Source organism: Streptomyces monomycini (genome assembly GCF_022271435.1).
Classification (GTDB): Bacteria; Actinomycetota; Actinomycetes; order Streptomycetales; family Streptomycetaceae; genus Streptomyces; species Streptomyces monomycini.
The window spans coordinates 1-195,145 of record NZ_JAFIQY010000012.1; the positions used below are offsets into that span (position 1 = coordinate 1).

The 195,145-nt window shown below is 72.1% G+C and carries 135 protein-coding genes and 5 pseudogenes; 56 read left to right on the top strand and 84 right to left on the bottom strand.

Features of this window, described 5'->3' with window-relative positions; all coding sequences use genetic code 11:
- The 6 genes and pseudogenes from JXZ78_RS16260 to JXZ78_RS16285 all read left to right on the top strand — a co-directional run.
- Positions 1 to 1,091, top strand: a 1,091-nt coding sequence (locus tag JXZ78_RS16260; RefSeq protein ID WP_238783156.1) for a glycerophosphodiester phosphodiesterase family protein, incomplete at its 5' end; no start/stop codon positions are given.
- 94 nt (positions 1,092 to 1,185) lie between these two features.
- Positions 1,186 to 5,070: a polymorphic toxin-type HINT domain-containing protein gene (locus JXZ78_RS16265; RefSeq protein ID WP_238783157.1), complete on the top strand. Its 3,885-nt coding sequence runs from the start codon at positions 1,186 to 1,188 to the stop codon at positions 5,068 to 5,070.
- On the top strand, positions 5,058 to 5,408 hold the full coding sequence (locus tag JXZ78_RS16270) for a hypothetical protein (RefSeq protein ID WP_030019103.1): 351 nt from the start codon (positions 5,058 to 5,060) through the stop codon (positions 5,406 to 5,408). Before JXZ78_RS16265 ends, JXZ78_RS16270 begins: the two co-directional genes overlap by 13 nt.
- Positions 5,409 to 5,605: 197 nt before the next feature.
- Positions 5,606 to 5,809: pseudogene (locus JXZ78_RS16275) on the top strand (MmyB family transcriptional regulator); the annotation flags it as partial.
- A 100-nt stretch (positions 5,810 to 5,909) separates the two neighbouring features.
- Positions 5,910 to 6,521, top strand: coding sequence for an AfsR/SARP family transcriptional regulator (locus tag JXZ78_RS16280; RefSeq protein WP_030019105.1), 612 nt, complete (start codon positions 5,910 to 5,912; stop codon positions 6,519 to 6,521).
- Entirely contained in the window at positions 6,476 to 7,048 is a 573-nt protein-coding gene (locus JXZ78_RS16285) for a hypothetical protein (protein ID WP_238783176.1), read from the top strand. Before JXZ78_RS16280 ends, JXZ78_RS16285 begins: the two co-directional genes overlap by 46 nt.
- Here JXZ78_RS16285 and JXZ78_RS16290 read toward each other — a convergent pair.
- The 7 genes and pseudogenes from JXZ78_RS16290 to JXZ78_RS41055 all read right to left on the bottom strand — a co-directional run bounded on the left by JXZ78_RS16290 (position 6,931) and on the right by JXZ78_RS41055 (position 13,681).
- Positions 6,931 to 7,611, bottom strand: a complete 681-nt coding sequence (locus JXZ78_RS16290) for a hypothetical protein (protein WP_030019106.1) — start codon at positions 7,609 to 7,611, stop codon at positions 6,931 to 6,933. The two genes, JXZ78_RS16285 and JXZ78_RS16290, sit on opposite strands and share 118 nt — an antisense overlap.
- A 1,056-nt stretch (positions 7,612 to 8,667) precedes the next feature.
- Positions 8,668 to 9,147: pseudogene (locus JXZ78_RS41050) on the bottom strand (NAD(P)-binding domain-containing protein); the annotation flags it as partial.
- Positions 9,148 to 9,236: 89 nt separating this feature from the next.
- On the bottom strand, positions 9,237 to 10,439 hold the full coding sequence (locus tag JXZ78_RS16300; RefSeq protein ID WP_030019107.1) for an LLM class flavin-dependent oxidoreductase: 1,203 nt from the start codon (positions 10,437 to 10,439) through the stop codon (positions 9,237 to 9,239).
- Positions 10,440 to 10,444: 5 nt separating this feature from the next.
- Positions 10,445 to 11,524, bottom strand: a complete 1,080-nt coding sequence (locus tag JXZ78_RS16305; RefSeq protein ID WP_050502290.1) for an ABC transporter substrate-binding protein — start codon at positions 11,522 to 11,524, stop codon at positions 10,445 to 10,447.
- A 154-nt stretch (positions 11,525 to 11,678) separates the two neighbouring features.
- Positions 11,679 to 12,467: an ABC transporter ATP-binding protein gene (locus JXZ78_RS16310; RefSeq protein WP_030019109.1), complete on the bottom strand. Its 789-nt coding sequence runs from the start codon at positions 12,465 to 12,467 to the stop codon at positions 11,679 to 11,681.
- Complete coding sequence (locus tag JXZ78_RS16315) at positions 12,440 to 13,348, bottom strand: ABC transporter permease (protein ID WP_238783159.1); 909 nt, start codon at positions 13,346 to 13,348, stop codon at positions 12,440 to 12,442. Before JXZ78_RS16315 ends, JXZ78_RS16310 begins: the two co-directional genes overlap by 28 nt.
- Before the next feature lie 249 nt (positions 13,349 to 13,597).
- Complete coding sequence (locus JXZ78_RS41055; protein ID WP_372498428.1) at positions 13,598 to 13,681, bottom strand: putative leader peptide; 84 nt, start codon at positions 13,679 to 13,681, stop codon at positions 13,598 to 13,600.
- Positions 13,682 to 13,818: 137 nt separating this feature from the next.
- On the opposite strand from JXZ78_RS41055, the gene JXZ78_RS16320 reads away from it, so the two are divergent.
- Entirely contained in the window at positions 13,819 to 14,241 is a 423-nt protein-coding gene (locus tag JXZ78_RS16320) for a secondary thiamine-phosphate synthase enzyme YjbQ (RefSeq protein ID WP_030019111.1), read from the top strand.
- Positions 14,242 to 14,253: 12 nt separating this feature from the next.
- On the opposite strand, the gene JXZ78_RS16325 is transcribed toward JXZ78_RS16320, so the two are convergent.
- Positions 14,254 to 14,931 carry a DUF1345 domain-containing protein gene (locus tag JXZ78_RS16325; protein ID WP_030019112.1) on the bottom strand — a complete coding sequence of 226 codons (678 nt, stop codon included), beginning with the start codon at positions 14,929 to 14,931 and terminating at the stop codon, positions 14,254 to 14,256.
- Positions 14,932 to 15,293: 362 nt separating this feature from the next.
- Here JXZ78_RS16325 and JXZ78_RS16330 point away from each other — a divergent pair, with 362 nt between their 5' ends.
- Genes JXZ78_RS16330 through JXZ78_RS16345 form a run of 3 tightly spaced genes read left to right on the top strand, consistent with a single transcriptional unit; the run spans position 15,294 to position 22,331 of the window.
- Positions 15,294 to 16,106, top strand: coding sequence for an MmyB family transcriptional regulator (locus JXZ78_RS16330; RefSeq protein ID WP_341865872.1), 813 nt, complete (start codon positions 15,294 to 15,296; stop codon positions 16,104 to 16,106).
- 49 nt (positions 16,107 to 16,155) lie between these two features.
- Positions 16,156 to 21,450, top strand: coding sequence for a caspase family protein (locus JXZ78_RS40295; RefSeq protein ID WP_275127845.1), 5,295 nt, complete (start codon positions 16,156 to 16,158; stop codon positions 21,448 to 21,450).
- The gene (locus JXZ78_RS16345; protein WP_030019114.1) at positions 21,447 to 22,331 is read left to right on the top strand and encodes a hypothetical protein; all 885 of its coding nucleotides are present in this window, start codon (positions 21,447 to 21,449) and stop codon (positions 22,329 to 22,331) included. The genes JXZ78_RS40295 and JXZ78_RS16345 overlap by 4 nt, the downstream gene beginning before the upstream one ends.
- A gap of 10 nt (positions 22,332 to 22,341) precedes the next feature.
- Here JXZ78_RS16345 and JXZ78_RS16350 read toward each other — a convergent pair whose 3' ends face one another.
- Positions 22,342 to 24,558, bottom strand: a complete 2,217-nt coding sequence (locus JXZ78_RS16350; RefSeq protein ID WP_050502292.1) for an FUSC family protein — start codon at positions 24,556 to 24,558, stop codon at positions 22,342 to 22,344.
- 528 nt (positions 24,559 to 25,086) lie between these two features.
- Positions 25,087 to 26,148 (bottom strand): ATP-dependent DNA ligase, encoded by a 1,062-nt coding sequence (locus JXZ78_RS16355; RefSeq protein WP_030019116.1) that lies wholly within the window; start codon positions 26,146 to 26,148, stop codon positions 25,087 to 25,089.
- 89 nt (positions 26,149 to 26,237) lie between these two features.
- Between JXZ78_RS16355 and ligD the strand changes: the two genes are divergently transcribed.
- Positions 26,238 to 27,242 carry a non-homologous end-joining DNA ligase gene (gene ligD, locus JXZ78_RS16360; protein WP_030019117.1) on the top strand — a complete coding sequence of 335 codons (1,005 nt, stop codon included), beginning with the start codon at positions 26,238 to 26,240 and terminating at the stop codon, positions 27,240 to 27,242.
- Positions 27,243 to 27,270: 28 nt separating this feature from the next.
- Here ligD and JXZ78_RS16365 read toward each other — a convergent pair whose 3' ends face one another.
- The 6 genes from JXZ78_RS16365 to JXZ78_RS16390 form a co-directional block, all read right to left on the bottom strand.
- Positions 27,271 to 27,990 carry a hypothetical protein gene (locus tag JXZ78_RS16365; protein ID WP_030019118.1) on the bottom strand — a complete coding sequence of 240 codons (720 nt, stop codon included), beginning with the start codon at positions 27,988 to 27,990 and terminating at the stop codon, positions 27,271 to 27,273.
- The gene (locus JXZ78_RS16370) at positions 27,990 to 28,556 is read right to left on the bottom strand and encodes a SigE family RNA polymerase sigma factor (protein WP_030019119.1); all 567 of its coding nucleotides are present in this window, start codon (positions 28,554 to 28,556) and stop codon (positions 27,990 to 27,992) included. Before JXZ78_RS16370 ends, JXZ78_RS16365 begins: the two co-directional genes overlap by 1 nt.
- 329 nt (positions 28,557 to 28,885) lie before the next feature.
- Positions 28,886 to 29,497 carry a hypothetical protein gene (locus tag JXZ78_RS16375; protein WP_157851514.1) on the bottom strand — a complete coding sequence of 204 codons (612 nt, stop codon included), beginning with the start codon at positions 29,495 to 29,497 and terminating at the stop codon, positions 28,886 to 28,888.
- Positions 29,498 to 29,835: 338 nt separating this feature from the next.
- Positions 29,836 to 30,579: an HAD family hydrolase gene (locus JXZ78_RS16380; protein ID WP_033037378.1), complete on the bottom strand. Its 744-nt coding sequence runs from the start codon at positions 30,577 to 30,579 to the stop codon at positions 29,836 to 29,838.
- A 24-nt stretch (positions 30,580 to 30,603) separates the two neighbouring features.
- On the bottom strand, positions 30,604 to 31,083 hold the full coding sequence (locus JXZ78_RS16385; RefSeq protein WP_030019122.1) for an Lrp/AsnC family transcriptional regulator: 480 nt from the start codon (positions 31,081 to 31,083) through the stop codon (positions 30,604 to 30,606).
- A gap of 218 nt (positions 31,084 to 31,301) precedes the next feature.
- Positions 31,302 to 32,594: a YeeE/YedE family protein gene (locus tag JXZ78_RS16390; RefSeq protein WP_238783161.1), complete on the bottom strand. Its 1,293-nt coding sequence runs from the start codon at positions 32,592 to 32,594 to the stop codon at positions 31,302 to 31,304.
- Between the two features lie 831 nt (positions 32,595 to 33,425).
- On the opposite strand from JXZ78_RS16390, the gene JXZ78_RS16395 reads away from it, so the two are divergent.
- Both JXZ78_RS16395 and JXZ78_RS16400 read left to right on the top strand, forming a co-directional pair.
- Positions 33,426 to 34,937 carry an FUSC family protein gene (locus JXZ78_RS16395; protein ID WP_030019124.1) on the top strand — a complete coding sequence of 504 codons (1,512 nt, stop codon included), beginning with the start codon at positions 33,426 to 33,428 and terminating at the stop codon, positions 34,935 to 34,937.
- 195 nt (positions 34,938 to 35,132) lie between these two features.
- Positions 35,133 to 36,176 (top strand): lactonase family protein, encoded by a 1,044-nt coding sequence (locus tag JXZ78_RS16400; RefSeq protein WP_030019125.1) that lies wholly within the window; start codon positions 35,133 to 35,135, stop codon positions 36,174 to 36,176.
- A gap of 73 nt (positions 36,177 to 36,249) precedes the next feature.
- Here the strand turns inward: JXZ78_RS16400 and JXZ78_RS16405 are convergent, their stop codons facing one another.
- The 7 genes from JXZ78_RS16405 to JXZ78_RS16435 all read right to left on the bottom strand — a co-directional run bounded on the left by JXZ78_RS16405 (position 36,250) and on the right by JXZ78_RS16435 (position 42,676).
- Positions 36,250 to 37,119 carry a sirohydrochlorin chelatase gene (locus tag JXZ78_RS16405; RefSeq protein WP_030019126.1) on the bottom strand — a complete coding sequence of 290 codons (870 nt, stop codon included), beginning with the start codon at positions 37,117 to 37,119 and terminating at the stop codon, positions 36,250 to 36,252.
- Positions 37,120 to 37,520: 401 nt separating this feature from the next.
- Complete coding sequence (locus JXZ78_RS16410; protein WP_030019127.1) at positions 37,521 to 38,531, bottom strand: N-acetylglucosamine kinase; 1,011 nt, start codon at positions 38,529 to 38,531, stop codon at positions 37,521 to 37,523.
- Positions 38,524 to 39,627, bottom strand: coding sequence for an LURP-one-related family protein (locus JXZ78_RS16415; RefSeq protein ID WP_030019128.1), 1,104 nt, complete (start codon positions 39,625 to 39,627; stop codon positions 38,524 to 38,526). Before JXZ78_RS16415 ends, JXZ78_RS16410 begins: the two co-directional genes overlap by 8 nt.
- Before the next feature lie 22 nt (positions 39,628 to 39,649).
- A complete protein-coding gene (locus JXZ78_RS16420; protein WP_030019129.1) occupies positions 39,650 to 40,327 on the bottom strand; it encodes a uracil-DNA glycosylase in 678 nt (225 codons plus the stop codon).
- Between the two features lie 63 nt (positions 40,328 to 40,390).
- Entirely contained in the window at positions 40,391 to 41,509 is a 1,119-nt protein-coding gene (locus tag JXZ78_RS16425; RefSeq protein ID WP_238783162.1) for a WD40/YVTN/BNR-like repeat-containing protein, read from the bottom strand.
- Positions 41,510 to 41,760: 251 nt separating this feature from the next.
- On the bottom strand, positions 41,761 to 42,030 hold the full coding sequence (locus tag JXZ78_RS16430; protein ID WP_030019131.1) for a GlsB/YeaQ/YmgE family stress response membrane protein: 270 nt from the start codon (positions 42,028 to 42,030) through the stop codon (positions 41,761 to 41,763).
- Positions 42,031 to 42,163: 133 nt separating this feature from the next.
- Entirely contained in the window at positions 42,164 to 42,676 is a 513-nt protein-coding gene (locus JXZ78_RS16435; protein ID WP_030019132.1) for a VOC family protein, read from the bottom strand.
- 495 nt (positions 42,677 to 43,171) lie between these two features.
- On the opposite strand from JXZ78_RS16435, the gene JXZ78_RS16440 reads away from it, so the two are divergent.
- Positions 43,172 to 44,272 (top strand): NADH:flavin oxidoreductase/NADH oxidase, encoded by a 1,101-nt coding sequence (locus tag JXZ78_RS16440; RefSeq protein ID WP_030019133.1) that lies wholly within the window; start codon positions 43,172 to 43,174, stop codon positions 44,270 to 44,272.
- 192 nt (positions 44,273 to 44,464) lie between these two features.
- Positions 44,465 to 45,922 (top strand): glyceraldehyde-3-phosphate dehydrogenase, encoded by a 1,458-nt coding sequence (locus tag JXZ78_RS16445; protein ID WP_238783163.1) that lies wholly within the window; start codon positions 44,465 to 44,467, stop codon positions 45,920 to 45,922.
- Between the two features lie 187 nt (positions 45,923 to 46,109).
- Here the strand turns inward: JXZ78_RS16445 and JXZ78_RS16450 are convergent, their stop codons facing one another.
- The 3 genes from JXZ78_RS16450 to JXZ78_RS16460 all read right to left on the bottom strand — a co-directional run bounded on the left by JXZ78_RS16450 (position 46,110) and on the right by JXZ78_RS16460 (position 49,570).
- Positions 46,110 to 46,268 (bottom strand): hypothetical protein, encoded by a 159-nt coding sequence (locus JXZ78_RS16450; protein WP_157851515.1) that lies wholly within the window; start codon positions 46,266 to 46,268, stop codon positions 46,110 to 46,112.
- A gap of 74 nt (positions 46,269 to 46,342) precedes the next feature.
- A complete protein-coding gene (locus JXZ78_RS16455) occupies positions 46,343 to 46,519 on the bottom strand; it encodes a hypothetical protein (RefSeq protein WP_157851516.1) in 177 nt (58 codons plus the stop codon).
- Positions 46,520 to 46,804: 285 nt separating this feature from the next.
- Entirely contained in the window at positions 46,805 to 49,570 is a 2,766-nt protein-coding gene (locus tag JXZ78_RS16460; protein WP_238783164.1) for an ATP-binding protein, read from the bottom strand.
- Positions 49,571 to 49,926: 356 nt separating this feature from the next.
- Between JXZ78_RS16460 and JXZ78_RS16465 the strand changes: the two genes are divergently transcribed.
- The 7 genes from JXZ78_RS16465 to JXZ78_RS16495 all read left to right on the top strand — a co-directional run bounded on the left by JXZ78_RS16465 (position 49,927) and on the right by JXZ78_RS16495 (position 61,133).
- Positions 49,927 to 52,662 (top strand): Pls/PosA family non-ribosomal peptide synthetase, encoded by a 2,736-nt coding sequence (locus JXZ78_RS16465; RefSeq protein WP_078624112.1) that lies wholly within the window; start codon positions 49,927 to 49,929, stop codon positions 52,660 to 52,662.
- 16 nt (positions 52,663 to 52,678) lie between these two features.
- Positions 52,679 to 55,828 (top strand): non-ribosomal peptide synthetase, encoded by a 3,150-nt coding sequence (locus JXZ78_RS16470; RefSeq protein ID WP_030019139.1) that lies wholly within the window; start codon positions 52,679 to 52,681, stop codon positions 55,826 to 55,828.
- Positions 55,829 to 55,909: 81 nt separating this feature from the next.
- Positions 55,910 to 56,914 carry a TauD/TfdA family dioxygenase gene (locus JXZ78_RS16475; RefSeq protein WP_030019140.1) on the top strand — a complete coding sequence of 335 codons (1,005 nt, stop codon included), beginning with the start codon at positions 55,910 to 55,912 and terminating at the stop codon, positions 56,912 to 56,914.
- On the top strand, positions 56,911 to 58,008 hold the full coding sequence (sbnB, locus tag JXZ78_RS16480) for a 2,3-diaminopropionate biosynthesis protein SbnB (RefSeq protein WP_030019141.1): 1,098 nt from the start codon (positions 56,911 to 56,913) through the stop codon (positions 58,006 to 58,008). Before JXZ78_RS16475 ends, sbnB begins: the two co-directional genes overlap by 4 nt.
- Positions 58,009 to 58,087: 79 nt before the next feature.
- Positions 58,088 to 59,071, top strand: a complete 984-nt coding sequence (sbnA, locus tag JXZ78_RS16485) for a 2,3-diaminopropionate biosynthesis protein SbnA (RefSeq protein ID WP_030019142.1) — start codon at positions 58,088 to 58,090, stop codon at positions 59,069 to 59,071.
- A 198-nt stretch (positions 59,072 to 59,269) separates the two neighbouring features.
- On the top strand, positions 59,270 to 60,361 hold the full coding sequence (locus JXZ78_RS16490; protein ID WP_030019143.1) for a glutamate--cysteine ligase 2: 1,092 nt from the start codon (positions 59,270 to 59,272) through the stop codon (positions 60,359 to 60,361).
- Between the two features lie 169 nt (positions 60,362 to 60,530).
- On the top strand, positions 60,531 to 61,133 hold the full coding sequence (locus JXZ78_RS16495; RefSeq protein WP_030019144.1) for a chemotaxis protein CheB: 603 nt from the start codon (positions 60,531 to 60,533) through the stop codon (positions 61,131 to 61,133).
- A 30-nt stretch (positions 61,134 to 61,163) separates the two neighbouring features.
- Here the strand turns inward: JXZ78_RS16495 and JXZ78_RS16500 are convergent, their stop codons facing one another.
- Entirely contained in the window at positions 61,164 to 62,507 is a 1,344-nt protein-coding gene (locus JXZ78_RS16500; protein WP_030019145.1) for an alpha/beta hydrolase, read from the bottom strand.
- A 68-nt stretch (positions 62,508 to 62,575) separates the two neighbouring features.
- On the opposite strand from JXZ78_RS16500, the gene JXZ78_RS16505 reads away from it, so the two are divergent.
- Both JXZ78_RS16505 and JXZ78_RS16510 read left to right on the top strand, forming a co-directional pair.
- On the top strand, positions 62,576 to 63,193 hold the full coding sequence (locus tag JXZ78_RS16505; protein ID WP_030019146.1) for a TetR/AcrR family transcriptional regulator: 618 nt from the start codon (positions 62,576 to 62,578) through the stop codon (positions 63,191 to 63,193).
- A 100-nt stretch (positions 63,194 to 63,293) separates the two neighbouring features.
- The gene (locus tag JXZ78_RS16510) at positions 63,294 to 63,980 is read left to right on the top strand and encodes an ANTAR domain-containing protein (protein WP_238783165.1); all 687 of its coding nucleotides are present in this window, start codon (positions 63,294 to 63,296) and stop codon (positions 63,978 to 63,980) included.
- 130 nt (positions 63,981 to 64,110) lie between these two features.
- Here the strand turns inward: JXZ78_RS16510 and JXZ78_RS16515 are convergent, their stop codons facing one another.
- From JXZ78_RS16515 to JXZ78_RS16550, 8 genes are all read right to left on the bottom strand, one after another.
- Entirely contained in the window at positions 64,111 to 64,350 is a 240-nt protein-coding gene (locus JXZ78_RS16515; protein WP_030019149.1) for a chaplin, read from the bottom strand.
- A gap of 260 nt (positions 64,351 to 64,610) precedes the next feature.
- On the bottom strand, positions 64,611 to 67,109 hold the full coding sequence (locus JXZ78_RS16520) for a discoidin domain-containing protein (protein WP_030019150.1): 2,499 nt from the start codon (positions 67,107 to 67,109) through the stop codon (positions 64,611 to 64,613).
- Positions 67,110 to 67,150: 41 nt separating this feature from the next.
- Positions 67,151 to 68,716 carry a glycoside hydrolase family 13 protein gene (locus JXZ78_RS16525; protein ID WP_030019151.1) on the bottom strand — a complete coding sequence of 522 codons (1,566 nt, stop codon included), beginning with the start codon at positions 68,714 to 68,716 and terminating at the stop codon, positions 67,151 to 67,153.
- A 63-nt stretch (positions 68,717 to 68,779) separates the two neighbouring features.
- Entirely contained in the window at positions 68,780 to 69,661 is an 882-nt protein-coding gene (locus JXZ78_RS16530) for a carbohydrate ABC transporter permease (protein ID WP_030019152.1), read from the bottom strand.
- Complete coding sequence (locus JXZ78_RS16535) at positions 69,661 to 70,608, bottom strand: carbohydrate ABC transporter permease (protein WP_030019153.1); 948 nt, start codon at positions 70,606 to 70,608, stop codon at positions 69,661 to 69,663. Before JXZ78_RS16535 ends, JXZ78_RS16530 begins: the two co-directional genes overlap by 1 nt.
- On the bottom strand, positions 70,605 to 71,978 hold the full coding sequence (locus JXZ78_RS16540) for an ABC transporter substrate-binding protein (protein ID WP_030019154.1): 1,374 nt from the start codon (positions 71,976 to 71,978) through the stop codon (positions 70,605 to 70,607). The genes JXZ78_RS16535 and JXZ78_RS16540 overlap by 4 nt, the downstream gene beginning before the upstream one ends.
- Positions 71,979 to 72,204: 226 nt before the next feature.
- The gene (locus JXZ78_RS16545; RefSeq protein WP_030019155.1) at positions 72,205 to 73,218 is read right to left on the bottom strand and encodes a LacI family DNA-binding transcriptional regulator; all 1,014 of its coding nucleotides are present in this window, start codon (positions 73,216 to 73,218) and stop codon (positions 72,205 to 72,207) included.
- A gap of 160 nt (positions 73,219 to 73,378) precedes the next feature.
- Positions 73,379 to 73,795: a cysteine/serine endopeptidase inhibitor gene (locus JXZ78_RS16550; protein ID WP_030019156.1), complete on the bottom strand. Its 417-nt coding sequence runs from the start codon at positions 73,793 to 73,795 to the stop codon at positions 73,379 to 73,381.
- A gap of 426 nt (positions 73,796 to 74,221) precedes the next feature.
- On the opposite strand from JXZ78_RS16550, the gene JXZ78_RS16555 reads away from it, so the two are divergent.
- Positions 74,222 to 74,974 (top strand): class I SAM-dependent methyltransferase, encoded by a 753-nt coding sequence (locus tag JXZ78_RS16555; protein WP_030019157.1) that lies wholly within the window; start codon positions 74,222 to 74,224, stop codon positions 74,972 to 74,974.
- Positions 74,975 to 75,029: 55 nt separating this feature from the next.
- Here JXZ78_RS16555 and JXZ78_RS16560 read toward each other — a convergent pair whose 3' ends face one another.
- A complete protein-coding gene (locus JXZ78_RS16560) occupies positions 75,030 to 78,536 on the bottom strand; it encodes an ATP-binding protein (RefSeq protein WP_030019158.1) in 3,507 nt (1,168 codons plus the stop codon).
- 439 nt (positions 78,537 to 78,975) lie between these two features.
- On the opposite strand from JXZ78_RS16560, the gene JXZ78_RS16565 reads away from it, so the two are divergent.
- The 6 genes from JXZ78_RS16565 (at position 78,976) to JXZ78_RS16590 (ending at position 104,642) form a co-directional block, all read left to right on the top strand.
- Positions 78,976 to 79,854: an ACP S-malonyltransferase gene (locus tag JXZ78_RS16565; RefSeq protein WP_030019159.1), complete on the top strand. Its 879-nt coding sequence runs from the start codon at positions 78,976 to 78,978 to the stop codon at positions 79,852 to 79,854.
- Positions 79,855 to 79,857: 3 nt separating this feature from the next.
- Positions 79,858 to 80,148 carry an acyl carrier protein gene (locus JXZ78_RS16570; RefSeq protein WP_030019160.1) on the top strand — a complete coding sequence of 97 codons (291 nt, stop codon included), beginning with the start codon at positions 79,858 to 79,860 and terminating at the stop codon, positions 80,146 to 80,148.
- A complete protein-coding gene (asnB, locus tag JXZ78_RS16575) occupies positions 80,136 to 82,127 on the top strand; it encodes an asparagine synthase (glutamine-hydrolyzing) (protein ID WP_030019161.1) in 1,992 nt (663 codons plus the stop codon). Before JXZ78_RS16570 ends, asnB begins: the two co-directional genes overlap by 13 nt.
- Complete coding sequence (locus tag JXZ78_RS16580; protein ID WP_238783166.1) at positions 82,124 to 102,298, top strand: SDR family NAD(P)-dependent oxidoreductase; 20,175 nt, start codon at positions 82,124 to 82,126, stop codon at positions 102,296 to 102,298. The genes asnB and JXZ78_RS16580 overlap by 4 nt, the downstream gene beginning before the upstream one ends.
- Positions 102,299 to 102,393: 95 nt before the next feature.
- The gene (locus JXZ78_RS16585) at positions 102,394 to 103,080 is read left to right on the top strand and encodes a non-oxidative hydroxyarylic acid decarboxylases subunit B (protein ID WP_275127847.1); all 687 of its coding nucleotides are present in this window, start codon (positions 102,394 to 102,396) and stop codon (positions 103,078 to 103,080) included.
- A 92-nt stretch (positions 103,081 to 103,172) separates the two neighbouring features.
- Entirely contained in the window at positions 103,173 to 104,642 is a 1,470-nt protein-coding gene (locus tag JXZ78_RS16590) for a UbiD family decarboxylase (protein ID WP_050502280.1), read from the top strand.
- Positions 104,643 to 104,668: 26 nt separating this feature from the next.
- Here the strand turns inward: JXZ78_RS16590 and JXZ78_RS16595 are convergent, their stop codons facing one another.
- Entirely contained in the window at positions 104,669 to 107,896 is a 3,228-nt protein-coding gene (locus JXZ78_RS16595; protein ID WP_050502294.1) for an amino acid adenylation domain-containing protein, read from the bottom strand.
- 514 nt (positions 107,897 to 108,410) lie between these two features.
- Positions 108,411 to 108,701 (bottom strand): annotated as a pseudogene (locus tag JXZ78_RS16600) (RraA family protein); the annotation flags it as partial.
- Positions 108,702 to 108,987: 286 nt separating this feature from the next.
- Here JXZ78_RS16600 and JXZ78_RS16605 point away from each other — a divergent pair.
- Positions 108,988 to 109,947 (top strand): D-2-hydroxyacid dehydrogenase family protein, encoded by a 960-nt coding sequence (locus JXZ78_RS16605; protein ID WP_030019167.1) that lies wholly within the window; start codon positions 108,988 to 108,990, stop codon positions 109,945 to 109,947.
- Between the two features lie 165 nt (positions 109,948 to 110,112).
- Here JXZ78_RS16605 and JXZ78_RS16610 read toward each other — a convergent pair whose 3' ends face one another.
- The 4 genes from JXZ78_RS16610 to JXZ78_RS16625 all read right to left on the bottom strand — a co-directional run bounded on the left by JXZ78_RS16610 (position 110,113) and on the right by JXZ78_RS16625 (position 114,454).
- Positions 110,113 to 110,565 (bottom strand): peptidoglycan-binding domain-containing protein, encoded by a 453-nt coding sequence (locus JXZ78_RS16610; protein WP_030019168.1) that lies wholly within the window; start codon positions 110,563 to 110,565, stop codon positions 110,113 to 110,115.
- A gap of 324 nt (positions 110,566 to 110,889) precedes the next feature.
- Complete coding sequence (locus JXZ78_RS16615) at positions 110,890 to 112,110, bottom strand: thiopeptide maturation pyridine synthase (RefSeq protein WP_030019169.1); 1,221 nt, start codon at positions 112,108 to 112,110, stop codon at positions 110,890 to 110,892.
- Positions 112,107 to 113,147 carry a thiopeptide-type bacteriocin biosynthesis protein gene (locus tag JXZ78_RS16620; RefSeq protein WP_030019170.1) on the bottom strand — a complete coding sequence of 347 codons (1,041 nt, stop codon included), beginning with the start codon at positions 113,145 to 113,147 and terminating at the stop codon, positions 112,107 to 112,109. The genes JXZ78_RS16615 and JXZ78_RS16620 overlap by 4 nt, the downstream gene beginning before the upstream one ends.
- Before the next feature lie 230 nt (positions 113,148 to 113,377).
- The gene (locus tag JXZ78_RS16625; protein WP_030019171.1) at positions 113,378 to 114,454 is read right to left on the bottom strand and encodes a glutamate--cysteine ligase 2; all 1,077 of its coding nucleotides are present in this window, start codon (positions 114,452 to 114,454) and stop codon (positions 113,378 to 113,380) included.
- A 239-nt stretch (positions 114,455 to 114,693) separates the two neighbouring features.
- Between JXZ78_RS16625 and JXZ78_RS16630 the strand changes: the two genes are divergently transcribed.
- A complete protein-coding gene (locus JXZ78_RS16630; protein WP_030019172.1) occupies positions 114,694 to 115,506 on the top strand; it encodes an alpha/beta fold hydrolase in 813 nt (270 codons plus the stop codon).
- Positions 115,507 to 115,594: 88 nt separating this feature from the next.
- Here the strand turns inward: JXZ78_RS16630 and JXZ78_RS16635 are convergent, their stop codons facing one another.
- The 8 genes from JXZ78_RS16635 to JXZ78_RS16670 form a co-directional block, all read right to left on the bottom strand.
- Positions 115,595 to 117,154, bottom strand: a complete 1,560-nt coding sequence (locus tag JXZ78_RS16635) for an AMP-binding protein (protein ID WP_050502281.1) — start codon at positions 117,152 to 117,154, stop codon at positions 115,595 to 115,597.
- Between the two features lie 252 nt (positions 117,155 to 117,406).
- The gene (locus tag JXZ78_RS16640; protein ID WP_030019174.1) at positions 117,407 to 118,102 is read right to left on the bottom strand and encodes a DUF305 domain-containing protein; all 696 of its coding nucleotides are present in this window, start codon (positions 118,100 to 118,102) and stop codon (positions 117,407 to 117,409) included.
- 233 nt (positions 118,103 to 118,335) lie between these two features.
- On the bottom strand, positions 118,336 to 119,010 hold the full coding sequence (locus JXZ78_RS16645) for a CBS domain-containing protein (protein ID WP_030019175.1): 675 nt from the start codon (positions 119,008 to 119,010) through the stop codon (positions 118,336 to 118,338).
- 179 nt (positions 119,011 to 119,189) lie between these two features.
- Positions 119,190 to 119,636: a cyclic nucleotide-binding domain-containing protein gene (locus tag JXZ78_RS16650; protein WP_030019176.1), complete on the bottom strand. Its 447-nt coding sequence runs from the start codon at positions 119,634 to 119,636 to the stop codon at positions 119,190 to 119,192.
- 175 nt (positions 119,637 to 119,811) lie between these two features.
- Positions 119,812 to 121,380 (bottom strand): ABC transporter ATP-binding protein, encoded by a 1,569-nt coding sequence (locus JXZ78_RS16655; protein ID WP_238783167.1) that lies wholly within the window; start codon positions 121,378 to 121,380, stop codon positions 119,812 to 119,814.
- A 46-nt stretch (positions 121,381 to 121,426) separates the two neighbouring features.
- Entirely contained in the window at positions 121,427 to 122,275 is an 849-nt protein-coding gene (locus JXZ78_RS16660) for an ABC transporter permease (protein WP_033037380.1), read from the bottom strand.
- Positions 122,272 to 123,162: an ABC transporter permease gene (locus tag JXZ78_RS16665; protein WP_078624114.1), complete on the bottom strand. Its 891-nt coding sequence runs from the start codon at positions 123,160 to 123,162 to the stop codon at positions 122,272 to 122,274. Before JXZ78_RS16665 ends, JXZ78_RS16660 begins: the two co-directional genes overlap by 4 nt.
- A gap of 116 nt (positions 123,163 to 123,278) precedes the next feature.
- Positions 123,279 to 124,817 carry an ABC transporter substrate-binding protein gene (locus tag JXZ78_RS16670; protein WP_030019179.1) on the bottom strand — a complete coding sequence of 513 codons (1,539 nt, stop codon included), beginning with the start codon at positions 124,815 to 124,817 and terminating at the stop codon, positions 123,279 to 123,281.
- A gap of 332 nt (positions 124,818 to 125,149) precedes the next feature.
- Here JXZ78_RS16670 and JXZ78_RS16675 point away from each other — a divergent pair, with 332 nt between their 5' ends.
- The 7 genes and pseudogenes from JXZ78_RS16675 (at position 125,150) to JXZ78_RS16700 (ending at position 132,050) form a co-directional block, all read left to right on the top strand.
- Complete coding sequence (locus JXZ78_RS16675) at positions 125,150 to 126,145, top strand: TauD/TfdA family dioxygenase (protein WP_030019180.1); 996 nt, start codon at positions 125,150 to 125,152, stop codon at positions 126,143 to 126,145.
- A gap of 43 nt (positions 126,146 to 126,188) precedes the next feature.
- Entirely contained in the window at positions 126,189 to 127,361 is a 1,173-nt protein-coding gene (locus JXZ78_RS16680; protein WP_238783168.1) for an ornithine cyclodeaminase family protein, read from the top strand.
- 65 nt (positions 127,362 to 127,426) lie between these two features.
- Positions 127,427 to 127,909, top strand: a pseudogene (locus tag JXZ78_RS40785) (type III PLP-dependent enzyme domain-containing protein); the annotation flags it as partial.
- Positions 127,910 to 128,294: 385 nt separating this feature from the next.
- Positions 128,295 to 128,732, top strand: a complete 438-nt coding sequence (locus JXZ78_RS40790) for a type III PLP-dependent enzyme domain-containing protein (RefSeq protein WP_308281041.1) — start codon at positions 128,295 to 128,297, stop codon at positions 128,730 to 128,732.
- Between the two features lie 69 nt (positions 128,733 to 128,801).
- Complete coding sequence (locus JXZ78_RS16690) at positions 128,802 to 129,830, top strand: cysteine synthase family protein (protein ID WP_030019182.1); 1,029 nt, start codon at positions 128,802 to 128,804, stop codon at positions 129,828 to 129,830.
- An 8-nt stretch (positions 129,831 to 129,838) separates the two neighbouring features.
- Positions 129,839 to 131,251 (top strand): MATE family efflux transporter, encoded by a 1,413-nt coding sequence (locus JXZ78_RS16695; RefSeq protein WP_033037395.1) that lies wholly within the window; start codon positions 129,839 to 129,841, stop codon positions 131,249 to 131,251.
- Between the two features lie 73 nt (positions 131,252 to 131,324).
- Positions 131,325 to 132,050: a dienelactone hydrolase family protein gene (locus JXZ78_RS16700; protein WP_030019184.1), complete on the top strand. Its 726-nt coding sequence runs from the start codon at positions 131,325 to 131,327 to the stop codon at positions 132,048 to 132,050.
- A 243-nt stretch (positions 132,051 to 132,293) separates the two neighbouring features.
- Here JXZ78_RS16700 and JXZ78_RS16705 read toward each other — a convergent pair whose 3' ends face one another.
- From JXZ78_RS16705 to JXZ78_RS16740, 8 genes are all read right to left on the bottom strand, one after another.
- Positions 132,294 to 133,805, bottom strand: a complete 1,512-nt coding sequence (locus JXZ78_RS16705) for an ABC transporter substrate-binding protein (RefSeq protein ID WP_050502283.1) — start codon at positions 133,803 to 133,805, stop codon at positions 132,294 to 132,296.
- Positions 133,806 to 133,812: 7 nt separating this feature from the next.
- A complete protein-coding gene (locus JXZ78_RS16710; protein ID WP_157851517.1) occupies positions 133,813 to 135,849 on the bottom strand; it encodes an ATP-binding protein in 2,037 nt (678 codons plus the stop codon).
- Positions 135,850 to 136,024: 175 nt separating this feature from the next.
- The gene (locus JXZ78_RS16715; RefSeq protein WP_030019187.1) at positions 136,025 to 137,197 is read right to left on the bottom strand and encodes an FAD-dependent monooxygenase; all 1,173 of its coding nucleotides are present in this window, start codon (positions 137,195 to 137,197) and stop codon (positions 136,025 to 136,027) included.
- Positions 137,198 to 137,206: 9 nt separating this feature from the next.
- Positions 137,207 to 138,550: a class I adenylate-forming enzyme family protein gene (locus JXZ78_RS16720; RefSeq protein ID WP_050502285.1), complete on the bottom strand. Its 1,344-nt coding sequence runs from the start codon at positions 138,548 to 138,550 to the stop codon at positions 137,207 to 137,209.
- Positions 138,551 to 138,613: 63 nt separating this feature from the next.
- On the bottom strand, positions 138,614 to 140,080 hold the full coding sequence (locus tag JXZ78_RS40795) for a 3-deoxy-7-phosphoheptulonate synthase (RefSeq protein ID WP_050502286.1): 1,467 nt from the start codon (positions 140,078 to 140,080) through the stop codon (positions 138,614 to 138,616).
- Between the two features lie 2 nt (positions 140,081 to 140,082).
- Positions 140,083 to 141,267 carry a 3-deoxy-7-phosphoheptulonate synthase gene (locus JXZ78_RS16730; protein WP_078624115.1) on the bottom strand — a complete coding sequence of 395 codons (1,185 nt, stop codon included), beginning with the start codon at positions 141,265 to 141,267 and terminating at the stop codon, positions 140,083 to 140,085.
- 59 nt (positions 141,268 to 141,326) lie between these two features.
- Positions 141,327 to 143,366, bottom strand: a complete 2,040-nt coding sequence (locus JXZ78_RS16735) for a multicopper oxidase family protein (RefSeq protein WP_050502287.1) — start codon at positions 143,364 to 143,366, stop codon at positions 141,327 to 141,329.
- A gap of 226 nt (positions 143,367 to 143,592) precedes the next feature.
- Positions 143,593 to 146,553, bottom strand: coding sequence for a helix-turn-helix transcriptional regulator (locus JXZ78_RS16740; protein WP_030022617.1), 2,961 nt, complete (start codon positions 146,551 to 146,553; stop codon positions 143,593 to 143,595).
- Between the two features lie 156 nt (positions 146,554 to 146,709).
- Here JXZ78_RS16740 and JXZ78_RS16745 point away from each other — a divergent pair, with 156 nt between their 5' ends.
- A complete protein-coding gene (locus tag JXZ78_RS16745; RefSeq protein ID WP_030022618.1) occupies positions 146,710 to 147,822 on the top strand; it encodes an alpha/beta hydrolase in 1,113 nt (370 codons plus the stop codon).
- 29 nt (positions 147,823 to 147,851) lie between these two features.
- Here the strand turns inward: JXZ78_RS16745 and JXZ78_RS16750 are convergent, their stop codons facing one another.
- The gene (locus JXZ78_RS16750) at positions 147,852 to 150,134 is read right to left on the bottom strand and encodes a GMC oxidoreductase (protein ID WP_208870203.1); all 2,283 of its coding nucleotides are present in this window, start codon (positions 150,132 to 150,134) and stop codon (positions 147,852 to 147,854) included.
- Positions 150,135 to 150,484: 350 nt separating this feature from the next.
- Between JXZ78_RS16750 and JXZ78_RS16755 the strand changes: the two genes are divergently transcribed.
- From JXZ78_RS16755 to qcrB, 4 genes are all read left to right on the top strand, one after another.
- Entirely contained in the window at positions 150,485 to 150,901 is a 417-nt protein-coding gene (locus JXZ78_RS16755) for a CBS domain-containing protein (RefSeq protein ID WP_030022622.1), read from the top strand.
- A 179-nt stretch (positions 150,902 to 151,080) separates the two neighbouring features.
- Entirely contained in the window at positions 151,081 to 151,563 is a 483-nt protein-coding gene (locus tag JXZ78_RS16760; protein ID WP_030022624.1) for a VOC family protein, read from the top strand.
- Positions 151,564 to 151,679: 116 nt separating this feature from the next.
- Entirely contained in the window at positions 151,680 to 152,063 is a 384-nt protein-coding gene (locus JXZ78_RS16765) for a DUF6479 family protein (protein WP_050502796.1), read from the top strand.
- Between the two features lie 11 nt (positions 152,064 to 152,074).
- The gene (qcrB, locus tag JXZ78_RS16770) at positions 152,075 to 153,721 is read left to right on the top strand and encodes a cytochrome bc1 complex cytochrome b subunit (protein ID WP_030022626.1); all 1,647 of its coding nucleotides are present in this window, start codon (positions 152,075 to 152,077) and stop codon (positions 153,719 to 153,721) included.
- A 22-nt stretch (positions 153,722 to 153,743) separates the two neighbouring features.
- Here qcrB and ctaF read toward each other — a convergent pair whose 3' ends face one another.
- The 4 genes from ctaF to JXZ78_RS16790 all read right to left on the bottom strand — a co-directional run bounded on the left by ctaF (position 153,744) and on the right by JXZ78_RS16790 (position 156,912).
- Positions 153,744 to 154,130, bottom strand: a complete 387-nt coding sequence (gene ctaF / locus JXZ78_RS16775; RefSeq protein ID WP_030022628.1) for an aa3-type cytochrome oxidase subunit IV — start codon at positions 154,128 to 154,130, stop codon at positions 153,744 to 153,746.
- The gene (gene ctaD / locus JXZ78_RS16780; protein ID WP_030022630.1) at positions 154,127 to 155,857 is read right to left on the bottom strand and encodes an aa3-type cytochrome oxidase subunit I; all 1,731 of its coding nucleotides are present in this window, start codon (positions 155,855 to 155,857) and stop codon (positions 154,127 to 154,129) included. The genes ctaF and ctaD overlap by 4 nt, the downstream gene beginning before the upstream one ends.
- A gap of 281 nt (positions 155,858 to 156,138) precedes the next feature.
- Complete coding sequence (locus tag JXZ78_RS16785; RefSeq protein ID WP_238783169.1) at positions 156,139 to 156,465, bottom strand: hypothetical protein; 327 nt, start codon at positions 156,463 to 156,465, stop codon at positions 156,139 to 156,141.
- Positions 156,466 to 156,549: 84 nt separating this feature from the next.
- On the bottom strand, positions 156,550 to 156,912 hold the full coding sequence (locus tag JXZ78_RS16790; RefSeq protein ID WP_157851676.1) for a hypothetical protein: 363 nt from the start codon (positions 156,910 to 156,912) through the stop codon (positions 156,550 to 156,552).
- Positions 156,913 to 157,010: 98 nt separating this feature from the next.
- Between JXZ78_RS16790 and JXZ78_RS16795 the strand changes: the two genes are divergently transcribed.
- Both JXZ78_RS16795 and JXZ78_RS16800 read left to right on the top strand, forming a co-directional pair.
- The gene (locus JXZ78_RS16795; protein WP_030022635.1) at positions 157,011 to 157,835 is read left to right on the top strand and encodes an SDR family oxidoreductase; all 825 of its coding nucleotides are present in this window, start codon (positions 157,011 to 157,013) and stop codon (positions 157,833 to 157,835) included.
- 77 nt (positions 157,836 to 157,912) lie between these two features.
- Positions 157,913 to 159,277, top strand: a complete 1,365-nt coding sequence (locus JXZ78_RS16800) for a cytochrome P450 (protein ID WP_030022637.1) — start codon at positions 157,913 to 157,915, stop codon at positions 159,275 to 159,277.
- Between the two features lie 67 nt (positions 159,278 to 159,344).
- On the opposite strand, the gene JXZ78_RS16805 is transcribed toward JXZ78_RS16800, so the two are convergent.
- A complete protein-coding gene (locus JXZ78_RS16805; RefSeq protein ID WP_030022724.1) occupies positions 159,345 to 159,674 on the bottom strand; it encodes a DUF6233 domain-containing protein in 330 nt (109 codons plus the stop codon).
- Between the two features lie 144 nt (positions 159,675 to 159,818).
- Between JXZ78_RS16805 and JXZ78_RS16810 the strand changes: the two genes are divergently transcribed.
- The gene (locus JXZ78_RS16810) at positions 159,819 to 160,370 is read left to right on the top strand and encodes an SMI1/KNR4 family protein (protein WP_033038979.1); all 552 of its coding nucleotides are present in this window, start codon (positions 159,819 to 159,821) and stop codon (positions 160,368 to 160,370) included.
- A 58-nt stretch (positions 160,371 to 160,428) separates the two neighbouring features.
- Here JXZ78_RS16810 and JXZ78_RS16815 read toward each other — a convergent pair whose 3' ends face one another.
- The gene (locus JXZ78_RS16815) at positions 160,429 to 161,010 is read right to left on the bottom strand and encodes a hypothetical protein (RefSeq protein ID WP_157851677.1); all 582 of its coding nucleotides are present in this window, start codon (positions 161,008 to 161,010) and stop codon (positions 160,429 to 160,431) included.
- Positions 161,011 to 161,755: 745 nt separating this feature from the next.
- Between JXZ78_RS16815 and JXZ78_RS16820 the strand changes: the two genes are divergently transcribed.
- Positions 161,756 to 162,124, top strand: a complete 369-nt coding sequence (locus JXZ78_RS16820) for an ArsR/SmtB family transcription factor (protein ID WP_030022644.1) — start codon at positions 161,756 to 161,758, stop codon at positions 162,122 to 162,124.
- 39 nt (positions 162,125 to 162,163) lie between these two features.
- On the opposite strand, the gene JXZ78_RS16825 is transcribed toward JXZ78_RS16820, so the two are convergent.
- The 6 genes from JXZ78_RS16825 to JXZ78_RS16850 all read right to left on the bottom strand — a co-directional run bounded on the left by JXZ78_RS16825 (position 162,164) and on the right by JXZ78_RS16850 (position 176,072).
- Positions 162,164 to 163,591, bottom strand: a complete 1,428-nt coding sequence (locus JXZ78_RS16825) for an FAD-dependent oxidoreductase (RefSeq protein ID WP_238783170.1) — start codon at positions 163,589 to 163,591, stop codon at positions 162,164 to 162,166.
- A gap of 183 nt (positions 163,592 to 163,774) precedes the next feature.
- Entirely contained in the window at positions 163,775 to 164,590 is an 816-nt protein-coding gene (locus JXZ78_RS16830) for a TetR/AcrR family transcriptional regulator (protein ID WP_238783171.1), read from the bottom strand.
- 806 nt (positions 164,591 to 165,396) lie between these two features.
- Positions 165,397 to 166,701: a hypothetical protein gene (locus tag JXZ78_RS16835; RefSeq protein WP_030022651.1), complete on the bottom strand. Its 1,305-nt coding sequence runs from the start codon at positions 166,699 to 166,701 to the stop codon at positions 165,397 to 165,399.
- Complete coding sequence (locus tag JXZ78_RS16840) at positions 166,698 to 170,003, bottom strand: hypothetical protein (RefSeq protein ID WP_157851678.1); 3,306 nt, start codon at positions 170,001 to 170,003, stop codon at positions 166,698 to 166,700. The genes JXZ78_RS16835 and JXZ78_RS16840 overlap by 4 nt, the downstream gene beginning before the upstream one ends.
- 28 nt (positions 170,004 to 170,031) lie before the next feature.
- Complete coding sequence (locus tag JXZ78_RS16845; RefSeq protein ID WP_157851679.1) at positions 170,032 to 172,005, bottom strand: hypothetical protein; 1,974 nt, start codon at positions 172,003 to 172,005, stop codon at positions 170,032 to 170,034.
- A complete protein-coding gene (locus tag JXZ78_RS16850) occupies positions 172,002 to 176,072 on the bottom strand; it encodes a DUF6603 domain-containing protein (RefSeq protein WP_157851680.1) in 4,071 nt (1,356 codons plus the stop codon). The genes JXZ78_RS16845 and JXZ78_RS16850 overlap by 4 nt, the downstream gene beginning before the upstream one ends.
- 677 nt (positions 176,073 to 176,749) lie before the next feature.
- Here JXZ78_RS16850 and JXZ78_RS16855 point away from each other — a divergent pair.
- Entirely contained in the window at positions 176,750 to 177,967 is a 1,218-nt protein-coding gene (locus JXZ78_RS16855) for a GDSL-type esterase/lipase family protein (RefSeq protein ID WP_050502798.1), read from the top strand.
- A 203-nt stretch (positions 177,968 to 178,170) separates the two neighbouring features.
- Here the strand turns inward: JXZ78_RS16855 and JXZ78_RS16860 are convergent, their stop codons facing one another.
- Both JXZ78_RS16860 and JXZ78_RS16865 read right to left on the bottom strand, forming a co-directional pair.
- Positions 178,171 to 179,676: an endonuclease/exonuclease/phosphatase family protein gene (locus JXZ78_RS16860; protein WP_050502799.1), complete on the bottom strand. Its 1,506-nt coding sequence runs from the start codon at positions 179,674 to 179,676 to the stop codon at positions 178,171 to 178,173.
- Positions 179,677 to 180,255: 579 nt separating this feature from the next.
- Positions 180,256 to 180,558, bottom strand: coding sequence for a hypothetical protein (locus tag JXZ78_RS16865; protein WP_050502800.1), 303 nt, complete (start codon positions 180,556 to 180,558; stop codon positions 180,256 to 180,258).
- A 363-nt stretch (positions 180,559 to 180,921) separates the two neighbouring features.
- On the opposite strand from JXZ78_RS16865, the gene JXZ78_RS16870 reads away from it, so the two are divergent.
- Positions 180,922 to 181,104, top strand: a complete 183-nt coding sequence (locus JXZ78_RS16870; protein WP_157851681.1) for a hypothetical protein — start codon at positions 180,922 to 180,924, stop codon at positions 181,102 to 181,104.
- Positions 181,105 to 181,133: 29 nt separating this feature from the next.
- On the opposite strand, the gene JXZ78_RS16875 is transcribed toward JXZ78_RS16870, so the two are convergent.
- Together JXZ78_RS16875 and JXZ78_RS16880 are read right to left on the bottom strand one after the other, a co-directional pair.
- The gene (locus JXZ78_RS16875) at positions 181,134 to 181,781 is read right to left on the bottom strand and encodes an STAS domain-containing protein (RefSeq protein ID WP_030022661.1); all 648 of its coding nucleotides are present in this window, start codon (positions 181,779 to 181,781) and stop codon (positions 181,134 to 181,136) included.
- A gap of 95 nt (positions 181,782 to 181,876) precedes the next feature.
- Entirely contained in the window at positions 181,877 to 182,590 is a 714-nt protein-coding gene (locus JXZ78_RS16880) for a SagB/ThcOx family dehydrogenase (protein WP_208870204.1), read from the bottom strand.
- Positions 182,591 to 182,871: 281 nt separating this feature from the next.
- Between JXZ78_RS16880 and JXZ78_RS16885 the strand changes: the two genes are divergently transcribed.
- Entirely contained in the window at positions 182,872 to 183,306 is a 435-nt protein-coding gene (locus tag JXZ78_RS16885) for a hypothetical protein (RefSeq protein WP_030022664.1), read from the top strand.
- Between the two features lie 191 nt (positions 183,307 to 183,497).
- Here the strand turns inward: JXZ78_RS16885 and JXZ78_RS16890 are convergent, their stop codons facing one another.
- The gene (locus JXZ78_RS16890) at positions 183,498 to 184,103 is read right to left on the bottom strand and encodes a dihydrofolate reductase family protein (protein ID WP_030022666.1); all 606 of its coding nucleotides are present in this window, start codon (positions 184,101 to 184,103) and stop codon (positions 183,498 to 183,500) included.
- Positions 184,104 to 184,325: 222 nt separating this feature from the next.
- On the opposite strand from JXZ78_RS16890, the gene JXZ78_RS16895 reads away from it, so the two are divergent.
- Positions 184,326 to 184,874: a DUF4262 domain-containing protein gene (locus JXZ78_RS16895; RefSeq protein ID WP_030022668.1), complete on the top strand. Its 549-nt coding sequence runs from the start codon at positions 184,326 to 184,328 to the stop codon at positions 184,872 to 184,874.
- 46 nt (positions 184,875 to 184,920) lie between these two features.
- Here the strand turns inward: JXZ78_RS16895 and JXZ78_RS16900 are convergent, their stop codons facing one another.
- Positions 184,921 to 185,982: a transposase gene (locus tag JXZ78_RS16900; RefSeq protein ID WP_238783172.1), complete on the bottom strand. Its 1,062-nt coding sequence runs from the start codon at positions 185,980 to 185,982 to the stop codon at positions 184,921 to 184,923.
- Positions 185,979 to 186,524 carry a transposase family protein gene (locus JXZ78_RS16905; RefSeq protein ID WP_238783173.1) on the bottom strand — a complete coding sequence of 182 codons (546 nt, stop codon included), beginning with the start codon at positions 186,522 to 186,524 and terminating at the stop codon, positions 185,979 to 185,981. Before JXZ78_RS16905 ends, JXZ78_RS16900 begins: the two co-directional genes overlap by 4 nt.
- Positions 186,525 to 186,912: 388 nt before the next feature.
- Between JXZ78_RS16905 and JXZ78_RS16910 the strand changes: the two genes are divergently transcribed.
- The gene (locus JXZ78_RS16910; protein WP_030022670.1) at positions 186,913 to 187,881 is read left to right on the top strand and encodes an alpha/beta hydrolase; all 969 of its coding nucleotides are present in this window, start codon (positions 186,913 to 186,915) and stop codon (positions 187,879 to 187,881) included.
- 203 nt (positions 187,882 to 188,084) lie between these two features.
- Here the strand turns inward: JXZ78_RS16910 and JXZ78_RS16915 are convergent, their stop codons facing one another.
- The 4 genes from JXZ78_RS16915 to JXZ78_RS16930 all read right to left on the bottom strand — a co-directional run bounded on the left by JXZ78_RS16915 (position 188,085) and on the right by JXZ78_RS16930 (position 190,208).
- Positions 188,085 to 188,597, bottom strand: coding sequence for a hypothetical protein (locus JXZ78_RS16915; protein ID WP_050502801.1), 513 nt, complete (start codon positions 188,595 to 188,597; stop codon positions 188,085 to 188,087).
- A gap of 53 nt (positions 188,598 to 188,650) precedes the next feature.
- On the bottom strand, positions 188,651 to 189,364 hold the full coding sequence (locus tag JXZ78_RS16920; RefSeq protein ID WP_106968869.1) for a transposase: 714 nt from the start codon (positions 189,362 to 189,364) through the stop codon (positions 188,651 to 188,653).
- A 19-nt stretch (positions 189,365 to 189,383) separates the two neighbouring features.
- On the bottom strand, positions 189,384 to 189,863 hold the full coding sequence (locus tag JXZ78_RS16925) for a transposase (protein ID WP_157851682.1): 480 nt from the start codon (positions 189,861 to 189,863) through the stop codon (positions 189,384 to 189,386).
- A gap of 69 nt (positions 189,864 to 189,932) precedes the next feature.
- Positions 189,933 to 190,208, bottom strand: coding sequence for a helix-turn-helix transcriptional regulator (locus JXZ78_RS16930; RefSeq protein WP_078624519.1), 276 nt, complete (start codon positions 190,206 to 190,208; stop codon positions 189,933 to 189,935).
- 894 nt (positions 190,209 to 191,102) lie between these two features.
- On the opposite strand from JXZ78_RS16930, the pseudogene JXZ78_RS16935 reads away from it, so the two are divergent.
- Both JXZ78_RS16935 and JXZ78_RS16940 read left to right on the top strand, forming a co-directional pair.
- Positions 191,103 to 191,225 (top strand): annotated as a pseudogene (locus tag JXZ78_RS16935) (IS110 family transposase); the annotation flags it as partial.
- A gap of 233 nt (positions 191,226 to 191,458) precedes the next feature.
- Positions 191,459 to 192,301, top strand: coding sequence for an IS5 family transposase (locus tag JXZ78_RS16940; RefSeq protein ID WP_238783174.1), 843 nt, complete (start codon positions 191,459 to 191,461; stop codon positions 192,299 to 192,301).
- Positions 192,302 to 192,548: 247 nt separating this feature from the next.
- Here JXZ78_RS16940 and JXZ78_RS16945 read toward each other — a convergent pair whose 3' ends face one another.
- Both JXZ78_RS16945 and JXZ78_RS16950 read right to left on the bottom strand, forming a co-directional pair.
- Entirely contained in the window at positions 192,549 to 192,947 is a 399-nt protein-coding gene (locus JXZ78_RS16945) for a hypothetical protein (RefSeq protein WP_238783175.1), read from the bottom strand.
- A 67-nt stretch (positions 192,948 to 193,014) separates the two neighbouring features.
- The coding region (locus JXZ78_RS16950; protein ID WP_275127849.1) for an ALF repeat-containing protein at positions 193,015 to 195,145 on the bottom strand (2,131 nt) is incomplete at its 5' end.

Genomic DNA, 195,145 nt, shown 5'->3' on the forward strand with positions numbered 1-195,145 from the left:
ACACGTTCTTGTCGCAGGCCGGTGACCACGCCAGCGGTTTTCAGATCTACTACTCCAAGACCTATGACAAGTGGGTCTTCAACCGTCACGCCGCCGATACCGACGACACGAAAATCGTCCGCGCCATGAGCAATGCCTCAGCCAGGTCCGGCGAATGGACGCATCTGACAGGTACGTACGACGCTTCCCAGCAGACGGTCTCGCTGGCTGTGAACGGCCAGCTTCAGCAGACGGTGAAGTTCACGACCCCGTGGCAGGCCAAGGGCGGCCTGCAGATCGGCCGGCTCTTCTACAAGAGCTCCTGGCAGGAGTACGCCGCCGGGACCATCGACGACATCCGTATCTCGGGGGAAGGCCCCACTGCCCACTGCTCTCCGACGCAAACGGTCGGGCACCGCGGCGCTCCCCAGCTCGCGCCGGAGAACACCGTCGCGTCCCTGGAGGCGGCGGTCGATCACGGCGCGGACTGGGTGGAAACCGATGTGCAGTTCACCAAGGACGGCCGGCCCGTCATCATGCACGACGACACCGTGGAGAGGACGACCGACGGCAAAGGACGCGTCGATCAGCTCACGGCTGAGGAAATCGCCAAGCTGACCGTGAAGGGCGGCGGACGCGTTCCCACGCTCGAACAGGTACTGGCTTCGCCCAAGGTCAGGTCCGCGCGGCTCCTTTTGGAATTCAAGGGGCCCCAGCCATCGGCAGACCTTGACCGCGCACTCGGGCTCGTCGTCGAAGCCGGCATGGCCGAGCGCACCATGGTGCAGTCGTTCGACGAGGGCATCGTGCGCCACGCGGCCGCCTCTCCCCACACATTCAAGGTCGCACTGCTGCGCTCCAAGCTCGACGCGGATCCCGTGGCGACCGCCCGCGCATTCAATCTCAGCGCCTACGCAGTGGGCTTCAAGGGACTCTCGGCCCGGCCGGGCGTGGTGAATCAGCTCAGGGCCGCCGGTGTCGGGACGTTCGTCTGGACGGTCGACCGTGAAAGCGAATGGAAGTCGGCCACGTCGTGGGGGATCGACGGAATGATCACCAACCGTCCGGACGAGTTCCTCAAGTGGCGGCAGGGCTACTGCGCCGCGAAGTGACCTCTCGGCACATTCTCCGGCAGGCAGGAATTCCTGGCCGGCCTGCCGGGACCAGAAGGCACCTCAACCCTCTCGTGGGATGAAGGAGAAGACATTGGCAACCAGATACAGACGCGCGCCCAGATGGCGCGGCGTCGTGGCCGCGGTCATGGGCCTGACCCTGGCCGCCGGAATGGACGCACCGTCGGCCGCAGCCGCTGACACACCGGTGTACGGCCGGTCGGACGTCCTGGAGGCATGGAGAGTCGGCGGCCCCGGAGTACGCCAGGCCGCCGCAACCGCATTGCAGGGCTCGGACGAAGACATCCGTACCTTCATGGCCAAGGACCTCCCGGCCCTTGAGGAACAGGATCTGCGCGTCCAGGTCGCACAGATCATGGCCATCGGCGGTCCGGGAGTGAGCGAAGCCGCCAACATCGCACTGGACGGCGGGGTCAAGGAGCTCCAGGATTTCCTGGACGACGGAATTGTCCAGCCGTACGACGACGACCTGCGCGTCCGTGTCTCGCAGATCATGGCCGCCGGCGGCCCGGGCGTGCAGGAGGCGGCGGGCAAGTCGCTGGACGGCACTCCTGAAGACTGGCGCAAGTTCATCAGCCAGGGGCAGCTCAAGCCGGCCGAGGACGACAACCGCGTCCAGGTTTCCCAGCTGATGGTGGCGGGCGGCCCGAATGTGCAGAAGCTCGCCCAGCAGGCCTTGGACGGTTCCGCCGAAGACATCCAGGATTTCCTGGACCACGGGTGGCAGGTCGCTGCCGCGCGTGACCAGGAGAAGCTGTCCGTATCCCAGTTGGCGCAGCTCGCCGACAAGGCCCAGAAGCGGGCCAAGCAGTTGACCGAGAAGGCCAAGGAGGAAGCGGCCAAGGCCGAGAAGGCCACGGCCCGGGCCAAGGCGGCAGCGGAAGAAGCAGCCCGTCAGGCCAAGGAGGCCAAGTCCTCGGCGCAGGAGGCCGCCGCTGCTGCCCGCAGAGCGGCCGCCGCGGCCGACCGGGCGGCGCAGTCGGCTCGTACGGCGGTGTCCGCGGCCGCGGGCGCCAACCGGGCAGCACGGGTGGCTTCCAGCGCTGCGGCCCAGGCGGCCTATGCCGCCAGCCGGGCAGGCAACGCAGCGGCTTCGGCCAGATCGGCCGCTGCGGCGGCCGCCGGTGATGCCAACCGCGCCAAGGAGGCCCGTAAAGCAGCGGAGGTCTCCCGCGAAGCAGCTGCGGGAGCCAAGAAGGCAGCCGTTGCCGCAGACCACGCCGGCGAAGCGGCAGAGAACGCTGCGGTCGCGGCGGGGGCCGCGGCCCGGTCGGGCGTCAATGCCGCTGCGGCCGCCGCGGCAGCGGCCGAGGCGGGCCAGTGGGCGGGCCAGGCTGGCGGCAAGGCCGAGGAGGCAAGGTCCGCGGCAGCCAGGGCCAAGCGGCTGGCCGACAAAGCCACGCGTGCGGCCAACGCCGCAGAGGCCAACGCCCGTGACGCCGCCAAGGCCGCACGGCAGTCACGGGACGCCGCCAATGACGCCGCGCGGCATGCCGAGGCAGCGGCCAAGGCAGCGGAGAAAGCCGCGGACGAGGCCGGCAAGGCGGTGAACGCGGCCAAGCAGGCCAAGGAAGCAGCCGACGCCGCGACGACGGCGGCCAACAACGCGCAGACTGCCGCGAAGCAGGCGAAGAACGTGGCCGCGCTGGCGCGCAAGGCCGACGCCGAGCGGCTGGCCGAACAAGAGGACGAGAACATCCTCGCGGCCGAAGAGGCCAAGAAGGCCCATGACACCGAGGTCGCCGCTGCCGAATGGGAGGCCGGGCGGATCCACCAGCTCAATGCCGAGACGCAAGAGCTGCGCAAGGAGGCCGAAGCCGCCACCGACCCGAAGGTCGCCGCGGCCAAGGGGCGGCACCTCGCGGTCAACCTCCTCAACTCCGGTGGGACCTGGGTCCGCAGCAATGCCGAGATGGCGCTGGAGGGCACCGACGCGGATGTGTCCGAGTTCGTACGCGCCGGGCTGACGGTCGCCCTGGAGCAGGACGACCGCGCCAGCGTGGCGCACATCGCGGCCACCGCCGAGAAGCCCGAGCAGCGGCAGGCTGCCGTGGCCGTGGTGGACAAGCCGATCGACCAGGTGCGGGAGTTCCTGCGTACCCGGGCCTACCCGGGCAAGGAACACGACGACCGCATCACGGTCTCTCAGCTCATGACCACAGGCGGTCCGGGCGTGCAGGCCGCCGCCAACAAGGCACTGGACGGCACCGCGGACGACCTGTACCGGTTCCTGATGGCCGGTCAGTACGAGGCCCGTGAAGCAGACGACCGCGTCGCCGCCGCGCAGGCCATGGCCAACGGCGGTCCCGAGACCAAGTCGGCGGCCCAGGCGGCCTTGTCGGGCCCTGCGTCGGGACTGCGGTCCTTCTTGCAGGTCGGCCTGTACAAGGCGCAGCAGCGCGATGCCAACGCGGCCGCCCACATCGCCGAGATCGACACGCTGCTGGCGGCTGCCGACCGGTCGGCAGCCCTTGCGCACAAGGACGCGGCCGAGGCTCAGCGGGTGGCGGCGCATGCCCGCAACGAGGCCGCCGAGGCCATCAAGTGGAAGAACGCGGCGAAGAAGTCCTCCGACGACGCGGCCATGTACGCCCAGCAGGCCGACAAGTCGGCCGACCAGGCAGAGGAGTCGTCCAAGCGGGCCGCCGCGTCCGCCAAGACGGCCCGCAACGCCGCCGCGGCCGCACAAAAGGACGCACGGGCCGCGGAGCAGTCCGCACAGCAGGCCCAGCATTCCGCGGTTCGCGCCTCGCACTACTCGTCGCAGGCGCACACCTCCGCCTATCAGGCGCGCAACTCCGCCGCGGCCGCCGACCAGGACGCTCTCGCGGCTGCCAAGGCGTCCACCGAGGCATTGAAGATCGCGGCTGACAAGCTGGTCGAGGAGCTCAAGGCCCAGATACGGGAAGAGGCACTCAAGCCCAGTAAGCCGATCTCGGACAAGGAGCTTCGTGCTTCCCTGGAAAAGCGGCTTTTCACATGGCGCCGCGAAGCCTGGGGGAACGGTGACCTGAAGCCGGGTGAGACGGTCCTGGTCTGCGGTGGTGACGGGGCCGGCGGCATGGGCTGCATCACGACCACCTATCTGGACCGTTTGATCGCCTGGTACATAGGTGCCGACGAAATCGAGCACTGCCTCCAGACGAAGTCCGCCAAGTGCCTTCCCGACCTCGCGATGAGCGCTCTCAAGGTGAAGGCGCTGAAGGGGCTCAAGAAGAGATGCCGGCCCAACAGCTTCGTCCCGGGCACCCGCGTCCTGATGGCCGGTCACCAAACCAAGCCGATTGAAGACGTCCGCATCGGCGACCGGGTGATCGCAACAGACCCGCAGACCGGCCGCACCGAGGCGAAGGCCGTCCAGGACACCATCACCGGCAGCGGCGAGAAGAACCTCGTCAGCATCACCGTCCCCCGTTCCGGCGCTCAGTCCGGCGGCACCGTCGTCGCCACCGACAAGCACCGCTTCTGGGAGACCGGCGGCAACGGCGCATGGCTCGACGCCGCAGAGCTGAAGCCCGGAATGAAGCTGCTCAGCAGCTCCGGGGCGTCGGTGCCGGTCAACGCCATCAAGACGTGGACTGTGCCCGGCCAGCGGGTCCACAACCTGACAGTCGCCGATCTGCACACCTACTACGTGGTCGCCGGCGACCAGCCTGTCCTCGTCCACAACGACAACAACTGGTGCGACGAAGACCTCAAGGCGATGGAGGAGTGGGACAAGGGGCGAAGCAGTAGCGTTGAAGAGAGCGCCAGGTACCACATCGGCAAGCACGGCAAGGGGCGAACCTTCGCCGAATACACGAAGGAGGCCAAGGCCCTCTGGGACAAGACACCGGCCAAGGACCGCATTCGCGTCGAGGTGGGGCACGGCAAGAAGGGCTGGAAAATCAAGGGTGGCCTGTGGAGTGGTGAAGGCATTTACACCGACGACGGGAAGATCGTGACATGGTGGGACTGACGGGCAGCTCCGACTTCCGGCATGCCTACCGGGCATTTCGCGCCATGCCCTACCCTGACCGCCCGAAACCCGGAAAGCTGCAGGATCTGGGTTCCGACCTGCTCGACATCGACTATCAGATCGCGGGCTATGCGGGCCAGGTCGACAGCGGCGACCTGAGCGCTTCGGACATCCCGGATCTGGACGAGCACGCCCGCGCGGTCAAGAATCTCCTGAGCGCATTCGCTTCGGTGAGCACCACGACGGACGAAGAACTGCAAGTCAAGCAGAAGTTCCATGCCTACGTCGCGACGCTGGACCGGATGATGGTCGCACTGCAACGGCTGGCCGCCGACTGATGGTGCAGGGCTTCGAGGGGAGCGTCGGCCGACGGGGGTACGCATCCCTGGGTCGGCACTCACCGGTGGTGTCCTCGTAAGGGCTGAGCGTTCTCGGCGGGTGGTCACAGGTAAGCCTGTGGCCACCCGCTGTCGTGTTGCCCAGCCCGGCTGAGGCCGGCCGCTGTCACCGTCACACGTACCGAGCCAGGCGTCGGCTGACCGCGCGTCGACGGACGGTGGGAGGGGAACAGGCCGCCGACACCGCTGTGGCCAGCCTGCGTACGGAAACCGGACGCGCTCGCCACGACAAGGAGCTGCACGACTCAGTCGGTGAGCCGTCCACCCGCAGCGACGACTTCCGCACCCGCCGGAGCGCCCACCACGGCACCGGCACCAAACGCTTCGACCACCCCGCCGTCGTGATCTCGCCCTCGCCGTGAACGGTCCCCCGCCGAGCCCTCTCGGTGACCGCGACAGGTACGGGGAAGCCGGGCATGCGCGCGGGCGTTGTGCTGCGGTATGAGTTTGCGATTCTCACTGATGGGCCCGGTACGTGCCTGGCGCGACGAAGAGGAGATCGGGCCGGGGCCGCGCCAGCAGCGGGCGGTGCTGGCGGCGTTGTTGCTCAACAATGGCATCCGGCTGAGCAGCAACCAGTTGATCGGCATGGTCTGGGACGACCCGAACCCGAGCGCGGTGATGGCGTTGCGGACGTATATGTACAAGATCCGTAAGGCGCTTCCTGAGCTGGATCTGAAGTCCAGGGCCGGCGGGTACACGGTCCGCGCGGAGATCGTCGACGACGGCGACGGCGAGCCCCTGGAGGGCCTCCGGAGCGCTTACTTCGACGCGCAGCGGGTGCGGCTCGGCGACCACCGGCTCGAGGTGCGGGAGGACCGCCTCGCGCGCGAGCTGGACGTGCTGGAGTTGCAGAAGCACGTGGCCGCCTTCCCGCTCAGGGAGCGACCGCGGGCCCTCCTGATGTGCGCGCTCTACCCGGAGGACCGGCAGGGTGAGGCACTGGACCACTTCATCACGCAGCCCACGGCCTGTCCCGCACCACCCTGGGCCACCAGCGCCTGCACATCGCCGTCGCCTCCGACCACCCCCTCGCCGCCCGCACCACCGTGACCCTCCCCGAACTCGCCGACGAGCCCTTCATGGTCTGGGGCCCCCGGCCATTCCGCCTACACCGACCTCCTCATCGGCCACTGCCGCCAGGCCGGCTTCGAACCCCGTACCGAACGCACCGACCGGCAGGGCACACCCCCGGTCACCGCCGTCATCGGCACCCGCCACATCGCCTTCGTCACCACGGCACCGAGCCCCGCCGCGGGCGGCAAGGCGCACATTCTCCGTCTCGAATCACCGGTGTACGCCCCTCGCCACGCGCTCTACCCGCCCCGGACCACCTGCCCCCCGTGACACCGTTCTCACCCACGCGCAGGTGTGAGCACGAACCGGCCCGCGAGCCGCGTGGCCCGCCGTCCGCTGCGCCGGCGAGGCGGTTGGAAGGCGTGCGAAGAGGGAATGGACGCCGTCATTCCTCAGCGCCACGCGTCCAGGGGCCGTCAGGAAGGCCCGGTTCCGCTGATCTCCGGGTGATTTCCTCTGCGAGGTCTTTCCGGGCCGATTCGAGGGACCCTGTCATCCAGTAGCTGTCCGGCAGGTCCAACCCCACGTACTTGCCTTCCCCGTCAAGATCGCCATCCGGTCGATAGAGGCGGACTATCGGCGTCGGGAGCTCGTCGGCGAACTTGGGAGGATCCCATCCCACGACCCGGCCGAGGTAGGTCTCCCCCTCGTCACCCAGGGCTGCGTAGTACAGCAGGTAGTGCGCCGGGTCGACGTAAAACGGAGCAGCGCTGTGAATCCATTGCCGGCCGTGCGGCTGCGGCCAAGATCCAGCGGACGAGGCTTCCCGCCACGCATTCTCCACGTCCTGAACCGTCTGGCCCATCCAATATCTCTCAGTCCGGATTCCCAGAGATACATACTCGGGCAGACCTTCTTTCCCCTCCTGATCGAAAAATCGTACGACCGGCTCGATAGCAGGGGTGATGACTCCACTGGACGCCCGGTAGAAGGCGACAACCCGTCCTGTCTGCAGTTGCCCGCCCCTGTCCTCGCCGTAGAAGAACCGGCCGGATCTGTAGTACTTGTCGGTGATGTCTTCGTAGTGCGGCCAGTGCTCGTACTGCTCGTTCCGATAGTCGATCAAGAACCCTCCCCAGGGTCTCGACAAGTCACAGAGCCTACTACCTACCTTTCCGGTATGCCGAGCCGTCGCTGCTATCGATCTTCGGTGGATAGGGGCACAGGGCTCCGACGCCGTGATCACACCAACACGGCAAGACCATCTCATTCGGGACCAGCGCTTACGGGGCAGCCTTCAGGCGGATGGATCGTGAAGGGGATCGGGAAGGGGAAGGGGAATCGGGACGAGGGTGATGGAGCGCGACGAGTCGGCGAATTCATAGGAATTCGGGGAGAGCGGCGCGGCGCCGGACCACGTCGTCCTCCGCAGACCGGCCGACGGCGGGACAGGAAAGGGCGGAACAGGAAAGTAGAGGGCAGGAAAGAGCAGATCCGGAAAGGAAAGGGCAGGGGCGCCGCCGGATGCCGTCAGCGATCCTGGGTGACGAGCCTGTCCAGCGTCCGCCGCTGGTGGCGGTGGCGGCGGCCGATTGTCTCGTAGCCGCGAGCCGGCACAGCGTGGTCGGGACGCCGGCCCAGGGCCCTGTACGGCCCGTCGGGGCGGAGCACGCCGACCGGTCTGACTGGTGAACTGAGGATCATGCACGCACAGCATCCGGGGCCTCGGGCAGGGGCCGGGGTGAGAGCTGGCCGTCATCAGCCGGGCGGGAGCAGGCCGACTGATGTCCCGCTCGGGCGGTTGCGGGCCGACACCGCCAGTCATGAAGCGGTCCCACCGACCCATGCCCTCCGACCGCAACCGCGCCGGACCCGGACGAAGCAGGCGGCCCGGCCTTCGAGCGGACGGCGTGAAGGGTGTCTGGGCAGCCCTGTCCCGGGCAGCCGTTTGCCGGCGCGGTGCGGCTCAAGCGTCCTGGCCGCCTCCGCCGCGAAGGTGCGCCGAGGTGACTGTTCCGGCGGCCGGTGCTCGCTCAGTTGGAGCGGGGCCAGGTGGCCCAGGGTGGGGTGGAAGCCGGTGGCGTAGAGGATGGCGTCGGCGTCGATTCTGGTCACGCCGTCGTCTCGTGCGCCGTCCAGCCGGCAGACGCCGGTTTCGGTGATGCGGTTGAACATGGGGTGGCGGACCAGGGCGCCTTGTGAAGACTTCCTGGCCGGGGAAGCGCGGCCAGAAGGGCCGGTCCCAGGTGCCGGTCGCGTTGACCAGGGCCCGGGTGGCGTACGTCCCTTCCGAGGTCTCCAGCAGGAGCGGGCCGTCCGCGCCGTCGCGTACGGTCCGGACGTCCACCGGCCGGTGCACCCGCAGCCCGAAGGTCCGCTCGTACGTGCCGAAGTACGCGCCGATCACCTTGGAGGACGGCCGGTCCGGGTCGGCGCCGGTCAGCTCCATACCGGGCAGCGCGTGCATCCCGTGGACCTTCCCGTACGTCAGGGTGGGCCAGCGGAACGGCCACGCGCCGCCCGGCCGCGGCGCGTGGTCCAGCACGACGAAGTCCCGGTCCGGCTCGTACCCCGCCCGCCGCAGGTGGAAGGCGGCGGCCAGGCCGGCCTGGCCGGCTCCGGCCACGACGACCTCGGTCTCCCGCACCCCGATGTTGTTCATGTTTCTACCAGTCAGGGTGGGGGTGAAAATCTTCCGCGGCCCCGCAGACCCTTACGCCTTCAGTCCCCGCCCCTTCAGCCCCCGCCCCTTCAACGTCCTCCCGCGACCAGCAGCGGCGCCGCCCCCGGGGCGGAGGCCGGACGCCCGCCGGCCGCCGGACCACCGGGCCGGTCGAGGACACCGGGCAGCAGCCCCCGGGCGGCCAGCTCGGGCCGTACCCCCTCACCGAACCAGTACGCCTCCTCCAGATGCGGATAGCCGGACAGGACGAAGTGCTCGATGCCGAGCGCGTGGTACTCCTCGATCCGGTCGGCCACCTCCGTATGGCTGCCGACCAGCGCCGTTCCCGCCCCGCCGCGCACCAGGCCCACCCCGGCCCAGAGGTTCGGGGAGATCTCCAGCTTGTCGCGGGAACCGCCGTGCAGGGCCAGCATCCGCTGCTGGCCCACCGACTCGCTCTTGCCCAGCGCCTGTTGCGCTGCGGCCACGGTGTCCGCGTCCAGGTCGCCCAGCAGCCGGTCCGCAGTGGCCCATGCCTCCTTCGCCGAATCGCGCGAGACGGTGTGCAGCCGGATGCCGAAGCGCACCGTACGGCCTTCCCGCGCGGCGAGCCCCGAGATCCAGTCGATCTTCTGCTTGACCTGCTCGGGCGGCTCGCCCCAGGTGAGGTACACATCGACGTTGCGGGCGGCGACCGGCCCGGCGGCCGCCGACGAACCGCCGAAGAAGATCTCCGGCAGCGGGTCCGGCGGCAGCGCGGTCAGGCCGCCCTCCACCTGGTAGTGCTCCCCGTGGAAGTCGAACGGGGCGCCACCCCACACACCCCGTACCACCTGCAAGAACTCGTCCGTACGGGCATAGCGCCGATCGTGGTCCAGCGCGTCACCGAAGCGCCGCTGCTCGGTGGAGTCGCCGCCGGTCACCACGTTCAGCAGCAGCCGGCCCCCGGAAATCCGCTGGTACGTGGCGGCCATCTGCGCCGCCAGCACCGGCGAGATCACCCCGGGCCGGAAGGCCACCAGGAACTTCAGCCGGTCGGTGACCTGGGTGAGCGCGGTGGTGGTCAGCCAGGCGTCCTCGCACCACGTTCCGGTCGGTGTGAGGACCGCCTCGAAGCCCAGCTGCTCGGCGGCCTTGGCGATCTGCGCCAGGTAGTCGATGTCGGGTGCCCGTACGCCGCTGACCGGGGTGATGCGGTCGCGCCGGACGCCGCCGTCGGTGTACGCGTGCCGGTCGACGAGGGTGCGCCCGTCGCCGCCGGTCGGCAGGAACCAATGAAGATGCACGGTCACGGTGTTCAGCCGGCCTTTCCTGGAGAGCTGTCGGTGTGCGGAGGGCCGCCGGCGCCCGGGGGACTGCCGGTGCCCGCGGAGTCGTAGGTACGCGGAGCCGTGCTCGAAGGCGGCAGGCTGCCGTTGAATCGGGTGTCGACGAAGGAGGAGAAGTCGACGCGGCCGGGGATCAGCCGGAGCGCGGCGAAGGTGTCGGCGATCTGCTGCTCGGATGCGACGGCCGGCGGGTCCAGGGCCACCGTCACCGCCGTACCCCGCGTCCGTTTGACTGCCGCCAGTGCCACGTCCCGGGGCAGGCCGGTCTCCGCGGCCCACGCCTTCGCCCAGGCGTCCGGGTGCCCGTGGACCCAGTCCTGCGCCCGCCGCAGCCGGTCGACGTAGTCCTTGAGCGCCGCCGCTTTCTCGGGATCGTCCAGGGCGGCGGGCGCGGCGACCTGGAAGCTGAGACCGTTGACGACACCTTCGCCGGTGGTCAGGATCCGCGCGTCGGTCTGGTCGAGAGCCTGCGAGGTGTACGGGTCCCACACCGCCCAGGCGTCCACCCGGCCGCGGCTGAACGCGGCCAGCGCGTCGGCCGGCTGGAGGTGGTTCAGCGTCACGTCCTGCGGCGTCAGCCCGGCCTTCTTCAGGGAGGCCACGAGCTGGTAGTGCGCGGAGCTGCCCTGCGCCACCGCGATGGACTTCCCCTTCAGCTGCGCGGGCCGGGTGAGCGGGGAGTCCTTCTTCACCAGCACCGTCTCGCCCGCGGACGAGCCGTGCGTCGCCGCGATCACCTTGAATTTCGAGTGCGCGGCCGCGGCGAAGACGGGCGGCGTGTTGCCGACCCCGCCGACGTCCACGGCCCCGGCGTTGACCGCCTCCAGCAGGGGCGGGCCGGAGGTGAAGGTCGACCACTGGATGCGGTAGGGGAGGTCTTCGAGTTCCCCGGCCGCCCGCATAACGGCCTCGGAACCGCCCTTCTGATCACCGACGTTGAGGGTCACCGACCCCTTGCCGTCCGTCCCGCCTCGGGCTCCGCCGCTCTCCGAACCGTTCGCCCGGGACGTCCCGCCGCACGCGGTGAGCGTCAGGAGGAGGGGGAGCAGGAGGGAGGTCGTCCGGTGTTTCCGGGAGGTTCGGGAGCGATGCCACGGGGTGGCTGGGGAGTCGTGCACTGAAGCGGGCGGGTGGTGCGGCCGGTTACGCGCATGGATGCGAGGTCCGTTGCGTAGCTTCATGTCCTCCGCCGCCTGCGAAGCCTCACTGCCCGACAGCACTGTGCACCCCCTCCACACCCAAGCGGTCCAGCAACTGTGCGCGTAGGTCGGCGAACCGGGGGTCGGCGATGTCGCGCGGGCGGGGCAGGTCGATCTCGTTCTCGTACGCGATCACACCGTTCTCCATCACCAGCGCGCGGTCGGCCAGCAGCAGCGCCTCGTCCACGTCATGCGTGACCAGCAGCACCGCGCAGCCGCGCTCCTGCCACAGTTCGGCCACCAGCTTCTGCGCCTTGATGCGCGTCAGCGCGTCCAGCGCACCGAACGGCTCGTCCAGCAGCAGCAGGTCGGGTTCGCGTACCAGCGCGCGGGCCAGTGACGCCCGCTGAGCCTCACCGCCGGACAGCGTCTTGGGCCAGGCATCCGCACGGTGCCCGAGACCCACCTCGGCCAAGGCCCGCTCCGCCAGCCCCCGTTCCGGTCTGCCCGGCAACCCGAGCAGCACATTGCGCCACACCCGCTTCCATGGCATCAGCCGGGGCGCCTGGAAAGCGACGGCCTTGCGCCGTGGTACCAGCACCTGGCCCTCGACCTCCCGGTCCAGCCCGGCCAGTACCCGCAGCAGCGTCGACTTGCCGCAGCCGCTGCGCCCGAGCAGCGCGACGAACTCGCCCGGCGCCACGTCCAGCCGCAGCCCGTCGATGACGGCCCGGCCACCGAACGCCCGGCCGAGCCCCCGCACCCGTACAGCAGCGCCATCCAGCACTCTCGCCGCTTCCGGCGCGGGCCCCGTAACTGTCTCCGTCACCGGCCGGTGAACGTCGGTCGCCATTGCAGCAGCAGCCTTTCGAGAGTGCGGACGATGAAGTCGGCGAGCAGCCCGAGGGCCGCGTACACCACCAGGCAGACCACGATCACGTCGGTGCGGAAGAACTCCCTGGCCTGGTTCATCAGGAACCCGAGGCCGTCGTCGGCGTTGACCTGCTCACCGAAGACGAGCGCCAGCCAGGCGGTGGCGAGCGAATAACGCAGCCCCGTCAAGGCACCCGGCAACGCCCCCGGCAGTACGACGTGCCGGATCAGCCCCCAACGCCCGAGTCCCAGGGAGGTACCGGCCTCCACCAACTGCGCGTCCACGCCGCGAATCCCGGCGTACACATTCAGATACAGGTGAAAAGCCACACCGAGCGAGATCAGCGCGATCTTCGGCGCCTCGCCGATGCCCAGCCAGATGATGAACAGCGGGATGACCCCCACCCACGGCACGGACCGCAGCATCTGCACCACGGGATCCACCAGGTCCTCACCCAGCCGCGACAGCCCGGACGCCAGCGCCAGCAGCACCCCGGCGAGCACGCCGATCACGAGCCCGACGGCGACACGTTGCAGTGACACGAACATCGCCGACGGCAACGTCCCGTCCGACACCAGCGTCCAGGCCGTACGGGCGATGCTCCCGGGCGAGGCGAGGATGTCGCTCTCCAGCGCCCCGCTCGCACTCAGCACCTGCCACAGCGCGAGCAGGAACACCGGCACCACGGCCCGGCGCAGCCAGCGCGGTGCGCTTCGGTGGCCTGCCGACACGGGTACGACAGGGACGAGTTCCGGCCCGGTACGCGGCCCGGCCGTCGGCGACACCGGCGTCCGCGGCGCCACCGGCCGCTCGGCGCGCGGCGGCGCGGCACCGGCCGGCGCGGCCTGATCAACAGTCATGAACACTCCAAGTCAGAGGCGGCAGCTCACCCCTTCCGCGCCGCGTACCGCGGGAGCACGGCACCGGGTACGCGGCACGGCTGCGCCGAACCGAACCCATGAAGGGAAAGGGATGCGCCAAGAACACGCCGGAGCACGCAGCTCAGGCGTCGAAAACCGTCAGGAAACGCCGCCCGATCAGCGGCACGAGTGGCACCGGCGACCTGGGGTACGCCGACGGAGCGCCGGGACGTCAGCGACGTGAAGACATCAACAGCCGCGGCGACACGCGGAGGACGCCACCCGCAGCAGGTCGATGTGACCGCGCGTGGTGAGCCGGGCTGACGTAGGCATGGCGCTGAACGTAGCGGCGCGCCTGAAGAAGGGTCAAACAGCGTCTCGCCTGCTGGACCATTGTTGCGCGGGCGTTGCGCGCGGGTCGGGCGGCCGGCGTGCCGCGATTCGTATGTCCGATCTGAGAGGATCGGCATATGGCTGCTAGTTTCACGACGCGAGAGATCGACGTCAGGACCGGTTCGCAAGAGGTGGTCCACGACCTGACCCGGGAGTGCGCGTCCTTCCTGCGGGAGGTCGCCGACGGCCGGGACGGTCTGCTCAATGTTTTTGTACCGCACGCAACTATGGGTGTGGCCCTGATCGAGACGGGCGCGGGCAGCGACGACGACCTGCTGGCCGCGCTGCAGGACCTGCTCCCGGCGGACGACCGGTGGCGCCACCAGCACGGAAGCCGCGGCCACGGCCGGGACCACGTGCTGCCCGCACTCGTACCGCCGCACGCCACGCTTCCCGTCGTCAGCGGCGAGCTGGCGCTCGGCACCTGGCAGTCCGTCTGCCTGGTGGACACGAACGGGGACAATCCGAACCGTATGGTCCGGCTGAGTTTTCTCGGATAGGACGCGGCCGGTTCAGCCCTTGTCCAGAGCGGCTACCAGACTGGCCACGATGACGGTGTTGAAGACGAAGGCGACGACCGCGTTGGCCGCTACCGTCCGTCGCATTTCCCGTGAGGTGACGTTCACGTCGGTCGTGCCGAATGTCGTCATGACCGACAGGGCGAAATAGACATAGTCGGCCCAGGCCACGGGCTCTGCGCCGGGGAATTCCAGCCCGCGCTGGTTCTCCAACAGGTCGTCGGCGTGAAAGGCGACCGCGAAGGACGCCATCACACAGACCCAGGCGTCGGCGACGAGGACGAGCGCCACCGCGACACGGGGAGCCAGCGGGAGCGACGACGCGACGTACCCGGGGCGCCACACCACCGACACCGCGAGGGCGGCGGCCGCGATGGAGATCGACACCCCGGGCCCGGGCGCGGTCCCCAGCACGTACCGCTGGACGACCGTGCCGCGGGCCGTGCGTCGCGCCCAGAGACGGATCCGCTCCGGGCCGGCCGTCGAAAAAGCGATCAGTGTGGCGACGAGATAACTGGAGAGATAGGCGAACAGCGCGAATACGCCGATGTCCGCTGCTGATACCTGCATGATGCTGTCGTCGACCGCGAAGACCAGAACTGCCGCCGTGCAGGCCGAAATGGCGAAACTCCAGGTTGCCCGACGGCGTTCGGAGAGCCAGGAATGTGCCAACAAGCTCCTCCATACATGTGCGCGTCCGCCTTCCCGGAGCAGCAGAAGTGTAAATGCAGCGGTGCCGTTTTTCGGGCAGGCGCCCGGGAGTCCGCGGAGGCTCCTCGGCGAGAGTCCGCGGAGGCTTCTCGGCGGTGGCGGCGGACTCGTCCTGCCAGGTCGCGAGGTCGTGCTGAAGACCGCGGATCTTGACCAGCTGACGTTCGATCGCGTCGCGGCCCAAGGCCAGATGCTGGGGGAGCTCGTCCCCACTGGTGATCTCGTAGCTCAGGGCGGCGCCCTTGACCGGGTCACCGAGCTGGGTGTGGTTGGCGGTGTCGATCCAGTCCAGGGTGGTGTGGGCGGGTGTGCCGTCGTAGGCGGTGTGGCGCCGGCCCGCGGTCGACACGGGGAACTGGTGTCGGGGAAGTCGGTGCGGAAGACGCCAGGCTCCACGACGCACGCTCCCCGCGGCCGAGCGGAACCAGGCCCGCTTCGTCTTCCTCGACCCGCACGCGCGCGAGCTGTGCCGGGACTGGACCCGCGTCGCTCGGCTGCAACGGCCACGGCCTCGCCCAGACCCCCTACCTCGGCACGCTGCTCGCCGACCGGCTCGCGGGCGGGGCCCTCCACGGCGGCCTCGGCGCCGTATGGCGGAAGCGGCCGCGCTTCGCTCCCTCACCGGTCGCCAACGCCCCGGCGCTGCGGGCCGCCTGGGCGCTCGACCGGCTGTCGGACCGGGCGGGGAAGCGATAGCCGTGGCAACACGCACCACGGGACATATCGCGGAGGAATACGGCGGGGGTGAGTGTGCTGGTGCGCCCCGGCCGGGCGCTTACCCGTACGCCAACTCGCTGCTCGTACGGGGCACGAGCGCGTCGCTGGTCATCGACCCGTCACTGTCGCTCGTTGCGGACGCGCCACCCGCGGACCTGGTACTGGTCAGCCACGCGCACGAGGACCACATCGCGGGCCTCGGCGACTACGACGTACCGGTCCACGTCCACAAGCCGACCTCGACACGCTGCGCTCCTGACATTCCTCCGCGAGCCGCCCACCGTCGAAGATATCGCCGAGCACCGGCTGGTCCACCGGCCGCACGTGACAGGGCCGCACGTGCGGCCGGTGGAGCGGCGGACGGCGGTGCGGCATCTTGGCCGTTCCGTATCGGTGTACCGGAAAATCGCCGACGCTAGTGTGCACATCCGGCCCCGTACGGCATGTGTGCCGTGGCGGGCCGGCCGGATGCAGGTGCAGCGCGCAGGGGACGGCGGTGGGGCAGGCGTGGGGCGGCGATTATTCATCGCGCTGGGGAGCGGGCGTTACTGCAACTTGCCCGAGGAGGACCAACTACCGGTCGTGGCCACGGACATCGTGGCCATGACGGAACTGCTGGAAGAATTCGGATACCGGCGCGTCCTCGCCGGACTGGGGGAGTACGACGGTGCCGAACAGATCCGCCGGAAACTGAGTCACTGGTCCAGGGACTGCGAGCTGACGGCCGACGACGTCGTCGTACTGTACTTCGCCGGCCACGGAGTGGTCGAGGACCGGGGGCGCCACTACCTGCTGTGCTGGGACTCCCGGGACGACGATCTGGCCGCGACGGCACTGGCCACCGAGGACGTGGTGCGCATTCTCTGCCAGGGGCCGCTCCGCCGGCTCCTGGTCGTCCTGGACACCTGCGCGGGCGGAGCCGGAGCGGCGGAGGGCGCCGGGGTCGCGCTCCAGACCATCGTGTACCGGCAGAGCGGTGGCGACACCTCGACCGGGCTGTGGTTCCTGGCGTCCGCCCGCCGCAAGGACGTCGCCCAGGAGGGGACGTTCGTATCGGCGTTCCGGGCCGCCGTGGAGACCACGACCGGTCGTACGGGACAGCGGCAGCAGTACCTGGACCTCACCGAGCTGGTCAAGGCGGTCAACGAGCGCCTCGACGCCGACGGCCGGGGGCAGCGCGCGGAGCTGGCGAGCGGGCTGGTCACCGGGCTGGCGCCGTTCCTCCCGAACAGCGGCTTCCGTGAGGACCTGCCGCCGGTCGGTACGGACCTGGAGGTCCAGCGCCGGGTGGCCGGCCACGACCTCACGGAACACTTCGGCCCCCGCTCACGGGGCGTCGAGTTCGAGTCGGAGCAGGGGATCTACTTCAGCGGCCGGGTCCGCGTCCTGTCGCACCTGGTGCGGTGGCTCACCGCAGCCGACGGAGACGGACGTGGACGGGTCGTCACCGGCAGCCCGGGGTGCGGCAAGTCGGCCGTGCTGGGCAGGGTGGTCGCTCTGTCCGACAGCCTCTACCGCGACCGGCTCGACCTCTCGGGCGTCGACCCGACGACGATCGTCCCCGAAGGATGCGTCACGGCCGCCGTGCACGCGCGCCACAAGCGGCTGGAGGAGGTGGTCGAGCGGATCGCCCGCACCCTGGGGGCGGAACCCGGCGGAACGGCGGCCCTGCTCCAGGAACTCACCCGGCGGGGACGGCAGGGCGCGCCGGTCGTCATCGTGGTCGACGCCGTGGACGAGGCCGGCTCGGACACCGCGGCGGACGCGGGCGGGCACGGCGAGCCGCGCCGGATCACCCGGGAACTGCTGCGCCCCATGTCCGAGATCTCCGGCGTACGGCTGCTGGTGGGCACCCGCCACGAACTGGTCACCAGCCTCGGCCCCACGTTCACCGTGCTCGACCTGGACGACCCCGTCTACCGGGCCGACGAGAACGACGTGACCGGCTACGTGACGAAGGTGCTGCTGGCCGCCGAGGAACCCGGGGTGCCGACGCCGTACCGCGAGCGGCAGGAGCTGGCCCGTACGGTCGCCTGTGAGGTGGCGGGCCGGGCCGCCGGTGTGTACCTGTACGCGAGGACCACCGCCCGTACCCTGCGTTCGGACGGTGCCGCGGTGGACGTGTCACGACCGGGCTGGGCCGATGAACTGCCCAGCGAGATCGGGGAGGCTTTCGACGATTACCTCGCCCGCTTCGGCCCCGACGAACCCCGGGTCCGGCGGATGCTGCTGTCGTTGGCCTTCTCCGAAGGGAAGGGGCTGCCTCGCGGACACATCTGGACGACGCTCACCTCCGTCATCTCGGGCGCGCCCTGCACCGAGGAGGACATCACGTGGGTGCTCGACGTGGCCGAGGCATACATCGCGGAGGTGACGGACGATGACCGGCGCTCGGCCTACCGCCTCTACCACAAGGCGCTGGCCGAGCATTTGAGGAGGACCGCTGACCGGTCTTCGGAGGAAATTCAGCGGGCGGTCGTCGATGCGCTGACCGCTACGGTGCCCCGGGCACCCGACGGGGTATCGCCGGACTGGTTCGCGGCTCCGCCGTACGTGCGGCAGCATCTGGCCACGCATGCGGAGGCCGCCGGGCAGCTCGTCACCCTGATCAAGGACCCTGGTTTTCTGCTCGCCAGCGAGTCGCTGGCGTTGCTGCGCGCCCTGACTTCCGTCTCGGTGGACGAGGCGGCGGACGGTCCGCGTCGTATCCGCAGTTCGTACGAGCAGATCGCGCACCGTATGGCGCCCGACCGCGTGTTGAGCCATCGTGCCGCCGAACTCCAGCTCTCGTCACGGCGCTGCGGGGCGGACGCACTTGCCGATCGTATCGACGGCCTCGGTCTGGCACTGCCCTGGTCCACGCGGTGGGCATGGTGGTCGGCCAGCGGGACGCACCGGCTGCTCAACGGGCATACAGGCTGGGTGGGCTGCGTGGCTGTCGGCGCTCTCGACGGACGCCCCATCGCGGTGACGGGCGGACGTGGCAACGACCGGACGGCTCGTGTGTGGGACCTGACCACTCAGCAGCAGATCGGCGAGCCGCTCGCCGTCGGCATCGGCGTCAGTGCGGTCGCGATCGGTGACATCGGCGACTACACCGTCGCTCTGACCGGCGGGCTGGACGGCAGCGTACGGGTCTGGGATCTCTCGGCGGGGCAGGAGTACGGGCAAGGACTGGCGGGTCACACCAACTCCGTCATGGACATCGCGATCACTGGCATCAACGGATGCCCGGTCGCCCTCACAGCGAGTGCGGACGGTACCGCGCGCCTGTGGGACCTGGCGAGCAGACGGCAGCTGGGACGGGATATGACGGCGCACAAGCGCACGGTTCATTCCGCCGCGTTGGGGGAGGTCGGCGGCCGCCCTGTCGCCCTCACCGGAGGAGCGGACAAGCGGGCCTACGTCTGGGACCTCACGACCTTGCTGAGTGGCGGCGAGCCGGAAACGGACGGCGGTTGGCTCACCGGCCACATCGACGAGATCACTGCCGTGGCGATGGGCGAGCGGGACGGGCGTGCGGTGGCGCTGCTCGGTGACGGCAGCGGGATGGTGTCGCTCTGGGACCTGGCGGAGCGTCGGCAGATCGGGGAGCCGGTGGCGGCGCACGTGCACTTCGTCCGGGGCGGCGTCAATGCGGTCGCGGCCGGAGTGCTGAACGGCACTCCGGTGGCGCTCACGAGCGGCAAGGAGGAGGCCAAGCTCTGGGACCTGTGCACCCTGCGGCAGCTCGCCCACCCCCTGCGGGGACACGTCGGCCAGATCCGGAGCAGTGCCTTGTCCGACCGCCCTGACAGTCCGATGGCGGTGACGGTGGGCACGGACCGTACGGCGCGCATCTGGGACCTGACGGCCGACCAGCCGGCCGGCAGCCACACCCACCGGGTGCTCGCGCTGGCCTTCACGGAGTGGTGCGGTCGGCCGTTGGCGATGACCGGCAGCGAGGACGGCACGGCCAGGGCGTGGGACCTGCGCACACGTGATCAGGTGGGCAGGCCCATGGAAGGCCATGCGGGCGCCGTGGAATCGGCGGCTCTGGGAACGGTGAACGGTCGCGTGCTCGCGGTGACGGGCGGCTCCGACAGCACCGTACGGCTGTGGGACGTGCTGAGCGGCGAACAGCTGGGCCCACCGCTCGAAGGCCATACCAACAGTGTGAACTGTCTGGGCCTGACCACAGTGGCGGGCCGGACCGTCCTGATCAGCGGCAGCGGCGACGGAACTCTGCGCGTCTGGGACACCATGACGCACCGGTCATTGCTCGGACCGCTCAGTGGGCACATCGGGTCCGTGACCCATCTGGCGATACGGCAGTGTGGCCGCGGTACCGAGATCGCCGTCGCCACCTCGCTCGACCACGCTTACGTATGGGACCTCACCGACCACGATGGGGAACTGTCCGCGACGATGCGACACCACCTCAGTGCCGAGAAACGGAAAGACACAGTGTTCACCATCGGTGCCGCCTTCCTCGGAGCCCGGCCGGTGGTGTTGTCCACGAATGTGGCAAACACCGTTCGCCTCCACGACATCAGCACGGGCACCCTGGTCGGCACACCCTTCGCAGGTCATGTGAGCACGGTGTGGTCGGGTGTCCTGGGGCGCATCGGTACGCGCGACGTCGTGGCTTCGATGAGTTCCGACGACACTGTCCGGATGTGGGACCCGGAAACCGGTGACGCGCTGGGAGCACCGATCGTCGGCCAAGTGGCCGGCGTCCGGAACCGGACGGCCCCCGGGCTCGTCTTCGGCCGGGACGGTGGGAGACCGTTGGGCATCACCGCGTTCTTCCGCGAGGTGCGGGTGTGGGATCTGAACACCATGCAGCCTGTGGGCGAGCCGCTGTGTGGCGGGCAGATGAGGCTGAAGGCGGTTGCCATCAGCAATACTGCACGAGGACAGACCGTCGTCACTGGTGCCGACAACGGGACGCTACGCACCCATGCCTTGGAGGACGGCCGTGCCGCGGCTCCGCACCTGACCTCCGCCCGGCTGCTCTCCTCCTTGGCGACTGCCGACGTGGACGGCGCGTGCCTCATGGTCAGGTGTGACTTCATGGCCATGGAGGTCTGGAACGTGAGCAGCCGCGAGCTGCTGTGGGAGCAACCGGGCCGCTGGAACCTGGCGCGTATCCACCCGCTCGCCGACCGCACGCTGATCGTGGCCGCTTCCTACGACCGGTCCATCCACATCTGGGACCTGACCACCAAGGCACCCGTCTGCGCTCCCATGAGCGGCCACAGCGCGCAGGTACAAGACATGCGGACGGCCACACTCTCCGGACACGAGATTGCCGCCAGTGCCTCGCTGGACGGCACGGTCCGGCTGTGGAACCTCCGTACGGGCGAGCCGTTCGGAGCGGTCCTGCCTGGTCACCCGTCGGGAGCGCAGGCCGTGGAGATCGGCCAAGTCGACGGGCGTGACGTGGCGCTGACCGGCGCGGGCGACGGACGACTGCGGATGTGGGAGATCGCCACCGGGCGCGCGCTACCGGTGGAAGCGGAGCGTTCTCCGGGCGCGCTCACCACCGTACGACTGTCCACCTTCCACGACCGGCCCACCGCCCTCGTGGCCGACAGCCACGGGCTGGTGCGGGTCTGGGACCTGGACACCTCCGTCTGCTTCGCCGAGGCCGACTTGGGAGGCGGCATCAACGACCTCGCCATGACCGACGACGGACAGGTGTTCTTCGCCACGGACATGGGCCTGGCCGCCTTGTCCTTCCTCCGGGCGACGGACGGCCGGCCAGAGGAGCGCCCATGAGCCGCATAGTCCTGGTCCACGGCATCGGCCAGCAGGTCAGCGGCGGGCACTCGCTGGCCGACAGCTGGTACCCCTGCCTCGCCGACGGCCTCGCCCTGAACGGTGCCCGGGTGGACCGGGCGGAAGTGACCATGGCGTTCTACGGTGACCTCTTCCGCCCCGCCGGGCACCGTGGCGTCGGCGTGCCGGACCTGGACGCCTCCGATGTCACCGACGACCTGGAGCGCGCGATGCTGCTGGCGTGGTGGGAACAGGCCGCCCGCCAGGAGGCAGGTGTCGAAGGGCCGGGCGACCGTACGCGGCTGAGAACCCCGTACGTCGTCCAGCGGGCCCTGAACGCCCTCAGCCACTCGTCCTTCTTCGCCGGGCTGAGCGAACGGCTGATGATTGCCGGCGTCCGCCAGGTGCGGAGCTACCTCACGGATTCGGCGGTACGGCGGCAGGTGCAGAGCCGGATGACCGCCGCGGTGACCGACCGGACCCGGGTGATCGTGGCCCATTCACTCGGTTCGGTGGTGGCCTACGAGTGGCTGTGCGCCCACCCTGAGCGGCGTGACCTCACCCTGGTGACCCTGGGCTCCCCGCTCGCCGTCCGGAACATCGTCTTCGACCGGCTGCGGCCCGCTCCGGCGGAAGGACGTGCGGTCTGGCCGGCGGGCGTGCGGGCCTGGTGCAACATCGCGGACCGCGGTGACGTGGTCGCCCTGGTGAAGACCCTGGCGCCGGCCTTCGGCGACCGGGTCGAGGACCGACTGGTCCACAACGGCGCCAAGGCGCACGATGTCAGGCCGTATCTGACGGCGCGGGAGACCGGTCGGGCCGTCGGCTCCGGCCTGGAGGGCGGGGCCGACGGCCTGTCGGAGGCCTCCGAACCTTGCTGACCCGGCGGCTTCAGGCCCGCGCGGACTCGGCCCCGCGACGGTCGCTGTTCTTGCCCTTCGGCTCCGGCCGTCCCGCCACCGGTACGCCCAGCGGGCGGGCGAGGCCGGAGACTCCCTCGTCGAGGCGCTGGAGGTGGCGCAGGACGCGGTAGGTCACCGTGCCGGGGTTCGGCGCGCCGGAGCCGTCGGATTCGAGGAGGGAGATGATGGTGGCGCCGGAGCTGACCTTGGCGTCGGTCTTGTCGCCGCGTACATGGGCGGTGATGGTCTCGATGTTGTGGGCGATGCGCCGGCCGACGCGTTCCAGGCGGGGGTCGGCGGCGATGGTCTTGCTGTACGGGAGCAGTTCGGCGGTGGCTGCCAGGGAACGGGCGTGGTAGGCGCTGGTCTCCAGCAGGGCGACGAGGTAGCGGACGGTCTGGCGGCGGACGCGGAGCGGGCTGATCGGGTGGGTCAGCGGGCGGGTGGAGGCCCGCAGTTCGTCGAGGGCGGTGTCCAGGTCGCGGGAGAGGCCCAGCAGGTCGGCGGCGGGGGCGCCGCTGAGCTGGTCGACGGAGGCGGAGACGACCTCGTCGAGCTTGGTCAGGACGGTGCCGAGGAGGTCGTCGGTGCGCCGGTCGGTGTGGACCGGCAGGACGATGGCGGCGGCGATGATGCCGCAGGCGGCGCCGAGGGCGGTCTCCTCGATGCGCAGGATGAGGACGTCGAGGCTGTAGGTGTTCAGGAGGGTGTAGAGCAGGCCGAGCATCGCCGTGACGAAGAAGGACATCAGGGCGTAGGAGAGGGGCGCCGTGAAGAACATGGCGAAGACGAAGAGGAGGATGAGCGCGAACGCCGTCCAGGTGTGGTTGCCGACCAGGCCCGCGAGCCCGACCCCGGCGACCACGCCGAGGACCGTACCGAGCAGCCGCCGGTAGCCCTTGATGATGATCTCGCCCGTCGAGGCGGTGTTGAGGAAGACGACCCAGCAGGTCAGCACGGCCCAGTACCAGCGCTGGGCGGACAGGAACTCGCCGCCGATGATGGCGAGCGTGGAGCCCACCGCGATCTGGAAAGCGGCCCGGGTGGTGGGGCGCTCCAGGCCCGTGCGGTCGTCCTCCTCGGGCTCCTCGGCGCCGGCCAGCGCGACGTCCTCGGCGTCGAACTCCTCGCGGGAGCGGGTCGTGGCAGGGGTGTCGTCGGATTCGTCCTGCGGTCCGTCCAGCGCGAGCCGGAGGCCCAGGACCGAGCGGGCGGCCTCGCCGATGCCGCGGAAGACGTCCTGGACGGCGATCGAGGCGCGCGGCAGGTTGTCCTCGTCGCGGTAGCCGAGCAGCCGGTTGCGTACGTGGGCGACGGCCGTGCCCGGCTGGTCGGACGCTCCCCGGGACACCAGCAGGTGCAGGGCGTTGAGGTCGCGGCGCAGCGTGACGGTCGCGGCGTCCTCGGCCGGCATCTCGTTCTTCGCCGTGGGCAGCGGTGCCTGCGGCAGGTGGAGGGTGAGGGTGTCGGCACGCTCGGCGGTGCGCGCGTTGAGCAGCAGGACGCCCAGCCGCTCGGTGGCGATCTCGGCGTCCGCGATGCGGCGTTGCAAGAGCGCGGCACCGGCCGCGTCCCGCGTGCCGTCCTCCAGGCGGCCCTGGATCATCAGCGCCGACTCGTGCAGCCGCGCGGTGTGCCGCCGCAGGTCGTCGAGGACCTTGTCGAGCTGGTCGGGACGGGCGTCCAGCAGCTCGATGTGGGTGGCGACCAGCTGGGCGACCCGGGCCCGGAAGGCGCCGCGCAGCCACCGCAGGATGCGCTGCGGGGTCTCCGGTACGACGGTGAAGCGGACGACGGCGCTGCACGCGAAGGCGATGCCCAGGGTCAGCGCGAGGACGGGGAGAGCGGCGAGGGTGGCGCCGACAAAGAGGGAGACGAAGTAGGTCTGGAAGCCGATCAGGCCCAGGGCGGTGCCGCGGTCACCGAAGCGGCGGCAGTAGACGGCGCCGAAGATGAGGGCGACGAAGAAGATGTCGCCCGCGATCACCTGGCTGTGCAGCAGCGCGCCGAGGGAGACCGCGGCGAGCGCCGTCGGCAGGCCGAGCGCGAGGGTGACCGCCTGGCCGCGTACCTGCTTCTCCTTGATGGCGAAGGTGGCGACCATCGCCGTCATGGCACCCGCGACGAGGTGCGTGACGTCGGTGCCGACGACCGCGAGGACGACGAGGGTGAGCGCGATGGCCGCCACCGTCCGCAGTCCCGCCATCAGCCGCAGCAGTCCGGGATCGGACGCCGCGAATCGGTCCCACACGCCGGTCAGACTCCGTCGTATCACTGCCCCCACGCTGCCGTACTCTCCCGTCTCCACCGTGAACTGCCGACGCTTCAGCATCCCATGACCGGTAATTGTCCGGTGGCGGTCGTGGGGGGAGGGCCGGGGTTTGTGGCGGGGTTGTGACGATCCTGGAAATGGCGCCGGTGGTGCGCGTCCCGTGGGGCCGGGACCAGCGCGTATGGCACTGCCGGTGTCGGAAAGGATGTGCCGGCGCTCTTATGTCCATGCCGGCGTCCAGGGCGAATCCTGCGCAGCGGAAGTGACCATGACCGTGTTTATGCGGCGGCCCGTGCCTGCGCTTATGCGGCGGCCAATGATTATGGCCGGGAGAAGAGCGCGGAGTTCGCGGGGTATTGCGTGAAGCTCAACACCGCTGGCGTTGCACGGTCGTTCGGTGACGCGTACACCTCGTGAATGCGCGGCGACGGCAGGTGGGCGGAACGGGCACGGCGCCGGGCGTCATGCCCCGAGGACCGCGGAGAGGTCGTAGCGGACCGGCTCCTCCAGCTGTGCGTACGTGCACGACGCCGGTTCGCGGTCGGGGCGCCAGCGTCGGAACTGGGCGGTGTGCCGGAACCGGTCACCCTGCATGTGGTCGTAGGCGACCTCCACCACACGCTCCGGGCGCAGCGGCACCCAGGACAGGTCCTTCTTGCCCGTCCACCGGCTGGGGCCACCCGGCAGCCGGCCCGCCGCCTGAGCCTCCTCGCTGGTCCACTCCTCCCACGGATGGCCCGCGACGGACTCCATCCGCAGCGGCGCCAGCTCCTCCATCAGCTCCTGTCGCCGGCGCATGGGGAAGGAGGCGCACACACCGACGTGCTGGAGGCGGCCCTCCGTGTCGTACAGGCCCAGCAGCAGGGACCCCACGACCGGGCCGCTCTTGTGCGGCCGCAGGCCCGCCACGACGCAGTCGGCGGTCCGCTCGTGCTTCGTCTTGACCATCACCCGCCGGCCCGGCCGGTACGGCATCCCGGGCGGCTTCGCGACGATCCCGTCCAGCCCGGCTCCCTCGTACTGCTCGAACCAGTCGCGGGCCACGTCGAGGTCCTCGGTGACGGGCGCGGTGAACACCGGGTCGGCGGCCTCGCGCAGCGCAGTCTCCAGGGCGTCCCTGCGGTCCCGCTGCGGTACGGACATCAGCGACTCGTCGCCCAGCGCCAGCAGGTCGAACGCGACGAAGGACGCCGGAGTCACCTCCGCCAGGTGGCGTACCCGGGAGTCGGCGGGGTGGATGCGCTCCAGCAGGGCGTCGAAGTCCAGCCGTCCTTCCCGGGCGATGACGATCTCACCGTCCAGTACGCAGCGCGGCGGCAGCTCGGTACGCAGGGTCTCCATCAGCTCGGGGAAGTAGCGGGTGAGCGGCTTGCCCGAACGGCTGCCCAGCTCGATCTCGGCGCCGTCGCGGAAGACGATGGCCCGGAAGCCGTCCCACTTGGCCTCGTACTGTATGCCGGGCGGGATGTCGGGGGCGGCCTTGGCCAGCATCGGCTCCACCGGGGGCATCACGGGAAGATCCATGCGGCGATTGTGCGGCGGGGCCTGCCGTCCGGGCGGCGGTACGCGCCCGCCGAGGGGCGGTGGGTGCCCGTACGGCCTAGTTTGGGGGCATGGCAGAGTCGCTGGAGCTGGACGTGGGGGGACGGACGGTCCGGGTGTCGCACCCGGACAAGGTCTACTTCCCGCAGCGCGGCTTCACCAAGGCCGACGTGGTCCGTTACTACCGAAGCGTCGGCGACGGCGTGCTGCGCGCCCTCCGGGACCGGCCCACCACGCTGGAGCGGTACCCCGACGGCGTGGGCGGTGAATCGTTTTTCCAGAAGCGTGCGCCGAAGAACCTCCCCGACTGGATCCCCACCGGCCGGATCTCCTTCCCCAGCGGCCGGTACGCCGACGAGATCTGTCCCACCGAGCCCGCCGCCGTCCTGTGGGCGGCCAACCTCGGCTGTCTGACCTTCCACCCCTGGCCGGTCCGCCGGAGCGACACCGACCACCCGGACGAGCTGCGCATCGACCTCGACCCGCAGCCGGGCACCGGCTACGCGGACGCGGTACGGGCCGCCCTCGCCCTCCAGGACGTCCTGGACGGCCTCGGACTCACCGGCTGGCCCAAGACCTCCGGCGGCCGCGGCCTGCACGTCTTCGTGCCCATCGTGCCCGACTGGACCTTCACCCAGGTCCGGCGCTCGGCGATCGCGGTGGCCCGGGAGCTGGAGCGGCGCGACCCCGGGCGGATCACCACCTCCTGGTGGAAGGAGGAGCGCGGCGCCAAGATCTTCGTGGACTACAACCAGACCGCGCGGGACCGCACCATCGCCAGCGCCTACTCCGTACGGCCCTTCCCGCACGCGCCGGTGTCCGCCCCGCTGCGCTGGGAGGAACTGGCCGACGCCGTACCGGAGGACTTCGACCTCGGCACCATGCCGGCCCGCTTCGCCGAACTGGGCGACCTGCACGCCACCATGGACCGGCACCCCTGCCGCCTGGAGGCCGCGCTCGAACTCGCCGACCGCGACGAGCGCGAGCACGGGCTCGGAGACCTCCCCTACCCGCCGGAGCACCCGAAGGTGAAGGGCGAACCGAAGCGGGTGCAGCCGAGCCGCGCGAAGAAGTGACGCGCGGCGCGGGTCCGTCGGGGGAGGCTCAGAAGGCCCCCCGTACGCGCAGGTCGCCACCGGACGCTCCGTCCGGCGCCCGGGCCGTCGCCGCGTACGCGTCGTCCTTGGCGTCGCGGCCGCCTTCCGCGTGGTTGTACTGGCCCGCGAAGACGTGCCGCCCGGCGGGCACGGTCCGGCCCGGCTTCAGCGTCCACCGGTAGACCAGCGCACCGTCGTGCTCGTCCACGGACACCGTGAAGTCGGCCGGGGGCAGCGTGCTCCAGTGACCGGTGGTCGCCACACCGCCGGTCTGGGCGATCCGCAGCTCCACGGTGAGCGTGGTCAGCGGCCGCTTCGTCCGGAGGGTGACGTTGCTCTGCGCCCAGTAGGTGTTGCTGTACGGGTCCACCGAGCCGTCCGACCACAGCGGGCCGTCCTCGGTGCGGTACGGAATAGCGGGGGAGGCGCGCCGGTCCTCGTCCGGTCCGGCGGGGCCGGCCGGGCGCGTCGTCACCTTTCCCGGGCCGGGAGGCTGCACGACCGTCGCCACCGTGTAACCACCGGCGACGAGCGCCCCCACCGTCGCGGCGGCCGCGAGGGCGACCCGCGGCCACGACCGGTACGGCGCCGACCGGCGGCGCGACGCCGTACCGCTCCCGGCGGAACCCGCCATGCCGCGCTCCACCCGCGCGAGCATCCGGGCGCGGTCGGGGCGGTGGGCCTGCGCCGCGTCACGCAGCTGACCGCGCACGTCGTCGTCCCCCATCACTTCCTCCTCCCCGCGAGGTCGTCCACGACCCCCGCGCCCAGGTGCCGCTGGAGTTCCGTCAGGCCGCGGGAGGTCTGGCTCTTGACCGTTCCGACCGATATGCCCAGCGCCAGGGCGGTGTCCCGTTCCGACAGGTCGAACGCGTGCCGCAGCACCACGCACGCGCGCTTACGGAACGGCAGCCGCTCCAGCGCCTGCCGGACGTCCACGACGGCGGCCACGTCGGGGCCGTCCGACCGCTCGGAGCGCTGGGACCAGAACAGGGCGACCCGGCGCCGCTCGCGCACGGTGCTGCGAATGCGGCCGCGGGCCATGTTGGCCACCACACCCCGGGCGTAGGCCACCGGGTGTTCCGCGTCGCGCACGCGGTCCCAGCGGTGCCACAGGGCGAGCAGCGCGTCCGCCGCCAGGTCGTCGGCGGCGTCCGTCTCCCCGGTGAGCAGGTGGGCCAGGCGGGCCAGTTCGGCGTGGTGGCGTTCGAAGAAGGCGTGGAACTCCGCCGACGCCTCAGCGGTGCAGGGGGCGTCGCGTGCGCTTCTCGGAGGGGCGGCGGACGAGATCATGCCGGCCCTCCGGGACGCGGCGGCTGCGGCCGGTGACCGATGCGGGGGAAGGGGCTGACCACGGGCGGGCTCTCTCGGTCGGGGACACTCTGTCAGCCCCTCAGTTGCCGCCGGTTCGGGAAAGGTTGCCGCCGGGGTGGAAAAGGTCGCCGCCGGGGTGGGAAGAGTTGCCGTTGGTGCGGAGAAGGTTGCCGCCGTCGCGGGAAAGGTCTTCGTCGTCCGCCGGACCACCGTCGCCGTCGCACGGACGGAGCTCCCCACGGGCGCGTCACGTGGGGAGCTCCGCCGTCAGGCCCGGGGCCGGGCCGCGGGGTGCGGAGCGTCCGGCGTCACTTGCACGCGGCCGCCGCCCGCACGGGGGAGGCGGGCGAGGGCCGGGAGGCGGGGGAGAGGCGGTTCGCGAACCGCAGCCGCTCCACCGGGTAGGCCTTCGGGTACGTCCGGTTGATGATCTCCAGGTTGTTGGCGAGCCGCACGTCCGCGGTGATCAGGGAGAGGCGCAGCATCTTGGTCTGGCCGACCACCTGGGTGTCCTTGGCCTCCAGGTTCTGCCCCGTCGCGGCGGCCCGGGCCCGCAGTTTGTCGATCACGGCGGTGCTCGCGTAGGTGCTGCTCTTCTTTCCCGACCGGTTCTTCAGGAAGGTGTTGAGCCAGGCCCGTTCCGTGTTGCCGCCTGCTCCGAACTCACTGTTCACCTGCGGCACGATGCACGGCCGCCGCTTTCCCATGGCGGTGTCGAGCCGGTTCAGGTACGCCGTGGACTGCTTGGCGTGGATCAGGACACCGGTGTCCAGCGAGACGTACTCCTTCGCGGCCCGGGGGGAGGTGTGGGACGGCTCGGGGGGTGTGGCGGCGGGTGCGGCCGCCGCGGACAGCGCGGTCGCCGTCACGGCCAGGCAGACGGCTATCAGGGACTTCCTTACGGGCGCTGTGTGACGCATGTCTTTCCTACCTGCTTTCGGGGTGGGCGGATCGGCGACGTCCCCGGTGTTCCGGGGGCGTGGCGGACGCGGGTGGCAGGAAAGGGGTGCCCGGCGGGGCGGCACTCGGCATGAGCCGGACGGCAATGTCGCACGAACCGGTGAATACGGGGCGGGGCGGGCCAACCGGTGCCGGCGGGCTCCCGCACGGGTGCGGGGCCGACTCCGCCAGCCTCCGGGAAGCGCTTCCTTCCGGGGCCCCGGGCGCGTTCACCAGCTGTGGCAGGGCGCCGGTCCGCGGGCCGGCAGCATTGCTGCACATGGCGGAGCGCACGCTCCGTGATCCCACGGGCAAAGGACTACCGGACCCGCCGGTCCTCGTACTTCTCGTCCTTCGTGATCCACCGGTGCGCGGCGTCCGCCGTGAAATCCTTCTGTCCGCCCGGCAGGAACAGTCTCGCGCTGCCGAACGCCGGGTCCGTCGCCGTCTCCGGTACGTACGGGATCGCCACGCACCGCATCCCGGCCCGGCGTGCCGCCTCGGCGCCGGGCGGCGCGTCCTCCAGCACCACGCAGGTCTCCGGCGCGGCACCCAGCCGCCGTGCCGCTTCCAGGAAGACGTCGGGCGCCGGCTTGCCCTGCGCGACCTCCTCGGCGGAGACGAGAACCGTCAGCCACGCGTCCAGGCCGGTGGCCGCGAGCACCGTCTCGATCGCGGACCGCGAGGAGCCGGAGGCCACCGCCATCGGGTGCCCGGCCGTGTGCAGCCGCTCCACGAACGTCCGCATCTCGGGGAAGACCTCGGTGTGCGCCCGGGCCAGTTCGAGGTAGGCGCGGTTCTTGCCGGCCAGCAGCTCGTCGACGGGCGCGTCGATGCCGTACTCCCGCTGGAGCGTCTCCAGGGTCTCGCGGGTGCCGATGCCGATGAAGCGGGTGTGGTGTTCCCAGGTGAAGTCGGTGACGCCGTACTGGGCGAGGACCCTGCGTCCCGCCTCGTAGTAGTTCGGCTCGCTGTCCACGAGCGTGCCGTCCAGGTCGAAGATGACGGGCGAGGGGGAAGCGGCGGGAGGAGTGGCGGGGGAAGCGCCGGCGGAAATGCTCATGGGGCCAGCATGCCAAGGCGCCTGTCAGCGCGGCCCGGTGGTCCCGCCCACCGCTTCGACCAGCGGCAGCATCCGGTGCGGCACCCGTTCCCGCAGGGCCACCTCGGTCCGCGTACGGACCACGCCCGACATCTTGATCAGCCGCTGGATCACGTCCTCCAGGTGCGCCGCGTCCCGGGCGACGACCCGTGTGATCAGGTCGCCGCCGCCGGTCGTGGAGAACGCCTCGATGATCTCCGGTACCTCGGCCAGCTCGTCGGCGACGTCTTCCAGGTGCCCCTGGGTGACCTCGATGTGCACGAAGGCGAGCACGGGATGGCCGAGCGCGGCGGGCGAGAGGCGGGGCCCGTACGCGGTGATCACCCCGTCCCGCTCCAGCCGGTCCAGACGCGCCTGGACGGTGCCCCGGGCGATGCCGAGGATACGGGCGTACTCCCGCACGCTGGTGCGCGGCTGCTCCAGCAGCAGCCGCAGGATCTTCGCGTCGAGCGTGTCCACGGCCATGGGCCAACGGCCTCCTCGGGGGCGGTACGGGGTTCGACGACTGTACCAACGGCCCAGTTGGTGGCGTGTAGGGGCGGTCGGTGGCCAGGGCTGGAAGCCACCGCGTAGTGGTCGCCCGGCCAGCGGCCAGCGGCCAGCGGCCAGCGGCCGGCAGCCGGCGGCCCTCAGGCGCCGGCGCCGGCCGCCGTCACCTGTCGGCTGTCATTCACCGTCATCTGTCAGCAGACACCGTCGCCGGGCTTCGGGTTGGCCAGCCGGAAGACGGGCCGCAGTTTCAGACCTGCCCAGGTGCCGAGCAGTGCCGTCGCACCCCAGATCCAGCCGTGCAGGCTGCCGGAGGCGATGCCGGCGAGGTAGGCACCGATGTTGCAGCCGCCGGCCAGCCGGGCACCGATGCCCATCAGCACGCCGCCCGCGACCGCCGCGACCGCGGTGCGCCAGGGGGTGCCCCGGTGCAGGGCCCAGGTGCCGCCCAGAGCGGCCGCCACCGCCGCGCCGATCATGATGCCGATGTCGGTGAGGCTGGTCTTGTCGGCCAGTACGGGGCTGGACAGCGTGTGGGCGTTCGCAGGCTTCTGCCAGTACGACCAGGTCTCCGGATGCCCACCCAGCGCGCTCACCAGCTTCGCGCCCCACAGGCTGAACGCGCTGGTCACACCCCACGCCCCGCCGGACACGAGGAGCACGCCACCGCCCAGTACCGCCAATACCACCGCGCCGGTGGCCAGCGGCCACGAGCCGCGCAGGACACGTGCGGCCCGGGTCTTCGCCGACGGCACCGGGCCGGTCGGCGGCGGGTTGCGGCGTGCCTGGACCGCCCGGCTGACGGCCACGACGGCGGCCAGCGCCAGGATCGTGACGGCCCACGAGCCGAACCAGCCGATGTGGTCGGCGAACACGACGGGCTCGAACGCGGGCAGGTCCCGCCACAGGTCGAACTGCCAGGCGGCCAGGGTCGAACCCGCGATGAAACCGCCCAGCGTCAGCACGATGGAGGTCTGTCCCGACCCCACCGCGAACAGCGTGCCGGAGGCGCAGGCACCGCCCAGCTGCATACCGACGGCGAACACGAACGAGCCGAGGAGCAGCCCCACGCCGAGCGGCCCGCCGGAGGGCTCGGGAGTCGATCCGAACAGTCCGGTGCCGGCGCCGATGACCAGGGCGAACAGCGTGGCCGTCGTTCCCAGCAGGAGCGCGTGGGCGCGCAGCCCGGCCCCGTTGCCGACGGTGACCAGCTGCCGCCACGCCGAGGTGAACCCGAACCGCGAGTGGAACAGGGCCACCCCCAGCCCGAGCCCGAGCAGCAGCAGGACGCCGGGCTTCGCCCCGTACGACGCGAAGACGTGGCCCGCCAGCGCCACGGCGATCAGCAGGCCGACGGCGAGCGGCAGACGGCGGACGGGCGGGGCCGGAGGAGCGGCGGGCCGGGGCCGGGAGGTGGGGGAGGGGGCGAGCAGGGGCGCGGCGGGGCGGGGGGTTCCGACGAGCGGGTCAGGGGGAGCTGTGGTCACAGCGGGCTCCGTGAGGTGAGCGGTGAGCGGCGGGCCGAGCAGCGGGGAGGGGCGTACGGCGCGGCGCGGGGCGGGACGGCACAGGGCGGTGCCCCGGGTGCCCGAGGCGCACGTCACCCCGGAAAGGCCGGGGGCGGGGAAGCGGTGATCACGGACGTCGGCGCCTTCGGTGCGGCGCCGGCGGCAGGCTTCAGCGGGGACAGAGCCCGTCGTCGACGCACCAGGCCGAGTTCGCGAAGAGCGCGAGACAGAGGAGGCGTGCGGGTGCGGACATGACGACGAGGGTAATGCGTGGGCGTTGCACGCGGTCGCGGTGTTCCGTCATGTGGACGGGTGGATGAGACGCGGTGAGACGGGGATGGGGTACGGCACTGGGAAGTGAACTGGGCACGGCGGGGATGCGGGCGGGGCGCGGGCCCGGAAAGGGGACGATTCGAGCCGTCGGGCCATCCTTCGCGCCAATGGCCACCTGCTGGCCCAGGCGACGTTGTCGAAGCTGGGCCAATGGCACAGTCTTTTCCGGCTCTGTTGAGCCAACAGCAGTGTTGATGTTGTCATAGGCGAGTCGATGGCGCTGCGGATCTCCGCGGCGCCTTTTTGATGCGAAGACGCGGAGCCGCGCCCACGGAGCGGCGCGCCGGCGGCCGCGTCACCGAGCCGAGGCAGCGGAGCCGCAGAGCGGAGCCGAAGCGCCGGGCCGAACGACAACAGAGCTGTACGACGACAGAGCTGCACGACAACAGAGCTGCACGACAACAGAGCTGAAGTGACACCGAGCTGATCGACACAGGGTCGAACAGCACAGAACTGATCGCCAAGGGGTGGGAAACCGTGTTGAAGAGGGTGTTCGTGGCGCCGGACCCGGGGCGGCTGCGGCTGCGCAGCGCCGCGCGGGCCGTCGTGGGCGTCGGACTGGCGGTGGCCGTGTGCGCCGCCGTCGGCCACTCGCTGGTCGGTGCCGTGGTGGGCGGGGTCGCCGCGCTGCTCGCCTTCTTCACCGTCGCGGACTCGACGGTGCGCGGGCAGATGGTCTCCACCGCCCTGCTGCCCCTGGTCGGGTTCCCGGTGCTGGCCGCCGCAGCGCTGCTGCACGACTACCCGCTGGTACGGGACATCGCCTTCCTCGTCACGGTCGGCGTGGGCGTCTACGCCCGCCGCTGGGGCCCGCGCGGCAACGCGCTCGGCATCTTCGCGTTCATGTCCTTCTTCGAGGCCCAGTTCCTGCGTACGGTGCCCGAGCAGCTGCCGGAGCTGTACGCCGCCACCGCGCTCGCGCTCCTCGCCTGCTCCGTCGTCCGCTTCGGACTGTGGTGCTACGAACGCCGTACGCCGCCGCCCGCCGTCCCCGTCCTCCCGGGCGGCAAGGGACTCGCCCGCGCGACGACCCGCCAGGCACTCCAGGCGACCGTCGGCGGAGCCATCGCCCTGGCCGCGGGCCAGCTGCTCTCCCACGAACGCTGGTACTGGGCGGTCGGCGCCATGTGGTGGATCTTCGTCAACACCGCTTCACGCGGCGAGACCGTGGTGCGCGGCTTCCGCCGGATGCTCGGCACCCTCCTCGGCATCCCCGCGGGCCTGCTGATCGCCGTCCCCCTGCACGGGGCCCTGGCGCCCACGGCCGTCCTCATCGCCGTCTGCGTCTTCTCGATCTTCTACGCGTCGCCGGTCTCCTACACCTGGAACATGCTCGCGGTGACCCTGATGGTCGGCCTGCTGTACGGGCTGCTGGGCGTCCTCGACCCGGGGCTGCTCGCGCTGCGCCTGGCTGAGACCGGCGTCGGCGCGCTCAGCGCGCTGCTGGCCGTCCTGGTCGTACTGCCAGTCACCACGCACGCCACGACGGACGCCTGGGTCCAGCGCGCGCTGCGCTGTGTGCACCACTGCACCGCCGAGGCCGCGGCGCGCATCGCGGGCACGGAGAGCGCCGACCCGGCCCCGCTCGTCGCGGAGCTGGAGGTGCTGCTCCGCAAGGTACGGATGTCCCTCGCCCCGCTGGTGCATCCGCTGGCCCCGATGCGCGCCCGCCGGGAACGGGCCCGGCAGGTGCTGGCGCTGCTGGACGACTGTGCCCGTGAGGTCCGCGGGCTGGCGTCCATCGCCGCCGATCCGGTGGCGTCGCACGACGCCCGGCTGACCGCGGCCTGCCAGCGTGTGGAGGCCGCCGTCGAAGCGCTCACCACTCCGCGACAGCCTCGTGAGGTCGCGGCTGCCACCGCGGCCACCGCACCGCACGCACCCGCCCTGGAACCGGCGCTCGCCCACCTGCACAGCCTGGAGCGCGCCCTGGCCGAACTGGCAGCCCCGCTGCGCAGCTCCCCGCGCCCGCCGCTGGCCGACGCCTGACGGAACGGCGGCCGTACCGGCCGGTGCACGCCGCACCGGCCGGTACGAAGCCACCGAGCGGACCGTGCCCCGCGACCCGTCGTCCGACGGCCCGCACCCGACGGCAGACCCCCACCGGCCTGTTAGCGTCAGCGCGTACGACTCCTTACAACTCCGTACGACGCGCAGGGCGGACGAAGGGCAGGCGAGACGCCGATGGGTACGACAGGCAGCGGACGGCGGGCGTACATCGGGTCGTTCACGTCCGCGGGCGGGCGCGGTGTCAGTACGGCGGCGGTCGACCCGGAGACAGGCGCCCTGATCCCGCTGCACGCCACCGACGAGGTGTCCGACCCGAGCTATCTCGCCGTCTCACCCGACGGTCACCGCCTCTACGCGGTGAGCGAGACGTCCGACGGCGCTGCCGCCGCCTTCACCCTCAGCGAGAACGGCCCGGTGCCGCTCGGCGTGCCCGTACCGGTGCGGGGCGCCGCCCCCACGCACCTCGCCCTCTGGGGCGGACACCTGCTGACCGCCAACTACACCTCCGGCAGCGTCAGCGCGCTGCGCGTAGCGGCCGACGGCAGCCTCTCGGAGCCCGCCGCCGTGCTCCGGCACGAGGGCCACGGCCCGAACTCCGACCGCCAGGAGGGCCCGCACGCGCACGCCGTGTCACCCGACCCCTCCGGCCGCTGGCTGCTCAGTGTCGATCTGGGCACCGATTCCGTACGCGTCTGCGAACTCGACCCGGCGAGCGGGGAACCCGTGGTCCGTCACGAGGTACGGCTGCGGGCGGGCAGCGGGCCCCGGCACCTCGCCTTCCACCCGCGCGGCGGCCACGCGTACGTCGTCCACGAGCTGGCCTCCACGGTCACGCCGTGCCGCTGGGACGCCACCACCGGCACCCTCACGCCGCTGACCGAGACGGCGATTCTGCCCCCGGACGCGGGCGACAACCACCCGTCCGCACTGGTCGTCTCGCCCGACGGCCGCTTCGTCTGGGCGGCGAACCGCGGCCACGACAGCATCTCGGTCCTGGCCGTCGATCCGTCCGGGGACGGCCTCACCCTGGTCACCACCGTGCCGTGCGGCGGGCACTGGCCGCGCGACCTGGCACTGCATCCGGGAGGGCGGCACCTCTACGCCGCCAACGAGCGCTCCGGTGACGTGACCTGGTTCTCCCTCGACCCCGCGACCGGGACACCGGAAGCCGGCGGTTCGATCGCGGTCCCAGCCGCTTCCTGCGTGGTCTTCGCCTGAACCGCCGCACGGCCTGTCCGTACGGAAGTCGTACGGACAGGCCGTGCGGCCACATGGTCACCGGCTGACGAAATCACCGCGCGGGCGCGTGCTGTCCCGCCGCCTGCAGCGTGATGCCCAGCGCCGACGCGTAGTTCGACAGCACCAGGCGGCCGACCGTCCCGTACGCGCCCAGGGGCTCCGCCGCCGAGCAGCCGGCCTCCGCTGCCGCCGCCCCCACCAGGCCGTCGGCGATCTCGGGGCCGATCAGGTACGGGGCCAGGGCCAGCTGCTGCGAGCCCGAGGAACGCAGCTCGTCCGCCGTACGGGAGATGGCGCCCTCCTCGTCCAGCGCGGCGGCCAGCACCGGCACGGCCAGGCGGGCGGAGAGCAGCATGCCGGTGATCCCGGCGGCCTGTACCGCCTCCTCGCCGCCCACGGTGGCGAGGACGATGCCGTCGGCGGCCGTCGCGACCGTGAACAGGCGCGCCCGGTCGGCACGGGCCAGACCGGCTTCGGAGAGGCGGACGTGCAGGGCCTCGGCGAGCAGCGGGTGCGGGCCGAGCACCTCGGTCAGCTCGGCGGCCGAACCGCTGTTCATGACGGCCTGGCGTATACGCCGCAGCAGCGCGCTGTCCGGCCCGGCGAGCAGCGGCACGACCACCGCGGGCGGGCCCTGCCGCTCGGGCTGCGAGCCGTCGCCGGTCCGCGCCTTGTGCTCATTGGCGGCCTGGGCGAGCACGGCCTCCAGCGCCGGGTACTCGGTGTCGCCGCCGTCCACGAAGCCGATCCGGGCGTCGAGGCCGGGCAGCTCGGAGCGGGCGATGCTGGTCACCTCCGCCGCCAGACTGCGCGTGGCGGGGGTGGGGGTGCCGGGAACGGCGAGAACCAGGGAGGGCGCGCCCTCGGGCGCGGCGACGGGTTCCGGTCGGCGGTGGCGACCGGACTGCCGGGGACGCGGCATTCGTACAGGCAGGCCAGGTGCGGCGCCCGAGCTCGGAGAAACTTCGTCAAAACGGGGCGAGCCGGGTGCGGGCCCAGTGGGGGAACTCATGGCGTCGCATGTTAACGCCTCGGGGGTGTCCCGCGCGGCGGGAGGGCTGGGTCGGGAGGTATCCGTCCCGAATTGTCCCGCGCGCCGTATGAGCAGGTCAGAGCCCGAATCGAGCGTCGGTGCGAGTCCGTCGGGGCCTTGGCGGCGAGAGCCGGTCCGCGGCCCGGCGGGCGCGCTCCCGCGAGCTGTCCGGGCCCTCCGTCGCTGGAACGATTCAGCGGGCATTCATGACAACTTCCGGAATTCACGGCTTTACGGCTTTACGTCATCCACGGGCACCCGCGCCACCTCGTGCCCCCTGCCGCGTCCCCCTACCGCGTGACCCGCAGCAGCTTCTCGTCCGTGGGCAGGAGCAGCCGGCCGGTGGCCAGCGCCGCGGCGACGCGCAGTGCCCCGGTCAGCGGGTCACCCTCCGCCTCGACCCGCCGGGCGTGCGGCAGCAGTGCGTCGAACGCCGTGCGCAGCGGCGCCAGAAGCGGCTCTCCCAGATGCAGCAGGCCCCCGGTGAAGGCCACCACGCTGCCGTCCGCCGCGGGGCAGACCGCCGCTGCCGCCTCCGTCAGGTGCCGCGCGGCCCTGTCCAGGATGTCCGCGGCCACGGGGTCGTACCCGGCACAGGCCGCGACCTCGGGTGCGAACGACGCGAGGACGGCCGTCCGGTCGGTGCGCGGATACAGCATGCCGGGCAGCTCGGCCGCCGGTCCCCAGAGCGCCTCCATACGGGCCAGCAGCGCGGGGGAGCCGCCCGTACGCCCGTCATGGGCGCGCAGCGCGGCCTCCAGCCCGGCCCTGCCGATCCAGGCGCCGCTGCCGCAGTCGCCCAGCAGGTGCCCCCAGCCGTCGGCGCGGCGCCAGCCGCCGGCCGCGGTGAGGTCCGTGCCCGTCGCGATGACGCCGGTGCCGACCGCGACGACGGCGCCCGGCGTCTGACCGAGCGCCCCGGCGTACGCCGTCACGGCGTCGGCGGCCAGCGCGAGCCGCCGCACCCCGAACGCCTCCGCCAGCGCCCCGGGCAGCTCGGCACGCAGCTCCGTGCCGAGCGACGCCATGCCGGCGGCGCCGACACACACCGCGTCGAACCGCCGGGCCCCCGTGTCCCGCATCAGGTCCTGCGCGGCCGGCACCAGTTGCTTGAGCAGCTGATGGGCGTCCAGACCGTTCGGGCCGGTGCCGATCGGCTCCTCGGAGGTGTACGAGGCGAGCGGCCGCGCGTCCCCGCCGTCCGCACGGGCGACGGCGATCCGCAGCCCGGAGCCGCCCGAGTCCACGCCGAGGACATGACCGGGCGCCGGACCTGCCGCACCGCTCCCGGTCTCAGCCAAATCCGCGCGCGTCCTGCTTGAGGGCGGTGTCCACGGTCAGCGCCGTGGCGACGACCAGGCTCCGCAGCGGCTCGGGAAGCTGGGCGTGGACCTGCAGGACGTAGTTGTCCGCGGTGGTGAACATCGTCTTGGCCAGGCCCTCCCAGGTCTTGGTGATCCGGGCGACCTCGGTGTCGGTGTGGTCGACGATGGCGAAGTTCCAGGCGCGCCAGTTCTCCGCCTTGATGGCGCCGACCTGCTGTCCGCCCGCCATCATCGCGAAATTGATCTTGCCGATGGCGTTCTGCTGCACGATCTCGCCGACCGGCTGCCCGTCGGGCCGCTCCACCAGCACCTTCGACTTGATGAACTTCGCGGGGCGGGTCAGCGCCAGCTGAGGCTGCCCGTAGGCGTCGCGGATCTCCAGCCGGTGCGTCATGTACTGGTCGAGGCTGGAGACGATCCGCAGCACCTTCTTCGCGGTGCTCTGGCCGACCTGGACGACCGTGCCGAGGGTGTTGCCGTGCTGGTCGAAGACGCTGTATTCGTTCGTCACCTCGATCAGCTTGGCCTTCTGGTTCACCACCAGGACCGGTTCGGTGAACAGCGTCCCGCCGCCCTGGGCGGTGGGCGCGACCCCGGCCTGCTGCTGCACCTGGTACTGCACCTGTCCCGGGTTGCCGCCCGGCTGCTGCCCGTAACCCGGCTGCGCTCCCGGCACCGGCCCGCCGTGCATCGGCTGCCCGGCCCCGGCGTGCTGCCCGGCCGGTACCGGCTGCCCGGCCTGCGGCGCGTACTGCTGCGGCATCGGCTGCCCGGCGCCCTGCTGCTGGGGCGCGTAGGCCTGGCCGGGGCCCTGCTGGCCGTGCGGCTGCCCGCCCTGCTGCTGAGGGGCGCTCTGCTGCCCGGCCTTCACGTACGACGGCTGCTGCGCTTGCTGCTGCTGGGCCTGCTGCGGCATCTGCTGGGCCGCCCTGTGCGAGGCCGATGTCTGCGCCTGGGCCGGACGGCCCTCGTGCGTGTGCTCGGTCCACCGGGACCCGTCCCACCAGCGCAGCAGGTCGGGCGTGCCCTGCGGGTCGGCGTACCAGCCCGCAGGGATGTTCGCGTTCGTCATGCGGGCACACTATCCCGCAGGGTCAGGGCAGTCTCCAGTCCACCGGCTGTGCGCCCTGCCGCACGAGCAGGTCGTTGGTCCGGCTGAACGGGCGCGAGCCGAAGAACCCCCGGTCGGCCGACATGGGGGAGGGGTGCGCCGACTCCACCGAGGGCAGGTCGCCGAGGAGCGGCCGCAGATTGCGCGCGTCGCGGCCCCACAGCACCGACACCATCGGGCGGCCCCGGGCGACCAGGGCCCGGATGGCCTGCTCCGTGACCTCCTCCCAGCCCTTGCCGCGGTGCGCCGCCGGTTTGCGCGGCGCCGTCGTCAGCGCCCTGTTGAGCAGCAGGACGCCCTGCCGCGTCCACGGCGTCAGATCGCCGTTGGACGGCCGCGGCAGCCCGAGGTCCGAGGCCATCTCGCGGTAGATGTTCTCCAGACTCCCGGGCAGCGGACGGACGTCCGGCGCGACGGAGAAACTCAGGCCCACCGCGTGACCGGGCGTCGGATACGGATCCTGCCCGACGATGAGCACCCGGACGTCGTCGAAGGGCTGTTGGAAGGCGCGCAGCACATTGCTGCCCGCCGGGAGATAGGTACGCCCCGCGGCGATCTCCGCCCGCAGGAACTCGCCCATCCTGGCGATCTGCCCGGCGACCGGCTCAAGTGCCTTGGCCCAGCCGGGTTCGACGATTTCATGAAGAGGTCGTGCAGCCACGACCGTCACCCTACTGGCCGCAGGGTGATCCTCTTCAACCGACGGCCCGATCCGCCGCCCCGCTCAGCCGACGGCGGCTGCCCGTACGCACAGCACGTCCGGCAGGTGGGAGGCGAGCTGCTGCCAGCTGTCGCCGTCGTCCGCGCTGGCGAAGACCTCTCCGTTGCGGTTGCCGAAGTAGACCCCGGCGGGGTCGGTGTCGTCGACGCACAGCGCGTCCCTGAGCACCGTGCCGTAGTGGTCCTCCCGGGGCAGGCCGTCGCTGAGCGCCTCCCAGCTCGCACCGGCGTCCTCGGTGCGGTACACCCGGCAGCGGTGCTCCGCCGGGACCCGGTCGATGTCGGCGGTGATGGGGAAGACGTACGCCACGTCGGCCCGGCGCGGGTGGGCCGCCGCCGCGAACCCGAAGTCGGAGGGCAGCCCGCCGCCGATGTCCGTCCACTGCGCGCCCGCGTCGTCGCTCCGGTAGACGCCCCAGTGGTTCTGCAGATAGAGCCGGTCCCGGTCCACCGGGTCCTGCGCGATCTTGTGTACGCACTGTCCGAACTCCGGGTCGGGGTCCGGGAGGAACACGGCCTTCACGCCGCTGTTCGACGGGGCCCAGCTGCGGCCGCCGTCCTTCGTACGGAACACACCGGCGGCGGAGACCGCGACCGTCACCGCGTCCGCGTCCCGCGGGTCCGTGATCACCGTGTGCACCGCCAGCCCGCCACCGCCGGGCACCCACCGCTCCCGGGACGGGTGGTCCCACAGGGGGCGGACCAGCTCGAACGTCTCGCCCCCGTCCGCCGACCGGAACAGTCCGCCGGGCTCCGTCCCGGCGTACACCACGTCGGGCGCGGCCGGGCCCGCCGGATGGAGCTGCCACACCCGCTCCAGGGAAGTCTCCGTGTCCGGCGGGTACTTGACGGGCGGGCGGGACGGCTCCCGCCAGGTCTCGCCGAGGTCGTCGGAGTGGAAGACCGAGGGTCCCCAGTGGGTGCTGTCCGCGCCGACCAGCACCCGGGGCGTCGGACGGCGGGTGTCGATGCCGATCGCATACACCGCCTGCGCGGCGAAGTACGGCCCGGCCAGCTCCCAGTCGCCGCGCCGCCGCCGGCCGAGGAACAGCCCTTTGCGTGTGCCCACCGCGAGGAGGACGTCTGTCTTGTGCGGTGTCTTGGATGTCTTGCCGGATGCCATGCCGAACACCTCCGGGACGCCGTTGTCTCAGGTGTAGTTCAGTCTGCACCCGACCACTGACAACGGCCCTCCGGCGCCCCGTTCGCGCAGGTCAGCATGTGTGTGCCTGCCGTTCTCGGCCGGCTCCGAGCGATCAGCTCCGAGCGGCCGGCTCGGAGCTGATCGCTCGGAGCCGGCCGGCCGGGCAACGGGAAGAGCCGGCCCCCTGTCACCAGGGGACCGGCTCTTCGCCGTCGTTCGGCCGTGCCGCGTCAGTGCCGTTGGTTACGGCCGATGGTCACGCGGTAGATCACCAGGACGATCACCGACCCGATGATGGCCGCGATCCACGTCGACAGGTGGAAGAAGCCGTTGATCGACTCCACCCCGAAAATCACCTTGCCGAGCCAGCCGCCCAGCAGACCGCCGACGATGCCGATCAGCATGGTGACGAGGCATCCACCCGGGTCCTTACCCGGCATCAGTGCCTTCGCGATCGCACCCGCCAGCAACCCGATCAGGATCCACGCGATGATTCCCATGGCAGCTCACCTCGTTCACAAATAAGATCAAAACGCTTCGACTCTGGTGTTTCCCGCTTTTGCGGATCGAAACACTGCAAGTGCATCGGTTCTCTGTGCGACCCCCTCCGGCGCGTCCGTGCGGCCGCGGCGCTCAGGGGCGCCACCGGTACCGGCGGGCCGTCCGCTCGTATGGCTGCGGATCCGGGTAGGTCAGCAGTTCCAGCGTGCTGCCCCAGGGTGTGCGCAGATACACGAACCGATTGCGCGCCCCCTCCTCCGGCCCGGGCAGGGGCTGCGGCGGCCCGAGAGCCACCGCGCCCGCCTCCTCGGCCCGCGCCACCGCGGCGTCCAGGTCGTCCACGTAACAGGCCAGGTGCTGCCACCCCAGGTCGCAGGGGATGGCGGGGGGCCGCTGCCGCGGTCCGGTGAACTCGAACAACTCGATGCCGGGCCCGTTCGGCAGGGCCAGCATCCGCATGGCCGCCTGCGCGGTGCCCGGCGGCACCCCGAGGCGCCGCTCGACGCCCTCCCCGCCGTTGGGGCCGTCCTCCCGGGACAGCGTGTCGTACAGGACCTCCGCGTCCAGCGCCGCCGCGAAGAAGGCGGTCGCCGCGTCGATGTCGGGAACCGTGACGCCGATGTGGTCGATGCCGCGCGTGGCCATGTGCGCGTCCTCCTCGGGATGCCGCGGAAGGGGGCGGCGATACGGGGGCGGGGTCACCCCTACGGGTGTCCGGCACGGCCGCGGCCGAACGGCCACGCGGTCCGGGAGCCGGCCACTGCCCGGATCTCCCACACTGAGGCGTCCCGCGGCGGAGCTTGCGGCGGAGCTCACCCGGGGCGTCAAAAATCGCTCGAACGAGATGTCCGGGGGCCCTTATCGTGAGCCAGTCGGCCCAGGGCGGTGCTCCGGGCCAGGACGGCCGGTCGCGGCGGTACGGGGGTACGCCGCGAGCCGGACGGACAGCGGCGTGGAACCGTGGAACGACGTGCGGGGCCGGACCCATCGAGGGCCGGCCCCGTTTGCGTGCGCCGACGTGTGGCCCCTCGGGCCCCCTCACGGCAAGTACGAGAACCTTCGTAGTTTGACAGCCCCCGTACTACGAGGGTTATCGTACGAAGCGTCAAGCCGAAGCATCACCGAACGCGGGAGTCCGTCGTGAGCGCACTGTTCGAGCCCCTCACCCTCCGGTCGCTGACCATCCCCAACCGCATATGGATGGCTCCCATGTGCATGTACTCGGCGGCGCCGGACGGTCCGGAGCAGGGCGCGCCCAACGACTGGCACTTCCAGCACCTGGCCTCGCGCGCCGTCGGCGGCACCGGGCTGATCCTGACCGAGGCGACGGCGGTGAGCCCGGAGGGGCGCATCAGCCCGTACGACCTGGGGCTCTGGAACGACACGCAGACCGCCGCGTTCCGCCGCATCACCGACTTCCTGAAGGCGCACGGCTCCGTGCCGGGCATCCAGATCGCCCACGCGGGGCGCAAGGCCTCCACCGAGCGTACGTGGGTGGACCGCGGCGCCCCGATCGCCCCTGGTGAGGGGCACGGATGGCGGCCGGTGGGCCCGAGCCCGCTGGCGTTCGACGAGGCGTCCGCCGAGCCGGCGGAGCTGTCGGCCGAGGAGATCCAGGAGATCGTCGGGCAGTTCGCGGCGACCGCGCGGCGGGCCCTGGAGGCCGGCTTCGAGGTGGCGGAGATCCACGGCGCGCACGGCTACCTGATCAACGAGTTCCTCTCGCCGTACACCAACCGGCGTAACGACGAGTACGGCGGCTCGTACGAGAACCGCACCCGGTTCGCGCTGGAGGTCGTGGACGCGGTGCGGGCCGTGTGGCCCGAGGAGCTGCCGGTGTTCTTCCGGATCTCGGCGACGGACTGGCTGTCGGAGAACGCGGACGACGAGCGCGAGGGCTGGACCGCCGACGACACCGTGCGCTTCGCCGCCGACCTGAAGGCGCACGGCGTGGACCTGCTGGACACCTCCACCGGCGGCAACGCCCCCGGTGCGAAGATCGCGGTGGGGCCCGACTACCAGGTGCCCTTCGCTGAGCGGGTCAAGAAGGAGACCGGGCTGCCGGTCGGCGCGGTCGGTCTGATCACCGAGGCCCAGCAGGCCGAGAAGATCATCGTGGACGGCCGGGCGGACGCCGCCCTCATCGGCCGCGAGCTGCTGCGCGACCCGTACTTCGCCCGCAACGCGGCCCGCGAGCTGGGCGCCGACGTCCACATCCCCAACCCGTACCACCGTTCCTGAGGCGTAAGGCCCGCCCTGCCGGTCCGGATGCCCGTACGACGGGTGCCCGGTCCGGCGGGGCGAGTGCCTTCGGGTTGTGTTGTCATGTTCTCGACAGAAAGCTACGTGTCGCCGGTCACTACGGCACCCCGTGCACAACGAAAGAGCGGTGGGGTTAGCATCTGAGCACCGCCTAGCTCGAAAGATGGACCTGTGACTGTCAACGAGGACTCGTTCACAAACTGGAAGAACCGCGAGGAGATCGCGGAGTCGATGATCCCGATCATCGGGAAGCTGCACCGGGAACGGGACGTCACGGTCCTGCTCCACAGCCGCTCCCTGGTGAACAAGTCGGTGGTCAGCATCCTGAAGACGCACCGATTCGCGCGCCAGATAGCCGGCGAGGAACTCTCGATCACCGAGACGTTCCCGTTCCTTGAGGCCCTCACCGCTCTCGACCTCGGTCCCTCCCAGATCGACATCGGCCGGCTCGCCGAGACGTACAAGGCCGACGAGCGCGGCCTGTCGGTGGCGGAGTTCACCGCCGAGGCCGTCGCGGGCGCCCTGGGCGCCGACAAGATCGAACGCCGGGAGGGGCGCGACGTCGTCCTCTACGGCTTCGGCCGCATCGGCCGGCTCGTCGCCCGGCTGCTCATCGAGAAGGCCGGCTCCGGCAACGGCCTGCGGCTGCGCGCGGTCGTCGTGCGCAGGGGCGGTGGGCGGGCCGATGAGGATCTCGTCAAGCGCGCCTCGCTGCTGCGCCGCGACTCCATCCACGGCCAGTTCCAGGGCACCATCACCGTCGACGAGGCGAACAGCACCATCGTCGCCAACGGCAACGTGATCAAGGTGATCTACGCCGACGACCCGTCGGAGGTGGACTACACGGCGTACGGCATCAAGGACGCCATCCTCATCGACAACACGGGCAAGTGGCGCGACCGCGAGGGGCTCTCGAAGCACCTGCGCCCCGGCGTCGACAAGGTCGTCCTGACCGCCCCGGGCAAGGGCGACGTCCCGAACATCGTGCACGGCGTCAACCACGACACGATCAAGCCGGACGAGCAGATCCTGTCCTGCGCGTCCTGCACCACCAACGCCATCGTCCCGCCGCTGAAGGCGATGGACGACGAGTACGGGGTGCTGCGCGGTCACGTCGAGACCGTCCACTCGTTCACCAACGACCAGAACCTGCTGGACAATTACCACAAGGCCGACCGCCGCGGCCGCTCGGCGCCGCTCAACATGGTCATCACCGAGACCGGTGCCGCCTCCGCCGTCGCGAAGGCGCTGCCCGACCTCCAGGCGAAGATCACCGGCAGCTCGATCCGGGTCCCGGTGCCGGACGTCTCGATCGCGATCCTCAACCTCCAGCTCGCGCGCGAGACCAGCCGCGAGGAGGTCCTCGAACACCTCCGGGACGTGTCGCTGACCTCGCCGCTGCGGCGTCAGATCGACTTCACCAGCGCCCCCGACGCGGTCTCGAACGACTTCATCGGCTCGCGGCACGCCTCGATCGTCGACGCCGGCGCCACCAAGGTCGACGGCGACAACGCGATCCTCTACCTCTGGTACGACAACGAGTTCGGCTACTCCTGCCAGGTCATCCGCGTCGTCCAGCACGTCTCCGGGGTGGAGTACCCGACCTACCCGGCGCCGGTGACCGGCTGATCCGGACACCCGGCTGAACCGGACCGGACCACCGGCGGACCCGGCCGGTCCGGCGGTTCGGACACGAGGCGGCAGCAGGACAGAGACCGGCCCTGAAGGGCGCTCAGGTCACTCTCCCGCTGCCGCCGTCGGCCGTCCTCACAGGCCGTCACCGCAGCCCGTCACCACAGGCCGGTACGGCCGGCTGTCACCACCGGCCGTCACCGTAACGCCGGTGCAGCTCGCTGATCTCCTGATCGTCGCGGGCGGCCATGGACCGCGTGCGCCGTACGCCGGCTTCTATGGCGAAGAGCACGAGCCCGCCGACGAGTACCGACCCGAGCAGTAACACCACCACGAGTTCCACCTCCACCTCCTACCCGGCGCCCGCCGTGCCGCAACGGGCGCTCTCTCCGGCGCGCGCCGGAACCGGCCCACCGGTCACGGCGACTCGTGGAAGCTGTACGCATGGCCGCAGGCGTCGCAGGCGAAGCGGCCGTTCAGTCCGTCGTTGGCCGTCTGGCAGCGTGGACACGGGGCGGTGGTGAAGTACTCCGGCCGCCGCCCGGCCGCGTCCCCGGTGGCCACGCCACCCGGCCCTGATTCACCCTCTGTCATCCGGACGCTCCACAGTTGCACGACCACCCGCCATCCGGTCCCTGAATTACCTGAGCACCACACCGGCTGCAATACATGACTGCTCCTCGACCCGCACCACAGCACCCCGCGCCCAGACCGAGTACACCTATCTCAACATCGCCACGCCGTTATTCAGAGAATGTCCGGAAACGGCGTGGCGTTCCGGATGCGGGACGCCGCACGGTCCTCCGGCGCACATCGCGGCGCCGACTGTCCCACCAGGACGCCCGCGAAGGAACCCGCTCCCTGGCCGGCAGGCGTCTTTCAGCCAGGCGAGACGTCCTCCCAGACGATCCGGGTGGCGGGATCCGGCGCGTACGAGCAGTACGCGCCCGTCCGTACGCTGCGTTCCAGGTGCTGTCCGAGGACGGGATCGTGCGCGAAGACGCGTTTGACCGCCGCTTTCAGGGCCTTGGTGACGCTCAGCCGGGCCCGCTCGCCGTCGGACGCCGCCCGGCGGTCGCGGCCGCCGAGGCCGACGGCACCGGCGAGCTGCTCGGTCACAGCGTCGAGTTCGATACGGGCCTGTTCGGCCCGACCGGTGTCGTGGAAACGTTCCGCCTCGTCCAGTTCCTCGGCCAGCTCGCGCAGCCGCCTGCGGTAGGCGTCCTTCGCCCGGGCGTCGAGGACCGGCCCGGCGTCGCCCGTTTCCGGGGACCCCGGCCCGTCCGGCGCGGCCGGGCGGCCCCGTGCCGTACCGCGGTCGGCCGCGGCCAGTTCGCGTGCCGGGAACTCCCGGTCGGGCGCGGCGAGCAGCCGGGCCAGGTAGCCCAGGCCCACCGTGTGCTTGAGGTGGACGGTGCGGCCGTCGTGGGCGAGCGCCCAGTAGTCCCCCCGCCTGCGCAGCGACGCCTGGTGCGGCGCTGCCGACGGCGTGTCGCCGGTGCCGCGCGGTCCGTCCGGCGCGGGGGACGGGAGCGGCGGGTCCGTACCGAGTTCCGCCGCGGTGACCAGGACGGCGGTCGCGAGCGGCCACTGCCGGCCGTGGTCGCGTGCCTCCTCGAAGCGCCGGTCGCCCAGTTTCCTGCGGGCCTTGGCGATACCGGCCGCCCGCCAGCCCTTGAGGAACGACAGCAGCGCGGCGCCGGACTTCTTCCGGGCCGTGTCCGACGCGCCGAACAGCACGGCGGCCTGCTCGTAGTGCTGGTCGGACACGGCCAGCATGGCGGTGATCTGGAAGACCTCGGCGAGGCCCCACGGAGCGTCGAGCCGGTGGAACAGGCGCAGCGCCTCTCCCGTACGGGCACGGGCGTCGCGCACGTCACCCAGGCCCCACGAAGCGGTGGCGAGGGTGAGTTCGGCCCAGGCGATGCTCTTCGGCTCCCCGGCCTCGCACAGCAGGCGGAACGCCGTCCGGCCGTGGTGCTCCGCCTGCGCGAAGTCGCTCCGGGTGACCTCCACCATGGCCAGGAACAGGTAGGACCAGCCCACCAGCCACGGCTCGTCGGTCTTCAGCGCGGCCGTCAGCGACTCGCTCAGTGTCTCCACCGCGGCGTCCGGGTTCCCGAGCAGCAGCGCGCCGAACCCGACGTACTGCAAGGAACACACCAGCCCCGGCAGGTCGCCGTCGCGCCGTGACAGGCGCTCGGCCTCGGAGCAGGAGAGCCAGGCGCGCTCCGGGTCGCCCTGGATCACGGCGAGCAGCCCCAGCCCGTTCAGGGCCCGTACGCGGCCTTTGGCGGCGGCGTTCCGGTCGGCCGCCAGCGCCCGTTCGAGCCAGACGCGTCCCTCGGCGTAGCGCCCCTGAACGTCCCAGAAGGACGCGAGGGCCCCGGCCATACGGACCGCGCCGTCGATGTCGTTGGAGGTCAGCAGCCATTCGAGGGCGGCACGCAGATCGTCGTGCTCGGCCTTGAGCCGGTCCAGCCACACCGCCTGGTGCGGACTCCGGAACCGCTCCCACGCCTGCTCGGCGAGGTCGTGGAAGTACGCGGCGTGCTGCGCGGACAGCGGGCCGAGCTCGCCCCGCTGCCGCAGCCGGGCGAGCCCGTAGGCGCGCAGCGTCTTCAGCAGCCGGTAGCGGGTGGGGGAGTGCCGGGGGACCACCGTCACCAGCGACTTGTCGACGAGCCGCAGGAGCAGGTCGCCCGGACAGGCGGTGCCGCTGTCCGCCGTGGCGACGGCCTCCACGGCGTCCAGGGTGACGGCGCCGGCGAAGACCGACAGCCGCTCGAACAGCTTCCGTTCGGGCTCGCTGAGCAGGTCGTAGCTCCATTCGACGACGCTGTCCAGGGTCCGGTGGCGGCGCAGCGGGGCCCGGGTCTCCCAGGCCAGCAGCCGGAACCGGTCGTCGAGCCAGCGGCTGAGCTGCTCGGCGTCGAGCGCGTTGGTCCGCGCCGCGGCCAGTTCGATGGCCAGCGGCAGGCCGTCCAGCTTCCGGCAGATCTCGGCCACCGCCGCCGCGTTCGCCTCGGTGACCGCGAAGCCCGGCTCGACCGCCGCGGCCCGGTCCGCGAACAGCCGGACCGCGTCGTACTCCAGGACGGCGGCCCCGGCGGCCTGTGCGGGCGGTGTGGCGAGCCCGGTGACCGGCCAGAGGGCTTCACCGGGGATGCCGAGACGTTCCCGGCTCGTCGCCATGACGCGTAGGTTCCGGCAGGCGGACAGCAGCGGCAGCACGAGCTGCGCGACCGCTTCCACGAGATGTTCGCAGCAGTCCAGCACCAGCAGCATGACCTTGTCGCGGAGCCGTTCCGCCAGGACGTCCGGCAGCGTTCTGCCCGCCTGTTCCTGGACGTCCAGCCCCGCCGCGACGGCATGGGTGACCAGCAGCGGCTCGCTCAGTCCCGCCAGTTCCACGAAACGCGCTCCGTCCCGGTAGTGGGACGTGAGACTCGCGGCCACCTCGATGGCGAGCCGGCTCTTGCCCGCCCCGCCGGCCCCGGTCAGGGTGACCAGCCGGTTCCGTTCCAGGCGCGCGCGGACTCCGGCGGCTTCGCGGTGCCGGCCGACGAAAGTCGTCAGCGGCGCGGGCAGTTCCTTCGGTCCTCCGGCCGACACCATCTTCGACGCTCCAACCCAGCGGCGCATCGAAGCGCCACCCCCCGCTCGCGAGAATAGGTTCGCGCCGGGCGGCGAAACAACCGAAACCGGCTTGGTGTTCTGCCGGTAACGGTTCTGACCTGCGGGTCGTGCAGGGCGTCGACCGGCCGGCGGAGGCCGGTGAGCTGTGCGGCGCCACCGGTGAGGCAGGGGCTGGAGCGGCGGCACGGCTGCCGCGGACGTACTGCCCCTACGGCGGACGGCCTCCGTCGGACGGCCCGGTCCGGGAGGCTTTTCCCGGGTGTTACGTGAATTTTCACGGTGTTCCCCGCCCGTTCACGCCTCATCGACGAGGGGCCCGGTCCGCCGGGCCCGTGACTCCGCTACCCCGAGGAGCTCACGTGGTGGGAAAATCCGTCGAGGCACCACCGGCAGCAGCACCGCCCGGATCAGCCGGACCGTCCGAACCGACAGCACCGTCCGAACCAGCAGTTCCGCCCGGATCAGCCGGACCGCCCGCACCAGCAACGCCGTCCGCGCCAGCAGTCCCGCCCGAACCGGCCGCCCTCGCCGACGTCCTCGCCGCGGTACTGGCGGACGTCCTCCGTGCCGAACGCGTCGCGCCCGACGCCCACTTCTTCACCGACCTGGGCGCCGACTCGCTGGTCATGGCCCACTTCTGTGCCCGGGTCAGGAAACGCGCCGGTCTCCCGTCGGTGTCGATGCGGGACGTCTACCGGTACCCGACGATCACCGGTCTGGCGGCGGCCCTCATCGGCACCGCACCAGGACAGCCACCGGCCCCGCCCTCGGCTCCGTCTCCGGCCGCTGCCTCCGCCGCCTCCGCCGCACCCCAGCCCCCTGCCCCGGCCCAGGCCGCGTCCGCGCCACCGCCCCCGCCTCCCGTCGGCACACTCGCGTACCTCCTCTGCGGCACCCTGCAACTCCTGACGTTCCTCGGCTACTCCTACCTCGCCGCCGTCGCCACCGCCCGCTGCTGGGACTGGATGTCCGACGCGTCCGGCGCGGGCGGCATCTACGTACGGGCGGTCCTCTGCGGAGCCGCGGTCTTCCTCGGCCTGTGCGCCTTCCCGGTCCTCGCCAAGTGGGTGCTGGTCGGGCGGTGGACGCAGCGGGAGATACGCGTCTGGAGCCTGGCGTACTTCCGGTTCTGGGCCGTCAGGACGCTCGTGCAGGCGAATCCGCTGGTCCTGTTCACCGGCTCACCGCTCTACGCCGGCTACCTCAGGGCGCTGGGCGCGAAGATCGGACGGGACGTCACGATCCTGTCCCAGCACGTGCCCGTCTGCACCGACCTGCTGACCGTCGGAGCGGGCACGGTCGTCCGCAAGGACGCGTACTTCACCTGCTACCGGGCCGACGCGGGGGTGATCCGGACCGGTCCGGTCGTCCTCGGCCAGAACGTGCTGGTCAGTGAGGCGACGGTGCTGGACATCGGTACGTCGCTGGGCGACGGGGCCCGGCTCGGCCACGCCTCCGCCCTCCACACGGGCCAGGCCGTGCCCGCCGGGGAGCACTGGCACGGCTCGCCCGCGCAGCGTACGGAGGCCGGTCACCGGATGCCCGACGCGGCCTTCCGCAGCACGCCGCGCGCGGCCTACGCGATCCTGCAACTGCTGAGCGCCCTGCTCGTGTACCTGCCGCTGGCCATCGGCGGGGCGAGCATGCTGCTGGCCGCGGTGCCGTACCTCGCGACGCTCCTGGCCCCGGGGCCGCCGGCCTTCACGGGCTGGTCGTTCTACGGTCAGGCACTGGCGGCCTCGGCCGCGCTCTTCTTCGGCACGCTGACCGCCGGACTGCTCGTGGTGGTCACCGTGCCCCGGCTGCTCCACCTCGCCATCGAACCGGGCCGGGTCTACCGGATGTACGGCCGGCACTATGCGCTGCACCGCACGATCGCGCGGATGACCAACGTCAAGTTCTTCACGGCGCTCTTCGGCGACAGCTCCTACATCGTCTCCTACCTCGGCCGCCTCGGCTACGACCTGTCCCGTGTCGAACAGACGGGGTCCAACTTCGGCACGGACGTCAAGCACGAGTCCCCGTACCTCAGTTCGGTCGGCAGCGGCACGATGGCCGCCGACGGCCTGTCCCTGATGAACGCGGAGTACTCCCGGACCTCCTTCCGGCTCTCCCGTGTCACGATCGGCCCCCACAACTTCCTCGGCAACGACGTCTGCTACCCGCCAGGGGGCAGGACGGGCGAGAACTGCCTGCTCGCGACGAAGGTCGCGGTACCCCTCGACGGGCCCGTACGGGAAGGCGTGGGCCTCCTCGGTTCGCCCTGCTTCGAGATCCCGCGCTCCGTCGAGCGCGACGCCGCCTTCGACCATCTGCGGGAAGGTGACGCGCTCCGGCGCCACCTGGCCGCCAAGAACGCCTTCAACCTCCGGACGATGGGCCTGTACCTGCTGGCCCGGTGGGGGCAGGTGTACGTCCTGACCCTGCTCGCCTGGGCCGCCGCCGACCGGTACCACACGCTCGGCGCCGCGGCGATCGCGGCGGCCTCCGTCCTCGCGCTGCTCTTCTCGCTCACGTACTCGGTGTGCGTCGAGCGGGCCGTCACCGGGTTCCGGCGTCTGACGCCGCGCTACTGCTCGATCTACACGCCGTACTTCTGGCGGCACGAACGTTTCTGGAAGCTGCACGCCATGCCGTCGCGTTTCTTGAACGGCACCCCGTTCAAGAGCCTGGTCTGGCGGGCGCTCGGCGTACGGCTCGGACGGCGGCTGTACGACGACGGCTGCGGCATGCCCGAACGTTCCCTCGTCACGATCGGGGACCACTGCACCCTCAACGCGGGCAGCGTCGTCCAGTGCCACTCGCAGGAGGACGGCACCTTCAAGTCCGAGCGCATCGTCATCGGCAGCGGCTGCACCCTCGGCACCCGGGCCCTGGTCCACTACGGCGTCACGGTGGGCGACGGCGCGGCGCTCGCACCCGACTCCTTCCTCATGAAGGGCGAGGAGGTGCCCCGGCACGCGCGATGGGGTGGCAACCCCGCACGGGAGATGCCCGCAGGGGAGCTGCCCGTAAGGGAGACACCGGCCAGGGAGCTGCCCGCCCCCGCCCCACGGAGCGGTTCGCAGGCCCCGCACCACCCCGAGCGTACGGACTGAGAGCGGAGGAAGACCGATGGCGAAGACAGCGGAGGAAGCCGGCCGCGCGTTCTGGCGCGGCGTGTTCGACGGCGGCGGCTTCACCGCCGTTCCCCGGTGGGCACACCGTCCCGTCCCCGGACTGGCCGAGTACCGGGCGGCGGTCCCGGCCGGTCTCGTCACGGCCCTGGAAGGCGTCGCGGACGAACTGGCGGTGCCGCTCCGGACCGTACTGCTGGCGGCACACGCCAAGGTGCTCGCCGCGCTGACCGGCGACCAGGAGGTCACGACCGGGTACGCCGCGGCGCCGGGCGGCCGGCCGCTGCCCTGCCGGCTGACAGCCGCCCCCGGCTCGTGGCGGGCCCTGGTGCTGCACACCCGCCGTGCCGAGTCACGGCTGCTGGCGCACCAGGACGTCCGGCCCGGCGAGCCGGCGCGCCATCCGGACCGGCAGGCGCTGCTGTCCGAGGCGGTCTTCGATCCGCACGACACCGGTGACGGGCTCCCCGAGGGCGTCGTCCTGTCGGCCGGCGTCGCCCGGTGTCACGGCCGCCTCACCTTGCGGCTGCGCCATCGCACCGACGCGCTCGACACCGAGTGCGCCGCCAGGATCGCCGGATACCACCTCACCGCCCTCGCACTGATCGCCGCCGACCCGCACGCCGACCACACCCGGCAGAGCCTGCTCTCCGCCGACGAACTCCACCACCAGCTGGAAGGCCTCGCGGGCCCCCGCAGGGATCTGCCCGACCACCGCGCGCACGAACTCTTCGAACAGCAGGTGGCGGCCCGGCCCGACGCCGTCGCGGCCGTCCACGGCGACCGCAGCTGGACGTACGCGCAGCTCAACGCCCGTGCCAACCAGCTCGGCCGGGCCTTGCTGGCCCGCGGGCTGCGCCGCGAAGGAGTCGTCGCGGTGGTCACCGAGCGGAACCTCGACTGGACGGCCGCCGTCCTCGCCGTCCTCAAGGCGGGCGGCGTCTACCTGCCGATCGAGCCGCACTTCCCCGCCGACCGTGTCGCCACCACCCTCACCCGGGCCGGCTGCTCCCTCGTGCTGACCGAGCACGGCAGCACCGGCACCCTCGACCAGGCCCTGAAGGAGCTGCCCGAGGTGCGGTGCCTGACCGTCGACACGGCGTACGCGGAACAGCACGCCGAGGGCGACCTGGGCAGTACGGTGACCGCCGGACAGCTCGCCTACATCTACTTCACCTCCGGCTCCACCGGCGAGCCCAAGGGCGCGATGTGCGAGCACGCGGGCCTGCTCAACCACCTCTTCGCGAAGATCGACGACCTGGAGATCGGCCCGGGACAGGTGGTCGCCCAGACCGCGCCCCAGTGCTTCGACATCTCGCTGTGGCAGCTGATCGCCGCGCTCCTCGTCGGCGGCCGGACGCTCCTGGTCGAACAGGACGCGGTCCTGGACGTCCCCCGGTTCGTCGACCGGATCGCCGAGGGCCGGGTGAACGTCCTCCAGGTCGTACCGTCGTACCTGGAAGCCGTGCTGTCCTTCCTGGAGCAGCACCCCCGCGCCCTGCCCGACCTGCGGTACGTCTCCGTGACCGGTGAGGCGCTGAAGCCGGAACCGGCGCAGCGCTGGTTCGCCGCCCGGCCCGGCACCGCCCTGGTCAACGCCTACGGGCTGACCGAGACCTCGGACGACACCAACCACGAGGTGATGCGCCGCGCACCGGGCGGGGCACGGGTCCCGCTCGGCCCGCCCGTCGCCAACGTACGGGTGTACGTCGTCGACGAGCATCTCGCACCGGTCCCGCTCGGCGCCCCCGGCGCGATCGTCTTCTCCGGCGTCTGCGTCGGCCGCGGCTACGTCAACGACCCCGAACGCACCCGCGCCTGCTTCGGCACCGACCCGCACCGGCCCGGACAACGCCTCTACCAGGGAGGCGACTTCGGACGCTGGCGGCCCGACGGGAAACTGGACTACCTCGGGCGCCGCGACGCCCAGGTCAAGGTCCGCGGCTTCCGTATCGAGACCGGCGAGGTGGAGAACGCCCTGCTGCGCGTGCCCGGTGTCCGCGACGGCGCCGTGATCGTCACCGAACGCGCAGGCCAGGGCGCACGCCTGGTGGCCTTCTACCGCGGTCGGCGGGCCCTCGCGGCCGACCTGCTGCGCAGCCGGCTGGAACAGTCGCTGCCCGCGTACATGGTGCCCTCGGCCTTCCACCGGCACGACGGCCCGTTGCCGCTGACCGCCAACAGCAAGACCGACCGCAAGGCCCTCGCGGCGCTCGCCGCCGAACTCGACGACGCGGGCGGCCGGCACGTCGCGCCGCGGACACCGGCCGAGCGGCGGCTCGCCACCGCGTGGGCCACGGTGCTCGGCGTCCCGCAGACCCGCATCGGCCGCCGGGACCACTTCTTCGACCGGGGCGGCACCTCGCTGGCCGCGGTGAAGCTGGCGATCCTCCTGGACCGCGCGGTCTCCCTCAAGGACGTCACCCGGCACCCCGTCCTCGCCGACCTGGCGGACGTGCTCGACGGCAGGTCCCGGCCGCCGGGCACGGAGCTGCTGCGGCCGCTGACGGCACCGGACGGCGCGCACGACGGTGCCCTGGTGTGCTTCCCCTGGGCGGACGCCGACGCGGCGGCCTTCCAGCCGCTGGCCGACGCGCTGCGCGACAGCGGGCGGGCGGTCTACGGAGTCGGACTGCCCGCCCTCGACACGACCGCACCGGGCGGCCCGCCCACGGCATCGGCGCAGGCCGTCGCGGAAGTCGTCGCGGAGATCGTCGCCGACATCGTCCGCCTCGGCCTGACCGGACCGCTGCTGTGGGGACACTCCTCGGGAGCCGCGTACGCCGTGGAGGCGGCCAGGCAACTGGAGGAGCGCGGTACGGCGGCCCGGCGGCTGTTCATCGGAGCGCAGTTGCCCGGTGACGGCCACGACGAGCGCGATGCCGCCGACGAACGGGCTCACCACTATCTCGCCCACGCCCTGGCCACCCCGCCCACCGCCCGGCTGTCCACACCGGTCACCGCGGTCGTCGCCGCCGACGACCCGCGCACCGCGCGCTTCCGGCACCGCTACCGGGACTGGAGCCCGCTGGCCGCACACGTCGACCTGTACGTCCTGACGACCGGCGGCCCCTGCTTCCCGCGCACCCGGCCGGCCGACACGGCGCGTGCCGTACTGCGCGCCGCCGAACTCCTCGCGCCCTCCTGAAGGCCCCGGACCCTTCCCGCGGACCGCCACCCGCACCCGAACTCGACCGAACTAGACCGAACTCGACCGAAAGAGCCTGCCATGCCGCACTCGCCCGCCACCCCGCCACTCGACCTGAACCTGCTCCCCGGCACGCCCCCGGTCCTCCTCGCCGAACCCACCGGCGACGCGGCGAGCTGGGCCGCCGGATACCGGGACACCCTGCGCACCCTCGCCGTCGAGCACGGCGCGGTCCTGGTACGCGGCCTCGGGCTGCACGACGCCGACCAGGCCGGCGCCGTCTTCCGGCACCTGGCCACCGGCCTGCTCACGGAACGTGAGGCCTTCGCCCCGCGACAGGAGTACGCCGAGGGCGTGTACTCCTCCGCGAAGTGGCCGCCCTACCAGCCGATGTGCATGCACCACGAACTCAGCTACACCCTCACGGCCCCCGGCCTGCTGCTCTTCGCCTGCCTGACCGCACCGGGCAGCGGCGGCGCCACCGCCGTCGCCGACGCGTCCGCCGTCCTCGACGCGCTCCCCGCCGAGCTGGCCGGACGCTTCGAGCGGGAGGGCTGGCTGCTCACCAGGAGCTACAACGACGAGGTCGGAGCCTCCCTGACCGAGGCCTTCGGCACCGACGACCGCCGTGCCGTCGAACGCTACTGCCGTGGCCACGCCATCGACTTCGCCTGGCAGCCCGACGGCGGCCTGCGCACCCGCCAGCGGCGCGGCGCCGTGCTGCGTCACCCCGTCACCGGCCACCGCTGCTGGTTCAACCAGATCGCCTTCCTCAACGCCTGGACGATGGACCCGGAGGTGCGCGCATACCTCACCGACATGTACGGCGCCGACGCGCTGCCGTTCGACACGCGCTACGGCGGCGGCGACCCGATCGGCGAGGACGTCGTGCACCTGCTCAACACCGTCTACGCGGCCCACACCGCGCGCGAGCCGTGGCAGCCCGGTGACCTGATGATCGTCGACAACATCCGTACGGCCCACAGCAGGGAGGCCTACGAAGGGCCGCGCGACGTGCTCGTGGCGATGACCGACGCGGTGCACCTGACCGCCCGCGCGTCCGGGACGGAGGCGATCGCGTCATGACGTCCACCCGCCCCGCCGGGACGGCGGCCGGACCGCGGGCGCCGCACACCGCGCCGTCCTTCGCGGTGATCTCCGGCGCCCAGGTGCAGGAGGCCCTGCGCGGCCGCGAACGGCAGATCGTCCAGCTGGTCGAAACCGCGTACCGGCTGCACGGCGCCGGTGACACGGTCGATCCGCCGTCGTACTTCCTGGACCTCCCCGACCGGCCGGACTCCCGCATCATCGCGCTGCCCGCCTCGATCGGCGGGCCCACACCGGTGGACGGCCTCAAGTGGATCTCCAGCTTCCCGCGGAACGTGGCCGCCGGCCTGCCCAGGGCCTCGGCCGTGCTGATCCTCAACGACCCTGCCACCGGGTACCCGTACGCCTGCCTGGAGAGTTCGATCATCAGCGCCACCAGGACGGCGGCGTCCGCGGCCGCGGCGGCCGACCGGCTCAGCCGCGGCCGTCCGCGCCCGTGCCGCGTCGGCTTCTTCGGCACCGGCCTGATCGCCCGCTACATCCACACCTTCCTGGCCGCCACCGGCTGGCAGTTCGACGCGGTCGGGGTGTACGACGTGTCCGCCGACAGCGCGGCGGGCTTCTGCACGTACCTGGAATCGGCGGCCGTGACGGGTCGGGAAGAGCCTTCGGCCGGCGCCGGCCGGGTCACTGTGCACACCGACCCGGGGCAGCTGATCCGCACCAGCGATCTCGTCGTCTTCGCCACCGTCGCCGCCCGGCCGCACGTCGGCGACCTCTCGTGGTTCGCGCACCACCCGCTGGTGCTGCACGTGTCACTGCGCGACCTGGCCCCCGGAATCCTGCTCGACGCGGCCAACTTCGTCGACGACGCCGACCACTGTCTGCGCGCCGGCACCTCACCCCACCTCGCCGAACAGCTCACCGGCGACCGCCGCTTCGTCACCGGGACGCTGGCGGACGTCCTGGCCGGCCGGGTGAGCGTGCCCGCGGACCGGACGGTGGTCTTCTCGCCCTTCGGCCTGGGCGTGCTCGATCTGGCCGTCGGCGCCTTCGTCCACGACGAAGTGGCCCGCGCCGGGGCCCTGCACCTCATCGACGATTTCTTCCACGCATTACGCCGGTACGGGTGAACGCGGTGCCGGTACAGGACAACCGGCCGCGCCGGCCCGGATGAACGACTGCGTGCATTGCAGAACGAGGGGGGACAAAGTGCCAGTCATATCCTTGCCGTTGGATTTCAACGAGGAGGACCTCTACGTCGACCTGCGGGCGACGTTCGGGCATCCGCTCTACCTGAAGTGCGAGGGCTTCAACTTCGCCGGTTCGATCAAACTGAAGGCCGCCACGGAGATGGTGGCGGCCGCGGAACGCGACGGGGTGCTCACACCGGGGGCCACCCTGGTCGAATCCTCGTCCGGGAATCTGGGCGTGGCGCTGAGCATCATCGCGGCGAGCAAGGGCTACGGCTTCCTGTGCGTGACGGACGCCCGCTGCAACCTGTCGGCCCGGCGGATGATGGAGGCGCTGGGCAGCCAGGTCCATGTCATCACCGAGCCGGACGCCGGCCAGGGCTTCCTCGGCGCGCGTATCGCCTACGTACGCGACCTGACCGCCTCGGACGACCGCTACGTCTGGCTCAACCAGTTCACCAGCCCCGACAACTGGAAGGCGCACTACCGCAGTACCGCACCGGCCATCGCCCGCCAGTTCCCACGCCTGGACGTCCTGTTCGTCGGCGCCGGCACCACCGGGACCCTCATGGGCTGTGCCCGCTACTTCCGCACCTGGCACCGCCCGGTGCACGTCGTCGCGGTGGACAGCGTCGGCTCGGTGTCCTTCGGGGGCGCCCCGGGCCGCCGGATGATCCCCGGCCTGGGCACCAGCGTGCCACCGCACCTGCTCGACACCTCCTACGTGGACGAGGTGGTCCGGGTGGAGGAGACGGAGACCATCCGCACCTGTCACCGGCTGGCCGGCCGCGGCTTCCTCTTCGGCGGTTCCACCGGCACCGTCGTCAGCGGCGCCACCGCCTGGCTCGGCCGCCACCACCCGCACCGCCTCACCGCCGTCGCCATCGCCCCGGACCTCGGCGAGCGCTACCTCGACACCGTCTACCGCAACACCTGGCTGCGGGACGCCTACGGCGAGGACCTGCCGGCCACCGACGGGCTGGCGGCCGCACGGTCGGCCTGACCCGGGCACGCCGCCCGTCCGGCGCGCCGCCGTCCGGGTACGCCCCCGCCCGCGTACGCCGTGGCCGCAGGGCCCCGGCCGTAGGCTGTCCGGCGCCGGGGCCCCGGCCGGTTCACGGGGCTCCGGGAAGTCACCGGGCGTGAGCGGCCGGGGCCGGGGTACGCGAGCGGTTCCGAAGACGGAGGAAGGGTGGACGACGTGCGCAGTGTGGGTGTGGAGGAGGAACTGCTGCTGGTGGACGCGCGGACCGGCGAGCCGCGGGCGCTCTCGGCGGCGGTCCTCGCGGCAGCGTCGCGTGACCCGCTGGGCAACGAGGACGTCTTCGAGAGCGAGCTGCACCGGCAGCAGCTGGAATTCGCCACCCGGCCGCAGACGGACATGGGCGACCTGGCCAAGGAGATACGGCGCTGGCGGGCGGAGGCGGCACGCCACGCCGAGGGCGTACAGGCGTCGGTGGCCGCCCTGGCCACCTCGCCGCTGGAGGTGAGCCCGGCCATCGGCAGCGGCGAACGCCACCAGTGGCTCGCGGAGCACTTCGGCCTCACCGCCCAGGAACAGCTGACGTGCGGCTGCCACATCCACGTCTCCGTGGACTCCGACGAGGAAGGCGTGGCCGTACTGGACCGGATGCGGCCCTGGCTGTCCGTCCTCCTGGCGATGAGCGCGAACTCGCCGTTCTGGCAGGGCGAGGACAGCCGCTACAGCAGCTACCGCAACCGGGTGTGGGGACGCTGGCCGTCGGCCGGCCCGGTCGAGGTGTTCGGCTCCGCCGACCGCTACCACGAGCAGGTCGGCGATATGACCGCCAGCGGTGTGCTGAAGGACGAGGGCATGGTCTACTTCGACGCCCGCCTGTCCCGTACGTACCCCACCGTCGAGACCCGGGTCGCCGATGTGTGCCTGGACCCGTCCACCACCGTGCTGCTGGCCACCTTGATACGCGGTCTCGTGGAGACGGCGGTACGCCAGTGGCACGACGGCGTCCCGCCCGGCCGCCACACCGTCGCGCTGCTGCGCCTGGCCACGTGGCGAGCCGCCCGCTCGGGGCTGGAAGGCGAACTCATCCACCCCGTCACGATGCGGCCGGCCCCCGCCGAAGCCGTCGTACGGGCCCTGTTCGATCATGTACGCGACGCCCTGGAGGACAGCGGCGACCTCAGGCACGCACAGGAGGCGCTGGCCACCCTGCTGAAGACGGGTAACGGCGCCCGTGTGCAACGGGAGCTGCTGCGCAGCACGGGCAGCCTGCGGGGCGTGGTCACCGAGTGCGTACGCCGCACGCTCGACTGAGACGCGAGCAACGCTTCCACGTCCTGGCCCACCCGGCATACCGGGACCACATCGAGCACCGGGCCCAGCAGATACTCGACGGCGTGAATCCGACGCTGCTGCCCCCGCCGGGGAAGTGAAACGGGATGTGCGGGATGTCGCCGTGACCGTCCGCCGTTAGGCTCGCCGCATGGCAGCGGCACGGTGCATCGACGAGAGTTGTGCCATGGTGGCCATCGCCGCCTCGGCCGGAGGCGTGTTCGCGCTGCTGGAGCTGTTCGGCTCCTTCACCGCGGGGCCGCCGGTGCCGACCCTGGTCGTACAGCACCTGAGCCCGCGTCACCGTACGCTGCTCGACACGGTCCTCCAGCGGCGTACGCGGGTGCCGATCAGCATGGCCCGGGACGGCGAGCGGGCCGCGGCCGGGCGGGTCTACCTGGCGCCTCCCGACCGGCATCTGCTCATCGGGCCCGGCAACACCCTGGCCCTGTCGGACACCGAACGGGTGAACCGGGTCAGGCCCGCCGCGGACCGGCTGTTCACCTCGGTCGCCGAGACGTACCGGGACCGGGCCTGGGCCTTCGTGCTCAGCGGCACCGGGCGCGACGGCGCGGTGGGGGCCCGGGCCGTCAAGGACGGCGGCGGCACCGTCGTGGTCCAGGACCCGGAGACCGCCGACTATCCCGGCATGCCCCGGGCCACGCTGGAGGCCGGTGCCGTGGACCATGTGCTGGGCCTGCACGACATCGAGGAGATGATCCGCGCGTTCGCCGCTTCCGGGCAGCAGACCTGAGGACAGGGATCGGAACGGGCGCCTGTCCGTCTACTTGTGGTCACGGAGGAAGGCCGGGATGTCGGCCCGGGCCGGGTAGTCGGGCAGGGGTGCGGGCTTGTCCTGGAGGAACGCGGTGATGACGGCTGCGGCCCGTCGGTCGTTGTCGTCCAGACCGTTCCACATGTGGTGGCCGACGCCGGGCATGTACTGGGTGCGCCGGACGGCGGGGTCGGCCGCGAGGACCGCGGTCTCCCACTGCCGGACCTGGGAGGAGCATTCGGCGATCATCAGCATCGCGGGGGTCCGGGAGTGCCTCAGCCGGGGGGTGAGGGAAGGGGAGTCCTCGATCGTCCGCTGGACGCGGAGGCTGGCCGCGGCGCTGAAGGAGAAGTTCCGCGCCGTGTCCTCGACCGGGATGCGGTGCGCGTCCCGCGCGCAGTAGGCGGACGCGGTGTCGCTGCCCAGATCGGCGGCGGTGAAGGCGTTGTCGCCCTCCGCCTGGCCCGTCAGCCCGTTGCCGGGGCTCAGGAGACCCAGCCGCAGGAGACCGAAGGTGACCGCGTACCGCGGGACGTGGGTGGAGCGCGGCCCGGTCATGGCCGGCGCGATGTCGCGGGCCGACGGCCGGCCCTGCCGCCCCGCGATCCGGGCGGTGGGGCCGTCCATCGGGCCCGGCTCGGCGATGACCGCCCGGCGCAGGCGGGCGGCGACGGCCGGATCGGCCAGCGCGCGGGTGAGCACGACCGCGCCCGAGGAGAAGCCCAGCACGTCGGCGCGGCCCTTGCCGAGCTTGCCGAGTTCGCCGACGAAGGCGCCGAGATCGTGGACGGACCGGGTGATCGAGTACTGGTCCATGGGCAGCAGGTCGCTGCGTCCGCCACCGGCCTGCTCGTAGGCGTACACGTCGTGGCCCTGCCCCGCGAGCCGCTGCAGGAAGTGGTGGTCCAGCACCGAAATGCCGCGCACCGGACCGCCGTTGAGGTAGACGAGCGGCGCGCGGTGCCGGGGGCCGCTGCCGGTGGGCGGATAGTGGTAGACCGCGACCCGGCTGCCGGTGGGCAGGCGCCAGTGCTCGGTGGTCACGAATGGCAGGGCGGGCGGATGGCGGCGTGTCGTGGGGACGGTGGGGACGCACACCGACAGCGTCAGGGCCGCCGCGACGAGCACCGGCAGGAAGGGGAGCAGCCGTCCCCGCCAGGAGCGGCGGCGGCCCCGCCAGAGCGCCGCGACGATGGCGGCCCCCACCGTCGCGGACCATGCGGGGAATCCCGAGCCCGCGCCGTCGGTGGCGATGACGAGCGCGAGGAAGAAGGCGGTCAGCCCCGTCGTGGCGGCGGTGGATACGAGCAGGAGGCCGAGGAAGCGTAAGGGGCGGCGGACGGAGGGCGGCACGGTGTTCTCTCCCCACTTTTGAAACGCTGTTTTGAAACGATGTTAGCAGGACGGGTAAGGTGTCCCTCATGGGAAGGCCCAGAACGAACGACGCCGCTGTCCGGGAACGGCTGGTGGCCTGCGCGACCGAGATGTTCGCCACCCGCCCCCAGGAGTCGGTCACGGTCCGCGCGCTGGCCGCTGCCGCCGGCACGTCGACGGCGGCGGTCTACACGTTGTTCCAGGGGAAGGACGGGCTGGTCCGCGAGGTGCGCGACCAGGCGGTCGCCGGTCTGTTCCAGGACCTGACGGCCGTTCCTGGCTCGGAGGCCGCCTTGGACGACCTGTACGCGCTGGCCGTGGCCTATCGCCATTGGGGACGCCGGCACCGCCACCTGTACTCGGTGTTGTTCGGTGGCGCGCAGTCCTTCGTCCCGTCGGCCCGGGTCGGCGACCGTGACCCGGTGCGGCCGCTGGTCGCGGCGATCGACCGCGCCGTGGCGGATAGTGTCCTCGCGGGCGACACCACTCGGATCGCCGTCTCGCTGTGGGTCGCCCTCCACGGACTCGTGACCCTCGAACTCGCCGGCGCCCTCGAAGGCGACGTGGCCGAGACCGCGTTCCGGTCGACGGTTGACGCCGTACTGCGCGGCTGGGCGGCCCCCGCCGCCTTCCCCGGTCTCCGACGCGCGGACGCGGGGCCGTGAGACCGCGTTCGGTGCACCCGCCGGCCCGGGACTGTCATACATTGGCGTGACAGCGGCAGGCGGCGGCCCAGGCCGGTCCGCTGCGGTGGGTGGGGGAAGCATGTCGGGACAGACCGTCGCGAGCCTGATCGAGAAACTGCGACCCGGTGGACCGGGACCGTCCCGTCTGTGGTGCGCCCAGTGCGCCGCGCTGCTGGACGTGGACGGCACGGCGGTCTCGCTCTACTTCGACGGCTCCCAACTGCTGTGGCACAGCGACCCGGACGGGGCCTGTCTGGACGATCTCCAGTTCACCCTGGGCGAGGGGCCTGGGCTGGACGCGGCCCGCGACGGTGCCCTGTGTCTGGTCGCCGACCTGTCCCGTTCCTGCGGCTCCCGGTGGCCGATGTTCGCCGCACAAGCACGGGAACTGGGCATCCGGGCGGTCTTCGCCTTCCCCCTGCGGCTCGGTGCGCTACACGTCGGCGCTCTGACCTGCCACCGGCGCACGCCCCACCGGATCGCACCGGAGAGCGCCGCCGACGCGCTGACGCTCGCGGACGCGCTGACCCTGTTCCTGCTCGGCGGCCGGCACGCCCGTACGCGGGTACTGCGCCCTTCGGACCTGCACCGTACGGAAGTCCACCAGGCCACCGGAATCCTCAGCGTCCACCTCAGGGTGCCCCTGGCCAGCGCCCTGGCGCGGCTGCGCGCCCATGCCTTCGCCAGTGACCGTCCCATCACGGATGTGGCCCGTGACGTGGTCGCCGGGCGGCTGCGCCTGCCGCGCGACGCCGGCGGCGGGTGACCGTACGGGCCCGCGAGACGCACAAGGGGGACGCGCACACGACGAAGGTGCGGGACAGCCGTACAGCCGTCCCGCACCGGGCATCGCACGCCGGTCCGCCCGGGGGTGGTGGCGCGTCAGGTGGTCAACGTCAGTCGTTGACGCAGGTGTTGCCGAAGGCCGGGTTGAGCAGGCCGATGACGTTGATGGTGTTGCCACAGGCGTTGACCGGCACGTGGACCGGAACCTGCACGGTGTTGCCGGAGATCACGCCGGGCGAGTTCAGCGCCGCGCCCTGGGCCCCGGAGTCGGCAGTCGCGAGGCTCGCGCCGCCCAGGATGATGGCGCAGGTTCCCGCGGCGGCGACGGCAGTCTTGATGGCACGCGACATGGAAGGTTACTCCTCGTACATTGAGAAAAAAGGACAGGCGGCCTGGCGGGGACACCCGGTGCCCGCCACCACGGCTGGTGGGCCGCCGACAACCAATCAACCCGATGCGGCGCCGTTTGTCGCGAAGAACGGCAGGTGTTCACCCTATTTAGGGTGGAGATCGAATCAGCGTATTATTTCTCCAGGTCAGTGCAGGATTCGCCGTCACCCTGCCGGGGGACGGACCGCCGGCGCCCGGCCGCCCGCCCCGCTCGCCGGTGTCAGTCCACGTTGATCTTGAAGGTGGAAGTGGTGTTGCGGATGTTCTGCGCGTTGTCGCGGAGCGTCAGACGGTGGAAGGACGCCTGGCCCACGGCCGGGCCGCCGGCCGCTTCGTTGGCCCAGATGCCGAAGCCGGACCGGTCGTTGTACTCGTCACCGCTCTTCTTCGCCCCGGAGACGGTCACGTCGGAGAGTTCGGTGTCCTGGACCGGGTTCTGCGGCTGCTGGCCGACGTAGTTCGTCTGGAACATGATGCCGTGGTACGTCGGGTCGGTGATCGTGGCGCCCTTCACCCGGATCGCCCGGAAGGGCTTCGACGCCGAGTAGAGCCAGATGCCGGGGAAGGTCTGGCCGTTCCAGAAGTGGCCGCCCGCGCGCTCGATGCCGAGGTTCTCGAACGTGGTCTGCCCGGGGCCGAAGCCGTTCATCGGGATGCCGAAGTCCAGCGAGGAGACGGTCACGCCGGCGTAGACCAGGGTGTCCACGACGCGGATGTTGCGGAAGGTGTTGAGCTGCCCGCCGTACACGGCCAGGCCGGCGGCCCGCCAGGTGAGCTTGGAGGTGAGGTTCTCGTAGACGTTGTGTGTCTGTTCGCCGCCGCCCGAGTCGAGCGCGGAGAACAGCGCGAAGGAGTCGTCACCGGTGGCCCGTGCCTCGTTGTTGGTCACCAGGTTGTCGCTGGAGCCGTTGGTCATGTTCAGACCGTCGGCGAAGGTGTTGCGGATGCGGTTGTTCCGGATCGTCATCCGGTCGGTGTTGGCGCCCCAGTAGAGGCAGACCATGTGCTCGGCCCAGATGTTCTCGATGGTGATGCCGGAGATGTTCTGGAAGTCGAAGACCTTGCCGGGGCCGTCGATGCGCGAGGTGTAGTTGCCGAAGTACGCGAAGCCGGCGAACGTCGAGCCGCCGGCGCCGTCGGCGGCGCGGAAGCCCACGTCGGTGTTCTGCTGGCCGGCCGGGGCGTGGAAGCGGGTGAACCACGGCCCGGCGCCGATCACCTTCACCGGCTTGAGGTAGACCTGGAACTTGCTCGACGTCTGGTAGTCGCCCGGCGGCAGATAGACGCCCTTGATCCGGCCGGTGGTGTCCATCCGGGCCCGGTCCAGCGCGTTCTGCACGTCCTGGTGGCCGAAACCGGCCGGTTCCACGAACGCCTGCCGGTCCGGGTTGGGCGCCGCGGCCACCTTCTCGAAGTCGACGAAGTCGACCGCGTACGAGGAGGGGTTGTCGGCGTCCTTCTGGAGCCGGATCCTGCTGCCCGCCGGCACGGTGCGGCCGAGGTCGAGATGCGCCTCGTCGTAGATGTGCCGGGCCGGGCCCGCGCCCGGGTCGTTCACCGGGGCCGCCTCCGGACCGTACAGCCAGGCGTATTTCGACGTCAGGTCGAAGGGCTTGGCCTTCTGGCCGTTCACGTAGACGTTGAGCTTCGCGTTCGTTCCGCCGCCGCCGGGAGCGTCCGGAATGGAGAAGCGGGTGACCAGGGTGTTGGTCTCCACCGGGGTGGTGAACTCCACGTACTGGCCGGTCTGCTTGAGGGTCACGGCCTTGCGTCCCGATGCCTCGCCCGCCAGGTCGCCGATCCTGCGGTTCGGGCCGACCACCTGCGCGCCGCCGCCGACGCTGCCGGACTCCGCCTCGACAGTGGTGTACGGCATGGTCGCGCCGGTCGTGGCTCCGGCCCCGGCGCGCCGGGGCTGCGGTGCGGGCTTCGCGGGCGACGGGGTGAAAGCCGCGCGGGCCGAGCCCTTGCCCGCCGCGACGGTCCGGGTGGCCGTACGCCCGTCAGGTGACTGGTCGCCTGCCGTGTCCCGGGCCCGCACGCTGTAGACGGTCCGGTGCGTCGTGCCGCCGGGCGCGGTGGTGTCCTCCCAGTGCGTCGCCGTCGCGGGCAGCCCGGCACGCAGCCGGCCGTCGGCATACACGTCGTAGCCGGTCGCACCGGGGGTCTGCGCCCAGCGCAGCGTCGCGCCGTCCAGCCGTACGTTCCGAGGTGCCTCGGGGGGCGCCGTGTCACCCGACGCCGTGGGGAACAGGGCGAGTTCGCCGACCCGCTGCGCTCCGGCCACCCGGACGTACCGCATCGGCGCGCCGTCCAGGCGCAGGGTGACGTCGCCCTGGCGGGCCTTGGAGTCGGACAGCTCGACGAAGTCGCGGCCGTTGACGGAACCTTGGAGCTGGACCTGCTGGGCCTTGCCGGGCAGCGTGAGCTTGACCCGGTCCAGGCGGCGGGTCGCGCCGAGGTCGGCCTGTATCCAGCGGGCGGCGCTGCCCTTCGCGTAGGTGTCCGGGTCGCCGTCCTGGGCGCGGGCTGCCCCGTCGCCGCTGAGACGCGCCGTCAGGGGGCCGGCGCCGGAGTCGGCCGGTCTGGGCGCGGCTGCTGCGGCTTCGGCGGAGAATGCCTGCCAGCTGGTCGCCAGCAGGCCGGTGCTGAGCACGGCGGCCAGGACTGGCCGCCAGGCCCTTCTGCGCAGTGGGGTGGTGCGTTGCGTGGAGCCCATGACTTTCCCTTCTGTGGGGAGAGGGCGGCGGTCGGCCCGGGTCAGGCCCGTAGCCAGACCGCCGTGTCCTGCGGCAGCGCGCCCACTGGTGTCAGCGGGGCGGAAGCCAGCAGAAGTTCGGAGTGCGGGGGCGGCGCCAGGTCGGCCGTACCGAGATTGACCACGCACAGCACGCTGCCGCCGCCCGGCACGTCGCGTGCGAAGGAGAGCGCCTGCGGCGCGTCCGTGGGCAGCCAGCGCAGCGGGCCCGCGTCCCGGAAGGCGCCGCGCAGCCGCAGCGCGGTGCGGTACAGCGAGAGCATCGAGTCCGGGTCGGCGTTCTGGCGGTCGGCGGCGTACCGTTCCCAGCCGTCGGGGCGGGGCAGCCAGGACGGTCCGTCGCCGTCCGCGTGCCAGGGCAGCGGCACCCGGCAGCCGTCCCGGCCCGGGGCAGCTCCGCCCGAGCGCGCGTACATCGGGTCCTGGATCAGCTCACGCGGGATCTCGGCCTCCGGCAGGCCCAGCTCCTCGCCCTGATAGAGGTAGACGGAACCGGGCAGGGCCAGGGTGAGCAGCGCGGCGGCGCGTGCCCTGCGGGTGCCGAGGGCGAGGTCGGTGGGGACTCCGAAGCGTTTGCGTTCGAAGGCGAATCCGGTGTCCTCGGCCCGTCCGTAACGGGTGACCGTACGGGTCACGTCATGGTTGGCCAGCACCCAGGTGGCGGGAGCGCCGACGGGGGCGTGCGCGGCCAGCGTGAGGTCGATGGACGCGCGCAGTTCGGCCGCGTCCCAGGGGCGGGCCAGGAAGTCGAAGTTGAAGGCGGTGTGCAGCTCGTCGGGGCGCAGGTAGCGGGCGAACCGCTCGGCGTCGGGCAGCCAGATCTCCCCGATCAGCACGGCGCCGTGCTCGTCGGCCAGCCGCCGCCAGGAGCGGTAGATGCCGTGCAGCTCCGGCCGGTCGTGGAAGGGGTGCGGGCCGCCGTCGCGGGGTATGTCGGGCAGGCCGTCGGCCTTGGCGAGCAGCGCGGCGGAGTCGATGCGTACACCGTCCGCGCCGCGCTCGAACCAGAACCGCAGCACGTCCTCGTGCTCGCGGCGCACCTCCGGGTGGCTCCAGTCGAGGTCCGGCTGCTCGGGGCTGAACAGGTGCAGGTACCACTGCCCGTGCTCCGTGCGCGACCAGGGCACGCCGCCGAACTCGCTCACCCAGTCGTTCGGCGGCCCGGGGGAGGGCGGCCGGAAGTGGAACCGGTCCTGTTCCGGCGATCCGGGGCCGGCGGCGAGCGCCGCCTTGAACCACGGGTGCTGGTCCGAGACATGGTTCGGCACGATGTCCACGATGGTGCGCAGCCCCAGCCCGTGCGCCTCGGCCAGCAGTTTCTCCGCCTCGGCGAGGGTGCCGAAGGCCGGGTCGACGGTGCGGTAGTCGGTGACGTCGTAGCCGCCGTCGGCGAGGGGCGAGAGGTACCAAGGGGTGAACCACAGGGCGTCCACGCCGAGTTCCGCCAGGTACGGCAGCCGGGCGCGGACCCCGGCCAGATCGCCGGTGCCGTCGCCGTTCCCGTCGGCGAAGGAGCGGACGTACACCTGGTAGATGGCAGCGGTACGCCACCAGTCCGTGCGGGACAAAGGGGGAGTCCTTTCGTGCGCGGTGCGAGGTGTACGGGGGAGGGGGAGGGCGGTGCGGTGCGGTCAGCCCTTGAGGCTGCCCGCGCCGAGACCGGCGACGATCTGCCGCTGGAAGACCAGGAACAGCGCGATCAGCGGCAGCGAGGCCAGGACCAGACCCGCCACCAGGCTGTTGAGCGGGGTGTCCTGGGACACGCGCTGGAGGAAGACGCTCAGCGGCTGCTTCGCCGGGTCCGGCAGCACCAGCAGGGGCCAGAGGAAGTCCTTCCACGCGGCGACGACCGACAGGATCGACACCACGGCGAGGATCGGCCGGGACAGCGGCAGCACGATCCGCCACAGGGTGCCCAGCGGGCCGGCGCCGTCGATCCGGGCGGCGTCCAGCAGTTCGTCCGGCACCCGGTCGAAGAAGTTCTTCAGGATGTAGATGTTGAAGGCGTTGGCGGCGGCGGGCAGCCAGACCGCGCTCGGGCTGTCGAGCAGGTTGCGGTGGAACAGCGGGACGTCGACGACCGTGAGGTAGACGGGCACCAGCAGCGCGGTGGCGGGCATCATCAAGGTGACCAGCATCAGCGCCAGGACCACGTTCCCGAACCGGGTCCGCAGTTTGGACAGCGCGTACGCGGCCGGTACCTGCACCGCGAGCTGGAGCAGCCAGGCACCGCCCGCCAGCAGCACCGTGTTGAGGAAGTAGCGGGTCAGGTCCATCTCCCGCCAGGCACGGCCGTAGTTCTCCGGGTGCCACTCGGCAGGCACGTAGGTGGGCGGGTTCTGCGCCAGCTCGGCCGGTGACTTCATCGCGCCGGTCACGGCCCAGTACAGCGGCACCAGGAACGCGACGGTGAACAGCGCCAGGGCCACGGCCAGCACCGACCAGTAGACCAGCTTGCCCTTACGGGTGCGCAGGACGGCGGGGCGGACGAGCGTACGGGTCGAGGCGGCCATCAGCCCTCCTTGGTGCGGGTCAGGCGCAGGTAGAGGGCGGAGAACGCGGCGAGGACGAGGAGCAGCATCAGGCTGAGCGCGCTCGCGGCACCGAAGTCGTTGTAGACAAAGGCGTAGCGGTAGACCAGGAACATCACGGTGACCGTGGAGTCGTCGGGCCCGCCGCCGGTCATCACGTACGGCTCGGTGAACACCTGCATCGTCGCGACGATCTGGAGCAGCAGGAGGACCAGCAGGACGAACCGGGTCTGCGGGATCGTGACGTGGCGCAGCCGCTGCCACAGGTTGGCGCCGTCCAGTTCCGCCGCCTCGTACAGCTCGCCCGGGACGGTCTGGAGCGCCGCGAGGTAGATCAGGGTGGCGGTGCCCATGTTGGCCCAGGTGGAGACGATCACCAGGGAGACCAGTGAGGTGGACGAGGAGTCGAGCCAGGCGGAGGTCGGCAGGTGAAGGGTGCGCAGGATCTCGTTGAGCAGTCCCGGGCCCGGGTCGTAGAACCACTTCCACATCAGCGCCACGACCACCGGCGGCAGCATGACCGGCAGATGCACCAGCACGCGGAAGTACGCCCGGGCGTGCCGGAACTCGTTCAGCAGCACCGCGGTCAGGAACGGCACGAAGAAGCCCAGCACCAGCGCGTACGCGGTGAACACCGCGGTGTTGCGCCACGCCGTGGCCAGCAGGGGGTCGGCGAAGAGCTTCTCGAAGTTGGTCAGGCCCGTCCAGGAGCTGCCGGTGGCGAAGTTGACGTCCTGGAAGGCCAGCAGCACGTTGCGGACGATCGGCCACCACGAGAACAGCGCGAAGATCACCACGGCGGCGCACAGGAATCCGTACGCGGTCAGGTGCTCGCGCACCGAGCGGCGCAGGCGGGCAGCCCGCCGTCCGTGCTCCGCGGTGGCCGGTGACCGGGAGGACGGCTTCTTCAGCAGGGGCGCGGTGGTCATCGGAGCGCGCTGTAGATCTGGTCGGCCTTCTTCTGCGCGGCGGCGAGCAGCGCGTCGACGTCGGCGTCCTTGTCGGTGAGGACCGCCTGCATCGCGTTGTCGAGCACGGCGTAGACCCGCTGTGCCTCCGGGGGTTCGAGTACGCCGGTGACGCGGGGTGCCGCGTCCGTGAAGGGCTGGTAGTTGCCGACGGGGATGTTGGCGTACTTGCGCTTGGCCGCCTCCACCCGGTCGCGGACGGAGCCCTTCCAGATGTCGGGGGTGGGCGGCATGGGCAGTCCGACGGGCAGCTTCGCGTCGAGGTTGTCCCGGATGTTCTGCTCGACGAGGTCCGGGTCGAGGTACTTCCACTGGAGCCACTTGATCCCGGCCGCGATCTTCTTCGGGGAGGCCTTGGGGTTGATCATGTAGCCCTCGCCGCCGATCAGGGTGGACCTGCCCTCGGGTACGGGCGCGAGGCCGTAGTCCTGGTACCTGCCGCCGAACTGCTTGGCGATGACGGTGAGGTTGTCGGCGGCGGCGATGTACATCCCGAGTTTGCCGCTGCCCATCATCCGCTGGACGTCCTCGGCCTGGAGCAGCTGTCTGCTGCCCATCGAGTCGTCCTTCCAGCGCATGTCGTGCAGGTCCTGGAGGGTGGCCTTGCCGGCCGCCGAGTTGAACGTGGCCTTCCAGCGGCCGTCCTGCTCGGTGGCGATCCGGCCGCCCCGGGAGTACAGCTCGGCGGTGAAGTGCCAGCCGCCCTGGTTGTTCTTGGAGAAGTCGGCGTAACCGGCGGTGTTGTCGCCGAGCGCGGCGATGCGCAGCGCCGCGGCGCGGACGTCCGCCCAGGTCCGCGGCGGCTTGTCCGGGTCGAGCCCGGCCTTCTGGAACAGCGCGCGGTTGTAGAGCAGGCCCATCGAGTAGTTGGCGGTCGGCAGGCCGTACTGGCGGCCTTTCTCGTCCTGGAACACCTTCATCAACTCGTCCTGGACGTCCGTGCGGTGCGGCATGTCCTTGACGTGGTCGGTGAGGTCGGCCGCCTGACGCTTCGCCACCAGGCCACGGGCGTCGGTGAAGTACACGTAGAAGACGTCCTCGAGCTTGCCGCCCGCCAGCTTGGCGTTGAAGGTCTTCGGGTCCATGAAGCCCTCGTGCGGCACGATGTCGATGCCGGGGTTGGCCTTCTCGAACTGCTTCACGTGCTTGTCGAAGAGCGCACGCTCGAACGCCTGCGTCGTGGGCGGCTGCCCGTTGACGGTGAGCCGCACCGTGCCGCCGGGCGCGTCCTCGGTGCCGTCGGTGCTGCTGGTGCCGCAGGCGGTGAGCGCGGTCAGGGACACGACGGTGACGCAGGCGAGCGTGCGTCCGCGTCTTCTCGTGGATGACATCGGTGGACCCCTCTGAGCGTGAGCGAGGCGGCGGGCGAGGCGGCGGGCACTGGCGCTCACTCAAGCACCGGGGTCAGAAGAGCGCAATATCGCGTGCGCAATCTGCAAATTTTTGACAGCACTTTGGGCAGCTTGGCGCCCGCGCTGCCGACGCTTCCGGCGGTCGTCCGGGGTGCGGCGGCCTTCCCGGGTGCGGCAGCCTTCCGGGTTCCGGCGGTCTTCCGGGCTACCGCGCGGCGCGGGGTCCCGTCGATCCCCGTACGACCAGCTCCGGTTCGAACAGGATCTCGTCACGGACCACCTCCCGGCCGTCGATCTGCGCCGTCAGCAGTTGCACCGCGGTACGGCCCAGCGCGTCGATCGGCTGCCGGACCGTCGACAGCGGCGGCTCGGTCACGGTCATCAGCGGCGAGTCGTCGTACCCCACCACCGACACGTCCTGCGGCACCCGCAGCCCGCGCCGTCGCGCGGCCCGCACCGCGCCCAGCGCGATGATGTCGCTGGCGCAGACGATGCCGGTCACCCCGGCGTCCAGCAGGCGGGAGGCCGCCGCGTGGCCGCCCTCCATGGAGTACATCCCGCGCACCACGTGCTCCGGCGGCAGCCCGGCGCCGCCCGCGGCCCGGGCCACCGCCTGCCCGGCGGCGAGCTTGCGCCGCGAGGGGACGTGGTCGGACGGGCCGAGCGCCAGACCGATCCGTTCGTGCCCGAGTGAGGTGAGGTGGCGCCAGGCCTGCTCCACCGCGACCGCGTCGTCGGTGGAGACGCAGGGGAAGTCGAGGCCCGGGATCGGCGCGTTGACCAGCACCACGGGCAGGTTCCTGGCGTGCAGCAGCCGGTAGTGGTCGTGCGGCGCGTCCGCCTGGGCGTACAGCCCGCCCGCGAACACCACGCCGGAGACCTGCTGCTGGAGCAGGAGGTCGACGTAGTCCGTCTCCTGGATGCCGCCCGGCGTCTGGGTGCAGAGGACGGGGGTCAGCCCGCGCTGGGCGAGCGCGCCCCCGACGACCTCGGCGAAGGCGGGGAAGATCGGGTTCGACAGCTCCGGCAGCACCAGCCCGATGAGCTTGCCGCGCTCCCCGCGCAGTTGGGTCGGCCGCTCGTAGCCGAGCACGTCCAGCGCGGTGAGCACCGCCTGCCGGGTGGCCTCCGAGACACCGGGCTTGCCGTTCAGCACCCGGCTGACGGTCGCCTCGGAGACGCCCACCTTTTTCGCCACCAGCGCAAGTCGTCGCGTCATGTACGCAACGCTAGCGCAAACAACGCAAGTAATTTGCGGTGCCGCCGGAACGCGAGCGGGCCCGAGGGCAGGCGCGGCGGCGCGAGAGCGCACCGGTGCCCGTCGGACCCGCTCCGCCGCGGCCGCCGCCGTCACTTCAGGACGGCCGGCCGCGGCCGGTTCAGCGGACGAACTTCCAGCTGACGTTCGGGACCATGTCGGTGCCCGCGGGCACCAGCTTGCGGAACGCCTTCTGGCTGAGGTCGATGTGCGTCGGGGCGCAGGACGGGCACTTGTCCTTGACCGGCACGGTGATGGTCCGGCCGTTGTAGCTGACCTGCACCTTGATACCGGAACACAGCGGGTCGTTGTTCGGGTTGGGCGTGGTCCAGTAGGAGGCCGAGACGGCGACCAGGTCCTGCGCGGTGGCGTCGATGGGCGTGCCGCAGGCGCCGTAGCCCTTGTCGTTGTAGTAGGTCATCTTGCCGTTCATGGTCTGGCCGATCGGCACGGCGTGGGCCGTGCCGGTGCCGAGGGCGATACCGGTGACGGCTACCACGCCGCAGACCGTCGTCCTCCAGCGTCTGGATGCGCGCATGATGTCTCCTCGTCCGAGTGGGTTCGGGTAGGTGCCGGGAGATGTCTCGGGCAGCCGTTGCCGGGCCGCGATGCGCCCGGCGATGCGCAACGGCAGGGAGCGGCCGGTGCGTTGCCGTCGCCGGCGCGCTCGGTGCGCCGGCGCACGGGCTTCAGGGGGCGGCGGCTCACGAAGCACTCCCGAGCACATGAGTTTCATTCGACCGCGGCCGCCCCACAACCCCCAATGGACTCAGATGTCCTGAAGTCGCGGATATGTACGCCTGGTTGGCCCGGAACGGACGGTTGGCGTCCGCTGCCGGCGCCGGACGCGCGGGGCTCGTCCGCCGCTGCGGAACGTTTCGGATGTAAGCCGCTCAAGCCGGGTGCGAGGGTGACTCGTACGATGGCGTCGCAACTGATCGTGTTTTTTCGGAGGGGCCGTATCGTGCCGAGCGGGACCGGTGGACAGCGCAAGCGACGGCAGGGGGTGTACGGCGTCGACGCCCCGTACGCGTTGTTCGGCCTCGGCTGCGGAGCGGTCGGGGCGACGCTGGCGGGATTCGGCACGCTCTCGGGGCCCGGGACCGGGGTGGCCTGGCTGCCGTTTCTGTGCGCGCTCGTGATGGCGGCCGCCTTCGTGCTCTACGTGCACGCCACCCGGCGGGGCAAGTTCACCGTCTGGGAGGACCTGCTGGACGGACTGGAGCTGCGCGGGAACGAGCGGCTCCTGGACCTCGGGTGCGGGCGCGGCGCCGTACTGCTGGCGGGCGCCCGTCGCGTACCGCAGGGCCGGGCGGTGGGGGTGGACCTGTGGCGCGGCGTCGACCAGACGGGCAACGCGGCGAGCGCCACGGCGCGCAACGCGCGGGTCGAGAGCGTGCAGGACCGGGTGGAGCTGCGCACCGGCGACCTGCGGGACCTGCCCTTCGGCGACGGCGAGTTCGACGTCGTGCTGTCCAGTCTGGCCATCCACAACATCAAGGACGCCGAGGGGCGGCGCCGGGCGGTGACCGAGGCGGTACGCGTCCTGCGGCCCGGAGGGCGCCTGGTGATCGTCGACATCGGCGGCTCCGTGTCCTTCTACCGCGACGTCCTGGAGACGCTGCCGGTCAGCGGGCTCGGTGTCCGCTCGGCGGGCTGGCGGATGTGGTGGGGCGGGCCGTGGATGCGGACGCGCGTGGCCACCGCGTCCGGCTGACCGGCCGCGCGTCCCGAGGGGAGCGGGCCGGCCGGCCGGGCCGTGGCGCCCGGCCTCAGCCCGAGAGGGCGACGTCGGTCACGTGCCGGCCCAGGAGGTCGTGCAGCAGGGCGGTGGTGGGCAGGGCGTGGTGGAGGTAGACGTGCTCGCGGCGGTGTTCGATGACGGCGAGCATCGTGCGGAGGGTGGCCGTGGCGTCGTCGCGGCGGCCGGCGTGGTGCTGGGCCTGGGCGAGCAGGCCGAGGTGCAGGGGGAGACGCAGATGGGAGCGGGAGGGGCGGAGTTCGGTCAGGCCGGCCTGCATCTGGGCGAGGCCCTCGTCCTCGCGGCCCAGATGGGTCAGGGACCAGCCCTCGGTCAGGCGCAGCATCGCCGTCCAGTACAGCAGCCCGTGCTCCTCGGCCAGCCGCGCCCCTTCGGCGGAGGAGGCCCGCGCGGTCTCGGCGTCGCCTTCCCAGGCGGCGAGGACCGCGTCCACGTACAGGGCGAAGGACCGGTCGGAGGGCCTGCTTTCGTACGCCGTCAGGCCCTGGAGCTGGCTCCGGCGGGCGCGGGCCGTGTCCCGGTCGCCCAGGATCCAGTGGGTGAAGGCGTCGTAGGACCGGCAGGAGACGCGCGGGTCGTGCTGGAACGTACGGGCCAGGGTGCGGCCCTCCCGGGCGAAACGATCCGCCAGCCCGACGCTCCGCTCCAGTTCCGCGAGCGCCTCCGGCAGCCGGCCGCGTACGTGCAGCGCGACGCCCTTGCCGTACGCCGCGCCCAGCAGCGCCACCGGATGGCGCGTACGGCTGCCGATGTCCCGCAGCAGCCGGGAGAACTGCCGGGACTCGTCGTACCGGCCGGTGACCAGGAACGCCGAGCACAGTGCCCACAGCACCGACGGGTCCTCGGGCGCCCGGGTGACCGCCCCCAGGGCGCGGCCCCGGCTCAGCGCCGCCTCCGCCTCGGCGTCGCCGTACCCGCGGACCATGGCGAGCAACTGCCCCAGCTGGATGTACAGCCGCTGCTCCAGGGCACGGGCGGACGCGTCGTCACGGGGCAGCAGGCCCGCGAGATGCACGGCCCGGCGCAGCCACGTCTCGACCTTCTCGTACGCCAGGTGCTGCTCGGCCTGCTCGGCGGCGCGCAACAGCCGGGGGAGGGCCTGCCGGGCGGGCAGCGCGTCCTGGGCGTGCCAGGTGTGGTGGGCCAGGCGCTCGAACTCCTCGTCGCCCACCTGGTCGCCGCCGCGCGTGCACAGTGATTCGGCCACCCGGGCGTGCAGCCGGTGGCGCTCGTCGCGCGCGAGCACGTCCAGGAGTGTCTCGCGGACCAGCGCGTGCACGAAGTGCAGCCGCCCTGGATGGTGCGGGTCCTCGCCGAGCAGGCCCGCCCGGATCGCCTCCGTCAGGGAGGGCGCCACCGGTTCGTCCTCGGCGGCGGTGCAGTGCAGCAGGTCCGTGTCGATCTCGGTGCCGATGACGGCACACAGCCGCAGCACCCGCAGGGCGGGCTCCGGCAGGGCGGCGAACCGCTGGCGCAGCGCCTCGCGCACCCCGGTCGGCACCTGCGCCCGCAGCACGTCGGTGGCGTCCGCGTCGTGCAGGCGCCGCGCGTCGCCGAGGAGTGACAGCAGCTGCATGACGAAGTACGGGTTGCCCTTGCTGCGCTCGTGCAGCGCGTCCACGACGTCCGCGCCGACCCCGCGCCCGGCCTGCGCCTCCACCAGGGACGCGACGGCACCGCGGGACAGCCCGCCGAGCCGCAGCGTCTCGGTCCTGGGGCCCCGCAGGATGTCGGCCAGCACCCGGCGGATCGTGGCGTCGGAGTCCGCCTCGAAGTCCCGGGCGGTGAGCACGATGCTGATCCGGTGCCCGTGGCGGCGGGTGCCGAGCAGCCGCAGCAGGTCGAGGGAGGCGGCGTCGGCCCAGTGCAGGTCCTCCAGGAGCAGCACCAGCGGCCGCTCGGCGGCCAGCGCGAGCAGCACCTCGCACACCGCGTCGTGGGTCAGGAACCGGGCCTGGGCCCAGTCGTTCTCGTGCCCCTGCCCGCCGGCCGCGGCCGCCCGCTCGGGCATCACCGGGGCGAGCAGCGTGTCGAAGGGCGCGGTGGCGGTGCGGAAGGCGTCCGGCCGGGTGGCCGACAGGTGGCGCAGCACCTGGGTCCACAGCCAGTACGGCGGTACGCCCTCACCGGGGAAGCAGTGGCTCCAGACCACGTCGAGCGCGTCCCCGGCGGCCTCCAGCGCCGGGGCCAGCTCCATCAGCAGCCGCGTCTTGCCGACCCCGGCGGCGCCGAGTACGCAGGCCAGGTACCCGTGTCCGGTGGTCGCGCCGGCCGATGACGTGGTCAGGCGGTGCAGCTCCTGGTCCCGGCCGGTGAACGGCCAGGGCGCCGCCACTCCTTCGGACCCGGAGCCCGGGCAGTCGTCCGGGGCGGGGGCCGGCCGGGCGGGCAGCCGGCTGACGCCGCGCAGTCGCCGCGGCCCTGTCGTCCGTGCGCCTCTGGCCGGGCCCGGCACCGCCGCACCCCGGTCCGTGTTCCGCGCGGACCTGCGGACCCGCGCGGCACGGGCCGGCGCGGCGGCTTCCTGCGGATACACGGCCGCGTCCGCCGGGGGGTGCTCCGACGGGAAGTCCGGCTCCCGCGGCGGGCCTTCCGGCGGGCCGGGGGAGCCAGGAGGACCGGGCGGACCGGGTGGCCCGTCGGCGGCCGGAGCGGCCGCGAGGCGGACCGCCGGGCCGCTGTCGTCCAGCTCCTGGCGGAGGATGGCGGTGTACACCCGCTGGAGTTCGGCGGTGGTGTCCACACCGAACTCCTCCACCAGGTGGCAGCGCGTCCGCTCGTACACCTCCAGCGCCTCGGCCTGCCGTCCCAGGCGGGACAGTGCCGTGATCAGATGCCCGACCAGGCGTTCACGGGCCGGGTTGCGGCGTACCTCCAGGCCCAGTTCGGCCGCCACCTCCTCGGCCGCCCCGAGTGCGAGCCGGGCCTCCGCGCAGGATTCCAGCGCGGTGAGCCGGACCTGTTCCAGGCGGGTGGTCTCGTCGGAGAGCGGCGGCTGGGCGCCGAACTCCGTGTAGGGGGCGCCGCGCCACAGCTCCAGGGCCTCGGTGAGCCGGTCGCGGGCGCCGCGCGGGTCGCGCCGGTCCAGGAGCTGCCGCCCGTCGGCGACCATCTGCTCGAAGCGGAACGCGTCGACCTGGTCCGGGACGAGCTGGAGCACGTATCCGGGCGCCTGGTAGCGCAGGACGGACGAGGTGCCCTGACCGGCTGCCGGGGCGAGCACCCGGCGCAGGTGGGAGAGGTGGCTCTGGAGGGTGGGCACGGGGTGCCGCGGGGGCCCCTCGCACCAGAGTTCCTCGACGAGCAGTTCGGTGGGGACGACTCTGCCGAGGCGGACGAGGAGCAGGGCGAGCAGGGCCCGCCGTCGTGGCGGGCCGAGGGGGAGGTCGGTACCGCCGAGCCGGGCCGACATCGGGCCCAGGACGCGCAGTACGGGCTCGGGGCCGGCCGGCCGGGGCCCGGCGGTGCCGGAGAGTTCCGGCAGGGGTGTGGGGGGCGGGGTGTGGGGTGTGCACATGTCGGTCCCAATCGTTCTCACGCCGGCGGCTGTGCAGGGGACGTGCCGGACCGTAACCGGGTCCATCCGGAAAGTGATCATGGCATATGTGGCGAGACGTTCAAAGATCGGCAACCAGCCAAGGCAATCGTCCGGCAAGCGGAACGACAAGGAAGCGGAAAGCCGCGGCGGGGTGGCCGGCAAGCGTCCGTCAGCGGCCGGACCAAGGGGTCGCAAGGGGGCTGGCACACGATGGCGGCAGCCGCCTTCCGGTCCGGCCGACGACCGTCGCCGGGCCGGGCGGGCGCGTCGCACCGAACCGAAGCAACCACCTCGCGAACAGGGACGACATGCTCACAGAAGGCCACGACAGCAGCGCCGGGCGCAGCCCGGCGCACCGCGGCACGGACCGCACCGGCTCCCCGGCCGCCCGCCGGCCCGCGACCGCCTGAGGGGTGCCGTGCGCTCAGCGATCCTTTTCCCCGGACAGGGGGCACAGTTCCGCGGTATGGGTGCGGACGTCTTCGGGCGGTATCCCGGTCTCACCCGGTTCGCCTGCGACCTCCTGGAATACGATCTCGTCGCGCTGTGCCGCGACGACCCGGACGGACTGCTTTCGCAGACGCGGTACACCCAGCCCGCCCTCTACACCGTCAACGCGTTGCACACCTTCGAACGCACGCGGCGCGAGGACCGGCCGGCCGACTGCTACCTCGGGCACAGTCTCGGCGAATACAACGCCCTGCTGGCCGCGGGTGTCTTCGATTTCGAGACGGGCCTCCGGCTCGTGAAGAAACGCGGCGAACTCATGGCCGCGGCGAGCGGCGGCGGAATGACCGCCGTCCTGGGCACGACAGCTTCCCGGCTGGACGAAATCCTTGCGCAGGACGGCATCGAGGGCATTGACGTGGCGGGGTACAACACCGACGAACAGATCGTCGTGGCCGGGCCCGCCGGACCGCTGGGCGCCGTCCACGCCGCGCTGGAACGCAGGAAGATCCGCTTCGCCCCGCTCCGGGTCAGCGCGCCCTTCCATTCCCGTTACATGGCATCCGCCCGCGCCGAATTCGAGGAATACCTTCGCAAGTTCATCTTCGCCGATCCGAAACCGGAAGTCGTCGCCAACGTCACCGGCCGGCCGTACGAAAAGGGCGCCGTCGTTTCCACGCTGAGCGCACAACTCGTCGAACCGGTGCGCTGGACGGACAGCGTCCGCCACCTCCTTTCCGTGGACCCCGGAACGGAATGCGAAGAGGTGGGCGGAAAGTCGCTGCTGCGCATGGTGGAAAAGATCCGGGCGGCCGCCACCCCGCCCGCCCCCCTCGACCCCAGGACCTGAGGCATGGACAGAACACAGAAGATCCAGCAGTTCATCGAGGAGCGCTTCCTCGTCGAGTTCGGCGGTGAGGTGACGGCCGAGACGGACCTCTTCAAAGCGGGGGTGATCGACTCCTTCGGCTACATCCAGCTCATGTCCTTCATCGAGGACGAGTTCGAGCTGCGGATCTCCGACGACGATCTCCTCGCGAACGTCTTCGTCTCGCTCGCGGACCTCGACGCCTTCGTCGCGAGCGTGGCCGAAAAACGCGCCCGGGCGGGCGCCGGACAAGGAGGCGTACCGTGTGCGGACTAGCCGGCTTCATCGCCCCGGCGCTCCCGGCCGACGACGCGCCCGGGGTCATCACCTCGATGCTGGGACACATCCGGCACCGCGGCCCGGACGAGGCGGGGTACTACCTCGACGACGGTGTCACGATGGGTGCGGTACGCCTGTCGATCGTCGGGCTGGCCACCGGCGCGCAGCCCATGGCGGATCCTGACGAACGGTACTGGATCTGCTTCAACGGTGAACTGTACAACCACATCGAACTCCGCGAGGAACTGCGCCGCCTCGGCCGGCCGTTCCGCACCGACTCCGACACCGAAGTGGTGCTCCAGGCGTGGATCCAGTGGGGCGAGGCCTGCCTGCCGCGCTTCAACGGTGCCTTCGCCCTCGCGATCCGTGACGCGCTCTCGGGGGACCTCGTCCTCGCCCGGGACCGGTACGGCAAGCGCCCGCTGTTCTACACCGACCACGGTGACGCGTTCCTCTTCGCGTCGGAGATGAAGGCATTTCGCGCGTTCCCCGGGTTCGGGTTCGCCCTCGACCCGCGCGAGCTGGCCTCCGTCTACGCCCTGTGGACCCCGCTGCCCGACCGCACCCCGTTCCGGGGCGTCCGCCAGCTGCCGGTCGGCGGCGTGCTGACCGTCCGCGGGGACCGCCGCAGCCTGCGCACGTACGAGGAGCTGCGGGTCGACGCACCGGCGTTCACCGGTACGGAGGCCGAGGCGGCCGCCCACGTCCGGGAGGCGCTGCGCGCCAGCGTCGAGCTGCGCCTGCGCAGCGACGTCGAGGTCGGCGTCTACCTCAGCGGCGGCCTCGACTCGTCCATCGTCACCAAACTGGCCACCGACCTCTCGCCGCACCAGGTGCGCACCTTCTCCGTCCAGTTCGAGGAGGCGTCGTTCGACGAGTCGGACAGCCAGCGGGTGGTGGCCGGCCATCTCGGGACGCGGCACTCCGCCATCTCCGTCACCGGCGCGGACATCGCCGAGGGATTCGAGTCGGCGGTGTACCACGCCGAGGTCCCGGCGTTCCGGACCGCTTTCGTGCCGATGTACCTGCTGTCGCGCCATGTGCGGGACGCCGGGATCAAGACGGTCCTCAGCGGCGAGGGGGCCGACGAGGCGTTCCTCGGCTATTCGCTGTTCCGCGAGACGCTGCTGCGCGCTTCCTGGCACGACCTGGACGAGGACGAGAGGCAGCGCAGGCTCGCGGGTCTCTACCCGGAGCTGGAGCATTTCGGTCCCGCGCACCGCAAACACCTCACAGGCCTGTTCCGCCAGTTCTCCACCGAAAGCCTGCCGGGGCTCTTCTCCCACGAACTCCGCTACCAGAACGGCCGATTCGCCGTACGGCTCCTGAAGGACCGCGACGAACCGTTCGCGGATCTCCTCGCCATGCTGCGCGCGGACCCCGGGTACGCGGCCCTGTCGCCGGTGCAGAAGGCGCAGTGGCTCGAATACAAGACGCTGCTGGCCGGCTACCTCCTGTCGACCCAGGGGGAACGCATGAGCCTGGCCCACAGCGTCGAGAACCGCTGCCCGTTCCTCGACCCCGCCGTCGTCCGCGCGGCCGCTTCGGTGAACCTGCGCTTCGACGACGGATTCGAGGAGAAGGCGATTCTCAAGAAGGCGTTCCGCGGCGAACTGCCGGAATCGAGCCTGACCCGCCCCAAACAGCCCTATCGCGCACCGGGTGCCGCCGTGTTCAAGAAGCAGCGCCCCGACTATCTCGATCTGCTGCTCTCCGACGCGGAGCTGGCCAAGTTCGACTGGGTCGATCCCGTCTTCGCGAGAAAACTTGTCAACAAGATCATGACCACCCCTGACGAGCAGATCAGCACCAAAGAGGACCAGGCGTTCGTCTACCTGCTCTCGACCGCGGTCCTCCACCAGCAGTTCGTCCTCGACCGGGAAAGGTATATGGGTACCCCATCCGAAGCCGGACTGACGTTGCGTACGACCGTGGACCACCGCCGGGCGCGGCTGAGCGCCGGAGGCACCCGATGAGCGATCCGCAGTCCCCGCACCCGGACGACGTGGCGGTCATCGGTCTCGCCCTCCGCTTTCCCGGCTCCGAGAATCTGCCCGAGCTGTTCGGCCATCTCGTCGAGGGCCGGTCGCTGATATCCGAGGTACCGCCCGAACGCTGGTCGAAGGAGCGCTATTTCGGCGAGCCGAAGAGCGGCACCGACCGCACGAGCAGCGTCTGGGGCGGCTTCATCGAGCACGCCGACCGCTTCGACGCGTCGTTCTTCGGCATCTCGCCGCGGGAAGCCGAGAGCATGGACCCGCAGCAGCGGTTCGCGCTGGAACTCTCCTGGCAGGCGATCGAGGACGCCGGATACCGGGCGAGCGCCTTCGCGGGCACCCGGACCGGTGTCTTCATGGGTGTCTGCCACGCCGACTACGCGGAACTCATGGAGCGCGAAAAGTCGCCCACCGACGTGTACTTCCCCACCGGTACGGCGTATTCCGTCATCGCCAACCGCGTGTCGTACTTCTTCGACCTCCAGGGCCCGAGCATCACCAACGACACCGCGTGCTCCAGCTCGCTGGTCTCGGTCTACGAAGCGGTCTCCGCGCTGCGCAACGGCGAGTGCGGCCTCGCCCTGGCCGGCGGCGTCAACCTGATCTGGTCGCCGAAGCACTTCATCGCCTTCAGCCAGGCGAGCATGCTCTCGCGCACCGGCCGCTCGCGCGCCTTCGACCAGGACGCCGACGGGTACGTACGGGGCGAGGGCGGCGCGGTCCTCGTGCTGAAGCCCCTCGCACAGGCGCTGGCCGACGGCGACCAGGTGCACGCCGTGATCAAGGGCATCGCCACCAACCACGGCGGGCGGACCAGCTCCCTGACCGTCACCAACCCGGCCGCGCAGGCGGACCTCGTCGAAGGGCTCTACACGAGCGCCGGCATCCGCCCCGACTCGGTGACGTACATCGAGGCGCACGGGCCGGGCACCCCGGTCGGCGACCCGATCGAAGTGGTCGCGCTCAAGCGGGCGTTCCGCGCCCTGCACGCCGCGCACGGCACCGAACCGCGGCCGGAGAGCTGCGGCATCGGGTCGGTCAAGACCAACATCGGGCACCTCGAAGGCGCCGCGGGCGTCGCCGGGATGATCAAGGTGATCGGAGCCCTCGCCTGCCGGACACTGCCCGCGACGGTCAACTTCACGCGGCAGAACAAGCTGGTCAAGCTCGACGGCAGCCCGTTCCGCATCGTGCGCGACACCCAGCACTGGGACGCGCCGCCGCCCGGTCCCGACGGTGGCGCGGCGCCGCGTCGCGCGGGCGTCAGCTCCTTCGGCTTCGGCGGCACCAACGCGCACGTGGTGCTGGAGGAGCACCTGCCCGCGGCCGACGACGCGCCGGCCGACGAACCCGGCGGCCCGCACCTCGTACCGCTCTCCGCGAAGACCCCCGACCGGCTGCGCGCCGTCGCCCGCGCCCTTCTCGGCCACTTGCGCGCGTCGGAGGACGAGAACGGCCCCACCGCCGCGCTGCGGCCCGCACAGCGGCTCGCCGACATCGCGTACACCTTGCAGACCGGCCGGGAACCGATGGCCGCACGCGTCGCGTTCGTCGTGGGCGACCGCGCCGAACTGGCCGCGTCCCTCGACGCCTTCCTGGACGGCACGCTCGCGGACTCCGCGGCGCACACCGGCGCCGGGACGGCGGCCGAGGACGCGGCCGGGCTCCTGGAGACCGCGACGCGCTGGGCCGAGGGCGGCCCCGAAGAGGACTGGGCCGCGAAGTCCGCCACGCAGGACGAGCATGCCCGCCCGCGACGCGTACGGCTGCCCGTCTACCCGTTCGCCCGCGAACGCCACTGGTTCCGCGCCCCCTCGGAGGATGCCGCGCCGGACCCGCGCACGGCGCTGCACCCGCTCCTCCACCGCAACACCTCCAGCCTCTCCGAGCAGCGCTACACCTCGGCCTTCACGGGCGACGAGCCCTTCCTCGCCTCCCACCAGGTACGCGGCGCACGCGTGCTGCCCGCCGCCGCGTACGTGGAGATGCTGCGTGCCGCGGTGGCGGCGGCTGTGGGCCACGGCGACGGCCGGAGCCCGGCCGTCCGCCTGCGCGACATCGCGTGGCTGCGCCCGCTGGTCGTGGGAGACGCCCCTGCCGAAGTACAGGTGGGGCTCTTCCCCGGGGAGGACGACGACGGCACCGTCTCGCTCACGGTGTACACGGGCCCGTCGGCGCTCGACCCGACGGCCGTCGTCCACTGCTGGGGCACCGCCGAGGCGGACGCCCCCGAGGAGCCGCAGGCCCTCGACCTGAACGCGCTGCGCGCGGCCTGCCCCACCCCGTACGAGCCCACGGACGCGTACGCCGCACTGCGCGAGCAGGGCCTCCAGTACGGCCCCGGGATGCGCGGCATGAGCGAACTCCGGCTGGGCGGCACGGAACTCCTCGTCCGGATCGAACAGCCGCGCTCCGGCGAGGAGGGCACCGGACACGTCCTGCCGCCCAGCGTGCTGGACGCGGCGCTCCAGGCCACGCTGGTCCTGATGGCGCACACCGCGCCGGGCCCGGCGGCAGGGCCGGCGCTGCCCTTCACGCTGGACCGGGTGGACATCCACCGGCCCTGCGGCTCCGGCACCTGGGCCTGGGTACGGCGCAGCGCCGACAGCGGCGGCGGCGACACCTTCGACATCGATCTCTGCGACGGCGAGGGCGTCGTCGGTGCCAGCCTGCGGGGACTGGTGCAGCGCTCCGCACCGGCTGACGGCGCATCCGCACAGGCCGGCGCCCCGGCCGCCGGTGACGCGGCGCCGCGTGTCGTCGCGGGCACCTGCCGCTGGGTGGACGCGCCGCCCGCCACGGACGCGCTGCCCGCCACGGACGCGCCGTCCGCCACGGACGGGCCGTCCGCCACGGACGGGCCGGGCAGCACCACGGACGCGCCCGGCACCACCGCGGTGCACGGTTTCCTCGCGGGACGGGCCGCCAGCCACGCCGCCGCGGTCGCGACCGCCGCCGGAAGCCCCGTGACCGCACTGCCCGCCGTCACCGCCGACCGGGTGGCCGACGGCGTGGACGCCGTACTCGGGCTTCTCACCGGACGGCTGCGGGACGTGCTCGGCGCCAGACCCGACCGGCCCCACCGCTTCGTCGTCCTCGTGGACGACCGGGTGCCCCGGCACTTCCACGCGCCGCTCACCGGCCTCTTCCGGACCGCCGCCCTGGAGAACCCGCTCGTCGGCGGACGGCTGGTACGCGTCGCCGGACTCGACACCGCCACGCCCGAGCGGATCGCCCGCCTCCTCGCCGAGGAAGGCGCGGACCCGTACGACGCCTGCGAACTCCGGCGCCCCGAGGAGGGTTCCGCCACCCGCCAGGAGTGGCGGCCCGTGGACGTCGCGCTCGGCGACGGGCCGCGTGTGCCGCCGCTGAAGGAAGGCGGCGTCTACTGGGTCACGGGCGGCTTCGGCGGGCTCGGGCTGCACCTGGTGCGGTACTTCGCGCGGTGCCCCGGTGTCACCGTCGTGCTGAGCGGCAGGACGGAGCTCGCGGAAGCGGGCGACGCCACCCTCGCCGCGCTCCGCGAAGCCGGTGCCGAGGCGCACTACCTGGCCGCCGACGTCACCCGTAAGGACGACGTGGAGCGCGCCGTCCGCGCCATCACCGGCGAGCACGGCCGGCTCGACGGCGTCGTGCACGCCGCGGGCATCCTGCGCGACGCCTATCTGCTGCACAAGGACGCCGCCGACCTTCCCCTGGTGACGGCCCCCAAGGTACGCGGCGCGCTGCACCTCGACGCCGCGACCCGCGACCTCGCGCTCGACTTCTTCGTCGTCTTCTCCTCCGTGGCGGGCGTGTACGGCAACGCCGGGCAGGCCGACTACGCCGCGGCCAACGCCTTCCTGGACGCCTTCGCGCAGCACCGGCAGGCCCTCGTCGGCGTCGGGGAACGCTCCGGCCGCACCGCCGCCGTGAGCTGGCCCCTGTGGGCCGACGGCGGCATGACGGCCGACGCCGTGACGCGCGCGACGATGCGGGCGGAACGCGGCTGGGAGCCCCTGCCGACCGAGGAGGGCCTGCGGGTCCTGGGGCGCGTCCTGGACGACGACGCCCCCACCCATGTCGTCGTGGCCTTCGGGGCGGATGCCACCGTCGTCCTGGAGCGGCGCCTGCCCGCCGCCGGAGCGGCACCGGGCACGTCCGGTGCGTCCGGTCAGTCCGCGCCCGTGGCCGGGCTGGATGACGCGGAATTGCTGGAGCGCACGGCCGACCTGCTCAAACACCACCTGGCCGACGTGCTGCACCACGACCCGGCCGCGATGGACGCGACGGTCAACCTCGTCGAGTACGGGATCGACTCGCTCAGCATCCTGGAGATGACCGCGCGCCTCGAAGCGCTCTTCGGACAGCTGCCGAAAACGATCTTCTTCGAGTACCTCACGATCGAAGGGGTCGCCGAGTACTTCGCCGGGACGCACCGCGACAAGCTGACGGCCGTGCTGGGCGCGGCGGACGGGCCGGAGGACGGCGGCGAGGCGCAGGCGGCATCGGCCGGTGAACCGCCCGCCCCGCGCGCACGGTTCGCCCGTACTGCTCCAGCCCGTACCGCACCGGCCCGTACCGGCATCACTCGGCCCGCTGTACCCGACCGCGACGACCGCCAGGACCGCGACGACCGCGACGACCGCCACGACATCGCCGTCATCGGCATCTCGGGCACCTACCCCGGCGCGGACACGCTCGACGAGCTGTGGACGCTCCTCGAAGAAGGCCGCCACACCTTCGAAGAGGTCCCGCGCGACCGCTGGGACCACGACGCGATCTACAGCCCCGACCGCGGCGTCCCCGGCAAGAGCGCCATCCGCACCGGCACGTTCCTCCGCGGCATCGACCGGTTCGACCCGCGCTACTTCCGTATCTCCAAGCGCGACGCGGAGCTGATGTCCCCGGAGGTGCGCCTCTTCCTCCAGACGGGCGTGGAGGCCCTGGAGGACGCGGGGTACTCCCGCGAGACCCTCCGGCGGCAGTACGACGGCGACGTGGGCGTGCTCGTCGGCGCCATGAGCAACCACTACGGGCTGCACGGCTTCCAGAACAGCCTGCTGCGCGGCTCACCCGCCAGCGGCAGCTACACCGGGACGCTGCCCAACATGCTGTCGTACTTCTACGGGTTCACCGGCCCGTCGATCTTCCTCGACACGATGTGCTCCGGCTCGTCCACCTGTGTGCACCAGGCCGTCCAGATGCTGCGCGCCGGCGAGTGCCGGATGGCGGTGGCCGGCGGCGTCAACCTGCTCCTGCACCCCTACAACCTCGTCACCTCCTCGCACGAGCACTTCACCACGGCCACCTCCGACGTGATCCGCAGCTTCGGGCTCGGCGCGGACGGCACGATCCTCGGCGAGGGCGTCGGCGCCGTCGTCCTCAAACCGCTCGCCGAGGCCGAACGCGACGGCGACCACGTGTACGGCGTCATTAAGGGCACCGCCCTGTCCAACGCGGGCGCCCGCAACGGCTTCACCGTCCCCAGCCCGCACGCCCAGGCCCGCGCGATCGGCAAGGCGGTCCAGGACGCGGGGATCGACGCCCGTACGGTCAGCTACGTCGAAGGGCACGGCTCGGGCACGTCGCTCGGCGACCCCATCGAGGTCAAGGCGCTGACCACCGCCTTCCGCGAACACACGGCGGATTCCGGGTTCTGCGCCCTCGGCTCGGTCAAGTCCAACATGGGGCATCTGCTGCACGCGGCCGGCATGGTCGGCCTGGCGAAGGTGCTCCTCCAGCTGGACAAGCGCACCCTCGTCCCGTCGCTGCACAGCGCGGAACTCAACCCCGACATCGACTTCTCCGGCACGCCCTTCCGCGTGCAGCGCGAACTCGCCCCGTGGGAACCGGCGGTCACCGAGGACGGCGGACGCACTGTCGTCCACCCGCGGCGCGCCGGGCTCACCTCCATCGGCGCGGGCGGCATGAACTCGCACATCATCATCGAGGAATACGTCCCGGACACCGCCGCGCGCCCGTACGCCACCACCGACGGCCGCGACGAACTCTTCGTCTTCTCCGCGATGACCGACACAGCGCTGGAGGCATCCCTCGACCGCTTCCGCACGTACCTGGAGCAGGCCGACCCGGCCGAGCTGCCTGCTGTCGCCCACACCCTGCGCGTCGGCAAGAACGAACTGCCGCGCCGCTGGGCCTTCTTCGCCAAGGACGTCCAAGAAGCCCTGCGGGCCGTCGAACGCCGGCTCGCGGGAGAAGGCGACCTGGACGCCGCCCTGGCGAGCGACGATCCGCGCGCCGCGGAGGCCCGCGAGCTGGCCGTGACCTGGACCGGCGGCAAGAGCGTCGACTGGGCCCGGCTGACCGGAACACGCAGGTTACGGCGCGTCCCGCTGCCCGCCTACCCGTTCGAGCGGGTGCGGTGCTGGGTGCCGCAGGAGGACGGCGCGCCGACCGTCCTCGCGCCGCTCGCCCTGCGCGACAAGCTCCACCCGTTCCTCGGCCGCAACGAGTCCGACCTCGACGGCCTGCGGTACGGCCTCGACGTGCACCTGGACGACCTCGGCGACTACGGCTACCAGCGGGACAAGGAACCGCGGGTCGTCCCCACCTTCGCCCTCGACCTGGCGCTCGCCGCGGCGAAAGTCTCCGGCTTCACGGCCGACCCCGTGGTACGCGCCCTGCGGCTGCCCGCCCCGGTCGCCTGGGACACCACCGAGCGGCTGGTCACCACGGTGATCGAGCCCGTGGGCGAAGGCGCGGCGACCGGCGCGGTGTTCGCGCAGGACACGTCGGGCGCCCGTACGCTCGTCGCCGCCTTCGAGGCGTACGACGCGCACGAGGCGGGCCCGCCGGCCCGGCGCTCCGAGCGCGACGCGTCGCCGGCCGGTCTGCGTGACAGTGCGGTCCGTGCGCTCGGTGCCGACGAGGTGCGGGCGGAGTTCGCCGAGGGCGGGCTCGTCCACCCGGCGCTGCTCTCCGGGGTCACGGGCGCGTACTGGCTGTCCGACGGACGGCTCGTCCTGGACGTCACCCTGCCGGAACTGCGGCGCGACACCGTACGGCGCAACGTCACTATCGCCCCGCACGTCCTCGCTGCCGTCACCCAGGGCCTGCGGCTCGACGCGAAGCACCGCGGCCTGCCGCACTGGCGGGAGACACGGCCGCACCGGATCGCGGAAGTGCGCGTCCTCGGCGCGGCGGGCGACGGCGAGGTGGCACACGTCGTCCTCGCGCCGAATCCTTCGTCCGCCGGTGACCGGCCGTTCGAGGGCACGGTCCGGCTGCTGGACGGCAGCGGCGAGGTGCGCGCGGAGTGCGTGGGGGTCAGGTGCGACGACGACGGCGTACCCGACGTCGTGCCGCATGAACCGCGCGAGCGGCAGCGTGTTCCGCGTACGGAACCCGAGGCCCCCGGCGACGGCCTCACCGCGTTCGCCGTCGCCGAGCTGCGGACCCTGGCGTCCGGCATCCTCAAGTACGAGCCCGCCGAACTCGACCCCTACACCGGCTTCGACGCCTTCGGCTTCGACTCGATCTCCTTCGTCACCTTCTCCCGGCTCATCGGGGAGCGGTTCGGCGCCGAGGTGACGCCCGCCGCGTTCTTCGACGTGAACACCTTCGATGCGCTGGCCCGGCACCTCGTCACGGAGCACGGGGAGCCGGTGCGGGCCGCGTACGAGCGGTCGGGGAGCGCGGCGGAGGGGGCCGCCCCGGCGGCGGCCAGCGTCACCCCTGAGCCGACGGCTCCCGTGCGTACCGCACCGGCTCCCGCCCCCGCCTCGCCCGCGGACTTCCCGCAGCCCATCGCCGTCATCGGCGCCGCGGGCCGCTTCCCCGGCGCGCCCGACCTGGACACCTACTGGGCCAACCTCGTCGCGGGCCGGGACTCGGTCACCGCCTTCCCCCTGGACCGCTACGACGCGGCGTACCGGCGTGTCGCCGAGGCCGCCGACTTCCCCCGGCACGCCGGTGTCCTGGACGACGTGGACGCCTTCGACGCGGAGTTCTTCCGCGTCTACCCGCGCGAGGCGGAGCTGATGGACCCGCAGCACCGCCTCGCCCTGGAAACGGTCTGGAGCGCGCTGGAGGACAGCGCGTACACGCCCGCCGACCTGCCCCGGAACACCGGCCTGTTCCTCGGTGTCTCGGGTACCGACTACGCGACGCTGCTCACGACGTACGGGGTGGAGCCGGACGCGTTCACCTCGACCGGCAACGCGCACTCGATGCTCGCCAATCGCATCTCGTACGTACTGGACCTGCGCGGCCCCAGCGAACCGGTCGACACCGCCTGCTCCAGCTCGCTGGTCGCCGTCCACCGGGCCGTCGAGGCCATCCGGTCGGGCGCGTGCGAGGCGGCCGTGGCCGGCGGGGTCAACCTGCTGCTCAGCGTCGACACGTTCGTCAGCGCGCACCGCGCCGGGATGCTCAGCCCGGACGGCCGGTGCAAGACCTTCGCGAGCGACGCGGACGGGTATGTGCGCGGCGAAGGCGTCGGTGCCGTGGTGCTCAAGCCGCTGGCCGCGGCCGAACGCGACGGGGACGCGATCCTCGCGGTGCTGCGCGGCAGCGCGGAGAACCACGGCGGCCGGGCCAACTCGCTGACCGCGCCGAACGCCGACGCCCAGGCCGAACTGGTCACCACGGCGATGCGCGGCACCGACCCCGACACGGTCGGCTACATCGAGGCCCACGGCACGGGCACCGCACTGGGCGACCCCGTCGAGGTACGGGCCCTGCACACCGCGTTCCGCCGGCTCGGCGCCACCGGCCGGGCCGCCTGCGGACTCGGGTCGGTCAAGACCAACATCGGCCACCTGGAGGCGGCCGCCGGCATCGCGGGGCTCCTGAAGGCCGTCCTCGCGATGCGGCACGGCGTCCTCCCGGCGACGCTGCACTGCCGCGAGATCAACCCGTACATCGAACTCGACGGCGGCCCGTTCCGGATCGTGCGCGAGAACGAACCGTGGCCGCGCCCGCGCACCGCGGACGGCCGGCCCGCGCCCCGGCGCGCGGGCGTGAGCAGCTTCGGCTTCGGCGGCGCCAACTGCCATGTCGTGGTGGAGGAATACGTGCAGGACGATGCCGGAACCGAGGCCCCGGAGGCCAGCGAGACAGTGGACGCCACCGACACCACCGATGTGATCGTGCCCCTCTCGGCACGGACGCCGCAGCAGCTGACCGAGGCGGCGGGAAACCTCCTCGCGTACCTCGAAGGCCCCGAACCGGCCGCCCTCCGCTCGGTCGCCTGGACCCTTCAGGCGGGCCGCCAGGCGATGGCCGAGCGGGTGGGCTGGGTGGTCCGCTCACGCGAGGAACTCATCGGCAAACTGCGCGCCTTCGTCACGGACGGCGAACGGCCGGAGGACGAGACGGCACGCAGTCAGATACTGGCGCGCTGGACCGGGGGCGCGGCCGTCGACTGGCGCGCGCTGTACGGGTCACGCGTACCGAAGCGGGCCCATCTGCCCACGTACCCGTTCGCCCGCGGGCGTTACTGGATCCCTGGCACGCGTGCCGAGGACGCATCCGGAAGCGCAGCCAACGGCAGCCCCGAGATCGGTACGACACTCCTGACACCGCGGTGGACTCCGCGACCCGTGCCGCCGAGCACCGTCCCCGGTAGCACCGCCGACCACCGCGTCGTGATCCTGTGCGGCGCGCTCACCTCCGCGCGCGGAGCGGTCGAGCGGAGCGTGCCCGGTGTGCGCTGCCTGACCGTCGAGTCGGCCAAGCAGCGCTTGGACAGCCGCTTCAGGGACGTGTCACAGCAGGTCTTCGAGCTGGTCCGGGACGTGGTCGCCGGCGCGCCCGGCGGCAGTACCACCCTCGTCCAGGTCGTGACACCGGCGGACGGTGACGAGGCGGTCAACCTGGCTCTCGCCGGGCTGCTCCGCACCGCGTCACTCGAATGTGCCTCTTTGACATCCCAGTTGATCGCCTTCCAGGGTGCCCGTACGGACGACGCCGTGGCGGCCGCCGTCGTGGAGGACGCCCGGGACACGGAAGCCGACCTGGTCCGCCACGAGGGCGCCGAGCGCTCCGTACGGACCTGGCACGCGGCGACGCCCCCGGCGGACGCCGCGGACCTGCCGTGGCGCGCGGGCGGCGGATACCTGATCACGGGCGGCGCGGGCGGTATCGGCGCGGCCGTGGCCCGCCGTATCGCGCGGGACGTCGAACGCCCGGTGCTCGTCCTCGTCGGCAGGTCGCCGCAGGACGCCCGTGTCGAAGCGCTCCTGGGCGAACTGCGCACCGCCGGCGCCGTCGCCCGCTACGAGTGCGCGGACGTCTCGCGCTGGGAAGAGGTACGCCACCTCCTCGTCCGGGTCCGGGAGCACGCCGGTGAGATCTCCGGCGTCGTGCACGCCGCCGGCGTCCTGCGCGACGCCTCGCTCACCGGCAAGACGTCCGAGGACTGGGAGGAGGTGCTCGCGCCGAAGACCGACGGCCTGGTCCACCTCGACCGGGCCACCCGGCACGACCCGCTCGACTTCTTCCTCACCTTCTCCTCGGGCGCCGCGGTCACCGGCAACCCCGGCCAGGCGGACTACGCCACGGCCAACGCCTTCCTCGACGCCTTCGCCGCGCTCCGCGACGCGCGGGTCGCGGTGGGGGAGCGGGCCGGCCGCACCCTGTCGGTCGCCTGGCCGCTGTGGAAGGACGGCGGGATGACCGTCGACGCGGGCACACTCGCCCAGTTGTGGCGCAGCCGCGGCCTGGCGCCCATGGAGACGGCCGACGGGCTCGCGGCGCTCACCGGCGCCTGGCGGCTGGGAGCGGAACAGGTGTGGGTGTACCACGGTGACACGGCACGGGTGCCGGAGGCGTCGGGCCGTACCGCCGCCGCACAGGCGCCGGTACGGGCCCCATCGGCAGCGGCCCCGGTGGACGGGCGCCTTGCCCGCGAAACCCTGCGCCTGCTGGTCGCGCTCTTCGCCCGCGTCACCAAACTCCCCGCGCGGGCCGTGGACGCCGACGGGGAACTGGGCGCGATGGGCCTCGACTCGATCCTGATCGTCCAGTTGAACAAGGAGCTGGCCGCCGTGTTCGCGGACATACCGACGACGCTCTTCTACGAGTTCCCGACCCTGCGGGCGATCGCCGGGCACCTGGCGGCCGAGCACCCGGAGACGGCCCGCGCCTGGGCCGGTGAACCGGCGACGGCCGCCCCGGCGCCGTCCGCCGGTAGGGTGGCGGGCCGTGGATCCGCGCCGTACGCCGCCCCCGCGTCCGCTTCCACCGCCCCCGCTGACCGCGAACCCATCGCGATCATCGGTGTGAGCGGCCGCTACCCGCAGGCCGCCGACCCCGCCGCGTTCTGGGAGAACCTGAAGGCCGGACGGGACTGCGTCGGCGAGATACCGGCCGACCGCTGGCCGCTGGACGGCTTCTTCGAACCGGACCGCGAGAAGGCCGTCGCCACCGGACGCAGCTACAGCAAGTGGGGCGGCTTCCTGGACGACTTCGCCGCGTTCGACCCGCTGCACTTCCGGATCGCGCCGCGGGACGCCTACGCCATGGACCCGCAGGAGCGGCTGTTCCTCCAGGCGGCGTGGCAGGTGTTCGAGGACGCCGGATACTCCCGCGAGGAGATCGCGCGCCGGCACGGCAAGCGCGTCGGCGTGTTCGCCGGAGTCACCAAGACCGGCCACGGGCGGCACGGTGCCGGGCGCCTCCCCTCGGGGGAGACCGTCGTCCCCGCGCTGTCCTTCGCCTCGCTCAGCGCCCGTACGTCGTACGTCCTGGACCTGTGCGGGCCGAGCCTGACCATCGACACCATGTGCTCGGCGTCGCTCACCGCGGTCCACGAGGCGTGCGAGCACCTCTACCGGGGCGCCTGCGAGATGGCCGTCGCCGGTGGGGTGAACCTGTACCTCCACCCGCTGGACTACGTCGAACTCTGCCGCTCCACGATGCTGTCCACGGACGCCCGCTGCCGCAGCTTCGGCAGCGGCGGCGACGGATTCGTCCCGGGCGAAGGCGTCGGCTGCGTCCTGCTCAAGCCGCTCTCGCGCGCCCTCGCCGACGGCGACCACATCCGCGCGGTCGTCCGGGGCACCAGCATCAACCACGGCGGACGGTCCAACGGCTACACGGTGCCCAACCCCCGGGCCCAGGCGGAACTGCTGCGCGACGCCCTGGCGCGCGCCGGCGTCGCGGCGCGTGACGTGAGCTACGTCGAGGCGCACGGCACCGGTACGGAACTCGGCGACCCGATCGAGATCAAGGGCCTGACCAGCGCCTTCGAACAGGACACGGCGGACCGGCAGTTCTGCGCGATCGGCTCGGTGAAATCGGCGATCGGCCACCTGGAGGCCGCGGCGGGCATCGCCGGGCTCACCAAGGCCGTGCTCCAGCTCCAGCACCGGCAGCTCGTCCCGAGCCTGCACGCCGAGGAGCCCAACCCGAACATCGCCTTCGGGAAGACGCCGTTCTTCGTACAGCGCGAGCTGACACCGTGGGAGACGCCCGGGGGCTCGCGGATCGCGGCGGTCTCCTCGTTCGGCGCGGGCGGCTCGAACGCCCACGTCATCCTGGAGGAGTTCGACGCCGGTCCCGCGCCGAGCACGGCGGCCGGCCGCGACCAGCTCTTCGTGCTGTCGGCCCGTACCCCCGAGCACCTGCGCCGCTCCGCCGAACGCCTGGCGGCCCACCTCGGCAGCGACAGCGGTACGGACACCGACCCGGCCGCCCTCGCCTTCACCCTCCAGACGGGTCGCGAGGCCATGACCGAACGTCTCGCGGTGGTCGCGGCCTCGGCACAGGACCTGCGCAGCGCCCTGCTCGCCCACCTCGACGGCGCGGACGCGGTGCCGGGCGTCCACCGGGGCACTGCCGGGGCTGCACAGGGCGCCTTCGCGGAGCTGGCTGCCGACGACGACCTTCAGGAACTGCTCGTCGAACGCTGGGTACGGGCCGGGAAGCTGGACCGGCTGGCCGCGCTCTGGACCGGTGGGGTACCGCTCGACTGGCGCGTACTGCACGGGCCGGACACACCCCGGCGGGTCGCGCTGCCGACGTATCCCTTCACGCGGGACCGTTACTGGATCGGGGATCTCGACCCGGTGCGCGAGGAGGCCGCGCAGAGCGGCCCGCCCGTCGCGCCGCCGCAGGCCATCGAGCCGGTGATCGCTGAGGCCTCGGGGTTCCCGGAATCCTCGGAGCCCTTGGACGAGCGGGTCGCCCGCGTGGTGCGGGAGAAGCTGGCGCGGGCCCTCGCCATGGGCGAGGACGAGATCGACGGCGCGCTCGCCTTCGCCGACTACGGCGTCGACTCCATCCTCGGAGTCCGCCTCGTCCACGAACTCAACGAAGCGCTCTGCCTGGACCTGTCGACGAGCGTCATCTACGACCACAGCTCGGCCGACCGCCTCACCGCCCACCTGCTGACCGACCACCGCGACACCATCACGTTCACCGGCACGCCGGAGCAGGCCGCTCCCCCCGTATCCGCCCCCGTATCCGCCCCCGTACCCACCACCGGGACCCGCCCCCGGCCCGGCCACACCACGTCCGCCGACCCCCGGCCCCCCATCGCCGTCGTCGGCATGAGCGGACGCTTCGCGGGCTCCGACACGCTGGACGACCTCTGGGACCACCTGGTCGACGGCGACGAACTCGTCACCGAGGCCACCCGCTGGGACCTGTCAGGGCCCGACCCCGCCGACGCGGCGCGCCGCTGCACCCGGGGCGGCTTCCTCGACCGTATCGACGCCTTCGACCCGCTGTTCTTCAACATCTCCGGCGTCGAGGCCGCCACCATGGACCCGCAGCAGCGGCTCCTGCTGGAGGAGTCGTGGAAGGCCCTGGAGGACGCCGGGTACGCGGGCCGGCAGCTGAGCGAGCGCCGCTGCGGTGTCTACGTCGGCTGCTGGAACGGCGACTACGCCGAACTGATCGGCGCCGACGCCCCCGCCCAGGCGTTCTGGGGCAACACCGCCTCCTTCATCCCCAGCCGGGTCTCGTACTTCCTCAACCTCAAGGGCCCTGCCGTCGCCGTCGACACGTCGTGCTCCAGCTCGCTCGTCGCCCTCGACCTCGCCTGCAAGGACCTCTGGTCCGGTGAGACGGAAATGGCGCTGGCGGGCGGCGTCTTCGTCCAGTCCACACCGCGCCTGTACGACCTGGCCGGGCGCGCCAACATGCTCTCGCCGACCGGGCGCTGCCACACCTTCGACCACCGCGCGGACGGCTTCGTGCCGGGCGAGGGCGTCGGGGTGCTGGTCCTCAAGCGGCTCGACGACGCGCTCGCCGACGGTGACCACGTGCACGGCGTGATCCGCGGCTGCGGCACCAACCACGACGGTGCGACCAACGGCATCACCGCCCCCAGCTCCGTCTCGCAGGAGAGCCTGCTGCGCGAGGTGTACGACGGTTTCGGTGTCGACGCCGGGCACATCCAGCTCGTCGAGGCGCACGGCACCGGCACCAAGCTCGGCGACCCGATCGAGTTCGGCGCGCTGACCCGGGCGTTCCGGGCGAGCACCGACAAGACCGGATACTGCGCGCTCGGTTCGCTCAAGACCAACCTCGGGCACACCCAGTTCGCGGCGGGCGTGGCCGGCGTACTGAAGATCCTGCTCGCGCTGCGGCACCGGCAGATCCCCGCCTCGCTGCACTTCGAGAAGGCGAACGAGGCCGTCCCGCTCGACGGCAGCCCCTTCTACCTCAGCACCCGCACCCACGCGTGGCAGGCGCTGCCCGGCGTCCCGCGCCTCGGCGCGGTCAGCTCCTTCGGGGCCAGCGGCACCAACGCCCACGTCCTCGTCGAGGAAGCACCGCCGGTACCGCGCTCCCGGCCCCGCCCGCGGACCCCGGGCCACCTCGTCGTGCTGTCCGCGCACTCCCGCGACCAGCTGGCCGAACAGCTGACGCGCCTGGCGGCGCACTGCCGCCGCGAGCCGTCGACGGACTGCGGCGACCTCGCCCACACGCTCGTCGTCGGCCGGGAGCACTTCGCGCACCGCTTCGCCTGCGTCGTACAGGACCGTGACGAACTGGTGCGGGTCCTGGACGAAGGACTCGACGGGCCGCACGCGTTCACCGGAGGCCCGGGTGCTTCCGGTGGCGGCGCGGCAGGTCTCGGCGGCAGCACCGAGGGAGCATCGGGCGGCCGTACGGACGCGGAGGTTCTGGCCGGTCTGAAGTCCCTCGCCGAGCGCTATGTACGGGGCCACGACCTCGACCCCGGCGCGCTGTTCACACCCGGCGCCTACCTGCGCGTGCCGCTGCCGACGTACCCGTTCGCCAAGGAGAGCCACTGGGCGACGGACACCCCGCCCGCCCGGGCGGAAGCGTTCCGGCCCGCGCCGGCGCGGCCTGCCGCTGCACGGTCCGCCGAGCCCGCTCCGGGTTCCGCGACGGACGGCGCGCCGTCGTCCGGCGCTGCCGGCGCGGTGCGCACCGTAACGGTCCTGACCGGCGAGGAATCGATCCTCCGCGACCATCAGGTCGGCGGCCGGCGGGTCCTGCCGGGCGTCGCCCACCTGGAGATGGCCCGCGAGACGGCCCGGCACGTACTCGGCGCCGACGCCACGACCCCGCTGCGCATCCGGGACATCACCTGGGTCCAGCCGCTCGTCGCCGACGGTACGCCCACCGAGGCCGCGGTCCTCGTCACCCCGGTGGACGAGCACACCGTCTCCTTCCGCGTCACCTCCGGGACCGCCGACCCCGCCGTCTGCTCCGAAGGACGCGTCAGCCGCTCCGACACACCGCGCCCGCCCCGTACCGACCTCGCGGCGCTCCGCGCGCAGTGCCCGACGCCGGTGACGCCCGAGCGCATCAGCGCGGCGCTGGTGGCGATGGGCATCACCCACGGCCCGTCCCTGCGCGCGGTCCGCGCGGCGTACGCGGGTGACGGCGTGGTCCTCGCCGAGCTGCACGTGCCCGACGCCGCCGACCGGCCCGCCACGCCGTACGTCCTGCACCCGGCGCTGATGGACTCGGCCGTACAGGCGTCGATCGCCCTGCAACTGGCCGGGGGAGAGGCGTCCCGCGAAACGGTGGTGCCGTTCGCGCTGGAGCGGCTGGAACTCTTCGCGCCCTGCGCGGACTCCATGTGGGCCGTCGTCCGCGTCGCCGACGACGGCGCGGCCAGCGCCCTCAGCAAGCTCGACATCGATCTGCTCGGCACCGACGGGGCGGTGTGCGTCCGGATGACCGGCTACACCTCGCGCCGGGTGAAGGAGCCGCTGCCGTCCCTGTTCGCGCCCGTGTGGGAACCGCTGCCGGGCACGGAGACGGACGGCGGTGAGGCAGCGGCCGTCCCGTCCCGCACCGACCGGGTCCTGGTCGTCGGCGGTACGGCCGCCGAGCGCGCCGCGGTCGCCGTCCGGCACCCGCGCGCCACGGCCTGGCCCCTGGCCCCGTCCGCGCCGCTCGACGAGGTCACCTCGTTCCTCGCCGCCGCCGGGCCCGTGGACCATCTGCTGTGGCTGGCCCCCGGGGCCGCGCCCGCACTCACCGACGCGGCCGCCGTCGCGGCCGCCCAGGAGGACGGCGTCGTCGCGGCCTTCCGCATGATCAAGGCCCTGATCCGTACGGATCACGACGCCCGCCCGCTCGGCGTCACCCTCGTCACCCGGCGCGGCCTGGCCACCCACGCGGCCGAGGACATCCGTCCGGCCCACGCGGGCCTGCACGGCCTGTTCGGCTCGCTCGGCCGCGAGTACACCAACTGGACCGTCCGGCGTGTCGACCTCGACGAACCCGCCGGCACCCCGGAGGAGACGCCGGACACCTGGCTCGCCGCCGTCACGGCGCTCCCGGCCCACTCCCAGGGCGACACCTGGGCACGGCGCGCGGGCCAGTGGCTCGTCCGCCGCTGGACCCCGTGCGACACCGGCCCCGTACCGGCCGTCCCGTACCGCGAAGGCGGCGTGTACGTCGTGATCGGCGGCGCCGGCGGCGTGGGCACCGCGTGGACCCGGCACCTGGTCGAACGGTACGGCGCCCACGTCATATGGATCGGCCGCAGCCCGCACGACGCGTCGGTGGACGCCAAACTGCGTACCGTCAGCGGCCGTGGCGACGTCCGCTACCTCTCCGCCGACGCCGCCGACCCCGTGGCACTGCGCCGCGCGCACGCCGAGATCAAGGCCCGCCACCCGCACATCCACGGTGTCGTGCAGGCGGCCCTCGTCCTGCGCGACCAGAGCTTCGCCAAGATGGACGAGACCGCCCTGCGGACGAGCCTGGCCGCCAAGGTCGGCGTGAGCGCGGCCATGGCCGAGGTGTTCGACGGCGAACCCCTGGACTTCGCGGTGTTCTTCTCCTCGGTCCAGTCCTTCACGACCGCCGCGGGACAGGGCAATTACGCGGCCGGCTGCACCTTCGCCGACGCCTACGCCCACCAGCTGTCCCGGCACTGGACCTGCCCGGTCAAGGTGATGAACTGGGGCTGGTGGGGCAGCCTGGGCAGCGCCTCCTCCGACTACCACCGGCGGCGCATGACCGCCTGGGGCTTCGCCTCGATCGAACCGCCCGAGGCCATGGACGCGCTCGGCACCCTCCTCGGCGGCCCGCAGCCGCAGATCAGCTTCACTAAGCTGACCCGGCCCGACGCCTTGGAGGCCGTCGATCCCGGCATCCGCACCACGGTCTACGGACGGTCCCCGGCGGCCCGCGTGACCCTCGGCGCCGCGGACGACCTCACGGGTGATGCCGCGAACCTGCGCGCGGTGGCGGACTGGCGTCGCACCGCACGCGACCCGCTGCTCGCCCGGATGCTCCGCGGTCACCTGGAAGCGCTCGGCGCCGTCGGCCCGGGCACCCCGGCCCCCGGCGAGAACACCCGCGACGACGCCCGCCGGATCGGTCGCCGGGCCGGCCTCCACGACCGCTACACGACCTGGCTCGAACACGCCCTGCGCGTCCTGCCCGACACCGCCCCGCCGCTCGCCACGCTCTTCCGCGAGTGGGACGACCGCCGCGCCGCCTGGTCCGCCGACCCCGACAAGAAAGCCGAACTGGAGCTGGTCGACGCCACCCTGCGGGCCCTGCCCGACATCCTGACCGGCCGGACCCGCCCCACGGACATCCTCTTCCCGCGCGGCTCCGTCGAACTGGTCGAGGGCTGCTACCGCGACAACCGGGTCGCCGACACCTACAACCGCGCACTGGCCGGTGCCGCCGTGGACATCGTCACGCAGCGGCTGCGCCAGGACCCGGGGGCGCGCCTGCGCATCCTGGAGATCGGCGCGGGCACCGGCGGTACGAGCGTGGGCCTGTTCGCCGCGCTGCGTCCGTACCGGGACCACATCGAGACGTACACCTACACCGACCTGTCCAAGGCGTTCCTGAACCACGCGCGGACCGCGTACGGACCCGACGCGCCCTACCTCTCCTGCACCCGCTTCGACGCCGAACAGCCCCTGGCCGGCCAGGGCATCGAAGCCGGCAGCTACGACCTGGTCGTCGCCGCCAACGTGCTGCACGCCACCCGCGACACCCGCAACACCCTGCGCAACGCCAAGGCCGCCCTGCGCGACGGCGGCTGGCTCCTGCTGAACGAACTGGTGGCGTTCGACGTCTTCAGCCACCTCACGTTCGGCCTGCTGGAAGGCTGGTGGCTGTTCGAGGACGCACCGCTGCGCATCCCCGGCTCGCCCGCGCTGTCGCCCGAGAGCTGGCGCGACGTGCTGCACAGCGAGGGCTTCCCGGAGGTCGTCTTCGTCCTGCCGCAGGCCCGGGAGCTGGGGCAGCAGATCATCGCCGCGGAGAGCGACGGGGTCGCCCGGCAGCGGGTGGTTGGGGGAGAGCGTCGGCCGGTGACCCCGGTGACCCCGGTGACCCCGGTGACAGAGGTGACGGAGGCGGCTCGTACGGCGGGCCCGGCAGTGCCCGAGTCCGAGCTTGTCCGTACGGAGCCCGCTCGTACGGAACCCGTCCGTAGGGAGCATGTCCGTACGGAGCCCGTCCGTACGGAACCGTCCCTCCCCGCCGCACCGGCCCCCGCCCCGGCCCCGGCCGACCGGGCCGCGACGCTGACCGCCTACCTCCGCGACAAGGCCGCCGAAACCCTCGGGGTGCCCGCGGAGCGCATCGACGCCGCCCAGCCGCTCAGCACGTACGGCATGGACTCGATCCTCGTCCTGCAACTGACCAACGCACTCCGTGCGGACCTCGGCGAGGTCTCCTCCACGCTGCTGTTCGACGCCGAGTCCCTGGACCAGCTGTGCGCCCACTTCCTCACCGCCTCGGCCGACCGCGTGGACGCGCTGGTCGCCGGGCTGCGGCCGGAAGCGGCAGCGAAGGACGCGGGCGACGCGGGCGATGTGGACGACGTGGACGACGCGGCCACCGCGCCCGTGCCCGCCACACCCGTGTCCGCCGAACCGGCGCCCGCCGCCCCGGAAGCCGCTTCCGCGGCGCATTCCGTCAGCGCCCTCTTCCAGGCCGCGTCGCGCGGCGGCAGCCTCCGGCAGGGCAGCGAACTGCTGACCGCGGCGGCCCGGCTCCGGCCGCGGTTCACCTCCGCCGGGGCCGGCCACGAGCCGGAGATCCTGCGGCTGGCGGACGGCGCGGAGCGGCCCGCGCTGGTCTGCCTGCCGTCCCTCATCGCCCCCACGGGCCCCTACCAGTACGTCAAGTTCGCCGCCGCGCTCCGCGGCCGGCGCGAGGTGTGGACCGCCGGGCAGCCCGGCTACGGGACCGGTGACGCGCTGCCGCAGACACCGGCGGACGCGGCGGCGGTACAGGCCGACGCCCTGCTCCGGCGGTTCGCCGGACGGCCGTTCGCCCTCGCGGCGTACTCCTCCGGCGCCTGGCCGGCCCACGAGGTCGTACGGCGCCTGGAGGCGGCGGGAGCCCCGCCGGCCGCACTGGTCCTGCTCGACTCGCCCGGCTCGACCGGCGGAGCGGACCCGACCGGCGAGTCCCTGTGCCACCGGATGGCCGGGATATCGCGTCTGCTGCTCGACCGGTTCCCCCAACTGCCGCTGGACGGCGACCAGCTCACCGCGATGGCCTGGTACGCGGAGCTGTTCGACGGCTGGCGCCCGGAACCGGTGACGACACCGGCCCTCTTCGTGGCCGCCCGGACCCCCGTGGACCAGCTGCTCGGAGACGGCCGCAGGCCCGCCTGGCAGCCGGCGCACGCCCGCGTGGAGGTGACGGGGGACCACTTCTCGATGCTCGACGAGCACGCGGAGACGACCGCGCTCGCCGTCCACCAGTGGCTCACCGAACACCTGCGGTGACACCGCACGGCACGCCGGGACGGCCCCGCCCCTCGGGGCCGTCCCGGCACCCGCACGACACGGCAGCACCCGTACACGGACGACATGAGGGACACATGGCAGACACCGCGGACAGGACAGACATGATCGGCGGCGGCAGCGCCGCACCGGCGCGGCTCGTGGTCGGCATCACGGGGGCGACGGGCGCCGTGCTCGGCGTACGGCTGCTGGAGCAGCTGCGCGCGCACGGCGGCGTGGAGACCCACCTGGTGATCAGCCGATGGGCGCGCAGCACCATCGAGTGGGAGACCTCGATGAGCGTGCGCGAGGTCGGCGCACTCGCCGATGTCGTCCACAGCCCGGAGGACCAGGGCGCGGCGATCTCCTCCGGCTCGTTCCGGGTGGACGGCATGGTGATCGCCCCGTGCAGCATGAAGACGCTGGCGGCGATCCGCATGGGCTACGCCGACGGTCTGATCGCCCGCGCCGCCGACGTCACCCTCAAGGAGCGCCGCAAGCTGGTGCTGGTGCCGCGGGAGGCGCCGCTGAGCGAGATCCACCTGGACAACATGCTCACGCTGGCCCGGATGGGCGCGGTGATGCTGCCGCCGGTGCCCGCCTTCTACCAGCACCCGGCCACGGTCGACGACATCGTGGAACACACGGTGACCCGGGTGCTCGACCAGTTCGGCATCGACACGCCCAAGGCGTACCGCTGGAGCGGGATGTACGCGGCCCGTCAGCAGGCCCGCGCCGCGGAGGGGCACCGCGCGGCACCGGCGCCCGCCCCCGGCCGTCCCTGACCACCTCCGTTCACCTGACCACCCCCGTTCCTGCCGCCCCCGCTCCGCCCTGCCCTGTCCCGCCCCCACCCGCAAAGGATGAGCAGCCGCCCATGAAGCACCTCACCAGCCTCCGTGACTACCTGGACGCCCTGGCCGAACTCGACGACCTGCGCGTGATCGACGACGAGGTGGACCCCGTACTGGAGATCGGCGCGATAGCCCGCTACGCCACCGAGCACCAGGCCCCGGCCCAGCTGCTCTCCCGCATCCGCGGCTGCCGCCCCGGCTTCCGGGTGCTCGCCGCGCCCGCCGCGCTGAGCAGCCGGCCGGGAGCGCCCTACGCGCGACTCGCGCTGTCACTGGGCCTCGACCCGGACACGCCGCCGCGGAAGCTGATGGACGGCCTGGTCGCCGCGCAGTCGGCACCGCCCGTACCGCCCGTCGTCCTGGACTCCGGCCCGTGCCAGGAGAACGTCCTGCTCGGCTCCGACATCGACCTCACCCAGCTGCCGTTCCCGCTGCTCCACCAGGGCGACGGCGGCCGGTACGCCAACACCGTCGGCACGTTCGTACTGCGCAGCCCGGACCGCAAGTGGACCAACTGGGGCATCGCGCGCGCCATGCTGCACGACGCGCGCCGCATCGTCGCCTTCACCGGCTCGCCGCAGCACATCGGCGTCATCGACGACATGTGGCGGGCACGCGGCGAGCGGACGCCCTTCGCGCTGGTCCTGGGCGCCGAGCCGGCCGTTCCGCTGGTGTCGACCATGTCGCTGCCCGAGCACGTCGACGAAGCGGCGTACCTGGGCGCCTACTTCGGCGAGCCGGTCGAGGTCGTACGGTGCAAGACCGTCGACCTCGAAGTGCCCGCCACCGCCGAGATCGTCGTCGAGGGGTACATCGACCACGACGAACTGCTGCCGGAGGGACCGATGGGGGAGTTCGCCGGCTACGTTCCCGAGGGGAGCTGGTCGCTGCCCGCCTACCACGTCACCGCGGTCACCCACCGCGACGACCCCGTCATGCCGGTGGTGTGCGCGGGCAAGCCGGTGGACGAGGACCACACCCTGATCGGCCTGACCCACTCGGCCCGCTGGACCCACTACCTGCGCGAGGCCGGCATCCCGGTGGCCGCCGCCTGGATGATCCCGGAGACCGCCGTGCACGTGCTGGCCGTCACCGTCGACCCGGACTGGCGCGAGCGGACGTCGTTCACGTCGTCGCAGGAGCTGTGCCGGGCAGTCGGCGAGGCCGTCGACGCCTTCCCGCACGGCGGCTGGTGGGTCACCCGGATCATGGTCCTGGACAGCGACATCGACCCGACGGACGTCCGTGACGTGCTGTGGGGTTTCGCGACCCGCTCACACCCCACCGACGGCATCCACGTCCTGCCCGACACCGCGATCATGCACCTGATGGTCTGCTACCACGAGAAGGAACGGGGGTCCGGCACCGGGCCGACCGTCGTCTTCGACTGCGTCCGCGAGGACGAACTGAACAGCACGGCCTTCGCGGACAACTACCCGGCCGACGTGCAGCGCCGCACCTTCGAACTCCTGGCGGGCGCCCGCCCGCTGTGAGCCCCCCCCGCGCCCCCGCCGCCGGCTCACTCGCCGGCGCGGGGGAGCGGCGGGGGCAGGAAGCCACTGGAGCGGAAGAAGGCGAGGTAGCGGTCGAGGAGGGCGGCGTCGGTGGGCGGGCAGCGCAGTCCGCTGTCCCGCAGGCCCCGTTCGGTGTTCGCGCGTCCGAGCCGTGGGAAGACGTCATCGAGGTACATCTCCTTCACGCTGATGTCGGACTTGTTGCTGCGGTCCACACAGAGCGAGACGAACGGGGCCGTGGGGCTGCCGGGGTTGCGCGCGACATGCCGTACCAGCTCCGCCACCCAGGCGTCGTACGGCAGTTCGCGGATGCCGTAGCCCGCCGCCCGCATCCGGTCCACCATGTCGGCGAGGCGGGCCGGCCGGGGGTTGGTGAGGTGGTAGGTGCGGCCGTCGGCCGGTTCGCGGGTCGCCAGGTGCACCACGGCGGCGGCCACATGGTCGACCGGCACGAAGTCCAGCGGCAGCGGCACGTCCGGCGCCAGGCCCGTCTCCGCGATGACGCGGAACAGTGAGCTGATGGCCGTCTCGGTGTTGCAGATGCCGGTGTGCTCCTCGCCGGTGACCTCGTACGGGCGGTGCACCGCCACCGGCAGCCCCGCCTCCGCCGCCTCCGCGAGCATCCGCTCGGCCACCCACTTGCTCTCCGCGTACCCCATCGACAGGTGGTCGGCGTGGGCCGGCAGGGTGTCCTCGTCCACCTCCCGCACCCCGGCGGTGCCGAATCCCGCGAGCACCGCGACGGTGGACAGGAAGTGCAGCGGGACGCGCCGCCCGGCGGCCAGCCGGACCAGTTCCCGGGTGCCGCCGACGTTGGCAGCGCGCAGCGCGGCGTACGGGTGCAGGAAGCTGACGTGTGCCCCGGCGTGCAGGATCAGGTCGGCGGTCTCGCCCAGCTGACCGAACCGCGCTTCCGTCAGTCCCAGGCGCGGGACGGTCAGGTCGGCCGGGAAGCAGGTCAGCCGCTGCTCGTACGGGGACAGGTCCAGGCCGTACCGAGCGGCGTTGGAACACACCCGGCGCCGCGCGTGCGCCGCGTCCCGGGCCCGTACGGGGCACAGCAGCTCGGCGCCGGTGACCCGCGCGAGCCGGTCGAGCAGGAACGCGCCTATGTAGCCGGTGGCGCCGGTGACCAGGACGCGCGCCGGGTCGCGTGGGCGGGGAAGAGGCCCCCGCACCGGCGGCAATCGCAGCCCGAGACGCGCTTCCCGCAGGAAGTCCGCCTCCGACGCGGGCGCGGGGCCGGTCCGGCGGCCGGCCCGGCTGTCCCGCAGCGCCCGGTCCACCGCCGCCGTGTACGCGCCGAGCGTCGGCGACCGCAGCAGACTGCGTACGAGGAAGGTGCCGTGCGCCGCGTCCATGTGCAGTGCGGTCATGGTCCTGGTGGTCACCTCGGCGACGAGCAGCGAGTCGCCGCCGAGGGCGAAGAAATCGTCGTCGGGAGCGGGCCGGACGCGCAGGACGTGCTCCCAGACGCCGGCGAGCACGGCCGCCGGACCGCCGCTTCCGGCAGCCGCGGCATCCGGCTCCTCCAGGCGCGGTTGCTCGTTTGCGTTCGCATGACCGTTCCCGGTCGCACGCGTTTGCCCGGCGGGCACCGCCGACCGTGCGAGCAGGGCACGCCGGTCGACCTTTCCGGCCCCGGTGACCGGGAAGCGGTCCAGGACGTGGATGCGCCCCGGCACGGCGGGCGCGGGCAGCCAGGACCCCAGGTAGGCGCGCACCTGATCGGCCGGGACCGCCGCGCCGGGGCGGGCCGGCGTCACGAAGGCCACCGGCTGGGCGCGCGGCCCCTCCCCGTCGATCTCCACCACGGCCTCCGCGACCGTCTCGTGCGCGCGCAAACGCGCCTCGACCTCGTCCAGTTCCACGCGGAAACCGCGCAGTTTGACCTGCCGGTCGCGGCGCCCCCGGTACTCCAGCGTGCCGTCCGGCCGCCACCGGGCGCGGTCACCCGTGCGGTACAGGCGCCCGCCGGGGCGGGGCCCGAACGGGTCGTCGAGGAAGCGTTCGGCGGTCAGCGCCGGGTCGTTGAGGTACCCGATGGCGATGCCGTCGCCCCCGACGAGCAGTTCACCCTCCTCGCCCGGCCCGGCGGGGGTGCCGTCCTCGCGGAGCACATGGCAGGTCGAGTTGGGAAAGGGACGGCCGATGGGCACGGCGGCCGCGTCGGCGGGCAGCTCCCGTACGACGTACGCGCTGGAGACGACGCTGTTCTCGGTGGGCCCGTAGAAGTTGACCAAGGTGGTCCCGGGGCAGGCGGACAGCACCCGGCGGCACAGCCGCGGGTCGAGCGCCTCGCCGCCCGCCGAGACGAACCGCAGGCTGCGCAGCGCCTCCGGCCGGGTGCGGGCCACGTGATGCAGCACCCCCGCGGTCAGGAACGCCACCGCCACGTCCTCCTCGCGCAGCAGCCGCTCCAGCGCGTCCACGGACAGCAGGTGTTCCCGCTCGGCGACGACGAGGCAGGCGCCGGACAGCAGCGCCGTCCAGATCTCGATCGTCGAGGCGTCCGAGGAGCAGCTGTACGCGTGCAGCACCCGTTCGCCGGGTGCCGGAGGCGACAGCCAGGAGCCGGAGGCGGCCAGCCGCACGACGCCGCGGTGCGGGACGGCCACCGGCTTCGGGCGGCCGGTCGAGCCGGAGGTGAACATGACGTAGGCGCAGTCCTCCGGGGTGACGGTCACGCCTGGTGGGGAGGGGGCACCGGCCGGTGGCGCGGGGGTTCCGGCCGGTGGGTCGGGGGCTTCGGCCGGGGCGTCCGCTGCCGGGGCCGGCGCGGCGAGACCGCCGTCCACACAGGCCCGCAGTCTGCGCACCCGGCTCGTGCTGCCCGGCAGCGCGACGGCCACCCGTACGTCCGCCTCCTCGGCCATCGCACGCAACCGGGCGGGCGGGTACGCGTCGTCCAACGGTACGTACGCCGCGCCGCACTTGACGACGGCGAGGAACGCCACCAGCGCCTCGGGGCACCGGCCGCCGAGCACACCGACCGTACTGCCGGTACGGACACCGGCGGTCAGCAGCCGCCGGGCGAGGGCGTCGGAGTGCCGGCTCAGCTCGCCGAAGGTCAGGGTGCGGTCGCCGTGCCGGACGGCGGGCGCCCCGGGGGCGGCCAGCGCCCGCTCCTCGAACAGCTCGTGCAGGCAGCGGTCGCGGGGGTACGGCGTGGCCGTGTCGTTCCAGGGTGCGTGCCGGTCCGGCCGGCCGGGCACCTGGGAGGGTCGCAGCATGGTCAATACCTCGGAACGGTCGGAGTACCGCGGTCGGAGCGCCCGGACGGCCGGGGCGCGCGGTTCCGGGCGGAACCGGGTGGCCCGGGTCGGCTGAAGGCGGTGGGAGAGGAGCCGGAGGCAGCGGTGCGGCACCGCGCGAGCCGCGTCCGGACGGTCCCGCCGGCGGTGGACCGGCCGGCCTCGTGGCCGGGCCGCGCCGGGGCCGGACGCCCGTCTCGGTGTGCCTTCCATGTCACCCGGAAAGCGGGTGCATTAGGCACTTACCCAGCAATCCGCTGCCGCTGTTCACTCTTGCGGATGATGCGGAACGTTCCGGTCAGCAAAGTTGAGCCGCGTCGTGAGCGGTGTACCACCGCCCGTACCGCGATGCGCCCCACGGCGGGGGAGATACGACCTGGACGAGGGGTTTGCGAGCGGTGCCGGATGCGCGGAAAGCGTGGCGGGGGCCCGGCAGCGGCGCACGATGGGGGCGGGGCGCCGACACGGTGAGCCGGCGCCCCGCAGGGGTTGCTCAGCCCGTGAAGCTTTGCCCCCGCAGGATGGTGTCGATCCGGTCCCGGTGGGCCGCTTCCCGGTCGGCGAGGGTCGCGGCGGCCTCCTTGGCCAGCTTCTTCTCCGCGTCGAGGAGTACTTCGTCCCGGCGGTCCGCGGGAGTGACCACGACGCCCTCCTCGTCGGCCACCACGATGTCGCCGGACCGTACGGTCACGCCGCCGCAGCGCACCGGGCCGTTGAGCGGCGCGACGGCCGCCTTGGTGCCCGGAACGGGGATGACGCCGCGCGCGTACACGGGGAAGCCCGCCGCCACGTCGCTGAAACCTGAGATGTCGTTCAGGCACTCCTTCTCTCGGCTCCGGAGCCCGGTGCCGCCGGGTCCGGCCGGGCCCCGCCACACTCACGGAGGACGGGCCGCGCCGGGCCGCCGGCCACCGGAGCCGTACGGGGCCGTACGGAGCCGCCTCGGCTCCCGTGTCCGCCGGCCCGAACGCCCCCCGTTCCCATGCGCTTCCGCCCGCCGTAATGTGATCATCCTGCCGCGTGCTCCCCGGGGCGCGCCCCCACGTATCGCACCTACGGAGACGACTGCCGTGCCCCTGCGCTGTGCCGTGCTCGACGACTTCCAGGACATCGCCACGACGGCGGCCGACTGGACCCCCGTCCAGGACCGTGTGGACGTCGTCTCCTTCACCCGGCACTTCGCCACCGAGGACGAACTGGCGGCGGAGCTGGCCGGTTTCGACATCGTCGTCACCCTGCGCGAACGGGTCCCCTTCCCGGCCTCCCTCTTCGCCCGGCTGCCCCGGCTCCGGCTCCTGGTCGCCTCCGGCCTGCGCAACTCCGTGATCGACTTCGCCGCGGCGGCGGAGCACGGGGTCACCGTGTGCGGCACACAGAGCGCCTCCACCCCGCCCGTCGAGCTGACCTGGGCACTGCTCCTGGGCCTCGCCCGCGGTGTGGCGGCCGAGAGCGCCGCGCTGCGCCGGGGCGGCCCGTGGCAGTCCACGGTCGGCACCGACCTGCACGGCCGGCGACTCGGACTGCTCGGACTGGGCAAGATCGGCAGCCGGGGCGCCCAGGTCGGTACGGCCTTCGGCATGGACGTGGTGGCCTGGAGCCAGAACCTCACCGAGGAGCGGACCGCCGAGGTCGGCGTCGGCCGCGCGGCGAGCAAGGAGGAACTCCTCGCCACCAGCGACTTCGTCTCGGTCCACCTGGCGCTGGGGGACCGCACCCGGGGCCTGCTCGGCGCCCCCGAGCTGGCGCTGCTCAAGCCGACCGCGTACCTGGTGAACACGTCCCGGGCGGCCGTCGTCGACCAGGACGCCCTGCTCGCCGCACTGCACGAGGGCCGGTTCGCCGGCGCGGGCATCGACGTCTTCGACACCGAGCCGCTGCCCGCCGACCACCCGGTACGCACCGCGCCCCGGCTGCTGGCCACGCCCCACCTCGGCTACGTGACCTGGGACAACTACCGTACGTACTACGGCCAGGCGGTCGAGGACATCCAGGCGTACCTGGCGGGCTCACCGGTCCGCGTGCTCGGGTGACGACGGACCGGCGGCTCCACCGGACCGGCGATCCCCTGGACCGGCGGCCCCACGGGACCGGCCGCCCCCCTGCACCGGCGGGCACCGGCCCCGCACACCCGATCGGGCGGCGCGCCTGGCCGGCGCGCCGCCCGACGGCGTCAGTTCACCTCCGGAGCCGTGGCTCTAAAGGGCGTTGGCGAACCGCTTGAACGCGGCCTTGGTCTTCGTCCCGGGGTCCCCGTCGATCTTGCCGGTGTAACCCCAGCTGTCCTTCAGCAGGCGCTGCAGCGCCTTCACCGTGTTGACACCGGGCTTCCCGTCGATCGCGCCCTGGTACTTCCAGTACTTCTTGAGGCAGCGCTGGAACGCCTTCCAGCTCTCGGTGCCCAGCGCCCCGTCGATCTGCCCGCGGTACTGCCAGTGCTTCTTCAGCCAGCCCTGGACCTTCCTGGCCTGTGCGGCGCTCAGTCCGAGGTTGTTCACCGCGAGCGGTGTGACGGCCTCGGCCGTCACCGCGGGCTGCGCGGCCGGCGCGGACGCGGCGAAGCTCGCGCCCGCCCCCGCCAGGCCGCCGGCGAAGATCCCCACGGCGGCGGTGACACTGACGAGGGTCCTCGTCACAGCATTGGGTCGCATTCCTTTTCCCCCTTCGGGTTCCGGGGGCACCGCCCGACCCGCCCGGCGCGTACGTCACCGGACGCCTCGGCGCTCCCCCTCATGGCCGTACGGCGCAGCGGCGGCCCTGGTGGTGGTGCTCCCCGTCCGCCCCGGCGCGGTACGGGAAGAAGCTATCCGCCGGAGCGGCGCCCGGCGTCAGCCCACGAGTTGAGACCGGCGCAACCAGAAGCCGACATCCGCGCTCCACCGACCGCGGTAACGGCGGCGGATGTACAACCCCCGCGGTACTGACCACCCGGAACGGAACGTCACTCGGAACGGAACGTCACTCGGAACGGGACGTCACTCCACGGTGCCCGCGCCCTCGGCCCGTCCGTCGGCCCACTCCTTGCTCAGCCGGGACCACTCGGGGGCGGCCGCGGTGGGGGAGGAGGACACGACATGACGGCGGAAGGCGTCTTCCGCGGTGACGCCGTGCACCGTTTCGACCGTGTTCGCCGCCAGGTGGCACAGCAGGCCGCGGTCCACCGGTTTCAGCCCGAGGCGGTTGAGGTGGATGTAGAGGTAGTTGACCACCAGCCGGAAGGAGGCGAACCAGTGGTCGTCGCGGAGGAAGCCGTCGTGGCCGTGGTCGGTCTGCAGGAGCCGGTGGAAATCGCTGAGCTGCCGGGTCGGCAGCCGGGGGGCCAGGCCGGCGCCGCTGAGCGTCAGCTCGCCCGACTCCAGCAGCGGGTACGCGACACGCTGGCACCGGCGTACGGCCTCGGCCCACTCCCGTACGAACGGCACGGTGGCGCCCGCGTCCGCGGCCTCGGTGGAGCCGGGCTCCGCGGACAGGACGGACTCCACCGTACGCAGCCGGGTGGTCAGCGCGTCGGCCTGCCGCCGGTACCGCTCGTCGAAAGCGGCCCGGTAGCCGGCCGGGTCGTGGGTGCGGGACAGGAACGCGTCGGCGTGCGACCGCAGGGACAGGAAGCCGCGGGCGAGCGGCGCGCCGCCCTCGTCGAACGGGACGGCGGCCACCGACGCGGTGGTCCACATCAGGTCCAGCGCCAGTACGGGCAGGGCGCCCCCGCCCCGCAGGTGCTCGTACATCGCGAACGCCAGGTCGTTCGTGTCGCTCAGGAAATCGGCCAGCACCTCGCTGCCCCGCATCGAACCCAGCACCGGCAGCCGGTGGTCGTAGGGCTGTTCGAGCACGGTGTTGTCCGGTACCCAGGGGTGCCGGGGGCCGGTCTCCATCTCCAGTTCCGCCAGCCGCTCGTGCACCGGCGCGAGCGCGTCCTCGTCCAGCCGGACCGTGGAGGGGTGGTCGCGGACGTACGTCTCCAGCGCTGTGACGACCCGCGGGCGTACGTGCGAGGACCACTCCTCGGCCGTGGTACGGAAGTTCAGACGCAGGTGCGGGCCGCGCAGCCAGTGCCGGCCGAACCAGGCGCCGTCGACCGACGCCCGGACGGCTTCGAAGGCCGGGCGGACGGCGTCCAGTACGAGCGCGGGCTCGGTGCTCTCGTCGTGGTGGTGGACGTGGATGCTGTGCCACTCGGCGGACGCCCCGCTCATGAGGCGGTCAGCGCCTCGGGCAGTTCGGCGAGGACCCGGCCGACGAGGAACCGCACCTGGCTCTCCTGCCACAGGGTCAGTCCGAGCCGGTTGTTGACCAGGTGACCGCTGCGCAGCAGCACCAGGCTCGTGGCGGGATGCGCGGTCTCGGCCAGTTCGAGCGGCCCGACGAGCGGTGAGTCCGTCCACTCGTTGGTGAAGCTGCCCGCGTCCTCCAGCTCGTGGAGCGCGTCCCGCAGCCGGCGCAGGGACGCCATCCAGTACGCGCGGGGGTCCGCGCCCGCGCCGGTGAGCGCCTCCTCGGGCGCGGTCGCCAGCCGCCAGACGCGCCGGGCGCGCTCCTGGAGCTGCGCCTGCTGGGCGCGGTACCGCGGCCCGACGTCCTCGGCCTCCGGGCCGCTGCCGAAGGGCAGGGGCGGGCCCCCGTTGCGCGACCACCGGTCGCGGACCTCGTCGAGGAGCGCGAACACCCCGACGACCAGGTCGAACGCCAGCATCGCGCGCTGTTCGACGGTCGCGCCGGTGCCGACGACGGACAGGGCCAGCTCGCTGGACTCGCGGAAGTGCCGCTCCACGGCGGCGATGGCGGTGCGGTACCCGAAGTCGGAGTTCTCCCGCTCGTACGGCCGGAACTCCAGGGAGTTGTTGGGCCGCACCTCCTCGTGCTGATCCTGGTCGGACCGGCCCTCCAGGCTGGCCAGCCCCTCGGAGACCTGGGCGAAGCGCGTACGGTCCACGACGTCGGGGGACGGGCTGGCCTCCAGGAACGCGCGGACGTGCTGTCCGGTCAACCGCTCGATCGCGGCGCGGTCGGCGGTACGGGCCGGGAGAAAGCGCAGCCGGACGTGCGGGCCGCCCTCCCAGTACCGCAGGAAGAACCACCGCTGCACGAAACCGTCGTCGGTCAGCCGTGCGACCAGCGGGCGGACGACCTCGGTCAGCAGCGCGTCCTGGCCGGTGTCGTAGAAGATGTGCGCGCCCACCCAGTCCGCGCCCTCCGCGGTACCGGGGTCCAGCCGGTCGCTACCGGTCAGCATCTCGCCTCCGTCGATCGTCGGTTGCCGGCTCCGGCGGGGCAGGAACCGGCCATCCCGATTGTCGGGCGGCGGTCGGGCGACGGTCTTCACGGTACGACCACGGGGTGACCGAAGAACGGACCGAAGGCCACCGCAGAGGCACCACAGACCACCGCGGAGGCACCACAGGCCACCACGGGGCACCGGAGCCCGACCGCAGGCCGGGGCCTCGATACGCGGCCACGCGGCCGTCACAGCGTCGTGAGCCGTACACACTCCTCGACGACCGCCCGCAGGCTGCCCGTACGGCGCAGCCGCTCCCGCTGGATGTGCGCTCCGTTGCCGCGGCCCATCAGGGTGTCCAGGCGCTCCTTGGCGAGCCCCAGGTCACCGGAGTCCTCCAGCGCCTCGCCGACATGGTCGAGCAGGGCGCGGACCACGGCCTCGGCGGGCGCCGGGGTCCAGGTGAGCGGGTGGATGAGGCGGCCGGACAGCCCGGACCGGCCGGCCCGCCAGGTCGCCAGCCGCAACAGGCCGATCCCGGCCGGGTCCGGCGGCTCGCCCGCGCGCCACGCGCGGGCCGCGGTCTCCACCAGCCCGCGGGTGAGAGCGGCGATCAGCACCGTGTCGTCGGATTGCAGGCAGACGTCGGCCACCCTGATCTCGACGGTGGGGTAGTGCCGCGACAGCCGGGCGTCGAAGTAGATCATGCCCTCGTCCAGCAGGGTCGCGGTCGCCAGCATCTCCTGCACCCGCCGGTGGTAGTTCTCCGCGCAGCCGAACAGCTCCACCGGCCCGGACGACGGCCAGCGGCCCCACACCCGGCTCCGGTAGCTGCTGTACCGGGTGTCCTTGCCCTGCCAGAAGGGCGAGTTGGCGCTCAGGGCGAGCAGCGTCGGCAGCCACGGGCGGATGCGGTCCAGCACGGCCACGCCCTCGTCGTCCGACTCGACGGACACATGGATGTGGCAGCCGCAGGCGAGCTGTTCCTGCGCGGTGCGGCCGAACTCCTCGGCCAGCCGCTGGTACCGCTCGTCGAAATTGAGGGACGGGACGACGGGCAGCGGCGAGGTGGCCAGGGCCACCAGTTCCGTACCGGCCCGGCGGGCCTGGCGCGCCGCCTCGCCGCGCCAGTGGGCGACCTCCGCCGCCAGGTCCTCCATCAGCAGCCGGGGGCGGGTCGCGATCTCCAGCTGCTCGCGGTGCAGTTCCTTGTCCAGGGTGGAATCGGCCGGGGCCGAGGCCAGTACGGTCCCGGAGGCAGCTCGCGGCTGCCCTGAGTGCGGGTCCACCAGGAGAAGCTCTTCTTCCACTCCCACACTCCGCATACGACAGCCTCTCTCGACCGGCGACGGTCAGCAGGACGGCTTTTTCGTGTCTGCTGACATGGGAAACGCTCGCGCGACATGGCACAAGGGGTCGGGCGGCCACGGAGTGGCGCGATGCGGGCGGGCGCGGGCGGCCGCGTCCACAGGCCGGTGCGCGGTCGGTCGGACACCCGCACAAGCCGGGCCGTACCTGCTCTGATGGAGGGGCACGGGACGCGGCGGACGAAGGGGGCGGGCCCATGCCGGTGGTGCGGACCAACGGGATCAGTCTCGACTACGAGGAGTACGGTGCCGGGGAGCCGGTCGTGATGGTCACCGGGACCGGCGCGCCGGGACGGGTGTGGCGTGCGCACCAGGTGCCCGCCCTGACCGCGGCCGGGTACCGGGTGATCACGTTCGACCACCGGGGCCTCGCGCCGGACGGTGCGTCCGAACAGCCCTTCACCCTCGACGACATGGCGGCCGACCTAGCCGGTCTGCTGGCCCACGTCAGCCCCGGACCCTGCCGCGTGGTGGGCTTCTCGCTGGGCTCGGTCGTCGTGCAGGAACTGCTCGTGGCCCGGCCGGAGCTGGTCCGCAGGGCCGTGCTGATGGCGACCATCGGCCGGGCGGACACACTGGTCCGCGCCATGGCGGCGGCCGAGATCGACCTGTGCGACAGCGGGGTCGCGCTCCCGCCCCGGTACGCGGCGTACGTCCAGGCGTTGCAGTACCTGTCGGGGGAGACGCTCGGCGATCCGGACCGGCTGCGCGGCTGGCTGGACGTGTTCGAGATGACGGCGACGGTGAGTTTCGCCGGCCTGCGCGGGCAGCTCGGACTTCAGGTGATCGAGGACCGGCGGGCCGCCTACCGGCACATCCGGTGTCCGTGTCTGGTCGTCGGATTCGCGGACGACCGGGTCGTCAGGCCGCGGCTGGCCGAGGAAGTGGCCGCGTGCATTCCCGGCTGCCGGTACACCGAGATATCCGGGTGCGGCCATTTCGGCTATCTGGAAAAGCCCGGTCCGGTGAATTCCGCGATCATTGATTTCTTCGCGGAACCGGACCGCTGAAGGGGTGCCGGCGAAAGAGCCGGAACATCCGGTCCCGGCCTTTTCGGCCGGCGGCGGCCGGGACCGGTACGGGCCGTACCCGGCCCGTTCACGCGCCGAGTACGGCCCGGATGCGCTTCTTGTCCGGCTTGCCGACCGGTGTCAGCGGGATCTCGGTGACCAGGTGCAGCCCGGTGGGCGCGTACATCGCACCCTTGTGGCGGGTGACGAAGCCCCGCAGCCGGTCCAGGTCCAGCGAGTGTTCCGGCGCGGGGACGACCGCGACGTGCACCTCCTCGCCGGCGTCCGCGCGGCGCACGCCGAACGCCGCGCAGTGGGCGACGGCCGGGTGGGTGAGCAGCAGGTCCTCCAGCTCGCTGGTGTAGACGTGGCCGCCCACCACGATGATCATGTCCTTGAGCCGGTCGACGAGGTACAGATAGCCCTGGTGGTCGAGGTAGCCCAGGTCGCCGGTGTGCACCCACCCGTCCCGCAGCACCTCGGCGGTGAGGCCGGGCTGCTTCCAGTAGCCGGTCATGGCCTGGCCGGAACGGACCCGGATCTCGCCCACCGACCCGACGGGGACGGGCGCGCCCCGCTCGTCGTGGATGACGACCTCGACGCCCGGGATCACCCGGCCCACCGTGGCCTGCCCCTCCGGGGACATGTTCCGGTGCTCGTCCGGGCCGATGACGGTGATGTGGCCCGCCTCGGACTGGCCGTAGCCGCCGAACAGCACCGCGCCGAAGGCCTCGTGCGCCTGCCGCAGCCGTGTCGGTGAGGCGGCGCAGCCGCCGTAGGTGATCCGCTGGACGCTGGACAGGTCGGTGCCGGCCAGGCCGGGGTGGTCGAGCAGGCGGTAGATCAGCGGGGGCAGCAGCCACAGGTGGGTGATGCGCTCGCGCTCGACGGCGGCGAGCACCTCGCCGGGGTCGAAGGCGTGCTGGAGCACGACGGAGCCGCCGGCCAGGAAGGTGGCGTCGGCGATGTTGCCGGCCACGTGCGCGAGGGTGGTGCAGGCCAGGAAGCGCGGCGGCTCGCCCGCGCCGAGGGAGCCGAAGGCGAGCATGTCCTGGTAGGGGCCGTGCGCCATGCGCACACCCTTGGGGACGCCGGTGGTGCCGCCGGTGTGGCGTATGCACCAGTCGTCCTCGGGGCGCGCCGCGCTCCGAACGGGACGGGGCTCGTGGCGTGCGGCACGCGCGAGCAGGTCCTGGCCGTGCGGGCCGGGGCCGAAGGAGAGGACGTACGGGGGCCGGGCGCGGGCGAGCAGGCTCTCGGTGGCGTCCGGCAGGTCCGGGTCGATCAGCAGCAGCTCGGTGTCGACGCTCTCCGCGATGTGGGCGAGCGTCTCGGGGGCCATGCCCTGGTACAGGAAGACGGCCCGGGCGCCGAGCAGATTGGCGGCGTACCGCGCGGTGAGGGCCTCCGGCCGGTTCCCGGAGAGCAGAGACACGGTGCTGCCGCGCCCGATGCCCCAGCCGGACAGCTCCCGCGCCATGCGGTACACGCTGTCGCGGAATTCCCCGGCGGTGACCTCCCGGCCGTCCGCCGTGGTGATGACGGGACGGTCCGGAGTTTCCGCCAGGACGGCGAGGAGGGATTCGACGTAGGAGCGGAAGCCGTGCGTCGGGGAATTCACCTCTGCGGCAAGGAATTCGGTGGTCATGAAGTATGTCTCCCTACTGATGTAGGCGATTACCACTTCTCGGTAAGTTAACAACTGGTTGCCGTATGAAGGTGTCCTGCCGATGAACAGCGTGTGATGTCTGAAAAGTGTCTGGCGTGGCGCGCTTGCTCATGCATGGAGGGGCTGAGGTGCGGTACGGCATGACGTACGCCACACGGCCCGGGCGGTCTCCCCTCGGTGGGACGGCAGGGGAGGCCCGGGCCGTGTGCCGGTGTGCCGTGGCGGGGCGGGTCAGCGGGACGAGAGCCGGTCGCGGACCGCCTTGAGCTGGGCCACCTGCGCCGACTGGCTCCGTACGACGGAGTCGGCGAGCTGCTTCGCGCCCGTGTCCCGGCCCAGTTTGCGCTCGGTGCGCGCCATCTGGATCGCGCCTTCGTGGTGGCTGATCATCATCTCGGTGAACTTCCGGTCGAAGGCGGCGCCCTCGGCGTCCTTCAGGGCGGCCATGTCCTGGTCGGACACCATCCCGTCCATGTCCGACTCGTCCCGTCCGACCTGCCCGTGGTCCATGCCGTGCGGACTGTGCTCGGCGGAGGGCGACCCCGGGTCGCCGGAGCCGGTCGCCGCCGCCTCCGGCTCGCCCCAGGACCGCAGCCACCCTCGCATGGTGGCGATCTCGGCGGTCTGCTCCTTCGAGATCGCCGCCGCCAGGCTCTTGACCTCCTGGTCGGAGGCGCGGGCACCGGCCGGTTCCGTCATCTCCACGGCCTGCCGGTGGTGCGGGATCATCCGCTGCATGAACCGTACGTCCGCGTCGTTGTGCGCGGCGTCCGTGCGAGAACCGCTGGGGGACGCCGCGGCGGAGCCGCTCGCCGTCCGCGGCCCGCCGCCGTCGTCGCCGCCGCAGGCCGCAAGGGCCAGCGCCCCGGCGGCAAGGGCACCGGCCAGTGCGGTACGGCGACAGGGAAGTCGCTCGCGTCGATGCATGATGCGCCCACCTCGATCTCTCTGCGCGCGGAGAACACCCCGCGCGCGCGTCGGCCTACGCCCGCATTACCGACACGCGCGGAGAAGCGAAGCGCACGGCGACGCGGCACGCCGCGAAGTGATGAGGGGAGGGGCACGTGGTTGACCGGGACGCGGGGCTGAGGCCGGCCGTCGCGCGGTGTCACGAGGACGAGGAGGGGCGGCCGGCCGTCGCCGCCCGCCCCTCCCGCGCTTCAGGGGCTGCCGTCGCCCCTGAGCCGCATGTCGACGTCGACCACCCCTTCGACGGCCCGGGCGAGACGCGCGGCCACCGGTATGAGCGAGGTGTCGGCGATGGCCCCGGCGAGGGTGACGATGCCCTCGGACACCTCCACCCGCACCTCCTGCCGCCGGGACGCGAAGAGCTGGCCGACGACCGTCCGCCGCACCTCCTCGGCGATGTCGTCGTCCTCGCGCAGGAAGACCTTGAGGAGGTCGCTGCGGCTGACGACTCCTTCGAGCCTGCCGAGGGCGTCCACCACCGGCATCCGTTTGATCCGGTACCAGGCCATGGTGCGGGCCGCCTGGGCGAGGCTGGCGTCCGCGTGCACGGTGACGGCGGGCGCCGTCATCAGCTCGTCGGCGGTGACACCGCCGGACTTGATCAGGGCGTCCAGGACGCGCATCTGCTCGATGCGTGAGGGGGTGTGGTCGCGGAACTCCTCCTTGGGCAGCAGATCGGCCTCGGACACCACACCGACCACCCGTCCCTCCCCCTCGACGACGGGCAGGGCGCTGACCTTCCACTGCTCCATCGTGCGGACGATCTCCTTGAAGGGGGCGGCACGGCCGATACTGATCACGGTGTGGGTCATCACGTCGCCGACGGTGCGGGGGCTGTTGTTCGCCGGCGTCACGGGCTCCTGCATCACGGACTCCTTCAGCGCGGGCTCCTTCCCCCCAGGGTTGTGCATCTCGGGCCCGTGCACCACACACCCGTCCACCGGCCCGCAGCCGGGGCCGGCGGCGTGAGGAGGATCCGCCGGCCCCGACGGCCGAAACCTGTGCCCGGGCCCCGGGCGCCCGGCCAGGGCCCGGACACAGGTGGTCAGCGCACGCCGCTCCCGTACGGGCCGAAGAGGTCGAGCAGCCGGGTCCGCGCGCACCGCAGCCGGTCCCCGATCACCTGGGAGTACCGGAGCACCAGCGCGTGCCCGAGCGCGGGGTCCTCCTCGCACAGCGCCCGTATCTCCCGCGCGTCGAACTCCCAGGCCCGTACGGGGCTCAGCGTCTCCGCGCCCAAGTGCCAGCTGTACGGCGGAAACAGCCAGGACCAGCCGAGCAGGTCGCCCGGGTGCAGCGTCTCGACGACCGCGGCGCGGCGGCCCGGTACCCGGAGGTCGAGCTGGACCGTTCCGGTACGCAGGATCCAGAAGCGGTCGGCCTTCCGGTCCTCCTCTAAGATCCGTGTCCCGGCAGGGAAGGACACCTCCCGGGCCCGTGCCATCAGCCGCTCACGGTGTTCCGCGGGCAGTGCACCGAGCCGTGCGTTCATCGTCCTCACCGCCCCACCTCCCCTTCCTGCGTGGCACCGGAGCCCGCGGCCGTACCGGGCGGGCCCTTCGGGACCAGCGGTTCCCATGTCCCAAGGATCCGCCGGGGGCGGGCGCTCCGGGACGGGCCGAACAGCCCCTTCACCGGGCCGAACAGCCCTCCTGGGCCGATTTTTCTCAGGCCGAGGCGGCGCCTTCGCGGCGGGCCGCGGGCCGGACGACGCGTCCGGCCCGCAGGAGGTGGACGGTGTCGGTGCGGGCGGCCACCAGGTCCAGTTGGTGGCTGACCAGGACGAGCGTCAGCCGGCGTTCGGCGCGCAGGCGGGTGAGCAGGTCCAGGACCGCGGTGGCGGTCGCCGGGTCGAGGGCGGAGGTGACCTCGTCGCACAGGAGGAGGTCCGGTTCGGTGGCGAGGGCACGGGCTATGGAGGCGCGTTGGCGCTGCCCGCCGGAGAGTTCGTGTGGGTAGCGGCGGGCGAAGTCGCGGGGGAGGCCGACGGCTTCGAGGAGAGTGCCGACCCGTTCGGGCAGGTCCGGGGCGGCGACGACGCGATGGAGCCGGAGCGGGCGAGTGAGGGTGGCGCCTATGGTGCGCGAGGGGTTGAGAGCGCCCAGAGGGTTCTGCGGGACGAACTGGATGCGCCGTTGCTGGTCGCGGCTGCGCCGGCGGGCGTTGGCGGGCAGTGGCCGGCCGTTCCAGGTCAGGCTGCCGGTCTGCGGAACCTGGAGGCCGGCGAGCGTCCGCAGGAGGGTCGTCTTGCCGCACCCGGACGGGCCGGTGATGCCGGTGGCGGAGCCGATGGGGATGTGGAGACCGGCGCCCACCAGGGCGTGGTGGGTGTGGCCGCGGTGGGTGAAGGCGACGTGCAGGTTGTCGGCGTACAGACCGCCGGGGGCAGTCGTGGCCCCCTCGACCGAAGCCGAAGCCGAAGCCGAAGCCGAAGCAGGAGCCGGAGTCGAAGCAGGAGCAGACACGGGGGCCGAGGCCGGGGCTGGGGCCGAGGCAGCAGCGGACCGGCCCGGCGGACGGCTCTGCGCGGGCAGTGCCGCGGCGACGGGTCCGTACGGAGCAGCCCCGCCCCCGGCGTCCAAGGCGATCACCGAATCGGCACAGGCCTCGACCACCTGCGGATCGTGGCTGGCCATGATGACGGCGAGACCGTGTGCGGCGGCCAGCCGCCGCAGCAGCGCGGTGATGTCGTCGCGCAGGTCCGCGTCGAGTCCGGCGGTGGGCTCGTCCAGCAGCAGCACGTCGGGCCGCCGGGCGAGGGCGCGGGCCAGCGCGAGCCGTCGCTGCTGCCCGCCGGACAGGGCGCCGGGGCGGTGATGGGCGAGCGGAGTGGGCAGACGGCACTCGGCCATGACCCGTTCGACGGCCTCGGGCGAGGCGTCGGCGGCCAGTTCGGTGATCAGGCGGCGGGCCGTCATCCGGGGGTCGAGGGCCGACCCCGGGTCCTGGCCCACGTAGGCGACGTGCCGGCGGCGCAGGGTGCGCAGCGCCCCGGGCGCGAGCGCCATCACGTCCTGCCCCAGCACGTCGATGCTGCCGGACGTGACGCGCGCTCCCTGCGGCAGCTCACCGATCACGGCGCGCAGCAATGTCGTTTTGCCGGAACCGGACGGTCCGGTGAGGGCGGTGATCCGGCCGCCGTGCAGGCGGAGGCTGGTGCGGCGCAGGAGCAAGGGGCCGGAGACGAGGCCGATTTCGAGGCCGGTGACGGTGACGGGCGGCGGGGAGTCGGGCACGGCGGAGTCCTGGGGAGCGGGCGCGCGAGCGCGGGGCGGCCGGAGGTCAGCGCAGGGCGGCCCTGCGCGCGGTGGCGGGTGCCAGGGCGTTGGCGGCGAGGTTGACGCTGATGGCGAGCAGGCCGATGGCGAGGCCGGGCGCGACCACCGCCCACGGATTGAGGAGGATGCCGGGGCCGTTCTCCCGGATCATCAGGGCCCAGTCGGCCTCCGGCGGCCGGGGGCCGAGCTGGAGGAAACCGGCCATGGAGATGACGTACACCGCGTCGACGAAGCGCAGACCGAACAGCGCGAGGACGGTGGCGCGGAGGTTGGGCAGGATCTCCCGCAGCGCCAGGTGTCCCGGACGCTCGCCGCTCGCGACGGCGGCCTCGACGAACCCGGTGGCGGCGACCGGCGCCGCGGCCCCCGCGACGATCCGTACCGCGTACGGAACCCCGAGCAGGACGGCGGCCACAGTGATCGCGAGGCGGCCGCCGCCCGGCCAGGCCAGCGCGAGCAGCAGGATGCCCAGCACGGGCGGGAGCAGGATCGCGGTGTCCGCCGCGCGTTCGACCAGCCGCCCCAGCCGCGGGCCGAGGACGGCGAAGCAGCCGAGCAGGGTGGCCAGGAAGGTGACCACCACGGCCACCACGAGCGCGCTGCCGATCAGCGCGCTCCCGCCGTTCAGCAGGCGGCTGAGCACGTCCCGGCCGAGCTGGTCCCCGCCCAGCAGCGCGCCGCTCGCGCCCGCCTCCCCGTACGGGGCGGTGACCGGCTTGTCGACCGGGTGCGCCGCGAGCAGCGGACCCGCCAGCGCCACCAGGAGGAGCAGCACGGCGGGGACGACAGGGGCCAGGACACGGGGTTCCGGACGGCGCGGGCGGGGCCGCACGGACACCTCGGCGGTGGTCATGAGCGGGCTCCCAGGGTGCGGGCACGTACCAGGTCGGCCAGCAGCAGGACGACGGTGATCAGCGCGGCCGAGCAGGCGACGACGGCCGCGATGACCGGGGTGTCGCGGTCGGCGACGGCCCCGGCCAGCACCGTGCCGATGCCGGGGTAGTTGAAAAGCGTCTCGACGACGACCGTGCCGCCGAGCAGCATGCCGGTGGACGTGGCGACGCCGGTGGCGATGGCGGGCCAGGCGCCCGGCAGGGCGTGCCGGAGCAGCACCTGACGGGTGGACAGCCCGTCCAGGCGGGCCGCTTCGACGTGCGGGGTGGCGGCCTGGTCGGCGAGGGCACCGCGGACGATACGGGTGTTCCAGCCCGTCTGCGGCACGGTGAGCGCCAGCACCGGCATGACCAGCGTGGTCCAGCCGGCCGGGGTGCCGTCGGCGCCGGTGACGGTGGCGGCGGGCAGCCAGCCCGTCCAGAGCGACAGGACGAGCAACAGGCCGACGGCTACCACGAATTCGGGCAGCGCGAAGGCGGCGGTGGAGGCGAGGTCCACGGTCCGGTCCACCAGGCCCTTCGGGCGCGCGGCGGCCCAGGTGCCCAGGGCCAGCGCGCCGAGGACGGTCAGCACGAAGGCGGTGCTGCCCAGCAGGACGGTGTTGGGCAGCGGCGCCGCGAGCAGGTCGCCGACCCGTTCGCCGCGGGCCGAGGTGCCCAGGTCGCCGGCGGGCAGCGCGGTGATCCAGTCCCAGAAGCGCTCCCACACCGGCCGGTCCAGGCCGAGCAGCCGACGGCGCGCGGCGACGCCCGCAGCCCCCTCGCCGCGCTCCGCCGTGGCCGTGGCCGCGTCGCCCGGCAGCAGTTCGATCGCGGCGAAGACGAGCGCGAGCAGCACCACCAGCATCAGCACGCGCTTGCCCAGGACGCCCGCCACTCGCGCGGCCAGAGCACCAGCACGCCGCGCCGCGGGCTTCGGCACGGGCCGGGCAGCCGCCTCGGCGGGCCGGGTGCCGGTCTCCGTCACGGGGCGAGCCAGACGTTTTCGAGCTGGACGCGCCCGTAGCCGGGCAGCTTCGGCAGGCCGTGCACCTTCGGCGCGGCCAGGTCGATACCGTCCGCCATGCCCCACAGCAGATAGCCGGACCGCTCGTGCTCGATGCGCTGGAGGTCGCGCAGGGCGGCGGTGCGGGCCGTGCGGTCGGCGGTGGCCATGACCTTGCGACAGGCGGCGTCGAACGCCGTGTCGGACCAGTCCGCCTCGTTCTGGCCGGCCCCGGTGGTCAGGGTCTTGGAGGCGAAGAACACCACCGAGTCGTTGGTGCCCCAGTAGTTGGTGTAGAAGTCGCCCTTGAGCCAGGTCTGCTGGTAGAAGGCGCCGGACTCCTGCTTGACGACCTCGATCCGGACGCCTGCCTCGCGGGCCTGGGAGGCGAAGAGGGTGGCCGACTCGGCGAGCCCGGCGACGTCCTCGGTGGTCACGAGCCGGTACGTACGGGAGAAGTCGAAGCCGGCCTCGGTCAGCAGCCGTCGGGCCCCCGCCAGGTCGCGCGTGCGCTGCGGGAGGTCCGCGGCGTACGCGGGGTCGCCGGTGCCGAGGACGTCGTTGGCGACCGTCCCGTACCCGGACAGTACCTGGGCGACCATCGCCTCGCGGTCCACCAGCAGCTTCATCGCCTCGCGTACCTTCGGATCGGCGAACGGGCCGCTGGAGGTACGCATCACGATGGGCATGGCCATGTCGTCCGGGCGCCGGACGATCCGGATGTCCTGGCGGGCCTTGGCCGTACGGGCGGCGACGGCGCCGACGTTGGACGCCACGTCGATCTGCCCGGACAGCATCGCGTTGGCCATCGCCTGCGGGCTCTGGAACATGGTGACCTCGACGGCGTCGAGGTGGACCGCGCCGCCGTGCCAGTCGGCGTTGCGCAGCAGCCGGGCGTTGCCGTCGCGGTACCAGTCCAGCGTGAAGGGACCTGTTCCCGGGGCCTTGGGCAGGTCCCGGTCGGCGGTGTCCTTCTTGAGGACGAACGTCGTGAGCCTGGTGAGCAGGGGGAGTTCGGCGTTGGGGTAGTCGGAGACGAGGACGACGGTGCGCTTGCCGTCGGCGGTGATGTGGCCGGCCGTGACGCCGGGCAGCCGGGCCGCCCCGGACGGGGTGGCGCGCAGGCGGCGCAGGGACCAGACCACGTCGTCGGCCGTGACGGGGGTCCCGTCGTGGAAGGCGGCGCCCTCGGCGACGGTGAAGCGCCAGGTCTTCAGGTCCTTCGAGGGAGTGAAGGCGGAGGCGAGGCGGCCGACGGTGTTGTCCTTGTCGCCCGGCGCGGTCAGCGTGTCGTACACGAGGGCGATGACGAGGTAGTCGCTCTCGTTGCCCTGGGTGCCGTGCGGGTCGCGGGTGATCGCCGAGGGACGGCCCAGGGCGCCGATGCGCAGGGTGCCGCCCTGCCGCGGGGAGCCGCCGGCGGCGGGTGCCGTGCCGTCACCGCCGCACGCCGAGAGCAGCGCGGCCGCGCCCAAGCCCCCGCCGGCCGCGAGCAGTTGCCTTCTGCTGAAGTCCACGCCGCCTCGCTCTGTTCGTTCGGTCACTTAGGGTTGCCTACCCTAATGAGATCGGGGTACGCAAGGGCGCTCGCCGCCGAGTGCGCCTATTGGCCGTCGTCAACTGGGCGTTAACGGGCGGGAGTTACCGGAAGGCGGGCAGGTGCGACAAAAGAAGTGAGGTTTGCCTAACCTAAGTTGGGTCGGTAGCGTCGTTACTGTCCGCTGGACCCCGGACACGGAGCGGCAGCCATGGCCGTCCCCTGCCCGGTCCGTCGAGCGCGCCGCGCCCTGCCCGCGCGGCGTCGCACCGGACCCGATTCCCACCCTCAACGGAAACGGACTGCCTCGACATGACCACGGGAGCCGCCCCCGTCCGCCAGCTCGACCCCGCCGACGCCACGGAACTGCGCCGCACCGCCGAGGAGATCCTCGCCGCGGCCGGTACCTCCGCCGCCTCCCCGCACCTCCTCGCCCGTGTCGCCGAGTCCGCCGCCGCCCTGCCCGCCACGGTCCGTCACCAGCTGCGGCCGGCCGACACCGACGACGGTCTGTTCGTGCTGCGTGGACTGCACGTCGACGACCCCGCACTCGGCCCCACCCCCGTCGGCTGGGCCGCCGCGGCCGACAGCGGCGCCGTGCACGACGTCGTCCTGCTGCTGCTCGCCACCGTCATGGGCAACCCCATCGCCTGGGAGGGCCAGCAGGACGGCCGCTTCGTGCACAACATCGTTCCCGCCCCGGGCCGCGAGACCGAGCAGACCGGCGCCGGCAGCACCGTGCTGCTCAGCCCGCACACCGAGGACGCCTTCCACCCCGGCCGCGCCCACCTGCTCATGCTCAGCTGCATGCGCAACCACGACCGCGTCGCCACCACGGCGGCCGGCATCCGCAACGTACGGCTCGACGCGGCCGACATCGAGCTGCTGAGCCGTCCGCTGCTGCCGATCCTCCCCGACGACGCGTACACCGCGGCCCGGAACTTCGACGGCGGCCCGCCGCCCGCGGTCCCCACCCTCCACCGGTCGGACGACGGCCTGACCCTGCGCTTCGACCCCGCCTACACCCCCCTGGACGACGCGCCCCACGCCCACCGCGCCGCCTACAAGCGCCTGGAGCGCGAACTCGCCCGCGTCTCGGGCGCCGTGTGCCTGGAACCGGGCGAGGTGCTCGTCGTGGACAACGACCTGGTCGTACACGGCCGGGTGCCTTTCCGGGCCCGCTACGACGGCACCGACCGCTGGCTCAAGCGTGCCTCCGTCCGTGTCCCCACGCGCCGTACACGCCCCCTGGCCGAGGCGTCGGAGCACGGTTACGGTCAGGCCGCCGTCGAAGCCCACACCGGATGACAGTCCACACCGGGCGACAGCCCGCAGCTCCCCGAGGACGGACATGACCGACAGCACCGCGTCCGCCGGCCCCCGCTCCACATCCGCCGGCCCCCGCTCCATACCCACCGGCCCAGGCCCCCTGTCCGGCGACGCCCGCTCCATACCCGCCGACCCAGGCTTCCTGTCCGGCGACGCCCGCTCCATACCCGCCGGCCCAGGCTTCCCGTCCGCCGATCCTCGCTCCCTACCCGCCGACCACCGCACCCTGCGCATCCTGACCACCAGCGACCTGGCCGGCCTCGGCATCACCCACGCCGACGTCGTGGCCACCGTCGAAGGGGCCTACCGCACCCTCGCCGCGGGCGGCTCCGACAACCCGCGCAAACTCACCGTCCAACCCGCCGACGGGCACTCCGTCGCCTACGCGATGCTCGGCCGGGACGGTTCCCGCGACGTCGTCGCCGTCAAGACCTCGTACAAGCACGGCCTGGACAGGGACCGCGGGAGCCAGCACTACTACACGACGCTGACGCTCTACGACGACGTCACCGGCCTGCCCGTCGCGATGATGGACTGCGGCCGCATCGGCTCGTTGCGCACCCCGGCCGTCTCCGCCCTGCTGGCCCGTGAATGCGCCCCGCCCGGCGCCCGAAGCAGCCTGGTCATCGGCACCGGCACGCAAGGTCGCCTGGCCCTCCCGTTCCTGCTGACGACGCTGCCGGGCCTGGAGCGCCTGATGCTGTACGGCAGCCACCCCGACGGCATTGCGGCGGTACGCGAAGAGCTGCGCGCCCACTTCCCGGACCGGGACGTGGAGCTCGTCACCGACCTGCGGGCCGCGGCGGCCGACGCCGACATCGTCGTGGCGACCGCGGGCGGCCACACCGCGGCGGCCGTCGAGGCCGACTGGCTCCGGCCCGGCGCGCTGTCCGTCCTCGTCGGGCACGGCCTGGCGCCGTCCACCCTGCACCGCGCCGACCGGGTCGTGGCGACCAGCGAGGCGCAGATGAAGGTCACCGGCACCGACATGGCCGACGCGGCCGGCCGGTTCCCCGCCGTGGACGCCGAGTTCCCGGCCGTCCTGGCCGGTACCGCCACCGGCCGCGGCACGGCGCGGGAACGCGTCTTCGCCTACAACAGCGGACTGGTCGTCACCGACATCGCCCTCGGCCACCGTTTCGCCCAACTCGCCCTCGACCAGGGGCTGGGGACGCAGGTGGCGCTGTGGCAGTGACCGGACCGCGGCCCGCCGACGTACCGACGCTGCCCGCCCACCCCGACCCCGGCACCGACCGGCTCATGGACAGCGGCCTGCTGCACGAACTGTCCTACGCCTTCGACGGCCCCTTCCACTTCCTGCTCCCGGACCGCTTCGACGCCCACCTCACCGCCTTCCGCGCCGCCCTCGACGACGCCGGGGTGGCCGGGCGCGTGTACTACGCGAAGAAGGCCAACAAGGCCGCCGTGTGGGCGGAACGCTGCGCCGTCCACGGGGCGGGCGTGGACGTGGCGAGCGTCCCGGAACTGCGCGAAGCCCTCGGCCACGGCGTGCGCGGCGAGAACATCGTCGTCACCGGACCGGCCAAGAGCGACACCCTGCTGCGCCTGGCCGCACTCCAGGGCTGCCTGGTCGCCGTCGACGCGCTCGACGAACTCGACCTGCTCATCACGCTCGCCCTGACCGGCACCGCCCGCCCCGCCCGCCTGCTGCTGCGCCGCCTGCCGTCCGCGCAGCCGCACAGCCGCTTCGGGATGACGGCCGCCGAGCTGGACACCGCACTCGACCGGTGCGTACGCGCCGGGGACGCCGTACGGATGGAAGGCTTCAGCTTCCACCTGTCCGGCTACGCCGTCCGGCCGCGCGCCGACCTCGCCGGGCAACTTCTCGACCACTGCCTGCGCGCGGGAACTGGGCCTGCGGGCCGACCGGATCAGCATCGGCGGCGGCTTCGCCGTCGACTACAGCGACGCCCACCACTGGCAGGCGTTCCTCGCCGCGCAGCGCCCCGAGCACTACCACGCGCACAAGACGTTCGAGGCCGACGGCTTCTACCCGTACCATTCGCCCGTCGCCGGGGCCGACGCCCTGCGCGCCGTCCTCGACACCGTCCCCGCAGGCGGCCGTACCAGTCTGGCCGGCCGGCTCCGGCAGACCGGCACACTGCTGATGGCGGAGCCCGGCCGGGCCCTGCTCGACGGCGCCGGCGCGTCGGTCTTCCGCGTCCAGGGCGTCAAGGAACGCGACGGCTACCGCGTCCTCACGGTCGACGGCACCAGTCTCAGCCTCTCCGAGCAGTGGTTCAACAGCGAGTACCTGCCCGACCCGTACCTCGTCACCCCGGACGGACGGGCCCGCGGTGACGCGGCGCACCCCGCGTGCGTCGGCGGCGCGACCTGCCTGGAGTCGGACCTGCTCACCTGGCGCAAGGTCCCGTTCCCCGCCCGGCCGCGCGTCGGTGACCTGCTGGTCTACCCGAACACCGCCGGATACCAGATGGATTCAAACGAATCCCCGTTCCACGACCTGCCGCTGCCGCCCAAGGTCGTCGTGGACCGCCTGGGCCTGCGGCCGCGCTGGCGTCTCGACCGGCGTCCCGCCCGCTGAGGAACGCGCCCCGGCCCGTCGTCGCGCCACCCCTTCATGACCAGCCCTTCCCCGCTCAGGAGCCGCCCAGTGAAAGAGGCCCTCGTGCGCCCCGCCGTGGTCTCCCGCATATCCGATCTCATCGGCCGCACCCCGCTGTACGAGCTGTGCCGTACCGAGACGGGCAGCCGCCTGCTGCTCAAACTGGAGATGTTCAACCCGACCGGCACCGCCAAGATCCGGATGGCCCGCCAGATGGTCCTCGACGCCGAGGCGCGCGGCGAACTGCGGCCCGGTGGCCGCATCGTCGAGTCCACCTCCGGCAACACCGGCCTCGGCCTCGCGGTCATCGCCGCCGAGCGCGGCTACACCTTCACCGCCGTCGTCGACCACCACGCCTGCGCCGACAAACTGCGCGCCATGCGGGCCCTGGGCACCGAACTCGTCTACGCCGCCGACGGCGGCACCGACGAGCTGGCCACCGCCGCCCGCGAGGAACTGGCCGCGGAGCTGGCCCGTGACCAGTACAACACCGTCTTCACCGAACAGCACAACAACCCCAGCAACGGCGTCGGTTACTTCCCCGTGGCCCATGAGCTGCACCAGGCCCTGGACGGGAGGATCGACGTCCTGATCGGCGCGGTGGGCACCGGCGGCGGGCTCTGCGGCACCGCCCGCGCACTGCGGGCCCTCGTCCCCGGCTGTACGACGGTCGGCGTCGAGCCCAAGGGCTCCATCGCCTTCGGCGGCCCGGCCCACGACTACTACCAGTCCGGCACCGGCACGCCCGACGGCGCCGAGATCGGCGCGCTGGTCGACTTCGACCTGATCGGCGAGGGCGCGAAGGTCGGCGACGTGGAAGCCTTCGCCACCGCCCGCGCCATCGCCCGCGCCACCGGGCTCCTCATCGGCGGCTCGGCGGGCGGCGTCGTCCACGAGGCCCTGGCCAGGCTCCCTGCTCTGGCACCGGGTTCCACTATGGTCGCGCTGGTCAACGACGGCGGTGAGAAGTATCTGGACACCGTCTTCGACGACGACTGGATGCACGCCCGCGATCTCGTCGACCGTGGCCTGGAACGGGAGATCGACGAGACGCTTACCAAGCTCCGCAAGGGGTGAGCCACGCCATGCAGCCCGCCGTACTCCTCCGCGACAGCCGCGCCCTGGCCGCCCTCGCCGTACCCCTCGTCCTGACCCAGCTCGCCCAGGTCGCCCTGACGACCACCGACACCGTGATGATGGGGATGCTCGGCACGGCCGACCTGGCGGCGGGCGGGCTCGCCATCGTCATCTTCAACCAGCTGCGCACCATGGGCGTCGGGCTCGTCACCTCCATCGGCAACCGCACGGCCGCCGCGTTCGCACGGGCGGAGGGAACGGGCGCCGACGCGCGCGAGGGCAGCGAAGAGGTCCGTACGACCGTCCGCGCCGGGCTGGCCGTGGCGACCCTCGCCGGGCTGGCGGGCGCCGTCCTCATGCTGCTCATCGGCCAGGCGCTGATCTGGCTCGGCCAGGAGACGGACGTCGTCGGCCGGGCACGGACGATGCTGCTCGTCCTCGCGCCGGGCCTGCTGCCGTGCCTGTGGTTCCAGGCCGTCCGCCAGTTCACCGTGGGCATGCGGCGGCCGCAGGCGCTGCTGCGCATCACCGTCGTCTCCGTCGCCGTCAACGCCGCGCTCGACTGGGGGCTGATCCACGGCACCTGGGGGCTGCCCGAGCTGGGCCTGCGCGGCGTGGGCGTGGCCACCACGCTGGTGTACTTCCTCTCCTTCCTGGCGCTGTACGCCGCGGCGAAGCGCGACCCGGTGCTCGGCCCCCACCTGAGCCTGAACATCGCCGGGGCCGACCGCGCCGCGGCCGTCCGCATCGTCCGTCTCGGTGTGCCGATCGCCGCGACCTACGGGTCGGAAGCCGGATTCTTCTCCGTCACGGCCCTGATGGCCGGCTCCTTCGGCAGCGCCGCGCTGGCCGCGCACACCGCCGTCAACCAGCTCGTCTACATCGTCTTCCAGGTCGCCGTCGGCCTCTCCCACGCCGCGTCCGTCAACGTCAGCCGCGAACTCGCCCTCGGCCGCACCGACACCGCGCTGCGCATCAAGAACACCGCACTGGCCTGCGCGGGCGCCATGATGGCCGTCGTCGCGGTCGTCTACGCCACGCTGCCCGGACTCGTCCTCGCCCCGTTCTTCGACACCGACGGCACCCGGGACACCGAAGCCGTCGCCATCGCCACCCACCTGCTGCTCGTCGTCATGGTCCTGCAATTCTTCGACTGCGCCCAGAACATCGGCGTAGGTCTGCTGCGCGGGCTGGACGACACCAGGAGTGGCTTCCGCATCACCCTCATCGGCTACTGGGGCGTGGGCCTGCCCGCGGCCTGGCTCCTGGCCTTCGCCGCCGGGCTGCACACCCTCGGCATCTGGCTCGGCCTCCTCACCGGCCTCGCCACCACCGCCGTCCTGCTCCTGCGCCGCTACGGCACGCGTCTGCGCGCCAAGGCGGGACTCGGGGAACATCGGTACAGCGGCCGGGTGTCGTAGTCGGGACAGCCGGCTGTCTGCCATCGGTGAACACCACCCCGAACGGGCGCGACAGTCATTACCGTCCAGTCACATGACGACGATCACGACCCGTACGGTCGCGTACCCGGCCGACAACCTGACGATGATCGGACACCTCGCGCTCCCGGCCGGTGCCGACCGCCGGCCCGCGGTGCTGCTCGGACCCGAGGGCACGGGGCTCAGCGACGTCGAGCGCCGCCGGGCCGATGCTCTCGCCGAGCTGGGATACGTAGCGCTGGCCTTCGACCTCCACGGCGGGCGCTACCTCGGCGCCCCCGAGGAGATGCTGGCCCGTTGCATGCCGCTGCTCGCCGACCCCGACCGGATGCGAGGAATCGGTCACGCCGCGCTCGACGTGTTGCGCGCCGAACCACGGACCGACCCCGACCGGATCGCCGCCGTCGGCTACGGCACCGGGGGCGCCGTCGGGCTCGAACTCGGGCGCGACGGCGTCGACCTGCGCGCGATCGGGACGGTCAACGCACTCACCACGGGCCGACCGGGCGAGGCGGCACGCATTCGCTGCCCGGTCTGGGCCGGGGTCGGGTCGGAAGACCCGATCATGCCGCCCGCCCAACGGGAGGCGTTCACCGCGGAGATGGAGGCCGCGGGCGTCGACTGGCGCCTCGTGGTCTACGGGGGAGCCCTGCACGCCTTCCACCACCCACCCGTCGACCACACCGTGCGTCCCGGCGTCGGCCACCACCCACGGCACGCCCAGCGCGTCTGGCGGGACATCGTCGCCCTGCTCGCCGAGTGCCTGCCCGTCACGGATTGATCCGAGAACGCGGCACCCAGTGGGGTCGGGCGCCCCTCACGTCCGAACATCGTCCAGACGGCAACGGCGCACCGTAACCAGCCCCGGCACCCGCCCGGCGATCTTCCCGCGACCCCCGGCGGAGCCGCCGACCGGTGTGCCGGCCGACCATGACCGATCTCGGCGCCAACCGCTGTAGCGATGTTTTCCGAGACCGAAGGCAGGCGCAGCACAAGCCGCACCGACCGCCTGAACGGCCCGGCCCTACGGCCACACCACCTTGCGGAAGGCGTACGAGCCGTCCGGCTTCAGCTCCACCAGGGCGAGCGGCTTGCCCACCGGGTCACCGTGGTCGTCGAAGCGGATCGGCCCGCTCACGCCGTACACCGGCTTGCTGCCGCTGATCTGGAGCAGCATCTGGCGGGTGCTGCCGGTGGTGACCGGGCCGTCCCCCTGCCCGCCGGCGCCGTCGCGGATCGCCACGCCCAGGGTGAGCAGGGCGTCGTGGCCCATCATCGCCTGTCCGTCGGCCAGTTCGGTGTCCAGCCGGCGGATCTCCTGCCGGTAGGCGTCGCGGAACTGCGGGAGCGGGTTGACGGAGCCGGGGTACGTGTCCGTCCACTGGTCGGGGTGGGCCAGCACGGTGTGGTGCACGGTGACCCGGCTGCGCTCCCACACCTCGCGGAACGCCTGGCGCGAGGCGTGGCTCTCCGGCACGTCGAAGACGCCCACCACGTCGTCCGCGGTGACCACCGTGGTCGGGCAGCGCCGGCCGGCGGCGGCCATCGCCTCGATGAAGACGCGCAGCGCGCGCCCCCGGCCCGCGAAGTACACGGCGTCCGGCGGGTCGGCACACACCCGGTCGGCGAGCGAGGAGAAGGCGTTGGCGGTGGCGGGATCGGCCGAACTGTAGGCCAGACCCATGTCGGTGACCTTCAGGTGGTGGCGCGCGGCGGCCGCGGTGAAACTCCGGGACAGGGAAGTGCTGTAGGTGTCCTGCTCGCTGCGGTCCTTGATGGTCGTCACGCGGTACGGGCGCTGCTGCCCAGGGCGGTTCTGCAGGGTCCGCAGGTAGCGCACCGCGGCCGACGCCTGGTCGGAGTTGGTCGCCGCCACCCGCCAGAAGCCGGTCTGCCCGGGCCGGTTCATGGCGTCGGCGGTCACGGTGGAACCCATCATGGGGATCCTGGCCTCCCGCAGGGCGTCGACCGCCTGCTGGGTGGTCCGGCGGCTCTGCCCCAGGCCCGCCACGGCGACCAGGTGCTGGTCCCCGTCCTTCATCTCCTTGAGCTGCTCCACCAGCGGTTCCCACTGCGCGGACCCGGCCCCGCTGTTCGCCAGCAGCAGCTTGATCTGCGGGGAGTCGCCGCGCCCGCCGCGCCGCGGGTCGTTCAGCTCGCGCTGTGCCAGGTAGGCGCCCTCCAGCTCCCGGCGTATGCTGTCGCGCCCCCGGTCCCCGGGGCCCGTCGTCATCGGCTGGAGGTAGGCCACCGACACCCAGGGTTTGCCGGACGCCGCCACCCGCCGGTTCTCGGCGAGGATCTGCCGGGAGATGCCCCGCAGCGCGGCGTCGAACTCGTACGAGCCGTCGGTGACGCCCACGCACTCGTCGCGCGGCCCCTGCTCCCGCACCCCGTCCGCACAGCGCTCGAACGCCCGGTCGTACACCCAGTAGCCGCCCACGCCCAGGGTGCCCGCGACGGCCACGGCGACGGCGGCGCGCAGCCATCTGCGGGGCTGCGGCCGCGGGGCCGTGAGCTGGTCCTCGCCACTCATCCGACGGTCACCAGGGCTTCCTCTCGTAGGCGGCCGCCCGCTGCCACAGCACGTCGTGGTCCGTCTCGTCGCCCAGCCGGCCGCTCAGGGTCCGCAGTGCTTCGGAAATCTTCGGGTACAGCTCGGCCACCGGATCGCCCAACGGGTCGGACCACAGTGACGCGCAGGGGTCGGACGCCGGGTGGGTGGTGATCCACCCGGCGACCAGCAGACGGGTGACCGTCAGCTGGTCGGGCGGGCTCTGCGCCCGCGCGAGCCGGTGCTGGAACTCCGCGCCCGCAGAGCGTTCCAGCGCCTCCGCCTCCCAGCGGCGCGGCGCGCGCTGGATGAAGGACAGCTCCGCGCACCATGCCTGCGCCGAATCGCCGCCCCCGCACACGTCGAGGAAGCGCTCGTGCAGGTACGCCGCGGCGCCCTGGACGTCACCGGCCGCCAGCCGGTGGTAGGCCCCGGTGCGCCCCGACTCGGCCGCGTCCCGCAGGATCTCGTGCGTACGGATCCAGGGCGCGCGGGCGTCGGCGGGCGCCGTGGCCAGCGCCAGCCGGCCCAGCAGCAGGGTGCGGATCATGGCCGGGAGCACACTGTGCGGCCGGCCGTCGAAGACGATCCGCTCGGCGTACCGGTCGTCGTGGGCCAGTCCGCGCAGGAGCCGCGGCGGGGAGTCGGCCTGCCGCCACAGGTCGGCGGCGCTCGCCGCCTGCCCGAGGGTGACGGCGGCGGCCGCACGGGGCAGCGCGCCGTCGGCCAGCTCCCGCGGCAGGTCCTGGAGGAGCAGTTCCAGCAGCTCGTCCGCGACGGAGTGCGGCCCTTCGGGCGCCAGCACCCCGCGCAGCCGCTGCCCGCAGGGCACGTCCGGCGCGAAGTCCTCCAGCGCGGCCAGCACCGTACCGGTCGCGGCCGGGTGGCCACGCGTCAGCTCGTGGACCGTACGGCCCAGCCAGGCCACCGGATGCGTGACGCCCGCCAGAGCCGCCTGCGGCATCCGCTTCACGTACGGACCGGCCTGCTCCTGCACCTCGGTCCGGTCCAGCCGGCGCAACTGCGCCACCTCCAGCCGGGCACCACCGCCGGGCCGGGCCACGGTCCGCGGCACGAACGACTCCGGCCCGTCCACCTGCTCCGGCGGCTGCCAGCACGACAGGTAGCTGCCGAGCGGCCGGGGCCCTTGCTCCAGCTGCCGCAGCACGTCCGGGGCGCGGCGCGCGCTCGCCACGACCACCAGCGGGTCCTGGTGCTCCGGACCTGCGGCGGCCCGTGCCTCGACCAGGGCCTGGAGGAACGCGTCGCCCAGCTCGCTGTCGGCGTTGTCCAGCAGCACCAGGCAGCGCAGCGTACGGGCACGGTCGCCGCCGTGCCGGGTGTACGCGCCCTGGAGATCGGCGAGGAACGCCTGGAGCAGCACCGACTCGGCGCGCTCCCGCTGGGCCGCCGTACCGTGCCGGAAGTGCTGGTTCAGCTCGACGAGGGCGTCCGCCGGGACCTGGGGCCGGGAGCCGCCGCGCGGTGTCCGGCCCACCCGCCGGTGCACGCCCCACCACACCCGGGCCCGCTGCCACCCCTGTATCAGCGGCACGACCGCCGCCGACCAGCCGGGCAGCCCCATCGGCACACCGACCGACGTCACCAGGTCCCGCAGCACCGCCAGCGAATGGTCCTCCGCGCGGCCCGTGCGCAGCGCCTCGCGCATCTGGCCGAGCGCGGCGTCCCGGCTCTCCGGGTCGGCCTCGGCGGACAGCGCCATCAGCAGGACGGCGAAGGACGGCAGGGCCAGCGGCGGGAAGTCCGGCCGGCGGGCGTTGAGCTGGAAGGCGATCCGGGCCAGGACGTCGACGGGGTGGTGGACGCCGTCGTCGAGCGCGGAGAGGTCCAGGGCGGCCATCGGCGCCCGGCGGCCCCAGGTCTCCAGCCGGCCCGTCAGCGCGGTCTTGCCGCTGCCGCGGGGCCCGAGCAGCAGCAGGGCCGGGTACCGGGTGTGCTCGCCGCGCGCCCGGACGAGCCGCCGACCGACGAACTCCCGGATCATCAGATCACGTCGGGACTGCACCGCGCCCCCTCGTGGCCACCGTCGTGAGTGACCAGGATGCAGCAATCGGGGGCCTGCGCAAGGTGGTTCGGGAGCAGAGGTGACCAGGGGAGACCAGTGAGTCGTATGAGGCCGGTGATGCTTGACGGTACGGGCCGCTCGCGCCGCACGGGAGAGAAGCGTGCGACGCGGGCACTCAGTAGCGACTCCCGGGAACACCGGCGTCGCGCGGGCCGTACGGGGCGGAGTCGAGCCAGCGTCCGGCACGGCCGCACCGGGGCGCCGCGGCGGCCGCCAGACGCTGGGCGGCGCGCTGCCGGAAACCTGGCGCGGTGAGGTGGCTCAGGGCGCGCCCGGCCGCCTGCCGGTTGAGCAGGGCGGCCCGGTGGCGGGCGGCCGCGAAGCCGGTCACGTCACCGGTGGCGATCGCGCCGGCGGCCGCCGCCGCGTCGGCGATGCCCGAGTTCAGGCCCCGCGCCCCGAAGGGGGCGAAGAGGTGCCCGGCCTCCCCGGCGAGCAGCACCCGGCCGTGCAGGTCGGTGAAATCGTCGGCGACGACCTGCTGGAAGCGGTAGTGCGAGGCCCAGGTGACCGCGCAGGCGTGCCCGTCCGGCAGCAGTCCGGGCAGCCAGTCCGCCGCGGCCCCGGCCAGCGCCTCCGGATCGTCGTCCGGACGGCACTGGACGTCCACGCGCAGCCCGCCGCGGAACGGCACGGTCAGCACATGGCGCCCGGCCATCCGCGGATCGCGGTAGTGGAACGCCCGCTCGCACGGCAGCGGACGCGCGGGGTCGTCGGCCACGTCGACCACCAGGAACGCGTGCGGGGAGCGGGGTCCCCGCAGCCGTACGCCGACGGCCCGGCGCACGGCCGACCTGGCCCCGTCGCAGCCCACCGCGTACGGGGCACGGTGCTCGGACTCCGGTGTGCGCACCACCACGCCGTCGGGCGAGGAGGTGAGGCCGGTGACCGGACTCTCCCAGCGGATGCCGACACCGGCGCGGCGGCAGGCCGCGCGCAGCAGTTCCTCCATGACCGGCTGCGGGAGACTGGAGAACGGCGCGCGGTCCGCCGGAGGCGGGGTGTACGTACGGCGATGGACCTCCCGGCCGTCGAAGGTCGTGCGTCTCGCGCCCCAGACCAGCCCGTTGCCGACCAGCGCGGTGCCGAGCGCCGGATCGGCGGCGGCGAGCGTGGCCAGCGACTGCCGGTGCAGGAAGATCGCCCGGCTGCCGGGCCGCGGCGCGTGCTCCGCCGCCGCCTCCAGGACGGTGACGGCCGGACCGCGGGCCCGCAGCAGCAGGGCCGTGGCCAGCCCGACCGGGCCCGCGCCCACGACGAGGACGTGCGGTGTGGCGGTGGTGTCCATGACGGCCTCCTAGCGGGGCAGCCGGCCGCGCGCGACCTTGCCGCCCGCGGTGGTGGGGAGTTCGGGCAGGAACGTCGTACGGCGGGGGATCTTGTACGGGGCCAGGTGGGCCCGGCAGTGCGCGAGGATCGCGGCCTCGTCGGCGGCTCCCTCGGCGGCGGTCGCGATCCAGGCCTGCGGGGCCTCGCCGCGTACCGCGTCCGGCATGGCGGTGACGGCGACCGCGGCCACCGACGGGTGGGCGGAGATCACCCGTTCCACCTCGGCCGGGTAGACCGTGTAACCGCCGCACAGGATCACGTCTTTGAGACGGTCCAGGACGGTCACCCCGCCGTCGTCCGTCACCCGTCCGACGTCCCCGGTACGCAGTTCGCCGCCGGGCGTCAGGACCTGCGCGGTGGCCTCGGCGGAGCCGAGGTAGCCGGGAGTGACGAACGGCCCGCGTACCAGCAGTTCACCGTCCTCTCCCGTACGGACCTCGGCACCCGGCACGGGCGGACCCGCGGTGCCCGGGTGGCCGGGGTCGTCGGCGGGGGTGAGCGAGGCCAGGCCGGCCAGTTCGGTCATGCCCCAGCCCTCGGCGAAGACCGCACCGGACCGCTCCTGCCAGGCGCGGGCGAGCTGTTCGCCGGCGGGCTGCCCCGCGGAGAGCGAACAGCGCACCGACTCCAGCGGCAGCCCCGCGTGGGCCAGCAGCCGCCGGTACATCGTCGGCACCCCGGCCAGCACGGAAGGACGGTGCCGGCGCAGCGCCTCGGCCACCGCCTCCTCGGTGAAGCGGGTGAGGAGGACGAGGGTGGCCCCGGCGGACAGGGCGGCGTTCAGGACGTTGGTGCCGTACGTGTGCGCGAGCGGCAGCGGACTGAGCACCGTGTCGTCGGGCCCCAGCGCCAGCCGCCGGGCGATGTTCTCCCCGCCGAGCCGCACCGCGCGCCGGGTCTGGAGCGCTCCTTTCGGGCGTCCCGTGGTGCCGGAGGTGTAGGCGATGGTGGCGATATCGGTGAGGTCGGTGACGGGGGAGCAGCGCGGGGGGCCGGAATCGGGTGGTGGTGGACCGGGCCCTTCGGCGGTCAGGACGAGCAGGGCACCGCTGTCGGTGGCCGCGTGCCGCAGCTCGTCCGGCGCCGAAGCGGCGTTCAGCGGCACGCCCACGGCGCCCAGTTCGGCCAGCGCGAGGTGGTCCGTGACCCACCGGCGGCCGTTGGGGCGGCAGAGCACCGCCCGGTCGCCGGGGCGCAGCCCCAGCGAGGCCAGCTCGGCGGCGCGTGCCGTGACCGCGGTGCGCAGCGTGCGGCGGGGCAGGGGGCCCTGTTCGTCGATGAGAGCGATGTCGGTGTGGCGTCGGCAGGACATGAGAGGCTCGCTTTCCTTGCAGGCGGGAGGGGAACGGGAGGGGAGAGGTACGGGCCGGGCCGGTCAGGGCACCGGCTGCCAGGCGGCAGCGGCGGTGTGGACCGTCCGCAGCACCTCGGCCGGCGTCCGGCCGTTCTCGTCGAGCAGCAGACCGCCGGGCCGGCTGCCCACCGAGTAGTGGGTGTCGAAGAACGTGTCGACCTCGGCCGCCGCCGTGGCCCCGCCGGGGCGGGGCGCGCAGACCCACGTCACCGGGGTGCCGGTGGTGGCCACAGCCTCGATCAGCGCGGGCAGTTCGGCCACGATCCGGTCCGGCGCGAGCCGTACCGCCAGCAGCAGCCGCCCGGGCACCCGACCCGGATTGAGCGCCGCACACCGCGCGGCGACCGCACGGGGATGGCACCCCGGCCGGGGACACAGGCCGGCCACCGCGCCGGGCGGCGGCACCCGGTCACCGTCGGCCGTCCACCGGACCTGCCCGGCGATGGCCGGCGGACAGGCGTCCAGGAACGACATCAGCTGCGGGAAGTCGCTCAGCCAGGGGTGCGAACGGGACGCCGCGCGGTACTCCTCGGCAACCCACCGCGCCTCGCGCGGCAGCACACCCGGGGGCGGGTGCCCGCCGGTGACGACGGTGACGGGGACACCGGCCACGTAGTGGGCCAGCCCGGAGGCCACCGTCGTCAGCGCTCCGGTCGCATGGCGCCCGAGATGCAGCAGGAACGCCTCGCCGCCTGCCGTCGGGGCCAGCGCCGGATGCGGGTCCGGTACGGCGGGCCCGGCGCGCCCGATCTCCTCGGTGAGCGGCCGGGGACGGCCCGCCAGACGCTGCCGCGCCGGCGGCGACGGGACGACGACCGGCTGCGGCCGGACCGGCGCCGGACCGCTGCCCGGCGCCGGGCCCCCGTGCCCGTCGTGCTCCGTCCCGGCGGGCACCAGCCGCGGGTTGAACAGTTCGCGGATGAACAGCCAGGGCCGCTCGCCGTCGAGCACCACGTACGCCTTGAACACGGCGGGCCGGACCCGGCCGTCCTGTTCCCACCCGGCCACGCCGACCTCCACCAGCCGCCGGGTGCGCATCGCGCCGGCGGCCCGCAGGCCGTAACCGATCGGCGTACGGCCGCTGGTCAGGCACGCGGCCAGCGCCGGGTCGTCGGGGACCAGCCCGACGACGGTGTTGAGCGAGACGGGCGTCAGCGCGGCGTCGGCCAGCGCCGAGCGGCGGACCAGGACCTGTTCGTCCCGGCCCAGGCTCAGGCAGCGGCGGGCCAGCGCGTCCTGCGCGGCGGCGGGCGCGGTGCCCTGGTGCAGCACGCGCAGCCGCAGGGGCGTGGCGAGCGCGGACTCCAGCAGGGTGGTGGTCAGTCCGTCGCTGGCGAGCAGCATCCGGGTCAGCGGGCTGCTGAAGCGGGCGATGTCACCGAGGTCGAAGGGCCGCGGGGCCGGCCGGCCGGGGGACCGGTCGCCGGTGCCGGCACCGCCCTCCGGCAGGTGGCGGTCGGTACTGGGGTAGCGGAGTGGGGTGAACACGGTCAGGTCCTCTCCATGAGGGGGGTGGTGCCGAGGACGGCGGAACCGGGGTCCGCCGCCGCCCGACGGGGGCGGGGGCAGGAGGCGCGGCGCGCGCGTGCGGCGCCGGCCAGTTCCCGCAGCAGCTGGGCGGTGCCGCTCCAGCCGATGCACGCGTCGGTGACGCTCTGTCCGAACACCAGCTGCCGGCCGGCACCGGCGTCCTGGCGGCCGGGGACGAGGAAGCTCTCCAGCAGCAGGCCGCGCACGGTGGTGTCACCGTCGGCGATCCGCACCGCGAGGTCCTCGGCGACCGCGTGCTGCCGCTCGTGCTGCTTGCCGCTGTTGCCGTGGCTGGCGTCCACGAGGACGCGGGCGGGCAGTCCGGCAGTGGCGAGCAGTTCCGCCGCCTGGCGGACGTGCGCCGCACCGTAGTTGGGGCCGTCCGCGCCACCGCGCAGGACGACGTGGCAGTCCGGGTTGCCGCTGGTGCGCAGTACGGACACCGGCCCGGCACCGGACGCGCCGAGGAAGGTGTGCGGTGCGGCCGCGGCCCGTACGGCGTCGACCGCGACCTGCACCGAGCCGTCCGTGCCGTTCTTGACGCCGACCGGCATCGGCAGGCCGCTGGCCAGGTCGCGGTGCACCTGGCTCGCCGCCGTACGGGCCCCGACGGAGCCCCAGGCGACGACGTCGGACAGGTACGCCGGGGTGACCGGGTTGACCCATTCGCAGCCCACCGGCAGGCCGGACTCGGCGATGTCGAGCATCAGCGACCGGGCCTCGGCCAGGCCGCGGCCGAGGTCGGCGCCGCCGTCCAGGCCGGGGTCGCCGACCAGGCCGGGCCAGCCGAGGCAGGTGCGCGGCTTCTCGACGTAGACCCGCATCACGACGAGCAGGTCGTCCGCCAGTGCGGCCGCCGCGTCCCGCAGCCGGGACGCGTAGTCCAGGGCGGCCGCCCGGTCGTGCACGGAGCACGGCCCGACGATGACGAGCAGCCGGTCGTCCCGGCCGTCGAGGATCCGTACGGCGTCGTGCCGGGCCGTCATGACGGTGTGCGCCGCGTGGTAGGTGAGCGGCAGCCGTTCGCACAGCTGCGCCGGGGTCTCCACCGGCAGGACGCGGGTCTGGCCGCCGGTGGGGCGGACCCGGCGTCCGTCGGGGTGCCGGAGGTGCGGGGTGCCGGGGGTGTCTGTCGAGGTGGTCATGGTGGTTCGCTCCTTCGGGGCGGCGCGGGCGGTGTTCTGTGGGGTGGGAAGCGGATACGTCATGACGTGTGACCTCCGTGGCCCCCCGAGCCCCCGTGGCCTCCTGAGCCTCCGTGGCCGCCGCCCCCGTGCATGCCGGGGTGCATGTCCATCACCGGACCGGGCATCACCGTGAACGGCCGCATCATCGACTCGTCCTCGTGTTCGAGGATGTGGCAGTGGTACATGTAGCGCCCCGAGCCGCCGTCGAACTGGCCCAGTACGGACACCAGCTGGCCGGACCCGGCGGGCGCCGGCCTGGTGTCGCCGACCCGTACGGTGTCCTTCCAGCCGAGGTCGGCGCCCTCGACGGGCAGGTCCCCGGTGAAGGTGACGGGGGTGACGGTGCCGTGACCGCGCACCGTGCCGTCGCCGTTGACCAGCCGCTGGAAGCCGCGGCCGTCGTAGTTCTGCCGCCGGGTCTCCTGGAAGCGGATCAGGTGGATGTGGAAGGGGTGCACGGGGCCGCCCAGGTTCAGCACGTTCCACTGCTCCCAGCCGCCCTCGCGCGCCATGATGGTGGTGGCGTCGTTGAACATCTCGGCGACCCGGCGCAGCGTCAGCAGCGGCTGTCCCGGCCGCTGCACCTGCACGATGCCGTCGCTGGGGATCTCCACCGACGAGGCGTCCTCGACGGTCTCCATCTCCCACATCATCGGCATCCCGGTCGCGGCCGGCGGGGTCAGCACGATCCACCGGTGCTCGTGGTCGGGGGCCGTGGCGTGGCTCAGCCGTACGTAGGACGGGCTGACGCGGCCCGGCAGCGTGAACGGGTCGTCCACCGCCTCGTCCGCGACCCGGAACTGCATCACCTCGGGCGACGGCGCCGGGCCGGGCGGGTTGGTGGCGGTGTCGGTCCAGTGGACGCGCATCCCCCGCAGGACGGAGAAGTCGGCCAGGACGTCGGCGCGCTCACCGGGTGCCAGGGTCAGGCCCTGTTCCGGCAGCGGCTCCGGCTCGGGCAGCAGCCCGCTGTCCGTACCGATCTGGTGGAAGGCACGGGCGACCAGTTCCGGGTCGACCGGCGTGCCGTCCTCGTGGCACAGGCGCAGGGTGAAGAACCGCGCGTTGGAGCCGTTGACCATCCGGAAGCGGTACCAGCGCGCGGCCACCTCCAGATGCGGCTGGACGACGCCGTTGACGACGTTGTAGGGGCCGAAGAACGGCCGCGGCACGTCCTGGGCGTCCCGCAGGACCTTGTGCATCAGCACACCGGTCGGGCGGCCCTTCCAGTCGGTGTCGACGTTGCGGTCGCACAGTACGAGCGGGATCTCGTGGGCGCCGTCCGGCAGGCCGAGCGCCGTCTCCTCCTCGTCCCTGATCCAGTACATGCCGGCCAGGCCCGTCATCACGTTCAGCGCGGTGATGTTCATGGCGTGGTCGTGGTACCAGAGGGTGCAGGACGCCTGGTCGTTGACGTACTCGGAGAGCTGGGTCTCGCCCGGCGGCACCGCGTTGTCGGTCCAGCCGTCGTTGACGCCGCTGGTCCGGGCGCCGTGCAGATGCACCACGGTCCAGGGCGGCAGCGCGGCCACCTTGCGGTCGAAGGTGTCGGCCGCCGGGTCGTAACCGGGGCGCGTGATGTTCGCCGGCACCCGCGTCTCGACCTTGATCAGGGGATACGGGCCGCTCAGCCCGTTGGCCCAGGACACCCGCAGCCGGGTGCCGCGGCGCACCTCGACGGTCGGCCCGGGGACCTGTCCCTCGTAGGCCCACATCAGCGACGGAGGGAGTTGCGAGTGCAACTTCATGCGGACGGGCCGGGTCGTGACGGTCAGCTCGGCGCGGCCGGTCTCCGGGTCCGCCTCCGGCCGCAGGACCGGCGGAATCCGCAACGGGTCCAGGAAGGGTTTCAGCGGCGGGACCTCGGGAGCGGCCGGGGTCTGCGGGACCTCCGGGGCCTCCGGGACCGGAGCGGTCTCCGGGGCCACCGGGATCTCCGGGGCTGTCGGGACCGGCGGGGCCGCCGGGGAGGCGGCGGCCGGGGGAGCCGGTTCGGTGAGGACGGCCGGCTCGGTGGCGGCGGCCGCCGGGGTGGGGGTTTCGATCAGCTCAGGCATTTCGGGGGCTCGTTTCCGAACGGTGGAAAGGTTGACTCCCTCACCGTGCGCCCCGGCAGCCTCTCCCCACATCGGGGAAAACACGTGCCCGACTACTGAACCGGTACGGAGCCGGGGAAGCCCGCTACTGAGCCCCGACGGCCCCGCCCCTGCCCCTCAGGGCCCGAAGACCCCTGACCTCCAGGCCCCACCCCTCAGCCCTCCCGCCCCACTCGCCCCCACCCCCTCAGCCCTCCGGCCCCCGCACCCCCGCCAGCTTCCCCGCCACCGCCGCCCGCGACGAGACCCCGAGTTTCGCGAAGACATGGGCCACGTGCGTCTCGACCGTCCGGGGGCTCAGGAACAGCCGCTCCGCGATCCGCTGGTTGCTGAAGCCCTGCCGGACCAGCTCGGCCACCTCCGCCTCCCGCCGCGACAGCCGCCCGTCGGCCCGGTCCGCCGCCGCCCGCCCGGCCCGTACACCCAGCCGCCGCTGCTCCCGTACGGTCCTGGCGTGCAGCCCGAGCGCTCCGCACGCGCCGAACACCTCCGCCGCCCGCGCCAGCTCCGTACGCGCCGCGGCCTTCTCCCCGCAGCCGGCGTGCGCGGTACCGGCCCGCAGCCAGGCCCGCGCCGCGGACAGCCGCTCGCCCGTCGCCTCGAACAGCTCCGCCGCCCGTACCGCGCCGCGGGCCGCCGCGGCCGGGTCGCCCTCCTGCTCCGCGTGGGCCCGCGCCAGTACCGCGTGCCCCGACCCCGTACCGCCGCCCGGCACCGCCGCGGCGCGGTCCGCCCAGCCCGCCGCCGCGCCGGGCCGGCCGCGCTCGGCCTCCGCGTCGGCCATCGCCTCGCAGCACACCAGCAGGCAGCTGCGCTCCAGCAGCGGGGTGACGAACTCGTCGCACGCGGCCAGCACCTGCGCCGCGCCCGCGTCCACCTCCTGGAGTCCCACCAGCGCCAGGCCGCGGCCGACGGCGCCGAGCCGCGCCCACCACTCCCGGCGGCCGTCCGCGTGCCGGATCGCCTCGTCGGCGAGGGCCAGCGCGGCGGCGGCGTCGCCCGTCCAGCGGACCATGAGCGACTTGACGGCCAGCGCCAGGGCCACGCACTCGTCGGAACCGAGCAGCCGCGCGGCGTCCACCGCGTCCTCGGCCCGGTCGACGGCCTCCGCGAGGCGCCCCGTCCGGCCGTACGTGAACGCCTGCGCGGTCAGGATCCACGGCGAGAGGTAGCTCTGCCCGGTGGCGTTGGCGATGGCCAGGCTCCGTTCGACCGTGCGGGCGGCCTGCGGCAGCCGGCCCATCATCGCGTCGATCCAGCACAGGAAGGCGAGCGACTCCAGCCAGGGGGCCAGCTCGGCGTCGGTGGCGTCCTCCGTCAGCCGTTCGGCCCGGGCGGCCAGGTTGTGCGCGGCGTCCAGGTCGCCCGCGCCGTAGGCGCAGCCGAGCCGGAGTGTCACCAGCGGCATCCAGTCGTCGGGCGGGTCACCGGCCGTCTCGGCGCCGCCGGGCCGGGACAGTACGGCGGTCAGCCGGTCCAACTGCTCGGCGGCGCCCGTGAAGTCGGCGCGGATGAGGCTGTCGCCGATCAGCTGGAGGTGCAGGGGGACGGCGTCCACCGCGTGCTCCGGAGGCACCCGGCCCAGCTCGGAGCGGAGCAGGGCGCGGCCCTCCGCCTGCCGGTTGAGCAGCCGTTCCAGGATGGCGCAGAACCGGGCGGCGCGGGCCCGCTGCGCCCAGGCGTCCGGCGGCAGCAGCCGCAGCACCTCCAGCGCGGTGTCGCGGCCCTGGACGAGCCGCCCGCCGACGCCCTGGAGCCGGGCCAGCTCGACGAGCAGCGAGAGCCGGTCGGGCGCGGGTCCGGCCGCCGTACCGCCGGGTTTCTCGGGGAGCAGGTCCAGGGCGGTCCGCAGCCACTGGGCGGCGGTCGCGGGGGACTGGTACGCGGTCGCGCGGGCCGCCTCGACGAGCACGCCGACGGACAGCAGGTCCCCGAAGCGCGCCGAGCGGGCGATGTGGCGGGCGCGGGTGACGGTGGGCGCGTCGCGTTCGTCCAGGGCGGCGGCGACGCGCGCGTGGGCGGCGACCCGCCAGCCCGCGCCGGAGGAGGCGTAGGCGAGGTGCCGGACGACGGGGTGGCGGAAGCGGAAGCGCCCGGGCGCGGGCGCGCAGCGGACCACGTCCCGCTCGGCCAGCTCGTCGAGGGCCGCCAGGGCCTCCGCCTCGGTGGTCGGCGCGGCGACGGCCACCATGCCCGGCTCGAACTCGTCACCGAGTGTGGCGGCGGCCTGGGCGGCCAGCCGCGCGTCGTCGGGGAGGGCGGCCAGTTCGGCGGCCAGTGCCTCGCGTACGGCGCTCGGCAGCAGGCCGTCGTCGTCCGGGGCAGCGCTCTCGTCGGCGTCGCCCGTGGGGGCGGCGGTGGCCGGTGCCGAGCGGGCCAGCGCTTCCAGGTACAGCGGATTGCCGCCGCTGGCCTCGTACAGCGCGCGGCGGCGCCGGGCCCCCACGGAAGGGCCGAGGAATTCACCGGCCTCCCGGAGGGTGAGCGGCGCGACCTCGATCCGGGTGCGCAGCCCCGGCGCGGCGTCGGCGAGGGCGGCGGTGAGCCGGGGCCCCGCCTGGCGGGTGCGATAGGTGACGGCGAGCAGGAGGGGGCCGCGAGGCGGGTGCCGGGCGAGGTGGGAGAGCAGTTCCACCGAGCCCTCGTCGGCCCAGTGCACGTCGTCCAGCAGGACCGCGAGGCCGCCGGGGGCCGCCAGGGCTTCCAGCAGGAGGCGTACGGCGCGGTGCACGCGGTAGCGGTTGAGGCCGGTGCTCGGGGCCGCCGCGGGGTCCGGGACCGGCCGGTCCGCCGACAGGGCGGGGAAGACGTCGGCGAGCAGCCGTGCGCTCTCCGGGTCCAGGGCCGCCCGTACCTGGTCGATCCGGGACTCCACCTCGTCGTCCAGGGCGTCCACGGCCAGCGAGAGGGGGACGTCGTTCTCGTACTCGGTGCCGCGGCCGCGCAGCACGGTCAGCCCCTGCCGGAGCGCGGCGCCTGCGGTCTCGCCGAGGAGTCTGGTCTTGCCCGCCCCCGGGTCCCCGGTCAGTTCGACGAGCCGGAACTCGCCCGCGGCGGCCCGCTCCGCTTCGCTGCCGAGGAGCCGTACGACCTCCGTGCGGCCGACGAGCGCGCGGTTGCCGTGGAGCGGTGCGGGACTGTCGGGCATCGGGCGGGCCGGTTTCGTTCGGGTGTCGTGCGGGTGGGTGGACGGGTGCACGGCGGAGATCGCCCCAATGGAATATTTTGGTCTATAGGGGGCAACCGGGCAATTCGTGCCGGTGCCGGGGGCTGAGCGACGGGGGCGGAGGAGGGACAGAGCCGTATGCAGCGCCGCATCCCCCTGTTCACCAGTGCGGGCGTACGGGACGCCGAGGTCACCGTCCATCCGTTCGCCGCGGGCGACGGGCTGGGCCTGACCCTGACCCGCTACCGCCGCCCGCGGGCCGCCGGGCCCGCACCGGCCGACGCGGTGCTGCTCGTGCACGGCCTCACCACGTCGAGCGACATGTTCGTCATGCCCGAGCACGAGGACCTCACCACCTACCTGCTCGACCACGGCTACCCGGACGTCTGGGCCCTCGACCACCGGATGAGTAACCGCTTCCCGTACGACCTGGCCGCGCACCGCTTCACCCTCGACGACGTCGCCCTGCACGACTTCCCCGCCGCGTTCGCCGAGATCCGGGCGCACATCGGCCCGGCGGCCCGGCTGCACGTGATCGCGCACTGCCTGGGCGGGGTGACCTTCGCGATGAGCCTGGCGGCCGGTCTCGTCACCGGCGTGACCAGCGCGGTCGTCAACAGCTCCGCCCTCGTCCTGCGGCCGCCCCGGTGGTCCCGCTGCAAGCTTCTCGTCGTCCCCGGCCTGACCGAGTACGTGCTCGGCCTGCCCTACCTCAATCCCGCCTGGCCGCAGGACGCCCGGTTCACCCGCGGCCGGATGATCGCCCGCCTGGTGTCGCTCTTCCACCCCGAATGCCGGGAGCCCGCCTGCCACATGGTGAGCGCGATGTGGGGCTCCGGGCGGCCCGCGCTGTACGACCACGCCCGGATGTCACCGGTCACCCACGAGCGCGTCGCGGACCTGTTCGGCGCCACGGGGGTGCACTACTACCGGCACATCCGGGCGATCGTCCGGGCCGGCCGGGCCGTCAAGTACCGGCCCGGCGACCCGGCGTACCGCGACCTGCCCGACGACTACCTGGAGGCGGCCGCCGGTCTGACCACCCCGCTCCTGCTGACCACCGGCGAGAACAACCGCGTCATGGCCGACTCCAACCCCGCCTGCCAGCGCGAACTCGCGGCCCGCGCCCCCGGCGTGTCCCGGCTGCACGTCTTCCCGGGCTACGGCCACCAGGACGTGTTCATGGGCCGGGACAGCGCACGCGACATCTTCCCGTACCTGACCGCCTTCCTGGACGCGCACGCGCGGTGACCCGCACGCGGTGAGCACCCCGGCGCCGGTCACCGCCCCGGCCCGTACACCCCCCACAGCTCCCCGGCGAAGAACTCCCCGAACCGGGCGAGCGCGGCGAGCGGCGCGGGCCCCGTCGCGCGCATGGAGGCCAGCTGCCGGACGAAGTCCAGCCGGCCCACGCGCACCACACCGGAACAGAGCGGCGGCTGTCCGGTCTCCTCGCCCGGTGCGTGCCGCCCGTGACGGATCTCGACCGCCAGGGTGGTCGTGTCCGCCCACAGGTCGGGCCCGGGGTCGTCACCCACCTCCTTGCGGCCGGTGAGGGTCAGCGGGCGGCCCTGCGGCCCGTCCAGGTCGAGGTGGTAGAGCATCCGCCGGCGCCCCGGCGGCCCGCCCGGTACGAACAGGTTGAACCAGCCCTCCCGTACCGGCAGCCGGCCGCCCAGCGGATCGCAGTCGACCGCGCCGCGCACGGCGGCCCGGTGGTCCGGCGAGTCGATGAAGGCGTCCACGTCGTCGACGGTGACGGTCAGACGCAGGACGAGCCCCGGCCCGTCGGCCAGCGCGCCGCGCATGACCTCGGCGAAGGTCAGGGCCGTGGCCGGCGCGGTGGGCGGGCGGTGCGCCCGCCGGGGCGGCCGGTCCTCCAGCAGCCGGGTGCTCATCCGGTCCGCCAGCGCCGCGATGGTCAGCGACGGGTTCACCCCGACCGGCCCCGGCAGCGCCGCGGCGTCCGCCACGTACAGGCGCGGGTGGCCGAACACCTCGCCGTACGGGTCGCAGACGGCCTCCTCCGGGCGGTCGCCGATGGGCGCGCCGCCCACCGGGTGGACGGTGACCACCCGCCGCCACCACCAGACGGGGTTGTCCAGGTACCCCGTCCCCATCGCGTCGGCGAGCCGCCGCATCGTGGTGCGGACGCCCTCGTAGTACGCCCGGCTCGTGGCGGTCGTCCACCGGACGTCCAGCCGGCCGTCCCGCAGCCCCATCACCCCGTCGGGTACGTCCCGGCCCACGCCCAGCAGCGGCAGCACCCCGGGGAAGCCCTTGCCGGGCCCGAGCAGGGCGGCGATCTCGCCGGAGAGGTTGCTGTCCGCCGCGCCGAGGACGTGGTCCCGCGCCAGACCGGCGGCGAACGCGGCCAGCCGCCCGGCGCCTCCGACCAGCCGCACGCCCTCCGCGAGCCAGTTCAGGAAGCCCGGATAGCCGCCGTCCTGGACGATGTGCCCGCGCCCCGGGCCGCCGTCCGGCTCGCCCACCACGCCGGTGATCACCGGCCCCCGGTCCGGGGGCGGCGCCGGCGTGCCCCGCCTGCCGTAGAGGAAGGTCAGCAGATCACCGTTGCCGCAGAACCGGGTGCCCAGCGCGGGGCCCAGACCGGGCAGCCGCGCCCGGTTGGCCAGCAGCAGGTGCACCGTGCCGTACGTGCCCGCCGCCAGCACCAGCCGGTCGCAGTCGATGTGGCGCCGCGGCAGGTCGGCGGTGCGTACCGGCGGTCCGGCGCCGTCCACGTCGTGCACGACGTACCCCACCCGGTAACCGCCGTCCTCCAGCGGCTCCACGGTCACGGCCTGGTGCCCGGTCCGCAGGTCGGCGCCGTGGTGGCGCGCGGCGGACAGATAGGTGTGGTCGAGGGTGTTCTTCGCGCCGTTGTTGCAGCCCAGGTCGCACTCACCGGTGAGCCGGCAGGTGCCGCGCGGCACGCCGTGGAGATTGCCGTACGGCTCGTCCGCCAGCGGCAGGCCGGGGGCGGGCGGCGCGCCGGGGCGGGGGGCGAAGCTGACCGCGAGCGGTGCCGGTGACCACGGCAGCCCCGCCCGCCCGGCCGCCTCCCGCAGCGCCCGGGTCTTCGGCGTACGGGCGTACGGCTCGGTGTCCACCGGGTACGGGACCGGGCGCAGCACCGACTCGACCGCGTCGTAGTGCGGATCGAGGTCCGCGCGGGTCAGCGGCCAGCACTCGTGGCCGCCGCCGGGCAGTTCCTCCCGCCGTACGAACCAGTGCGGCTCCTTGCGGAGCAGCACGTTGGCGTAGATCAGTGAACCGCCGCCCAGCCCGCTGGAGACGAGGGAGTCGCAGCCCCCGAACCGCCAGACGTCGAACAGGCCGTACAGCCCCTCGCTCGGGTCCCACAGGGCCCGTCCCAGCTCTGCCGGGGTCCGGGGGAAACTCCCCGGCGGATACGTCCGGCCGCGCTCCAGGACGACGACGGACAGCCCCGCCTCCGCCAGCCGGTACGCCGCCACCGAGCCCCCGAAGCCGGACCCGACGACGAGCGCGCCGACCCGCTCGGGCCGCCCCGGCCCGTTCCCCGGCGACACCTCGGCCACGGTCCGTCCCTCCGGTTCGGCGGCGGCCGCGCGGGCCGCGGCGGCCGGACCTCCCAGTAGAGCAACGCTCCGCCGTGCGCACATCCGGAGGGCCGGGGCGGCCGGACGGTGCGCTCCGCGGAGCCCGCGTGCCGTGTGCCACGGAGGGGCTCCCTGGGCTCGGCCACCGCGCCCGAGCCGCGGCCCGGCCCCTGACGTGACGCGCAACGGCATCCGGCCCAATCCGCGCTGGCGACGTTAGCGATCCGACCAGCGGGGAACGCGTGTGCCGGCGGCCGGAACGGGGCGTTCAGCCCGCCCCGCGAGGCCGCGGTCACGCACCGGCACATCTCACGAAGAAAGGCGGAACCATGCCTGCTGCACGCGACATCATGACTCCCGGAGCCGAGTGCGTCGGCGCCGAGGAGAGCGTCCTCGACGCGGCCCGCAAGCTCACCGACCTCGGCGTCGGAGCGGTCCCGATCTGCGGTACGGACGACCGGCTCAAGGGCGTCCTGACGGACCGGGACATCGTCGTCAAGGTGCTGGGCCGGGGCAAGGATCCCGCGCAGACCAAGGCCGGGGAACTGGCCCAGGGCGAGGCCGTGACGATCGGCGCCGACGACGGCGCGGAGGAGATCCTCGCGACCATGACCCGGCACCAGGTCCGGCGCCTGCCGGTGATCGACGGCCACCGCCTGGTCGGCATGGTCGCGCTGGCCGACGTGGCCCGCGCCCTGCCCGACTCCAAGGCGGGCGACCTCCTCGAAGCCCTCTCCACCGACTGAGCGCACCGCGCACGCCCGCGGGGACGGGGTGCGGCTGCGCCGGACCGTAGGCACGATGGTGTACGCGGCGTGGGCGCACCTCCGTCAATCACCGTGCACTCCGGTTCGAACACCGGTTTGGTTATGGCGCGGCCTCCGCCGTACGGGTATACACGAGCCCACACGACGGGAGGCACACCATGGCGATCGACGACTTCACGACCTGTCTGTGGTTCGACGGCCAGGCCGAGGAAGCGGCCCACCACTACCTGTCCATCTTCAAGAACTCCCAGCTCGGGCACATCGCCCGTTACAACGAGGCCGGGCCCGGAACGCCCGGCGCGGTGATGGCGGTCGAGTTCGTCCTCAACGGCCAGAAGTTCATGGGCCTCAACGGCGGCCCGGAGTTCACGTTCAGCGAAGCCGTCTCGTTCCAGGTCCGCTGCGCCGACCAGGAAGAGGTGGACTACTACTGGGCGAAGCTCACCGACGGCGGCGAAGAAGGTCAGTGCGGCTGGCTCAAGGACAGGTACGGCGTGTCGTGGCAGGTCTTCCCCACGGAACTCCTGCACCTGGTGACCGACTCCGACCCGGCCAAGGCGAAGCGGGCCAGCGAGGCGATGTTCCAGATGCACAAGATCGACCTCGCGGCCGTCCGCAGGGCGCACGCCGGAGAGCGGTAGGGCGCGGACGGCGGGGCACGGGCAGGCCGCCCGTGCCCCGCCGTGTGCGCACCGGCGCCCCACTCGTTTGGGGGCGCCTTGGATGGCAAACCGGGACCAACGGGTAATCAGCCCCCATGTCTCTCGATGCTCCCCTGACGGCCGCCCCCCTGCCGGTCGAAGCGCCGACGGCCGCCTCCCACCTGGCCATCGGCATCGGCCCCCTCATCGCGGGCATCGTCGTCGTCCTCCTGCTCATCGGCGCCGTGGTGTACGGCTACCGGCGCCGCGCGCGCAACAAGGACCGCCCGCCGCGCGCCCACGCACGGCCCCGGCACGCGAGGACGGCGGCCCGGAACGGCACTTCGGCACGGGCGACCGACGGGGTGTCCCGGGAGAGCCATGACGCGGCGCCGGCTGCCGGGGCCAAGGACATGGGCGAGTACGGGACGCGCCCCGGCGACTCCGACGAACCGCCGCCGTGGAACGAGGGGAAGAGCGGCTCGTTCGGCAACGGCTGAGGCCGCGCCCCATGGTCTTCCCCCGGCGGAAGCCCCCCGCACCGCCCCGCACCCGCACCGCCGGCCCGGCCCCCACCGCCTTCGAAGCACTCGACCGCCGCCTGCCGCTGGCCGAGGGCGCCAAGGCCCTGCTGCGCAAGGCGTTCCCGGACCACTGGTCGTTCCTGCTCGGCGAACTCGCGCTCTACGGCTTCCTCGTCCTCGTCCTCACCGGCACGTACCTGACCCTGTTCTTCGACCCGGTGACCGCGCAGACCGTCTACCACGGCCGGCACACCCCGCTGTCCGGACTGCCCATGTCGCAGGCGTACTCCTCCACTCTGCGCATCAGTTTCGACGTGCGCGGCGGACTGCTGATCCGGCAGATCCACCACTGGGCCGCGCTGGTCTTCGTCGCCGCCATCGGCGTCCATCTGCTCCGCGTCTTCTTCACCGGCGCCTTCCGCAGGCCCAGGGAAGTCAACTGGATCATCGGCGTGACGCTGTTCATGCTGGCGATGCTGGAGGGCTTCGCCGGGTACTCGCTGCCCGACGACTCGCTGTCCGGCACCGGCCTGCGCACCGCGCACACCATCGTGATGTCGATCCCGCTCGCCGGCACGTACCTGAGCTTCTTCCTGTGGGGCGGCCCGTTCCCGGGCACGGACCTCGTCAACCGGCTGTACGGGCTGCACATCCTGCTCGTCCCGGGCATCCTGGTCGCGCTGATCACGGCACATCTGATCCTGGTCGTCCACCTCAAGCACACGCAGTGGAACGAGCGCGGCCGGACCAACCGCAACGTCGTCGGCCGCCCGATGTACCCCCACTTCACCGCGAAGTCCGCGGGCCTGTTCTTCATGACCGCGGGCGTTCTGACGCTCCTGGGGGCGCTGGCCCAGATCAACCCCGTGTGGGAGTACGGGCCGTACCGCGCGGACCAGGTCGCCACCGACGCGCAGCCCGACTGGTACGTCGGCTTCCTGGAGGGCGCGCTGCGGCTCATGCCGCCGTGGGAGAGCTACCTCTGGGGCCACACGGTCCTGTGGAGCGTCCTGCTCCCCGCGGTGGTCCTGCCCGGCCTGCTCTTCCTCGTCCTGTACCTCTATCCGTTCTGCGAAGCCTGGCTGACCAGGGACAGCAAGGAACACCACCTGTGCGACCGGCCGCGGAACCGGCCCACCCGCACGGGCCTCGGAGTCGCCGGCCTCGTCGGCTACGCCGTGCTCCTGGCCGCCGGCGGCAACGACGTGACCGCCTTCGGCTTCCGCGTCTCGGTGAACGCCCTGACCTGGTTCTTCCGTATCGCCCTCGTAGCGGCTCCGGTCCTCGCCTTCTGGCTCACCAAGCGGCTCTGCCTCGCCCTCCAGCGCGAGGACCGCGACGCGCTGACGGAAGGGGAGGAGACGGGCGAGGTGACGCAGGACGTCTGCGGCGGGCTCGGCGAGGGACGCCGCCGCCTGTCCGCCGACCGCCGGTACCGGCTGCTCGTGCGCGACCTCCCCGAGCCGCTCCTGCCGCCTGCGGACACCGCCCGTCCCGCGCGCCGGCAGCGGGTCCGGCTGGCGCTGAGCCACTGGTACCACCGTGACCGGGTCGAACTGCCGGTCACTCCCGAGCAACGGGCCCGTATCGCCGAGCACACGGCCGCACCGGAGCGGAGCCCGGACCGCAGCTGAAGAGGTGCCCGTACGACCTTCCTCACGACCGCCCGGCGAACTCCGCCACCATGCCGACCACCCCCGCCACCAGCAGGCCGACCCCGATGACGAACAGCCACAGGCCGAAGACGACCCCCAGCGCGGTCAGCGCCACCGCCAGACCGGTCAGCGGCGGATAGCCGCTGCGCGGCGGGAAGAACCCGAGCCCGCCGGACCGCTCGCGCACCTCCGCCTCCTTGCGGTCCTCCGGCCGCGGCCCGCGCCTGCGGTGGTTGACCGTGCAGAACCCGCTCACGAGAAGCGCCATCAGACACGAGACGGCCAGCGCCGCCGTACCGGCGGGTTCCCGGGACCACAGCGCGTAGCCGAGCCCGGCCACGAGGAAGAACCCCGCCACACCGGCGAACAGCAGCGCCTCGGCCTTCACGGGTGACGCTCCTGGTGCGGGTCGGGGGACGGCACGTCCCCGCCGCGCTGGGGAGCGGGCAGCCGCAGCACCTCGGGATGGTGCAGGTCGAAGGCGGGGGAGTCGGACCGCACCCGGGGCAGCGCGTGGAAGTTGTGCCGGGGCGGCGGGCAGGACGTCGCCCACTCCAGCGACCTGCCCCACCCCCACGGATCGTCCACCAGCACCTTCGGCGCCCGCCGCGCCGTACGCCACACGTTGTACAGGAACGGCAGCGTGGAAATCCCCAGCAGGAACGCACCGGCCGAGGAGACCGAATTCAGTACGGTGAACCCGTCGGCGGCCAGATAGTCGGCGTACCGCCGGGGCATGCCGCTCGAACCCAGCCAGTGCTGCACCAGGAACGTCAGCTGGAAACCCGTGAACAGCGACCAGAAGTGAATCCTCCCCAGCCGCTCGTCGAGCATCCGGCCGGTCAGCTTCGGCCACCAGAAGTAGAAACCGCCGAACATCGCGAAGACCACCGTCCCGAACAGTACGTAATGCAGATGCGCGACGATGAAGTACGAGTCGGTGACGTGGAAGTCCAGCGGCGGTGACGCGATCAGCACACCGCTCAGGCCACCGAGCAGAAAGGTCACCAGAAAACCGCCCGCCCACAGCATCGGCGTCTCGAACGAGACACTGCCCCGCCACATGGTGCCGATCCAGTTGAAGAACTTCACCCCGGTCGGCGCCGCGATCAGAAAGGACATCAGCGAGAAGAACGGCAGCAGCACCGCGCCCGTGGCGAACATGTGATGCGCCCACACGGTCGCCGAGAGCATGGTGATGGCGATGGTCGCGCCGACCATGCCGAGGTATCCGAACACCGGTTTACGGCTGAAGACCGGGACGATCTCCGTGATCACGCCGAAGAACGGCAGGGCGACGATGTAGACCTCCGGATGCCCGAAGAACCAGAACAGGTGCTGCCACAGGACCGCTCCGCCGAACGCGGGGTCGTAGAGGTGCGCACCGAATTTCCGGTCCGCTTCCAGGGCGAGCAGCGCGGCCGTCAGCACGGGGAAGGCGAGCAGCGCCAGGATCGAGGTGAACAGCACGTTCCAGGTGAAGATCGGCATCCGGAACATGGTCATGCCCGGGGCGCGCAGGCACATGATGGTGGCGATGAAGTTCACCGCGCCCAGCGTGGTGCTGAGCCCCGACACCACCAGGCCCATGGTCCACAGATCACCGCCCGCGCCCGGACTGCGGACGGCGCCGTTGAGCGGCGCGTAGGCGAACCATCCGAACGACGCGGCGCCCCCCGGGGTGAGGAACCCCGAGACCACCGTCAGGCCGCCGAAGAGGAACAGCCAGTACGTCAGGGCGTTCAGACGGGGAAAGGCCACGTCGGGGGCGCCGATCTGGACCGGCATCACCGCGTTCGCGAACCCGGCGAACATGGGCGTCGCGAACAGCAGCATCATGACCGTGCCGTGGATGGTGAAGAGCTGGTTGTACTGCTCGTTGCTGACGATCTGCAGCCCGGGCCGGGCCAGTTCGGCGCGCATCACCATCGCCAGCGCGCCCGCCAGCAGAAAGAAGCCAAAGGCGGTCACGAGATAGAGGTTTCCGATCACCTTGTGATCGGTGGTGGTCAGCCAGCGGCGTACCGCATGGCCCACCGTGTTGCGGGGCGCCGCATCGTCACGGAGCGCCGCGCCGCCCTGCGTACGCGCGTCCTGCCCGACCTCGATGACCATGAACCTCCGCCCGGCCCACGCCGGAGACCGACGCGGGCACGCCGACCCGTACCGCGCGGCACGCGCACACCGGTCCGGCGCGCGGCCGCCGACCGGTCACCCGACAGCCTGGCACCGGTGACGGCCGGATCGCCGGTGCCCACGGTGCGGGGCAGGCCGCCGCCACCCGGAAGGGTGCACCGGCCGTCCCTCGCGCCGGGGGAGGCCCGGTGCGAGGGACGGCCGGAGGGGCGGCTCAGCCGTGGACACCGCTGTGGTTCAGCCGTGGACGCCGCTGTGGCTCAGGCCCGGCGTGTTTCCTCGGCGGCCGCCGGGCCGCGGCGCAGGGACAGCAGCCGCAGCCGCCACAGAAGTCCGGGCCCGGCCGCGGCAGCGGGCGCCGGCTCCGCCGCGGGGGCGGGGACGGGCGTCTTGCGCGGAGCGGACTTGGCGGCGGGGGTGGAGTGGGAGGCGGGGGCGGGGGCCGGGTCAGTGGGGTTCTGATTCGGCTCGGACTTCGGCTCGGGTTGCGGCTCTGATTGCGGCTCGGGCTTCGGCTCGGCTTCGTGCGGGTCGTAACTCAGGGCACGCAGATAGCCTTCCAGCGCGCGCTGGGGGTCGATGGGCATGATGGAAGCACCTCTCCTGCTGATCGCTGCTGTGCTGGTGCTGGTGCGGGAGCGCTCCGCGCGAGTGCGGGAGCGCGGTCCCGGTCAGCAGCGCAGGACGGTGTGGCGCGCGCGGTCACCGGCGGCGTCGCGTACGTCCGACCGCAGATCGGCCCAGCGGGCGAAAAGCCTGGCGAGACGTCCGGCCTGGCACGGCAGGGACGTGGTGAGGGTCCGCGCCGCGGGGGAGCGGCCGGTACGTCCGGACCGGGGCGCCCGGAGCGCGGCAGCCTGAGGGACGCTGTCGTCGGACGCAGGCTCCGCCGACATGGCGGCGGCCTCGGCCGGCCCGGCACCCGGTTCGAGGGCCGCGGGCGCCGCACCGCACAGGGCGAGCAGCACGGCGATCAGCACCAGGACACCGGTCCGTCCCACGGATCGGTGGCCCCGGCAGCCCCCTCGGTTCATACACAAAGCGTAGCCATTCAGCTACTGTCTGCGCATGTCGTCGAACGGGTGAGATTACCGCCGCGAAAGCCGGTCACCGCCCGCGGAAAGGAGCTGCCGTGACAGCCGGCAAACGCATTCTCATCACCGGCGCGGGCTCCGGCTTCGGCCGTGACGCCGCCCTGCGCCTCGCCGAACGCGGACACCAGGTGATCGCGGCGGCCGAGAATCGTCCGCAGATGACCGAGCTGACCCGGGAAGCGGACCGGCGCGGCGTCGCGCTCCAGGTGGAGAACCTGGACGTCACCAGCGCACTCCACCGCCGCCAGGCGCACACCTGGGACGTGGACGTGCTGTTCAACAATGCCGCCGTCGGGGAAATGGGCCCGCTGTCCGAAATTCCCCTGGAACTGCTCCGGCAGGTCTTCGAGGTGAATGTGTTCGGCCACCTCGCCCTGGCCCAGGGATTCGCCCGGCAGATGGCCGGACGCGGCAGCGGCCGCATCGTCTGGCTGTCCTCCATCGCCGGCTTGACGACCAATCCGTATCTCGGCCCGTACTGCGCCTCCAAGTACGCCATCGAGTCGATCGCCCAGGCGATGCACGACGAACTCAAGCCGCTCGGCGTCCAGGTGTGCACCATCAACCCGGGCCCGTACCGGACCGGCTTCAACGACCGGATGGGCGACGCGCTGCGCGTCTGGTTCGACCGGGAGAAATCCTTCAGCGCCGAGCACTTCACCACGGACCTCGGCGTCGAGGTCCGGCTCGCCGACGATTACCACGAGATGACCGGGGAGAGCCAGCGGGACCCCGAGGAGATCGTCGGACTCTTCGTGAAGGTCGCGGAGGAGGAGTCCGGTCTCTTCCGCAATTTCCTCCCCGCGGACCGTATCGACGAGGTGAAGCGGCAGCAGGCGGCGATCTGGGACCTTAGGCAGTGAGACCGGACACCGGGCGGCCCCGGCGGCGAGAAACGGCCGGGGCCCACCGCCGCACCCCGCTTGGAGGAGCCGTGCCCGTGCAGACCGTCCCGCTCCGACCCGTACCCGGCCCTCGCGGCCTGCCATGGCTCGGGAACCTGCCCGCCTTCGGCAAGGACCCGCTCGCCTTCATGACCCGGCTTCGGGACGAGTACGGGGACGCCGTGACGTGGTCCCTGGGCCCGTGGCGCAGCCTGTTCCTCTCCCACCCGCAGCACATCGCCGAGTTCCTCGCCTCCCGGGAGCACAGCTACGGCCTTCTGGAGGTCGGCTGGTCGTTCCAGCGGATCACCGGCAGGAGCGTCATCCGCAGTACGGGTGCCGACTGGCGCCGCAAACGCGGCCTGGTCCAGCCGGCCGTCCGCCCGCGTCAAGTGCGCCACCATGCCCGGGCCATGGTCGACAGCGCTCTCGCGGCGGCCGACCGGTGGTATGACGGGGGACACGTCGACGTGCACCGGGAGATGGTGGTCCTCGGCCAGCGCGTCGTCATCCGTACGCTGTTCGGCAACGACCTCGGCGACCGGGCCCGGGCGCTCGGAGCGGCGATGGCGGTGGCCGAGCAGGTGATGGCCCGCGAACTGCGCGGCATCGGACTCTTCCTGCCCGACCGGGTGCGTACGCCCTCCAGGAGGCGCCTGCTCCGCGCCCTCGCAGTCATCGACGCCGAGGTGCACCGGCTGATCAGCGCGCGGCACGACGGACCCGCCGCCGGCGGCGGCGATGGCGGCGGCGACCTGCTGGACCGGCTCCTCGAAGCCCGGGACGAGGAAGGCCGCCCGCTCACCGCCCAGGAGGTCCGCGACGAAGCGGTGACGCTCTGGGCGGCCGGCCACGAGACCACCTCCACCGCGCTGACCTGGATCTGGTACCTGCTGTCGGGGTCTCCGGAAGCGCGGGCCCGGCTGGACGGCGAACTGGACCGGGTGCTCGACGGGCGCCCGCCCACCGTCGACGACTACGAACAGCTCACCTGGACCCGGCAGATCGTCAAGGAAGCCCTGCGGATCTATCCGCCGTCCTGGGTGATTCCCGCCGTGGCCCGGGAGGGCGCTGTGCTGGGCGGCACCGCTGTCCCGGCCGGTACGGCGGTGTGGTGCAGCCAGTGGACGGCCCACCGCGACCCGCGCTGGTTCCCCGACCCGACCGCCTTCCGCCCCGAACGCTGGGACGCCGACGCCCCCGACGCCGTCCCCGACCACGCCTGGTTCCCCTTCGGCGGCGGCCCGCGCGGCTGCATCGGCGCGCGGTTCGCGCAGGTGGAAGTGGCACTGCTGCTGGCCACGCTGGCGCAGCGCTTCCATCTGGACGTCACACCGGGGGAAGTGCCCCACCGGGTCGGCATACTCGTCCAGCCGGCCGTGCCCCTGATCGCCACCTTGCGGGCACGCCGAAGGCGGTGACGGGCGGACGGACACCGCCCGCCGCCTTGGCCTTTTCCTCGGCCTCGGGTCCTCCTCGGCCTCGACCTCAGCCGAGAATCCCCAGCTCGGTGTCCGGACGGCAGCCGTAACACGCCTCGACGCCCTGCCCGAGGGCGTCGGCCGCCTGCGCACGGCTGATGGCCCGGCCGCGCGCCTGGCCGCACCCGCCGACGTGGACGCGGACGGGCCGCCCGTCGCGGCCCCCGAGCCGCTCGGTCTCCAGCAGCCAGTCGGGCCGGGGCGGCCGGACCGGTACGGGGCGGTCGCGCTCCTCCTGTTCGAGGTGCTGGATACGGGCCCGGACGGCGGCGAGCTGCAGGCGCAGCCACGTCTCCAGGGTGCGGAGGCGCGGCAGGTCAGGGGGCAATTCGCTCACTCGTTCGAGTCTAATCCTTCCGTCGTCCCGTCCCGAACGGTCTGTCCCTGGCTCTCGAACGGTCTGTCCCCGGTCCCGGACCTCGGAGCCGATGAACAGGCGGGTGGACGCGAGCATGCGGACGTCATCGCCTACGGTCGCCGGATGGGGAACTGGCACGGGGGCGGCATCCGCGCACGGATACGGGAGATGGCCACACGAGACCCGGAACGGAAGCGTTTCGGGGCGTGCACGCACGGCTACGCCTTGGCGCCGCCGCTCCCGGAGGCGGAAATCCGGGCGTTCGAGGAATTCCACGGCATCGCGCTGCCCGCGGAGAACCGGTCCTTCGTCGCCGAGGTGGGCAACGGCCCGGCCGGGCCCGACCACGGCCTGATGCCGCTGACCGTTCCCCGTCCGGAGGCCGGCGAGGAGTGGGCCGTGGACGACGCGTGGGCGGAAGACCGGCTGCCGGGCCGGCTCGCCGCACCGTTCCCGCTCACCGCACCGCTGCCGGGCCGGATCGGGACGCCGGTCGACGAGCTGACCCGGGGCACCCTGATGCTGGCCGAACAGGGCTGCGGCATCTTCGTCCGGCTCGTCCTGAACGGCCCGTACACGGGCGGGATCTGGCAGATCGATCCCGACTGGGGCGGCTTCGTGCCGATCGGTCCCGACTTCCGTGCCTGGTACACCGACTGGCTGGCGGGCCCGTGAGCCCACGCTCCAAGTCCGAGGGAGTACGCCACTCGTACCGGGGCGTACGGGCCCGGAATCACCGCACGGTGTCCTGGCCGGTGGTGACGGGCACGGGGGAGGGGGGAGCGGCGCGGGCCGGGGGCCGGCAGGCCACCGCGGCGTACAGCAGGGCGGCCGCGATGCCGCCCAGGTGGGCGCGGCTGGAGAGAGTGGTGGTCAGCACGCATTCCAGCGAGAAGGTCACCACCGTACCCACGCTCAGTACGGGAGCCCGGCAGGCCCATCCGGTGCAGATCAGCAGCCCCAGTACGGCCGCGGACGGGCCGGTGTCGGCCAGCGTCGCCTCGGCCGGCGGGACCGCCAGGACGTGGCCCGGGCCGAGGGTGAGCAGGAAGCGCGCGAAGAACGTCGCCGCGGCCGTGACGACGAGGGACACGGTCAGTGTGCGCAGCGTCCCGAGGACGCACTCGGCCACGCCGAAGATCACGGCCACTTGCAGGAGCGCCCCCCACCACGGGAGCCCCGGCGCGGGCGCGAACAGCGACAGCGGCAGTCGCAGCAGCACCAGCCAGACCGGGACGTCCGCCCGCACGCCGCCGAGCGACCAGACCAGCCGTTCTCCGGCGTCCGTCAGCGCGAGGGCGTGAAAGACGATCACGAGGAGGGTGGAGGCCGCCGTCAGGGGTACCGCGGCCAGGCGGCGACGGCACAGCGCTGTCCAGGTCGGCCCGGCGACGCGGTGCCACTGCGCCAGGAGAGCCCGGCCGATGCGCGCCGGCAGGCCGGTCGCGCGCTCCCGCGGCCCGCCGGCCGCACGGTCGGCGTCCGCCGGGCGCCGCCCTGGCCCCGAGCGGCCCCTCTCCGGCGAAGGCGGCCGCGGCTCGGCACGCGGAAGCCGCCACTCCGTATCGACGAGCTCCTGCCCCCGGCGCGAAAGCCCCCGCTCCCGGCGCGGCAGGGGCCGCCATGCGCGGGTCACGAGCCGGTCCTCTTCGTCATCGCCCCTCCGGCGCGAACCGGCGACCGGGTCGCGGTCCGGCGATCGTGGTCAGCCGTTGTTCAACGCGTACGCCACTCGTTCGTGCCTCGCGTACCTCACAGGTACCTCAGCCTCGCGTACCTCACAGGTACCTCACTCGTTCCCGACAGGGCTCCCACGGCCCGCCGGACCCCGCCGGTTCACTCTTTCGCCACGAGTGCCCCGACGGGCCGCATGCATGTCGGCCACCCGCGGCTGAGACCGCGTCAGTCCCTCCGCACCGGCGGCTGCTCCGCCGGAGCCGGCCGGTCACGGCCCGGTCGTCCGCCCCGCGTCCTGCGAGGATGTCAAAATACGACGTTCCTCGTACAATGATGATCCCCGGCAGGAACCGACCGCCCGGAGCCGACTTCCAGGAGCCGCCATGACGACCACCACGACGACATCCGCCGACCGGCCCGGTGCCCGCGTCCTGGACCACCCGGACCGTTCGGCGATCCGTCTCGAAGACGTACTGCACGCGCTCGCCGACCCGATGCGGCTGCGGATCGTACGCCGCCTGGCCGCCGCCCAGGGCGAACTGTCCTGCACGGTCATCGAGCTGCCCGTCAGCAAGTCCACCTGTACGCACCACTACCGCGTACTGCGCGAGCACGGCGTCATCAGCCAGATCTACCGCGGCACCGCCAAGATGAACGTGCTGCGCCGCGCGGACCTGGACGAACTCTTCCCCGGCCTGATCGAACGTGTCCTGAAGGCGGCGGAACTCCAGGACGAACGCCTCGACGCATAACGGCACCCAGGGACCGCCGGACCGCCCCGGCGCCCCGGCTCAGCCACCCCCGCCCCCGTCCCTGCCTTCCTCCCCGCCCCCGGCTGCCGCCAGCAGCTCGGACCAGTCGGCGATCTTCACGACGGTCCGCCCCAGCCCCCGGCCGAGTGCCGCCTCCGCCGCCTCGATGCCCAGCCAGCCCGGCCAGCGGACCGGCCGCTGCCCGCTACGCAGCAACGCGGTCACCGGATCGTCCGGCAACGGCTCGCGCGCCAGCTCGTCCGCGTCCGCCAGCAGCGCGGCCGCGGTCTGCTTCGCACACGGCCGGTTCGTGCCGATCACCCCGGTCGGCCCCCGCTTGATCCACCCCGCCACGTACTCGCCGGGACACGGCACACCCTCCCGCAGCACCCGGCCCTCCGCGTGCGGCACGGTCCCGGTGGCCGCGTCGAACGGCAGCCCCGGCTGTGGCGTCCCCTGGTACCCGACCGAGCGCAGGACCAGCTGCGCCGCGATCTCCTCGTACTGTCCGGTCCCCGTGACCCCGCCCAGCCCGTCCGGAGCCGTCCGCTCGAACCGCACCCCCCGCACCCCCGACTCCGCGTCACCGACCACCTCGACCGGCCGCAGAAAGAACCGCAACCGCACCCGCCGCCGCCCCCCGAACACTCCTTGCCCCATTCCTTCCCCTACCCCCTCCGCCCCCTTCCCCTCGGTCCCCTCCCCCTCGGCCCAGCCGCGCAGCACCTCCACATTGCGCCGGTTCACCGCGGGCAGTCCCGACGGGTCGCCGTACGCCGGGTCCAGCGCCAGCTCCCCGGGCTGTACGAGCACGTCGGCGCCCGGCAGCGCGCCCAGTTCGCGCAGTTCCTTGGTGGTGAACTTGGCCTGCGACGGCCCCCTCCGCCCCACCATCCACACGTCCTCGACCCGGCTCTCCGCGAGTGCGCCGAGCGCCGCCTGCGGCACGTCCGTACGCGCCAGCTCGTCGGCCCCGCGGGCGAGGATCCGCGCCACGTCCACCGCGACATTGCCGACGCCGATCACCACCGCCGACCGCGCGGTCAGCGGGAAGCGGCCGTCCGCCGCGTCCGGGTGCGCGCTGTACCAGGAGACGAAGTCGGTGGCGGAGTGGCTGCCGGGCAGGTCCTCACCCGGGATGCCGAGGTGGCGGTCGGTGGCGGCCCCCACGCAGTACACCACCGCGTGGAACATGCGCCGCAGCTCCCGCGGCCCGAGACCGTCGGCCCCGACGTCGACATTGCCGAGGAAGTGCACGCGCGGGTGCTCCAGCACCGTACGGAGGTTGTGCTGCAACGACTTGATCTTCTCGTGGTCGGGCGCGACCCCGTACCGGACCAGCCCGTACGGGCACGGCAGCCGGTCGAGCACATACACCTCGACGTCGGGCACGGCGTCCTGCCCGACCAGCGCCTGAGCGGTGTAGACGCCACTGGGTCCCGAACCGATCACTGCGACACGAAGCACGGAAGGCCCCTTCCCGCGGAGTACTTCCAGAGTCGCACCGGTGTGGGACGCGCGGGAGGTGTCCGCCGGGCCTACCCGACGGAAGGGCGGCGACGGCAGCCCGCAACCCGGCAGAGTGAACCTGGCGCCCGAGTCGGCACTCACCCGATCGAGCGATTCCGCGGCGCCCTGGAGCCCGCCCCCCTACCCCTCCGCAGCAGCACCTTCCCGCCCCAGAACCGGCGTCGAATCCTGCACCGGCAACGTCTCCTGCACCGGTGACGAATCCTGCACCGACGACGTCTCCTGAACCGCCGGCGGATCCAGCACCTGCGGCGGGTCCAGCACCTGCGGCGGATCGAGCACCGGCGGCGGCTCCTGAAGCGGCGGCGGGCCCTCCAGGGGCGGCTCCGGTCCTTCGCTCGGCGGGGTCCCCAGTTCCCAGTCCAACCCGTACCGCTGGAACAACTCCGCCCGAAGCCGCGCGGCAGGCATCGGGGCGCCCGGCAACAACACCGCCACCACCGACCCCATCAGCAACGCCCGCAACAGCCGGTAGTCCGTGTCCGCGTCCTCGGTGCCGTACCGCTCCACCGTGTCACGCAGCAGGAACGCCAGTCGCTGCTGTTCGGGACACTGGATGAAACCTTCCGCCGTCAGAATGCCGGCCATGTGCGTACGCATCAGCAGCGGACGCTCCTGCGCCAGCCCCAGAATCGCGTCGATGGCCCGCGCCAGCCGCTCACGGCCGGCGCCCTCGCCCGCCGGCACCGGTTCCCGGTCGAGCGCGGCCTGCAAGGAATGGTGCATCAGCCGGTGCACGGCCGACTGCAGCAGCTGCCGCTTCCCGGGGAAGTAGTACGAGATCAGCCCACGCGCCGACCCGGCACGGCAGGCGATGTCCCCGAGCGTCGTCGCCTCGTACCCGCGCTCGTCCACCAGCTCGACGGTCGCCTGCAACAAACGCTCCCGGGAACGCCGCCGCAACTCTTCATTGACCGAGGGGCTGCGGGGGGACATGCTGATAACTCCTGCGTTGACTGGCTGAGAGCCAATATACTCAGCAGGCCTCCGGATGTCCGCCCCGACGCGGCCAGGACACCGGACGAGCCGCCTGGGTCGGGCGACGCGGGGGATCGCCCGACCCAGGCGGCCATGATGCCGGTCACACCCCCTGCGACCTGCGTTTTGCAGGTCGCAGGGGGCGTGACGGGTCGGGGTGGATGTGCAAGTTCGATCACCTCAGGCCGCCTGTGGTCGTACTGATGCTGACTCGATGCTGACTTTTCTGATGGGGCGTCAGGTGTAAATCGGTTACGCTCCGTGTCGGCCGCGAGGAGGCTCGACCTGGGTCTGGGGGCGGCAGTGAGGCGAAAGCGGCTCCCGACATGAAGATGACTCCCTCAGTCGCGAGACGATGAGAGTGACTGTCGACCGCTCACGAGTTCCTTGCACCCGCTTGCCGACCTTCACGCGTCGGTAAGCGGGCGCAGCCTGGCAGTCGTTCCGGATCGATGACCCGCTGCACCTGATGCGCGTGTTCGCCATCGCCTTTCACCCGCAATGCGTTACATCACGCGGCCCACCCGCCAACGCACTGCGAAGCTGCTCCGATAGACCGCACGGACCAGGACGGTCCCCCCGCCCGCGATCGCCCGCAAGATCAGTCCTGCCTCTTGGCAACCTCCGCATCACACCGGATTCGGCTGTGCTGCGAAAGCAGCGCTCCGGGGCCAGGACCACGGCCCGCCCCTTCGCACCTTTCGACGTGTCGTTGACGCGGTAAGCGGCGCCCGGACACAGCCGTCGCCAGACGCCCCGCCGGCTTAGCGGAAACTGAATCGGCAGTGTCCCGGCCCGTCGTTCAGATACACGTTGCGGTCGTCCAGTGCGTTCACATAGCGCCCGTACTGAGAGTCGACGATTTGGTAGTTCACGCCGCGGCAGGCTACGTCCTTTCCGTCGACCTTGAGCCCCTGCACGCCGGATGTCGTGAATTTCTCCTTCTTGTCATACAGGACAGTGATGTCGCTCTCGGCGGTCAGGTATCCGTTAACGGTGAGAGATTCGTCCACTTGGAGGCCCCCGCCGATGTGCGCGCCGTTCGTACCGGATGTCGTGATCTTTTGCTGACTTCCGTAGGAGACGCTGATGTCTCCCTTGGCGGTCAGGAGTTTGGTGACGGTGAAGGCCCCCTTTACCTCGACGTCTTCGGCCGCCGTGACACTGTTGGTGTCCACCTTCCCTGTTGCCAGTTTGCCCCAGGGGTAGATGCCCTGAATCTTTTCTCCGAGTTTGATGTTGACCTGGTCCTTCGTCAGCTGAATCCAGCTGGCCTTGTCTGCGCTCTGCACCCAGGGGGTGTACAGACCTTGGCTGAAGTCGGGTTTTTCGATGTGGACGGTGGTGGTGAGATAGGCGATGTTCTGGCCGCCGAGGGTGGCAACGAGCGTGTAGGTGGTGTCCCGGCGCGAGAAGTGTTCTTTTCTTTGGGGCTTCCAGGCGCGAGCTGTCGTCTTATCCATGGGGATTCTCGTGCCGTCGGCGAGCAGGATGGTGTATTCGGCGTCCGGGCCTTCCCAGTTGAGGACGACGTCTTTCCCGTCGGCGACGATGGCTTTTTCGGGTCGGAAGTTGCGGGGGATGTTGGCGGGCTTGGGGGGCGGGATTTTTGAGGCGTCGAGCTTGAGGACCCCCGCAGCGCCGTACCGGAGGTCTTTCACGGCTTTCGTGTCTCCGCCTGCGGCTGTTTCTACGACAGTGAGAACGGATAGCCCTGCCGTCTTGTTGATCAGTACGTTGTCCAGGGTGAGGACCAGGGAGTCGCCGCGGTACAGCTCTCCCCTGCTCTTCCCCGGGGTGGCCAGGAACACGTTCCTGCTCGGTTGTTTGCGCTCGAATTTGTTGTCGGCGGAGGCGCTGGGGCTGATGCGGCCGGGATCGGTGGTCAGATCCTTGGATTCCGTGCCCTCCGGCACGATGATTTCGATGGTCTCCCAGGTGGCGGTCGTTTTGTGATGGTTGAAGACGATGAGGTGGACGGTGCCGATGCTCTCGCCGTTGTCGGTGGTGGTGCGCAGTGGGTCGGGGTAGGTGACGGTGTGGTAGCTGAGCAGGGTGTTCTGGCTCATTTTTGGGCCTCCTGGGGTGTTTGGCAGTGCAGGTAGCCGGTGAGCAGGTGCAGGGCGTCGTCGGGCAGGCGGGCGGTGGTGTCGGCCCGGGTGAGGTCCTGGTAGGTCCAGTCGCAGGTGCTGGTGCGGGTCTGGGCCCAGGCCCACGTATCGGTGGTGGCGGCTGGCAGCGGCATGACCAGGCGTTTTTCGCGCTGGCCAGCCAACAGGGGGCCGATCCGGTAGGAGATGCGCAGGCGGGATAGGGGGCCGCGGGACAGGCGGTCGGGCAGGCGCAGATCGGCCACGGGCAGGATGCCGGTGGCGGCGTGGAGGGGAGCGTGCGGGTCCATCAGCACCGTCAGGTGGTGGGCTTTCTCGGACTGGCCGGGAGGTTCGGGGGTGCAGTGGATGTAGTTGCCGGGGGTGTTGCGGTCGGCCGGGTGCAGGGAGCCGATGGCGGGCAGGCTGTTTTGCTCGTAGGCGTGGAAGCCGATCAGGCCGTCGGTCAGCCGCTGGCTGTTGCCCAGGCGCACGGGCCAGGTGTGGGTCAGGAACGGGCTGGGCGGCGCGGTGCCTTGTTTGATCTCGTTGTAGAGGTGTTGCCAGCTGGGGTCGGTCAGCGGTGGGCCGTCGAGTTCGATGCCCAGCCGCACGCGGACCAGGGCCAGGGGGCGGCCGGTCAGACTCGCGTGGTGCTGGGCGCCTTCGGGGTGGTGGGGGGTGATGGTGGGCAGGATCCGCTCGATGGCCTCGTACAGGGTGGTGAAGGCCGGGCCTGTGCAGGAGTCGGTGACCAGGGCCTTGAGGTGGCGCAGCCGCGGGTCCTGGAGGTCGTTGAGGTGTGGGTGTGCGAAGCCGGGCAGGGGCAGAGCGGCGGCCTTGTCGCGCTGTCCGGCCAGGGGCACGAGGCTGACCAGGGGCCGGCCGTCGGGGTCGAAGAACAGCAGGGAGCTGTCGACGTAGTTGGGCCATACCCACCCGCACAGGGGTGAGCGCTGCTCGCTGCTGACCGTGTCGTCGGTGGCGCTGACGAAGTCGAAGCGGGTGCGGGCGCTTTGGGTCAGGCGCGGGCGCAGTTCCACGGTGCGGTGGTAGGGGCCGATGACCTGGTCGCGTTGGTCGCCGCGCAGGTCGGGCGGCAGCAGCAGCCGCGACATTCCCTTGTTGTCGTCGGTGATGATGTCCAGGGTGCGTCCGAAGACATCTACGACGACCAGACGGCTGAAGGCCATGAGGCCGGCGCGCAGGTCGTGGTAGGCGGACGGCGGCCACTCGTGCCCGGTGGTGGTGGCGCCGGGCAGACAGCGGTGCTCGGGAGCGCGGTCGATGGCTTGGTCGACGTCCGGGTGGTGCAGGCGTCCGGTGGGGGGCCGGCGTTGGGCAAGCTGGTCGGTCAGGCCGGCCAGGGTCTGGGAGAGCGGGTTGATCTTCTTGATGGCGGCGGCCAGCCGGTCGAGCTCCTTGGGGGCGGGCTCGCGCAGGTCGGGGTGCGTGGCGCGGTAGCGGTCCACGTTGGCCAGCAGGGTACGCGACAGGTGCGGGCCGAGGACTTGCCGCCCCCGCACGGTGATGACCCGTTCGGGCTGCGCGCCGTTTTGGCTCCAGCGGTAGTCGGTGCCGTCGAAGTTCCAGTTGGCTTTGTCGGCGCGGGTGAGCGGTTCCTTGCGGGTCATGGGTACCGGGGTGTACTGGACCTCCCATTCGACGAACAGCGGCTGCCAGGGCTGTGCCTTCCAGCCCGCGGTGCCCTGCAGGTCGTTGGCCAGTTTCTGCAGTTCGGCCAGCGGCCGTCGCACCTCGTCGGGCAGGTTGGCCAGGAAGCCGTACGTGCCGTTGTCGGGTGGGGGCAGTTCGTCGGGCCAGCGGCAGCGCAGGGCTGTGCCGGTCAGGTCGGTGGCGGGGTGGGCGCCGAGCAGGACGATGACGGGGTCGGCGCTGCGGTGATACGCGCTGCGGGGGGCCGCGACGACCCGGCCCCGCAGGGCCGGGTGCAGCCGGGGGTCGTCGGGGGTGTGCGGGTCGGGCAGCGCGAAGAGCCGATCGGCCAGCCACTGGCGGAAGTCGTTGGTGTCCGTGGCGAGGGCATCGCGTTTGGCGGCGACCTCCTTCGGCTCCAGGTCCCGGGGAAGGTCGGTAAGAGGGAGGTCGGCGAGGTGGGAGAGGTAGAGGAGCCTGTGCTGCCGGGCCCGCAACTGACCGGCCATGTTCTCGTAGCGCGACTGCTGGGAGTTCAACGTGCTTAGCTTGTCAGCGTCGTGCGGGTGGTTTTTTGCGGGGGCGCCGCGTTCGGTCAGTGTCCACCAGGAGCCGCTGGGGCGGGCGGCGAAGGACGCCTGATGGACGTACTGGGCGAAGCGGAATTCACTGTCGGCATCGCCGGCCAGGGCATCGAGGGTGCCGTGATGCAAAGCGGTGAGCGTGTTCTTGTCCAGAAAGTCGCGGGAGAAGTCGGGCGGTTCTGTGACACCGAGTTCCTTGAGGGTTTTTGGGTGGCACAGGGTCTCGGCGAAGGCGTCGACGCCGCTGGTGCCGACCGCGACGCGGATGTCGTCGCTCTCGGGCCGGCCGCTGACAGGGAGCTTGTCGTCCCAGGGCACGCGCAGGACGGTGCCGGTACAGAAAGTGCGCCGTTCGCCGCCGGGCAGGGCGCGCCCCAGACTCCAGCCGAAGCGGCGGAAGTCCTGCGCGCTCCAGGCGGCGGGGACGTCGGCTTCGGTGTACCAACCAGTGACCAGATAGCTGTGCTTCGCGCCGAACTCCTTCTCGCGTGCGGTGAGCGGGTCGTGCAGGGAGAAGACGCCGTGGTGGTATGGCTGGAAGGCGGCGAAGGTGGGCAGCCCGCTGATCTGGGCGGTCAGGAAGGGCTCCTGGCGGCTGGGCTCGCTCCACGGCTTGGCCATCAGGTCCTGGATGCGCCCCAGCCGGGTGGTGGTGATGCCCTTGCCGTCGGGGGCGTCGGGGATCGCGCTGGCGCCGTCCGCGCCGAGGTAGTCGCTGTGGACCAGCCAGGCGCCGGTCAGGGATCCGGCGCCCTGTTTGGGAGTGGTGTGGCGCACCGCCAGCCAGCGGTTGGGCACCAGGGGAAAACTGTGCCCGCCGCCCCCTCGGTCGGACTGGGCCCGGCACAGGGCGGCGGGCAACTGCCAGCGCAGATGGATGCCCGGCGCCAGTTCATCGTCCGGCGGCAGCGGCGGGAGGGGGACGAGGGGTTCGGGCTCGATGGGGGCGTTGTCGGCCACCTTCGTGAAGTCGGGCTGCCAGCGGTGAAAGCCCTCGGCTTCGAGCACCTGCTGGTTGAGGACCAGTGCCTGGACGTCCATGGGCACATACAAGGCGGTGGGCGGCATGTCAGCGGGCCTTTGTGAAGGTCAGGGTGCGGGGGGCGGCGATGAACTGCAGGGCGAACGCTGCCGGCGAGATGTCACTGCCCAGCTTGGTATTGAACTGTCCGCGCTGGCCGACGACGTGCAGCACCCGGTAGTGATCGGGGCCTCGCAGGGCAAGGGGAACCCATTCGTCTTTGATCTTGCCGGTGGTGCTTCCGCTGATCTCCCGCAGACGGATCTTGCCGGTGTCCTCGGTGCCGAAGTGCCAGCCGTGGTGGGGTTCGGCGAGCGTGACGGCGGTGGGGACGGCGTCGAACAAGCACACCAGGGTGTCGGGGGCGGGCCGGTGACAGGCAGCCGGCACGCTGGTCCTGTCGTGCACGGCGGTGATTTCCAGTGCGGGCCAGCGGATGACGAGCTCGGAGCGGATGAGCATGGCCGCGGCCGGGGTCGGCAGTGTGCTCTTGATCTCGGTGAGCAGTTTGTCGCGGGCCATGAGGGCGTCTTTGTCGCTCAGGGCGACGCTCAACGCGCCCGAAGTGGCCGCGTCCAGCCAGTCGGCGTCCAGGTAGGCGAAGCGGACGGATTCGCGGGGCAGCAGGCGCTGGTCGGGCACCAGGTAGGCGAACGGGACGCTGCGCAGCTGGCGCAGGGTGGCGAGCCAGGCGGTGACGCGGGCGGTGTCGGCCGGGTCGGGGGTGGCGGCGTGCACGGGCCGCGTCACGGGGGCTTTGATATGGGAGGGGCGAAGATGGCGGGGGTGGCGGCGCTGCAGGGCGCGGGCGTAGGCGGTGGTGAAGTCGGCGTCGCACAGGGCCAGCAGGCGTCCGAGGCTGAAGGCGGTGGCGTAGCTGGCATCGAAGCTGGCCACCGTCTGGTCGTAGATCAAAAGGCGGGAGGGGTCCGGGCGGCCTGCGGCCAGCAGGAATTGGCCGTGCGTCCGGGGCAGGGGCTGGGGCTTGGCGGCCGCCAGCGGGCCGCGGTGGAAGGCGAAGCTGCGCTCGCCGGTCCAGGTGTGCAGCGCCAGGGCATAGCAGCCGGTTCTCAGCCGGTCGGTGACCGCCTTGCCCACCGTGCCGGTGCCGTCGCTGATGTTGGGCAGGGTCAGAGCGGCAAAGGGCGGCTGTCGGCTCTCGGCGGCCAGGCCGCCGGCGACGGCAGAGAACGCCTTCGCCTTGGGGGCGTCCTTGGTGGAGGTGAAGGACCAGGAGTGCAGCGACAGCAGCCGCACCTCGTCCGCGGAAGATTTGCCGATCAGTTCCTGGGAGACGAGGTGGGCGACGTAGCGCTGGGTCTTGGCTTCGTAGGGGAAACGGTTGGTGACGATGACGGCGTAGCCGTCCTTGCCCGGCGGGCCGGGCCGTTGCCCGGGGGTGTCGACCGTGCCCTCGCGGACGTGGGCCAGGTAGCGTAGTTCGGCCACGGCTGGGGCCACCGCCTTGTACAGAGCCTGGGGCACGCGCACCGTGGCGCACAGGCTGTCGCGGTCTTCCGGCCCGACCCGCTCGGACTGGCTCTGCGCCGGCGGGACCTGGTCCAGGAATCGGCCGACGGTCATGGTTTCCACCAAGCCGTGGGCCTGCGGGTCGCCGGGCAGCTCATTCTCGGTGAACAGCAGCAGCGCCAGCCACGGCGCCCGGTCCTGCTTCGGGTCCTGTTTCGGCAGGACCCGCTCCCAGGGCAGAGCCGTGCGGGTCAGGCTGAGGTGCGCCAGCGTGGTGTGGAAGGCGCCGGCGGTGCCCGGCGGGGGGTATTGCGCGTGGACGAAGGACGGGTCCAGGGCAAAGCGCGGGGCCCGCACCTCGAAGAACTGCTCGGCCTTCGGCAGGGGTTGCCTGCCGCCCAGCGCCGTGTGCTCGGCGGTGTGCTCGGCCGTCAGGCGGTAGTGCCCGGCCGGCACGGCAGGGATCAGGTCTCCGTGGAAGGTCAGGGAGCCTGCCGGGGCGGCGGTGGCCGGTGAGGTGGGGGGCGCTGAGGTATCAGCGGGGGTGCTCATGGGGCGGTCCCGGTCAGCAGAGGCGGGTGGGTCAGGTAGTGGTTCAGGTTCCGGCTCAGCCGCTTAAGGTCTTCATCGTCTTGTCCGGTGACCGGCAGGCCGTAGGGGGCCAGGGCTTCGCGGACCGTGCGCCGGGACCCGGCCCCGCCGGCGAGCTGGGCCGAGACCTTGCCGTAGGCGTCGGTGTCGGTCCGGGCGACAGGGCCCTGCGGGCTTGAGGCCGGTGCGAGGGGACATCTGCCGCCCGGCTGGACGGGGTCGGCTTCGAACTGCTTGCGGGCGGCGGCCAGGTTGCCGCCGGTCCGTTGGACAGGGGCTGAGGTGATCTTCCAGCCGGTGGTGGCGGCTACCAGCGCCTGCTGCGGCTCGGGCACGGGCGGCAGGGCCTGTGCGCTCCACAGGGCAGCCGGGGCTTTGGCGCAGGCCGCCTGCGCGGTCCAGGTGGCCTGCTTCGTCTTCGGGGGCAGTGTCCAGTGCGGGCAGGCCGGATCTGTCCAGTGCCGGCATGGCGAGTTGAGCGGGGCGTCGAGGGTGCGCAGGGTGACGGTGTGGGTGGAGGTGATGTTGTTGCAGTCGGGCAGGGGCCGGATGTCCACCCGGGAGCCGGTGGCGGACTGCGGGTCGCGGTCGGTGGCGGTGAACGTCAGGGCGGTGGCGGGCATCACGCTGCGGGTGATGAAGCACACGTCGTGGTTGGCGACCACCAGGGGTTTGCCTGGTTCCGGGGCGGCCAGCGGCAGCACTCCCTTGGCCGGGGTGATGCTCAGCCAGGGGTGGTGCTGGGCTTCGAACTCTTTCCAGCTCAGTGCCGGTTTGCCGGGACGCAGCTGGCCGAAGGGTACATCGAAGGAAAACTTCCACACGTCGATGTGGACGTTGCCGCCGGTCGGCGGGCCCCACAGATCGAGCGAGAACTGCACCTCGCCGCTCATCTCCCCGCCGTGCCAGAACAGCAGACTGGAGATGACGCGGTACCAGGCCCGCACGGTAAAGTCCGCCTCGAAGTGAAAAGGGCTCCACTCGATGAGCACATCGGCCTGCACAGTGAAGCCCGCCGAGAGGCTGCCGAGCGATCCGGAGGTCTGGTAGGCGGCGCGCAGGTGCCCGCCGGCCATCACCGCCCCCGGCGTCAGCGCCAGGTAGCTGCCGCCGTCCACCGCAAGTTCCCCGCCCGGATTCCAGGAAAAGCCCACCTCGGCCGGGCGCGGGTAATGGGCGGGGGGCTTGAAGGCGGGGTGGTAGCCGCCGAGGGTGTAGACGAAGTCGCCGGGGTGGGCGCTGGCGCCGAACCAGTTGTCGAAGGCGAACCCGCCGTGCAGCACACAGTCGGCGCTCAACAGGTAGGACTGGGGGGTCAGCCGGCCCGCGATGCTCAGCTGGTCCTTGGAGTGCTGGTAGACCGCGCGGATATCGAGCTGGGCCTGGGCGAAGGGTTTGAGGCCGCCAGGGTCGGAGGCCAGCGGGAAGGCGGCGGTGCACCGGCCCAGCAGCGCGATGACCAGGTCGGGACCGAATTCGGCGATGAGCAGGGCGCTGCAGGAGGCGTAGCGGAAGGAGGCGAAGTCGATGCCCAGTGCCGCCCACATGGCCCCCGGCACGGGCGTCATCCGCTCGCGCAGCTCGGCCAGGATCTCGCCGGGGTCCTGGTTGCTGTGGATGCCGGCCAGCAGCGGGAAGCTGCCCAGATCCTCCAGAGCGGGGATGGTCAGGGTGTTGTTGATGCCCAGGCCGCCGCACAGGCCCTCCAGCACGAACGGGGGCGGGCCGCCCAGCTCGCCGCCGACGCGGGCGAAGACGAACACCGAGGTGTACTCCCTCGGCGGCACATGGTGCTGGTAGCCGCCGAGGGCGGCCAGGGCCAGCTTGGGCGTGGTCAGCGCCAGCATTCCGGCCAGGTCCACGTCGAAGTTGGGGTCGGTGCCGGAGCGGTTGACGACGGCTCCGGCGATGGAGACGGCGGGGTTGCGGTAGGCCAGGCTCAGGCCCTGCAGCCCGGCGGTGACGCTCTCGTCGGCCATCGCGATCTTGATGGCCAGGCCCTGCACGCCGAAGGTGAGCCCGGCCAGCGTCAGGGATGCGTCGAACAGGATCTGCAGGTGTTTGCTGCCCAGGCCCAGCCCGACGCGTTCGATCCGCAGGGGCCCCAGGGACTTGCCCACGTTCAGCCAGGTCACCGCATCGGCCGGTGCCGCTGCTGGTGACGCGGGCAGCGACGCTCCGGCCGCGCAGTCGGGGAAACCGGCCCGGTCTTCGGCGTCGGCCGTACGTACGCTGCCCGGGCCCGCGGACAGCTTGTGGGTTTCGCCCAGGACCTTCACGGTGGCCGTCACAGCGGTACCGCGCTGCAGGTTGCCGAACGGGTCGCCGTTGATGTTCTCCAGGGCCTCGTTGAGGGCCTTGAGGTCGCCGTTGCCCAACTGGGCGGATTCGAAGGTCAAGCCGGTGACGCAGACGTCCTCGGACGGCGGCAGGTGCCCCTTGAGCAGCGGCAGGTCCGACAACCGGGCCGGCATCGAAGACGGGATGGTGGCGCTGGTCTGCACGGCGTGCCGCCGCTCGGTGACGGTGGCGCCCAAGCGGCCGAACGCGATGCGCACCCTATCGGTCTTGACGTACAGGACCAAGACATGCTTGGTGCGATCGTAGTACAGGGCGAAGGAGTGCAGAGCCGGCAGCATCGCCGAGGGCAGCGCGGGCACCTGGATCCCGCACGCCGACAGCAGGTCTCCGGCGGGTACGCCCTGCGCGGTCGGGGCTTGCCAGCTGGCCAGGACGCTGCCCTGTTTAATCTTCGCTTGCAGGTCCAGCTGGTGCAGGCCGGCTGTCAGCCGCAGCTGGTGCGTGGAGGACCAGGTCGTCTTCTTGGTGAAGGTGCCCCGGTAGTCCACCAGGGCCCCCTCCAGGGGGAAGCGGAGCTGCACGGTCAGCTGCACCGTGCCGCCCTGTTTCCAGATGACGCCCAGCTCCACCAGCTCCAGGCCTTTGACGCTGTCGGGAACCGGCACGTTGCGCTTGGCGAGCCACTCGGCCACCGGAGCGAAGGCGAGGTCGTGGGCGCTGGCCGCAACGCTCCAGCTTCCGCCGGTGTAGGCGGCGCAGGCGCTGAGCGTCGCGGCCGTGCCGAGCTTCAGTGTTCCCGCGAGCGTCGCCTCGGGAGCGCCAGCGCCTTTCCCGGACAGGGCCAGACGCACATCGATGAGCTCGATGTGGTCGGTGGCGTCGATGGCCCAGGACCGGTCCAGGGCAGCGGTGAAGATGTAGGCCTTGTCCCCCAAGGTCGCTTGCAGGCCGATCTCGGCCAGAGCGGCGTCTTTGAGGGGTGTGTTCTCCAGGATGTCCTTGGTCTGCTGCGGCTGGTTCACCGGCCCTTTGAGGGCGGCGAGCAGCAGTCCCTCGGTGTCGACCTGCGCCGTCAGGGCCAGGCCGTAGATGGAGCAGGTGGCCTCCAGCACCAGCCGCATACCGGTGCCGACGTCGTAGACGAAGGTGCCCGCGATGCTGTGCAGCGTGATCCCGGGTAGGCACTGCCACTGGGCGCCGGTCAGTCCTACCTTGGCCGATGCCTGCAAGAGCGCGCCGCGGGAGGGGGCCACCGTTGCGCTCAGGCCCTGCAGCACCCATCCCGTAGGCTTCGTCGTCAGATCACGCAGCAGTTCTCCGAGCGCCTGCTCCCGCAGCGGTGGGTACTCATTTTTCAGGTGGTCCAACTGCTGCAGTGGCCTGCCCGCATCGAACAGGACACGGAACTCGGCAGTATTCTTCGTGGCCCCGTTCTGCAGGATCATCTGCGCCGTTTTGCCCAGCACAGAAAACTCCAGCGAGGCGGAGGCGTGCGGAATGACTGTGCCTTTGCTGTCGGGCTCGGCCAGCAGCAAGAAGGACAGGCTGCCGCGGTCGCCCGAGACCTTGTCCTTCAGGAAAGCGAAGTCGATGTCAGGGAAGCTGAGCAGCTTCCACCCCTTCGGGGCACACCGCAGGTTCAGGCCCGCCACGACATCGTTACGTAGGAAGAAGCTGAAGGTGCCGTCAGCCGGGTAGCTGTTTTTGAGGATCACTTGCCCGCGCACGCCGTAACGTGCCTCATCGGTGCAACTGGCGTCGTTGGCCTGCACGCCTCGTTCCAGATAAGGGGAAAAGGCTTTCTCGATGTCTGAAAGTCCCAGTTCGCCCCAGTAGACGGCGAATGAAGTTTTGCCCGTCAGCTTTTGCCGCCGGGCTACGAGCTCTTTCCTGGTCAGCGCCACAGTTCATCTCACCTCCTGAAGCCGCCGGGCGGCACGGGTCGACACAGCCACCCCGGGCGGGCGAGCGGCTGAGAACGCAGAGCGGTGCCGCACCGCCGCCAGATCGCCAAGATGGCGGGGCGGCGGCCGCGCACCCCGAGACGCGGGCGGGCCGGCGAGTCCCGCGGCCGGGGTAAAGCAGCCAGCGTCCTTCTCGGCGCCCGCACCGCTACCCGATCGACATATGCCTACGACATATGCCTCTCCGGGAAACCGGCGAGGCGGCTTTGTTGGCCTGCACGGGTTGACTTTTGCTCCTCATGGCCCTGGCGCAGCCGGTGTGCCTTTGGCCGCCGGTACCGTCGGTCTGCGCCACCGGCCGGACCCTGCTCGGCCCTTCCTTTTCACCCTCAAGAATCGGGAGCGTCATGCGCCCAGCCCGCCCTTGCTCCCGTCCGGCCTCGGGCCGTCGCACCGGATGCCTGCTCGTCCTGGCCGCCCTGACCGCCACAGCGGCGCCTGTGCTCGCGGCCTCCAGGGCCGGCTCGGCCCCAGTCGCCGTCAACCGTGAAAAGGCCATTATTTCCCTGGGGGACAGCTTCATCTCCGGCGAGGCCGGCCGCTGGCAGGGCAACGTCGACAAGAAGTACGAAGAGACCAAAGATATTTTCGGCACTGATCGCGCCGCCTACGCATGTGACGCCGAGGGCAAGAACTGCAAGAAGGACCCTGAGCGGGTCTACGGAGGCTCCTACAAAAACCCTTCTGCCAAAAAGGGCGACGCAGACGAGTTCGCGGGCTGCCATCGGTCGGACGTCGCCGAAATCCGCAGTGCCCGGTGGCCGTCTGCGGACGGCCGTGCGACGGCACTCAACATCGCCTGCTCGGGCGCCCTCGCGTGGCACATCACCAAGGTGTACACCCGAAGAGAGAAGGCCCAGAAAGACCAATTGATCGACAAGCGGGCAAAATATAGCATCAAGATGATTCACGTTTCCATCGGGGGAAACGATTTGCAGTTCTCGGACGTGATCAAAGACTGTGCGGCCAGGTTCCTCACCCCGACGAGAACGCCCTGCAAGGGGAAATGGGAAAAGCCCATCGCGGAAGCGCTCAGCACGCATCCTGAAAAGGGGTACATGCGTCCGCGGGTCAGCGAAGCGCTCCAGGCCATTATCAACGCCATGGGCAAGGAGGGGCTGAACAAGTCTTACAGAATTGTCCTGCAGTCATACCCGGCGCCGATCCCCGACCCCCAAGACTTCCGCTATCCGCAGGGGCAACGCCTGACGTCCGCACGGTGGTCCCCCGGCGGCTGCCCCTTCTTCGACGTGGAAGCCGCCTGGGCGCGTCAAGGCGTCGTCCACGGCCTCTCTCAGATGCTGGAGGAGGTCGCCAACCAAAACCAGGTGGACTTTCTGGACCTGCAAAACGCCTTTGAGCACCACACGCTGTGCCGCAACGACACGAAGCAGGCCGAGCGAGGCAACACTTTGGCGAAGCCGCTGCCCGGCGCGCAGGCCGAGTGGATCCGCTTCGTCACCCAGACCATCACCAAGACGATGCAGGGACAGTTGGAAGAGTCCGTGCACCCCAATGCGTACGGCCAACAAGCACTCGGCACCTGCCTCACCAAATTCTACGAGGCGAAAAGGCGAAACCCGTCCCAGCAGCGTTATGCCTGCACGGACCGGCCCGGCGGGGGAGTTAAAGATATGACACTCGTCCCCAAACCGTGATTCCGGCAACCCGGCAAGAACCATCCGTCGATTGCCGAGTCCCGCGTGGCCACCGGCCCGACGCCCGCTGACGCTCGCTACCGGCCCGGGCCGGAGCGTACGGGCACAGCCTCCTCGGCGAGCCCCGGCGGCCCGTTGCAGCCCGCCCTCGGCGCGGAGGCCGCAACAGGCCGCCGACGAGCCGTATACAACCGGGAAGGCGCTCAGTGCTGAACACGGTAGGTCGTGATCACGCTGGCGTGGTCGGAGGGCCAGGCGTTGTACCACCACAGCGGGGCCGGCCAGGAGCGGGAGGGCTTCCACTGAGGGTGGTCTTCGGCGGGTGCCGGCTGCCCGGCGACATGGGTCACCGAGTCGGCGACCTGGAGCCGGTCGCCCTTGTGGAAGATGAAGTCGACCCGGTCCTGCGGCTCCACGCGCGCGGGCTTGAGGTAGGTCTGATCCCAGGGCTGGGCCGGTGACCAGGTCAGGCCCGGATGGGCGCGCGGGTCGGGGTGGGCGGTGCGGTAGGAGTCGTGCAGGCCGGCCTTCTCAAGCAGCAGGGTGGCGGGCCAGTTGGCGGGCTGGGAGGTGACCTCGGAGGTCCAGTCGCGGTGGGAGGGGCAGTTGAAGTCGCCCAGCACGATCACCGGAGACCGGTGCGCCGTATCGAGCTGTGGCGCGATCTTGGCGAGGATCTCGTCGCGCATCTCGTCGGCCCGCCGGGACTGCTTCTCCTCCTCCTGTACAGCGAGGGTGAACTGCCGCGCGCCTTCGGGCGCCTGGTAGGGCCCGTAGTGGTGGTAGTCCAGGTGCACGCAGCACACGTGCACGAGCAGGTCACCCGCCGTGACGGCGGCGCGCAGGTACTCCGCGCCGTGGCCGCTTCGGTCCGCATCGATGGGGTAGCGGCTCATGATGCCGACGTCCTTGCCGCAGGGATGCTCCTGGTAGTACCAGCCCAGGCGCGTGGCCAGCTCCTTGACGGTGCCGTACTGCTGACGGACCTCCTGCATCGCGACGATGTCGAGGTTCTGCTCAGCCACCATGCGCAGCACCTTGGACTTGGCGCCCCAGACCTTGGCGGCGTCGTACCACAGGTTCCAGGTGGCCACGCGCAACTCGTCGACGAGCGGCCCCTGCTCCGGGCGCACTGGCACCCGCACCGTCACGGTGGTGCGCTCCCCGCCCTCAGGCACGCAGGCGGCCACGGTGATCAACCCGTAGCGGCCCGCCAGGCTCTCGGGAACCGTGCCGGCGACGATGCCGTCGCCGGTGACCTCCAGCCAGCAATCCCCGCGCACCTTGGCGAAGGAGACCTTCTGGCCGAACGCCTCCAGCAGGCCACCCAGCGCCACCCGGCACTCCTGCCCGGCCTGCACGTTCGCGGCGGTCAGCGCGTCCACCAGGAAGTACGGGGCACGGGTCAGGCGCAGGGCCAGCGGGCCCGCCAGTACGGTGCGGCCGGCGCCCTCGTAGAGATAGAGCTGGTAGTCGCCCGGCCCCACGCCGCCGCGGGCGTCGAAGGAGGAGCCCGAGAAGGTGGCCACGCCGGCGCTGCCCGGCGCGTAGGCGAAGGCACAGTGCTCGTTCTGGTCCTTGCGGTGCAGACCGATCCAGTTGTTCGGCTTGCTCTCCCGGCTCTGGTAGAAGACCGGAATGTCGGCGCCGGGCCGCAGGGGCTCAGTGGTGAACAACGACAGCCGGTTGTCCTGCTGATCCTCTGGCATGACACTCCCATGCTCGCATCTCGGGCCGCCCGCAGGCCCCGGCCGTGCGCACAGCCCCTCAGGCCACGGTGCGCCCGGCAGCCGGGCGCGGCCAGGCACAGACGGCCGTACGAGCGCGAGCCGGTGACGGCGGCAGACGGTGCTGCTTGCGGCGGCCAGGCCCATGCCGGCACATGGTCGTGCAGTCGGGGTCCACCGGCTGGCGTCGGGAGCACTGTCACGTGCCGGCATCGCGGCAACAGGCCGCCACGTGAGCCGCGCTTCTTGCGGTCGGCGGCCACCGCGCCGGGACGGGGTCGCGGCCTGCCCGCCCGGCTCGCTGCGCTCCGCCACCGCGGCCAGCGACGCGTGCAGGACGGGCAGGACAACGCGCACTCGCGAACGCCGCGTCCACGGTCCACCGCCACCTCTGCCGCACCCAGCGCCTCCGCGCTCCCGGCACAGCGCCAGGCTCGCCGCAAAGACGCGGTCCGCCTCATCGCCCTCGCAGCCGGCGCCGGTGCCGCCAGGCCACCGGGACCGCTGCGCCGAAGGTGACGCAGAAGCTCACGCTGCCGGTGCTGCGCACGGGAGCAGGACCTACTCGGCCATGTCGACGTGCGCGTTCTCCGTCGGCTGGTCGGCCTTGTCCTCCTTGGGCAGGCCGAGGTCACCACACTGATTGGCCGGGGCACTCAGTGTCAGCGCGAACACCTCGCCGACCAGATCGCCAGCAGTATTCGCCCTGGCCTGCGTGCGCGCCGCCCCCTTGTTGGCGCAGTGGTTGTCGTGCGCGCTGTTGCCCGCACCGATGACTGTCGTCGCCGCCGCCGTACCAGCGGCCGCGCCGACCAGGCCGGCTGCGGCCACTGCGACCGTGAGCGCCTGCTTGATGACCGGCATGTCGATGTCCTTCCGTCCGGGCCCGCATCGGTGTCCGGCCGACGCGGTCCACCTGTCCGCCAGGGAAACGAAACCGCGTGCGTGCCGTCACCGTCCCGGCGGCCGGAGCCTGCACGACGGCCCCGATACCAGCCGGCGCCCGCCCCGGCGGGAAACAGCCCGCTGGGCTTCACCTCCGCTTCTTCCGCCGCAGCCCAAGGCGAAGAGCAGCCAGTGAACTCGGCCGCCCAGAGCCCTGCGGCGGCTCAACCGCTGATACGAACCCCGTCGGCGCAGGCCGTGGCCGGCCTGACCTTCACCGCCCGGCAGGCGGGTTCCCTTTGAGCCCCCATGACAGGGACGGGGACGGGGAAGTAGCCCCTCATGCCAGCGGAACCGCAGTTGTCCGCTCTCCTGAAGCGGCTGGAGACAGCTCTTGAGCACGCTCGTGAACTTCGGGGCAGGAAACGTGTGGTGGCGGAGGAGAACTGGCGGCTGCTCGACGAGAACTACCGGCTCCGACGTCAGCGTTCCCGTCTCGTCGGCCGGCAGCAGGCGCGTGACTGACCCCCGCTCCCGGGCAGGGCCGCACCGGGTCAGGTGCGGCAGGGGGCTTCGAGCAGGTCGGTGAAGAGGGCGCCCGGCCCATCTGCCAGGCTGACCGGGTGCCAGGTGCGGCCGTCCCGGGCCAGGTGGCCCACCGCGGCAGCCCAGCCGGGCGATGTGTGCAGTAAGCATCCGGTTCCGGTCCGTTCGATGAGCTTGCGAACAGCCGGAGCGGGGCCGGCCAGCAGCAGTTCCCCTCCGGCCGAGCGCAGGCGCATGGCCTTGCGGACCAGAATCGCCAGGGTGTCGATGTTCAGCCGCTCCACCGACGAGATGTCAACGATCACGGTGGGGACGGTGGCATGGTGGCGGATCATGGCGGCCAGGCATTCGACCGTCTCCCAGGACCCGTCGGGCAGCGCCCTCGACCCTGCCGTCGGTGCGGAGTTCGTCTGCGCCGTCCGGTTGAGGGCGGCCCGCGCCCGGGCGCAGATGCCCCGATCGGTCGCATCATGCCAAGCGGCGAGGGCGAACCAGCGCGGAGCATCCGGTCGCCGCCCGGCACAGACCCAGTGGGCCGGCACGCCCGCCAGCCCCAGGCCCAGGGCCGCGGTGGCGGTGACCGCACGGGCCGCGAGATGTCGGCAGGCGCACGCGGTTCCGGGCCAAAGCCCCTCGGGCAGGGCGGGCCTGCGCATATCGCCTCCCTTTGCGCGCACAACAAGCGGCTGCGGGCTGACGTTCCCAGCGTGCACCGGCGGTGAGGCGGGCACCGGGTGCCCGCCCGAGAGAGTCAAGCTGGCTGTGGGGGTGCCTGTGGGAACCGGCTGTGCTTGTCGTTCAGAGCGGGAACGCCCGGGCTTGGGCTGGCTGCCGCTTCGAGGGGTGCCTTCCTGAAGGCGTCGAGGGTTGCCGGCGGTGGCGCTTCGTGGGGTTGCGGGTGGGGGCGGCCGGCCGCCAGGACGTAGAGGGGGGTGTGTCCGGTGTTGTTCAGTGTGCAGCGTTGTGCGAGGGCCGCGTCGCGGAAGGCTCCGGTCTGGGCCGGGCCGAGACCGAGCGCGGTGGCGGTCAGGGCGAAGGTCTGCCCCAGGTGTCCGGCATTGAGCAGGCACACCCGGTAGCAGCGAGGGGTGTGGTACTTCACGCTCATGCGCTCCAGCCGGGCGGCGAGCACCACCAGGAAGGCGGCATCGCCGGCCCAGTCCTGGTCGGCGCACAGGTGCGCTGCTTCCTCGGGAGTGAAGCCGTCGCAGAGCAGTTCCACCGAGTGCTGCAGGCTGTTGTAGTGGTACCAGCCGGGAGCGAGGCCGTCGACGTTGAGCGCGCCGAGGTAGGCGTCGAGTTCCTGACGGGAGCCGCCGGAGGGGCTCGTGCGGCGGTAGACCGGGCCATGGCCGCTGTCGATGAAGTCTACTGGCCCGAAGACTGTGGACAGCAGCGTGGCCAGGGTGTTCAGCGACACCGGGGTGCGGGTGAAGTCCCGGTGCGTGCGGCGGTCGTAGAGCACCGTTTCGTAGGGAGTGCTCAGGTCGGTGCCGCGGCGGGGCAGCAGCAGCCGCGGCGGATCGCCGACGCTTCTTCGACCTGGTTGGCCACCACCTCATCCGGCTCCTCGGCCCGGTTTGATGAGCGACACGTAGCCCTCTGTGCTTGGAGCCCCCAAGGCCGTGATCAGCCAGCGGCCGGCCGACGCGTGCCGCAACGCCGCTCCGCCGGCCCGGACGGTCCTTGTGGGAGCAGCTGTCGCGCGGCAGAGTGATGGGCGCGCAGCCTGATCGGAGGTGCCTCATGACTCAGGACATTCCTGCTCCCGTCCCGGTCGCGGAGTTGATCGCGCAGCGGGAGAAGTGGCGCACCTACCCCGACGGTTACCTCCGTCGGGACGAGCTCGTACGCGCCTGGCCGGTCGTCGCGGACATCGAAGCGGTCGTCAAAGCCAACGGTGTTCGGACCGTGACCGAGTCCGTGTCGGGCACGTGGGGCCGCACCTATCATCCGACCGTTTTCCACGCCGGCGACGCGCAGCGGGTCGCCGGCGCGATCGCCGATGGCACAGCCGTACTCCAGCCTCTTTGGCGCAGGGACACGGAGGAGGGCAGCGAGGCACTGCGGCAGCGGATCGAGAAGCTGGGCCGGAAAGACATGCTGGAGGCGTTGTACGTGATTGCGGTCGCACTGGTCTTGGTGGCGGGCCTCGGCGTGCTGATTCTCCTGTCGGAGTAGGCCCGGGGGTCCCCGGGCCGTACGTGAGGGGGTCGCCGCCGGTCGGGGAAACGATGTTGTCGAACGTCATCCGGTGGAGGACGTCCGACCTCTGAGCGTCCTGACGATGGCCGTTCGCCCCCCTGCCAAAGTCTTGCTCCGCGCCCGTTGGTGCCGGCCTGGTGTCGTCCAGTCCGGCGGACGGGGCAATGTCACGCAGGGTCGCCGAGCGGCGGGTGCTCGAGCACGCGGGGCTTGTACTCGACCATCTGGATGCGGCCGTCGAAGGTGCGGTGTTCGATCATCTCGAGGGCAACGTCCGGATAGCCGTCGTAGATGCGTTCTTCGCCCGTGGCCCCGGTGATCACCGGGAACAGCGTGACCCGGAAGCGGTCGACGAGTCCGGCTCGTAGCAGGGACCGGCACAGGCTGAGGCTGCCGATCGTGGTGAGGAGCTCCGAGCCACTCGACTTCATGGCGCGGACCGCCTCGACGGCGTCGTCGCGGACGAGCGTGGAGTTGGCCCACGTCAGTGGCTCCTTGAGTGAGGAGGAGAACACCACCTTGGGCGCTTGCGTGAGCTCGTCGACGAACGTCTCTTCTTCGGGCCTGAACTCGTCTTGGCCCTTCGGGACCTCGCCTGCGGCGAAGCTCGACATCTGGCGGTAGGTGTTCGCTCCCATCAGGTAGGTGGCCTCGGGCTGCTCGCCGAGCCATGTGAGGTACTCCGGGCCCTCGAGGCCCCAGAAGCCGGGCCATCCCTCTCCCGATGCATGGCCGTCGAGGGAGGTGATGAAGTCGACAAGAAGCTCCGACATGGCGGTGTCCTTTCGTGGGGTGCCGCGAGCTCGGCCCGGCCGGGAGCAACAAACTCATCGGCCGCGCTGTGGAGTATCGGGGAAATCGGGTGGCTTTGTTGGCGAGTCGTGGGTTCTGGCACAGATCTTGGGGAGCCGTCGCGGAGGGTGATGGCGCTGTTCGATTGAGAGGGTCCGAGCCCCGGTCGTTCGACCTGAAGGCTCACCTCATACCCTCCGCACATGACTGATGATCCGTTCCAGTGCCGGTGTGTCCTCTGCCATGACTACGGCGACCGGGACGAAGCGGACCGCATGGATCTGACGGTCATCGAGCACGTGCAGCAGCACGGATGGCACGTCGTGATGGTTCCCGAAGACGAGATCGGTCCTGGATTCGCCTACACGATCGGCCTCGCGCACACCCACGGCGGACCTGAACTCGCCATGTTCGGGCTCGATGTCCATGCCATGCACCCCATGCTCAACACGCTCGGAGAGAAGTCTGCCGCGGGCGAAGTGCTGGCGGACGGCCAGAGCCATCCTGATGTCGTCGACGGGTATCGAGTCGCGCTCAGGCAGGTCGATCGCAGCTGGTACCGGACCTTCTTCGGGCAGGCCATCGGGTTCTACCGGCGGCCGCCTCTCCCCGTGCTGCAAGTCGCGTGGCCTGATGTCGAGGGCCGTTTCCACTGGGATGAGCAGGCTGACGAGAGGCATCGCGACTCACAGCCTCAGTTGTGGCTCCCTTCGCGTGACCATCCTGTCGGGATCTGGACGGCCGATCTCTGATCTCAAAGGGCCGGGAAGCTGGCGAGTCGGCACCTCGGGCGGTGCGCTATTGAAGCAAGATCATCTTGCGTAGGAGTTCGAATCCGGCTCGGCCGTAGAGCTGTATCTTGTTCTTCTTGATGCGGTTCACGGCGCCCTCGATGCTGCCGGAGCTCCGGTCCAGAGTGAGGCCGGCGGTCACGGCGTCGAGGTCTCGGAGCAGGTGAAGTGCGAAGCCGGTGAGCCCGGGCAGCTGGCTGGCATCGACAGCGTCGATCCAGACAAGGAGCGTGGCGCCCAGGCGGCCGCTGAGTATCTCACCGAAATCGCGGACGTGTCTGGCGGCCGTGACCAGTTCGGGACAGCGGGCCAGGACGTTCTTCAGGCCGACGCGGTCCTGCTCGCTCAGCGCGGTGGGGTGGCGGGTGAGCCACCCGGTCACCTGCCGTACCGTCGGCGGCCGCGGCGGCGCGGCGGACGGAGCCCCGCGCAAGGTGGCGATGTGGGCTCGGACCATGCCGTAGGTGGCAGGAGCGTGCTCGGCGACCAGCTCGCCGTGGAGTTGGGTGAGGCTGGTGCATCCCTCGGCGAAGCGTCGCTCCAGGTAGGGCTTGTAAGGGGCCAGTCTGCTGGGCCGGGGCCGGTTGTCGCGGATGGTGTCCTGCCAGCGTGCGGCGTTCGCGTACCGGCGCACGGTGTTGAGGCCACAGCCCAGGTGCCGGGCGATCGCCCGACGTGAGTGCCCCTGGGCGAGCATCTCGTGGACCAGGGCATGTGCAGCCTTCTTCCGCTCGGCCCGCCGGCCGACCGGCTCCGCGCCGTTCTGCGGCCGCTCGGAAGCCGGTGGGGTGTCCTGCGGCAGCGTGCCGCTGGGCATCGGGTTACGCAGGCAGTCGCGATGGGCGGCGACGCAGCGCTCTACGGCCCGGCCGAGTCCCTGCCACAGATGAAACCGGTCAGCGACCTGCAGGGCATTAGGGGCGCCGCGGCGGACGCCCTCGGCGTAGGCGCCCGCCCGGTCCCGGCAGATGATCTCCACGCGGGGGTGGCGGATCAGCCAGGCGGCCAGCGGTCCGCCCTCGCGGGTCGGGAGCACGTTGACCACGCGATGGTCTTCGACGCTGGTCAAGACCGTGGAGTAGGTCTGGCCGCGACGGATCGCGAAGTCGTCCACGCCCAGCACCCGTGGAGTACTGAATCGCGGATCGGGCAGTGCCATGGCCTGCGTAACAAGGTCATCCGTCCCGCACCGAGGCCGAGCTGGGCCGCCAGCCATGTGCCGGCCCGCCCCGCCAGGGCGAGTCCCACCCGTTCCAAAGCAGGGTTGAGCCGCGTGGTGAACCGAGCGTGCGGGACAGTCAGCCGGGAGAACGGCTCGGCGAACGTCCGACGCGGGCAGTCTGCCGACCCACAGATGAAACGTCTGACCGTCAGCCGGATCACAAAGCCCTGATCAGCGAGCGGAAGGTCCTTCAGCCTGCGCTGGCAACGATCGTGGACTCGATCCGAGATGAGGCCGCAGTCCGGACATGCCACCGCGACCGCGCGGCCTTTCGCCGCCACCTCGACCGTGCCGAACGCGGCCGTGACCGCCTCGACCTCCACCTCGTCGATCCCCTCGAACACCAGCGAGTCCCAGAACAGCGCGTCGGCCTGCATGACCAGCACCATCACGGTCCACCGCCGACCACAGCAGCGAACGGAATGCACCTGAGGGAGCGTCACTTCCGGCCGTCGGGCGACAAGGCGTACGCCCTCTCGTACGAGCCAGGCCCTCGCAATCGAACAACGATGTCACGCTCCGCGACGACTCCCCAAGATCTGTGCCAGAACCGAGTTCCGACAGCAGATGTTCGCCAGTTCCGACGGCACCCTGCCGGGGCTGGTCATTCGAACACACTCGGAAGCCGGGAGTGCCCGCATGCGGATTGAGGACCTTGTCTGTCCTAATGGGCCCCTACGGTCGTGCCGGGTCGCCAATCGGGTGACCTGTAGCAAGGATGACGAGGGCAGCCGCTGACTACCTGGGCTGCCTGCCGCACGTGCAAGGAGTACGACCATGGGCATCTCCGAGGCCGCCGACCGCACCGATACCTTCGTTGCGCACCGGTTCACCGAGCAGCTGGTGGACCTGGGCGAGATCCGCATGAACTACGTCGCCGAAGGCGACCCGGCTTCCCCGGCGCTGTTGCTCGTGCCTGCCCAGGGCGAGTCCTGGTGGGGCTACGAGGACGCGGTCGGACTGCTCAGCTCCGAGTTCCGGGTCTTCGCGATCGACCTGCGGGGCCAGGGCCGCTCGACGTGGACCCCCGGCCGCTACAACCTCGGCACCTGGGGCGCCGACGTGGAGCGGTTCATCGACCTGGTCATCAAGCGTCCCGTGGTCGTGGCGGGGAACTCCTCCGGCGGCATCATCGCCGCGTACGTGGCCGCGTACGGCAAGCCGGGCCTGGTCCGCGGCGCGATGCTGGAGGACCCTCCGCTGTTCTCTTCCCAGGCCCGCCCGCCCTACGGGCCCGGTATGGCGCAGACGCTGGGGCCGATCTTCGCCCTGTGGGCGAAGTGGCTCGGACCGCAGTGGTCCATCGGCGACTGGTCCGGCATGATCAAGGCCGCCTCCAAAGAGCTGCCAGCCTTCCTGCACCCCGGGATCGGGTTCATGATGGGCGACGGTGACCCCGAGGCCGGCGCCTCCCCGACGCCGGTGCAGCACCTGAAGGAGTACGACCCCGAATGGGGGCAGGCATGGGCCACCGACACCGCCAACGCCGGGGTCGACCACGCCACGATGCTCGCCCAGGTCAAGACACCGGTGCTGCTCACCCACCACTTTCACAGGACCGACCCCGACACCGGACAGTTGATGGGCGCCATGACCGGCATCCAGGCCGCCCAGGCCCGCCGCCTGATGGAGTCCACCGGTCAGCCCGTCGCCTTCCAGCAGCTCGACGCGCCGCACACCATGCACGAACCCATGGCCCAGCAGTACGTAGACGTACTCACCCAATGGATCAAGACGCTACCCTGACCGCAACACAACGACTGACGGGCGGGCTGCCCCGAGCTTCCCGGGCCGGACAGCCCGCAGGTGGAAGCCAGGCGCGCTACCGCCTCCCCACAATCGAACAGCGGCGGATCAGGATGCCGTCCAAACTCGTGGACATCTGCTGTCGGAACTCGGGTTCTGGCTCATTTTCCGTGAACTGGTCACGGTGGGTCACGCGACGCCGGTCAAAGGCCCGTGTTCAGGGGTGCGTCTGTGGCGAGAAAGTCTTGCGCTGCGGAGGTGACCTCGTCGATGATGTGCTGCTCTTGCCGAGTCTGGTCGTTCAGCAGGTCGATTCTTCTCGCCAGATCAACGATGGGGTGCAGCGTGTCGGGGTAGTCGAGTTCGGCTGCAGCTTCCTCATAGATCAGCTTGGCTCCGTGTATGGGATCGAGCTGGCGCGCCACGATCTGGGCCGCCCACCAACGGGCCGCGATCCACCGCGCCGTGGCCAGATCTTCCGAGGTCAGCGGCAATAGACCCAATTCATCCAGCACAAGGCCGAACAGCTCGCGGGCCTGAGGGTACTCACCGTGGGCGAGCCCAGCGAGCAGCGGAAGCGAGGGAGCCTCAACGTCGGCCATCAGGGCGTCCAGGCCCAGCTGGACCAGATAGGCGTCCGAGGGACGCTGCCAGGGCGCCATCGACAGGTCTGCACCGGCCATGCGAATGAGGCTGATCGCTACTGCCGCGTCCATGCTGTGCCTCGCCCCTCGTCATCGTTCCGTGAAGGAATTCCTATCATCGAGAGTCAGGCAGTTGGTGAGGTGGTGGCCAGCAATACGCGCTTGCGTAGCAGGCTGAATCCGGCTCGGCCGAACATCTGGCGCTTGAGCATCTTGACGCGGTTGACGTGCCCTTCGACGACACCGGAGTTCCAGGGCAAGGTAAGGCAGGCGATCACAGCCTCGCGGTCGCGCTCGATGCCCGCGGCAAGGGTGTGGAGGCTTGGCAGGTCGTCTTGACGGACGGCGTCGAGCCACTCGGGGAGTCGTTCGCCCTGGCGTTCGGTGAGCATCACGGCGAAGGACCGGATCTGGCCGGTGAGGGCATCAAGCTCGGGGCAGTTGGCCAGCACGGCCTTGAGTCGGAGCTGTTCGATTTCCGTAAGCGTTTCCGGGCGGCTGAGAATCCATCTGGTCACCAGGCGGGGCGCCGGGGGCTGTGCGGTGACCGGCCGGGGTGAGGTGCGCTTCTTCCTGATGTAGGCGCTGACGATGCCGTAGCTGCCCTTGTCGCCGAGCGGGATGGTCTCCTCCCAGAGTTTCCAGGCCTTGGTGCAGCCCTCGTTCCAGCGGTCGTCGAGGTAGGGCTTGTACTCGTCCACAGCGGACGCTCGGTTGAACTCGTACTGACCGGTGAAGAGGTCTTCCGGCCTGGCGCCATCGGCAAGGCTTTTGACGGTGCGATGCGTCATGTGGAGTTGGCGGCCGATGGAACGGCGGCTGTGGCCGGCTTCCAGCATCGCGTGGACCGTGGCGTGTCTACCCGGATGCGGTTGGCGAATCGGTCGCCTTCCAGGGCGAGGCCGGGTCCACCGCGGACGATTCGGGCTCGCCGGACCCCTCCTCGACCGGTTCGGGTGTCAGGACGCGTAAGCACTGGCGGTGGCGGACAAGAGCCCGCTCGGCGGCCTCGCTGAGGTTGTGCCAAAGATGCCACCGGTCAGCGACCTGGATCGCCTGGGGTGCCCCGGCCGAAGCCCCTTCGGCGAAGAACGGAGCACGGTCCCGGCAGACCACCTCGATGCCCGGCCGCTTCGCCAGCCACTCGGCCAGGCTGGACGCCTCCCGGTCAGGCAGGAGGCCCACCGGCCGACGGGTCTCGCAGTCGACCAGCACAGTGCCGTAGACGCGGCCCTTGCGTGTGGCGTACTCATCGACGCCGACTACCCGCGGGGCCGGCACCTCCGGCTCGGGCAACACCTCGACCAGCCGCAGCACCGTACTGCGGCTGACAGACACACCGAAGACTCCTGCCATCCGGGCTCCGGCCCGGCCTGCGAGGGTGAGGCCGACCATGGCCAGGGTTGGTCAAGACGGCTCGGTGCTTGCGCTGGAGGCTGTGTTGTACTCCGGCTCGCCGTTCTCGAGTACCCGGAGGAGCGAGGCGGTGACGACGCGGGTGGTACGGCCTATCGGCAGTACGCGGCAGGGGAATTCCCCGCGGCGGACAAGGTCGTAGCTCTTCGACCTCGACAAGCCGAATGCCTGGGCGGCGTCCTCGACGCTCGCGGTCCTGCTCCAGGTGGCGCGGATGTGCTCAGTGCTGAACGGGTCATGATGCGTCGTGCTGCTCTGGCTGGACATTCCTGCCCGCAGTGCCTTTCGGGTCTGGTTGCTTCCGCGAGTGGGAGGCAGGGAGAAGCGGTGGACTACCAATAATCCGAGTTCGCGGATGCCTTGCGTTGCTCAGTGTTAGAGATGAGTTGGAACGGGCCCAATTAGTGCCAGCATTACCAGTTGGGGCCGCCGGCGTTACCTCCACGTGATTCCGGTTACGCATCATGTGGAGTGCGTGGTGATCCTTGAGGAGGCGGCTAAGGGCTCCTGACCTGCGGTTTTGTGCGTGCACATTATGTGCGGTGTGGGCGTTACGGGCGATATCTTGACGCTGAAATGACGCTCGTGACGCTTGTTCTGATGGGGCGTCAGGCTGTGTTCGTCGCTGGTCAGACGGTCTGCCGACTGCGCGGTCATGGCGGGGCGGCGGGAAAGCCGTGGTTTCAAACAGCCTTGATGGTGTGGGCGACCTCGCCGGGTTCTCGCCGTACGCGGTCTGGCACCGCCAACACCGCGCGGCAGACGGCTGCTTTTGGCCCGATGACCGGGTGCGGTACCCGGAAATCAGGGATCGGACAGGACTGCCGTGCGCCGCCACCTGGGCGAAGACGCAATTACCTTCGTCGTGGAGCCCGGTTCGGGCTCGTGGCCCCCGGGGCCGGTAACTCGTTGCCCTGTCCTTGATGATCAGGGGGGGCTGTCGCCGGTCCTGACGGTACCGGTTGATCGCTGATGGGAGCGTGTCCGCCTTCGGACAAGGCTGCGTAATGTGGCTGCCGATCTCCGGTACCCTGATGGGTCACCGGCGGTGACTCCGGGGGTGACCAGCAACACCTTTACATCGATCGATGGGTTCTGCGCGGATGCACGGCGTTCGACAGGCCGCTGCCCAATGGCGAGCCCTAGCTGCTGGAGCTGTTCGGCACCCTGGCAGTGACGGTCGTCCGCGCTTGTGGATGCGACGTCGCCTATCTGCCGGGCCTGTCGGTGCGCAGACTGGCCGACCTGTACCCCGGTACCGGCAAGACCGACGCGCGTGACGCTACGTCATCGCCGCTGCCGCCCGAAACGCAGGGACTCTGCCAACCCAGCAGGATCGAGGACGGCCCTCAACCTCGACCGGGAACCCGCCTCGTCTTCGGTTCTTCCCCGGGCATGCGGGGTCCCCGAGCACCCTCGGTCGGGGACCGCGAAGGTACTCGGTTCATCCCTGGCCGCGCAGAGCTGACTTGACGGCTAGGCAGTTTCGTTTGGATCGGTTGGTCGTTGGACCAGGTATGCCGTCAACCGACGTGCAGTGGGCACGGATCGAGCCGTTGCTGCCGGACCGGGCGCCGAGGCGGGGTGGTCGCTGGCGCGATCACCGAGTGGTGATCGACGCGATTGCCGTGAAGTTCCAGACCGGCACGCAGTGGGTGCACCTGCCGGAGAAGTACGGCAACTGGAGAGGTGTCTGCAACCGGTTGCGGATGTGGGCCGTGGACGGCACGTGGGAGCGGGTGTTTACCGCGCTGATGGCCCAGGCCGACGCCGACGAGGGCCTGACCTGGGCCGTCTCGGTGGACTCCACGGTCGTTCGGGCTCCTCGGCACGCGGTGGGGCCCGCAAAAAGGGGCTCCGGCCGGCGAGCCGGCCGACCACGCCATCGGCCGGTCCCGCGGCGGACTGACCACGAAGATCCACCTCGTCGCCGACGGCCGCTGCCGTCCCTCGCCTTCGTCCTCACCGCCGGGCAGGCCGGGGACACACCCGCCTTCGAGGCGGTCATGGCCCGCTTGAGCGCTCCCCGGCGGCGTGGCCGCCCGCGTACGAGGCCGGACGTGGTGCTGGCGGACACGGCGTATTCCTCCCGTGCGATCCGTGACCACCTGCCCAACCGCGGCATCCGGGCGGTGATCCCGGTCCCGGCCGGCCAGCGTGGCCACCGGCTGCGGCGGGGCAGCCGGGGCGGCAGGCCACCAGCCTTCGGCCGCGAGGCATACAAGCAGCGCAACACCGTCGAGCGGTGCATCAACTGTTTGAAGCAGTGGCGCGGGATCGCCACCCGCTACGAGAAGACCGCCACTGTCTGCCTGGCCGGACTGCACATCGCTGGCGTCTTCCTCTGGTCCGCTCGCTGATCCAAACGAGAGCCCCTGGTTGACCTGAGTCGGAGCCCCGATGGCAGCGGGCGGTGACTTGGTCGAGGATCTCGTCGGCGGATCTGGTTCAGTGGGCATGAAGCGCAGGTGGAAGCGCGGGTGCGCCGGCTCGGCGGGGCCGGGGCTCTTCCAGGAATCCGAAAAAAGGCGCCTGACACGGGCTCTGCCCGTCAGGCGCCTGACTGCTCGATGAGCTGACTGACCTGCTCGCGAATGCTGTTCGGAGTCAACCCCAGTTGAGCCATGCCCACAGGGCGAACGCCACGACGAATCCGACGGACAGCTGAATCGTCAGCCGCTTGTTCGCCGGGCCCGCTTTGCTGGCCGGTGTGCCCAGCGGGTCCTCACCCTGCTTCACCGCTATGAGCATGTCCGCGCGCCGTCCTATGACACCGAGAATCATCCCGACGGACACGGTGGAATAGATGGAGAGGAGTTTTGTGAGATCGTGCCCCCGCAGCTTCCCGAGCACCGTCAGGAAGACAATGCCGAAGAGCGGGATCATGGCGATCTGCGTCTTGGCCCGGGACGTTGGCATCATGGGCAGCCAGACCACGAGGAAAAGGACCGTCAGGCCGGCAGCGATGATCCACCAGACATTTACGGGGATGTGCGGGGCGTGCAAGATTCTCTCCCTTACCACTGTGGGGCCCGCGAGCGGGCCCCACAGCTCAGCTCTACAAAAGGGTCGGTCAGCCGAACAAGCCGGTGACGCCCGAATAGATCGAACCGGCGGCGTCGCCGAACACTTCCTTGGCCTTCGTGCCTGCCGACTTTACTAGACCGGCACCCTTCGAGACGGCGCCCTTGAACTTGCCGCCGACGAAGCCGACGGTGGTACCGAGCGCGGACGCCCAGAATTCATCGCTGCCGAATCCGTAGGCGACACCGGTGAAGATGCTGCTGCCGACTCCCGAGAGGAGGGATATGCCTCCCGCGACAGCGCTGACGCCCTGCGCGACGCCCGGGGCCGGAATCAGGTTCGCGGCCGCCGCGGCCCAGCCGGTCCAGGTGCTGGTCTCACCCATGTAACCGGCCCAGTCGCACCAGGTCTGCTTCCCCGGCGGGCAGCCGCCACTGCTGCCGCCGTCGCCGCCGCCGCCCTTGCTGCCGGGCAGCTCGGCCTTGTCGTTCTTGGCGTCGTCCTCGGGCCGCTGCTTCTGCTTCGCGGCCTCCTCGGCCCTCTTGCGCGCGGCTTCCGCGGCCGCGCGCTGCTCGGCCTGGTGCTTCTGCAGGGCGATCTGCTTGGCCTGGCTGGCCGCCACACGCGCGGCCGCCGCGTCCTTACCGGCTTCTATGGAAGCGGCCCTGGCACGGCTGGCCGACGCTTGGGCGCCGGCCGCCGCGGCAACCGCCTGCTGTGCGGAGTGGGTGGCCTGAGTGGCCGAGTAGTTGGCCTGGCGGGAAGCGACCTGAGCCTTGGCGGCCGCGGCCTTGGCCTTCTTGGCGGAGGCGGCCGCGGAGGCGGCCGACTTGTCGGCCTGGGTGGCGAACTCCTGCGCCCGGTTGGCGTGGCCCTGGGCCTCCTTCGCCTTGGCCTGGGCCTGGGCTGCGTACTTCTTGGCGTCGTCCGCCTTGCCCTGGGCGCGGGCCGCTGCCTCGAAGGCGGTCTCGGCGTTCTCGTACGCCTGGGAGGTGGCCTTCGCCGCGACGCTGATCTGGGCCTGGATCGCCGCGGTGTGGGCCGCCGCGTCCTGGTCCGCCTGGGCGGCGCGGTACTGGGCACGCTCGACGAAGACACGGCGCATGGTGTCGGTGCCCTCAAGGGCGACCTGCGCGGCGGCCTTCATCATCGGGCCGCCCCGCTCCAGCTGCTGCAGCGCCTGGAAGCGGTCGTCCTCGGCCTGCGCCTTGGTGTAGCCCTCGGTGAGGAAGGAGTGCAGCGCCTCGGTGGACCCGTCGTCGAGCGCCTTGGTCGCGGCCGCCTTCACCGCCTTGCCCGCCTCGTTGACGACCTTGAGGATCTGGAAGCGGTACTCCTCCTTCTGCCCCTCGAAGGCCCCCTTGGTCAGGAACTCCTGCACCGCCTCGGGCCCCTTGGCCAGCGCGTCCTCGGCAGCCGCTGCCGTGCGGGGTGTGCCGATCCGGCTGAAGAAGACGGTCTTCTCCCGGTCGTCCTGGTGCTCGGCGTCGATCCGGTCCTGCTTGATCCACGCCTTCATGTCCTCGTCGGAGCCCGACAGGGCGTCCTCGGCCGCCGCGCGGGTCCAGGTGCCCTGGCTCGACAGCAGGTTGACGGCCGCCTGGCGGGCCGCCCCTACGGCCGCCTGGTCGTCCTTGCCCAGCTTCTCGCCGGCCTCGGAGATCAGCCGCTTGGTCTCCTCGCCCGTCTGGGCGGCCTGCGTCTGCTGCTTGGCGAGGGCCGGCTTGAGGTCGTCCTCGAAGCGCTTGGCGTCGCGCGCCTGCTCGATCGATGCGGCGAGGTCGGCCTCCAGCATCTTCTCCTCGGCGGCCCGGGCGACGTTGAAGACCTCGGTGGCCTGCTCGGTCGCCTCACCGGCCGTCTTGGCGGCCTCAAGCGCCGCGGCGGCGTGGGCCTTGGACTTGTTGGCCGCGTCCTGGGCCTTGCCCGCCTCGTCCGCGGCCTTGTCGGCCGCCTTGGCCGCCGCGTCCGCGTGCTCGGCCGCGTTGTTGGCCGCGGTACGGGTCTGGCGGGCCGCCTTGGCCGCCTGGTCGGCCAGAGATACCGCGTTGTTGGCGGCGGTGGTCGCGCGGTTGGCCTCGGCGCGGGCCGTGGCCGCCGCCCGCCTGGCGTGGGCTGCTTCGGCCTGCGCGGCGCCCGCGCTGGCACTCGACTGCGCGGCGGCCTCGGCCGCCGCGGCC

Bases quoted from the DNA above. Each gene is read 5' to 3' on its own strand.
- JXZ78_RS16845 (WP_157851679.1), bottom strand. From the start codon at position 172,005: ATGAGCACCCCCGCTGATACCTCAGCGCCCCCCACCTCACCGGCCACC.
- JXZ78_RS16735 (WP_050502287.1), bottom strand. From the start codon at position 143,366: ATGCCTGAGCTGATCGAAACCCCCACCCCGGCGGCCGCCGCCACCGAG.
- JXZ78_RS16365 (WP_030019118.1), bottom strand. From the start codon at position 27,990: ATGGGGGACGACGACGTGCGCGGTCAGCTGCGTGACGCGGCGCAGGCC.
- JXZ78_RS16545 (WP_030019155.1), bottom strand. From the start codon at position 73,218: ATGACGCGACGACTTGCGCTGGTGGCGAAAAAGGTGGGCGTCTCCGAG.
- JXZ78_RS16370 (WP_030019119.1), bottom strand. From the start codon at position 28,556: ATGATCTCGTCCGCCGCCCCTCCGAGAAGCGCACGCGACGCCCCCTGC.
- JXZ78_RS16505 (WP_030019146.1), top strand. From the start codon at position 62,576: ATGGGAAGGCCCAGAACGAACGACGCCGCTGTCCGGGAACGGCTGGTG.
- JXZ78_RS16835 (WP_030022651.1), bottom strand. From the start codon at position 166,701: ATGAGCCAGAACACCCTGCTCAGCTACCACACCGTCACCTACCCCGAC.
- JXZ78_RS16905 (WP_238783173.1), bottom strand. From the start codon at position 186,524: ATGGTGCTGGTCATGCAGGCCGACGCGCTGTTCTGGGACTCGCTGGTG.
- JXZ78_RS16320 (WP_030019111.1), top strand. From the start codon at position 13,819: ATGGCTGCTAGTTTCACGACGCGAGAGATCGACGTCAGGACCGGTTCG.
- JXZ78_RS16610 (WP_030019168.1), bottom strand. From the start codon at position 110,565: ATGCGACCCAATGCTGTGACGAGGACCCTCGTCAGTGTCACCGCCGCC.
- ligD (WP_030019117.1), top strand. From the start codon at position 26,238: ATGGCAGAGTCGCTGGAGCTGGACGTGGGGGGACGGACGGTCCGGGTG.
- JXZ78_RS16280 (WP_030019105.1), top strand. From the start codon at position 5,910: ATGAGTTTGCGATTCTCACTGATGGGCCCGGTACGTGCCTGGCGCGAC.
- JXZ78_RS16635 (WP_050502281.1), bottom strand. From the start codon at position 117,154: ATGACCACCGAATTCCTTGCCGCAGAGGTGAATTCCCCGACGCACGGC.
- JXZ78_RS16570 (WP_030019160.1), top strand. From the start codon at position 79,858: ATGGACAGAACACAGAAGATCCAGCAGTTCATCGAGGAGCGCTTCCTC.
- JXZ78_RS16640 (WP_030019174.1), bottom strand. From the start codon at position 118,102: ATGCATCGACGCGAGCGACTTCCCTGTCGCCGTACCGCACTGGCCGGT.
- JXZ78_RS16310 (WP_030019109.1), bottom strand. From the start codon at position 12,467: ATGGCGACCGACGTTCACCGGCCGGTGACGGAGACAGTTACGGGGCCC.
- JXZ78_RS16625 (WP_030019171.1), bottom strand. From the start codon at position 114,454: ATGCGGAGTGTGGGAGTGGAAGAAGAGCTTCTCCTGGTGGACCCGCAC.
- JXZ78_RS16890 (WP_030022666.1), bottom strand. From the start codon at position 184,103: ATGTCGGAGCTTCTTGTCGACTTCATCACCTCCCTCGACGGCCATGCA.
- JXZ78_RS16590 (WP_050502280.1), top strand. From the start codon at position 103,173: ATGAAGCACCTCACCAGCCTCCGTGACTACCTGGACGCCCTGGCCGAA.
- JXZ78_RS16355 (WP_030019116.1), bottom strand. From the start codon at position 26,148: ATGGATCTTCCCGTGATGCCCCCGGTGGAGCCGATGCTGGCCAAGGCC.
- JXZ78_RS16510 (WP_238783165.1), top strand. From the start codon at position 63,294: ATGTCGGGACAGACCGTCGCGAGCCTGATCGAGAAACTGCGACCCGGT.
- JXZ78_RS16455 (WP_157851516.1), bottom strand. From the start codon at position 46,519: ATGACAGAGGGTGAATCAGGGCCGGGTGGCGTGGCCACCGGGGACGCG.
- JXZ78_RS16375 (WP_157851514.1), bottom strand. From the start codon at position 29,497: ATGCGTCACACAGCGCCCGTAAGGAAGTCCCTGATAGCCGTCTGCCTG.
- JXZ78_RS16615 (WP_030019169.1), bottom strand. From the start codon at position 112,110: ATGAGCGGGGCGTCCGCCGAGTGGCACAGCATCCACGTCCACCACCAC.
- JXZ78_RS16700 (WP_030019184.1), top strand. From the start codon at position 131,325: ATGACGACGATCACGACCCGTACGGTCGCGTACCCGGCCGACAACCTG.
- JXZ78_RS16660 (WP_033037380.1), bottom strand. From the start codon at position 122,275: ATGACCACCGCCGAGGTGTCCGTGCGGCCCCGCCCGCGCCGTCCGGAA.
- JXZ78_RS16885 (WP_030022664.1), top strand. From the start codon at position 182,872: ATGACTCAGGACATTCCTGCTCCCGTCCCGGTCGCGGAGTTGATCGCG.
- JXZ78_RS16530 (WP_030019152.1), bottom strand. From the start codon at position 69,661: ATGGCCGCCTCGACCCGTACGCTCGTCCGCCCCGCCGTCCTGCGCACC.
- JXZ78_RS16665 (WP_078624114.1), bottom strand. From the start codon at position 123,162: ATGCTGGTGGTGCTGCTCGCGCTCGTCTTCGCCGCGATCGAACTGCTG.
- JXZ78_RS16790 (WP_157851676.1), bottom strand. From the start codon at position 156,912: ATGAACCGAGGGGGCTGCCGGGGCCACCGATCCGTGGGACGGACCGGT.
- JXZ78_RS16940 (WP_238783174.1), top strand. From the start codon at position 191,459: ATGCCGTCAACCGACGTGCAGTGGGCACGGATCGAGCCGTTGCTGCCG.
- JXZ78_RS16830 (WP_238783171.1), bottom strand. From the start codon at position 164,590: ATGTCCCCCCGCAGCCCCTCGGTCAATGAAGAGTTGCGGCGGCGTTCC.
- JXZ78_RS16765 (WP_050502796.1), top strand. From the start codon at position 151,680: ATGTCTCTCGATGCTCCCCTGACGGCCGCCCCCCTGCCGGTCGAAGCG.
- JXZ78_RS16595 (WP_050502294.1), bottom strand. From the start codon at position 107,896: ATGCTGCGACCCTCCCAGGTGCCCGGCCGGCCGGACCGGCACGCACCC.
- JXZ78_RS16820 (WP_030022644.1), top strand. From the start codon at position 161,756: ATGACGACCACCACGACGACATCCGCCGACCGGCCCGGTGCCCGCGTC.
- JXZ78_RS16745 (WP_030022618.1), top strand. From the start codon at position 146,710: ATGCAGCGCCGCATCCCCCTGTTCACCAGTGCGGGCGTACGGGACGCC.
- JXZ78_RS40790 (WP_308281041.1), top strand. From the start codon at position 128,295: ATGGCGGAGCCCGGCCGGGCCCTGCTCGACGGCGCCGGCGCGTCGGTC.
- JXZ78_RS16910 (WP_030022670.1), top strand. From the start codon at position 186,913: ATGGGCATCTCCGAGGCCGCCGACCGCACCGATACCTTCGTTGCGCAC.
- JXZ78_RS16760 (WP_030022624.1), top strand. From the start codon at position 151,081: ATGGCGATCGACGACTTCACGACCTGTCTGTGGTTCGACGGCCAGGCC.
- JXZ78_RS16430 (WP_030019131.1), bottom strand. From the start codon at position 42,030: ATGGGAATCATCGCGTGGATCCTGATCGGGTTGCTGGCGGGTGCGATC.
- ctaD (WP_030022630.1), bottom strand. From the start codon at position 155,857: ATGGTCATCGAGGTCGGGCAGGACGCGCGTACGCAGGGCGGCGCGGCG.
- JXZ78_RS16345 (WP_030019114.1), top strand. From the start codon at position 21,447: ATGAGCCGCATAGTCCTGGTCCACGGCATCGGCCAGCAGGTCAGCGGC.
- JXZ78_RS16870 (WP_157851681.1), top strand. From the start codon at position 180,922: ATGCCAGCGGAACCGCAGTTGTCCGCTCTCCTGAAGCGGCTGGAGACA.
- JXZ78_RS16755 (WP_030022622.1), top strand. From the start codon at position 150,485: ATGCCTGCTGCACGCGACATCATGACTCCCGGAGCCGAGTGCGTCGGC.
- JXZ78_RS16840 (WP_157851678.1), bottom strand. From the start codon at position 170,003: ATGGACGTCCAGGCACTGGTCCTCAACCAGCAGGTGCTCGAAGCCGAG.
- JXZ78_RS16270 (WP_030019103.1), top strand. From the start codon at position 5,058: ATGGTGGGACTGACGGGCAGCTCCGACTTCCGGCATGCCTACCGGGCA.
- JXZ78_RS16550 (WP_030019156.1), bottom strand. From the start codon at position 73,795: ATGCGCGCATCCAGACGCTGGAGGACGACGGTCTGCGGCGTGGTAGCC.
- JXZ78_RS16540 (WP_030019154.1), bottom strand. From the start codon at position 71,978: ATGTCATCCACGAGAAGACGCGGACGCACGCTCGCCTGCGTCACCGTC.
- JXZ78_RS16860 (WP_050502799.1), bottom strand. From the start codon at position 179,676: ATGCCAGAGGATCAGCAGGACAACCGGCTGTCGTTGTTCACCACTGAG.
- JXZ78_RS16650 (WP_030019176.1), bottom strand. From the start codon at position 119,636: ATGAACGCACGGCTCGGTGCACTGCCCGCGGAACACCGTGAGCGGCTG.
- sbnB (WP_030019141.1), top strand. From the start codon at position 56,911: ATGACGTCCACCCGCCCCGCCGGGACGGCGGCCGGACCGCGGGCGCCG.
- JXZ78_RS16730 (WP_078624115.1), bottom strand. From the start codon at position 141,267: ATGACCACCTCGACAGACACCCCCGGCACCCCGCACCTCCGGCACCCC.
- JXZ78_RS16560 (WP_030019158.1), bottom strand. From the start codon at position 78,536: ATGTGCACACCCCACACCCCGCCCCCCACACCCCTGCCGGAACTCTCC.
- JXZ78_RS16810 (WP_033038979.1), top strand. From the start codon at position 159,819: ATGGGGAACTGGCACGGGGGCGGCATCCGCGCACGGATACGGGAGATG.
- JXZ78_RS16585 (WP_275127847.1), top strand. From the start codon at position 102,394: ATGGCAGACACCGCGGACAGGACAGACATGATCGGCGGCGGCAGCGCC.
- JXZ78_RS16475 (WP_030019140.1), top strand. From the start codon at position 55,910: ATGCCGCACTCGCCCGCCACCCCGCCACTCGACCTGAACCTGCTCCCC.
- JXZ78_RS16895 (WP_030022668.1), top strand. From the start codon at position 184,326: ATGACTGATGATCCGTTCCAGTGCCGGTGTGTCCTCTGCCATGACTAC.
- JXZ78_RS16720 (WP_050502285.1), bottom strand. From the start codon at position 138,550: ATGTCCTGCCGACGCCACACCGACATCGCTCTCATCGACGAACAGGGC.
- JXZ78_RS16680 (WP_238783168.1), top strand. From the start codon at position 126,189: ATGACCGACAGCACCGCGTCCGCCGGCCCCCGCTCCACATCCGCCGGC.
- JXZ78_RS16785 (WP_238783169.1), bottom strand. From the start codon at position 156,465: ATGCCCATCGACCCCCAGCGCGCGCTGGAAGGCTATCTGCGTGCCCTG.
- JXZ78_RS16415 (WP_030019128.1), bottom strand. From the start codon at position 39,627: ATGACGAACGCGAACATCCCTGCGGGCTGGTACGCCGACCCGCAGGGC.
- JXZ78_RS16695 (WP_033037395.1), top strand. From the start codon at position 129,839: ATGCAGCCCGCCGTACTCCTCCGCGACAGCCGCGCCCTGGCCGCCCTC.
- JXZ78_RS16915 (WP_050502801.1), bottom strand. From the start codon at position 188,597: ATGGACGCGGCAGTAGCGATCAGCCTCATTCGCATGGCCGGTGCAGAC.
- JXZ78_RS16620 (WP_030019170.1), bottom strand. From the start codon at position 113,147: ATGCTGACCGGTAGCGACCGGCTGGACCCCGGTACCGCGGAGGGCGCG.
- JXZ78_RS41055 (WP_372498428.1), bottom strand. From the start codon at position 13,681: ATGCCTACGTCAGCCCGGCTCACCACGCGCGGTCACATCGACCTGCTG.
- JXZ78_RS16875 (WP_030022661.1), bottom strand. From the start codon at position 181,781: ATGCGCAGGCCCGCCCTGCCCGAGGGGCTTTGGCCCGGAACCGCGTGC.
- JXZ78_RS16515 (WP_030019149.1), bottom strand. From the start codon at position 64,350: ATGTCGCGTGCCATCAAGACTGCCGTCGCCGCCGCGGGAACCTGCGCC.
- JXZ78_RS16645 (WP_030019175.1), bottom strand. From the start codon at position 119,010: ATGCAGGAGCCCGTGACGCCGGCGAACAACAGCCCCCGCACCGTCGGC.
- JXZ78_RS16920 (WP_106968869.1), bottom strand. From the start codon at position 189,364: ATGCTGGAAGCCGGCCACAGCCGCCGTTCCATCGGCCGCCAACTCCAC.
- JXZ78_RS16705 (WP_050502283.1), bottom strand. From the start codon at position 133,805: ATGAGTGGCGAGGACCAGCTCACGGCCCCGCGGCCGCAGCCCCGCAGA.
- JXZ78_RS16460 (WP_238783164.1), bottom strand. From the start codon at position 49,570: ATGCGCCGCTGGGTTGGAGCGTCGAAGATGGTGTCGGCCGGAGGACCG.
- JXZ78_RS16520 (WP_030019150.1), bottom strand. From the start codon at position 67,109: ATGGGCTCCACGCAACGCACCACCCCACTGCGCAGAAGGGCCTGGCGG.
- JXZ78_RS16630 (WP_030019172.1), top strand. From the start codon at position 114,694: ATGCCGGTGGTGCGGACCAACGGGATCAGTCTCGACTACGAGGAGTAC.
- qcrB (WP_030022626.1), top strand. From the start codon at position 152,075: ATGGTCTTCCCCCGGCGGAAGCCCCCCGCACCGCCCCGCACCCGCACC.
- JXZ78_RS16380 (WP_033037378.1), bottom strand. From the start codon at position 30,579: ATGAGCATTTCCGCCGGCGCTTCCCCCGCCACTCCTCCCGCCGCTTCC.
- JXZ78_RS16350 (WP_050502292.1), bottom strand. From the start codon at position 24,558: ATGGCGGGACTGCGGACGGTGGCGGCCATCGCGCTCACCCTCGTCGTC.
- JXZ78_RS16470 (WP_030019139.1), top strand. From the start codon at position 52,679: ATGGCGAAGACAGCGGAGGAAGCCGGCCGCGCGTTCTGGCGCGGCGTG.
- JXZ78_RS40295 (WP_275127845.1), top strand. From the start codon at position 16,156: ATGCAGGTGCAGCGCGCAGGGGACGGCGGTGGGGCAGGCGTGGGGCGG.
- JXZ78_RS16495 (WP_030019144.1), top strand. From the start codon at position 60,531: ATGGCAGCGGCACGGTGCATCGACGAGAGTTGTGCCATGGTGGCCATC.
- JXZ78_RS16425 (WP_238783162.1), bottom strand. From the start codon at position 41,509: ATGGCATCCGGCAAGACATCCAAGACACCGCACAAGACAGACGTCCTC.
- JXZ78_RS16315 (WP_238783159.1), bottom strand. From the start codon at position 13,348: ATGACTGTTGATCAGGCCGCGCCGGCCGGTGCCGCGCCGCCGCGCGCC.
- JXZ78_RS16400 (WP_030019125.1), top strand. From the start codon at position 35,133: ATGGGTACGACAGGCAGCGGACGGCGGGCGTACATCGGGTCGTTCACG.
- JXZ78_RS16740 (WP_030022617.1), bottom strand. From the start codon at position 146,553: ATGCCCGACAGTCCCGCACCGCTCCACGGCAACCGCGCGCTCGTCGGC.
- JXZ78_RS16535 (WP_030019153.1), bottom strand. From the start codon at position 70,608: ATGACCACCGCGCCCCTGCTGAAGAAGCCGTCCTCCCGGTCACCGGCC.
- JXZ78_RS16405 (WP_030019126.1), bottom strand. From the start codon at position 37,119: ATGCCGCGTCCCCGGCAGTCCGGTCGCCACCGCCGACCGGAACCCGTC.
- JXZ78_RS16385 (WP_030019122.1), bottom strand. From the start codon at position 31,083: ATGGCCGTGGACACGCTCGACGCGAAGATCCTGCGGCTGCTGCTGGAG.
- JXZ78_RS16675 (WP_030019180.1), top strand. From the start codon at position 125,150: ATGACCACGGGAGCCGCCCCCGTCCGCCAGCTCGACCCCGCCGACGCC.
- JXZ78_RS16865 (WP_050502800.1), bottom strand. From the start codon at position 180,558: ATGCCGGTCATCAAGCAGGCGCTCACGGTCGCAGTGGCCGCAGCCGGC.
- JXZ78_RS16715 (WP_030019187.1), bottom strand. From the start codon at position 137,197: ATGGACACCACCGCCACACCGCACGTCCTCGTCGTGGGCGCGGGCCCG.
- JXZ78_RS16930 (WP_078624519.1), bottom strand. From the start codon at position 190,208: ATGTCCAGCCAGAGCAGCACGACGCATCATGACCCGTTCAGCACTGAG.
- JXZ78_RS16435 (WP_030019132.1), bottom strand. From the start codon at position 42,676: ATGGCCACGCGCGGCATCGACCACATCGGCGTCACGGTTCCCGACATC.
- JXZ78_RS16580 (WP_238783166.1), top strand. From the start codon at position 82,124: ATGAGCGATCCGCAGTCCCCGCACCCGGACGACGTGGCGGTCATCGGT.